The sequence below is a fragment of the Bradyrhizobium sp. LjRoot220 genome (genome assembly GCF_964252915.1).
GTDB lineage: Bacteria > Pseudomonadota > Alphaproteobacteria > Rhizobiales > Xanthobacteraceae > Bradyrhizobium.
Map to the genome: position 1 here is coordinate 168151 of NZ_CAXUPS020000004.1, position 225980 is coordinate 394130.

The 225980-nt window shown below is 62.9% G+C and carries 216 protein-coding genes, 4 tRNA genes and 2 pseudogenes (2 of these 222 only partly in view); 89 read left to right on the forward strand and 133 right to left on the reverse strand.

Translation table 11 applies throughout. From position 1 onward, the window contains the following. Together ACSQ84_RS19160 and ACSQ84_RS19165 are read left to right on the forward strand one after the other, a co-directional pair. Positions 1 to 261 carry the end of a hypothetical protein gene (locus tag ACSQ84_RS19160; RefSeq protein WP_436213277.1) on the forward strand. It extends 666 nt beyond the left edge of the window, so 261 of the gene's 927 nt are visible here — the last part of the coding sequence; its start codon lies beyond the left edge, outside the window; it ends in the stop codon at positions 259 to 261. Between the two features lie 2 nt (positions 262 to 263). Further along, positions 264 to 1058 carry a peptidoglycan-binding protein gene (locus ACSQ84_RS19165; RefSeq protein ID WP_436213278.1) on the forward strand — a complete coding sequence of 265 codons (795 nt, stop codon included), beginning with the start codon at positions 264 to 266 and terminating at the stop codon, positions 1056 to 1058. Between the two features lie 117 nt (positions 1059 to 1175). Here ACSQ84_RS19165 and ACSQ84_RS19170 read toward each other — a convergent pair whose 3' ends face one another. Both ACSQ84_RS19170 and ACSQ84_RS19175 read right to left on the reverse strand, forming a co-directional pair. Continuing rightward, positions 1176 to 2519 carry a S41 family peptidase gene (locus ACSQ84_RS19170; protein WP_436213279.1) on the reverse strand — a complete coding sequence of 448 codons (1344 nt, stop codon included), beginning with the start codon at positions 2517 to 2519 and terminating at the stop codon, positions 1176 to 1178. A gap of 940 nt (positions 2520 to 3459) precedes the next feature. Next, entirely contained in the window at positions 3460 to 4176 is a 717-nt protein-coding gene (locus ACSQ84_RS19175) for a hypothetical protein (protein ID WP_436213280.1), read from the reverse strand. A gap of 185 nt (positions 4177 to 4361) precedes the next feature. Here ACSQ84_RS19175 and ACSQ84_RS19180 point away from each other — a divergent pair, with 185 nt between their 5' ends. From ACSQ84_RS19180 to ACSQ84_RS19205, 6 genes are all read left to right on the forward strand, one after another. Next, positions 4362 to 7805, forward strand: a complete 3444-nt coding sequence (locus ACSQ84_RS19180) for an RHS repeat-associated core domain-containing protein (protein ID WP_436213281.1) — start codon at positions 4362 to 4364, stop codon at positions 7803 to 7805. A 329-nt stretch (positions 7806 to 8134) separates the two neighbouring features. Further along, positions 8135 to 8587 (forward strand): hypothetical protein, encoded by a 453-nt coding sequence (locus ACSQ84_RS19185; protein WP_436213282.1) that lies wholly within the window; start codon positions 8135 to 8137, stop codon positions 8585 to 8587. A gap of 147 nt (positions 8588 to 8734) precedes the next feature. Further along, entirely contained in the window at positions 8735 to 9484 is a 750-nt protein-coding gene (locus ACSQ84_RS19190) for a transposase (RefSeq protein ID WP_436213283.1), read from the forward strand. A gap of 286 nt (positions 9485 to 9770) precedes the next feature. Further along, positions 9771 to 10349 carry a hypothetical protein gene (locus ACSQ84_RS19195; RefSeq protein ID WP_436213284.1) on the forward strand — a complete coding sequence of 193 codons (579 nt, stop codon included), beginning with the start codon at positions 9771 to 9773 and terminating at the stop codon, positions 10347 to 10349. Between the two features lie 131 nt (positions 10350 to 10480). Continuing rightward, positions 10481 to 10927 (forward strand): transposase, encoded by a 447-nt coding sequence (locus tag ACSQ84_RS19200; RefSeq protein WP_436213285.1) that lies wholly within the window; start codon positions 10481 to 10483, stop codon positions 10925 to 10927. A 528-nt stretch (positions 10928 to 11455) separates the two neighbouring features. Further along, on the forward strand, positions 11456 to 11941 hold the full coding sequence (locus tag ACSQ84_RS19205) for a GNAT family N-acetyltransferase (RefSeq protein ID WP_436213286.1): 486 nt from the start codon (positions 11456 to 11458) through the stop codon (positions 11939 to 11941). A gap of 71 nt (positions 11942 to 12012) precedes the next feature. Here the strand turns inward: ACSQ84_RS19205 and ACSQ84_RS19210 are convergent, their stop codons facing one another. Continuing rightward, positions 12013 to 12312, reverse strand: coding sequence for a hypothetical protein (locus ACSQ84_RS19210; RefSeq protein ID WP_436213287.1), 300 nt, complete (start codon positions 12310 to 12312; stop codon positions 12013 to 12015). 165 nt (positions 12313 to 12477) lie between these two features. Between ACSQ84_RS19210 and ACSQ84_RS19215 the strand changes: the two genes are divergently transcribed. Beyond that, positions 12478 to 13104, forward strand: a complete 627-nt coding sequence (locus tag ACSQ84_RS19215) for an HAD family hydrolase (protein ID WP_436213288.1) — start codon at positions 12478 to 12480, stop codon at positions 13102 to 13104. Between the two features lie 122 nt (positions 13105 to 13226). On the opposite strand, the gene ACSQ84_RS19220 is transcribed toward ACSQ84_RS19215, so the two are convergent. Continuing rightward, positions 13227 to 13778 (reverse strand): hypothetical protein, encoded by a 552-nt coding sequence (locus ACSQ84_RS19220; protein ID WP_436213289.1) that lies wholly within the window; start codon positions 13776 to 13778, stop codon positions 13227 to 13229. A gap of 43 nt (positions 13779 to 13821) precedes the next feature. Next, positions 13822 to 15561 (reverse strand): YadA-like family protein, encoded by a 1740-nt coding sequence (locus ACSQ84_RS19225; RefSeq protein WP_436213290.1) that lies wholly within the window; start codon positions 15559 to 15561, stop codon positions 13822 to 13824. A gap of 328 nt (positions 15562 to 15889) precedes the next feature. Here ACSQ84_RS19225 and ACSQ84_RS19230 point away from each other — a divergent pair, with 328 nt between their 5' ends. From ACSQ84_RS19230 to ACSQ84_RS19245, 4 genes are all read left to right on the forward strand, one after another. Beyond that, positions 15890 to 17101: a molybdopterin molybdotransferase MoeA gene (locus tag ACSQ84_RS19230; RefSeq protein WP_436213291.1), complete on the forward strand. Its 1212-nt coding sequence runs from the start codon at positions 15890 to 15892 to the stop codon at positions 17099 to 17101. A gap of 240 nt (positions 17102 to 17341) precedes the next feature. Beyond that, positions 17342 to 18046, forward strand: coding sequence for a transcriptional repressor LexA (lexA, locus tag ACSQ84_RS19235; protein ID WP_436213292.1), 705 nt, complete (start codon positions 17342 to 17344; stop codon positions 18044 to 18046). Between the two features lie 318 nt (positions 18047 to 18364). Further along, a complete protein-coding gene (locus tag ACSQ84_RS19240; protein WP_436213650.1) occupies positions 18365 to 18604 on the forward strand; it encodes a hypothetical protein in 240 nt (79 codons plus the stop codon). Between the two features lie 137 nt (positions 18605 to 18741). Further along, positions 18742 to 19164 (forward strand): hypothetical protein, encoded by a 423-nt coding sequence (locus ACSQ84_RS19245; protein ID WP_436213293.1) that lies wholly within the window; start codon positions 18742 to 18744, stop codon positions 19162 to 19164. Between the two features lie 45 nt (positions 19165 to 19209). Here ACSQ84_RS19245 and ACSQ84_RS19250 read toward each other — a convergent pair whose 3' ends face one another. Both ACSQ84_RS19250 and ACSQ84_RS19255 read right to left on the reverse strand, forming a co-directional pair. Continuing rightward, a complete protein-coding gene (locus ACSQ84_RS19250) occupies positions 19210 to 21525 on the reverse strand; it encodes a ComEC/Rec2 family competence protein (protein WP_436213294.1) in 2316 nt (771 codons plus the stop codon). 290 nt (positions 21526 to 21815) lie between these two features. Then, positions 21816 to 22178 (reverse strand): SPW repeat protein, encoded by a 363-nt coding sequence (locus tag ACSQ84_RS19255; protein WP_436213651.1) that lies wholly within the window; start codon positions 22176 to 22178, stop codon positions 21816 to 21818. Positions 22179 to 22431: 253 nt separating this feature from the next. Here ACSQ84_RS19255 and ACSQ84_RS19260 point away from each other — a divergent pair, with 253 nt between their 5' ends. Next, on the forward strand, positions 22432 to 22614 hold the full coding sequence (locus ACSQ84_RS19260) for a hypothetical protein (protein WP_436213295.1): 183 nt from the start codon (positions 22432 to 22434) through the stop codon (positions 22612 to 22614). A gap of 113 nt (positions 22615 to 22727) precedes the next feature. Then, on the forward strand, positions 22728 to 24158 hold the full coding sequence (gene glnA, locus ACSQ84_RS19265; RefSeq protein ID WP_436213296.1) for a type I glutamate--ammonia ligase: 1431 nt from the start codon (positions 22728 to 22730) through the stop codon (positions 24156 to 24158). A gap of 17 nt (positions 24159 to 24175) precedes the next feature. Here glnA (ACSQ84_RS19265) and ACSQ84_RS19270 read toward each other — a convergent pair whose 3' ends face one another. Both ACSQ84_RS19270 and ACSQ84_RS19275 read right to left on the reverse strand, forming a co-directional pair. Further along, positions 24176 to 24568, reverse strand: a complete 393-nt coding sequence (locus ACSQ84_RS19270) for a YybH family protein (RefSeq protein WP_436213297.1) — start codon at positions 24566 to 24568, stop codon at positions 24176 to 24178. Positions 24569 to 24606: 38 nt separating this feature from the next. Further along, complete coding sequence (locus ACSQ84_RS19275) at positions 24607 to 26289, reverse strand: glutamine--tRNA ligase/YqeY domain fusion protein (protein WP_436213298.1); 1683 nt, start codon at positions 26287 to 26289, stop codon at positions 24607 to 24609. A gap of 165 nt (positions 26290 to 26454) precedes the next feature. Here ACSQ84_RS19275 and gltX point away from each other — a divergent pair, with 165 nt between their 5' ends. Together gltX and gltA are read left to right on the forward strand one after the other, a co-directional pair. Further along, complete coding sequence (gene gltX, locus ACSQ84_RS19280) at positions 26455 to 27879, forward strand: glutamate--tRNA ligase (protein ID WP_436213299.1); 1425 nt, start codon at positions 26455 to 26457, stop codon at positions 27877 to 27879. Positions 27880 to 28028: 149 nt separating this feature from the next. Next, complete coding sequence (gene gltA, locus ACSQ84_RS19285) at positions 28029 to 29333, forward strand: citrate synthase (protein ID WP_436213300.1); 1305 nt, start codon at positions 28029 to 28031, stop codon at positions 29331 to 29333. Positions 29334 to 29619: 286 nt separating this feature from the next. Here gltA and lpxB read toward each other — a convergent pair whose 3' ends face one another. The 3 genes from lpxB to lpxA are packed head-to-tail and all read right to left on the reverse strand — an operon-like array spanning position 29620 to position 32484. Beyond that, positions 29620 to 30807, reverse strand: coding sequence for a lipid-A-disaccharide synthase (gene lpxB, locus ACSQ84_RS19290; protein ID WP_436213301.1), 1188 nt, complete (start codon positions 30805 to 30807; stop codon positions 29620 to 29622). Next, the gene (locus ACSQ84_RS19295; protein WP_436213302.1) at positions 30804 to 31661 is read right to left on the reverse strand and encodes an LpxI family protein; all 858 of its coding nucleotides are present in this window, start codon (positions 31659 to 31661) and stop codon (positions 30804 to 30806) included. Before ACSQ84_RS19295 ends, lpxB begins: the two co-directional genes overlap by 4 nt. Positions 31662 to 31680: 19 nt before the next feature. After that, a complete protein-coding gene (gene lpxA / locus ACSQ84_RS19300) occupies positions 31681 to 32484 on the reverse strand; it encodes an acyl-ACP--UDP-N-acetylglucosamine O-acyltransferase (protein ID WP_436213303.1) in 804 nt (267 codons plus the stop codon). A 127-nt stretch (positions 32485 to 32611) separates the two neighbouring features. On the opposite strand from lpxA, the gene ACSQ84_RS19305 reads away from it, so the two are divergent. Then, positions 32612 to 32947, forward strand: a complete 336-nt coding sequence (locus ACSQ84_RS19305) for a KTSC domain-containing protein (protein ID WP_436213304.1) — start codon at positions 32612 to 32614, stop codon at positions 32945 to 32947. Positions 32948 to 33006: 59 nt separating this feature from the next. Here the strand turns inward: ACSQ84_RS19305 and ACSQ84_RS19310 are convergent, their stop codons facing one another. The 12 genes from ACSQ84_RS19310 to ACSQ84_RS19365 all read right to left on the reverse strand — a co-directional run bounded on the left by ACSQ84_RS19310 (position 33007) and on the right by ACSQ84_RS19365 (position 45793). After that, positions 33007 to 33711 carry an outer membrane protein gene (locus tag ACSQ84_RS19310; protein WP_436213305.1) on the reverse strand — a complete coding sequence of 235 codons (705 nt, stop codon included), beginning with the start codon at positions 33709 to 33711 and terminating at the stop codon, positions 33007 to 33009. 220 nt (positions 33712 to 33931) lie between these two features. Continuing rightward, positions 33932 to 34390 (reverse strand): 3-hydroxyacyl-ACP dehydratase FabZ, encoded by a 459-nt coding sequence (gene fabZ, locus ACSQ84_RS19315; RefSeq protein WP_436213306.1) that lies wholly within the window; start codon positions 34388 to 34390, stop codon positions 33932 to 33934. Continuing rightward, positions 34390 to 35454: a UDP-3-O-(3-hydroxymyristoyl)glucosamine N-acyltransferase gene (gene lpxD / locus ACSQ84_RS19320; RefSeq protein ID WP_436213307.1), complete on the reverse strand. Its 1065-nt coding sequence runs from the start codon at positions 35452 to 35454 to the stop codon at positions 34390 to 34392. The genes fabZ and lpxD overlap by 1 nt, the downstream gene beginning before the upstream one ends. 32 nt (positions 35455 to 35486) lie before the next feature. Next, a complete protein-coding gene (bamA, locus tag ACSQ84_RS19325) occupies positions 35487 to 38054 on the reverse strand; it encodes an outer membrane protein assembly factor BamA (protein ID WP_436213308.1) in 2568 nt (855 codons plus the stop codon). Positions 38055 to 38227: 173 nt separating this feature from the next. Then, entirely contained in the window at positions 38228 to 39379 is a 1152-nt protein-coding gene (rseP, locus tag ACSQ84_RS19330) for an RIP metalloprotease RseP (protein ID WP_436213309.1), read from the reverse strand. Positions 39380 to 39422: 43 nt separating this feature from the next. Continuing rightward, positions 39423 to 40646 carry a 1-deoxy-D-xylulose-5-phosphate reductoisomerase gene (gene dxr / locus ACSQ84_RS19335; protein WP_436213310.1) on the reverse strand — a complete coding sequence of 408 codons (1224 nt, stop codon included), beginning with the start codon at positions 40644 to 40646 and terminating at the stop codon, positions 39423 to 39425. 4 nt (positions 40647 to 40650) lie between these two features. After that, positions 40651 to 41499, reverse strand: a complete 849-nt coding sequence (locus tag ACSQ84_RS19340; RefSeq protein ID WP_436213311.1) for a phosphatidate cytidylyltransferase — start codon at positions 41497 to 41499, stop codon at positions 40651 to 40653. After that, positions 41496 to 42251: an isoprenyl transferase gene (locus ACSQ84_RS19345; protein WP_436213312.1), complete on the reverse strand. Its 756-nt coding sequence runs from the start codon at positions 42249 to 42251 to the stop codon at positions 41496 to 41498. The genes ACSQ84_RS19340 and ACSQ84_RS19345 overlap by 4 nt, the downstream gene beginning before the upstream one ends. A gap of 65 nt (positions 42252 to 42316) precedes the next feature. After that, a complete protein-coding gene (gene frr, locus ACSQ84_RS19350; protein ID WP_436213313.1) occupies positions 42317 to 42880 on the reverse strand; it encodes a ribosome recycling factor in 564 nt (187 codons plus the stop codon). Between the two features lie 71 nt (positions 42881 to 42951). Further along, entirely contained in the window at positions 42952 to 43668 is a 717-nt protein-coding gene (gene pyrH, locus ACSQ84_RS19355; RefSeq protein WP_436213314.1) for a UMP kinase, read from the reverse strand. Between the two features lie 70 nt (positions 43669 to 43738). Continuing rightward, a complete protein-coding gene (gene tsf / locus ACSQ84_RS19360) occupies positions 43739 to 44662 on the reverse strand; it encodes a translation elongation factor Ts (RefSeq protein ID WP_436213315.1) in 924 nt (307 codons plus the stop codon). Between the two features lie 132 nt (positions 44663 to 44794). Next, entirely contained in the window at positions 44795 to 45793 is a 999-nt protein-coding gene (locus ACSQ84_RS19365; RefSeq protein WP_436213316.1) for a 30S ribosomal protein S2, read from the reverse strand. Positions 45794 to 46179: 386 nt separating this feature from the next. Here ACSQ84_RS19365 and ACSQ84_RS19370 point away from each other — a divergent pair, with 386 nt between their 5' ends. Next, a complete protein-coding gene (locus ACSQ84_RS19370) occupies positions 46180 to 46647 on the forward strand; it encodes an aminoacyl-tRNA deacylase (protein WP_436213317.1) in 468 nt (155 codons plus the stop codon). A gap of 119 nt (positions 46648 to 46766) precedes the next feature. Here ACSQ84_RS19370 and ACSQ84_RS19375 read toward each other — a convergent pair whose 3' ends face one another. The 3 genes from ACSQ84_RS19375 to ACSQ84_RS19385 all read right to left on the reverse strand — a co-directional run bounded on the left by ACSQ84_RS19375 (position 46767) and on the right by ACSQ84_RS19385 (position 49625). After that, positions 46767 to 47186 (reverse strand): CBS domain-containing protein, encoded by a 420-nt coding sequence (locus tag ACSQ84_RS19375; RefSeq protein ID WP_436213318.1) that lies wholly within the window; start codon positions 47184 to 47186, stop codon positions 46767 to 46769. Between the two features lie 187 nt (positions 47187 to 47373). Continuing rightward, positions 47374 to 48930, reverse strand: coding sequence for an acyl-CoA synthetase (locus ACSQ84_RS19380; RefSeq protein WP_436213319.1), 1557 nt, complete (start codon positions 48928 to 48930; stop codon positions 47374 to 47376). Further along, positions 48927 to 49625 carry a TetR/AcrR family transcriptional regulator gene (locus ACSQ84_RS19385; protein ID WP_436213320.1) on the reverse strand — a complete coding sequence of 233 codons (699 nt, stop codon included), beginning with the start codon at positions 49623 to 49625 and terminating at the stop codon, positions 48927 to 48929. Before ACSQ84_RS19385 ends, ACSQ84_RS19380 begins: the two co-directional genes overlap by 4 nt. A gap of 98 nt (positions 49626 to 49723) precedes the next feature. Between ACSQ84_RS19385 and ACSQ84_RS19390 the strand changes: the two genes are divergently transcribed. From ACSQ84_RS19390 to ACSQ84_RS19400, 3 genes and pseudogenes are all read left to right on the forward strand, one after another. Further along, on the forward strand, positions 49724 to 50224 hold the full coding sequence (locus ACSQ84_RS19390; protein WP_436213321.1) for a hypothetical protein: 501 nt from the start codon (positions 49724 to 49726) through the stop codon (positions 50222 to 50224). Between the two features lie 13 nt (positions 50225 to 50237). Continuing rightward, positions 50238 to 51064, forward strand: a pseudogene (locus ACSQ84_RS19395) (SDR family NAD(P)-dependent oxidoreductase). Positions 51065 to 51076: 12 nt separating this feature from the next. Further along, positions 51077 to 52222, forward strand: a complete 1146-nt coding sequence (locus ACSQ84_RS19400; RefSeq protein WP_436213322.1) for an acyl-CoA dehydrogenase family protein — start codon at positions 51077 to 51079, stop codon at positions 52220 to 52222. 54 nt (positions 52223 to 52276) lie between these two features. Here the strand turns inward: ACSQ84_RS19400 and ACSQ84_RS19405 are convergent, their stop codons facing one another. From ACSQ84_RS19405 to ACSQ84_RS19420, 4 genes are all read right to left on the reverse strand, one after another. Further along, positions 52277 to 52804 carry a DUF2846 domain-containing protein gene (locus ACSQ84_RS19405; protein WP_436213323.1) on the reverse strand — a complete coding sequence of 176 codons (528 nt, stop codon included), beginning with the start codon at positions 52802 to 52804 and terminating at the stop codon, positions 52277 to 52279. Positions 52805 to 52907: 103 nt separating this feature from the next. Next, positions 52908 to 56414: a DNA polymerase III subunit alpha gene (gene dnaE / locus ACSQ84_RS19410; RefSeq protein ID WP_436213324.1), complete on the reverse strand. Its 3507-nt coding sequence runs from the start codon at positions 56412 to 56414 to the stop codon at positions 52908 to 52910. Positions 56415 to 57190: 776 nt separating this feature from the next. After that, positions 57191 to 57379, reverse strand: a complete 189-nt coding sequence (locus ACSQ84_RS19415; RefSeq protein ID WP_436213325.1) for a hypothetical protein — start codon at positions 57377 to 57379, stop codon at positions 57191 to 57193. 510 nt (positions 57380 to 57889) lie between these two features. Next, complete coding sequence (locus ACSQ84_RS19420) at positions 57890 to 58639, reverse strand: outer membrane protein (protein ID WP_436213326.1); 750 nt, start codon at positions 58637 to 58639, stop codon at positions 57890 to 57892. Positions 58640 to 59057: 418 nt separating this feature from the next. On the opposite strand from ACSQ84_RS19420, the gene ACSQ84_RS19425 reads away from it, so the two are divergent. Then, positions 59058 to 59324 carry a DUF3551 domain-containing protein gene (locus ACSQ84_RS19425; RefSeq protein WP_436213327.1) on the forward strand — a complete coding sequence of 89 codons (267 nt, stop codon included), beginning with the start codon at positions 59058 to 59060 and terminating at the stop codon, positions 59322 to 59324. Positions 59325 to 59327: 3 nt separating this feature from the next. Here the strand turns inward: ACSQ84_RS19425 and ACSQ84_RS19430 are convergent, their stop codons facing one another. The 9 genes from ACSQ84_RS19430 to ACSQ84_RS19470 form a co-directional block, all read right to left on the reverse strand. Then, positions 59328 to 60026, reverse strand: coding sequence for an ABC transporter ATP-binding protein (locus ACSQ84_RS19430; protein ID WP_436213652.1), 699 nt, complete (start codon positions 60024 to 60026; stop codon positions 59328 to 59330). 7 nt (positions 60027 to 60033) lie between these two features. Then, complete coding sequence (locus ACSQ84_RS19435) at positions 60034 to 61314, reverse strand: lipoprotein-releasing ABC transporter permease subunit (protein ID WP_436213328.1); 1281 nt, start codon at positions 61312 to 61314, stop codon at positions 60034 to 60036. Positions 61315 to 61318: 4 nt separating this feature from the next. Continuing rightward, on the reverse strand, positions 61319 to 62614 hold the full coding sequence (locus ACSQ84_RS19440; RefSeq protein WP_436213329.1) for a lipoprotein-releasing ABC transporter permease subunit: 1296 nt from the start codon (positions 62612 to 62614) through the stop codon (positions 61319 to 61321). Between the two features lie 90 nt (positions 62615 to 62704). Continuing rightward, the gene (gene proS / locus ACSQ84_RS19445) at positions 62705 to 64027 is read right to left on the reverse strand and encodes a proline--tRNA ligase (RefSeq protein WP_436213330.1); all 1323 of its coding nucleotides are present in this window, start codon (positions 64025 to 64027) and stop codon (positions 62705 to 62707) included. A gap of 887 nt (positions 64028 to 64914) precedes the next feature. Continuing rightward, positions 64915 to 65427 carry a copper chaperone PCu(A)C gene (locus tag ACSQ84_RS19450; protein ID WP_436213653.1) on the reverse strand — a complete coding sequence of 171 codons (513 nt, stop codon included), beginning with the start codon at positions 65425 to 65427 and terminating at the stop codon, positions 64915 to 64917. A 59-nt stretch (positions 65428 to 65486) separates the two neighbouring features. Then, on the reverse strand, positions 65487 to 65987 hold the full coding sequence (locus tag ACSQ84_RS19455; protein WP_436213331.1) for a TlpA family protein disulfide reductase: 501 nt from the start codon (positions 65985 to 65987) through the stop codon (positions 65487 to 65489). Then, entirely contained in the window at positions 65984 to 67207 is a 1224-nt protein-coding gene (locus ACSQ84_RS19460) for a sialidase family protein (RefSeq protein WP_436213332.1), read from the reverse strand. The genes ACSQ84_RS19455 and ACSQ84_RS19460 overlap by 4 nt, the downstream gene beginning before the upstream one ends. A 29-nt stretch (positions 67208 to 67236) precedes the next feature. Next, complete coding sequence (locus ACSQ84_RS19465; protein ID WP_436213333.1) at positions 67237 to 69639, reverse strand: TonB-dependent receptor family protein; 2403 nt, start codon at positions 69637 to 69639, stop codon at positions 67237 to 67239. Between the two features lie 94 nt (positions 69640 to 69733). Next, the gene (locus tag ACSQ84_RS19470) at positions 69734 to 70108 is read right to left on the reverse strand and encodes a DUF2946 domain-containing protein (protein WP_436213334.1); all 375 of its coding nucleotides are present in this window, start codon (positions 70106 to 70108) and stop codon (positions 69734 to 69736) included. 517 nt (positions 70109 to 70625) lie between these two features. Between ACSQ84_RS19470 and ACSQ84_RS19475 the strand changes: the two genes are divergently transcribed. The 4 genes from ACSQ84_RS19475 to ACSQ84_RS19490 all read left to right on the forward strand — a co-directional run bounded on the left by ACSQ84_RS19475 (position 70626) and on the right by ACSQ84_RS19490 (position 74765). Further along, the gene (locus tag ACSQ84_RS19475; protein WP_436213335.1) at positions 70626 to 71033 is read left to right on the forward strand and encodes a globin; all 408 of its coding nucleotides are present in this window, start codon (positions 70626 to 70628) and stop codon (positions 71031 to 71033) included. A 153-nt stretch (positions 71034 to 71186) separates the two neighbouring features. Then, entirely contained in the window at positions 71187 to 72209 is a 1023-nt protein-coding gene (locus tag ACSQ84_RS19480; protein ID WP_436213336.1) for a sugar ABC transporter substrate-binding protein, read from the forward strand. 6 nt (positions 72210 to 72215) lie between these two features. After that, the gene (locus tag ACSQ84_RS19485; RefSeq protein ID WP_436213337.1) at positions 72216 to 73718 is read left to right on the forward strand and encodes a sugar ABC transporter ATP-binding protein; all 1503 of its coding nucleotides are present in this window, start codon (positions 72216 to 72218) and stop codon (positions 73716 to 73718) included. A 12-nt stretch (positions 73719 to 73730) separates the two neighbouring features. Beyond that, positions 73731 to 74765: an ABC transporter permease gene (locus ACSQ84_RS19490; protein ID WP_436213338.1), complete on the forward strand. Its 1035-nt coding sequence runs from the start codon at positions 73731 to 73733 to the stop codon at positions 74763 to 74765. Positions 74766 to 74898: 133 nt separating this feature from the next. On the opposite strand, the gene ACSQ84_RS19495 is transcribed toward ACSQ84_RS19490, so the two are convergent. The 3 genes from ACSQ84_RS19495 to ACSQ84_RS19505 are packed head-to-tail and all read right to left on the reverse strand — an operon-like array spanning position 74899 to position 77896. Further along, positions 74899 to 76227, reverse strand: a complete 1329-nt coding sequence (locus ACSQ84_RS19495) for an ATP-binding protein (protein ID WP_436213339.1) — start codon at positions 76225 to 76227, stop codon at positions 74899 to 74901. Then, positions 76224 to 77159: a HAMP domain-containing protein gene (locus ACSQ84_RS19500; protein WP_436213340.1), complete on the reverse strand. Its 936-nt coding sequence runs from the start codon at positions 77157 to 77159 to the stop codon at positions 76224 to 76226. Before ACSQ84_RS19500 ends, ACSQ84_RS19495 begins: the two co-directional genes overlap by 4 nt. Further along, entirely contained in the window at positions 77156 to 77896 is a 741-nt protein-coding gene (locus tag ACSQ84_RS19505; RefSeq protein WP_436213654.1) for a response regulator, read from the reverse strand. Before ACSQ84_RS19505 ends, ACSQ84_RS19500 begins: the two co-directional genes overlap by 4 nt. A gap of 168 nt (positions 77897 to 78064) precedes the next feature. Here ACSQ84_RS19505 and ACSQ84_RS19510 point away from each other — a divergent pair, with 168 nt between their 5' ends. Next, entirely contained in the window at positions 78065 to 78334 is a 270-nt protein-coding gene (locus ACSQ84_RS19510; RefSeq protein ID WP_436213341.1) for a hypothetical protein, read from the forward strand. 491 nt (positions 78335 to 78825) lie between these two features. Here the strand turns inward: ACSQ84_RS19510 and mtnK are convergent, their stop codons facing one another. From mtnK to ACSQ84_RS19625, 23 genes are all read right to left on the reverse strand, one after another. After that, entirely contained in the window at positions 78826 to 80106 is a 1281-nt protein-coding gene (gene mtnK / locus ACSQ84_RS19515) for an S-methyl-5-thioribose kinase (protein WP_436213342.1), read from the reverse strand. Between the two features lie 38 nt (positions 80107 to 80144). Continuing rightward, positions 80145 to 80492 (reverse strand): hypothetical protein, encoded by a 348-nt coding sequence (locus ACSQ84_RS19520; protein WP_436213343.1) that lies wholly within the window; start codon positions 80490 to 80492, stop codon positions 80145 to 80147. Between the two features lie 63 nt (positions 80493 to 80555). Beyond that, the gene (locus ACSQ84_RS19525) at positions 80556 to 80831 is read right to left on the reverse strand and encodes a DUF1467 family protein (protein ID WP_436213344.1); all 276 of its coding nucleotides are present in this window, start codon (positions 80829 to 80831) and stop codon (positions 80556 to 80558) included. 6 nt (positions 80832 to 80837) lie between these two features. Then, positions 80838 to 81242 carry a methylmalonyl-CoA epimerase gene (gene mce / locus ACSQ84_RS19530; protein ID WP_436213345.1) on the reverse strand — a complete coding sequence of 135 codons (405 nt, stop codon included), beginning with the start codon at positions 81240 to 81242 and terminating at the stop codon, positions 80838 to 80840. 33 nt (positions 81243 to 81275) lie between these two features. Continuing rightward, complete coding sequence (locus ACSQ84_RS19535; RefSeq protein ID WP_436213346.1) at positions 81276 to 82946, reverse strand: ribonuclease J; 1671 nt, start codon at positions 82944 to 82946, stop codon at positions 81276 to 81278. Further along, positions 82946 to 83758: a biotin--[acetyl-CoA-carboxylase] ligase gene (locus ACSQ84_RS19540; RefSeq protein ID WP_436213347.1), complete on the reverse strand. Its 813-nt coding sequence runs from the start codon at positions 83756 to 83758 to the stop codon at positions 82946 to 82948. Before ACSQ84_RS19540 ends, ACSQ84_RS19535 begins: the two co-directional genes overlap by 1 nt. After that, the gene (gene nuoN / locus ACSQ84_RS19545; RefSeq protein ID WP_436213348.1) at positions 83759 to 85198 is read right to left on the reverse strand and encodes an NADH-quinone oxidoreductase subunit NuoN; all 1440 of its coding nucleotides are present in this window, start codon (positions 85196 to 85198) and stop codon (positions 83759 to 83761) included. Between the two features lie 66 nt (positions 85199 to 85264). Beyond that, positions 85265 to 86773: an NADH-quinone oxidoreductase subunit M gene (locus tag ACSQ84_RS19550; protein WP_436213349.1), complete on the reverse strand. Its 1509-nt coding sequence runs from the start codon at positions 86771 to 86773 to the stop codon at positions 85265 to 85267. Continuing rightward, positions 86773 to 88845, reverse strand: a complete 2073-nt coding sequence (gene nuoL / locus ACSQ84_RS19555) for an NADH-quinone oxidoreductase subunit L (RefSeq protein ID WP_436213350.1) — start codon at positions 88843 to 88845, stop codon at positions 86773 to 86775. Before nuoL ends, ACSQ84_RS19550 begins: the two co-directional genes overlap by 1 nt. An 8-nt stretch (positions 88846 to 88853) precedes the next feature. Then, complete coding sequence (gene nuoK / locus ACSQ84_RS19560) at positions 88854 to 89162, reverse strand: NADH-quinone oxidoreductase subunit NuoK (RefSeq protein ID WP_074276494.1); 309 nt, start codon at positions 89160 to 89162, stop codon at positions 88854 to 88856. Then, positions 89159 to 89794 (reverse strand): NADH-quinone oxidoreductase subunit J, encoded by a 636-nt coding sequence (locus ACSQ84_RS19565; RefSeq protein ID WP_436213351.1) that lies wholly within the window; start codon positions 89792 to 89794, stop codon positions 89159 to 89161. Before ACSQ84_RS19565 ends, nuoK begins: the two co-directional genes overlap by 4 nt. Positions 89795 to 89803: 9 nt before the next feature. After that, complete coding sequence (gene nuoI, locus ACSQ84_RS19570) at positions 89804 to 90292, reverse strand: NADH-quinone oxidoreductase subunit NuoI (protein WP_212263767.1); 489 nt, start codon at positions 90290 to 90292, stop codon at positions 89804 to 89806. 13 nt (positions 90293 to 90305) lie between these two features. Continuing rightward, positions 90306 to 91346: an NADH-quinone oxidoreductase subunit NuoH gene (gene nuoH / locus ACSQ84_RS19575; protein ID WP_436213352.1), complete on the reverse strand. Its 1041-nt coding sequence runs from the start codon at positions 91344 to 91346 to the stop codon at positions 90306 to 90308. Between the two features lie 10 nt (positions 91347 to 91356). Next, on the reverse strand, positions 91357 to 93432 hold the full coding sequence (nuoG, locus tag ACSQ84_RS19580; protein WP_436213353.1) for an NADH-quinone oxidoreductase subunit NuoG: 2076 nt from the start codon (positions 93430 to 93432) through the stop codon (positions 91357 to 91359). A gap of 4 nt (positions 93433 to 93436) precedes the next feature. Beyond that, positions 93437 to 93928, reverse strand: a complete 492-nt coding sequence (locus ACSQ84_RS19585; protein WP_436213354.1) for a hypothetical protein — start codon at positions 93926 to 93928, stop codon at positions 93437 to 93439. Positions 93929 to 93933: 5 nt separating this feature from the next. Next, positions 93934 to 95259, reverse strand: a complete 1326-nt coding sequence (gene nuoF, locus ACSQ84_RS19590) for an NADH-quinone oxidoreductase subunit NuoF (RefSeq protein ID WP_436213355.1) — start codon at positions 95257 to 95259, stop codon at positions 93934 to 93936. Positions 95260 to 95277: 18 nt separating this feature from the next. After that, positions 95278 to 95502 (reverse strand): hypothetical protein, encoded by a 225-nt coding sequence (locus ACSQ84_RS19595; RefSeq protein ID WP_436213668.1) that lies wholly within the window; start codon positions 95500 to 95502, stop codon positions 95278 to 95280. Beyond that, positions 95499 to 96110 (reverse strand): NADH-quinone oxidoreductase subunit NuoE, encoded by a 612-nt coding sequence (nuoE, locus tag ACSQ84_RS19600; RefSeq protein WP_436213356.1) that lies wholly within the window; start codon positions 96108 to 96110, stop codon positions 95499 to 95501. The genes ACSQ84_RS19595 and nuoE overlap by 4 nt, the downstream gene beginning before the upstream one ends. 3 nt (positions 96111 to 96113) lie before the next feature. Beyond that, positions 96114 to 97082 (reverse strand): FkbM family methyltransferase, encoded by a 969-nt coding sequence (locus tag ACSQ84_RS19605; protein WP_436213357.1) that lies wholly within the window; start codon positions 97080 to 97082, stop codon positions 96114 to 96116. Beyond that, positions 97082 to 98272 carry an NADH-quinone oxidoreductase subunit D gene (locus ACSQ84_RS19610; RefSeq protein WP_436213358.1) on the reverse strand — a complete coding sequence of 397 codons (1191 nt, stop codon included), beginning with the start codon at positions 98270 to 98272 and terminating at the stop codon, positions 97082 to 97084. Before ACSQ84_RS19610 ends, ACSQ84_RS19605 begins: the two co-directional genes overlap by 1 nt. Before the next feature lie 2 nt (positions 98273 to 98274). Beyond that, entirely contained in the window at positions 98275 to 98886 is a 612-nt protein-coding gene (locus ACSQ84_RS19615) for an NADH-quinone oxidoreductase subunit C (protein ID WP_436213359.1), read from the reverse strand. An 11-nt stretch (positions 98887 to 98897) separates the two neighbouring features. Next, positions 98898 to 99494: a NuoB/complex I 20 kDa subunit family protein gene (locus tag ACSQ84_RS19620; RefSeq protein WP_436213360.1), complete on the reverse strand. Its 597-nt coding sequence runs from the start codon at positions 99492 to 99494 to the stop codon at positions 98898 to 98900. Next, complete coding sequence (locus tag ACSQ84_RS19625) at positions 99485 to 99850, reverse strand: NADH-quinone oxidoreductase subunit A (protein WP_213250440.1); 366 nt, start codon at positions 99848 to 99850, stop codon at positions 99485 to 99487. The genes ACSQ84_RS19620 and ACSQ84_RS19625 overlap by 10 nt, the downstream gene beginning before the upstream one ends. A 641-nt stretch (positions 99851 to 100491) precedes the next feature. On the opposite strand from ACSQ84_RS19625, the gene ACSQ84_RS19630 reads away from it, so the two are divergent. After that, positions 100492 to 100692, forward strand: coding sequence for a hypothetical protein (locus tag ACSQ84_RS19630; protein WP_436213361.1), 201 nt, complete (start codon positions 100492 to 100494; stop codon positions 100690 to 100692). 131 nt (positions 100693 to 100823) lie between these two features. Here the strand turns inward: ACSQ84_RS19630 and ACSQ84_RS19635 are convergent. Continuing rightward, positions 100824 to 100900, reverse strand: a tRNA-Asp gene (locus tag ACSQ84_RS19635). A 227-nt stretch (positions 100901 to 101127) separates the two neighbouring features. Between ACSQ84_RS19635 and ACSQ84_RS19640 the strand changes: the two genes are divergently transcribed. The 3 genes from ACSQ84_RS19640 (at position 101128) to pepT (ending at position 103046) form a co-directional block, all read left to right on the forward strand. Beyond that, positions 101128 to 101427 carry an HU family DNA-binding protein gene (locus ACSQ84_RS19640; protein WP_436213362.1) on the forward strand — a complete coding sequence of 100 codons (300 nt, stop codon included), beginning with the start codon at positions 101128 to 101130 and terminating at the stop codon, positions 101425 to 101427. A gap of 105 nt (positions 101428 to 101532) precedes the next feature. Next, on the forward strand, positions 101533 to 101763 hold the full coding sequence (locus tag ACSQ84_RS19645) for a hypothetical protein (RefSeq protein WP_436213363.1): 231 nt from the start codon (positions 101533 to 101535) through the stop codon (positions 101761 to 101763). 32 nt (positions 101764 to 101795) lie between these two features. Further along, entirely contained in the window at positions 101796 to 103046 is a 1251-nt protein-coding gene (gene pepT, locus ACSQ84_RS19650) for a peptidase T (protein ID WP_436213364.1), read from the forward strand. 140 nt (positions 103047 to 103186) lie between these two features. Here pepT and ACSQ84_RS19655 read toward each other — a convergent pair whose 3' ends face one another. From ACSQ84_RS19655 to ACSQ84_RS19695, 9 genes are all read right to left on the reverse strand, one after another. Beyond that, entirely contained in the window at positions 103187 to 104047 is an 861-nt protein-coding gene (locus ACSQ84_RS19655; RefSeq protein ID WP_436213365.1) for a class I SAM-dependent methyltransferase, read from the reverse strand. A 55-nt stretch (positions 104048 to 104102) separates the two neighbouring features. Next, positions 104103 to 106202, reverse strand: a complete 2100-nt coding sequence (locus ACSQ84_RS19660; protein ID WP_436213366.1) for a tetratricopeptide repeat protein — start codon at positions 106200 to 106202, stop codon at positions 104103 to 104105. A gap of 102 nt (positions 106203 to 106304) precedes the next feature. Next, positions 106305 to 106381 (reverse strand) — tRNA-Val (locus ACSQ84_RS19665). Between the two features lie 66 nt (positions 106382 to 106447). Further along, positions 106448 to 106849, reverse strand: coding sequence for a GFA family protein (locus ACSQ84_RS19670; RefSeq protein WP_436213367.1), 402 nt, complete (start codon positions 106847 to 106849; stop codon positions 106448 to 106450). Between the two features lie 103 nt (positions 106850 to 106952). Continuing rightward, a complete protein-coding gene (gene lon / locus ACSQ84_RS19675) occupies positions 106953 to 109379 on the reverse strand; it encodes an endopeptidase La (protein WP_436213368.1) in 2427 nt (808 codons plus the stop codon). A gap of 312 nt (positions 109380 to 109691) precedes the next feature. Next, complete coding sequence (clpX, locus tag ACSQ84_RS19680) at positions 109692 to 110966, reverse strand: ATP-dependent Clp protease ATP-binding subunit ClpX (protein ID WP_027537232.1); 1275 nt, start codon at positions 110964 to 110966, stop codon at positions 109692 to 109694. A gap of 430 nt (positions 110967 to 111396) precedes the next feature. Next, positions 111397 to 112032 carry an ATP-dependent Clp protease proteolytic subunit gene (locus ACSQ84_RS19685; protein WP_436213369.1) on the reverse strand — a complete coding sequence of 212 codons (636 nt, stop codon included), beginning with the start codon at positions 112030 to 112032 and terminating at the stop codon, positions 111397 to 111399. A gap of 257 nt (positions 112033 to 112289) precedes the next feature. Beyond that, complete coding sequence (gene tig, locus ACSQ84_RS19690; RefSeq protein ID WP_436213370.1) at positions 112290 to 113651, reverse strand: trigger factor; 1362 nt, start codon at positions 113649 to 113651, stop codon at positions 112290 to 112292. Positions 113652 to 113814: 163 nt separating this feature from the next. Beyond that, positions 113815 to 113899, reverse strand: a tRNA-Leu gene (locus ACSQ84_RS19695). Positions 113900 to 114228: 329 nt separating this feature from the next. Here ACSQ84_RS19695 and ACSQ84_RS19700 point away from each other — a divergent pair. From ACSQ84_RS19700 to ACSQ84_RS19710, 3 genes and pseudogenes are all read left to right on the forward strand, one after another. Then, positions 114229 to 114414 (forward strand): annotated as a pseudogene (locus ACSQ84_RS19700) (multicopper oxidase domain-containing protein); the annotation flags it as partial. Between the two features lie 75 nt (positions 114415 to 114489). Beyond that, entirely contained in the window at positions 114490 to 115362 is an 873-nt protein-coding gene (locus ACSQ84_RS19705) for a multicopper oxidase domain-containing protein (protein WP_436213655.1), read from the forward strand. A gap of 10 nt (positions 115363 to 115372) precedes the next feature. Further along, positions 115373 to 116458, forward strand: a complete 1086-nt coding sequence (locus ACSQ84_RS19710) for an enolase C-terminal domain-like protein (protein WP_436213371.1) — start codon at positions 115373 to 115375, stop codon at positions 116456 to 116458. A 91-nt stretch (positions 116459 to 116549) separates the two neighbouring features. On the opposite strand, the gene ACSQ84_RS19715 is transcribed toward ACSQ84_RS19710, so the two are convergent. The 3 genes from ACSQ84_RS19715 to ACSQ84_RS19725 are packed head-to-tail and all read right to left on the reverse strand — an operon-like array spanning position 116550 to position 118695. Continuing rightward, positions 116550 to 116855 carry an addiction module antidote protein gene (locus ACSQ84_RS19715; protein WP_436213372.1) on the reverse strand — a complete coding sequence of 102 codons (306 nt, stop codon included), beginning with the start codon at positions 116853 to 116855 and terminating at the stop codon, positions 116550 to 116552. Between the two features lies 1 nt (position 116856). Beyond that, on the reverse strand, positions 116857 to 117153 hold the full coding sequence (locus tag ACSQ84_RS19720; RefSeq protein ID WP_436213373.1) for a type II toxin-antitoxin system RelE/ParE family toxin: 297 nt from the start codon (positions 117151 to 117153) through the stop codon (positions 116857 to 116859). Positions 117154 to 117195: 42 nt separating this feature from the next. After that, positions 117196 to 118695 carry an NAD(P)H-hydrate dehydratase gene (locus ACSQ84_RS19725; protein ID WP_436213374.1) on the reverse strand — a complete coding sequence of 500 codons (1500 nt, stop codon included), beginning with the start codon at positions 118693 to 118695 and terminating at the stop codon, positions 117196 to 117198. 368 nt (positions 118696 to 119063) lie between these two features. Between ACSQ84_RS19725 and ACSQ84_RS19730 the strand changes: the two genes are divergently transcribed. Both ACSQ84_RS19730 and glnA (ACSQ84_RS19735) read left to right on the forward strand, forming a co-directional pair. Continuing rightward, a complete protein-coding gene (locus ACSQ84_RS19730; protein WP_011441447.1) occupies positions 119064 to 119402 on the forward strand; it encodes a P-II family nitrogen regulator in 339 nt (112 codons plus the stop codon). A gap of 153 nt (positions 119403 to 119555) precedes the next feature. Then, positions 119556 to 120965, forward strand: coding sequence for a type I glutamate--ammonia ligase (glnA, locus tag ACSQ84_RS19735; protein WP_436213375.1), 1410 nt, complete (start codon positions 119556 to 119558; stop codon positions 120963 to 120965). A 116-nt stretch (positions 120966 to 121081) separates the two neighbouring features. Here the strand turns inward: glnA (ACSQ84_RS19735) and ACSQ84_RS19740 are convergent, their stop codons facing one another. From ACSQ84_RS19740 to ACSQ84_RS19750, 3 genes are all read right to left on the reverse strand, one after another. After that, entirely contained in the window at positions 121082 to 123457 is a 2376-nt protein-coding gene (locus ACSQ84_RS19740; RefSeq protein ID WP_436213376.1) for a PAS domain S-box protein, read from the reverse strand. 406 nt (positions 123458 to 123863) lie between these two features. Further along, complete coding sequence (locus ACSQ84_RS19745; RefSeq protein WP_436213377.1) at positions 123864 to 124634, reverse strand: gamma-glutamyl-gamma-aminobutyrate hydrolase family protein; 771 nt, start codon at positions 124632 to 124634, stop codon at positions 123864 to 123866. 223 nt (positions 124635 to 124857) lie between these two features. Further along, entirely contained in the window at positions 124858 to 125559 is a 702-nt protein-coding gene (locus ACSQ84_RS19750; RefSeq protein WP_436213378.1) for a hypothetical protein, read from the reverse strand. A 146-nt stretch (positions 125560 to 125705) separates the two neighbouring features. Between ACSQ84_RS19750 and ACSQ84_RS19755 the strand changes: the two genes are divergently transcribed. Beyond that, a complete protein-coding gene (locus ACSQ84_RS19755; RefSeq protein ID WP_436213379.1) occupies positions 125706 to 126812 on the forward strand; it encodes an AI-2E family transporter in 1107 nt (368 codons plus the stop codon). Positions 126813 to 126942: 130 nt separating this feature from the next. Here ACSQ84_RS19755 and ACSQ84_RS19760 read toward each other — a convergent pair whose 3' ends face one another. The 6 genes from ACSQ84_RS19760 to ACSQ84_RS19785 all read right to left on the reverse strand — a co-directional run bounded on the left by ACSQ84_RS19760 (position 126943) and on the right by ACSQ84_RS19785 (position 130746). Further along, positions 126943 to 127245: an antibiotic biosynthesis monooxygenase family protein gene (locus tag ACSQ84_RS19760; RefSeq protein WP_436213380.1), complete on the reverse strand. Its 303-nt coding sequence runs from the start codon at positions 127243 to 127245 to the stop codon at positions 126943 to 126945. A 102-nt stretch (positions 127246 to 127347) separates the two neighbouring features. Next, the gene (locus ACSQ84_RS19765) at positions 127348 to 127584 is read right to left on the reverse strand and encodes a hypothetical protein (RefSeq protein WP_436213381.1); all 237 of its coding nucleotides are present in this window, start codon (positions 127582 to 127584) and stop codon (positions 127348 to 127350) included. A 182-nt stretch (positions 127585 to 127766) separates the two neighbouring features. After that, complete coding sequence (locus tag ACSQ84_RS19770) at positions 127767 to 128984, reverse strand: diguanylate cyclase (RefSeq protein WP_436213382.1); 1218 nt, start codon at positions 128982 to 128984, stop codon at positions 127767 to 127769. 237 nt (positions 128985 to 129221) lie between these two features. Further along, on the reverse strand, positions 129222 to 129698 hold the full coding sequence (gene rpsI / locus ACSQ84_RS19775) for a 30S ribosomal protein S9 (RefSeq protein ID WP_436213383.1): 477 nt from the start codon (positions 129696 to 129698) through the stop codon (positions 129222 to 129224). Between the two features lies 1 nt (position 129699). Next, complete coding sequence (gene rplM, locus ACSQ84_RS19780) at positions 129700 to 130164, reverse strand: 50S ribosomal protein L13 (protein ID WP_212032288.1); 465 nt, start codon at positions 130162 to 130164, stop codon at positions 129700 to 129702. A gap of 153 nt (positions 130165 to 130317) precedes the next feature. Then, a complete protein-coding gene (locus tag ACSQ84_RS19785; RefSeq protein WP_436213384.1) occupies positions 130318 to 130746 on the reverse strand; it encodes a PaaI family thioesterase in 429 nt (142 codons plus the stop codon). An 81-nt stretch (positions 130747 to 130827) separates the two neighbouring features. On the opposite strand from ACSQ84_RS19785, the gene ACSQ84_RS19790 reads away from it, so the two are divergent. From ACSQ84_RS19790 to nadC, 8 genes are all read left to right on the forward strand, one after another. After that, the gene (locus tag ACSQ84_RS19790) at positions 130828 to 131652 is read left to right on the forward strand and encodes an enoyl-CoA hydratase (RefSeq protein WP_436213385.1); all 825 of its coding nucleotides are present in this window, start codon (positions 130828 to 130830) and stop codon (positions 131650 to 131652) included. A gap of 151 nt (positions 131653 to 131803) precedes the next feature. Continuing rightward, entirely contained in the window at positions 131804 to 132385 is a 582-nt protein-coding gene (locus tag ACSQ84_RS19795; RefSeq protein ID WP_436213386.1) for a CoA-binding protein, read from the forward strand. Positions 132386 to 132643: 258 nt separating this feature from the next. Next, positions 132644 to 133924: an O-acetylhomoserine aminocarboxypropyltransferase gene (locus ACSQ84_RS19800; RefSeq protein ID WP_436213387.1), complete on the forward strand. Its 1281-nt coding sequence runs from the start codon at positions 132644 to 132646 to the stop codon at positions 133922 to 133924. Between the two features lie 247 nt (positions 133925 to 134171). Next, positions 134172 to 134603, forward strand: coding sequence for a hypothetical protein (locus tag ACSQ84_RS19805; RefSeq protein ID WP_436213388.1), 432 nt, complete (start codon positions 134172 to 134174; stop codon positions 134601 to 134603). 68 nt (positions 134604 to 134671) lie between these two features. Then, positions 134672 to 135598 carry an NUDIX hydrolase gene (locus ACSQ84_RS19810; RefSeq protein ID WP_436213389.1) on the forward strand — a complete coding sequence of 309 codons (927 nt, stop codon included), beginning with the start codon at positions 134672 to 134674 and terminating at the stop codon, positions 135596 to 135598. A gap of 54 nt (positions 135599 to 135652) precedes the next feature. Then, positions 135653 to 136639, forward strand: coding sequence for a quinolinate synthase NadA (gene nadA / locus ACSQ84_RS19815; RefSeq protein ID WP_436213390.1), 987 nt, complete (start codon positions 135653 to 135655; stop codon positions 136637 to 136639). Beyond that, complete coding sequence (locus ACSQ84_RS19820; protein WP_436213391.1) at positions 136636 to 138189, forward strand: L-aspartate oxidase; 1554 nt, start codon at positions 136636 to 136638, stop codon at positions 138187 to 138189. Before nadA ends, ACSQ84_RS19820 begins: the two co-directional genes overlap by 4 nt. Then, the gene (gene nadC / locus ACSQ84_RS19825) at positions 138186 to 139055 is read left to right on the forward strand and encodes a carboxylating nicotinate-nucleotide diphosphorylase (protein ID WP_436213392.1); all 870 of its coding nucleotides are present in this window, start codon (positions 138186 to 138188) and stop codon (positions 139053 to 139055) included. The genes ACSQ84_RS19820 and nadC overlap by 4 nt, the downstream gene beginning before the upstream one ends. A gap of 103 nt (positions 139056 to 139158) precedes the next feature. Here nadC and ACSQ84_RS19830 read toward each other — a convergent pair whose 3' ends face one another. Both ACSQ84_RS19830 and ACSQ84_RS19835 read right to left on the reverse strand, forming a co-directional pair. Beyond that, entirely contained in the window at positions 139159 to 139968 is an 810-nt protein-coding gene (locus ACSQ84_RS19830) for an FTR1 family iron permease (RefSeq protein WP_436213393.1), read from the reverse strand. Positions 139969 to 140122: 154 nt separating this feature from the next. Next, positions 140123 to 141214: a COX15/CtaA family protein gene (locus ACSQ84_RS19835; RefSeq protein ID WP_436213394.1), complete on the reverse strand. Its 1092-nt coding sequence runs from the start codon at positions 141212 to 141214 to the stop codon at positions 140123 to 140125. 120 nt (positions 141215 to 141334) lie between these two features. Here ACSQ84_RS19835 and ACSQ84_RS19840 point away from each other — a divergent pair, with 120 nt between their 5' ends. Further along, positions 141335 to 141541: a DUF2842 domain-containing protein gene (locus tag ACSQ84_RS19840; RefSeq protein ID WP_436213395.1), complete on the forward strand. Its 207-nt coding sequence runs from the start codon at positions 141335 to 141337 to the stop codon at positions 141539 to 141541. 13 nt (positions 141542 to 141554) lie between these two features. Here the strand turns inward: ACSQ84_RS19840 and ACSQ84_RS19845 are convergent, their stop codons facing one another. After that, a complete protein-coding gene (locus ACSQ84_RS19845) occupies positions 141555 to 142571 on the reverse strand; it encodes a polysaccharide deacetylase family protein (RefSeq protein ID WP_436213396.1) in 1017 nt (338 codons plus the stop codon). A gap of 165 nt (positions 142572 to 142736) precedes the next feature. On the opposite strand from ACSQ84_RS19845, the gene ACSQ84_RS19850 reads away from it, so the two are divergent. Next, a complete protein-coding gene (locus tag ACSQ84_RS19850; protein WP_436213397.1) occupies positions 142737 to 143927 on the forward strand; it encodes a GNAT family N-acetyltransferase in 1191 nt (396 codons plus the stop codon). Positions 143928 to 145003: 1076 nt separating this feature from the next. On the opposite strand, the gene ACSQ84_RS19855 is transcribed toward ACSQ84_RS19850, so the two are convergent. Continuing rightward, positions 145004 to 147280, reverse strand: a complete 2277-nt coding sequence (locus ACSQ84_RS19855; RefSeq protein ID WP_436213398.1) for a GumC family protein — start codon at positions 147278 to 147280, stop codon at positions 145004 to 145006. A gap of 279 nt (positions 147281 to 147559) precedes the next feature. Between ACSQ84_RS19855 and ACSQ84_RS19860 the strand changes: the two genes are divergently transcribed. The 4 genes from ACSQ84_RS19860 to ACSQ84_RS19875 all read left to right on the forward strand — a co-directional run bounded on the left by ACSQ84_RS19860 (position 147560) and on the right by ACSQ84_RS19875 (position 152435). Further along, on the forward strand, positions 147560 to 148171 hold the full coding sequence (locus tag ACSQ84_RS19860; RefSeq protein WP_436213399.1) for a polysaccharide biosynthesis/export family protein: 612 nt from the start codon (positions 147560 to 147562) through the stop codon (positions 148169 to 148171). 2 nt (positions 148172 to 148173) lie between these two features. Beyond that, positions 148174 to 149307 (forward strand): glycosyltransferase family 4 protein, encoded by a 1134-nt coding sequence (locus ACSQ84_RS19865; RefSeq protein WP_436213400.1) that lies wholly within the window; start codon positions 148174 to 148176, stop codon positions 149305 to 149307. Positions 149308 to 149432: 125 nt separating this feature from the next. After that, positions 149433 to 150983, forward strand: a complete 1551-nt coding sequence (locus tag ACSQ84_RS19870) for an undecaprenyl-phosphate glucose phosphotransferase (RefSeq protein ID WP_436213401.1) — start codon at positions 149433 to 149435, stop codon at positions 150981 to 150983. Positions 150984 to 151166: 183 nt separating this feature from the next. After that, positions 151167 to 152435 carry an O-antigen ligase family protein gene (locus ACSQ84_RS19875; protein WP_436213402.1) on the forward strand — a complete coding sequence of 423 codons (1269 nt, stop codon included), beginning with the start codon at positions 151167 to 151169 and terminating at the stop codon, positions 152433 to 152435. A 133-nt stretch (positions 152436 to 152568) separates the two neighbouring features. Here ACSQ84_RS19875 and ACSQ84_RS19880 read toward each other — a convergent pair whose 3' ends face one another. The 3 genes from ACSQ84_RS19880 to ACSQ84_RS19890 form a co-directional block, all read right to left on the reverse strand. Further along, positions 152569 to 153747: a saccharopine dehydrogenase family protein gene (locus tag ACSQ84_RS19880; protein WP_436213403.1), complete on the reverse strand. Its 1179-nt coding sequence runs from the start codon at positions 153745 to 153747 to the stop codon at positions 152569 to 152571. A gap of 168 nt (positions 153748 to 153915) precedes the next feature. Further along, positions 153916 to 154701, reverse strand: a complete 786-nt coding sequence (locus ACSQ84_RS19885) for a DUF169 domain-containing protein (RefSeq protein ID WP_436213404.1) — start codon at positions 154699 to 154701, stop codon at positions 153916 to 153918. A gap of 116 nt (positions 154702 to 154817) precedes the next feature. After that, positions 154818 to 155624 (reverse strand): YdcF family protein, encoded by an 807-nt coding sequence (locus tag ACSQ84_RS19890; RefSeq protein WP_436213405.1) that lies wholly within the window; start codon positions 155622 to 155624, stop codon positions 154818 to 154820. Between the two features lie 202 nt (positions 155625 to 155826). Here ACSQ84_RS19890 and ACSQ84_RS19895 point away from each other — a divergent pair, with 202 nt between their 5' ends. Further along, positions 155827 to 156768 (forward strand): acetamidase/formamidase family protein, encoded by a 942-nt coding sequence (locus tag ACSQ84_RS19895; protein ID WP_436213406.1) that lies wholly within the window; start codon positions 155827 to 155829, stop codon positions 156766 to 156768. An 18-nt stretch (positions 156769 to 156786) separates the two neighbouring features. Here the strand turns inward: ACSQ84_RS19895 and ACSQ84_RS19900 are convergent, their stop codons facing one another. Next, the gene (locus ACSQ84_RS19900) at positions 156787 to 157134 is read right to left on the reverse strand and encodes a GrlR family regulatory protein (protein ID WP_436213407.1); all 348 of its coding nucleotides are present in this window, start codon (positions 157132 to 157134) and stop codon (positions 156787 to 156789) included. A 290-nt stretch (positions 157135 to 157424) separates the two neighbouring features. Between ACSQ84_RS19900 and ACSQ84_RS19905 the strand changes: the two genes are divergently transcribed. Then, positions 157425 to 157625, forward strand: a complete 201-nt coding sequence (locus tag ACSQ84_RS19905) for a hypothetical protein (RefSeq protein WP_436213408.1) — start codon at positions 157425 to 157427, stop codon at positions 157623 to 157625. A 78-nt stretch (positions 157626 to 157703) separates the two neighbouring features. Beyond that, complete coding sequence (locus ACSQ84_RS19910; RefSeq protein WP_436213409.1) at positions 157704 to 158174, forward strand: GcrA family cell cycle regulator; 471 nt, start codon at positions 157704 to 157706, stop codon at positions 158172 to 158174. Positions 158175 to 158306: 132 nt separating this feature from the next. Here the strand turns inward: ACSQ84_RS19910 and ACSQ84_RS19915 are convergent, their stop codons facing one another. Together ACSQ84_RS19915 and ACSQ84_RS19920 are read right to left on the reverse strand one after the other, a co-directional pair. After that, entirely contained in the window at positions 158307 to 159275 is a 969-nt protein-coding gene (locus ACSQ84_RS19915) for an SDR family oxidoreductase (RefSeq protein WP_436213410.1), read from the reverse strand. A gap of 149 nt (positions 159276 to 159424) precedes the next feature. Continuing rightward, positions 159425 to 160333, reverse strand: a complete 909-nt coding sequence (locus ACSQ84_RS19920; protein WP_436213411.1) for a dihydrodipicolinate synthase family protein — start codon at positions 160331 to 160333, stop codon at positions 159425 to 159427. Positions 160334 to 160695: 362 nt separating this feature from the next. Between ACSQ84_RS19920 and ACSQ84_RS19925 the strand changes: the two genes are divergently transcribed. Further along, positions 160696 to 160902, forward strand: coding sequence for a hypothetical protein (locus tag ACSQ84_RS19925; protein ID WP_436213412.1), 207 nt, complete (start codon positions 160696 to 160698; stop codon positions 160900 to 160902). Between the two features lie 72 nt (positions 160903 to 160974). Here ACSQ84_RS19925 and ACSQ84_RS19930 read toward each other — a convergent pair whose 3' ends face one another. After that, positions 160975 to 161565, reverse strand: coding sequence for a cysteine hydrolase family protein (locus ACSQ84_RS19930; RefSeq protein ID WP_436213413.1), 591 nt, complete (start codon positions 161563 to 161565; stop codon positions 160975 to 160977). A 318-nt stretch (positions 161566 to 161883) separates the two neighbouring features. Here ACSQ84_RS19930 and ACSQ84_RS19935 point away from each other — a divergent pair, with 318 nt between their 5' ends. From ACSQ84_RS19935 to ACSQ84_RS19945, 3 genes are all read left to right on the forward strand, one after another. Next, entirely contained in the window at positions 161884 to 162153 is a 270-nt protein-coding gene (locus ACSQ84_RS19935; protein WP_436213414.1) for a hypothetical protein, read from the forward strand. A gap of 161 nt (positions 162154 to 162314) precedes the next feature. Continuing rightward, entirely contained in the window at positions 162315 to 162470 is a 156-nt protein-coding gene (locus ACSQ84_RS19940; protein ID WP_436213415.1) for a hypothetical protein, read from the forward strand. Between the two features lie 181 nt (positions 162471 to 162651). After that, positions 162652 to 162804, forward strand: coding sequence for a hypothetical protein (locus ACSQ84_RS19945; protein WP_436213416.1), 153 nt, complete (start codon positions 162652 to 162654; stop codon positions 162802 to 162804). 274 nt (positions 162805 to 163078) lie between these two features. Here ACSQ84_RS19945 and ACSQ84_RS19950 read toward each other — a convergent pair whose 3' ends face one another. Beyond that, positions 163079 to 163462: a PRC-barrel domain-containing protein gene (locus tag ACSQ84_RS19950; RefSeq protein WP_436213417.1), complete on the reverse strand. Its 384-nt coding sequence runs from the start codon at positions 163460 to 163462 to the stop codon at positions 163079 to 163081. A gap of 715 nt (positions 163463 to 164177) precedes the next feature. Between ACSQ84_RS19950 and ACSQ84_RS19955 the strand changes: the two genes are divergently transcribed. Continuing rightward, positions 164178 to 164483 carry a nuclear transport factor 2 family protein gene (locus ACSQ84_RS19955; RefSeq protein ID WP_436213656.1) on the forward strand — a complete coding sequence of 102 codons (306 nt, stop codon included), beginning with the start codon at positions 164178 to 164180 and terminating at the stop codon, positions 164481 to 164483. Positions 164484 to 164608: 125 nt separating this feature from the next. Here the strand turns inward: ACSQ84_RS19955 and ACSQ84_RS19960 are convergent, their stop codons facing one another. Then, positions 164609 to 165145 carry a PRC-barrel domain-containing protein gene (locus ACSQ84_RS19960; protein WP_436213657.1) on the reverse strand — a complete coding sequence of 179 codons (537 nt, stop codon included), beginning with the start codon at positions 165143 to 165145 and terminating at the stop codon, positions 164609 to 164611. A 154-nt stretch (positions 165146 to 165299) separates the two neighbouring features. On the opposite strand from ACSQ84_RS19960, the gene ACSQ84_RS19965 reads away from it, so the two are divergent. Further along, the gene (locus ACSQ84_RS19965; protein ID WP_436213418.1) at positions 165300 to 165515 is read left to right on the forward strand and encodes a hypothetical protein; all 216 of its coding nucleotides are present in this window, start codon (positions 165300 to 165302) and stop codon (positions 165513 to 165515) included. Positions 165516 to 165905: 390 nt separating this feature from the next. Here the strand turns inward: ACSQ84_RS19965 and ACSQ84_RS19970 are convergent, their stop codons facing one another. The 8 genes from ACSQ84_RS19970 to ACSQ84_RS20005 all read right to left on the reverse strand — a co-directional run bounded on the left by ACSQ84_RS19970 (position 165906) and on the right by ACSQ84_RS20005 (position 171161). Then, on the reverse strand, positions 165906 to 166226 hold the full coding sequence (locus ACSQ84_RS19970; protein WP_436213419.1) for a hypothetical protein: 321 nt from the start codon (positions 166224 to 166226) through the stop codon (positions 165906 to 165908). A gap of 105 nt (positions 166227 to 166331) precedes the next feature. Continuing rightward, positions 166332 to 166409, reverse strand: a tRNA-Pro gene (locus ACSQ84_RS19975). Positions 166410 to 166523: 114 nt separating this feature from the next. After that, a complete protein-coding gene (locus ACSQ84_RS19980) occupies positions 166524 to 167087 on the reverse strand; it encodes a MerR family transcriptional regulator (RefSeq protein ID WP_436213420.1) in 564 nt (187 codons plus the stop codon). Positions 167088 to 167211: 124 nt separating this feature from the next. Next, entirely contained in the window at positions 167212 to 167541 is a 330-nt protein-coding gene (locus ACSQ84_RS19985; RefSeq protein ID WP_192734233.1) for an integration host factor subunit alpha, read from the reverse strand. A gap of 131 nt (positions 167542 to 167672) precedes the next feature. Then, positions 167673 to 168650: a beta-ketoacyl-ACP synthase III gene (locus ACSQ84_RS19990; protein WP_436213421.1), complete on the reverse strand. Its 978-nt coding sequence runs from the start codon at positions 168648 to 168650 to the stop codon at positions 167673 to 167675. Beyond that, positions 168647 to 169708: a phosphate acyltransferase PlsX gene (plsX, locus tag ACSQ84_RS19995; RefSeq protein ID WP_436213422.1), complete on the reverse strand. Its 1062-nt coding sequence runs from the start codon at positions 169706 to 169708 to the stop codon at positions 168647 to 168649. The genes ACSQ84_RS19990 and plsX overlap by 4 nt, the downstream gene beginning before the upstream one ends. Before the next feature lie 303 nt (positions 169709 to 170011). Further along, the gene (locus ACSQ84_RS20000) at positions 170012 to 170599 is read right to left on the reverse strand and encodes a YceD family protein (RefSeq protein ID WP_436213423.1); all 588 of its coding nucleotides are present in this window, start codon (positions 170597 to 170599) and stop codon (positions 170012 to 170014) included. A gap of 10 nt (positions 170600 to 170609) precedes the next feature. Continuing rightward, the gene (locus tag ACSQ84_RS20005) at positions 170610 to 171161 is read right to left on the reverse strand and encodes a ubiquinol-cytochrome C chaperone family protein (protein ID WP_436213424.1); all 552 of its coding nucleotides are present in this window, start codon (positions 171159 to 171161) and stop codon (positions 170610 to 170612) included. A gap of 152 nt (positions 171162 to 171313) precedes the next feature. Between ACSQ84_RS20005 and ACSQ84_RS20010 the strand changes: the two genes are divergently transcribed. Together ACSQ84_RS20010 and ACSQ84_RS20015 are read left to right on the forward strand one after the other, a co-directional pair. Further along, entirely contained in the window at positions 171314 to 171790 is a 477-nt protein-coding gene (locus ACSQ84_RS20010; RefSeq protein WP_436213425.1) for an outer membrane protein assembly factor BamE, read from the forward strand. A 246-nt stretch (positions 171791 to 172036) separates the two neighbouring features. Next, positions 172037 to 173041 (forward strand): Bug family tripartite tricarboxylate transporter substrate binding protein, encoded by a 1005-nt coding sequence (locus ACSQ84_RS20015; protein ID WP_436213426.1) that lies wholly within the window; start codon positions 172037 to 172039, stop codon positions 173039 to 173041. Positions 173042 to 173275: 234 nt separating this feature from the next. Here the strand turns inward: ACSQ84_RS20015 and ACSQ84_RS20020 are convergent, their stop codons facing one another. Then, positions 173276 to 173722 carry a cupin domain-containing protein gene (locus tag ACSQ84_RS20020; protein WP_436213427.1) on the reverse strand — a complete coding sequence of 149 codons (447 nt, stop codon included), beginning with the start codon at positions 173720 to 173722 and terminating at the stop codon, positions 173276 to 173278. Positions 173723 to 173844: 122 nt separating this feature from the next. On the opposite strand from ACSQ84_RS20020, the gene ACSQ84_RS20025 reads away from it, so the two are divergent. Further along, the gene (locus ACSQ84_RS20025; RefSeq protein WP_436213428.1) at positions 173845 to 175374 is read left to right on the forward strand and encodes a winged helix-turn-helix domain-containing tetratricopeptide repeat protein; all 1530 of its coding nucleotides are present in this window, start codon (positions 173845 to 173847) and stop codon (positions 175372 to 175374) included. Between the two features lie 66 nt (positions 175375 to 175440). Here ACSQ84_RS20025 and ACSQ84_RS20030 read toward each other — a convergent pair whose 3' ends face one another. The 10 genes from ACSQ84_RS20030 to ACSQ84_RS20075 form a co-directional block, all read right to left on the reverse strand. Next, positions 175441 to 177561: a sodium-translocating pyrophosphatase gene (locus tag ACSQ84_RS20030; protein WP_436213429.1), complete on the reverse strand. Its 2121-nt coding sequence runs from the start codon at positions 177559 to 177561 to the stop codon at positions 175441 to 175443. Positions 177562 to 177975: 414 nt separating this feature from the next. Continuing rightward, positions 177976 to 178185, reverse strand: coding sequence for a cold-shock protein (locus ACSQ84_RS20035; RefSeq protein WP_192733570.1), 210 nt, complete (start codon positions 178183 to 178185; stop codon positions 177976 to 177978). Between the two features lie 204 nt (positions 178186 to 178389). Beyond that, the gene (thiL, locus tag ACSQ84_RS20040) at positions 178390 to 179388 is read right to left on the reverse strand and encodes a thiamine-phosphate kinase (protein WP_436213430.1); all 999 of its coding nucleotides are present in this window, start codon (positions 179386 to 179388) and stop codon (positions 178390 to 178392) included. A gap of 171 nt (positions 179389 to 179559) precedes the next feature. Then, positions 179560 to 180057 (reverse strand): transcription antitermination factor NusB, encoded by a 498-nt coding sequence (gene nusB / locus ACSQ84_RS20045; protein WP_436213658.1) that lies wholly within the window; start codon positions 180055 to 180057, stop codon positions 179560 to 179562. A gap of 2 nt (positions 180058 to 180059) precedes the next feature. After that, positions 180060 to 180551 carry a 6,7-dimethyl-8-ribityllumazine synthase gene (ribH, locus tag ACSQ84_RS20050; RefSeq protein WP_436213431.1) on the reverse strand — a complete coding sequence of 164 codons (492 nt, stop codon included), beginning with the start codon at positions 180549 to 180551 and terminating at the stop codon, positions 180060 to 180062. A gap of 173 nt (positions 180552 to 180724) precedes the next feature. After that, a complete protein-coding gene (locus tag ACSQ84_RS20055) occupies positions 180725 to 181333 on the reverse strand; it encodes a riboflavin synthase (protein ID WP_436213432.1) in 609 nt (202 codons plus the stop codon). A 1-nt stretch (position 181334) separates the two neighbouring features. After that, on the reverse strand, positions 181335 to 182486 hold the full coding sequence (gene ribD, locus ACSQ84_RS20060) for a bifunctional diaminohydroxyphosphoribosylaminopyrimidine deaminase/5-amino-6-(5-phosphoribosylamino)uracil reductase RibD (RefSeq protein WP_436213433.1): 1152 nt from the start codon (positions 182484 to 182486) through the stop codon (positions 181335 to 181337). Further along, complete coding sequence (gene nrdR / locus ACSQ84_RS20065) at positions 182483 to 182965, reverse strand: transcriptional regulator NrdR (RefSeq protein ID WP_192733576.1); 483 nt, start codon at positions 182963 to 182965, stop codon at positions 182483 to 182485. The genes ribD and nrdR overlap by 4 nt, the downstream gene beginning before the upstream one ends. Positions 182966 to 182990: 25 nt before the next feature. Next, positions 182991 to 184307: a serine hydroxymethyltransferase gene (gene glyA / locus ACSQ84_RS20070; RefSeq protein WP_436213434.1), complete on the reverse strand. Its 1317-nt coding sequence runs from the start codon at positions 184305 to 184307 to the stop codon at positions 182991 to 182993. Between the two features lie 312 nt (positions 184308 to 184619). Further along, positions 184620 to 185246 (reverse strand): glutathione S-transferase family protein, encoded by a 627-nt coding sequence (locus tag ACSQ84_RS20075; RefSeq protein ID WP_436213435.1) that lies wholly within the window; start codon positions 185244 to 185246, stop codon positions 184620 to 184622. 958 nt (positions 185247 to 186204) lie between these two features. Between ACSQ84_RS20075 and ACSQ84_RS20080 the strand changes: the two genes are divergently transcribed. Together ACSQ84_RS20080 and ACSQ84_RS20085 are read left to right on the forward strand one after the other, a co-directional pair. Continuing rightward, positions 186205 to 186414, forward strand: a complete 210-nt coding sequence (locus ACSQ84_RS20080; RefSeq protein WP_436213436.1) for a hypothetical protein — start codon at positions 186205 to 186207, stop codon at positions 186412 to 186414. A gap of 131 nt (positions 186415 to 186545) precedes the next feature. Then, on the forward strand, positions 186546 to 187472 hold the full coding sequence (locus ACSQ84_RS20085; RefSeq protein ID WP_436213437.1) for a ketopantoate reductase family protein: 927 nt from the start codon (positions 186546 to 186548) through the stop codon (positions 187470 to 187472). A gap of 144 nt (positions 187473 to 187616) precedes the next feature. Here ACSQ84_RS20085 and ACSQ84_RS20090 read toward each other — a convergent pair whose 3' ends face one another. From ACSQ84_RS20090 to ACSQ84_RS20105, 4 genes are all read right to left on the reverse strand, one after another. Further along, positions 187617 to 187838, reverse strand: coding sequence for a hypothetical protein (locus ACSQ84_RS20090; protein WP_436213438.1), 222 nt, complete (start codon positions 187836 to 187838; stop codon positions 187617 to 187619). A gap of 17 nt (positions 187839 to 187855) precedes the next feature. After that, positions 187856 to 188083 (reverse strand): hypothetical protein, encoded by a 228-nt coding sequence (locus ACSQ84_RS20095; protein WP_436213439.1) that lies wholly within the window; start codon positions 188081 to 188083, stop codon positions 187856 to 187858. Positions 188084 to 188640: 557 nt separating this feature from the next. Next, positions 188641 to 189156 carry a transcriptional regulator LdtR gene (gene ldtR / locus ACSQ84_RS20100; protein WP_192733585.1) on the reverse strand — a complete coding sequence of 172 codons (516 nt, stop codon included), beginning with the start codon at positions 189154 to 189156 and terminating at the stop codon, positions 188641 to 188643. Positions 189157 to 189740: 584 nt separating this feature from the next. Continuing rightward, positions 189741 to 190223, reverse strand: a complete 483-nt coding sequence (locus tag ACSQ84_RS20105; RefSeq protein WP_192733586.1) for a DUF6163 family protein — start codon at positions 190221 to 190223, stop codon at positions 189741 to 189743. A 181-nt stretch (positions 190224 to 190404) separates the two neighbouring features. Between ACSQ84_RS20105 and hemB the strand changes: the two genes are divergently transcribed. Next, positions 190405 to 191466, forward strand: coding sequence for a porphobilinogen synthase (hemB, locus tag ACSQ84_RS20110; RefSeq protein ID WP_436213440.1), 1062 nt, complete (start codon positions 190405 to 190407; stop codon positions 191464 to 191466). Between the two features lie 6 nt (positions 191467 to 191472). Here the strand turns inward: hemB and ACSQ84_RS20115 are convergent, their stop codons facing one another. Then, entirely contained in the window at positions 191473 to 192096 is a 624-nt protein-coding gene (locus ACSQ84_RS20115; RefSeq protein ID WP_436213441.1) for a DUF6151 family protein, read from the reverse strand. Between the two features lie 208 nt (positions 192097 to 192304). Here ACSQ84_RS20115 and ACSQ84_RS20120 point away from each other — a divergent pair, with 208 nt between their 5' ends. The 3 genes from ACSQ84_RS20120 (at position 192305) to ACSQ84_RS20130 (ending at position 196521) form a co-directional block, all read left to right on the forward strand. Then, a complete protein-coding gene (locus ACSQ84_RS20120) occupies positions 192305 to 192853 on the forward strand; it encodes an RDD family protein (RefSeq protein ID WP_436213442.1) in 549 nt (182 codons plus the stop codon). 172 nt (positions 192854 to 193025) lie between these two features. Beyond that, positions 193026 to 193802, forward strand: coding sequence for an arginyltransferase (locus ACSQ84_RS20125; RefSeq protein ID WP_436213443.1), 777 nt, complete (start codon positions 193026 to 193028; stop codon positions 193800 to 193802). 187 nt (positions 193803 to 193989) lie between these two features. Next, positions 193990 to 196521 (forward strand): ATP-binding protein, encoded by a 2532-nt coding sequence (locus tag ACSQ84_RS20130; RefSeq protein ID WP_436213444.1) that lies wholly within the window; start codon positions 193990 to 193992, stop codon positions 196519 to 196521. A gap of 173 nt (positions 196522 to 196694) precedes the next feature. Here ACSQ84_RS20130 and ACSQ84_RS20135 read toward each other — a convergent pair whose 3' ends face one another. Beyond that, positions 196695 to 198095 carry an Nramp family divalent metal transporter gene (locus ACSQ84_RS20135; protein ID WP_436213445.1) on the reverse strand — a complete coding sequence of 467 codons (1401 nt, stop codon included), beginning with the start codon at positions 198093 to 198095 and terminating at the stop codon, positions 196695 to 196697. 368 nt (positions 198096 to 198463) lie between these two features. On the opposite strand from ACSQ84_RS20135, the gene ACSQ84_RS20140 reads away from it, so the two are divergent. From ACSQ84_RS20140 to ACSQ84_RS20155, 4 genes are all read left to right on the forward strand, one after another. Beyond that, positions 198464 to 199111 (forward strand): OB-fold-containig protein, encoded by a 648-nt coding sequence (locus tag ACSQ84_RS20140; RefSeq protein WP_436213446.1) that lies wholly within the window; start codon positions 198464 to 198466, stop codon positions 199109 to 199111. Positions 199112 to 199131: 20 nt separating this feature from the next. After that, positions 199132 to 200904: a flotillin family protein gene (locus tag ACSQ84_RS20145; RefSeq protein WP_436213447.1), complete on the forward strand. Its 1773-nt coding sequence runs from the start codon at positions 199132 to 199134 to the stop codon at positions 200902 to 200904. A 186-nt stretch (positions 200905 to 201090) separates the two neighbouring features. Then, the gene (locus ACSQ84_RS20150; RefSeq protein ID WP_436213448.1) at positions 201091 to 203154 is read left to right on the forward strand and encodes a peroxidase family protein; all 2064 of its coding nucleotides are present in this window, start codon (positions 201091 to 201093) and stop codon (positions 203152 to 203154) included. A gap of 329 nt (positions 203155 to 203483) precedes the next feature. Continuing rightward, positions 203484 to 204737, forward strand: coding sequence for an MFS transporter (locus tag ACSQ84_RS20155; RefSeq protein WP_436213449.1), 1254 nt, complete (start codon positions 203484 to 203486; stop codon positions 204735 to 204737). A gap of 87 nt (positions 204738 to 204824) precedes the next feature. On the opposite strand, the gene ACSQ84_RS20160 is transcribed toward ACSQ84_RS20155, so the two are convergent. After that, the gene (locus ACSQ84_RS20160) at positions 204825 to 206084 is read right to left on the reverse strand and encodes an adenylate/guanylate cyclase domain-containing protein (protein ID WP_436213450.1); all 1260 of its coding nucleotides are present in this window, start codon (positions 206082 to 206084) and stop codon (positions 204825 to 204827) included. Between the two features lie 64 nt (positions 206085 to 206148). After that, the gene (gene arsB / locus ACSQ84_RS20165; protein ID WP_436213451.1) at positions 206149 to 207207 is read right to left on the reverse strand and encodes an ACR3 family arsenite efflux transporter; all 1059 of its coding nucleotides are present in this window, start codon (positions 207205 to 207207) and stop codon (positions 206149 to 206151) included. Between the two features lie 245 nt (positions 207208 to 207452). Here arsB and ACSQ84_RS20170 point away from each other — a divergent pair, with 245 nt between their 5' ends. The 5 genes from ACSQ84_RS20170 to ACSQ84_RS20190 all read left to right on the forward strand — a co-directional run bounded on the left by ACSQ84_RS20170 (position 207453) and on the right by ACSQ84_RS20190 (position 212406). Beyond that, positions 207453 to 208325 carry a helix-turn-helix domain-containing protein gene (locus ACSQ84_RS20170; RefSeq protein WP_436213452.1) on the forward strand — a complete coding sequence of 291 codons (873 nt, stop codon included), beginning with the start codon at positions 207453 to 207455 and terminating at the stop codon, positions 208323 to 208325. 11 nt (positions 208326 to 208336) lie between these two features. Further along, a complete protein-coding gene (locus tag ACSQ84_RS20175) occupies positions 208337 to 209380 on the forward strand; it encodes an ArsJ-associated glyceraldehyde-3-phosphate dehydrogenase (RefSeq protein WP_436213453.1) in 1044 nt (347 codons plus the stop codon). A 4-nt stretch (positions 209381 to 209384) separates the two neighbouring features. Beyond that, positions 209385 to 210614 (forward strand): organoarsenical effux MFS transporter ArsJ, encoded by a 1230-nt coding sequence (gene arsJ, locus ACSQ84_RS20180; protein WP_436213454.1) that lies wholly within the window; start codon positions 209385 to 209387, stop codon positions 210612 to 210614. A gap of 211 nt (positions 210615 to 210825) precedes the next feature. Further along, on the forward strand, positions 210826 to 211149 hold the full coding sequence (locus ACSQ84_RS20185; RefSeq protein ID WP_436213455.1) for an ArsR/SmtB family transcription factor: 324 nt from the start codon (positions 210826 to 210828) through the stop codon (positions 211147 to 211149). A 30-nt stretch (positions 211150 to 211179) separates the two neighbouring features. Then, positions 211180 to 212406: an MFS transporter gene (locus tag ACSQ84_RS20190; RefSeq protein ID WP_436213456.1), complete on the forward strand. Its 1227-nt coding sequence runs from the start codon at positions 211180 to 211182 to the stop codon at positions 212404 to 212406. Between the two features lies 1 nt (position 212407). On the opposite strand, the gene ACSQ84_RS20195 is transcribed toward ACSQ84_RS20190, so the two are convergent. Continuing rightward, positions 212408 to 212608 carry a GDCCVxC domain-containing (seleno)protein gene (locus ACSQ84_RS20195; RefSeq protein WP_436213457.1) on the reverse strand — a complete coding sequence of 67 codons (201 nt, stop codon included), beginning with the start codon at positions 212606 to 212608 and terminating at the stop codon, positions 212408 to 212410. Between the two features lie 583 nt (positions 212609 to 213191). Between ACSQ84_RS20195 and ACSQ84_RS20200 the strand changes: the two genes are divergently transcribed. The 5 genes from ACSQ84_RS20200 to ACSQ84_RS20220 all read left to right on the forward strand — a co-directional run bounded on the left by ACSQ84_RS20200 (position 213192) and on the right by ACSQ84_RS20220 (position 217901). Then, entirely contained in the window at positions 213192 to 213509 is a 318-nt protein-coding gene (locus ACSQ84_RS20200) for an ArsR/SmtB family transcription factor (protein WP_436213458.1), read from the forward strand. A 49-nt stretch (positions 213510 to 213558) separates the two neighbouring features. Continuing rightward, complete coding sequence (locus tag ACSQ84_RS20205) at positions 213559 to 214923, forward strand: FAD-dependent oxidoreductase (RefSeq protein ID WP_436213459.1); 1365 nt, start codon at positions 213559 to 213561, stop codon at positions 214921 to 214923. 52 nt (positions 214924 to 214975) lie between these two features. Continuing rightward, positions 214976 to 216145: an MFS transporter gene (locus ACSQ84_RS20210; protein ID WP_436213659.1), complete on the forward strand. Its 1170-nt coding sequence runs from the start codon at positions 214976 to 214978 to the stop codon at positions 216143 to 216145. Between the two features lie 162 nt (positions 216146 to 216307). Beyond that, positions 216308 to 217474 carry an MFS transporter gene (locus ACSQ84_RS20215; protein WP_436213460.1) on the forward strand — a complete coding sequence of 389 codons (1167 nt, stop codon included), beginning with the start codon at positions 216308 to 216310 and terminating at the stop codon, positions 217472 to 217474. 10 nt (positions 217475 to 217484) lie between these two features. Continuing rightward, on the forward strand, positions 217485 to 217901 hold the full coding sequence (locus tag ACSQ84_RS20220) for a RidA family protein (protein ID WP_436213461.1): 417 nt from the start codon (positions 217485 to 217487) through the stop codon (positions 217899 to 217901). Between the two features lie 18 nt (positions 217902 to 217919). Here the strand turns inward: ACSQ84_RS20220 and ACSQ84_RS20225 are convergent, their stop codons facing one another. After that, positions 217920 to 218414: an N-acetyltransferase family protein gene (locus tag ACSQ84_RS20225; protein ID WP_436213462.1), complete on the reverse strand. Its 495-nt coding sequence runs from the start codon at positions 218412 to 218414 to the stop codon at positions 217920 to 217922. Positions 218415 to 218471: 57 nt separating this feature from the next. Further along, a complete protein-coding gene (locus ACSQ84_RS20230; RefSeq protein WP_436213463.1) occupies positions 218472 to 219392 on the reverse strand; it encodes a DMT family transporter in 921 nt (306 codons plus the stop codon). Between ACSQ84_RS20230 and ACSQ84_RS20235 the strand changes: the two genes are divergently transcribed. From ACSQ84_RS20235 to ACSQ84_RS20245, 3 genes are all read left to right on the forward strand, one after another. Continuing rightward, positions 219283 to 220275 carry a helix-turn-helix domain-containing protein gene (locus ACSQ84_RS20235; protein WP_436213464.1) on the forward strand — a complete coding sequence of 331 codons (993 nt, stop codon included), beginning with the start codon at positions 219283 to 219285 and terminating at the stop codon, positions 220273 to 220275. The two genes, ACSQ84_RS20230 and ACSQ84_RS20235, sit on opposite strands and share 110 nt — an antisense overlap. Positions 220276 to 220464: 189 nt before the next feature. Continuing rightward, positions 220465 to 221196 carry a sulfite exporter TauE/SafE family protein gene (locus ACSQ84_RS20240; protein WP_436213465.1) on the forward strand — a complete coding sequence of 244 codons (732 nt, stop codon included), beginning with the start codon at positions 220465 to 220467 and terminating at the stop codon, positions 221194 to 221196. Positions 221197 to 221281: 85 nt separating this feature from the next. Then, positions 221282 to 221746, forward strand: coding sequence for a GNAT family N-acetyltransferase (locus ACSQ84_RS20245; protein WP_436213466.1), 465 nt, complete (start codon positions 221282 to 221284; stop codon positions 221744 to 221746). Between the two features lie 22 nt (positions 221747 to 221768). Here ACSQ84_RS20245 and ACSQ84_RS20250 read toward each other — a convergent pair whose 3' ends face one another. Continuing rightward, positions 221769 to 222995: an MFS transporter gene (locus tag ACSQ84_RS20250; protein ID WP_436213467.1), complete on the reverse strand. Its 1227-nt coding sequence runs from the start codon at positions 222993 to 222995 to the stop codon at positions 221769 to 221771. Between the two features lie 242 nt (positions 222996 to 223237). Between ACSQ84_RS20250 and ACSQ84_RS20255 the strand changes: the two genes are divergently transcribed. Both ACSQ84_RS20255 and chrA read left to right on the forward strand, forming a co-directional pair. Next, positions 223238 to 224056, forward strand: a complete 819-nt coding sequence (locus tag ACSQ84_RS20255; RefSeq protein ID WP_436213468.1) for a chromate resistance protein ChrB domain-containing protein — start codon at positions 223238 to 223240, stop codon at positions 224054 to 224056. Beyond that, positions 224056 to 225459 carry a chromate efflux transporter gene (gene chrA, locus ACSQ84_RS20260; protein ID WP_436213469.1) on the forward strand — a complete coding sequence of 468 codons (1404 nt, stop codon included), beginning with the start codon at positions 224056 to 224058 and terminating at the stop codon, positions 225457 to 225459. Before ACSQ84_RS20255 ends, chrA begins: the two co-directional genes overlap by 1 nt. Before the next feature lie 78 nt (positions 225460 to 225537). On the opposite strand, the gene ACSQ84_RS20265 is transcribed toward chrA, so the two are convergent. Next, a protein-coding gene (locus tag ACSQ84_RS20265; protein WP_436213470.1) for a cation diffusion facilitator family transporter crosses the window boundary here: on the reverse strand, positions 225538 to 225980 show its final stretch. It continues 490 nt past the right edge of the window; 443 of the gene's 933 nt are visible here — the last part of the coding sequence; its start codon lies beyond the right edge, outside the window — the gene reads right to left on this strand; its stop codon occupies positions 225538 to 225540.

Here is a 225980-nt window from a genome sequence, read left to right on the forward strand (position 1 = left end):
GGCGCCGCGACGCAGAACCAGGGTACGACAGGTGCTGCAACGCAGACCCCGGGCGGTTCGGCAGCGCAGGGCCAGATGCAAAATCAGCCCGGCGTGGCAACCCAGAACCAGGCGAGCCCGACCACTAGCCGGACGACCGCGGCTAGCGGTATGACGCTGAGCCCGCAGCAGCAGACGACGATCCAGCGATCGGTGATCTCTGCGAGCAACGCCCGCGCGTCAACGTCAACAGCGTCAACTTCGCGATCAACACCGGCGTGATCGTGCCTTCGCACGTGCGTGCGGTGTCGATCTCGACCTTCCCGGCCCTGGTCGAGGTATTCCCGCAATACCGCGATTACGAGTTCTTCGTGGTCGAGGATGAAGTCGTGTTCCTGGATCGCGAACGCCGCGTCGTCGACGTGGTGCCGGCCGGACCGCGCGCGCGCTTTAGCGGCGGCGGCAGCAGCGGCGGAGGCGCCATGGCGCTCAACCTCAGCGAGACCGAGATCCGCGAGGTGCAGCGGGTGCTGATCGATCAGGGCTTGCTGACCGGTGAAGCGGATGGCGTGCTCGGTCCCCGGACCCGCGAGGCGCTGATCACGTTCCAGCGCCAGCAGGGCATCCAGGTCAGCGGCAGCATCGATACCCGCACCGTGAGCGCGCTGGGGCTGTCGAACCGGATTCAGTCCGGCCAGAACGTAACCGGTGGCCAGTCGACCACCGGTCAGTCGACCAGCACGCCATCGACCACGACGGGTCAGGGCCAGGCCGGAGCGCAGCAACCCGCGCAGGCCAACCCGCCCCAGGACCAGTCGGCGACCGGCGAGCAGCCGTCTGCACAGAACCAGCCGGCGCAGCAGAACACGACCGGACAGGCCGCGCCGCAAAATCAGCCGCAAAACCAGTCCACGGTCGGACAGAGCGGCAATCAGCCGCCGGCGAACCAGAACATGCAGCCCGGACAGACCACCGGTGCGGCGCCCTCAAGTTCGGGGCAAGCCAACCCGCCGGCGCAGAACCCTGATCAGAGTCCAAACGGCACGCAAAACCCTGATCAGAATCCGAACGGCAAATAACGAGGCTACAAATCTCGAGCCCCGTAATTTTCGAGCCCCGCTTTCGGCGGGGCTCTTTTTTTAATCGCTCGATCCGCGTTTAGTTTCTCGATCCGCGCCCGCTGCTGCAGAGGCTGGCTAGTTCGGCACCGGCCGCTTCGACGAGGCAGCCGTCGGCGCATTGGCGTTGACGGTCACGCCGCGCAGCAGATTGAAGGCGGCACCGAGCGCCTTGTCGTCCTTGACGTCGGGCGGCACGTAGGATTGCGAACCGGTCTGCTCGGCGCCGTCGGCCGCCAGGTGCCCGCGCATCGACGCTTCGCCCTTCAGTTCGGCACGGCTCTTCAACTCGTCCGGCACGTCCTGCAGCACCTCGATGTCGGGCGTGACGCCCTGGGCCTGGATCGATTTGCCGGACGGCGTGAAATAGCGCGCGGTCGTCAGGGCCAGCGCGCCGTTACCCTTGCCGAGCGGAATAATCGTCTGCACCGAACCCTTGCCGAACGAGCGCGTGCCGATGATGGTGGCGCGCTTGTGGTCGTGCAAGGCGCCGGCCACGATTTCCGAGGCCGATGCCGATCCGCCGTTGATCAGCACGACCAGCGGCTTGCCCTTGGTCAGATCGCCGCCGCGGGCGACGAAACGCTGGGTTTCCTCCGGGGTGCGGCCACGGGTCGAGACCACCTCGCCCCGCCCCATGAAAGCGCTGGTCACCGAGACCGCCTGATCGAGCAGTCCGCCCGGATTGTTGCGCAGGTCGATGACGAAGCCCGCGAGCTTGTCGGACGGGATCGCCTTTGAAATCTCCGCGATCGCCTTGCGCAGCCCGTCGGTGGTCTGCTCGTTGAAGCTGGAGATCCTGATATAGCCGATATCGCCGGCTTCGGTGCGGAACCGCACCGGCCGCACCCGGATGATTTCGCGCACGATCGCGACTTCGACCGGCGCATCCGCGCCCTTGCGCATGATCTTCAGGCGGATCTTGCTGTTGGCCGGCCCCTTCATCTTGCTGACGGCCTGATCGAGCGTCATGCCCTGAATGGAATCATCGTCGATCTGCGTGATCAAATCGCCCGACATGATGCCGGCCTTGGCGGCGGGCGTGTCGTCGATCGGCGCCACCACCTTGACGAGGCCGTCGTCCATCGTGACCTCGATGCCGAGGCCGCCGAATTCGCCATGCGTGGTCTCCTGCATGTCGCTCCAGCCCTTCGCGTTCATGTAGCGCGAATGCGGATCGAGCGAGGAGATCATGCCGTTGATGGCGCCCTCCATCAGCTTGGCATCGTCAGGCTTCTCGACGTAGCTGCCGCGAACGCGCTCGAACACGTCGCCGAACAGATTGAGCTGCGAAAAGGTGCTATCGCTGCGGGCCGCGGCCTTGGCCGCATCCACCAGATGCGCCCCCTGCGGCCCGGCGACCAGGACGGTCAAACAAATGCCGGTTACCGTGCCGAGGAGAAAGGTGAGATTCCTGCGCATTTGCGATCCTTATGGCTATCGACGTCCGAAATTCTTGTGAATCGGCGTGCCCGTGGCCCGGCGGCCAACCAACAACGGCTTTTTGGTCGGATCAAGGCGGTTTCGGCCCGCGCCATTACGGGTTTGTTAAGTATGCGGATCAGGGGGCCGAATTGGGCACTTTTTGCGGGCCGGCACGGTTCATGGCGCTGTTCCACATACAGGTTCGCGATCTCGCGGCACGACATGCCCGAGCTTTGCCAGATATTCCTTGCCCTCGATACAGAGGGCGCAGGGAATGCCGGATGCGCGCTGCACCCGCGGTCCCGTGTGCGGTTTGTAGATAGAAAGTTGCACACGAGCATACAGGGCAGCGGAGAACATCCGACATTCCCTGCGCAATGGCTTTACGGCTTATAACGAGCTCTCCCCGGAGAACGGCTCTTTTGCCTCCGTTGCGCCCTCGGAAGCTATTGCCTCCAGGTGCATTGACGCCAGCACCGCGGCGTCGGGACCACACGTCTTCGCCGTACGCCTTTGTCACGATCGTCCATCGCAACATCAGCGTCCACCGCAACCCGTCCAACGTCCGTGACGACGGCCGACGCCCTTCTGAGTAGGACGGGATGGCCAAACATGTACGCTTGATTTTGCTTCCGTAAAAGCGAAATATTTTTTATTTCGGGGCTTGACATGATTTACGTAAATCAGAAGTGATTTGCCCGTCGGGTTACTTTGTCGCAGCTAAGTTACGAGATTGCGCTTGCGTGCGAGGCGACGCAGTTGAGGTTTAGCGATTTCCGCATGATCGAATTGCGGTGACAACGAAGTGCGCTGTCATCGCAATTCTGCAATTCTTCACCGCAATTGGGTGCCCCAACCGCCTGTTCAGTTGTTCTTGCCGCGCGCGTCGATCCAGCCTTGCGTATTGATGTTCGCAGTCGCGCCATTCACGTCCCATCTAAACCCGCAGTTGAGCCGACGTATTGGTCCAGAACACCGCCGAGATTGGGATTTGCGTGCTAGAAGCTCCGATTCTCATTAATCCAATGTTGCTTCCTGGTGCGTAATCGACGGTATCGGGGGGCGACGATATTGCAAGATTGCTGTCCGAACCAGCCGGCTGAAACACGGAGATAATCGGCACGACCTTGACGCCGGTCGGAACAGTCAGGGTTTTGAGAGACGGAGCCGTCGAGGTTGTCGATGCGTAATCATTGACTGGCGTTCCCCAGAGAAATGTATCTCCGAGCTGGGAAAACGCTATCCACTGAAACGAGCCATTGGTTTTCATCGAACCGATACGGCGGAACTTCAAGTAGTTTGCCGGCAGCGTCGGCGTCGTAGCGGAGAGCGACGTCAAGACGTCGACAACACCGGTGTCTGTCCGCTTGATCAAGTGGACATGATACCAATTGGAGCTTGCGCTTGGTGCGGCTCCGGTACCATCGAATGAGCCGGTGGCAGTTCCCACCGCCCACGCGGCCGTGGATTTCGATAGCGACGCCGCTAGCTGCATTGACGTCGCAGCGTCATCCGATGTCGCTACACCGGCTGCAACTGAGAAGCCGCTAGATCCCCCCGCTGTCGAGAGGGTGAGCCCCGCAAGATAGCTTCGCGGCACACCAGCCGGCGGCTGGTTGTTCAAGCACGTCAGTATCGCGGCGAAATTTGCCATCACCTGGTCGGCATCGGCGTTGAAGCCATTGGTCAGGGTGCATCACGATCGGAACGCCTTCCGCCGGTCTGGCTTTCCAACGATCCTACACATCGAACAACCGGTATGCGAGCGGTCCACTCGGCCTGGGATGGACGCATGGCTATGCCGTTACCGCTACAAAGAACAGCGACGGGCTCAAGGGAATGGGCCAGGATTCACCGATCGACGGGGCAGCTGCCATCGTCGGGGCTTACGTGGCGCAGGACCTCTTGAGCGACCCAGCAAAGCCGCTTTCCAAGGTGATCATCACTAGCCTGACGCAACGCTGGTTCATGGACCAGCTCATCAATAATGCCGTCAACGTGACGATCGGCAGCCAATCCGAACAGTTCATGCTGCTGGCCGATGGCAGCTACAATCCGCGGCCCGGCTCTTCCAGTCGCCTCAGCCTGAATGGTGGCGCTTACACCATGCGCTACAAGGAAGGTGCCGCGCTCAACTTCAACAGCGCCGGCAATGCGTCGACATTGACGACGCCGGCCGGGGTTACCACGACCTTCAACTACAATGCGGCATCGCCGCCGTTGCTGACGTCGGTGACCAACAATTTCGGTCGCGCCTTGACGCTGAGTTACAATGGTTCGAATCAACTCATTGCGGCGAGCGACAATTCTTCGCCTGCTCGCAGCGTGAGCTACACCTATGATGCTTCGGGTGATCTGGTTTCTTCCACCGACCCCCTTGGCAAGGTGACGACCTTCTCCTATGCCCCTCCGGGCGGAACGCTAACCCCAGGTCTGCTGGCACAGGTGTTCACGCCATCGGGAACCGCGCTCGTCACCAACACCTATGACAGCCTCGGCCGGGTGATGACCCAGGCCAATGCGAACAATGCATCGAGCAATAACACCACCTGGAATTACTATTTTGCTGGATACCGCAGCGAGGAGAATGACCCCTACGGCACGCGGCATGTCCTTTACTACAATCCGCTTGGCAAGCCTCTGTTCGAGATACAGGATTTTGCCGGCCTTAACCGCCTGACGGCGAACGCCTATGATGGGCTCAATCGCCTGTCGTCGAGCACGACGCCGGAGGGCAGTAGTGTCGCTTACACATATGACAGCGTCCAAAATCCGTGGGCGAACAATGTGGCCTCGGTCACGCGTAATCCGAAGCCTGGCCCGCCGCTCGCTTCTCTGACAACGACTTACAGCTACGACCCGATCTACAACAAGCCGGCCAGCGTCACCGATCCACGCGGCCTCGTCAGCACGATGAGTTACGATGGCGCGACCGGAAACCTGACGACGTCGATTTCCGATGTCGGCGGCTCGCCGCATTTCAATGCGCGGACCAGTTTCACCTACAATGGCGTGGGTCAGGTCCTCACCGCAACCGATCCACTCGGTGCGGTGACGCGGTTCACCTACGATAATTCCGGCAACCAGACTTCGATTGTCCGCGATGCAGGCGCCGGCCACCTCAATCAGATCACCACGATCGGATATAGCGCCGTAGGCGATCCCATCTCCGTCACCGATCCCCGCGGAAACACCGCGACGAGCAGTTACGACGCCGCCCGCCGCCCGATCACGACCACCGCTCCGAATGACCTGGTCACGACCAACAGCTACGATGCGGAAGGGCGCGTCATCCAGGTGCAGGAGTCCACCAACGGTACCGTGCTTCGGACCACGAGCGCCACCTACACGCTGACCGGCAAGCCCGCAACCACGACCGATGCCAACAACAATACGGCGAGTTTTAGCTACGATCTTCTCGATCGCGTACTGAGCGTCAAGGACGCCATGGGCCGGACGACGGGATACGGCTATGACGCGTTGAGCCGGCAGGTCTCGATCTCGAACCCGGCCATTCAAGGCGCTCCGCTGCTGCAAAAGAACTACACGGCGAACGGGCTCCTGGCGAGCCTGACCGACGCCAACAATCGCAGCACGAGCCTTACCTATGATCGCTTCGACCGGCCAACGACCACCACCTACCCGCTCGGCAGCACGGAGACGCTGACTTACGACGCCGACAGCAACGTGACCTCGCGGACGACCCGCGCCGGCGCTGCCATCGCCTTCAGCTATGACACGCTGAACCGGCTCGCCACCAAGACGCCGCCTGCGCCTGCCACGGTGGTTAGCTATCGTTACGACCTTGCCGGCCGCCTCATCAGCGTCAGCGACAGCAGCGCCGCAATCGCCGCTGCCGTGCCGCCGTCCGTTGATTATGTAACCAACGCCGCTTACGACAAGCTCAACCGGCCGACCGGCCTCACCTGGAGTCCGGCCCCGCTCTCCGCAGCGCCGACGGCGAGCAGCGTCACGTTCGGCCACAGCTACAACAAGGCCAACCAGCGGGTCGGCCAAACCGTGACCGACAACGGTTGGTTCAACTATCCAGCCGCAACGCCCAGCACGGTGAGCTACAGCGCCGATGCGCTCAACCGATATACGGCCGTCGGCGCGGTGAGCCCCACCTACGATGGAAACAGCAACCTTACTTCCGACGGCACCTTCACCCTCGGCTACGACACCGAGAACCGGCTGATCTCGGCCAGCGGAGCCGGCAATACCGCAAGCTATACCTACGACGCGCAGGGCCGCCGCAAGACCAAGACCGTAAACGGCACCACGACCGTGTTCGTCACCGATGTCGCCAATCGCGAAGTGCTGGAATATGACGGCACCAGCGGCGCGGTTTTACGCTGGTATGCGTATGGGCTTGGGTCCAACGATGTGCTGAATCAGATGAACGTTGCCGCAGCCACGCGCGCGACATTCGTTCCGGACATATTGGGCTCGGTGATCGCGTCGGTCGATTCAAGCTCGGGGACGCTGAGCAAGATCGGCTACCAGCCCTATGGCAAGAGCGCGGGCGGCTCAGCGCCGTTCGGCTATACCGGCCAGCGTATCGATCCCGAGACCAGCGGGCTTTATTATTACCGCGCGCGGCATTATTCGCCAGCATGGGGACGGTTCTTGCAGGCGGATCCGATCGGAGCGCAAGGTGGCATTAATCTCTATGCCTACGTGCATAATGATCCGCTGAACCTTATCGATCCAAATGGCTTTGCTGCGGCAGGATTCTCAGCGGGATTCCAGCACAGCTTGTTCGGACCCGACGCCGTACCGCTTTCGTCCGCACTTCAAAATGGCAGTTTGGCGTTTAATGCAGGCGCCTTTGTTGGCATTCAGGCCGGTGCCTTTGTGGGAATGTTGCCATTCTTGGCGTCCGATGGTGCATTTAGGGTGGCGCCTGCCGCAGGGGGGGCATTTTCTCAAGCTGAGCGAGCGATAATAAGAGAAGGGCGATCGATCGTAACATCACCTCAAATGGCCGAACTCGCGGCGGCGCATAGTGCGGGTGAGTCGTTGACTGTGAGGATCGGTGGACGAATGATTCAATACGAGCCCAATCTCCCGGCATCAGGGATGACAATGTTTGGGGAAAATGGCTTCCTTATCGGCCGCCCAGCATTTGCGACAAACGCGGAACTCAATATGACGGTGCTTCACGAGTTGTACCGATTGAGGTTCAGTAACGCAGCAGCTGGGGTGTCGGGCCAACTCGCTGCCCAAGAAACCCAAGCGGCGGCAGCGTTTGCTGCGCGGGCTGCAGGAAGATTGCCATGAGAGAGCCAAACGTCACTTCAAAGTGGATCGCAGCAGGCATACTTCTGGCGACCGACCCGACCGCACTGGTCGCCTGTCCAGCTTGCGGCGAGGAAAACCTTGTCGTGGAAGACATCCCCATAGAAGGATCGAAAAAACTTGAACGGATCATGCGATGCCCGAAGTGTGGCTCACGGAACATCCTTCTTTTGAGTAAGACAGATTAGTGCCTGAGGATACCAGCCCGCGGGATGGCAGGAGCGCAGCCCGTCGCGTGAAGCGAACGGCCGGTGCAGCGACGTGATGGGTTTTGCAAGGGCACTCTATCGGCGACAACTGGAGAAGACACCATGCCATACGGTCCCGGTGATCTCACCATCTTCGATGATGCCATTAAGAGCATTCAGCGGAACCCGCTGATGTATGGAGGGGATACTCCCAGGGGAGCACGGCTCGCGGCGGGACTCGCTCGCGATCTAATCAACCACGGCGACGTTCCCGTCAGCATCGAGAACCTGAATGGCTGGTGGCTCATCACTTGTCAAAGAGACTGGCTTTTTGTTGATGGCAAATACAGGTCGGATTATTGGGATCACATGATCTCAATCCCCCATGTTGCTGTGAACTCCATCAGGACAGAAGTAATACTAGCAGCGCTGGCGAATGGGCTATTTACGATAGCTGAACAAAAACTTCAGTGGATCGGGAAGAAAGCTGAGATCCCGATCTCGTTAGACGGTCGCATAAACCAAATCCTCAATTCTCAATTTAATGGCCGTGTCGTCGGGTTCACTGCGGATTGAGCCCGCAAGGCAGACGAGCCTAGCGGTCCGCAAGCTTGGCGCAAGCGGCTCGGGCGGCTCCGCCGCCCGTCGGCCATGTCTTGATTACGTGATTACGGTGACAGTGCACTCAATTGACGCGTCGCCCTTTCGCAGCCATCATGCCGTATGGCCCGCCTCGCCCGTGTCGTCATCCCCGGTCATCCGCACCATGTCACGCAGCGCGGCAATGGCCGCGCGCGGACTTTCTTCGGCGACGGCGACTATGCGCTCTATCGGGACCTGCTCGCCGAAAATTGCAGCAATGCCGCCGTCGAGGTGTGGGCCTGGTGCCTGATGCCGAACCACGTGCACCTGATCCTGGTGCCGTCCGATCCCGACGGGCTGCGCCGCGCGCTGGCGCGTGTGCATCGAAGCTATGCCGGAATGATCCAGGCGCGGCGCAAGCGCAGCGGCCATTTCTGGCAGGGCCGGTTCGGCGCCGTCGCCATGGACGAGCCGCATCTCGCCACGGCGCTGCGCTACGTGTCGCTCAACCCGGTACGGGCACGGCTGGTGGAACGGGCGCAGGATTGGCGCTGGGCGAGCACGCGCGCGCATTTGCGCGGCACGGACGACGGCCTCACCGAGTTGAAGCCGATCGGCGAGCGCTTCCCCCGCTTCGCCGATCTGCTCGAAAGCGAACCGGAGGCAGACATGGTCGCGCGACTCCGCGCGGCGGAGAGCATCGGCCGGCCGCTCGGCGACGATCGCTTCCTCACCCGGATCGAACGATTGACCAAACGTTCCCTCAAGCCGGGCAAGCGTGGTCCGAAGCCGAGTCGGAAGACCGTTAACGGGCGCATTAAGTGCACTGTCACCGAAACTCGAAATTCGAGCACTGTCACCGAAATACCGAAATTCGGGCCACCTCGCTGATCGAGGACAGACGGCGATAGCTCACTTTCATTCGAGGGATCGGAAAATGCGGACCGGAAAGGGCCGAGCAACGTCAGATGGCGGGTTGCGGCGCGGTATGGATGGGCGCGACCGGACAACCCGGTTCCTGATGCGGAACCACGATCCAGATCAAGATGGGCGCTCGACAGCCGCCCCAGGAATTGCGGTAAATTGCTCAGCCCGTTGCTAGGCTGGACGCTTCGCGGCTGGGTGCCGCGATCCCAACGCCGCCGCTTGCTGTTCGGTGATCCGGAGCATATCACCAATGAATCGCTGTCTCGCTGCTTTCGCAATCGCCGCCAGCCAGTTCGCACCGGTTGCGCACGCCAACGATGCGCTGGAAGCCAAGTTGCGGGCCTACGTTCCGGTCGTCTCCCTCGCCAAAGTATGTGACCTCAGGATCAGTGACGCCACCTCGGGTGAGCACCGCGCCATGCTCCAGGCGGTGAAATCCGACCCGAAGGCCGACAAACTCGCCTACCGTCTCCATTACGAAACGCAGACGGCCTACATCAAGGCCCGCGACGGAGGTCAACGGGTCGCCTTCTGCAAGGACTTCATCGCAGCCAACAGCCAATACGCCAAGGCGCGCTTCACCGCCGTGGTCGAGGACCTCATGAGCGACGTCAGCACTAGTGTGCAGAAAGCGATTGCCCATAACGTCTGCGGTGCGCCCCCCGTCAAGCTATCCAAGGCCGACTGGAAACCGTACGCGCAAATCAAAAAGATGCTTCAGACCGAGCATAAGTCGGCCAAGGAAAACGCCGAGACCAACGGCTGGAACGTCACCGAGGAAACGACGGCGGTCACGGAACAGTTCTGCGCGGCGGTAAAAACCCAATGACAACGCCGACGCCAATCAGTGAGAGCTTGGGGCTGCCAGCACGGTCACCATTGCGACCACCTCGGGCTTTGCGCCGCCCCCTTCATGAAGCACCGGGACTTCTCTAACTGGAAAGCGCCCTCCGCCCAGTCATGACCGCCGCGCGTGAAGCATCGAACCCGCGCGCCATCCAGGCGCGGCGCAAGCGCAGCGGCCATTTCTGGCGGGGCCGGTTCGGCGCCGTCGCCATGGATGAGGCGCACTTCGGAGCGGCGCTACGCTACGTGTCGCTCAACCCGGTGCGGGCACGGCTGGTGGAGCGGGCGCAGGATTGGCGCGGGTCGAGCACGCGCGCGCATCTGCGCGGCAGGGACGACGGCATCACGGCGCTGACGCCGATCAGGGAGCGCTTCCCTCGCTTCGCCGATCTGCTCGAAAGCGAGCCGGAGGCGGACATGGTCGAGCGCCTTCGCGCGGCGGAGAGCGTCGGCCGGCCGCTCGGCGATGATCGCTTTCTCACCCGGATCGAACGATTGACCAAACGTTCTCTCAAACCGGGCAAACGTGGTCCGGAGCCGTCCAAGCCGGAAGACCGTTGACGTATTAAGTGCACTGTCGCCGATACCGCCCAGGCAATGACGATTGGTGTGCGTCGCGAATGGGAACTGAATCACCCCTGGTTCCCTCGCCGTCCCGTAGTACTACCGGCGCAAATCATCGAGATACCCCTGCGTCTCTGCGATCGGATTCAGAATCGATTCAAGAATTGGCGTCACAACGACCGCATGAAAACAATTCGCAGATTTCTCGCTGACGAGACCGGCGCAACCGCTATCAGCACGTCGCTGAAGTGACGCTGCCGCGGATCGCCTAATCCGTGATGTGGGTGAGCGGTTCCCTGTCGTTTTCAGGAAACCTTCGATAACTACCCGCCGAGGATGGCCCCTCATCCCAGGCGGATGACCACCTTCAGGCCGTCCTTCTCCGGAAGGGCGGCTTCTTTTTTGCGCTTGCGGGCCTGGCAACGCCGAGCTGCCTGCAAATCCAGGATTTCTCCGATACCGGCATTTCGCTACATTGGAGTCACTCGCTACGGGCGGCCATGCCCGAGTCGAATGGGGGCATAGATGAGCGATAGCGATGAAGTGCGGATCGAGGCGGCGCCAGCCGCGACCGACGAGGTGCGCCTGCTGGTCGGCGAACTCGAGGCCGTGCTCGCGGCGGAATACCCGCCGGAGCAGCGCCATGGATTTTCGATCGATGCGATCTTTCAACCGCACGTCCGGTTCTTCCTCGCCCGGCGGCAAGGGGCTGCGGTGGGCTGCGGCGGCGTCGCCCTGTTCCCTGACTACGCCGAAGTCAAACGGATGTTCGTGCGCGGCGGCGCGCGGGGCCAGGGCGTCGCCGACGCCATTCTCGCGCGGATCGAGGACGAGGTGCGCGGCGCCGGACTTTCCGTGCTGCGTCTGGAGACGGGAACGCGCCAGATCGCGGCGATGCGGCTCTACATACGCACGGGCTTCCGGGAGTGCCCGGCGTTCGGGGATTACGCGCTGAAGGCCCCGCAAGCGATCGCGGCGAGTGTGTTCTTCGAGAAGTGGGTTGGAGTGTAGGCAAGCCCTCATGCCGGCCACTTCCCCGCCTCGTTCAAGCCCGCTTTGCCGGCGGATCGCTTCCATTGACGTTATTTTGCGGTGGTCTCGGTCTTGACGTCTGTCTTCGCGGCCTTCGGCTTCGCCGGCGCCTTGGCCGCGGCTTTCGGGGCAGCGCTGTCGCTGCGCACGGTTCCCCAGGGATCCCCGCCCTTTTGTTCCGGAATATTGCCCAGCGACCTCTTGTAGGCCCGCTCGGCCTCCTTTTCCGCCGCGATATCCGATCGCGTCTTCTCCTTGTCCTCCTCCCCGTATTTTTGAATGGGTTGCTGTTGGGCCCACGCCGGCCCGGCCAGCAAGACCATCACAGCCACGATGCCGATCTTCTTCATGCCATCACTCCCCGGATCCTCGGCCAAAACGTTGAAGCAGGACTTAGCACAGCTCGCGGGGCGGCTTAAACGATGGATTTGCCTGCAAAGTGCCGGCGAAACATGCAACCCGGCTGGCCACGGCCGACCGTTGCTCAGGCCGGTCCAGTTTTGTAAACCTCTGGCATGAACTCCCCGCTCCTCCCCACCTCCGCCGACGCCCTGCTGTTCGATCTCGGCCGCGTCGTCCTCGATATCGACTTTGGCAAGGTGGTGGCCACCTGGGCCGGCCATGCCGGCTGCGAGCCCGCGCACCTCGTCGAGCGATTCTCGCCCAATGACGCCTGGCATCGTCACGAGCGGGGCGAGATCAGCGACGCCGAATTCTTCGCAGGGCTGCGAGACTCATTGGGTATCGGCATCTCGGACGCCCAGTTTCTCGAAGGCTGGAACGCGATCTTCGCCGGCGAAATGCCCGACATCGCCGCATCGCTGGCGCGCGCCGGACAACGCCTGCCGCTCTATGCCTTCTCCAACACCAATAACGCGCATGTCGTGCATTTCAGCCAGGCCTATGCCGGCGTGCTCGGGCATTTTCGCGAAGTCTTCCTGTCATCGACGATCGGGCTGCGAAAGCCGGATGCGGCGGCCTATGACCATGTCGTCAAGGCGATCGGCGTGCCCGCTTCGCGCATCGTGTTCTTCGACGATTCCGCCGCGAACATCGAAGGCGCGCGGGCGCGGGGCTTGACCGCGGTGCATGTGACAGCGCCGGATGACGTCGCAAAGACGCTTGCCGCGCTCGGGATTTAGCCAAGCTGCCTATGTTGTCCTGATCCCCGCGCAACTGACCGCCGAGACATAACAGAGCGTCGCGAACATCACCTTCATCGAGTTCTTCGTCGGGTAACGTTCTTGGTTGCTCGGGGGCCGGTCTATTTGGGCTGCTGGTGGTCAGCCGGCTTGTTGTCCGCCGGCGCGGGCTTGATGGCGGGCTGTTTCGCGGCTGTTGCAGCGGGCTGCTTTTGCGCAACGGGCGGTTCGGGCATCGGCGCGACGGGCCCGCTCTGCCCGATCGACACCGAGATGCCAAACAGCCGCCATTGCCCGTTCACTGGCGCGAACGACAGATCGAAATTGACCTGGCTCGGCACCGAAGGAAAGAAGCCGGCCATATGCAATAGCCCGTTGGCCTCGATCTGCGGCAGCAGATTGAGCTGCGGATCGATCACGGCGACGCCGGAGAGGTCGAGATTGTCGCCCCGCAGCTTGGCGAAGATTTCACCGAGCCGCGCTGCCGAGTTGGTTTGAAAGCCGGGCGCGCCGATGTCGCGCAGCACCGTGTAATTGCCGGTCTTGTTGGCCTGATCGAGCGCCAGCAGCGACGATCGAACGAGGATCAGCACGCCATTGCGATCGATCTGCGCGGGTTTCGGCGCTTGCGCATGACCGGCGGACACGCTCGCAGCCATGACGGCCGCAATCATCAGAACCCGCCAGCGAAATTGTTTTCCTCTCACCACCCTGTCGTCACCACGCGACCGTCAGTCCGGCGCGGCCGCCGACGCCGCCTTGCGCGAAGCCGGCGGCAACGCCGCCATTGAGGACCACATGGTCGCTGAGGCGCATTTGAGCTCCGAGGCTCATGGCATTCTGCCCGCGGAACGTGCCCCAGTTGGTTGAAATCGCGAATTTCTTGTCCGACGGCAGCGCGGAGCCGCCCATCGCGATCGCGACCGCGGTACCCTCGAAGGCCTGCCTCATCTGCGTCTGCAGGGTCGCGACGTCGCCCTGCAGGACCGCGACGTTGCCCTGCAAAGTTGCGACATTGTTCTGCAGGCCGGAAATATCCGGTGCGCTGTAGCTCGACACGGCAAGATGGCCGTTGGCGTCACTGGTGACGAACGAGATCGGGCCGGTTTGCGCCGCAAGGCTGGCCGCCGAGGTGATGCCGGACATCCGGTAGGTGTTCGAGGTGGTGCCGATCGAGACCTGGTTGGCGACGCTGGTGGATGCGCCGTTGCCGATCGCAGCCGAGTTGGCCGCGAGCGCCTGGCTGTTCGGACCGAGCGCCGTCGAATTCGTTCCCGTTGCGACCGCGCCGTCGCCGAACGCCGCGCCGCCGTTGGCAGCGGAGGCCAACGCGCCGACCGCGACCGAACCGGTCGCCACCGCGCCATTGCCGATCGCGATGGCGTTGGCGCCGGTGGCGGCAGCATTGTTGCCGACGGCGACCGCGCCAGTCGCGGTAGCCCGCGCACTGGCGCCGACCGCCGTGGCACCGGTGGCGCTGGCGAGGCTGGCCTGGCCGATCGCGGTGGTGGAGGCACCGGTAGCGTTGCTGCCTTGACCGAAGGCGCTCGCGGTCGTGCCATTGGCGATGCTGTCCTGGCCGGTCGCGGTCGCGCTGGCGCCGTTCGCCCGGCTGCTTCGGCCGGTCGCGGTCGCATTGTCGCCGTTGGCAAAAGCGCTCGCGCCCGTCGCGGTAGCGCCCGCGCCAATGGCCGAACTGAAGGCCCCGGTCGTGGTGGCGGAAGCGCCGGTCGCGGTGCTGGAGCCGCCGGCCGCGGTGGCGAAGTTGCCGCTCGCGGTGGCGCCCGCGCCCGTTGCCGTCGCAAAGTTACCGCCGGCGGTGCTGAACACGCCCGTCGCGGTGGCTTGTGCGCCGTTCGCCGTGCTGGCGTAGCCGGTCGCGGTCGCTTGAGCGCCGTTGGCGTGGCTGCTCACGCCCGTGGCGGAAGCCTGATCGCCGTTGGCAAAGCTGCCCGTGCCGGTCGCGGTCGCGCCGACGCCGGTCGCAACACTGCCCGAGCCGGTCGCGGTGGCCAGGGCGCCGTTGGCCTGACTGCCCACGCCGGTTGCCGTGGCTTGTGCGCCGTTCGCCTGGCTGTTGACCCCGGTTGCCGTCGCGAAGTCCCCAGTGGCAGTGCTTAGGGCGCCGGTCGCGGTCGCGCTGCCCCCGTTCGCGGTCGTGCCGTTCCCGTACGCTGTCGCGAAGACGCCGGTCGCGTTGGCGCCGGAGCCGATCGCCGTAGCGTTGCTGCCGCCCGGAACGACGGCCGTGCAGTCTCCCGCCAGCCCCGTCACGGTGGAGTAGCATTGCGCGAACGCCGGCGAGATGCCGAGCACGGTCATCATCCCGGCCACCGCCGCGAGGCTGCGCAAGGTGCCGCCGCACAGCATGCTGCTCGCCAGCAGGCTCGCCCGGCGGTCGGATGGAAGAAGCACACCGGCGTGCAGGGAGACCGAAACCGTTGCCGTCGCTATCATCGTCCGCCCCGCATTCGCGCGAAACCGGCTCAAGTAAGCCAGCCCGTGGCTGGCCAAAACCTTGGCGCCCACACCTCAACTGATGGAACCCTAACCGAATCGCAGATGCGAACAAATCGCTGGCGCGGTCCATGACGGTATCCGCCTGATGTCGTGAGCGATTACGGAGCGATGTTGCCGTTCAGCAACAAGATGGCGACGCGGCTCTCTCCACGCACGCGTTCAGCCCGCGCGTTTTGCCTCCGCCCCCGCTCTCCGTTATGAAAGCGCTCAACGATCGCCTCCCCAAGCCGAACTCAGATTGGATCGCGATCGAGGAGAAGTGCCCGTGGCCCTGATGCCGGTTGCCGATGCCCTCAGCGCGATCCTCGCAGGCGCAGATCCCCTGCCCGAAGAAATCGCCGCACTCGACACCGCCTGGCATCGCGTGCTGGCGCGCGACCTCGCCGCACGGCGCACGCAGCCGCCGCAGGCGATGTCGGCGATGGACGGCTATGCGGTGCGATCGGCTGACACCGCCGACCTCTCCGCGCGGCTGAAGGTGATCGGCGAGGTCGCGGCCGGCCGCCCGTTCGAGCGCAAGGTCGGCGCCGGCGAAGCGGTCCGGATTTTCACCGGCGGCGTGATCCCCGAGGGCGCCGACGCCGTCATCATCCAGGAAGACACGGCTGCCAGCGGCGACCACATCACCATCACGGAAATTGCAAAACCGGGACGGCATATCCGCGCCGCCGGCGCCGATTTCCGCGAAGGCGATGTGCTGCTCACCAAAGGAAGCCGCCTCACCGAACGCGATCTGTCACTCGCCGCCGGCATGAATTATCCGGAGCTCGCCGTGCACCGCCGCCCGAGGGTGGCGGTGCTGGCCACCGGCGACGAACTGGTGATGCCCGGTTCCGATCCCGGCCCCGGCCAGATCGTCTATTCCAACGGCTACGCGCTGCGCGCGCTGGCGCGGGCCGAGGGCGCCGAGACCATCGATTTCGGCATTGCCGCCGACACGATCGATGCGACCACCGACGGCATCCGCCGTGCCCGCGCATCGGGCGCCGACATCCTGATCACGATGGGCGGCGCCTCCGTCGGCGACCACGACCTCGTCAAGCGCTCGCTGGAGGCCGAGGGCGTCGCGATGGCGTTCTGGCGGATCGCGATGCGCCCGGGCAAGCCGATGATGCACGGACGGCTCGGCGCGATGCGGGTGATCGGCCTGCCCGGCAATCCGGTCTCGTCCTATGTCTGCGGCTTCCTGTTTCTGGTGCCACTGATTCGGGCGCTGTCGGGCCGAAATACCGTCCATCACGTCCGGGAGAGTGCGCTGCTCGGCCGCGATCTTCCCGCCAACGACCAGCGCGAAGACTATCTGCGCGCACGGCTCGAGCGGCGCCAGGATGGCGCGTTGATCGCGGTGCCGGTGAGCCACCAGGATTCCTCGCTGCTGGGAAATCTCGCTGCGGCACGGGCGCTTTTGATCCGTCCGCCGTTTGCGCCGGCGGTGCCGAAGGGGATGCCATGCGAGTTCCTGCGCTTGCCGGAATGATGCACCGCGCAACGGCGCCGTCTGGCGAAGTCGGCGCGCGTTCACCTGAAATTAAGTGGTTGCGGAACATGTATCGAACATATAGTGTCCGTTCATGATTTGTTTCGAGGACTAGTGTCTTTAATTGGGAGTTTTGGACTCCGAATTTAGGGACGCCTCTCGCGACTGAAGACCACGAAGTTGAAGACCACGAAGTTGAAGATCACGAATTACGACGCGCCAACCGGGGGATTGCTCGAGATGCTTACGCGCAAACAGTATGAACTTCTGCGTTTCATCAACGAACGGCTCAAGGAAGCCGGCGTGCCGCCCTCCTTCGACGAGATGAAGGATGCGCTCGACCTCAGGTCCAAGTCCGGCATCCACCGCCTGATCACCGCTCTGGAAGAGCGCGGCTTCATCCGCCGCCTGCCCAACCGCGCGCGCGCCATCGAAGTCATCAAGCTGCCCGAGCTTGCCGGCAGTAACGGCAACGGCCGCCGCGGCTTCACGCCCAGCGTCATCGAGGGCACGCTCGGCAAGGTTCGCGCCGCCAGCGCGCCCGCTGCCGATGATGGCGAGCGCCCGGTCGCCGTACCGGTGATGGGCCGGATCGCCGCCGGTACGCCGATCGAGGCGCTGCAGACCCGCAGCCACACCATCAGCGTACCACCTGACATGCTCGGCTCCGGCGAACATTACGCGCTCGAAGTACGCGGCGATTCCATGGTCGACGCCGGCATTCTCGACGGCGACATGGCGCTGATCCAGCGCAACGAAACCGCCGACACCGGCGATATCGTGGTGGCGCTGATCGACGAGGAGGAAGCAACCCTGAAACGCTTCCGCCGCCGCGGCGCCTCGATCGCGCTCGAGCCCGCCAACACCTCCTATGAAGTCCGCATCCTGCCGCCGAACCGGGTCCGGATTCAGGGCAAGCTGATCGGGCTGTACCGGAAGTACTGAGCGCGGCCCGCTTTCGCGGCCGTCAGTGGCGTCATTCCTCATCCCCAAGTCGTCATGCCCGGCCTTGAGCCGGGCATCAACGTCTTTGGTTCATCTCGAGGAAAGGCGTGGATGGCCGGCCATAGGCGAGCGGAAGCGACGCCGTCCTTCAGACGGCTATGCCCGGCCATGACGAAGGGGGTGCGGCGCGCAGGCGCTCGTCCCACAATTGCCCAGAACACGGCAAAAACTGGCGTGACGTTGGTTGGTATGACGCGTTTTCTTCAGCTTCGCTGGAAACGCCCTAGCCCCGGGGGGAAACGAGACGTGGTCAGCAACATGATCACCAAAATCACCTGGCAACGCGCGGGACTGGTGACCGAGCCGGGCCGCTACATGCTCCGGTTCGGCTGGCTGACGGTGACCGCCGACGACCTCGCAATCTGGCAGCAATATCCGGAGGCCGCCTTCACGCTGGTCGAATTGCCCGACATTGCCGACGACGGCCGGGAGCAATTCCATCTCGGCGCCTTCGAACTGCCGCTGCCGCCGACGGGCGAAGATTCGCAGCCGCCGTAGCGTGTTTGTGATCGGGCGCGCCGGCCTTCAATTGGCAAACGCGCAGAACAGGAATAGACTTTGGCCAAGTCCACTCTGATGGAGGCCAGCGCCTCGAGGGAGGCACGGGTCTCTATCTCTTACGAGGGAGCGATCCGATGTGTGACTATAGTCTGCACGCGATGGCAACGCGTCCTGCCGAGGTCGGCGAGACCCTGATATCGACCACGTTCCGCGGCACCTCGACCCGCGGCTTTGCCAGCGAGCGCGACCCCGCAGTCGCGGTCTGCATGCTGCCCGGGACCGAACTGGCCTTCGCGCAAGACGTCAAATACGACAACCGCTGGATCTGGACGCGGACGGTCGGTTTTCGCGTCGGCAAGTTCAACACCATCAATCCGCATATAAGGGAACGTCACCACGACGCGATCGAGTTTCCCGACGGCAGCCATGTGCTGGTGACACAGCTTTGCGAGGGTCAGCGCGTCACCGTGCTGCAATTGCCGGTGACGAATCCGGCGCCCGAGCGCACGACGACGCAGGCCGACGCAGCCCCGGTGGCCTGGCTTCCCACCGGCTGAACGCGGCGCCGGTTGCGACACGGCCGGCGCGCCAAGGAGCCAACACTACTCGTCCGCCTGCAGGTCGGCGTCCGACGGCGTGGCGTCGATGGCGCGTGGCCGCACGGGCCGCTCGCCCGTTGCGCGCGGCGCGAGGATAGTTGTCTCCGCCTCTCCCTCGCCCGCGATCGCCGGAGACCACGGACGGTCGACGCCTCTGGGCTTGACGGCATCGATGGTAAATCCACCGCCGTTTCGCCGCAGCGCCAGCGCGCCCAGCCGCCGCAGGCGCTCGGCATCGATCACCGCGGCCCCGCACGCCGTCGGCGCCGGCCTTGCGGTCACCAGCAGGCCTGCGCGTTCGCAATCGTCCGCCAGCGCCTCCGGCCGGAGCGCCAATGCGACGAACCCGCCGCCGGCCGCCTGCGCCACGCAGCCGCCCTCGTCGCATGAGACGCCCGCGGTGAGCGAGGCATCGGCAGGCTTTCGCGCGTCGGCATCCGCCGCCAGCCATTCCTTGACAAGGAAGCTATCCCTCGAAGCTCCCCTGGCTGCGCGCATCAGATGCAGTTTGCCGTCCTGGCCGCGGACACCGACATTGCGGCCGTCGGCCGAAATGAGGATATCCGGCTGCGGCACCCTCGCCGCCCATACCGCGGCAAACAACACCAGAGCCGCGCCAGCATAGCGCAGCGGCGTCCGCAACAACCCGAGCACGATGATCCCGACACTGGCCGCGATCAGCGGGCCGATGCCAAACGCCGGCACGCGGCCGACCGCGCCCGGCAAGGCGGCGACCCATTGCGTGACCACAATCATCCAGTCGATGCCGACGCCCATCGCCCACCAGCAGATGCCGTCGAAGCCGAACGGCATCAGGGCGAGCCCGAGCAGACCCGCCGGCATCACCAGCGCCGAGACCACCGGCATCGCCGCCAGATTGGCGAGCACGCCATAGGGCGTCACCCGGTGGAAATGAAACGCCGCGTAAGGCGTGGTGGCGAGGCCCGCCACCAATGAGGCCAGCAGCAGCATCGTGAGCTCGCGGCCGCCCCACAGCGCCACCTGCGCGGTCGCGGAATGATCCGGCTGCGCGAACAGGCGCGGCATGCCGAGCTGCACCAGCGCCACCAGCCCAAGCGTCGCCGCAAACGACATCTGGAAGCTCGGATGCACCAGGGCTTCCGGCGCCATGGTCAAGACAATGAGGGCGGCAACTGCCAGCGTTCGAAACGTGATGGCGCGGCGGTCGACCATCACGGCGATCAGCACCACAGCCGTCATGAAGAACGAACGCTGCGTCGCCACTTCAGCCCCCGACAGCAGCAGATAAAATGCCGACGCGGCGAGTGCCGCCACCGCCGCCCATTTCTTGATCGCAAAGCCAACCGTAAGCGTTGGGAACAGCGCCAGCAGCGCCCGCACCGCAAAGAACACGACGCCCGCGACCACAGCCATGTGGTAGCCGGAAATCGACAGCACATGGCCGAGGCCGGAGATGAACATCGCATCGTTGACGGGCTCGGAGATCGCGTCGCGCCGGCCGGTCAGCAGCGCGGTCGCAATCGCGCGCTTGTCGCCTTCCAGCGTGGTCCTGATCCGCGCATCGATCGCGTCCCGCATGCCCTGCATGACCGCCGAATAGCGCAGTTTCAGGCCGCCTCCATCCGGCGCCTGCGCGGTCTTGATCGCGCCCATCACGAAGCCGGAGGCGCCGATGCCGGAAAAGAACATGTCGCGGCCGAAATCGTAACTGCCCGGCCGCAACGGTGTTAGCGGCGGCAACAGCCGCGCTTTCAATTCGACAAAGCTGCCGACCGCGGGCGCGGTGCCCTTCTTGACCGACAGCCGCACGCGTTCAAGCTTGGTCGCGCCGCGCGCGCTCTCCATGGTCACGACGCGCAAGACAAAACGGTCGGTGCGCTCGCGGATGTCGCGGGTTTCGACAAAGCCGGTCAGCGAGACCGAGAACATCGGCCGCGCAAGCACGCCATGCGCGATCCGCGCGGTTTTCCAGGTCGCAATCGCAAAGCCGGCGGCGACGGCGGCGATCATCACGGCGACCGGAAACGCCTTGTGCCGCCGCAGCAAGAACGCCGCCGCGCACAGCGCGATGGCGGTGACGGCCGCGACCGCCAGCACGGGCTCATGATCGGCAGCAAAATAAAAGGCGATGCCGGTGCCGAACGCGACGGGCACCCAGGGCAGCAAACGCCCGGCCCCCGCCTCCGCGCGCGCCCATGCGCGCAAGGTCTCGATGAACGGCGGCAGGGCGCTGACGCTGATCGGCGCATAGCCGCCCGCCGGCGCCACCGCCTGGCGCGGCGGCCAGGTTCCGGCGTAGCCTCGTCTGCCGCCCGGCGTGCTGCCCTGCTCCGCCATCCCACGCCTTGGAGTATCCCTGTTTTCACAAAGCTACTGGAAGTGGCTATCCGCGGGATAGTGGAACAGATGCGGAATGCGGAGGAAAGAATGTCCGCCGTTGTCGGGCCGATTGAGCCGAAAATCTCAGAAGGTGCCGGCGTGATTGGGGATCAAACTGCCGTCGCGCCTCCGCTGCCACCTTGCACTGACGCGGGCCTTGTTGTCCAGATCATGCTCAAGTCAACGCCCGACGCTCCGACCGCTACCCGATAGTGGTCGGGCCGACGGGGCGACTAACTCCCTCGTCCTCAGCCGGCGCCGTGATGCCAGCGATCGTGCCACCAGGTGCTGAAATCACGATCCGTCATCAGCTCCCAGGCAGCAAACAGGATCACCAGTAGGCCCGACAACACGCTGTTCACCGTAGCTGCGCCCGGCTCGTAGCCGACCGTCCACGGTGCTACCACGAGCGCCAGACCCAGAAGCATCTCTCCCCATTCCTCCAGATAGGACGGAATGATGAAGGCCTCGACGGCAAACAGGATGACGCCCAACCCGAGCGCGATGGTTAGCCAGACGGCTACCCCGGACATACCCAGGGCAAACGGCGAAACGACCAGCCACGCGCCCACCACCAGGCTGGCAACGTCCTGCCAGTGTTGAATACGCATAATGCTCACCTCCCTCTCCCATGGATATGGTGGTGCGGCACTCAAAGCGTATCCGTCCAGCCTGCGTTGTGTTGCCGCTGCTATTGCCCCCGGAGCCACCATCCAATCCCGGCAGCCCACCGCCCGGAAAGCGCTCTTGCAAGTGCGCCGCAGCAGGATGCACACTGGGTGCGCTTGACCAGGTGTCAACGTCTACGGCTCTCAGTTCGACTGGAATTCACGGTTGCGCTCAGAACGAGAGGAGCATGACGCCATGCGAGAAATCGAAATCCGCGACTATGCGCGGCAGTTACTGGAAGCACATGGTGCCAAGGCCATTGCGGAAGCCGCCCAGAACGCCATCGAACTCGAGGCAAAAGGCGAGGTCGAACTGGCCAGAACCTGGCGGCATATCGAAGATGCGATGAAGATCATGCGCGGGCCCCACCAGAGCTGAGGCTACCGGCGCGGCAACGCAGAACGTGGGCCTGGACCGTCGCAAGCCGCTTCGCCGCGGCTGAACGGCAGCGCGATGTCCAAGATGCGGCTCTCCATAACAGGAGCGAAGCCATGTTTCCGAAGTGTGCGACAGCCGAAGATCTCGTGAAGGCGATCAAAGACGAGAAGGTGCAGATGATCGATCTGCGCTTCACCGACTTGCCTGGGGTGTGGCAGCATTTTTCCGTCCCGCCGGGTGCAGCGAGTATCGATGCTCTCAGCGAAGGCATTGGATTCGACGGTTCATCCATTCGCGGCTTCCAGGAGATCCAGGAAAGCGACATGCTGGTCGTGCCGGACCCGACTACGGCCTTCCTCGATCCGTATTCCCCTGCATCGACCCTGGTCCTGATCTGCAACATCCGGGACCCCGTGACCGGTCAATCCTATAGCCGCGACGCCCGCTACATCGCCCAGAAGGCCGAAACCAACCTGAAGGGCGGCGGCCTCGCCGATACGAGCTATTTCGGCCCTGAGGCGGAGTTCTTCGTGTTCGACGACGTGCGCTACGGACAGGGCATCAATTTCGCCTTCCACGAAATCGATTCCAGCGAAGGCAGCTGGAACACGGGCAAGGAGGAAACGCCAAATCTGGGCCACAAGCCGCGCCCCAAGGAGGGATATTTTCCCGTTCCCCCGACCGACAGCATGCAGGCTCTCCGCACCGAAATGGTGCTGACGATGGAACAGCTGGGCATCCGGATCGAAGCCCATCACCATGAAGTCGCGACCGGCGGCCAGAACGAAATCGACATGCGTTTCACCACCCTCACCCGCATGGCGGACAATCTGATGATGTACAAATACGTGGTGAAGAACACCGCCCGCGAGCACGGCATGACCGCAACGTTCATGCCGAAGCCGCTGTTCGAGGACAACGCCTCGGGGATGCACGTTCACCAGTCCCTGTGGAAGGGCGAGACCAATCTGTTCTACGAAAAGGGCGACTATGCCGAGTTGAGCCAGCTCGGCCGCTACTACATTGGCGGTCTGTTGACCCACGCCTGGGCGTTGTGCGGGCTTTGCGCTCCCACCACGAACTCCTATCGGCGCCTGGTGCCGGGCTACGAGGCTCCGATCAACCTGGTCTATTCCCAGCGCAACCGCTCAGCCTGTTGCAGGATTCCGATGTATTCGCCGAACCCGCGGGCAAAGCGCGTCGAGTTTCGCTCGCCGGATCCCTCCTGCAATCCCTATCTGGCCTTTGCCGCGATGCTGATGGCCGGTCTCGACGGCATCAACAACCGGATCGATCCGGGCAGCCCGATCGACAAGAACCTTTATGACCTGCCGCCCGCCGAGGCGAAGGACGTGAAGTCGACACCCGGATCGCTGGATCAGGCGCTTGACGCGCTCGAGCGCGATCACGCCTTCCTGCTCCGCGGCGACGTGTTCACCGGCGACGTGATCGAGACCTGGCTCGACTACAAGCGCAAGAAAGAGATCGATCCGATCCGGCTGCGCCCTCATCCATACGAGTTCCATTTGTATTACGACATCTAGCGATGGAGCGCCGCGGCCTACTGCGCGATCAGCGGCGTCTTCGACGACACATGATGGCTGACGATCTTCCAGTCGCCGTCTTCGCGCACGATCACCCAGGTGATCTTGACCGACAACTTCACGCCGCCTTCATCCGTGTCGAACGATGCGGTGCCCGCGACGTTGACCAGATCGGCGCCGGCGTGCTCGGCCACGACGTCGCTGAATTGAACTGATGATGTCCGCCACCGCGGCAATCCCCTGAAGTAAGCAGTGACGCCGTCCCGTCCGCGATAGAGCTTTGGGTTCGATCCGAAGAACAGCGCATGCCTCGAATAGAGCGACGCCAGCGCGTCGGCGTCCAGTCTGCTGAAAGCCGCGGCCCATTTGCCCATGATGCCGGATGCGATGTCGTCGGCCGCGCTGCCCATCGGTTAGTCCAATCGTCGTGAAAGCGGGCTCAGCCTTCTCAGCCCTTGGCGACTTCCTTGGCAAAGGTATCGCGCAGGCCGATGGTGCGGTTGAACACTGGTTTGTCCGGCGTCGAATCCTTGTCACGCACGAAATAGCCCTGGCGTTCGAACTGCATCACCTCGTTCGAATTGCTTTCGACGACGCTCACTTCGACGCGCGAGTCCGCGAGCACTTCCAGCGACTGTGGATTGATGTCGGCAGCGAAATTGCCGGCGTCGGGGCTCGGCCTGGCGAATAGCTGGTTGTAGACGCGGATTTCCGCGGGCCTCGACTGCGCCGCCGACAGCCAGTGCATGGTGGCCTTGACCTTGCGGCCATCAGGCGCGTTGCCGCCCTTGGTCGCGGGGTCGTAGGTGCAGCGCAGCTCGACCACCTCGCCGGCGTCGTTCTTGATGACGCCGGTGCACTTGATGAAATAAGCGTAGCGCAGTCGCACTTCATTGCCCGGCGACAGCCGGAAGAACTTCTTCGGCGGGTTCTCCATGAAATCGTCCTGCTCGATGTAGAGCTCGCGGCCGAACGCGATGCGGCGGGTGCCGGCGTCAGGATTGTCGGGATGGTTGACGGCCTCGAGCTCCTCGACCTGGCCTTCCGGATAATTCTCGATCACGACCTTGAGCGGCCGCAGCACCGCCATGCGGCGCTCGGCCGTCTTGTTGAGCAATTCGCGGATACAGAATTCCAGCATGCCGACGTCGACGACGCTGTTGGCTTTCGCCACACCGATGCGCTTGACGAATTCGCGCACCGCCGCCGGCGGCACGCCGCGCCGCTTCAGGCCGGCGATGGTCGGCATCCGCGGATCGTCCCAGCCGGCGACATGGCCGTCGCGCACCAGCTGCGTCAGCACCCGCTTCGACAGCAGCGTGTAGGTGATGTTGAGCCGGGCCATTTCATACTGCCGCGGCTTTGACGGCACCGGCAGTTTGTCGAGCAGCCATTCATAGAGCGGCCGGTGATCCTCGAATTCCAGCGTGCAGATCGAATGGGTGATGCCTTCGATGGCGTCCGACTGGCCGTGAGCATAGTCGTAGCTCGGATAGATCGACCATTTAGTGCCGGTGCGCGGATGCTCGGCATGCAGGATCCGATAGAGTACCGGATCGCGCAGATTGATGTTGCCGGAAGCCATGTCGATCTTGGCGCGGAGAACGCGCGTGCCGTTCGGGAATTCGCCGGCCTTCATGCGGCGAAACAGATCGAGGTTCTCGTCCACCGGGCGGTCGCGGAACGGGCTGTTCTTGCCGGGTTCCGTCAGCGTGCCGCGGCTGACGCGGATTTCCTCCTGCGACTGGTCGTCGACATAGGCGTGGCCGGCCTTGATCAGGCCTTCCGCCCACTCGTAGAGCCGCTCGAAATAGTCAGAGGCGTAATAGAGATCGGTTCCCCAGTCATAGCCGAGCCAGTGCACGTCGGCCTGGATGGAATCGATATATTCCTGCTCTTCTTTGGTCGGATTGGTGTCGTCGAAGCGCAGGTGGCATTTGCCGCCGAACTCCTGCGCGATGCCGAAATTAAGGGCAATCGACTTGGCATGGCCGATATGCAGATAGCCGTTCGGCTCCGGCGGAAAACGGGTCACGATCCGGCTGTGCTTGCCGGAGTCGAGGTCGGCCTGCACGATGTCGCGGATGAAATCGCGCCCTGCCTCTGCCGCTGCCGGTTCTGTGGTGGTCATCAATTGTTCCCGCTCTGATAAGCGGCCCTTCTGCCAAATTCGCCCCGGCCCGCCAAGCCTGCTGTGCCCGAAGCGTCACCCATGGCGGGACTTTGATGGCGAGACTTTAGTTATGCACACTCCTGCTATACACCACGGCCGTTCAAGCATAGGCCTGCCCCAATCATGACCGATTCCGTCGTCACCCGCTTTGCCCCCTCGCCGACCGGCTTCCTCCACATCGGGGGCGCCCGGACCGCGCTGTTCAATTGGCTCTACGCCAGGAAGCACGGCGGCAAGATGCTGCTGCGGATCGAGGACACCGACCGCGAGCGGTCGACCGAACCGGCCATTGCCGCGATCCTGGACGGCTTGAAATGGCTCGAACTCGATTGGGATGGCGAGGTCGTCTACCAGTTCACCCGCGCCGCCCGCCACCGCGAAGTCGCGGAATCCCTGCTCGCCAGCGGCCGGGCCTATCGCTGCTACGCGACGGCCGAGGAACTGACGGCGATGCGGGAGAAGGCGCGCGCCGAAGGCCGCACCCGCCTCTATGACGGCCTGTGGCGGGACCGTGACCCGTCGGAGGCCCTGGCCGGCATCAAGCCCACCATCCGCCTCAAGGCGCCCCAGATAGGCGAGACCGTGATCGAGGATCAGGTGCAGGGCCGCGTGGTCTGGCAGAACGAGAACCTCGACGATCTCGTGCTGCTGCGCGGCGACGGCAACCCGACCTATATGCTGGCCGTTGTGGTCGACGACCACGACATGGGCATCACCCATGTGATCCGCGGCGACGACCATCTGATCAACGCCGCGCGCCAGAAGCAGATCTACGACGCGCTGGAATGGGACATTCCGAACATGTCCCATATCCCGCTGATCCACGGGCCTGACGGCGCCAAGCTCTCGAAGCGCCACGGCGCTCTCGGGGTCGAGGCCTATCGCGCGATGGGCTATCTGCCGGAGGCGCTGCGCAACTATCTGGTGCGGCTCGGCTGGGGTCATGGCGACCAGGAGATCTTCTCGACGCAGGAGATGATCGACGCGTTCGATCTGCCCGCCATCGGGCGTTCGGCGGCGCGGTTCGATTTCGCCAAGCTCGAAAGCCTCAACGGCCACTACATCCGCCAGGCCGACGATCAAGCGCTCGTGACCATGTTCGAGCAGTTACTGGATCACATCCCCGACGGGGCTGAACTGAAAGCCAAGCTGAACGACACCACGCGGGCGCAATTGCTGCGGGCGATGCCGAGCCTGAAGGAGCGCGCCAAGACGCTGCTCGAACTGATCGCCGGCTCCTATTTCATCTTTGCCGACCGTCCGCTCGAGCTCGAGCCGAAAGCGGCGGCCATGCTGACGCCGGAAACCCGTGAACTGATCGGCAAGCTGCGAACAGCGCTGGAAGCCGTTACCGATTGGGGCTCGGAGACCACCGAGGCGGCCATGCGGAATTTCGCGGAACAGAATAACCTCAAGCTGGGCGCCGTCGCCCAGCCGCTGCGGGTGGCGCTGACCGGGCGGACGACCTCACCCGGAATCTTTGACGTCCTGGCGGTGCTGGGGCGGGACCAATGCTTGGCCCGGCTCGCCGATCAGGCTGCAGCCTAGCCCCTCCATCCGGCCATCTTGCAGTGCACAGGGCAATAAGCTACGCATTTTGAAGCCGCCTTCTAGACAATCCGGCCTGCCCTGTTATCTGCCAAAGAACGGCATCGGGTCAGCCCGGTTTTCGCAACGATTTCATCGGGGACTTCGCGATGGACGCAAAATCCAGCAACAAAACCGCAACGCTAACCGTAGGTAACAAGACCTACGACTTCCCGATCCTGAGCGGCACGGTGGGGCCCGATGTCATCGACATCGCCAAGCTCTACGGCCAAGCCGGGATGTTCACCTACGACCCCGGCTTCACCTCCACCGGCAGCTGCCAGTCCAAGATCACCTATATCGACGGCGACGCCGGCATCCTTGAATACCGCGGCTATCCGATCGAGCAGCTCGCCGAAAAGGGTGATTTCCTCGAGACCTGCTATCTCCTGCTGTACGGGGAACTTCCCACCAAGGCGCAGAAGGAAGATTTCGACCACCGCGTGATCCATCACACCATGGTTCACGAGCAGATGGCCCGCTTCTTCCAGGGTTTTCGCCGCGACGCCCATCCGATGGCGATCATGGTCGCCGCCGTCGGCGCGCTGGCCGCGTTCTATCACGACTCGACCGACATCAACGATCCGAAGCAGCGCATGATCGCCTCGATGCGCATGATCGCCAAGGTTCCGACGCTGGCCGCGATGGCCTTCAAATACACCGTCGGCCAGCCGTTCGTTTATCCGAAGAACTCGCTCACCTTTGCCGAGAACTTCCTCAACATGTGCTTTGCGGTGCCCTGCGAGGACTACAAGATCAACCCGGTGCTGGCTGACGCACTCGACAAGATCTTCATCCTGCACGCCGACCACGAGCAGAACGCCTCGACCTCGACGGTGCGTATCGCCGGCTCCTCCGGCGCCAATCCGTTCGCCTGTATCGCCGCCGGCATCGCCTGCCTGTGGGGACCGGCGCATGGCGGCGCCAACGAAGCCGCGCTGGCAATGCTGGCCGACATCGGCTCGGTCGACAAGATCCCCGAATTCATCGCCAAGGTGAAGGACAAGAACAGCGAAGTCCGCCTGATGGGCTTTGGCCACCGCGTCTACAAGAACTACGATCCGCGCGCCAAGATCATGCAGAAGATGTGTCACGCGGTGCTGGCCGAGACCGGCCACGGCGATGACCCGATGCTGAAGGTGGCGATGGAGCTGGAAAAGATCGCGCTCAGCGATCCCTACTTCATCGACCGCAAGCTCTACCCGAACGTCGACTTCTATTCGGGCATCACACTGAAGGCGATGGGCTTCCCGACCTCGATGTTCACCGTGCTGTTCGCGGTCGCCCGCACCGTCGGCTGGATCAGCCAGTGGAGCGAGATGATCGAGGACCCGCAGCAAAAGATCGGCCGTCCGCGCCAGCTCTACACCGGCGTCGCCCGCCGCGATTATGTCGACATGGGCAAGCGCAAGTAAGGGCGCCACGCATACGAGACCAGAGAAAGCCGGGTGCGGTCACAGCATCCGGCTTTTTCTTGTAGGGCTACTCCGACCCATCCACGTCATTGCGAGCGAAGCGAAGCAATCCATCGCGCCGCGCAAAGAAGGAATGGATTGCTTCCGCCTTCGCTCATGAGCTACGGCGGGCAAGCCGTCGCTCGCTCCCTTGCGCAAACGCTTCGCGTTTGTCCCAGGCAATGACGCCGGGAGTACGTTGCTCAGACGATGGGTTTCGCAGGAGGCTCTACCCATGCTACAGGCTCTACCGCCGCGCCTTCCGAATCGTCGCGAGCACGATATCGGCGGCGCGGGCGCTCGGCGGCGTGTTGCCGGTCGACATGATCCGGTCGATTTTCGCGAACGCCTCAAGCTGCTTCCGACGCAGCGGGGACTCGCCGAGTATCTCGCGCAGCGCCTGCGACAGCTTTTCCGGCGAGCAATCCTCCTGCAAGAATTCGGGAACGACATTTTCGCCGATCACGAGGTTGGCCAGGATCACCGAGTTCACCTTGATCGCCCGCCGCAATATCCAGGCTTCCATCGAACCGGTCCGGTACGCCGTCACCATCGGCACGCCGGCAAGCGCAAGCTCCAGCGTCACGGTGCCGGATTTCGCCAGCGCTGCATGTGCGATCCGGAACGCGGCCCGCTTCTCCTGCTCGCCGATCACCACGCGGGGCGCGACCTGCCACGTCTTCAACGCTTCCGCGACCGCCTCTTGCAGGTGCGGCATGGTCGGCAGGATCAGCTCGAACGCCACGCGCGCTTCATTGAGCCGTCCCAGCGCCTCGCCGAACACCGCCATGTGGTGGCGGATCTCGCTGCGACGGCTTCCCGGCAGCACCAGCAGCACCGGCGGCGGAGCGTCCCGCCGCTGCCGCTCCGAAAGGTCGGGCCGCAACGAGGCGAGCTGTTCGATGAGGGGATGGCCGACATAGCTGCAGGGCGGCCCGCGCAGCCGTTGATAGGCCTCCGGTTCGAACGGCAGCAGGGCCAGCACGTGATCGACGTAAGTCAGCATCGCGCGGGCACGGCCGGGCCGCCACGCCCAGACCGAGGGCGAGACATAGTCGACGATCGGAATCCCGGGATCGCTGGCGCGGACACGCTTCGCCACGCGGTGGGTGAAATCGGGGCTGTCGACGATGACGAGAATGTCGGGCGCAGCTTCGGTCACCGCGGCGGCGGTCTGCTTGATCAGCCGCAGGATCTTCGGCAACTGCCTGACGACGGCGGCAAGGCCGATGATCGAGAGCTCCTCGATCGGAAACCACGACGTCAGGCCTTCGCGCGCCATCGCGCGGCCGCCGACCCCTTCGAACCGCACCGCGTCACCAAGGCGCTGGCGCAACACTTTCATGAGATTGGCGCCGAGGCGATCGCCGGATTCCTCCGTCGCAATCAGGACGATCTTGCGCACCATCTCGGTGGTCGTACGCGGCGGCATCATGCCGGCAGCCCCCGGATGAAGAGGCCGGCCCGGTCGGCGGCCTCGATCATGGCTTGTGGGTCCGCGGCGATGGTGTGTCCGGCGATGATGGCGATGCCGGCAAGGCCCGCCCTGGCCGCGCCTTCGACGGTCGTGGCTCCCACCGTCGGCAGGTCGAAGCGCAAATCCTGGCTGGTCTTGGGCGCCTTGACCAGCACGCCGCGGCCTGTGCTGGCGCGGATGCGGCCCTCGCTGCGCAAGCGCGCCACGCGCGCCAGCAGCCCGTCGGTGCCTTCGATGTCTTCCACCGCCACCACGTGACCGTCGATCACCACGACGGCCTGGCCGATGTCGAACGGACTGAGCGCCCGCAACACTTGCCGCCCCTTTTCGATGTCGGCGGTGTCGGCCGGATCGGGCGTTGCGCGGCTAATGCATCCCTCGGGCATCAGGACGTCGGGCGCGACATCCCGGATACCGACCATCCGAAAGCCGTCCTGCTCGAGGATGCGGCCGATTCCCGACAGCAGATGGTCGTCGCCGCCGCGAAACGCCCGCCAGATGCGGCCGATGACGCGGACCGTCTCCCAGTCCAGCCTGATCTCCGACAATGCCGGGCGCATCAGCGTGCCGATGAAGATCAAATCGCGGCAGCCTTCGCTGCGAAACAGTTTTTTCGCCCGGCCGATCTGTCCGACTGAAATCCAGTGGTGGCGGAAGCGCTCGACCCGAACCGGATCGCAGGCGCCGCGCAGCGCAAACAGCACCGGCGCGATGCCGCGGGCGGCAAGCGAGTCCGCGACCGCGAATGGCATCGCGCCACCGCCCGCAATCACGCCGACCGGCGAAGTGATTTCCGAGGCCGCTGACATCATGGCTGCGGCGATCCCGTCATCAGGATTTGTGGGCGTCGTCGGCCGGCAGGCACAGCGCGCGGTGTTTTCCTGCACCGATGAAGGCGAGGATTTCCGCGATGGCCGGATCGTTTGCCGCCAGCGGTTGCACTTCGTTGAGCCGTTCGGCAAAGATCCCGGGGCCGAGAAACAGCTTTTGATAGAACGCGCGCACGGTGGTGAGCCGCTCCTTGGTGAATTTGCGCCGCTTCATGCCGATGATGTTGAGGCCTTCGAGGCTGGCATACTGGCCGTTGACGAGACCGAACGGAATGACGTCGCCGCGCACGCCGCAGACGCCGCCGACCATCACCTGCGGCCCGATCCGGGTGAACTGATGCACCGCCGAGAGCCCGCCGATGAAGACGAAATCGCCGATCTCGCAATGGCCGCCGAGCGTGGCTGACGTGGCGAAGATCACGTCATTGCCGACCTGGCAATCATGGCCGACATGGCTGCAGTTCATGAAGTAGCCGCGGTCGCCGACCCGCGTGACGCCGCCACCCGCCACCGTGCCGGCGTTCATGGTGACGGATTCGCGGATGGTGCAGCCGGCCCCGATCTCGAGCTTTGTCAGCTCGCCGCGGTAGCTCAGCGATTGCGGCGGGGTGCCGAGCGAGACGAACGGATAGATCGTGCAGCCGTCGCCGATCCGGGTTTGCGCCGTGATGTGAACATGGCCGATCAGCCTGCAATTGGCGCCGATCACGACGTGGCGGCCGATGATGCAGTAGGGGCCGATAAAGGTGCCCTCGCCGATCTCAGCGCCGTCTTCAATCCGCGCGGTGGGATCGATCGTACTCATCAGGACAGGTCCGGCATTCGTTCACAAGGCAAGCGGCTAAATCGTCGGGTTTTCCGGTGGTTAGCGCGACTTTGCCCGATCTGTCCAGTGACGTATGATCTCGGCATGTTTCAAGCCTTGTGACGCCATGATCCGAGCCGCCGCCGCGATTTTCATGCACCTGCTGGCCACGCCGGTGGTTTCCGAAACGATCGATGTCGCCGGCCGCGGCCGCGTCGATCTGAATGGTTTCGAGTGCCGCGACATCACCCGCAGCAGCATCGTGCAGCGTGTCTGCTACGACCATGCGCAGCGCCACCTGATCGCCGCGGTCAAGGGAGCCTACGAGCAGTACTGCGATCTGCCGGCCGAGACGTTCGACGCCTTGATGGTTGCGCCGTCGATGGGGCAGTTCTTCAACCGCAACGTCAGAGCTGGTCCCTATGATTGCGAGACCAAGCCGGTATCCCCGCCGGGCAACTGACCGTCGCATAAAAAAAGCCCCGGACCATGCCGGGGCTTTTTCAACGCGCAATATCGATGTCAGTAACGTGCCACGACCGGGCCGCCGCCAAAGCGATAGTTGATGCCGAATTTGGCGGTGTGAACGTCAGCACCGAAGCTAATTCCGCCCGGCACGAAAGCCGTCACGTAATTTTCGGTGGAATAGCTGGCGTACATATACTCAGCCTTGGCCGACCAGTTCGGCGTGAAGCCGTACTCGATGCCGCCACCGACGGTCCAGCCCGAGTGAAGGCGACTTTCCGAAAAAAGCGTGCCGACGGCCGTGGTGACGGACATGCGATTGTCGGCGAAAGCGTAACCTCCCTTGAGGTAGATCAGCGCAGCATCCGCAGCGAAGCCGACGCGGCCGGTTACACTTCCGAACGCCCTGATCCGGTCTTCAAACGTCACGCCCAGAATCGTCTCGCGATACTTGACATCCGACCAAGCGCCGTCGGCCTCGATACCGAACACGAACTGGCTGCCTGGCGCCTGCCAATTGTAGCCAATCGTGCCACCGCCGAATCCGCCCTTGATCTCGTTCGTGTTGCCCGTAAAGCCCGCAATGGTCACATTTTGCGTCCAGCCGTAGCCGCCCATCGCGCCGACGTAAAAGCCGGTCCAGTTATAGGCGGCCAGCACCGGCGCCTTCGCATACGGTACCGGCGCCGCGCGGGGCAAGTCCGCCGCCATCGCACCCGTCGTCGAAACAAACACCGCAACTGCGGCCAACTTCATTCTCATCTATGTCCCCATTCCCCAAAAAAACCGTCAGCCCTACTGACACGATTTTAGGTTGAGCACAACAGTTTGGGCACAGGATTTTCAGATTTTAGCCACAAACAAAAGTCGCTGTTTCGCGGGCGCGACACCACGCGCCGCGAATCCGTCAATCATCGAATGAGGGCAGATTTCGACCGCGACGGGCCCAAAGCGCGATGGTCGCGCCAGTTCCGAACCGTCATCAATCCGTCAGCATCGCGCCGACATCGGCCTCGGCGACCACGGCGCCATTGACCTTGGCGTCGCCGTGAAACCACCACATCGCCTTGCGGCGGCCGATTGAGCGCATGTGGTACTCGATGGTGTCACCGGGCATCACCGGTTTGCGGAATTTGCACTTGTCGATGGTCAGAAAATAAACCGCGCGCGGCTTCTCGGTGCCTTCGACCGACTTGATGCCGATCACGCCGGCGGTTTGCGCCATGGCCTCGATCATCATCACGCCGGGATAGACCGGCCGTTCCGGAAAATGCCCGAGAAACGGCAGCTCGTTGAAGGTCACGTTCTTGACGCCGATGCCCGAATAATCGGCCCGGATCTTGATCACCCGGTCGATCAGCAGCATCGGAAATCGATGCGGAAGCGTCTTGAGGATCTCGTTGATATCAACGAGTTCAAACCTGACCGCTGCCTCCTCCATCACTCCCGCCCTTCGCTCTTCGGAGCGGCGGTGCCCTGCACCAGTCGCTCCACTGCAAGAATTTCCCTAAACCACTGCTTGGTCGGCTTTGCAAAAAAACCGCCCCAGCGCCCGTTGGGCGGAATATCGTCCTTGACCCCGCTCATGGCGGTGACCTGGGCACCGTCGCCGATCTTGAGGTGGTTGTTGATGCCCACCTTGGCGCCCAGCGCGACATTGTCCCCGATCGTCAGGCTGCCGGCGAGCCCGATCTGGGCCGCCAGCAGGCAGTGCCGGCCGATGATCACATTGTGGCCGATCTGGACCTGATTGTCGATTTTGGTGCCCTCGCCGATCACGGTATCGCGCAGGCTGCCGCGATCGATGGTGGTATTGGCGCCGATCTCGACGTTGTTCTGGATCAGGACGCGGCCGGTCTGCGGCACCTTCAGATGACCCTCGGGACCGAAGAAAATGAAGCCGTAGCCGTCCTGGCCGATGCTGCAGCCGGGATGGATCAGCACATTGTTGCCGATCAGCGAGAACTGGATCGCGGTGCGCGTGCCGACATTGCAGTCCCGGCCGATCCGCACGTCGGCCCCGATCACGGCCCCGGCGCCGATCACCGTTCCAGCGCCGATCTCGACCCGGGGGCCGATCACCGCGAGCGGATCGACGATAACGCCGTCTTCCAGATGGGCCGACGGGTCGATGATGGCCGACGGGGCAATGCCGTCATTGTCGAACCAGGACTGCGGACGCAGCGCGTCTTCGTGCCAGGCGCGCGCGATCTGCACGAAGGCGTGGAACGGCTGCGCGGCCCGCAGCACCGCGACATGAGGCGGGACCTGCGCCTCGAAACGCGGGCTGACCAGGCAGGCACCGGCCTTGGTCACGGCGAGTTGGTCGGCGTATTTGAGGTTGTCGAAGAACGTCAAATGCATCGGGCCGGCCTCGTCGAGCGACGCGAGGCCCCGAATGGCGTGGCCGCCCCTGACGGGATCGACCAATACCGACTTTGTCAGCGCGGCAAGATCAGCCAGCGTCGACGAAGGTGGTTGTTTGAAGAACATCGGCTGCGCCATTCCACCCGTCGCAGTCCGGCCGGTTGCTGGATTTAGAACGTTGTACCGCCGCCGAACTTGAATTCCTGCACACGGTCATTCTTACCCTTGGTGATCGGGATCGCATAGTCGAAGCGCAGCGGACCGAATGGCGACGCCCAGATCAAGCCGACACCGACTGAGGTACGGACCACATTGCCTTCATCATACTGCAATCCGAGGCAGGTGCCCGGCGTGGTCGGATTTGTCGTGGGGCTCACGCAACCAGGAATGTTGACTTCACCCGTCTGCGCCCACGCGGTCGTGCCCCTGTAGTCGAACAGGCCGCCAGCGTCAGCATAGATCGAGCCCTTGAGTCCGACTTCCTTCGGCAGGAACCAGAACGGCATCTGCAATTCCGCCGAGGCGCCCCAGTATTTCGTGCCACCCAGCGCGTCACCCGTACCGTAGGGGTTGATGTCACGCGGTCCGATGCCATTCGGCGCAAATCCGCGCACCAGGTTCGGGCCCATCTGGAAGTGATCGAGCATACGCAGCTGGTTGTTGCCGACCTCGTTGAGCATGCCGCCCTGGAAGCGGAGCAGACCCACGATGTCGGCGACCAGCGGCGTGTAGTATTTCGCATCGATCGCAGACTTGATGTAGGAGACGTCGCCGCCGATGCCGGCGAAGTCCTGCTTCCAGTCGATCAGCAAGCCCGAGGTCGGATTCTTGTTGTTATCCAGCGTGTTGTAGTTCAGCGAATAGCCGACCGACGAGGTCAGGGTCTTGCCACTCTGCAGCTCCTTGCGGACCGGCAGCGAAGCTTCGCCGTCGCCGTAGCACCACAGACCGGCACCAGAGGTGTCGGTAGCGGTTTGACCACCTGCCGTTATGGAGCCCCCCGCGGGAGCGCCGACAATATTCGCAAAAGCCGGCGACGGGTTGAAAGCCAGCAACCCGTTGTTCGGATTGTTGTTACAGTTCGACAACGAGCTCGGCAGCGAGATTTCCTGCTGATAGATCGAATAGCGCAGCTGAAGCGCGAGATCTTCCCGCAGCGTGAAGCCGAGCCGCGGGCTGAAGCCGAGCGTCTTGGTTCCGTACGAGATGTAGCTGTTGGCCAGCTGCTCGCGCTGGAACAAATCGAGGCCGAGCGCGACGCGATAGTCGAGCAGATAGGGTTCGACGAACGACAGCGAGTAGCCGCGCGCGTACTGGCCATAGGTGACCGACGCCTTCGCGTACAGGCCGCGGCCGAGGAAGTTGCGTTCCGAAATACTGACTTCAGCGAGCGCGCCGTCGGTGGTCGAATAGCCGCCCGACACCGAGAAGTCGCCGGTCGATTTCTCTTCCAGATCAACGATCAGGATCACGCGGTCGCTGGACGACCCGGGCTCGGTGATGATCTTCACGGTCTTGAAGAAGTCGAGGTTCTTCAGCCGGCGCTCGGCGCGATCGACCAGCGCGCGATTGTAAGCGTCGCCTTCCGACAGGTCGAATTCGCGGCGGATCACGTAGTCGCGGGTCCTGGTGTTGCCGCGGACATTGATGCGCTCGATATAGGTTCGCGGACCTTCATCGACCGTGAACACGATCGACACGGTGTGCTGTTCGAAATTGCGATCGCCGCGCGGGCGCACGACGGCGAAGGCATAGCCGCGCCGCGAGGCTTCGATCTGCATTTCCTCGACGGACTTTTCGAGCGCCTCGGCGTTGTAGAGCGACCCGACGTTGACGCGCGAGAAGCTGCGCAACGCGTTCACATCGAGCGAACCGATGCTGGTCTGGAAGTCGACGGTGGCGACGCGGTATTGCTGCCCTTCCTCGATCTTGAAGGTCACCAGGAAGCCTTTGCGCTCCGGATCGTATTCGGACAGCGCGGCCACTACTTGCACGTCGGCAAAGCCGTTCTTGAGATAGAAACGACGGATCAGGTCACGGTCGGCCTCGACCCGGTCCGGATCGTAGACGTCGGCGCCGCCGAGGAAGCTCAAGAGGTTGGATTCGCGCGTCTTGATGACGTCCTTCAGCCGGTAGGACGAATAAAACTTGTTGCCGATGAATTCGATGTTCTTGACGCCGGTCTTGCCGCCCTCGCTGATGGTGAAGATCAGGTCGACGCGGTTGTTCGGCTGTTCGATGATTTCCGGGGTGACGCTCACGTCATAGCGGCCCGAGCGGCGATAGATCTCGGAAATACGCTGGGCGTCCGACTGAACCGCCGGGCGCGAGAAAGTGCCGCGCGGCTTCGACTGGATTTCGGCCGAGAGCTGCTCGTCCTTGACCTTCTTGTTGCCTTCGAAGGCAATGCGCCCGATGACCGGGTTTTCGACCACGACCACGATGATCCGGCCGCCGGCCTGATTGATCCGCACGTCCTGGAACAGGCCGGTTTCGATCAGCGCTTTCAGGCCGTCGTCGATTTGGGCCTGCCCGAGGCGGCCGCCGGGTCCCGGCTTGAAATAGGAGCGAATGGTCTCGATTTCGACCCGCCGATTCCCCTCCACGGCGATCGAAGCCACCGTCTGGGCAGCAGCAGGCGCAGAAACAAGCACCGCCCCCAACGCGGCAGCCACCGGCACGGCGAACATGATCGAGGCGGCCAATAGGCCCCCCCGCACTCGCATTCCAAACATCATGCGCAACGCGCCCTTGTCATTCCTATGCCGGCCCGTACCCCTACGAACCGGCAGATTCCCATTTTCTGCATGTCTTGTAGCCAATTTCCCCGGGGCGGCAAACGGAACATCGCCCAGCAATTCCATTTTCATTCCAAGACGTTGCCGATGGGCAACGCCACAAAAAAGCCTCGTCACGATGCCGCCAGATGCAGGATGTCGTTATAGGTCGCAAACACCATCAGCATCAGCACCAGACCGAGCCCGATTCGGAAACCCATCTCTTGGGCCCGGTTCGACAGCGGACGTCCCCGGACCGCCTCGACCGCATAGAACAGAAGGTGACCGCCATCGAGCAGCGGAACCGGAAACAGATTCAACAGGCCGATCGAGATCGACAGCACGGCGGCCAAATGCACCAGGGCGGTAAAGCCGATGGTGGCCACCTGCCCCGAAATCTGGGCAATCCGAATCGGGCCCCCGACCTGGTCGGCGGCTTCCCGGCCGGTGAAAACGCCGCCGATATAGGCCAGCGTACGGTCCACCACGAACCAGGTTTCCTTGACGCCGAGCCACATTGCGGTTGCCGGATCGACGCGTTCGGTCACGACATCGCCGGGCGAGGTCGCGCGGGTAATGCCCAAAACGCCGAGACGGTGGGCGTTGCCGAACGGATCCTTCACTTCGCGCTGTTCCGGCGTGCCCTTCAATTGCAGCGTGGAATCGCCGCGCTTGATGGTGAAGTTCAGTTGAACGCCGGCGTGGACGCCAACGACGCGCTGCATGTCGGAAAAACTGCCGATGGTCTTGCCATCGATCGCGGTGACGATGTCGCCGACCTGAAAGCCCGCCTTCGCAGCGGCGCTGTTGGCTTCGATCTTGTCGACACGCGCGGTCGTGCTCGGCTTGCCGAAGAAGGTGAACAGGCAGGTGAAGATCACGATCGCCAGGATGAAATTCGCGATCGGTCCGGCGGCAACGATCGCCGCCCGCGGACCGACTTTCTTGTGGTGGAAGCTGCCCGCCTGCTCTTCCGCGCTCATGCTGGCGAGCGCCTCGGTCGAGGGTGTCGAGGCTTCGCTGTCGTCGCCGAAGAACTTCACATAGCCGCCGAGCGGGATCGCCGAGATCTTCCAGCGGGTGCCGTGGCGATCGTTGAACCCGGCGAGTTCCGGCCCGAAGCCGAGCGAGAACGTCAACACCCGCACGCCGCACCAGCGGGCGACCAGGAAGTGGCCGAGCTCGTGGAAGAAAACAACGATGGTCAGGACGAACAGGAAGGGAATGATGTAACCGATGAGTCCATGACTCAACGTATTGAAACTATGTAGAAAAAACTCGGTCATTCGATTCCCCTCGACGCCAGCCTAAGGCTGCGCCCCCAACCCTCTAGGATGCCTTTAAGGCAATTTGAGGCAATAGGGAGGCAGCTTTATTTCTCGCATTATGGTCAACGGAAATCGCATCGTCCGCTGAGCCAAGAGGCGCCAGGTTCCCGGTCCGAACCCAGTCGTTCATGGTCGCTTCGACCAGCCGCGCGATCGCGCCGAATCTGATCTGGCCGGCGATGAAGGCCGCCACCGCCACCTCGTTGGCCGCGTTGAACACCGTGGTCAAACCGCCCCCGGCGCGCAGCGCGTCGTAGGCCAGCCGCAACCCCGGGAACCGTTCGAAATCCGGCGCCTCGAAGGTCAGCTGGCCGATTTTGGCCAAATCCAGCCGGGCCGAGGGGCCGACGATTCGATCGGGCCAGCCGAGGCAATGGGCGATCGGAATCCGCATATCCGGCGCGCCGAGCTGGGCAACCACCGAACGGTCGGAGAATTCGACCATGCCGTGGATGATCGACTGCGGGTGCACCAGCACGTCGATCTCGTCGGGGGTCAGCGCGAACAGATAGGACGCCTCGATCACCTCGAGCCCCTTGTTCATCATCGACGCCGAATCGATGGTGATTTTCTGGCCCATGCTCCAGTTCGGGTGCTTCAGCGCCTGTGCCAGCGTCGCCTGCTCGATATCGGTGCTGGCCCAGGTGCGGAACGGCCCGCCGGACGCCGTGATGATCACGCGCACCAGTTCGTCGCGGTTACCGGAGGAGAGCGCCTGAAACAGCGCGTTATGCTCGGAATCCGCAGGCAAAATGCATGCGCCGGCCTTGGCGGCGCGCTGCATGAAGAAGTCGCCGGCGCAGACCAGGCATTCCTTGTTGGCGAGCGCGACCGCCGCCCCGCGGTCGACCGCGGCGAGCGCAGGTTTCAAGCCGGCCGCACCGCTGACGGCGGCCATCACCCAGTCGGCCGGGCGCGCCGCCGCTTCGATGATCGCGCTTTCGCCGGCGCCGCATTCGGTCCGCGTGCCGGCCAGCGCTTCCTTCAATTCGCCGAGCTTGGTCGGATCGGCGACCGCCGCAAACCGCGCGTCGAATTCGCGTGCGAGCTTGGCGAGCCCCTCGACATTGCCATTGGCGGTCAGCGCCTCGACCTGGTAGCGGGCGCGGTCGCCGCGCAGCAAATCCATGGTGCTGTCACCGATCGAACCGGTGGCGCCCAGCACCGTGACGGTGCGCGCGGCAGATGCCGCGGCCTTGTTGTTACGCAATGGAACCGCGCTCATTTTTTCACCAAACCATAAGACCGCGGCCGACGCCATCGGCGCCGCCGCGCAGGAAACCAAAAAGCGCCGCCACGGCGACGGCTGCAACAAATCCATCCAGGCGATCCAGGAGCCCGCCATGCCCCGGAATGATCTGGCTGGAATCCTTTACGCCAAAGCGCCGCTTGACCGCGGATTCGAAGAGATCGCCAAGCTGAGAAACCACCGAAAGAACGCCTGATATCATCAACAGCGGCAGGGCTTTCCCGAGATCCAGCACGGCAAAAACGCCGGCCACGGCAAGGCTGGCGGCAAAACCGCCAATCGCGCCTGCCCAGGTCTTTTTCGGGCTGACCCGTGGCCAGAGTTTTGGCCCGCCGATGCCGCGGCCGGCGAAATAGCCGCCGCTATCGGTGACCCACACGATCAGCAGCACGAATATCAGCGCGACAAAACCCTTCGCGGAATCGAGGCGCAGCAGCACCGACGCGATCTCGGCCACCGCCGCATAGAGAAATCCCGCGGCGCTCCAGTTTCGCTGCGCCGGCGTGATCAAGGCGACCGCCACGAGGCCGATGCCGAGCACCACCAGCGCGGCATCGATCCGCCCGATGGCGAGACAAAGCCCGGCCACCGCGAGCGCGACAACGCCTGATACGACCACGCGTTTGTCAGCCGCGAGGCCCGCTACCATCAGCCATTCGACATAGAGGCCGATCGCCGCCAACGTCACCAGCGCGGCCCAAAGCCAGCCGCCGGCATAGGCGATGGCGACGGCGAGCGGTATCAGCACTGCGGCTGCAACGATGCGCGTCGAGAGATTGCGCGTCTCCCGCTCGGCAGCGGCCGCCGGCGCGGCCTTGTCCTCGGTCACGATCCGGTTTTCGCAGCCAGACCGCCGAAGCGGCGTTCCCGTCTGGCATATTCTGCGATCGCGCTTTCAAGCGCCGCCTTGTCGAAATCCGGCCAGTGGATCGGCACGAAGACGAGTTCGCTGTAAGCTGCCTGCCACATCAGGAAGTTCGACAACCGCTGCTCGCCGCTGGTGCGGATAATCAGGTCGGGATCGGGAATATCGGGCGCGTCGAGATACTGGCCGAGCGTCTCGGTGTCGATCGACGCGGGATCGCGCTTGCCTTCGGCCACTTCGCGCGCCAGCCGTTGCACCGCGTTGGCGATTTCCTGGCGCGATCCGTAGTTGAACGCGACGACGAGATTGAGCTTGGTGTTGGCGCGCGTCAGTTCTTCGGCCTCGTTCAGGAGCGCGCAGATGTCCGGCTCCAGTCCTTCACGCTCGCCGATCACGCGCACCCGCACCCCGTCGCGATGCAGCGTCGCCAGGTCGTTGCGGATGAAGCGGCGCAGCAATCCGAACAGGTCACCGATTTCGGTCGCCGGACGCGACCAGTTTTCGGAGCTGAACGAGAAGATCGTCAGATAGAGAATGCCGAGTTCATGGGCGGCCCGAACGACGCGGCGCAGCGCCTCGACGCCGCGGCGATGGCCTTCCGCGCGCGGCAATCCCCGCGCGGCCGCCCAGCGTCCGTTGCCGTCCATGATGATCGCCACGTGCAGCGGACCGGTTCGATCCGGTGCATCGGTTGCGGGGGCGGCGGCGTTCGGCATCTTTAAAATTCCAGCACCCAAAGTCTTGATCTGAAGTCCAAATCTCAGGTTTCGATCATAAGGCCTTAAACGGTAAGGATTTCCTTTTCCTTTGCCGCCAGCAATTGATCGATCTCGGAGATCATCGCGTCGGTCGCCTTTTGCACGTCATTGGCCAGGCGCTCCTGATCGTCCTCGGAGATTTCGTGGTTCTTCTCGAGCTTCTTGACCGTATCGAGCCCGTCGCGGCGGACGTGCCGCACCGCAACCTTGGCAGCTTCGGCGTATTTATGCGCGACTTTGACCAGTTCCTTGCGGCGTTCCTCGTTGAGTTCCGGAATCCGCAGGCGCAGCACCTGCCCTTCGGTCGCGGGCGAGAGGCCGAGGTTGGAATCGACGATCGCCTTCTCCACCGCCTTGACCATGGATTTGTCCCAAACCTGGACGGAAAGCAGCCGCGGCTCGGGCACGCTGACGGTCGCGAGCTGATTGAGCGGCATGTGGGAGCCGTAGGCCTCCACCTGCACCGGCTCCAGCATGGATGCGGCCGCGCGCCCGGTGCGCAAACCGCCCAGTTCGTGCTTGAGCGACTGGGTGGCGCCCTGCATGCGGCGCTTCAATTCGTTGATGTCAAAACCAGGTGTGGGCATAACGCTCTCCCGTCCTCAGAAAACCATCCGCCGGCATCATCGGGCCCGCGGTTCGATTTGGCGCCGGCTGGTCAGCCGGCGACAACCGTGCCGCGGCCGGTACCGCGCAGGATCGCGCCGATCGAACCCGGCTCGGCGATCGAGAACACGATGATAGGCAGCGACGTCTCGCGGGCAAGCGCGAATGCGGTCGCGTCCATCACCTTGTAGCCTCCTTCGATGGCCTGCGAATGCGTCAGGCGGTCGAAACGCTTGGCGGAAGGGTCTTTTTTGGGATCGGCACTGTAGACGCCGTCGACATTGGTTGCCTTCAGCACCGCCTGCGCGCCGATCTCGGCCGCCCGCAATACCGCGGTGGTGTCGGTGGTGAAAAACGGATTGCCGGTTCCGCCGCCGAGCAGAACGATACGCCCCTCGGCGAGATATTTGTGCGTCACGCTGCGGGTGAACAGCTCGGAAATCTCGGGCATCACGAACGCGGACAGGGTTCGCGCCGGCGTCCCCTTGCGTTCGATCGCCGCCTCGATTGCCAGGCAATTCATGATGGTGGCGAGCATGCCCATGGTGTCGCCGGTCGGGCGCGACACGCCGCGCGAGGAGACTTCGACGCCGCGAACGATGTTGCCGCCGCCGACCACCACCGCCACCTCGACCCCGAGCTGGCGCGCGGCGATCAAATCGTCGGCGATGCGGTCCACGGTAGGCTGGTTGATGCCGAAGGACTGGCTGCCGGCGAGATACTCGCCCGAGAGCTTGATCACCACGCGACGATAAACCGGCTCAGCCATAGCGAATCGCTTCCTTCATTCCGCGCAGGCATCTTCCGGCGCAATGGCGTCGGAAGATTGTTGGCCGCGGTTACTTCTTGCCGCTGGCCGCCGCGACTTCGGCCGCGAAATCGGATTCCTGCTTTTCGATTCCTTCGCCGAGCTGATATCGCACGAATCCGGCGATTTTCACCGGCGCTCCGACCTTGCCTTCGGCTTCCTTCACCGCCTGCGCGACCGACTTGCCGGTGTCATGGATGAACGCCTGCTCCAGCAGACATACTTCCTTGTAATAGGTCTTCAAGCCGGACTCGACGATCTTCTCGATCACGTTCTCCGGCTTGCCCTGCTGACGGTACTTGTCGGCCAGCACGTCCTTTTCCCGCTTCACGGTTTCGGGGTCGAGGCCGGACGGATCGAGCGCCTGCGGATTGGTCGCGGCGACGTGCATAGCGAGCTGGCGGCCGAGCGCTGCGAGTTCATCGGTCTTGCCGGTCGATTCGAGCGCCACCAGCACGCCCATCTTGCCGGCGTTGTCGATGACGGCGCCGTGGATGTAGCTCGACACCACGCCATTGGCGACCTCGATCAAGGCGGCGCGGCGCAGCGACATGTTTTCGCCGATGGTTGCGATCGCTTCCGAAATCGCGGTCTCGACGGTGGAATCGCCGACCTTTGCAGCCTTGATCGTCTCGACGTCGGCGCCGACGCGGAGCGCGACTTGCGCGACCATCTTGACCAGGCCCTGGAACTGCTCGTTGCGGGCAACGAAATCGGTCTCCGAATTGACTTCGACGACCACGCCCTTGCCGCCGGACGTCATCGCGCCGATCAGCCCTTCCGCGGCGACGCGGCCAGCCTTCTTCGCGGCCTTCGACAGGCCCTTCTTGCGCAGCCAATCCTGCGCTTCCTGCATATTGCCGGCGGTCTCGGTGAGCGCAGCCTTGCAGTCCATCATGCCTGCGCCGGTCGACTCGCGCAGTTCCTTGACCATCGCAGCAGAGATCGTTGCCATCGTTGAATGTCCTTCTTGCCTGTAAGGAGCGAGCGCGTCGCGTGTCTTGCGCCGTGCCGCCGTCAGCTACAGGGATTGCCGTATCGGGAAAATCGAACCGGTGGCCGGAAGGCCGGCCACGCGGCGTTGCAATTATTCCGCTTCCGCGGTCATCGCCTTGGCCTGGGCAACCCAGCCATCGGCGCGGCTCGGAAGTCCGACCTCTTCGCCAATCTTGTGCGCGGTGTCGTGGTCGAGTTCGGCAAGCTGCCAGTAGTGGAAGATACCGAGATCGTTGAACTTTTTCTCGATCGCACCCGACACGCCGGTGAGCTTCTTGAGGTTGTCGGCAGTGCCACGGGGGCCTGCCAGACCCTGGAAGCCGACGGGCTGTGCAGCAACCGGGATTTCCTCACGGACCGGCTGCGCGGAAGCGCCGATGTCGATGCCATGGTCACCCTGGGCGCGCGAGATGCCGTCGATGGCGGCGCGTGCGATCAGATCGCAATACAGCGAAATCGCGCGGCCGGCGTCGTCATTGCCCGGCACCACATAGGTGATGCCCTTGGGATCGGAATTGGTATCGACGATCGCGGCGACGGGAATGTTGAGCCGCTGCGCTTCTTGGATCGCGATGTCTTCCTTGTTGGTGTCGATCACGAAGATCATGTCGGGAAGACCACCCATGTCCTTGATGCCGCCGAGCGAACGGTCGAGCTTGTCGCGCTCGCGCTGCAGCGTCAGCCGCTCCTTCTTGGTGTAGGCGTTGGCATCGCCGGAATTGAGCACTTCATCGAGGTGGCGCAGACGCTTGATCGAACCGGAAATCGTCTTCCAGTTGGTCAGCGTGCCGCCGAGCCAGCGCGAATTGACGAAATACTGCGCCGAACGCTTGGCAGCTTCGGCAACGCCGTCCTGCGCCTGCCGCTTGGTGCCGACGAACAGGATACGGCCGCCCTTGGCGACGGTGTCGCTGACCGCCTTCAACGCGGTGTGCAGCAACGGCACGGTCTGCGCGAGGTCGATGATGTGGATGTTGTTGCGGGCACCGAAGATGAAATCCGCCATCTTGGGATTCCAGCGGTGCGATTGGTGGCCAAAGTGAACGCCAGCTTCAAGCAGCTGACGCATAGAAAAATCGGGTAGCGCCATGGTAATACTTCTCCGGTTGGTTCCTCCGGAAGCGTGTGAGCAGACGAGCCTTATGGCCCGGCTGCCACCGGACGGCCTTTGAGAGCCATGCTTCCGTGTGAGATGGCGCGGTATATAGCCGGATTCCAGCCAGAAGCAAGGAAATACGGCCGCTTTTCCGGTCAGCCGGGCCGTTCCGAACCTCAAAATGCGGGCTTTCGGCGCCCAAATCCCCCGAAAACCCCTCGGAGGCCGATCCCGGCCAGGAACGGTGGAGCAGCGATTCGCATTGTCGCGGGCCTCCGGCAGGCGTAACCTTCGATCAATTCGCAATCGCCCGGCATCGTGAGGCGACGACGCGAGTTCCTCCCGATGTCCGGATTGCCCCTGGCAATGGAGGAACCGCCATGACCGTCTCCCCAACCCTGCAGAAATACCTGGACCAGACCGTCACCTACGACCTGATCCCGCATTCCCCCACCATGTCGTCGTCGCGCACGGCCGAGGCTTGCCATGTCCCGGGCGACGCTCTGGCCAAAGCCGTCGTGCTTCGCCGTGACGACGGCTACATGATGGCGATCCTTCCGGCCTCCCGCCATCTCCATCTGTCGGCCCTGAAAACGCAGCTCGGCCACAAGGTCGATCTGGCGAGCGAAGAGGAGGTCGCGAAACTGTTTGGCGACTGCGAGCGTGGGGCGATACCGCCGGTTGGCGAGTGCTACGGGCTCGATGTCATCGTCGACGACAGCATCGACGCGCAGCGCGATATCTACATCGAGGCCGGCGACCACGCCACGCTCATCCGCCTGGACCGCGAACAGTTCGCCCGATTGAATGCAAAGGCCTGGCACGGCCACTTCACCACGCACGATTGAGGCCGCTCGATCCGACGGTCCGGCCGGCACGGTCGAGCGACATCAAGCAGGGCGTGTTCGCGGTTGAACAGCCGCAGTCAGTTGTTTCAAGGCGCCTCGATCGCAAGGCCCGCCGTGTTTCAGTGATGGGCTGAAACGCTCTTCACGCACCCGGCCAGCAAATCACCGGACGCAGAATGGCTGATGTCGCCCAGACTGATCATGCCGACCATCCGTCTGCTCTTGTTGATGACCGGCAGCCTGCGGACCTGCAGGGTCTCCATGTGATGCACCGCCTTGGCGAGGTCATCATCCTCCCGGCAGCAGTGGATGCCGTCGGTCATCACATCACGCGCCTTGGCGCGGCTGGCATCGAAACCGTTGCCAGCAAGCCCTTTGCAGACAATGTCGCGATCGGTCACCATCCCGACCAGCCGGTCGTCCTCGCCGATCGGAATGCAGCCGATATCATGCGCTCGCATCAGCTTTGCAATTTCGGTGACGGGCGTGTCGGGGCTGACCCAGTCGACACCCTTGTGCATCGCATCTTTGACTTTCATGGCGGATCTCCGTTGCTGCGATTTCAGGTGATGCAGAACAGTTCCCCCTTGGCCCGACTATACGACTGATCGGGCAGGACGGCATCAAAAAAGCAATTCCGCCATGCAGGGAAAGCCCTCGCCGGCGTCCATCAATCCAGGATGCCTCGCCATCGTCGGATGGCGGGCCGGCGCACAGGCGCTGGCTTCAGCTCACCATGCGCTGGCGGTCTTCCCAATACGGCTTGCGCAATTCGCGCTTCAGGATCTTGCCGGCGCCGGACAACGGCAGCGGGGTCTGTGTGACCTCGACACTGCGCGGGCATTTGTAACCCGCAATCAGCGTCTTGCAGAAATCCATCAACTCCTCGGACGTTGCCGTCGCGCCGGGCTTTGGAACGACAATGGCGTGAACCTGCTCACCCCAGCGCTCACTGGGTATACCGATCACGGCGCATTGCGCCACCGACGGATGCTGCGCCAGCGCGTTCTCGACCTCGGCCGAATAGACGTTCTCGCCGCCGGAGATGATCATGTCCTTGATGCGGTCGACCACATAAACAAAACCGTCCTCATCCATGTAGCCGCCGTCGCCGGTGTGCATCCAGCCGTCGATGACCGCCCTGGCGGTTTCCTCCGGCCGCTCCCAATAGCCCATCATCACATTGTCGCCGCGCACCGCGATCTCGCCGACGGTGCCTGATGGCACCACCTGGTCGTCGGCGTCCACGATCTTGATCTCGCAACCCAGCGTGGCGCGGCCGGCGCCGCGACGCCGCCCCTTGGCGCGGCCATCGCCGATATGCTCCCTCCAGTGCAGCAGCGTCGCGATCGGCGACAGCTCCGTCATTCCGTATGCTTGCGTGAACTGCACGTTGGGCAATGCCTTCATGGCGCGGCTGAGCACGGCATCGCTGATGACGGAAGCGCCATAGGCGATACCCGTCAGCGACGACAAGTCATACTCGCCGAGTTTCGGATGATCGACGAACATCTGGATCATGGTCGGCACCAGCAGCACGTCAGTGACACGATCGCGCTGTATCGCACCGGCGACGCCGTCGGGCGTGAAGCCCTGGATCACGACGTTGGAGCCGCCGCTCAGCAGCACGGAGTACATGGCCGCACCATTGGCAAGGTGGAACATCGGTGCGGCATGAAGGTAGACCGTGCTGCCTGGCCAGAGCCCTTCGCCGAGCGCATTCAAGGCGTTCATCATCAGATTGCCATGGCTGAGCATGACGCCCTTGGAACGGCCCGTGGTGCCGCCGGTATAGAAGATGCCGGCGAGATCGCCGCTCTCGCGCATGGCGTCCTGCATCGGCGCAGTGCGCGAGATCAACGCCTCATATCCCTCCATGCCGGCGGGCGCCTCGCCATCGTCCGCATAAATCAGCTTGAGGCCAGGGATCGCTCCCGCGAGCGTCGCGCCGACGGCGGCGAAGGCCTTGTCGACGAACAGGATGCCGGCGCGGCAGTCGCGCATCGCGTCCTCGTTCTCCAGCGGGCTCCAGCGAATGTTGAGCGGCACGATCACGGTGCCGGACCAGCCGGCCGCCAGATAGAGCTCGAGATAGCGGTCGGAATTGAGCGACAGGATCGCGACACGGTCGCCGGCTTGCGCGCCATGGGCGCGGATGCCGGCGGCAAGCCGCGCCACGCGGTCGCCGACCTCGCGCCAGCTTTTCTTCCGATCGCCACAGACGATGGCAAGGCCGTTTGGATTGATCTGCAGCGCGCGCCGCAGGCCGTGCGTGACATTCATCGTGATACTCCCCGTTTCCTGCGTTTCCTGACCGGCGGTTTGCCCGCCTTTTTCCGCGTCGATCTGACCGCGAGCCCGTCAGTGAGACGGATCGCGAATTCCTTTGCGATCGCCTCCGCTTCGAGCGCCCCGCCGGGCTGGTACCAGTGGCCGATCCAGTTCAGCGCGCCCGCAATTGCAAAGGCGGAAAGCTTGACGTCGCAAGGCCTGACCGATCCGTCCTCGATCCCCTGCCCGATATAGACGCGAAAAGCCTGGTCGATCTTCCTCTTGGCGAGGCGGACGATTTTGCGGTTGTGCTCGGTGAGGTCGCGGACGTCGAACCGCACCAGGCTCTTGCCGTAGTCGGTGGTCATCGTCTCGGCATAGCTGACGATCAGCTTGCGCAGCTTTTCCAGCCCGGTGCCGCCGATAGCGGCGATTTCATCGATGCTCTCGTCGACGCGCTCGGCGCCGATCGCCCAGCATTCGTACAGGATTTCGTCCTTGCCGCGGAAATAATTGTAGAGCGCAGGCTTGGTGATGTTCAGCCGCTCGGCCACGTCGTTGAGCGTGGTGCCGTGATAGCCTTGCTCGAGGAACAGCGCCACCGCGGTGCGCAGCACGGCCTCGCGCTTCTCGTCGCGGGCGCGACGCCGGCTTTCGAACGGCATCCAGGGCGACTGCCTGGTCGGGGAAGCGGCTGATCCGTCCATCTCTCGACTAATCCCGTCGCGGTTGACTCGGCGGCGAAGCCGTCCGTATATTACCCATGGGTAATAAGAAGTCCATCGGGTAATAAAGGGAGCGCACCATGACCTCCAACGTCTGTGTTGCCGGCGTCGGCATGATCCCGTTCGTCAAACCCGGCGCGAACGCGCCCTACCCGGTGATGGGCGCCGAGGCAACCAGGCTCGCGCTGGCGGACGCCGGCGTCGGCTACGACATGATCCAGCAGGCCTATGCCGGCTACGTCTACGGCGATTCAACCTGCGGGCAGCGCGCGCTCTACCAGGTCGGCATGACCGGCATCGATTTCGCCAAGGCCGCCGGATATCCTGACGTCTTTGCCCACGGCATGCTGGTCATGGGCTACCTCGGCCAGGCGCTGACCGATGCGGTCTCTCCTCCACAGCTGCGCGCGTTCTCGACGCGTTTTGTCGCGATCACGCAGCTCGGCGCACGCCTGACCTGCGAGGGACATGTTTCCGAATTCGTCGACCATGATGGCGAGCGATGCGCGAAGCTGGCGCTGACGACCAAGGACGAAAACGGCGATCTCAAACTATCCGGCGAAGCCGTCATCGCACTCTGATCAGGAAAATCATATGACAAAACTCAAGGGGAAAGTCGCGCTGATCACCGGATCGGGGCGCGGCATTGCCGTGCCATCGCGCTGAAACTTGCCAGCGAAGGCGCGAACGTGGTCGTGAACGACCTCGATGCGGCGCCGGGCGACGCCGTCGCCGCGGAAATCCGCAAGGGCGGCGGCGACGCTGTCGCGATCAACGGCAGCGTTTCCGAGTCGGGTTTCTCCGACCGCTTTGTCGGCGCGGCCATGGAAACCTTCGGCGGCCTCGATATCATCGTCAACAATGCCGGCTACACCTGGGACTCGACGATCCAGAAGATGACCGACGAGCAATTCCAGGCCATGCTCGACGTCCACCTCGTCGCGCCGTTCCGCCTGCTGCGCGCTGCCGCCGAGCCGATCCGGATCATGGCCAAGAATGAGGCCGAAGCCGGCCGCGAGGTATTCCGCAAGGTCGTCAACATCTCCTCGATTGCGGGGTTGTACGGCAATGCCGGACAAGCGAGTTATTCATCGGCCAAGGCGTCGCTGGTCGGGCTGACGCGCACGCTGTGCAAGGAATGGGGACGCTACAAGGTCAACGTCAATTGCGTGGCGTTCGGCCTGATCAAAACCCGCCTGACCCAGCCGATCGAAGCCCAGCAGAAAACGATCGATGTCGCCGGCCATGACATCAAAGTCGGGGTCCAGCCCCAGATGCTCGATGCCATGGCCAGAATGATTCCGCTCGGACGCGGCGGCACGCCGGAGGAGGCAGCCGATGCCGTCTATCTGTTCTGCAGCCCGGAATCGAACTACATCAGTGGGCAAGTCGTCGTCTGCGGTGGCGGCCTCATCATCTAACGCGGAGATCCCATGCAATATCGATCGTCCTGGATGACGGAGGAGCTGGACGCCTTTCGCGATCAATTCCGCAAATTCCTCGCCAAGGATCTGGCGCCGCACGCCGAGACCTGGCGCGATCAGAAGCTGGTCGATCGCTCGGCCTGGCGGGCGCTGGGCGAGATGGGCGCCCTGCTCCCGAGTGTCCCGGAAGCCTATGGTGGGCTGGGCGCCAGTTTCGCCTACGAGGCGGCGGTCATCGAGGATCTCGAGACGGTGGTGCCGGAAGTCACGACCGGCTTCTCGGTACATAGCGCCATCGTGGCGCACTACATCCTGAATTACGGGTCCGAGGAACAGAAGCGGCGCTGGTTGCCGAAAATGGCCAGCGGCGAGTTCGTCGGCGCCATCGCCATGACCGAACCCGGTACCGGCTCCGATTTGCAGGGCGTGCGGACGACAGCCAAAAAGCAGGGCAACAATTACGTCATCAACGGCCAGAAGACCTTCATTACGAACGGCCAGGCTGCCGACCTGATCATCGTGGTCGCGCGCACCGGCGAGCCCGGCGCCAAGGGTATCTCGTTGATCGTCCTGGAAACCGAAGGCAATGACGGTTTCCGCCGCGGCCGCAACCTCGACAAGATCGGCCTGCACGCATCCGACACGTCGGAATTGTTCTTCGACAATGCGGTGGCGCCGCCGGAAAACCTGCTCGGCAACGAGGAAGGCAATGGCTTCGTGCAGCTGATGCAGCAATTGCCGCAGGAGCGCCTTTCGCTTGCCGTCGGCGCCGTGGCGTCGATGGAGCGCGCGATCAAGCTGACCGCCGACTACACCAGGGAACGCAAGGCCTTCGGCAAGCCGATCCTTGAATTCCAGAACACCGCCTTCAAGCTGGCCGAGCGCAAGACCGAAGCCATGATTGCGCGCGTATTCGTCGACTGGTGTGTCGAACGCCTCGTCGCCGGCGAACTCGATACCGTGACCGCCTCCATGGCGAAGTGGTGGTGCTCGCAGAAGCAGGTCGAGACCGCGGATGAATGCCTGCAGCTGCACGGCGGCTACGGCTACATGGAGGAATATCCGATTTCGCGGATGTTCGTGGATGCGCGGATCCAGAAGATCTACGGCGGCACCAACGAGATCATGAAGCTGTTGATCGCGCGATCGCTGTAACAGCGCGCCAAAGATTCGCCGGCGATCGGCGGCGATTCCTTGAAGAGCTGAGGGCTAATCCGCCAATTGCAGGCCGGCGAGCGTCATTCTTGCTGCCGGCTCGTCCAACGGAATGAGGTCGGCCGGTCCCGTATTGTCGCTTCCCGCCGTTGCAACGGACGCAACCAGGGCACCCGCCAATCCCGCAACCATGGTCGTGCCGGTTACCGCGTCATGCCTCGCGCTCGACTTTACCAGAAAGAAATAGGTGCGGCCGGGCGCCGTGGTGAAATCGCGCCTGGACTCGCCGGGAAACATCACTTCAGTCGCGGTGAGCTGGTGTGGACCTGCCGGGAGGTCGGCATAGGCGTAGGTGCCCACTATCACCTTGCCCATCGGACTGCCGTCCAGTTTCACGTCGCAGGCGCAAAGGGACATGGACAGGCCGTCGCGCTTTTGCTGAAGCACCACCACCCGGGACTGCCCGGGTTTTGGCGCACCGACCTTTTGCGATATCGCCGCATAGTCTGTTCCGACTTTGGCGGTCATGCAGCCCGACAACAGCAACGCGCCCGACAGCAACACAATTCCACGCCCCAACATAACGCCCCTCAATACTTGCCCGGGAAAGGGCATAGCCGGGAACATCGTGAGGTTGCAATAGCTGTGCCGCGTTATCCGCGTGATCGGTTAACCGCTCGACGCCCTACAGCGTCTGGACATCCACAACGCCGGACACCGCCTTGATCGCGCCGGCGATCTGCGGCGAGACCTTGAAGCGGCCGGGGAGCTTCATCTCGACCTCGGTTTCGAGATCGAGCATGATCACCAGCGAAACGTCGCCATCGGCGCCGCCGACCGGCGTGGGCGGCGGTTTCACCGGCAGACCCTTTGGCGCGCCCGGCGCTGCCGGCTCCGGCATGTTGAGCCGGCGCGCGATCGAATCCAGCGGCTTGGTGTCGCGAACGAAAATGCGAAGACCCTTTTGAGTTTTGGCCGCCGCGTCGTCCAGTGGCTCGGCATGCAGCACCCTCGCCCGAACGTCCTCGCCCTGCAGCTCGGCGCCGAGTTGCAGTAACACGGCGGCCCCCGGCTCCAGCACGTCGCGATATTGCGCGAGGCCTTCGGAGAACAGCACCGCCTCGAAATGGCCGGTCGGATCGGATAGCCCCATGATACCCATCTTGTTGCCGGTCTTGGTTCGCCGCTCCATACGCGAGACCACGGTGGCCGCGACCTTGCCCGCCGTCGCGCCGGTTTTGACCGCGCGCGAGAATTCCGCCCAGGACTGCACCCGCAGCCGCTTCAGCACCATGGCATAGTCGTCGAGCGGATGGCCGGACAGGAAGAAGCCGATGGCGTCGTATTCGCGCCGCAGCCGCTCGGCCGGCAGCCACGGTTCGATCTGCGGCAGCATGATCGTCGGCGCGTCGGAGGCCCCGCCGAACATGTCGTTCTGCCCGAGCGTCGAGGCCTCGTGGCTGCGCTGACAGGCCGCCAGAATGGCTTCTGCGCCGCCGAACACCCGCGCCCGATTTGAATCGAGCGTGTCAAAGGCGCCGGCCGCAGCCAGGCTTTCGATGACGCGCTTGTTGATCGCGCGCGGATTGACCCGCGCGGCAAAGTCGGCCAGCGAGGTGAACAACCCCTTGCGCCGTTCCTCGACGATCAGTTCAACCGCCTGCGGACCGACGCCCTTCAGCGCGGCCAGCGCGTAGTAGATGGTGTTGTCGCCAACCTCGAAGGTCGCGCCCGAGCGGTTGATATTGGGCGCCTCGACCTTGATGCCGAGCCGCTGCGCCTCGGCGCGAAACTCCGACAGCTTGTCGGTGTTGTTGAGTTCGAGCGTCATCGACGCCGCGATAAACTCGACCGGATAATGCGCCTTCATGTAGGCGGTGTGATAGGACACCAGCGCATAGGCCGCGGCGTGGCTCTTGTTGAAGCCGTAGTCGGCGAACTTCGCCAGCAGTTCGAAGATCGTATCGGCCTGCCCCTTCGGCACGCCGTTCTTGACCGCGCCGGCCACGAAGATCGCGCGCTGCTTCTCCATCTCGGCGCGGATCTTCTTGCCCATCGCGCGGCGCAACAGGTCGGCGTCGCCGAGCGAATAGCCCGCCATCACCTGGGCGATCTGCATCACCTGTTCCTGGTAGATGATGACGCCGAAGGTCTCCTTCAGGATCGGCTCGAGGATCGGATGCAGATATTCCGGCTCCTCGTCGCCGTGCTTGCGCGCGCAATAGGTCGGAATGTTCGCCATCGGACCGGGACGATAGAGCGCCACCAGCGCGATGATGTCCTCGAAACGGTCGGGCCGCATGTCGACCAGCGCCCGCCGCATGCCCTGGCTTTCCACCTGGAACACGCCGACCACATCGCCCCTGGCCAGCATCTGGTAGCTCGGAGCGTCTTCGATCGGCAGCGTCGCCAGATCGATATGGATGTTGCGTTGCCTCAGCAGTTTGACCGCGACGTCGAGCACGGTCAGCGTCTTGAGGCCGAGGAAGTCGAACTTCACGAGACCCGCCGGCTCGACCCACTTCATGTTGAACTGGGTCACCGGCATGTCGGATTTGGGATCGCGGTAGAGCGGCACCAGTTCGCTCAACGGGCGATCACCGATGACGATGCCGGCGGCGTGCGTCGAGGCGTGCCGGGTCAGGCCTTCCAGGCGCTGCGCGATATCGAAGGCGCGCGCCACGACGGGATCCTCGTCGCGGAACGCCTGCAGCTTCGGCTCGCTCTCGATCGCCGCCGCCAACGTCACGGGCGCGGCGGGATTCTGCGGCACCAGCTTGGTCAGCTTGTCGACCTGCCCGTAGGGCATCTGCAGCACACGGCCGACGTCGCGCAGCACGCCCCTCGCCTGCAGGGTTCCGAAGGTAATGATCTGCGCCACCTGATCGCGGCCGTAGCGCTGCTGCACGTAGTCGATCACCTCGCCGCGGCGGTCCTGGCAGAAGTCGATGTCGAAGTCCGGCATCGAGACGCGCTCGGGATTGAGGAAGCGCTCGAACAGCAGGCCAAAGCGAATTGGATCGAGGTCGGTGATGGTCAGCGCGTAGGCGACCAGCGATCCGGCGCCCGAACCACGGCCCGGCCCGACCGGAATGTCGTGGGCCTTGGCCCATTTGATGAAGTCGGAAACGATGAGGAAGTAGCCCGCATAGTTCATGCGGTTGATGACATCGATCTCGAACGCCAGGCGCTTCTGATAAACCTCTTCCGTGGTGCCCTGCGACAAGCCGTGCACCGATAGGCGCCTGGCAAGCCCCTCCTCGGCCTGACGCTTCAGTTCCGCGGCCTCTTCACCTACCGCATCGGATCCCGATCCGGCGCCGACGGTAAAGCGCGGCAAAATCGGCTTGCGCGTCATCGGCCGGAACGAACAACGCTCGGCGATCTCGACGGTGGACGCCAGCGCTTCGGGAATGTCGGCGAACAGAACCGCCATTTCGGCGCGGGTCTTGAAGCGGTGATCGGGCGTCAGCTGTTCGCGGTCGGTCTCGGCGATCAGGCGGCCGCCGGCGATACACAACAGCGCGTCATGCGCTTCGTAATCGTCGGTGCTGGCGAAATAAGGCTCGTTGGTCGCAACCAGCGGCAGGCCCTTGGCATAGGCGAGATCGATCAGGCCCGATTCGACCCGGCGCTCCTTGTCGATGCCGTGGCGCTGCAATTCGACATAGAGGCGGTCGCCGAACAGGTGAGCCAGCCGGTCGCAGCGCGTCGCCGCCAGCGCCGAATGATCGCCATGCAGCGCCAGCGAGATCGGACCCTCCGGCCCGCCGGTCAGCGCGATCAGGTCCTCCGAATCCCCCTCGAGCCATTCCAGCTTGATATGCGGGGATTGATGAATCGGCGTCTCCTGGAACGCCCGCGAGTTCAGCCGCATCAGGCTGCGATAACCGCGCTCGCGCGCCGCCAGCAGCACGATTCGCGACGGCGCTGCGGCCAGCGCGTTGCGCGCGTTGGGATCCTGGTCGCCGAAATCAATCGCGAGTTCCAGGCCGACGATCGGCTGGATACCGTATCCCGCCATCTTGTCGGAGAATTCCAGCGCCCCGAACATGTTGTCGGTGTCGGTGAGCGCCAGCGCCGGCTGGCGGTCGGCCTTGGCGAGTTCGCCGAGCTTGGCGATCTTGATCGAACCCTTCAGCAGCGAATAGGCCGAATGAACGTGGAGATGAACGAATCCGGCGTTGGACATGTCGCGTTGAGGGCTCTTGCATCGTGGATGGGCGCGATCGTCGGGCCGTCAGGAGGCTTTCCCGTGCACCGACTCGCCACTGCAATGGTGATGCCTTGGCAGCGCCGAGTCCACGCGGAACGCTCGCCTTGCGACCGTCATCCGGCTTTTCCCCAGGGGGCATTGAAGCCGGCCCGTGAGGCCCGCGCCCGCGAGGGCCGATTCCCCGTCCCGGCTCATTTCAAAGCTGGGGAATGAGCTGCGCCCAGACCGCAATCATCCCGACAAACAGCGTAATCGAAGCCAAAGCCGCCGCTTCTTCCACAAACATCCTCAACATCGCTCGACTCCCCGATCTAAGAACATATGAGGAACATTGTTCCTTTTTTGTTCTAGGAGTCAAGCGTGGGTAGTGGCACAGTTTGCAGAATGCCGCCTGTGGTTAATTCGTGACCTGAACTCGCTCATCCCTGATCCGACTTGGCGAGCTGGTTGGGGCCTAGGGCGTTTCGGGCGGCGGCTTGTCATGCCCGCTATCTGTCTGTGGGCGTTCGATAAGCTCGTATGTGGGAATGTGCGTGCTGTCCAACCACGACTCCAGCGCAGCGCCGCAGACCGCGCAGATCGCGTCACCCGTATGCGGCACCAAGAATTTCTCTTCAGTGCGTCTGTACTCAGCGCCGCAATTGCATTGAACAATTGTCGACATCCCCGGAGTATGCGCCCGGAACCGCCGGTTTTCCAGTCCGGAAAGCTGCCACAATTAAATTGACTCACTGCCCAAGCGTGCCGAGCGGTTAGGCGTCGTTCGATGCCGTCGTCATTTTGACACCCTCCTTGATGCCCTGCTGACGCCCCTCCGCCATTCCTCGGGCAACCGCAAGTACAACGTGATCGCTCGTTGCTACGGGCTTGCCGTCAACATGCAGTGCGACGATTTCTCGTGCCCGCTTAATATCAGCCTCGGTCATCTGAAATGGCGTCATGCGCCCAGTATGCGATATTGACGATCAAGATTCCAGTCACAGAACCCTGCCCCAAATATGCCCTCGGGATCGCTGCACTTCCAGCCCGCGTGGCTATGCCGTCTTTCGACCAAAGACCGGCGACGTCCGCCTGATCGGTTTCCAGCCGAAGTAGTCATGGGCGCCGGACCAGGCGTGGACTTCGGTCTGGCAAACCGTGCATTCGAACTTACCCGAATGCTTGTGCTGATGCTGCTCCCTCGTCGCGGAGTAATCCATTCCGCAACCGGGGCAGGTAAATTCTTCTGATGTCCAGATGCTGCTTGCCATGGCGCAACTATGCGCCGGCGGCGAAGTGATTCAAGTCCGCAACTGCCCTGTAGTTAAGGACGCGATAAGCGGACTCGCGCTCTCGCGTTAACAAACACTTCCGTGATGTCTGACCATCACCGCCGGACCCAACAAAAAAGCCCCGGGCACTGCCCGGGGCTTCGATGGTCTCGCGGCTAAGTTGCGAGAACAAACCTTGAATCAGTACTTCGCGATCACCGGGCCGCCGAACTTGTAGTTCAGGCGAGCGGTCACGAGATCGACGTCCTGACTGATGCGATCGGTGCCGACGAAGACGCCGGCCGGGCTGGTGAAGGTGTAGGTCTTGTCCTGCATGAACAGGTGGTTGTATTCGACGCCAACCGACCAGTTCGGTGCGAAGCCGAATTCGATGCCGGCACCAACCGCGCCACCCCAACGGGTGTCGTCGCCGGTGGCCGCAAAGGGCACGCCAGCAGCGGTGTTGATGTAGTTGCGATTCGAGGTCACAGCAGCACCGCCCTTGACGTAGAGCAACACGTTGTTGACGGCATAGCCGACCTGACCGGTGAACAGACCGAACGCGTCGATCTTCGAGTGATTGACGAAGCCGGGGCCGAACAGCAGGCTGGCGTTCGAGCCATTGAAGTCAGCCCAGTTGCCCTGCGCTTCCAAGCCGAACACCCAAGGACCGGCCTGCCAGCGATAACCGATCTGACCACCGACCGTGCCGCCCGATGCGTCATGGGAACCTTCGGGGCCGACCAGTACGTTGGGGGCGACCGCGTCCCACTCATTGCGGCTCGAACCCCAACCACCGTTGATGCCGATGTAGAAACCACTCCAGTCATACACAGCAGCGATCATCGGCGGCGCCTTGGTGTAAGGACGCGCGGCAAGATCCGCAGCCACTGCCGGCGCAGCCGCGCCGAGCGCGATCAGACTGGCCGTTACAAGCAAAACCTTCTTCATCTTTTTAATTCCCGTTCCGGTTGGTACAGCCCCCAAGGCCGTCACAGCGTCATACCATTCTTCGTTCGAATTGCTGTAACCTCGCTGCAACAGCGGACACGAAACGACTTCCGTAAAAACGTAAGTTAATATTGTGTTACAGCCACTTTTCGAAACATTGTGCGCGCGCTCGCCGCAAAAAATTCACAATGGAACCGCGCAGCGGTATCAGCGTGTGAGATTGTGTCGAAGAGGTGGCGCGACGGTGCGGCTTGAGTTGTTCTGAGGTGTTCAATGAACCGTGATGGACCGACGAGCGCGCTCCGCCTCAATGAGATTCGAAACGCGTAGAGCGATTCCAGCCAGCGCGCGAACTTGCTCGACGCTGACGCAGGATTTGCAGACCAGTCGCGATCGCCAGTTCGAACAGGAAATTCCAATGCGCATTCTTGCTCTTGCCACACTCGTGATCGGCGCGATTTCGGCCGCCACGCCGGCGCAGGCCCAGACATACGGTGGTTCGAACTATCCGATCTGCCTGCATGTCTTCGGCCAGATCAGCTATTACGACTGCCGCTATACGTCGCTGGCCCAGTGCAATCAGTCGGCCTCGGGTCGGGCCGCGCAATGCGTGACCAATCCCTACGCGGCGACCGCTGCATTTGGCGATGCCCCGGCGCGTAAACGCGCGCGCCGCGCCTACTAGCTTCTATTCCAACTCGACGACCTGGCCGTCCACCAGCGACACCCGCCGATCCATCCGGCCGGCCAGCTCCATATTGTGGGTTGCGATCAGCATCGCGACCCGCGTCGCCTTCACGAGCTGCATCAGGGCGTTGAACACGTGATCGGCGGTGTGCGGATCGAGGTTGCCGGTCGGCTCGTCCGCCAGCAGCACCCGCGGCGCGTTGGCGACCGCGCGTGCGATCGCGACGCGCTGCTGCTCGCCGCCGGACAGTTCCGCCGGTCGATGGGTGATGCGCTCGCCAAGACCGAGATAGGCCAGGATCTCCGTTGCGCGCTTGATCGTCTCGTTGCGCTTGAGGCCGCGGATCATCTGCGGCAGCATGACGTTTTCGAGCGCGGTGAATTCCGGCAGCAGCCGGTGCTGCTGATAGACGAAGCCGATGTCGGTACGCCTGATGTGGGTGCGGTCGATGTCGGATAACTGCGAAGTCGGCGTGCCCGCGACATAGACCTCGCCATCGTCGGGGCTTTCGAGCAGACCGGCGATATGCAGCAGCGTCGATTTGCCGGAGCCCGACGGCGCCACCAGCGCCACCGACTGCCCGGCCCACAGCGCGAGCTTGGCGCCGTCGAGAATCGTCAACGTCGCCTCGCCTTGCGTGTACTGGCGTTTTATCTCGTGGAGATAGACCACCGGTACATCTTCAGCGCCCTCGGCCATTTTGCCCTCACTCATACCGGAGCGCGTCCACGGGATCGAGGCGCGCGGCGCGCCAGGACGGATAGAGCGTGGCCAGGAACGACAGCGTCAACGCCATGATCACGACAGCGGTGGTCTCGCCGAAATCGATCTCGGCCGGCAGCTTGGAGAGGAAGTAGAGCTCCGGCGAGAACAGCTCGGTATTGGTCATCCAGGACAGGAACTGCCGGATCGATTCGATGTTGAGACAAATCAGCATGCCGACGAAAAATCCGGTCAGCGTGCCGACCACGCCGATCGCCGCGCCAGTGATCAGGAATATCCGCATGATCGAGCCCTGCGAGGCGCCCATGGTGCGCAGGATCGCAATGTCCTGGCCCTTGTCCTTTACCAGCATGATCAGGCCGGAGACGATGTTCAGCGCCGCGACCAGCACGATCATGGTCAGGATCAGGAACATCACGTTGCGTTCGACCTGCAGCGCATTGAAGAAGGTCGAGTTGCGCTGCCGCCAGTCGACCAGGAACACCGGCCGCCCGGCCGCCTCCGTCACCAGCCTGCGGAAAGTGTCGATCTTGTCCGGATTGCTCGTGAACACCTCGATCGCGGTGACGTCGTCCTTGCGGTTGAAATAGGCCTGCGATTCCGGCAGCGGCATGAACACAAAACTCGAATCATATTCCGACATGCCGATCTCGAACACGGCGGCGATCTTGTAGGGCTTGATGCGCGGCGTGGTGCCCATCGGCGTCACGGCGCCCTTCGGCGCCACCAGCGTGATGCTGTCGCCGGCATGCAACGACAGCGTATCGGCGAGCCGACGTCCGATCGCGACGCCCTGCCCTTCGTCGAAGCCTTCGAGAGTGCCTTGCTTGATGTTCTTGGAGATCGAGGTGAGATTGTTGAGGTCGTTGGCGCGCATGCCGCGAACCAGCACGCCGGAGGCGTTGAACGCCGAGGATGCCAGGGCCTGCCCATCCACGACCGGTGCAGCCAGCCGGATACCCTGAACCTGGTTGATACGGTCGGCGACGTCCTTCCAGTCCGTCAGCGGCGATTCCAGCGGCTGAACCAAAAGATGCCCGTTGAGGCCGAGGATCTTGTCCAGCAGCTCCTTGCGGAAGCCGTTCATCACGGCCATCACGATGATCAGCGTCGCGACGCCGAGCATGATGCCGAGGAATGAAAAGCCGGCGATGACGGAAATGAAGCCTTCCTTCCGACGCGACCGCAAGTAACGCCCGGACAACAGCCATTCGAATTGCGAAAACGGCGGGGTTCGGACGGTCTCGTTCATGGCTTCGTTCATGATCTCACCCGTACCGCAGCACGTCGACGGGATCGAGGCGCGCGGCGCGCCAGGACGGATAGAGCGTCGCCAGGAACGACAGGGTCAACGCCATGACCACGACCGCGGAGGTCTCGCCGAAGGCGGCCTCGGCCGGAATCTTCGAGAGGTAATACAGCTTCTGCGGAAACAGGTCGGTGTTGGTCATCCACGACAGCAGCTGCTGGATCGATTCGATGTTCAGGCAGATCAGCATGCCGACGAAGAGACCCGTGAGCGTGCCGACGACGCCGATCGCGGCGCCCGTGATCAGGAATATCCGCATCACCGCGCCCTGCGAGGCACCCATGGTGCGCAGGATCGCAATGTCCTGGCCCTTGTCCTTCACCAGCATGATCAGGCCGGAGACGATGTTCAGAGCTGCGACCAGAACGATCATTGTGACAATCACGAACATCACGTTGCGCTGAACCTGGAGCGCGTTGAAGAAGGTCGAATTGCGCTGCCGCCAGTCGACCAGGAATACCGGCCTTGCCGCGGCCTCCATGACGCTCTTGCGGAACGTATCGATCAGCTCGGGGGCATTCGTGAATACCTCGATCGAGGACACGTCATCCTTGCGGTTGAAATAGGCCTGCGCTTCGGGCAGCGGCATCAACACGAGGCTTGCGTCATATTCGGACATGCCGATCTCGAATACGGCGGCGATCCTGTACGGCTTGATGCGCGGCGTGCTGCCCGTCGACGTCGACGCGCCTGGCGTCAGCGCGCCTTGGGACGAGATCAGGGTGATGCGGTCGCCGGCACGCAGCGACAATTGATCGGCGAGCCCGCTTCCGATCGCGACGCCCTGCCCCTCATCGAAGCCTTCGAGGGTGCCCTGTTTGATGTTCTTGGAGATCGAGGTGAGATTGTTCAGGTCGCCGGCCCGCATGCCGCGAATGAACACGCCGGCCGCCTTGGATGGCGAGGATCCCAGCCCCTGGCCGTCGACGACGGGCGCCGCCAGCCGGATCCCCTGAATCTGGCTGATCCGCTCGGCGACGTCCTTCCAGTCCGTCAGCGGCGATTCCAGCGGTTGGACCAATATATGGCCGTTCAGTCCCAGCATCTTGTCCAGCAATTCCTTGCGGAAGCCATTCATCACGGCCATCACGACGATCAGCGTGGCGACGCCGAGCATGATGCCTAGGAACGAAAAGCCGGCGATCACGGAAATGAAGCCTTCCTTGCGACGCGCCCGCAGGTAACGCCCGGACAACAGCCATTCGAACTGCGAAAACGGCGGGGTTCGGACTGTCTCGTTCACGGTCTCATCCATCTGTCGATAATCCCATGATTCGGGGCCGAATGTGGCCCGGAATGGCGAACATACCGCCCGCCGTGGAAAATCTTTCCCGCTATCTTCCGGTTATCGTCCAGATATCCTGGCGACCGCTTCCGCCGGGCTGAGATTCTCGCGCGAGCCGTCGCTGCGCCGCTTGATCTCGAGCTTGCCCTCGGCGAGGCCCTTGGGGCCGACCAGAATCTGCCAGGGAATGCCGATCAGGTCAGCGGCGGCGAATTTTGCCCCCGCACGTTGATCCGTGTCGTCATAGAGGACGTCGACGCCTTTGGCCTCGAGCTCGCGATAAAGCGCCTCGCAGGCGGCATCGGTATCGCTGGAGCCCTGCTTCAGGTTCAGGATCACGGCGGTGAATGGCGCCACCGCCTCGGGCCATTTGATGCCGGCATCGTCATGGCAGGCCTCGATGATGGCGCCGACCAGGCGCGACACGCCGACGCCGTAGGAGCCGCCATGGATCGGCACGTCGACGCCGTCGGCGCCCGCGACCGTCGCCTTCATGGCGTCGGAGTATTTGGTGCCGAAGTAGAAGATCTGGCCGACTTCGATGCCCCTGGTGTTCACCTTCTTCTCGGCGGGCACTTCGCGATCGAAGCGTGCAGCGTCATGTACGTCTTCGGTCGCGGCATAGACCGAAGTCCATTGCTTGATGATCGGCGTCAGATCGCCGTCATAATCGACGTCATCGCCCGGAATCGGCAGGTTGAGCACGTCGCTGTCGCAATAGACCCCAGACTCGCCGGTCTCGGCCAGCACGATGAACTCGTGACTGAGATCGCCGCCGATCGGGCCGGTCTCCGCGCGCATCGGGATCGCCTTCAAGCCCATCCGCGCAAAAGTGCGCAAATAGGCGACGAACATCCGGTTGTAGGAACGCCTGGCTGCGGCCTCGTCGATGTCGAATGTATAGGCGTCCTTCATCAGGAATTCGCGGCCGCGCATCACGCCGAAACGCGGACGCTGCTCGTCGCGGAACTTCCACTGGATGTGGTAGAGATTGAGCGGCAGGCTCCTGTAGGACTTGACGTAGGCGCGGAAGATCTCGGTGATCATTTCCTCGTTGGTCGGCCCGTACAGCAATTCGCGCTTGTGGCGGTCGCTGATGCGCAGCATTTCCGGACCATAGGCGTCGTAGCGGCCGCTCTCGCGCCAGAGATCGGCGAGTTGCAATGTCGGCATCAGCAGTTCGAGCGCCCCGGCCCGGTTCTGCTCCTCGCGGACGATCTGCTCGATCTTCTTCAGCACCCGGAAACCCAGCGGCAGCCAGGCGTAAATGCCGGCCGCCTCCTGCCGCATCATGCCGGCACGCAGCATCAGGCGGTGCGAGACGATCTCCGCCTCTTTCGGGTTCTCCTTCAGGATGGGCAGAAAAAACCGCGACAATCGCATGGGTCAACTCAGGGAATCAGTGGAACAAGGGGAAGAACTGCAGTGAAACCGGATCGGGTGCGAAAATACAAGGCCGGGAGCCTCAAAAGCCATAGGGAATGCGGATTTCCGGCCGTTTTGACCGTTCATCTTGCGCCCATAATTGCGGCGCGATCAGGTCGGGATGGTGTGACATCACATAATGCCGTCGTCACCCGCGAAAGCGGGCGATCCAGTACGCCGCGGCTTTTCGGTTCTATCATCAGCATCTCTGGAATAACGGGTCGCCCGGTCGGGCGATGACGGGTGGATGTACCTTCGCGTTCTCGCGGCGCGATGCGCCCGAGCTATGCCAGAAATTCCTTGCCCTCGAAAACAGAGGGCGCAGGGAAGACCGGGTGCGCGCTGCACCCGCGGTCCCGTGTGCGGTTGGTAGATAGAAAGCTGCACACGAGCATACAGGGCAGCGGGGAACACCCGGCCTTCCCTGCGCAATGGCTTTACGGCTTATAACGAGCTCTCCCCGGAGAACGGCTCTTTTGCCTCCGTAGCGCCCTGGAAGCTATTGCCTCCAGGTGCATTGACGCCAGCACCGCGACGTCAGGACCACACGTCTTTGCCGTACGCTCCAGCACCTTTCGTCAAGGGTACCTTCGCGTCCACCGCAACCCGTCCAACGTCCGTGACGACGGCCGACGCCCTTCTGAGTAGGACGGGATGGCCAAGGGTGTACTTCAATTTGCCATTCTGGAAAAGCGAAATATTTTTTATTTTGGGGCTTGACATGATTTCCATAAATCCGAAGTGATTTGCCCGTCGGGTTGTTTTGTCGCACTTGATCGCGATCGGCGACCCCACGTTGACCTCGTCTGGCCCGGCACGCCCCGGAGGTTAGCTATCACCCCCCCTCACATCTTCGAATGATCGTGCGCCTTGTGTCCTCCAGCGCCACCGGCGGGCGCCTGCGCGCCGACACCCTGCACGTCGAACGACAGAGTGACCTTGCCCGCCTTTTCGAATTCGAGCGTGAACGGCACCTTGTCGCCCTGCTTGAACGGACCCTTGAGGTCCATCAGCATCAAATGGTAACCGCCGGGCGCGAGCTTCACCACTTTGCCCGGCTCGATCGCCAGCCCCTTGTCGAGCGGCCGCATCGTCATCACGCCGTTGTTCATCGCCATCTCGTGGATCTCGACCTTGCCGGCGATTTCGCCGCTGCCGCCCAGCAGACGGTCCGCTGCGGCGCCCTTGTTCTCGATGGTGAGATAGCCACCGGCGATCTTGGCGCCCTTCGGTGTGGCGCGGCTCCAGGCCTGGGTGATGACGAGATCGCCGGCCTTGGCATCGCCAGCCTGCGCGGGAACGGCGAACACGCTTGCGATCAGAGCGGCAAGAGAGAGGATTTGCAGAACAGGCTTCATTTGCAGAACGGGCTTCATTTGATTATCTTTCAGGTTGTGGAGGCAGAATAATTTCGCTGTCATTTCGTCGCGGCGCGCTGCTGCGCTGACCATTTTTCGAGGTCCGGTATTTCGGCCGAGCCTTCGATCGTGGTGATGGTTCCGTCCCGCCCGATCAGCAGCGTGCGGGGGATATCGCCCTGCCATGCCGGGTCGATCTCGAACCGCAGGCGCTCGACAAAGCCATCGCTGAAGATCCAGTTCTCCGCAGGCCCGAGGCCAGACTTTTGCAACATCGCCCGGGTGGCGCCGGGCAAATCGGGAACGAGATCGGCGCTGATCGTCACCACGTCGATTTCGCCGTGGTGCTTCATGAATTGCCCAAGCAGCGGCAGCTCGACCTTGCAGGGGCCGCAGGTCACGCCCCAGAAATGCACCAGCGTCGGGCGACCGGCGTGCGCACGCAACACGTCCTGCCAGCTTCCGCGCACGAACGGCCTGAGCTGAGACGGTTTCTCAGCGCCCGGTGCGGGCGCGAGAAGGGCAGCGAAGAAAATCGCGGCCAGCACATAGCGTCTCATGACTCATCTCCAATCGGCAGCAAGCGATATCCGTCGGCCTTGGTCATCCAGGACAGATAGGTCTTTTGTCCGTCGCTCACCAGCAGCGGGTGATCGGACGTGTCCGATGTCGTGGCAACCGCTGACGGTTTCGACCAGCTTTTGCCGTCGTCACGGGAGACCATCGCGTTGACCGTGGTTCTTTCGCCATCGAATTCCTTCCAGACGATCGTCGCACCGCGTGGCCCCGCCAGCACGTATGGCCGGGTGGGATTGCGATCGGACCTGCCGATCGGGAGCGGATCGGAAAACGTCCGGCCCTCATCCTGCGAGCGAGCATAAAACAGGCCCTTGCGTGCCTTGCCGTTGGTGTACCAGGTCACGTGATAGGTCCCGGCGGTCGAAATCGACAGGCTTGGCCCATGGTGCGGACACGCGGCGATCTGCCAGTCGTCTTTGCTGACGCGGCGCACCTCGCCCGGCGTTGCCGGATCAGCAAAGGTCATGATGGCGTGATCGCGAACGCCTCCTTCGAAGATATTCCTGAAGACAACAACGGGACGGCCGGGACCGGCGAACGCCAGCCCGAGCCGGCAGCACTCGCAGGTATTGTCCGTCGCCAGCCGCGCTTCGGTATAGCTCGCTCCGGCATCTTTCGAGGACGCAAAGAACAGACCCGCGCCGTCGTATTTCTTGCCACTCTGCTTCGCCGGCACGCGGTTGCGCTTGTCGAGCCAGGCGGCAAACACCGAACCGTCAGCGTCAAGGCCCAGCGCTTCGAAGCGCTGGCTGTCGTTGTTCGAGGTGATCGGCCGCAAGGCGGCAAAGCTTCCGCCACCGTCGGTTGATCGCGTGTACAGCACCTGGCCGTTGAACGCCTTGTCCCGGAAGATCGAAAACGCCAGCACGATGCCGCCGTTCTTCTCGACGACAAACTTGGGCCGCGCGTCGGGCCCCCAATCGAGATTGAGTTTCTCCTTCGTCACCTGAACCGGCGTCGAAAAGCTGCGGCCGGCATCCTTTGAGCTTGCAACGGATATCTGGCCACCGGCCATCCAGACGAGCCACAGCGTTCCATCGGCGCCGAAGGCAGGCGTGACTTTCGAAGCGCACCGCAAGATGGTCTCGTTGCACGCCGCCTCCGAGGCGTGCTGGTGGCTCATCTGCGCGGTGGCGGGCATTTGCCATAGCGTGACGCCGAGCGCCAAGGCAATCGACCCGAGCAGGCTGTTTCGAACCATGGCGTTCATCCCTCCGCGAAATCGATCGGTCATCGGAACGCCACCTTCATGCCCGCCACAAACGCGCGCGGTGAACCGGCATAGATCGAACCTGTCGTGTTCGCCAGCACGCTCGCGGGATTTTGAACGCCGGCTGCCGCGACCGTGTTCCCGATGTTGTTGGCGGACGCCACATAGGTCCGGTCGAACACGTTGCGGACTTCGAGATACAAGCTCAATGCCTTGAAATACTCGGACGCCAGATCCGTCTTGTAGTGCACATTGAGATTGACCAGTTCGTAACCGGGCGCCTTCAACAGATTGGCGTTGTCCATGTAGAACGAGTCCTTCCATTGCACCTCTACGAACGCACCGAGGCCGGCCAGCCGTCCCGACATCTCATCATACCCAAGCCGGGCCGTGAGTTCGTTGGGCGAGATGCCGGGAATCTTGTTGCCGACACGGTTGAAACCAAACGTGTTGGCGCCGCTGATAATGTTCTCGGTGTATTCAGTGTAGATTTCGTCGAGATAGGTGTAGGCCGCCGTGAATCGCCAACCCGGATGGAATTTCCAGTCGGCCGCCAATTCGACGCCCCGATGTTCGGAGCGAGGCGCATTGAAGGTGTAGCTCGCATTCGGCGGGGCCACCCCGGCGGCCGTCGTTGACGTCGCCTGCGTCACCAGTTCATCCCTGAAGAACTCATAGAACCCGGTCGCGCTGAACTTCAGCGCATTGTTGGGCGTCCAGTCGAAACCGAGGTCATAGCCGAGGTTCCTCTGGGTCTTGAGCTGGGTGTTGTTGCCGTTCTGGCCGGTGGAGACCACGAAGAGGTTTCCGACCTGCGGCGTGCCATAGCCGGTCGCGACGCGGCCACGGAACAACCACTCGCTGTTCAATTTATAGAGCAGCGCGAACTCAGGCGCGGTGTTTTGGAACTGACGATCCGCGGTCGTCGGGCTGATCGTAGGGGCTGGAAACATCGACGTTCCATAGTTGTAAGCGGTATTGATCCCCCTCAAATGCGTCGTCTCCCATCCAATCCCGGCAATCGCCATGAGCTGCGGCGTCAGCTTCAGTTCTTCCCGCGCACGAACCCCATAGTTCGTCGTGTCGCTGAACGTATTGCTCTGGAGCAAGCCCAGCCGCGCATTGCCGCCCGGCATCACGTTCCGGGTGTCACTGGACGCGACGAGCGTGTTGTAGAAGCCACCGAAAAAGGTCGTGGAATCCATCCCGAGGATTTCGCCGCGCTTGGTGATGTCGCTCGTGTAGTTGTACGACGGAAAGTCGCCGATCGAACTGGTGGAGCCGGTCGGCTGGTTGATGTTGCGGTCGTCGAACACGAACTGGTTGCGCCAGGTCGTCGTGTTGTCGAAGTCGTGCTCCCAGCGGCCGCCGACGATCGTCCGGCGATCGTTGCGCCCGAGCCCGGCCTGCACCGCGGTGACGGAACTCCTCGGCCCATTGAAGCCGTTGTTGAAGAGCGGTACCGATCCGCAGCCCGCGACGCCCGCCGCCTCGCACCCTGCCTGGAACGGATTTTGATAGTACTGGTTGAGCGACAACCGGATCGGCAGCCGCGTGCTCAACTCGTTATTGATGAATTTGACGGTGAAGCGGTCGTCAGGGGTGGCCTGCAAGGTGCCGAGGAAGTTCACGGTCTGGGTATTGAACCAGCTGTTTTGAATGTAGCCGTCGCCGCGCGCGTCGCTGGCAAACAGTGAGCCTTCGAATTTGCCGACCTTCTTGCCGGCCGCCAGATAATTGTTGAGATAGCCGAAACTACCGCCATCGACGCCGTATTCGACGCCGTCGATGGTCCCGCCCGGGCGGGTGCGGAAATTGAGCGCGCCGCCGGTCGCGTAATTGCCATACAGCGCCGATGACGGCCCGCGGATGACATCGATCGCGGCATAGGCTCGCGGATCGATCAGATCGCTGCGGGAAAGTCCGTCCGGCTGCGTGACCGGGAACCCGTCGTCGAAGATCACGAGATTTCGGATGCCAAAGCCGTTACGGGCGTTGGAGCCACGGATCGATATGCCGAAGTCGCGCGGCCCGTTGCCCTGCTTCACCGAGATGCCGGGGCTGTCGCGCAAGACGTCGCCGACCGAAAATGACGGCCGGTTGTCGAACTGGCTGCGATCGATCGTGGTCTCGGTCTGGCCGTTTGGTGCCTGGTAAAGGTTCGCGCGCGCTTCACCCGGCGTCGTGCGCGCGGCCGGCGGCACGGCAGGCGTGGCGATGATGACGCTGGGCCTGGCCCGCGCCGCCCTCGCCGACGAGCGAACGCCCGGCCGCCGCGCCACGGGTTTTGTGGCCGCTGCACGCGGCGCATCCACCGTTACCGGCGGCAATGCGGTTTGGGCGCTTGTGCTCGAAGGCGCGGCGCTAAGCGCGCAGCATAGCACCAGCAGGCTCGCGCTACCGCGAGCACGATGAACGATCATCGAATATTCCTGACACCGGCTCTAAAGGCCGGCTTATTGAACGGCACCGATCAGCGCAGCCAAGGCCGCACCGATCGTTCGAATGTTCGGTTGGTCAGGAAATGGACGGAGGGGCGCGCGCTTGCGCGTGAGAGCCGGCCCAAGAGCCGAATCGGTCTGTTGTGAATTCGACCCAGACCACATCCGCGTGCCGGCGTTCGAATACGATGGCGTCGGCGGTTTGCGGCACATCGACCGACGCCCCGGTCTGGAGCACGCTGCAGACCGAACAGCAGCCATCGTGGGCGCGATGCCCGGTCTGGTCGCTCTGTCCGGTGGCGGCGTTTGCATTGCCATGACAGATAACGGCAGCAGCGATCGGGTCGGAGGCAGCCAGGCTGGCCGCCCAGCACGCGCCGATGGGTGCAAAAATCTGCACCACCAGGGCGATCAGGACGATCGGTAGGAAATTTTTCAGCCGCCTGCGCATCGCAAATCCATCCGCGGCGAACCTAATCACCCCCGGGGTCCGAAGTCGAGATCACGTTCCCGGTTTATTCGCGCCAGTTGCGGAAATAATCGGCCATTCAGGTTGCGCCCCAGCCCCTTGAAACCGGATTACCCGACCAGCCCGACAATATTAAGCGACGGGTATTGCCGCCAAAACACAAGGAATAGTGGTGAAATCCCAATCATTTCGCAGACTGCTGGAATTTTGAACAATCGTTGCTGAAAATGGTGACAAGACGAAAAAGATGGTCTACACGTGCTGGCTCAGGCTGGCCGAAAGGTTGAAGTCTGGTGGTCCAAGTCTCGGGAGGAGCCCTGACGCGCACAAGCAGCGTCGCCTCGTCAATCAAGATCAAACCCAATTTTTTCGAGGTAAAAGGGTCGACACAATTTTCGAGCAGGGCTCCGTGCCCTGCTCTTTTTTTTCGATGATCAGTTTTTTCGACGATCACATCTTCTAAAGTCGTTCGAAGATTTTCCGAACCGCGTACATCGCCATGATCGCGTCTTCCAATCCGATCGAACGAAGCTTTGAGATTGCCGGCGAACGCTGCGCGGACCTGACGCCGCTGGTCTATGATCGCCTGTACCGCGAACACCCCGAAACACAGGCAATGTTCCGGACCGAGGGCAGCGAACTCGTCAAGGGCTCGATGCTGGCGCTGACGATCGAGGCCATCCTGGATTTCGCAGGCCCGCGCACCGGTCATTTTCGCATGATCGAGTGCGAAATTTCCTCGCACGACGCCTACGGCACGCCGCGCGACCTGTTCATCGCATTCTTTGGCATGATCGCCGGGACGCTGCGCGAGATTTTGGGCGCTGAGTGGACGCCGGAGATCGATGCTGCGTGGCAAAAATTGCTGGATGAGATTGAGCAGCTGGTCTTGCAACGCACAAGCTAGAACAAATCCCGATCGTGCCGCTTGACCGGATCGCTATCGCCACTCCCGGCCCGGATGGGTGGCGCGGGCGCGATGAGTGTGAGACACTGATCGCATCCGCGGTGCGTGCAATCGACGCCGACGGTCATAAAAATGAAAACGAGGGAGCAAGCAATGTCAGGGACGGACAAATTCTCTACGACCAGACGTGATCTTCTTCAGTCGGCGGCGCTCGCCGGCGCAGCGACCACCCTGTTCGGCGGTTTGGGCGTGAGCCCGGCACTGGCGGCCGGAGTTGGACGTTCCGAGAAACCGCTGAAGGCGGCGTTCTCCAACGCCGGCCTGCAGGCCACTTGGTGCGCACAGGGCAAGCAGGCCGCGGAATGGTGGGGCAAGCTGTTCAACGTCGAAGTCACCTGGTTCGACGGCCAGCTCGACGCGGTCAAGCAGCGCGCCGCGATCGACAACATGGCCTCGCAGAAATGGGATTTCGTCGCCATCCAGGCGTTCGGTATCGGCACCCTGACCCAGCCGGTGCAGAAGATGATCGCCGCCGGCACCCCCGTCATCGACATGGACACGCTGATCGCGCCGCTCGACCAGATCAACGTCCACTCCTTCCTCGCCCCCGACAATGAGTTCATGGGCGCCTCGGTGACCCAGGCGCTGTGCAACGCCATCGGCGGCAAGGGCAAGATCATCATGACGCAAGGCGCCCTCGGCCACACCGGCGCGCAAGGCCGTGCCAAGGGTTTTGAGTCCGTGGTGAAGCAGTTCCCGAACATCGAGGTGCTCGACACCCAGCCGGCGGATTGGGACGTCTCGAAGGCGGCGCGGCTGTGGGAGACCTATTTGACAAAATACCCGCAGATCGACGCCGCCTTCTTCCACAATGACGACATGGCGCTCGCCGCCGCCAACATCATGAAGGCGCGCAACCGCACCAACATCCTGATCGGCGGGGTCGACGCCATGCCGCCGGCGATCCAGGCGGTGAGCGAAGGCCGGATGTTCGCCACCGTCCGCAATCCCTCGTGCCGCATCCATGGCGGCGCCATCATTGCGGGCGTCGCCGCGGTGACCGCGGGCGAAAAGAGCGGTCAGGGCATTCCCAAGCACGTGATTACGGACGGCCCGGTCGTGACCAAGGCCAATGCGGCGGGCATGCAGTGGATGGAGAATCATTTCCTGATCTGAAGCCTGATGCAGTCGGAACGCTCACCCATCCTCGAATTGCGGGGGATCACCAAGGCCTTCGGCGGCGTCGAGGCGCTACGGGGGGTCGACTTTGCGCTGTTCGCCGGCGAGATCCATGGTCTCGTCGGCGAAAACGGCGCCGGAAAAAGCACGCTGATGAAGATCATCGCCGGCGTGCATCCGGAATTCTCGGGCCGGTTTACACTGGACGGAAAGGACACCCGCTTCCGGTCGACCCGCGACGCGCATGCGGCCGGCATTGCCATGGTGCATCAGGAGCTGAGTGTCGCCCCTGACCTGTCGGTGGCCGAAAATGTCTTTCTCGGCACCCAGCCGACCAACCGCTTCGGCCTCGTGCAGTGGCGGCGCATGGCGCGCGAGGCCGGCGAGCAGCTCGCCAAATTCGGCATCGACGTCGATCCGATGTCGCGGCTCGGCGATCTGCCGATCGGCCTGCAGCAACTGATCGAGATCGCCCGCGTGCTGTTCTCGGGCGCCCGCATCATCATCCTCGACGAGCCGACCTCCGCCCTCTCGCCGCCCGAGGTCGAGCGCCTGTTTACGACGCTGCGGCGGCTGCGCGACGAAGGCGCCAGCATCGTCTTCATCTCGCATTTCATCGAAGACATCCTGCGCGTCTCCGACACCGTCACCGTGTTCCGCAACGGCCGGAAGGTGGCCGAGACCGAAGCTGCCGCGACCAGCAAGGCCGCCTTGATCGAAGCCATGATCGGCAAGGGCAGCGAGGCGCTGGGCGAGACCTATACCGACGACATCATGCTGCCGCCGCCCACCAGCCGTCCGGCTGTGCTCAAGGCAAATGAACTCAGTTTGGCCCGAAGCCTGCAGGACGTCTCGTTCGAGGCCCGTGGCGGCGAAGTGCTGGGTATCTATGGTTTTATGGGATGCGGCCAGCTCGAGCTGGCGCGAATTCTGTTCGGCAAGATCAAGCCCGATAGCGGCACGCTCATTGTGGGTGGCGAGCGCAAGAGCTTCGCCAGCACCGCGGCGGCGCGGCGCGCCGGTGTGGCCTTCGTTCCCGAAAGCCGCCGCGCCATGCTGTTCCACCAGGAGCCGGTCTACAAGAACATCTCGATCAGCGTGCTGGGCCGGATTTCCGCCCTGCTCCTCAAGCCGGCGCGCGAGCGGTCCATCGCCACGCGCCAGGTCGAGCAATTGCAGATCCGGCCCGCGGCGGTCGAACTCGAACTCGGCATGCTGTCCGGCGGCAACCAGCAGAAGGTGGCGCTGGCGAAATGGCTGAGCTATCCGCCGCGCCTGCTGGTGCTGTGCGAGCCGACGCGCGGCATGGATGTGGGCGCCAAGAACGACGTCATCAACATCGTCAGGGACCTGCGCGCCAAGGGATTGGCGGTGATCGTGCTGTCGACCGAACCGGAGACGGTTCTGTCGCTGGCCGACCGCATCATCGTCTTGAAGCGCGGCGCGGTGGTGCGGGAATTTACGCATGAGATGGTCAGCAAGGACCGCCTGCTGGAAGCGGCTTGAGGAGAGATTCGTATGGCGAGCAGTGAAAGCGCGACAGTCCCGGCGGATCGCAAGCGGCCGCGCAACATCGGCAGGTTCCTGCGTTCGCAGATGCGCAACATCGCGCCGTTCCTGACCTTGATCTGCCTCACCGCCTTCTTTGCCGCCGCCAGTCCTTCATTTGCGACGCTCGACAATCTCGGCAACATCCTGACCCAGGTGTCGGTGACCGGCATCATCGCCGTCGGCCTCACCTTCGTGATCCTGTGCGCCGAGATCGACCTGTCGATCGCGAGCATCGCCAACGTCACCGGCATTGCCGTCGCCTATTTCACCCTGCAGGAATCCTACGTGAACATCGCCAACGTCCCGATGCCCGGCTGGGCCGCGGTCATGCTGGCGCTGGCGCTCTGCGCCCTGCTCGGTGTCGTCAACGCGCTCGGGCTCACGGTGATCGGCATTCCCTCCTTCATCATGACGCTGGCGATGATGCAGATCGCGGCCGGCATTTCCGCGCTGCTGGTGCGCGGCCAGATCGCCTACAAGGTGCCCGACGTGATCACGACGCTCGGATCGGGATCGATCGGTGGCATCCCATGGATCGTGATCGTGGCCGCGCTGATGCTGCTCGGCGGCCATCTGGTGCTGACGTATACCCGCTTCGGCCGCTACGTTTACATGGTCGGCGGCAATCGCGAGGCCGCGGAATATTCCGGCCTCAACGTCAAGCTGATCCTTGGCAGCGTGATGGTGATCTCGGCGGTTTGTTCAGGCATCGGCGGCATGCTCGGCGTCGCCCATTTCGGCAGCGCGCAGCAGAACGAGTTCGATACCTATCTGCTCGACTCGATCGCCGCCGTCGTGGTCGGCGGCACCAGCCTGTTCGGCGGCCGCGGCGGCATCGGCAATACCATTGTCGGCCTGTTCGTGCTCGGCGTCCTCAACAACGGCCTCGACCACGTCAATATCGACAGTTTTTTGAAGATTTTGATCCGCGGCCTCATTCTGCTGGCGGCGCTGGTGATCAATGTTTATGCGCAGCAGTTGCGGGAACGAGCTGTCGAATGACGCCGGCGTTTTAGGCCGTGAAGCCATAAATCTGCCGAGGGCAGACATTTTGCCAGAGTCCGCATTGCGTCCCGTGGACGCGACGGGTCTGTCATCTCGCCACGAAATCATCCGCGTCAGAGTCATCGTATTGTCAGCGCAAAAATTCGAGGCGCGCTTCCAATCCGCCGCCATCACGATTGGCGAGCGTGAGCGTCCCGCGAAGCGCGCTGGCAAGTTGCTGGGCGATGGCAAGGCCAAGCCCGGTGCCGCCGGTTTCGCGATTGCGCGAAGCCTCGACCCGATAAAACGGCAAGAATACCGACTTCAGATGCTCGTCGGGAATACCGGGCCCGCGGTCCGATACGGTGATCGTGATGCCGTTCGACCGCTGCGCATCGATGGCGACTTCGACATCCTCGCCGAATTTCAGGCCGTTATCGATCAAGTTGATCATGATGCGGCGCAAGGCCTGCGGGTGTGTGAGAATCGTCACCCCGCGTTCTCCGGAAAAGCGAAGAGATTTTCCGGCGTCGGAATAGTCGCAGACGAGGCTGTCGATAAGGGCATGCAGGTCGGTCTGACACCGCTGCTTGCTGAGCTCGTCGCGTCCGTGGGCCAAGGCAAGACCCTGCTTGACGAGCGTCTGCATTTCCTGCAGGTCGCCCTGCAGCCTTTCCTTGGCGTCGCTGTCACCCAGGAAATCAGCGCGCAGCCGCATGCGCGTGATCGGAGTCTGAAGACGGCGCGCTATCCCCGCCAGAATCTGGATCCGCTCCACAGCCTGCCCGGCAATGCGTCGCTGCATGGCGTTGAATGCGGTAGCGGCGCGCGCCACTTCCTTCGGACCATCCTCCGGGAGCAACTCGCCGCGCAGATCCGAACCCAGGCTGTTGGCCGCGCGCTCGAGGCGCACCAGCGGTTGTGTCGCGAGCTTCACGGCAATCCAGGTGAGGAATGCGAGAGCAAAGAGTTGAACGGCGAACGCCGTCGGCAACCAGGGCGAAATCACCGTCCTCCGTGCGACGAATTCGACCATCAACGGGCTGCCGTCCTTCAGGTGAACGAGCCAGCCCAGCCGCCGTCGATTCAGTGGATCGAGGTAGAAGATAGATTTCGCGTCGTGGCCGGCCCCCAGCATGGCCCTCAAACGCGCCAGGCTCTCTTGTCGTCGTTTGGGTGGCGCCGCTTCTATCTCTCCCCCATCTCCGAGAACGTACCGATATGTAGGTCGACTGAGGCGTTCGAGCCAGGCGGACCGTTCTTCGGGCTTGACCCGGTCGAGGATAGCGACCGCGGTCGCGATGTACCTGATGAAATAGTCATCCCCTATCTCGCGGCTGAGGCCGAAGACATTAAAGGCAACCAGACCAAAGGACAGCACATGTGCAGCCAGGAGACCGCCGAACAGGATGATCGCCAGCCGGCGGAACAGTGAGTCCGGCCAAAGACGCACCGCCGTACGCCGAAAACGGGCGCTCATGACGGCTCCCGCAATGCTTCGACGGCGACATGCGCGGTGGCCCCGGGGCCAATGTCGTCGTACTCCCGCGCCAGGGCAAGACCCTGTTTGACGAGCGTCTGCATTTCCTGCAGGTCGCCCTGCAGCTTTTCCTTGGCGTCGCTGTCACCCAGGAAATCAGCGCGCAGCCGCATGCGCGTGATCGGAGTCTGAAGATCGTGCGAGATCGCCGCCAGAATCTGGATCCGTTCCGCGACCTGCTCGGCAATGCGTCGCTGCATGGCGTTGAACGCGGTAGCGGCGCGCGCCACTTCCTTCGGACCATCCTCCGGGAGCGGCTCACCGCGCAAATCCGAACCCAGGCTGTTGGCCGCGTGCTCCAGGCGCGCCAGCGGTTGCGTCGCGAGCTTTACGGCAAGCCAGACGAAGAATGCGATAATACAGAGTTGAACGGCGAGCGCCGCCGGCAACCATGGCGAAATGGTTGCCCGCTGCCAGAAGATCTCGAGCGTCAGCGGGCTACCGTCCTTCAGATGCATGAGTATGCCCCGTCGCGATCGCGTCGGTGGATCGAAGTAGACAAAATTCGCCTCGTAGGCGGGCCCCAGCAGGGCCCGCAAACGCGCGATGTTCGCTTGCCGTCGTTTGGGTGGCTCCGCTTCCAGCTCTCCCCCATCTCTGAGAACGTATCGATAGTGCAGTCGAGAGAGGCGGTCGAGCCAAGCGGGTCTTTCTTCAGGCTTGACGTAGTCCAGGATAGCGACCGAGTCCGCGATGTCCACGGCAGCAAATTTATTCCCCAGTTCGTCTTCGATAGCCATGTGGTCGAGGACAATCAAAACGAAGGCCAGCACATGTGCAGCTACAAGGCCGGAAAACAGGATCATCGCCAGCCGGCCGAACAGGGAGCCCGGCCAAAGACGCGCCGCCATACGCCGAAAACGGGCGCTCATGACGGCTCCGGCAATGCCTCGACGGAGACTGCAAAGACGTAGCCTTCGCTGCGCACCGTCTTGATGTAGGACGGCTCCCGGGCGTCGTCGCGCAATCGCTGGCGAAGGCGGCTGACAAGAAGGTCGATTGACCGATCGTAGACTTCGGTCTCACGGCCTTGCGTCAGGTCGAGCAGCTGATCGCGATTGAGGACATGTTGAGGGTGATCGAGAAACACGCGCAACAATCGGTATTCGGCGCCACTCAACGAGACCACGGTTTCGTTGGAGTCGACCAGGAAACGCCCGGTCGTATCGAGCTTCCATTCGCCGAAGCGAAAGCGGCGGGCTTTTTCCGATGCCGCAAGGTTGCGGGGCAGCATCTCGGCCCTGCGCAAAACCGAGCGGATTCGTGCGAGCAGCTCGCGCGGGGCAAACGGCTTCGTGAGATAGTCGTCCGCCCCCATCTCAAGGCCGACGATACGGTCTGCTTCATCGCCGCGCGCCGTCAGCATCAGGATCGGAATGTCATAGGGTTGATTTGCGCGCAAGTTGCGACAGAGCGTGAGGCCGTCGTCCCCGGGCAGCATTAGGTCAAGCACGATCAGATCGACCCGGTGGTTTGCGAGAACCTCGCGCATCTGCCGGCCGTTGGCCACCGTAGTGACCCGATAGCCGTTGCCGACAAAATATCGGTCCAGCAGTTCGCGCAAGCCCAGGTCGTCGTCGACGACGAGAATGTGGTCCGAATTGCCCATACACGCCAGAGTACCCAACCGGCGAGGATAGCGACATCCTATTTTGTAACGTAATGTATCGAACCGCCGGCCCGACATGGAAAATTTCAAAACGGGCACAAGCGGAAATTCGCGGGATACATCGGACACTTCCAGTGGTGCTTCTCGTCTTTTTTGGAGGCGATATCGATGAACCTGGACAAGGACATGCTCGCCTTGCCCGCCGAGGCCAAATTGAGCGCGCCCGCGCCGTCTTGGGACGGCATTAATGTCCGATTTGGGAGAACGTCTCATGGGAATGTCGTCAAGCCTTTTTGCACCCTCAGCTATTGCTATCCTGTCAACTGCATTGTTGTGCGGCCCGAGCGGTACGGCCATGTCGCAAACCGCAACAGGCTCCGCCACCGCGCTTCCTACCATCACGGTCGTAGCGCCGAAGCCGGTGGCAAGGCCGCATAGGCCGAGGCAGGTGGCAAACCGTGTTGCATCGCGCCGGATATCGCCAACCGCTCAAACGCCGCCAAGCGTTCGAACGCCATCGGCTGCGCCGGGTCCCGTAATGGCGAAGCTTGCCGCACTTGAGAAGACCTCCAGCAATTACGCCGATGGTCCGCCGACAAGTTTCAAGTACGGCAACCAACCCTGGAATGGATGCTCCGGGTCGGCGGGTGAGTTTATTTATTCGCCAACGTGCAGAAACGTACGCAATTTCAAAACCTATTCTGATTGCAGGGAGACCGGACTGTTTTTGGGTTGGAACGACCGTGCAGTCATGTGGTATTGCAGCAGCTTGCACGCCGGGGGAAAGTTGGCCGGGGAGAAGCATCAGGTCGCCGAACTCAATCGATCAGGACGTCGCTAGTCCATACCGCCCGCTGGCTTCGCAAGTCCGGCCAAGTCCGCAATCCGCCGAAAGGGGAAGTAGATCTCGCCTGCCTAGCCGCTAGCCTTTACGCACCGAAATCCGGATCCCAATCGCGCACTTCCCGTGCCGCGTTGGTCACGGCACCGATCGAAGCAAACGACGCCGCATCCACCAGCATCGCGCGCGCCAGCCTTAGGCTACGCGCCTCGCAGATGGCGCGCCGCTTCGGATCATCGATCAGTTCGAAATCGATATTGTGCGCGAGACCGAGGATGCGGCGGATGATCTTCGCCGCGGCAAACCCGACGGTGTCGCAAAACAGCTGCGCCATATAGGCCTGCCGTTCCGCATCGAGGCGCGCCGCACCGTTAGCGCCGGCAAACAGCGTGGGCGGATAGCCGTCGCCCTTTGCTTCCGTACGCCACAACTCGACGAACTTGCGCGCGAATTCCGTCCAGACGCTTTCGACCGTCTCCAGCAGCCATGCCTCGAAGGTTCGCCTGTCACCAGGCGACGTTTCGTGGCCGCTGGAGGCCAGATAGCCCATGAGGAGGTTGCCGATCACGGCGCCGATATCGAACCCCATCGGCCCATAGAACGCGAATTCGGGATCGATCACCTGCGTCTCGCGCTCCGTCACCATGATCGAGCCGGTATGGAGGTCGCCGTGAATCAGCGCTTCCGGCGCGGCCATGAACTTCAGCTTGAGCCTGGAGACCGCGACATGCAGGTCGAGGTCTCCGCGAAAGCGCGCCGCGGTTGTGTCCAGCCACGGCGAGGTCCAGCGGTTCTGTTCGACGATACGATAGGGATCGGTGAAGATCAGGTCCTCGGTGATCTTGCACAGCGCATGATTGCCGGCAAAGGCGGCGATGCCCTGCTTCTTTTCCGCGGCGGGGACCGCAAGATCGGAGCTGAGGAACAGCGTTCGCGCCAGAAAGGTCGTGATGTCGTCGACGAAGCGCGGATAAGTGGTCCCGCCGACCAGTCCCTTGCGCATGATGATATGCGGCTCGAGAAATTCCATCGCGATCAGGGCCAGCGCCTCGTCGTGGTGGAGAACCGCCGGCACCAGCCCGGGCGCCAGCCGGGCCTGATGGGTGAGCGCCAGATGTTCATAGTGCGAGCGCGACAGCGGCAGCGGCCAGCTCTCGCCAACCAGACGCACATAGGGCAGCGCCTGCTTGACGGCAATGCTGCCAGCCCCGCCGCGCACAATGAATACGAGGTTGAGATTGCCGTCGCCAACCTCGCTGATCGACCAGCTTGCCGGCGCTCCGCCAAGTTGGCACGCGATCGCGGGAAGCTGCGCGAGATAGTCGCGCAAATCCGTCTCGCGCAGAATTCGATATTCGTCCGAGGTCATCCGCAGTCGCCTCCGGCGCCGAAAAACTGAGTTAGGCCCTACTCCCGCTCGAGGAAGTTGGACCCGATATTGGCCTTCTTCTTGATCGGATCGTAGTCGCAATAGACGCTGTCGGCGACCAGCGTGTAACCCGCGATGATGGTATCCTTGTTGAGCTTGACAGAGTTCAGGCCGATTGCGGCGGTTTGTTTGCCGCCGATCCATTTGAACGGCGTCGTGCTCTGCGCATTCTCGCAGGCGGCAACCGCGTCGGGGAAGACCGCCTGCTCGACGAAGGCTTTCACCGTGCGAAGCTGGTTCAGCGTCTTCCAGTTCATGTAGAACGACCCGCCAAGGCCGGCGGCGAGCAGGATCACCAGTGCGATCATGATGCGTTGAAAAGTCATTTCTGGTCTCCCGGCAAGCCAGCGCCTGCCGCGCTGCAAATGTGTAATGTCGTGCCGCTGGCCCTAAAACGGCATCCCCATCAGCTTGGCCAGCCGCTCGATATTCAGAAAACCCTGATGATAGGCCCACATCGCGATGGCGAAAATGACCGCCGAGATGATCGTGGTCCAGATCAGCTTGCGGCCCATCAGCGCCATGACCGGCGCACCGGGATCGGTGCCGGGCGCGCCCTCGCCGTCCTCATGCTGACTGCGGACGCCGAACGGCAGCGTCACGAACAGCACGACCCACCACAGGACGAAGTAGATCGCGAACATCGTTGAGATGTTGTAGGCCATGAGGGTTCAGGCCTGTTCGATTTCGACGAGTGCGCCGGAAAAATCCTTCGGATGAAAAAACAGCACCGGTTTGCCGTGGGCGCCGATCTTCGGCACGCCGTCGCCGAGCACCCGCGCGCCCTCGCTGATCAGCTTGTCGCGCGCCGCGATGATGTCGGGCACGTCGTAGCAGATGTGATGGATGCCGCCGTCGGCATTACGCTCGACGAATTTGGCGATCGGCGAGCCCTCGCCGAGCGGCTGGATGAATTCGATCTTGGTGTTGGGCAGCGTGACGAACACGGTGATGACGCCGTGCTCCGGCAGCGGCACCGCGCCGGAGATTTCCGCGCCGAACGCGCCGCCATAGATTTTTGCTGCTTTCTCGGCGTCCTTGACCGCGATCGCGACATGATTGAGCCGGCCCAGCATCGTTACTCCCTCCCGTACTTTCTTGCGCGTGTTCTAGATCGTCAGCACATGGACGAGGCAAATCGGCTTCTTGCCCCAGTTCTCGTTGATGACCGCCCTGACCGCACGGCGCACCGATTCCGCTGTCGCATCGGCGTCGCGCCGCCGCGCCCGCGGCAGGTTTTCGAACGTCGATACCACCACATCGAACACGATGTCGTCGAGGGGCTCGCCGGCCGTATTCTTCTCGGGGATGCCGACCAGATCAACCTCGGGATCGTCGGCCAGCTCGCCCTTGTCGGTCATGGCGATGGCGACAAAGGCACAGCCGGCAAATCCCATCCGCCGGCGCTCGACCACGGCACGCGACTTGGAATCCTCCAGGATGTTGCCGTCCTTGTAAATCCGGCCTGACGGCAATTCGTCGATGATGCCGGGGTCGCCGGGGCCGAGTTTGACCAGATCGCCGTTGCGGCAAATCAGGACTTTTGGGACGCCGGCGGTGCGCGCCAGCTTGGCATGCTCCGACAAATGCAGGGCTTCGCCATGCACCGGGATCAGCAGCTGCGGACGCACCCAGGAGATCATGTCGCGCAATTCGTCGCGGCGCGGATGGCCGGAGACATGGACGAGGTCAGTGCGGTCGGTGATGACCTCGATGCCTTGCGTGACCAGGCCGTTGATGATGCCGCCAACCGCCTTCTCGTTGCCGGGAATGGTGCGCGAGGAAAAGATCACGCAGTCGCCCTTGTTCAGCGTCACCTGCGGATGGTCGTCATTGGCGATCCGCGCCAGCGCCGCGCGTGGCTCGCCCTGGCTGCCTGTGCACAGCGCCAGCACCTTGTCGGGCGGGAAATGGCCGTAAAGATCAGCGCCGCGGAAATTCTGCACGCCTTCGAGATAGCCGGTTTCGCGGGCAACCTGCACCACGCGTTCCATGGCGCGGCCGACCACGACCACTTCACGGTCGGCGGCCCTGGCGGCGTCCGCGACCGCTTTCAGGCGCGCGACGTTGGAGGCGAAGGTGGTGACGGCGACCCGGCCCTTGGCGGCCTTTACCAGTTTCGTAATGGTGGCGGCGACCTCGGTCTCCGAGGGCGAGCGCCCGTCCCGCACCGCGTTGGTGGAATCGCCGATCAGCGCCAGCACGCCGGCGTCGCCAAGCTCGCGCAGGCGCCGCTCGTCGGTCGGCAAGCCGATAATGGGCGTCGGATCGATCTTCCAGTCGCCGGTGTGCAGCACGGTGCCAACTGAGGTGTGGATCGCCAGCGCGTGCGATTCCGGAATCGAATGCGCGACCGGGATGAATTCGACGTTGAACGGGCCGAGATGGATCCGGCCGCCTGACGGCACCACCGTGACCGGAATCTTGGGCGGATTGCGCTCGGCCGCCAGTTTGGCCTCGAACAGCGCGGCGCTGAACCTGGTCGCGTAGATCTTGCACTGCAGCTTCGGCCAGAGGTCGATGATCGCACCGAAATGGTCCTCATGGGCGTGCGTCAGCACCAGCCCCATCAGGTTGTTGCGCTCCTTCTCCAGGAAGCGGATGTCAGGCATGATCAGGTCGATGCCCGGCAGATGCTCCTCATCGCCAAAGGAGACGCCGAGATCGACCGCGAGCCAGGACCGCTGGTGGCGGTTGCCCAGCCCGTAGATCGACAGGTTCATGCCGATTTCGCCGACGCCACCGAGCGGCGCAAAGGTCAGTTCATCTGGTCTAGCCATCAGGCAGCTCCCACGGAGGCCGCCGAGCCAAAATAAACCTCGCCCGCGGCGATCGGGAGGTGTTTGCCTTCTGCGGTCCGCACAATCAGGCAGCCGGTTTCATCTATCGTGTCGAAGGTGCCCGCGATAGTCGTAGCTCCGGTCTGGATTGCGACCGGCTCACCGAGGCCGGCGGCGCGCGCCAGCCACAGCCGGCGGATTTCGGCAAAGCCGCGGCCGTTGTCCCAGATGCCGCGGAATTCAACCCAGGCGTCCGACAAGGCCGTGAACAGCTCCTCGGCGCCGACATGGACGCCGAGCGCGGCGAGCGAGGTCGCCGGCGTCGGCGTGCCCTCGGGTGCTGCGACCACGTTGGTTCCGATCCCGACCACGACGGCCAGGCGGTTGTCGGCCACGACTTCGGCCTCGAGCAGGATGCCGGCGAGCTTCTGTCGGCCGGCCAGCACGTCGTTCGGCCATTTCAGCAGGAATTTCAACGGGTCAGAACTAGCCCTTCGCATATTGGCTTCAAGGCTGAGCTTCTGCAGCGCGCTTTCGAGCGCGAGGCCGGCGGCAAAGCCCAGCGTCGCCGCGGTCGCGGGCGGCACGTCCATGACTTCCAGGATGCTGCTGGCGAGATTGCCGCGCGGCGCGATCCAGGCGCGCTGGCGGCGTCCCTTTCCTGCCGTCTGCTCTGAGGTAACGAACCACATCGAGCCGCGCTCACCCTCGCGGGCGCGCGCCATGGCCTCGGTATTGGTCGAACCGACCTGATCGAAGGCGGCGAGACGATAGCCCGCCGCTATGGCCCGGGAACCGAGCGCGAATGCCATTTAAAAAAGCGACTTCGCCGCGGCCGCGGCCACGCTGACCAACAGCCCCGGATAGACGAAGAAGAAGATCGTGAAGATGCCCGTGACCGCCAGTACCGCGCGCAATTCGGTGCGCATCGGGTCGAGTTCGCCGGCCGGTTCGTCGAAATACATCACCTTGATGATGGTGAGATAGTAGAACGCGCCGACGACGCTGGCGATCACGCCGACCACGGCCAGCGTGAACAGGCCCGACTTGATCGCGGCGACGAACACGTACCATTTGGCGAAGAAGCCCGCGAGCGGCGGAATGCCGGCCAGCGAGAACAGCAGCATCGCAAAGAAGAAAGCGAGCAGCGGATTGGTGCGCGAAAGCCCTGCAAAGTCGCTGATCTGTTCCATCGGCTGGCCGTTGCGCTTCATGGTCAGGATGACCGAGAAGGTGCCGAGCGTCATCGCGACGTAGATCGCGATATAGACCAGCACGCCCTGCGCACCCTCGACGGTGCCGGACGCCAGCCCGACCAGCGCAAAACCCATGTGGCCGATCGAAGAATAGGCCATCAGGCGCTTGATGTTCTTCTGGCCGATGGCGGCGAACGAGCCCAGCACCATCGAGGCGATCGCGACGAAGACGATGATCTGCTGCCATTGCGAAACGATGCCCGGGAATGCCGTCAGCGCCACGCGCGTAAACACCGCTAACGCCGCGACCTTGGGCGCGGAGGCAAAGAACGCAGTCACCGGCGTCGGCGCGCCCTCGTAAACATCGGGTGTCCACATGTGGAACGGCACCGCGGAGACCTTGAAACAGAGGCCGGCGAGCAGGAACACGAGGCCGAACACGATACCGACGTCGCTGGTCTTCGCAGCCGCCGCGATGCCGGCGAAGCTGACGGTGCCGGTAAAGCCGTAGATCAGCGAGGCGCCGTACAGCAGCATGCCCGAGGACAGCGCGCCGAGCACAAAATACTTCAGGCCGGCTTCGGTGGACTTGGCGTTGTCGCGGTTGCTGGCGGCGACGACGTAGAGCGCGAGGCTCATCAGCTCGAGCCCGAGGTAGAGCATGATCAGATCGCCGGCCGAGATCAGCACCATCATGCCGAGGGTGGAGAGCAACACCAGGATCGAATATTCAAAAATCCGCCGCGACGGATCGGACAGGAATTCCGCCGACAGGATCAGCGTGACGCCCGAGCCGATCAGCGCCAGGATCTTCAGAAAGCGCGCGAAATCGTCGACGATGAAGCTGCCACCGAAGGTCGTGAGCTTGCCGGCCGGCAGCATCAGCTCCAGCGCGCCGGTCACGATCAGCAGGCACACCGCGAGGGTGGTGACAAGCTTCGTCGTGCCCTCGCCGCCACGATAGGCGCCGAGCATCAGCAGCGCCATGGCACCCGCGGCCAGCACCAGCTCCGGCAACACCGGCAGCAACTGATAACCTGCACTTTGGAAGCTCATGGCTCTCTTATCCTTGACGCGTTTTCTTCATGCGAACCGGATCCCACTTCGCTTGAAAACGCTATGTTACTGCAGCAGCGCGGCTGCCTTCACGGCAGTCACGGCGGTGTTGTAATTGTTGACGAGTTGCTGAACCGAGGCCGCCGACATGTCGAGCACCGGCTTCGGGTAGACGCCGAACAGAATGGTGAGGAACACCAGCGGGAACAGCATCAGGCCTTCGCGGAAGGTCAGGTCCTTGATGCTGGCAAGCGACGGCTTGGTCAGCGGGCCGAACACCACCTTGCGGTAGAGCCAGAGCGCGTAGCCCGCCGACAGGATCACGCCGAACGTGGCGAAGATCGCGGTCGGGATCGAGACCTTGAAGGTGCCGACCAGCGTCATGAATTCGCCGACGAAGCCGCTGGTGCCGGGCAGCCCGACATTGGCCATGGTGAACACCATGAACACCAGCGCATAGAGCGGCATCCGGTTTACGAGGCCGCCGTAAGCGGCGATCTCGCGGGTGTGCATGCGGTCGTAGACGATGCCGACGCACAGGAACAGCGCGCCCGAAACGATGCCGTGCGAGACCATCTGGAACACGCCGCCGGCGACGCCCTGCGTGGTGCCGGCGAAGATGCCCATGGTGACGAAGCCCATATGCGCCACCGACGAATAGGCGATCAGCTTCTTGATGTCTTCCTGCATCAAGGCCACCAGCGAGGTGTAGATGATCGCGATCGCCGACAGCGAGAAGATGATCCAGGCGAAATCATGCGACGCCAGCGGGAACATCGGCAGCGAGAAGCGCAGGAAGCCGTAGCCGCCCATCTTCAGCAGGATCGCAGCCAGGATCACCGAGCCGGCGGTCGGCGCCTCGACGTGCGCGTCCGGCAACCAGGTGTGCACCGGCCACATCGGCATCTTGACGGCAAAGGACGCAAAGAACGCCAGCCACGCCCAGGTCTGCAAGCTCCGCGGCACGGCGGTCTGCATCAGCGTCGGAATGTCGGTCGTGCCGGCGTTCCAGTACAGCGCCATGATCGCGAGCAGCATCAGGACCGAGCCAAGCAGCGTATAGAGGAAGAACTTGAAGGACGCGTAGACCCGGCGCGGGCCGCCCCAGACGCCGATGATCAGGAACATCGGGATCAGGCCGCCCTCGAAGAACAAATAGAACAGCACGAGGTCGAGCGCCGAAAACGTGCCGATCATCAGCGTTTCCAGGAGCAGGAACGCCATCATGTATTCGCGCACCCGCATCGTGATCGATTTCCAGCTCGCGATGATGCAGAACGGCATCAGGGCGGTGGTCAGGATCACGAATGGCAGCGAAATGCCGTCGACACCCATGTGGTAGGTGATGCCGCTCGCCAGCCACGACGCCTTTTCGACGAACTGGAAATCCGGGTTCGCCGCATCGAAGCGCCAGACCAGAATCAGCGAGACCGCAAAGGTAACGAGCGTGGTCCACAGCGCGATCCAGCGCGAGTTGCGCTGGGCGGCTTCGTCGTCGCCGCGGCTGACATAAATCACCAGCGCGCCGAACAGCGGCAGGAAGGTGATGACCGAGAGAATGGGCCAGGTTGTCATCACTGGCCTCCCAAGCCGAACATGAACCAGGTGATTAGTCCGGCAACCCCGATCAGCATCGCGAAGGCGTAGTGATAGAGATAGCCGGTCTGGATCTTCACGACGTTGCGGGTGATATCGAGCACCCGCGCGGAAACGCCGTCGGGGCCGAAGCCGTCGATGACGTAGCCATCGCCCTTTTTCCAAAGGGTGTATCCGATCCACTTGGCGGGACGAACGAAGATCAGGTCATACAGCTCGTCGAAGTACCATTTGTTGAGCAGGAAGTGGTAGAGCCCCGGGTGCTGGTTGGCGAGCTCGACCGGCAGATAGGGCCGGCTGACGTAGAAGACGTAGGAGACATAGGCCCCCACCGCCATCATGACGGTCGGCAGATAGGCGATCATCGCCGGGACATGGTGCATCTCGTCGATGATGCCTGGATGCATCTTGAGGGAGTCGCGGAAGAACTCGGCCACGCCGTGCCCGGCGAACAGTTCCTTGAACGGGAAGCCGGCCAGGATCGAGCCGGCGGCGAGGACGCCGATCGGCACCAGCATCCACAGCGGCGCCTCATGGGCGGCTTCATAATGCGCCTGATCGTGCGGCTCGCCATGGAAGGTCTTGAAGATCAGCCGCCACGAATAGAACGCGGTCAGACCGGCTGCGATCACCGTCAAGAGGAAACCGTACATCGCGAACGGGTTGTGCGAGACATAGGCGGATTCGATGATCGCGTCCTTGGAGAAATAACCGGCGGTGAGCGGGAAGCCGGTCAATGCCAGCGTGCCGATCACCATCACGATATAGGTGAAGGGAATCTTGTCCTTCAGCCCGCCCATGTTGCGGATGTCCTGCTCGTGATGCATCGCGTAGATCACCGAGCCGGAGCCCAAAAACAGCAGCGCCTTGAAGAAGGCATGCGTGAACAGATGGAAGATGCCGACCGAATAGGCCCCTGCCCCCATCGCCACGAACATGTAGCCGAGCTGTGAACAGGTCGAATAGGCGACGATGCGCTTGATGTCGTTCTGCACGAGGCCGATGGTCGCCGCAAAGAACGCGGTGGTGGCGCCGAAGAACATCACGACGGCCTGGGCGTTCGGTGCCAGCTCGAACAGCGGCGACAGCCGTGCCACCATGAACACGCCGGCGGTGACCATGGTCGCGGCATGGATCAATGCCGAGACCGGCGTCGGGCCTTCCATCGCATCCGGCAGCCAGGTGTGCAGCAGGAACTGGGCGGACTTGCCCATCGCGCCCATGAACAGCAGCAAACAGGTCAGCGTCAGCGCGTCGGCATGCCAACCGAACACGTCGATGGTCTTGCCTGCCAGCCCCGGCGCGCCGGCGAAGATGGTTTCGAAATCGGTCGACTTGAGCAGCATGAAGATGGCGAAGATGCCGAGCGCGAAGCCGAAATCACCGACGCGGTTGACCACGAAGGCCTTGATTGCCGCCGCGTTCGCCGACGGCTTCTGGTACCAGAAGCCGATCAGGAGATAGCTGGCGAGACCGACGCCTTCCCAGCCGAAGAACATCTGGACCAGATTGTCTGAAGTCACCAGCATCAGCATCGCGAAGGTGAACAGCGACAAATAAGCAAAGAAGCGCGGCCGGTGCGGATCCTCGTCCATGTAGCCGATGGAATAAAGATGCACGAGCGCCGAGACGGTGTTGACCACGACCAGCATGACCGCGGTCAGGGTGTCGACGCGCAGCGACCACGCCACCTGCAGATCGCCTGAATTGATCCAGGGAAACAGCGCGATCCGCGCGTCATGGTGCATGAAGCCGACGTCGACCAGCGTGACCCAGGACAGGGCGGCCGAAACCATCAGCAGACCGGTCGTGATCAGTTCGGCCGCGCGCGAGCCGGCGGCCGGCGGCTCGGACGCGCGATGATCGTCGTGGCCGTGGTCGTCGTGACCAGGGTCGTCATGGGCCGCGGCCGCATGGGCGTCGTGCCCGTGACCATGATCGTGGTGCTCGACCTCATCCCCGCTCGGGTTGCGCGCATGCGCGCCGAAGATGGCGATCAGGCCGGCCAGAATGGCGCCCAGCAGCGGCAGAAAGACGATTGCCTGAACCATAGCTGCGCCTAGCCCTTCATCAAATTAACGTCTTCAACCGCGATCGAACCGCGGTTGCGGTAATACACCACCAGCACGGCCAGGCCGATCGCCGCTTCCGCAGCCGCCACCGTCAACACCAGCAGCGCAAACACCTGGCCGACGATGTCGCCGAGGAAGGTCGAGAACGCCACCAGGTTGATGTTGACCGCGAGCAGGATCAGCTCGATCGACATCAGGATGACGATGATGTTCTTGCGGTTGAGGAAGATGCCGAGGATCCCGAGCGTGAACAGGATCGCGCCGACCGAGAGGTAATGTCCGAGCCCGATCGTCATTTCACCCACTCCGCCGCGTCCGCGTCCTGCAGGCCCTGGCCCGAGGCCACCTTGCGCACGCTCATCGCAAGCTCCGGCGTCCGCGCATTCTGCACATTGATGTCCTGCCGCTTGACCATCACCTTGTGGCGCAGCGTCAGCACGATGGCACCGATCATCGCGACCAAGAGCACCATGCCGGCGAGCTGGAAGTAGTGGATGTACTTCGTATACAGCACGAGCCCGAGCGCTTCGGTGTTGCTGATATTGTTCGGGATCGCCGCCGTGATGTTCTTGGTCACGGACGGATTGATCGCCCAGCCGCCGACCACCAGCAGAAGCTCGAACACGAAGATGCCGCCGATCACGAGCCCGATCGGCAAATACTGCATGAAGCCCTCGCGCAGCTCGACGAAGTCGACATCGAGCATCATGATCACGAACAGGAACAGCACCGCGACCGCGCCGACATAGACCACGATCAGCATCATCCCGAGGAATTCGGCGCCCATCAGGATGAACAGGCCCGAGGCGTTGACGAAGGCCAGGATCAGATACAGCACGGAGTGCACGGGATTGCGCGAGACAATCACCATCACCGCCGACGCCACGCAGACGCCGGCAAACAGATAAAAGAACAGCGCGGCGATCATGCCCTCACCTCACCGGTACGGCGCGTCGAGTTCGATCGATTTCGCAATCTCACGCTCCCAACGGTCGCCATTGGCGAGCAATTTCGCCTTGTCATAATAGAGTTCCTCGCGGGTCTCGGTCGCGAATTCGAAATTCGGTCCCTCGACGATGGCATCGACCGGGCAGGCTTCCTGGCACAGGCCGCAGTAGATGCATTTCACCATGTCGATGTCGTAACGCACGGTACGGCGGGTGCCGTCGTTGCGGCGCGGGCCGGCCTCGATCGTGATCGCTTGCGCCGGGCATATCGCCTCGCACAGCTTGCAGGCGATGCAGCGCTCTTCGCCGTTCGGATAGCGGCGCAGCGCATGTTCGCCGCGGAAGCGCGGTGAGATCGGGCCTTTTTCGAACGGATAGTTCAGCGTCGGCTTCGGCTTGAAGAAATAGCGCATGGCGAGGAAGAACGCCGATACGAACTCGGTCAGGAGAAGCGAGCGGGCGGTTGCGTTGATATTGATACTCATAGCGACCTCATTTCGGCGCGAGCCCCGCGAATTGGAGGACCCCGGCGACGATCACCACCATCGCCAGCGACAGCGGCAGGAACACCTTCCAGCCAAGCCGCATCAGTTGATCGTAGCGGTAGCGCGGCACGATCGCCTTCGCCATCGCGAACATGAAGAACATGAAGAACACTTTCAGCGCGAACCAGATGATCCCGGGCACCCAGGTGAACGGTGCATAGGGAACCGGCGGCAGCCAGCCGCCCAGGAACATGATCGTCGCCAGCGCACACATCGTGGTGATCGCGACATATTCGCCGAGCATGAACAGCAGATACGGCGTCGAGCCGTATTCGGTCATGAAGCCGGCGACCAGTTCGGATTCCGCTTCCACCAGGTCGAACGGCGGGCGGTTGGTCTCGGCCAGCGCCGAAACGTAGAAGATGATGAACATCGGAAACAGCGGCAGCCAGTACCAGCCGAGCAGTCCGAATCTGGTGTTTTGCGCCTGCACTACGTCGGTCAGGTTCAGCGAGCCGACGCACAGCAGCACCGTGATGATCACGAACCCGATCGAGACTTCGTAGGACACCATCTGCGCCGCGGAACGAAGCGCGGCGAGGAACGGATATTTCGAGTTCGACGACCAGCCGGCCATGATGATGCCGTAGATCGACAGCGACGAGATCGCGAAGATGTAGAGCACGCCGACATTGATGTTGGAGATCACCCAGCCGAAATCCATCGGGATCACGGCCCAGGCGGCCAGCGCGAGCACGCAACTGACCAGCGGCGCGAGCAGGAACACGCCCTTGTTGGAGCCGGAGGGAATCACCGGCTCCTTCAGCACGAACTTCAAAAGGTCGGCGAAGGATTGCAGCAGGCCGAACGGGCCGACGACGTTGGGACCCCTGCGGATCTGCACCGCCGCCCAGATCTTGCGGTCGGCGAGCAGGATGTAAGCGATCGCGATCAGCAGCACGACCAGCAGCAGCAGGCTCTGCGCGACCATGATGATCAGCGGCCAGAGGAAACCGGTCCAGAACGCGCTTGCGAAGAATTCAGCCATCAGGTCACGCTCACTCCGCTGCCGTCAGCATTTGCCCGGACGCCAGGCGGGAACATTCCGCCATCACCGCCGACGCGCGCGCGATCGGGTTGGTCAGGTAGAAATCCTCGACCGAAGTCTTGAACGGCGTCTTGTCGACGCTGCCGCCCTTGCCAGCCAGCACCTTGACGTCATCGGCCTTGCCGGGCTCGATCTGGTCGATGCGCATCAGATGCGGCACGGCCTTGAAGAGCGCCTGGCGCAGCGCCTGCAAGGAGTCATACGGCAGCTTCTTGCCCAGCACATCCGACAGCGCGCGGATGATCGCCCAGTCCTCGCGCGCTTCACCCGGCGGGAACGCGGCGCGATTGGCCATCTGCGCCCTGCCCTCGGTGTTGACGTAGATGCCGGATTTTTCGGTATAGGCCGCGCCCGGCAAAATGACGTCGGCGCGATGCGCGCCGCGATCGCCATGGGTGCCGATATAGACCACGAAGGTCCCGTCCGGCACCTTGACGTCATCGGCCCCGAGCAGGAACAGCACATCGAGCGTGCCGAAGGTCGTCATCTGCGCCAGGTTCAAGCTATCTGTGCCGGCCGCAAAGCCGATGTCGAACGCGCCCACGCGCGAAGCCGTGTCGTGCAACACGCCAAAGCCGTTCCAGCCGTCCTTCAGCGCGCCGCAATTCACCGCAAGCTTGGCCGCGAGCGCCAGCACGGCCGCGCCGTCGTGGCGCGCCAGCGCACCGGCGCCGACCAGCACGATCGGGTTCTTGGCACCCTTGAGCACCTCGGCGAACGAATGCTTGCCCGAGGCGACATCGCTCAGCGACTCCGTGCCGGCACCGAGATAGTCGTATTCATAGGTGAGGTCGGCCTTGGCGCCGATCACGCCGACCTTGAGCTTGCCCGTGCGCCAGCGCTTGCGGATGCGCGCGTTGAGGACGGCGGCTTCCTTGCGCGGGTTCGAGCCCACGATCAGCAGCGCGTCGGCCTGCTCGATTCCGGCAATGGTCGGATTGAAGATGTAGGACGCGCGGCCAATCCTGGGATCGAAGGCGCCGCCGCCCTGCACCGCAAGGTTGGCCGAGCCGCACTTCGAAAGCAGCTCCTTCAGCGCGAACATCTCTTCGACCGCGGCAAGATCGCCCGCGATCGCCCCGATCCGTTTGCCGTCGATGCGGCCGGCCTTGGCAGCAATCGCCGCAAACGCCTCAGCCCATGACGCGGCGCGGAGCTGGCCATTCTGGCGAATATAGGGCCGGTCGAGCCGCTGCGTGCGCAGGCCGTCGACGACGTGACGGGTCTTGTCGGAAATCCATTCCTCGTTCACGGCCTCGTTGATGCGCGGCAGAATCCGCATCACCTCGCGGCCGCGGGTATCGACCCGGATCGCCGAGCCGACGCCGTCCATCACGTCGACTGACTGGGTCTTGCCGAGCTCCCAGGGCCGCGCCGCAAAGGCATACGGCTTCGAGGTCAGCGCGCCGACCGGGCAGATGTCGACGAGATTGCCCTGCAGTTCGGAGGTCAGCGCCGATTCGAGATAGGTCGTGATCTCCATGTCCTCGCCGCGGCCGGTCGCGCCCATTTCCGGCGCGCCGCAGACTTCGGCGGAGAAGCGCACGCAACGCGTGCACTGGATGCAGCGGTTCATCGAGGTCTTGACCAGCGCGCCCAGATATTTGTCTTCGACCGCCCGTTTGTTCTCGGCAAAGCGCGAGGTGTCGACGCCGTAGCCCATCGCCTGGTCCTGCAGGTCGCACTCGCCGCCCTGGTCGCAGATCGGGCAATCCAAGGGATGGTTGATCAGCAGGAATTCCATCACGCCTTCGCGCGCCTTCTTCACCATCGGCGAACGCGTCGAGATTTCCGGCGGCTCGCCCTTGGGACCCGGACGGCAATCGCGCACGCCCCAGGCGCAGCTGGCCACCGGCTTGGGGCCACCCTTCACCTCGACGAGGCACATCCGGCAATTGCCCGCGATCGACAGCCGCTCGTGGTAGCAGAAGCGCGGAATTTCGGCGCCCGCGGCCTCGCACGCCTGCAGCAGCGTGTATTCCGCAGGGACATCGATCTCTTTGCCATCGACGATGAGTTTGGTCATAGGCTCAAGTCTTCCTCAACTTGCAGTCCGGAGCGGTGACGCCCGCCTTCTGGAGTTCTGTAGCGATCCACCGCTGCGTTACGCCGCTGTAGGTCGTCAGATACACCGGCTCGGTCGCCATCTTTTCGCACAGAAACGGCAGATGCCCCTTCAGGTCGTAATCGCAGGTCGCCTGCCATTCGCGCTTGTGCTCGAACGATCCGACCGTCTCCTCGCAGGCGTACAGGAAATAGGAAACGAAGGTCTCGTACTGGACCAGGTCGGTGGCCGGTCCCGCCTTGAGGCGATCGAGATCGGGTTTGGCGTATTGCGGATTCCTGAATTCGAGATCGTTATACGCCTGATAAGTCTGCCGCGCGCCCGCTTCGTGGGCGTTCTTGCCGATCACGTTGATCTGAATCAGAATCGCAACAAAGCCGAGCAATGCCACGACCGCCTGCGCGATCTGGCCTGCCGATCCGTATTTCTGCCACCAGAAAACGCTGGCTTGCGACATCGACATCACTCCGCCGCGACCATGTGCGCGGGATCGAGAATGCCGGCGTCATCAACATCAGCTTTGTGCGAATACTGGTCGATGCGTTCCTCGATCTCATGACGGAAATGCGCGATCAGGCCCTGGATCGGCCACGCCGCGGCATCGCCCAGCGCGCAGATGGTGTGGCCTTCTACCTGTTTTGTCACCTCGAGCAGCATGTCGATTTCGCGCTTGTGGGCGCGGCCGTCGGCCATGCGCGTCAACACCCGCCACATCCAGCCCGTGCCTTCGCGGCACGGCGTGCACTGGCCGCAGCTCTCGTGCTTATAGAAATAGGAGATGCGCGCGATCGCCCGGATCAAATCGGTCGATTTGTCCATCACGATCACCGCGGCGGTGCCGAGGCCGGAGCGCAGCTTGCCGAGGCTGTCGAAATCCATCGGCGTATCGATGATCTGTTCGGCCGGCACCATGCGCACCGACGAGCCGCCGGGGATCACCGCCTTGAGATTGTCCCAGCCGCCGCGAATGCCGCCGCAATGGCGATCGATCAGTTCGCGGAACGGAATCCCCATCGCCTCTTCGACGTTGCAGGGCCGCTCGACATGGCCGGAAATACAAAACAGTTTGGTGCCGACATTATTGGGCCGGCCGATCGCGGCGAACCAGGCCGCGCCGCGGCGCAGGATATCGGGCGCCACCGCGATCGACTCGACGTTGTTGACGGTGGTCGGGCAGCCGTAGAGGCCGACATTGGCCGGGAATGGCGGCTTCAGCCGGGGCTGGCCCTTCTTGCCTTCGAGGCTTTCCAGCAGCGCGGTCTCTTCGCCGCAGATATAGGCGCCGGCGCCGTGCGCGACATAGATGTCGAACGGCCAGCCATTGAGATTGTTCTTGCCGACCAGCTTGGCGTCATAGGCCTGATCGATCGCGGCCTGCAGATGCTCGCGCTCCCGGATGAACTCGCCGCGCACATAGATGTAGCAGGCATGCGCGTTCATCGCGAAGCTCGCGAGCAAACAGCCTTCGACCAACAGATGCGGATCGTGCCGCATGATCTCGCGGTCCTTGCAGGTGCCGGGCTCGGACTCGTCGGCATTGACGACGAGATAGCTCGGCCGCCCGTCGGTGGATTCCTTGGGCATGAACGACCATTTCAGCCCGGTCGGAAAACCCGCCCCGCCGCGCCCGCGCAGGCCGGAGGCTTTCATCTCGTTGATGATCCAGTCGCGGCCCTTGTCGATGATCGATTTGGTGCCGTCCCAGGCGCCGCGGCGGCGTGCACCCTCAAGGCCCCAATCGTGCAGGCCGTAAAGATTCTTGAAGATGCGATCCTTGTCGTCGAGCATGATCAAAACTTCCCGGAATCAACGTTTGGACTGGGAGTAAGCGAGCCCCGCGGCGCACCCGCCGAAGGTCAGCGCCCACAACAAGGCGGATTCAAGCGAAGCGTTCAGCCCGTAGCGCTGCAGCAGAAAAATGAACGTGGCCGCGGCCACGGCATGAAGGGCCATCAACTGCCAAGTCTTCAAACCCTTCATCGCAGCGGCCCTCCCCGGCCCGCGCGCCCGCAAGGTGCGATCGTGCGTCATGTGGTTTCCTTCAGCGTCGTCGGGCCGCCCACCGGCGCCGAGAACTGGCGGTCGATCTGCGGGCCCGGCTTCGGCGGGTTGCCGGAGGCAAAGCCGTCCAGCACCTTGCCGAAGCTTTCCTTGTTCAGGTCCTCGTAGGTATCCTTCCAGATCAGCACCATAGGCGCGTTCACGCAGGCGCCGAGGCACTCGACCTCTTCCCAGCTAAAATTGCCGTCCTTGGACAGATGGAAGGGATCGTGATGGATGCGGCTCTGGCACACCTTGATGATGTCTTCCGCGCCGCGCAGGCGGCACGGCGTAGTGCCGCAGACCTGGACATGGGCTTTCTTGCCGACCGGCTGCAGCTGGAACATGGTGTAGAAGGTCGCCACCTCCAGCACGCGGATGTAGGGCATATCCAGGAGATCGGCGACGGCGCGGATCGCGGCTTCCGAAACCCAGCCCTCATGCTGCTCCTGCACGCGCCACAAGATCGCGATCACCGCCGATGCCTGGCGTCCGGGCGGATATTTCTCGATCTGCTTTTTCGCCCAAACGAGATTCTCGTCGGAGAACGTAAAGCTGGCGGGCTGCAGTTCCTTTGGTGCGAGGCGGCGGACGGACATCGTTCAGTCTCTCATTGCGCGCGGGGCTGCGGCTTTCGCATTGAGCGCGTTGATCCGGTCGAGCCAGAATGCGCTTGCGGTGCCGAACACGTTGTAGCCGACGTGGGTTGAAACCTTGATGCGATCGAGAATGGAAAGGTCGGTCACGGTTTCAAGGCGATTGCTGCGCGGATCGAACACGATCAGCTTCAGCGGAGTCTGGTCGAGGATATAGCGCGACACGGTATGCTGGGGATCGTTGCCGTGCTCCTCGCACAGGATCACACTGTCGCCCCGCAGCAGCCGCTCGCCGCCTTTCATGGCTTCGATCTCGACGCCTTCGACGTCGAGCTTGATCAGAAATTTTCCGCCGATCGCGATCTTGCCGTCATCGATCAGATTGTCGAGCGCGATGACCGGCACTTCCTCGCCGCCGGTCTGGTCGCCGGCGATGCTGAACGCTTCATGCTTGGTGCCGGACAGCCGCGCGGTGCCGCGCGCCGCGCCGATCGCGCATTTCATCGCTTCAAAGCGGTTGCCGTTGAGTCTCGCGTTGTTGGCAAGCTTCGGGAAATTCTGGCCCGACGGCTCGATCGCGATCGCCTTGTGCGCGCCGAACGGCTTGCTCGACACCAGCACCGACCAGTAGCCGTAATTGGCGCCGCAATCGAGCAGCGTGTAGTCGACGTCGATGGATTCCCGGAACAGCAGTTCGAGTTCGTCTTCATAGGCGAACGAGCGGTTGAGCAGCTTGCTCCAGTAGCCGTCGCCATAGGGAAACGCGAAGGTCGCGTCCGAATTGAGCCTGATGTCGATGTCGCGCTCGGGCAGCGTCCGGCGCAACAGATTGGCGCACATGTTGTACCCGCGGTGCGAAAAGTTCGACGATATTTTCGACCCCAAGGTCAGCGCAACCGCAGCCAGCCGCTCCCACGGGTTCGCGCCTTCAAGCGCACCCGAAGCCCGGTCAAACTGGATTGGCGGCTGCGCCATCACCGATCGACCTCTCCGAACACGATGTCGAGCGAGCCGAGGATGGCGGAGACGTCGGCGAGCAGATGGCCGCGGCAGATGAAGTCCATCGCCTGCAGATGGGCAAAGCCCGGCGCGCGGATCTTGCACTTGTAGGGCTTGTTCGTGCCGTCGGCGACCAGATAGACGCCGAACTCGCCCTTCGGCGCCTCGACCGCGGCATAGACTTCGCCCGCCGGCACGCGGACGCCTTCGGTGTAGAGCTTGAAGTGATGGATCAGCGCTTCCATCGAACGCTTCATCTCGCTGCGGCGCGGCGGCGCGATCTTGTTGTCCTCGACGACGACCGGCCCCTGCCCATCCGGCGCCCGCAGCTTGGCGATGCACTGCTTCATGATTCGCACCGACTGGCGCATCTCTTCCATGCGGATGCAGTAGCGGTCGTAGCAGTCGCCGTTCTTGCCGATCGGAATGTCGAAATCCATTTCGGCATAACATTCGTAAGGCTGCGACTTGCGCAAATCCCAGGCCGCTCCGGAGCCGCGCACCATCACGCCGGAAAAACCCCACTCCCAGGCCTGCTTCAGGCTGACCACGCCGATATCGACGTTGCGCTGCTTGAAGATGCGGTTGCCCGTAAGCAGCGTTTCGAGGTCGGCGACGACCTGCAGGAACGGATCGCACCAGGCGTCGATATCGTCGATCAGTTTCGGCGGCAAATCCTGATGCACACCGCCGAGGCGGAAATAGGCGGCATGCATGCGCGAGCCCGAAGCGCGCTCGTAGAACACCATCAGCTTCTCGCGCTCTTCAAAACCCCACAGCGGCGGGGTCAGCGCGCCGACGTCCATCGCCTGCGTGGTGACGTTGAGCAGATGCGACAGGATGCGGCCGATCTCGCAATAGAGCACGCGGATCAACTGGCCGCGGCGCGGCACCGTGATGCCGAGCAGCTTTTCCGCCGCCAGACAAAACGCATGCTCCTGGTTCATCGGCGCGACATAATCGAGCCGGTCGAAATACGGGATCGCCTGCAGATAGGTCTTCTGCTCGATCAGCTTTTCGGTGCCGCGATGAAGCAAGCCGATGTGCGGATCGACGCGCGCGACGACTTCGCCGTCGAGCTCGAGCACAAGGCGAAGCACGCCATGGGCTGCGGGGTGTTGCGGTCCAAAGTTGATCGTAAAATTGCGAAGATTTTGCTCGTTCATGGTCAGGCCTTCGGCTCCGCCTTCTCGTCGCCGGGCAGCGGATAGTCAGCGCCTTCCCATGGCGAGAGGAAATCGAACTTGCGGAATTCCTGGTTGAGACGGACGGGCTCGTACAGCACCCGCTTCTCCTGGTCGTCGTAGCGCACCTCGACGAAGCCGGTGAGCGGGAAATCCTTGCGCAGGGGATGGCCGTCGAAGCCGTAATCAGTCAACAGGCGCCGCATGTCCGGATGACCGGTGAAAATTACGCCATAGAGGTCGTAACACTCGCGCTCGAACCAGTCGGCACCGGGAAACTCCTCGATGATCGAAGGCACTTGCGTGGCCTCGTCAGCCTCGGCGCGCACGCGGATGCGCTCGTTCAGCGTCGGGGACAGGAAGTGATAGATCACGTCGAAGCGCTTTTCGCGGCCGGGATAATCCACCGCCGTAACATCGATGATGCTGACGAAACGGCACGAGGGATCGTCGCGCAGGAATTTGACGACCTCGACGATCTTTTCGGCCTTCACCGCGACCGTGAGCTGATTGAACGCGACCGCATGTTCAAGCGCCGCACCGAGAAGCGCGCTAACAATCGTCTGCCCCAAGGCGTCGAGCTTGCCGTCGTCCATGACCTGAAACCTTAGCGTTCGATGGTGCCGATGCGCCGGATCTTCTTCTGCAGCAGCAATATGCCGTAGAGCAGCGCTTCCGCCGTCGGCGGGCAGCCGGGCACGTAGATGTCGATCGGCACGATCCGGTCGCAACCGCGCACGACCGAGTAGGAATAGTGATAGTAGCCGCCGCCATTGGCGCACGAGCCCATCGAGATCACGTAGCGCGGCTCCGGCATCTGGTCGTAGACCTTGCGCAGCGCCGGCGCCATCTTGTTGGTCAGCGTGCCCGCCACGATCATGACGTCGGACTGCCGGGGCGAAGCGCGCGGTGCAAAGCCGAAGCGCTCGACGTCGTAGCGCGGCATCGAGACCTGCATCATCTCGACCGCGCAGCAGGCGAGACCGAACGTCATCCACATCAACGAACCGGTGCGCGCCCAGGTGATCAGATCGTCGGTTGCCGCGACGAAGAAGCCCTTGTCCGAAAGCTCGTGGTTGACCTCGAGGAAGTACGGGTCATTGGCGCCGACCGGTCTGCCGGTGGAGGGATCGATAATGCCGGTCGCGGCCGGTGCGATCACCGGCGAAGACCCGTGCGATACGGCGGTGGGGCTCAATCCCATTCGAGCGCGCCTTTCTTCCATTCGTAAGCAAAACCAACCGTGAGGACCGCGAGGAACACCATCATCGACCAAAAGCCGGTGGCGCCGAGTTTGCCGAACGCCACCGCCCACGGGAACAGGAACGCCACCTCGAGATCGAAGATGATGAAGAGGATCGCCACCAGATAGAAGCGGACGTCGAACTTCATGCGGGCGTCGTCGAAAGCGTTGAATCCGCATTCATAGGCGGAGAGTTTTTCCGGATCCGGCTGCTGGAACGCGACGAGGAACGGGGCGATCAGGAGCGCCAGACCGATCAGGCTTGCCACCCCGATAAACACCACAAGTGGAAGGTAATTCTGCAGGATGCCGTTCATCGGCCGGACCTTTTCCTGCGGTTTCGGACTGCCGCAGATTCGCTGATTGGAATTATTCTTGTGGCTTAGCGCAGCGCAACAGAGGGCGCAAGACAAGCTATTTTTACGGTCTGACCGGCACTATCGCGCCGGGGACAACTAAGGAAAGCAACGCATTCCGACCGCCACCCAACCTGCGTTTGGCCCGCGTTTCGCGGCCGTCCCTCGCGCAATCCGCCCGCTCGAATCCCCGCCCGTTCGCCGCGCATTTGGGCGGCGCCAATCACCAGGAGAAGGTACAGCGTCGCAGGTCTGGCTTCCGCGACTTGCATGCTGAGGCCAGATTCAGAACCACGATCGGTGCTGGCGTGACGGCATCCTGGTCGGCCGGCGCCTCGGGCCGTCTCTGCGATGGCGCAGACCGTCGCCACGAGTGGACGCCGGGCCTCTGCGATCATCCTGTGACCGGGACCAGCTCCGGCGCCGGCGGTGTCGGCACGGCCGTTCCGGCCTGTGTGCCCTACATCACAGAAAACCCGGCGAAAACGGTCCAAAAACCGCCCGAACGAAACCATTTCCCGGAATCGACGAAACCATCCCGAAACAGACCGGGCGTACACCTCTCTCCATCAGATGGCGCATAGACGCCTCGGAGGCATCACATGAACCACTCAATTCACTCAGCGGACCGCAGCACCCACCTGAAGATCGTGGTCGTCGCACTCGTGGCTGGTATCGCGGTGGCTGCTTTCGGTATCTCGGCACGCACCAACTCGGAATTCACCCAGACAGCCCAGACCCAGGTCATGAAGGCCGGCAAGCCGGTGGTCATCACCAGCTCGCAGAGCTCGACGGTCCGCTAAGGGGTTTTGTTCTCAGCACCGGCAAGACGGCCGCCTTCGGGCGGCTTTTTTGTTGCCGGCACGGCAAAGCGCGATCGGGTTCCGGTCGTCTGACGATAGAGAAATGGAAACTGCGCTATGCCATCAAGAAATGGCGCGAGAGACGGGACTCGAACCCGCGGCCTCCGCCGTGACAGGGCGGCGCTCTAACCAACTGAGCTACTCCCGCGGATGCGTAATCACGTCTTGATCCGCGCAGAAGCGAGGACTTAAAGGCCCTCCCGGTTTTAGTCAAGGACGTTGCGAATCTCCCCGTCAAATGGGCGTTTTTGCGATGCCGATGCAAATAACGGCCTATTTGCAGGCAAAACAGCGTAGGCACCCATCGCCCGAATCGTTTAAGGCCTGATACGTCTAGGTTTCCGTAAAGCCATTCACCACCGAGGAGGGCCGAATATGGCGAAGAAAGCAGCGACTCCAGCCACGATCACGCTGAAGCACCTGGCGGCGGCGATCGCCGAGGACCAGGAATTGTCCAAGAAGCAGGCTGAGTCGATTCTGAGCGACATGGTCGCCATGATCACCAAGCACCTCAAGAAGGGCGAGCGCATCCGCATCGTCGGTCTCGGCATCCTGCAGGTCCGCAAGCGCGCCGCCCGCATGGGCCGCAACCCCGCCACCGGCGAAGCGATCCAGATCAAGGCCAGCAAGAAGGTTGCCTTCCGCGCCGCCAAGGAACTCAAGGAAGCCGTCTAAGCAACGCGCCATCCAAACCGAATTCAAGCGCCGTTCCGGGGCCCGGAATGGCGCTTTTGTTTTGGCATCGCCTTCGCCGCGAATTCTGCCGCTTGAGGACGTTCGATGATCCGCTCGGTTGCAGGTTGGTTGTGTGCCGGGCTCGGCTGCCTGTTCGGGCTCGCATTTTATGAGCGCTACTGGCGCTGGCGGGATTGCTTCAACGAGCTTGGCCGCTGCTATGATCCGACATCGCAGCAAGTATTGCTCGAACAAGCCGGCATCGCCTGGGGCAGCCTCACCGTTATTTGTTTCGCCGTTGCGGTGGTCTTGCTGGTGCGGACACGCCGACGCTAGATCGAGATGAATTCGAGCGCTACGATGCAGCCATGACAACAATCCGATTCAGCCACACCGTCACCGAACGCTTCCTGCGCTATGTCGTGATCGACACCCAGTCCGATCCGGCCTCACCAACCTGCCCGTCCACCGAAAAGCAGAAAGACCTCGGCCGCGTGCTCGCCGCCGAACTGAAGGCGATGGGGCTCTCAGACGCCCATCTCGACGAACACGGCTATGTCTACGCCACCATCCCGGCCAACACCGACAAGAAGGTGCCGGTGATCTGCTTCTGCTCGCACATGGACACCTCGCCGGATTGCTCCGGCAAGGACGTCAAGCCGCAGATCGTGCGCCATTACCGCGGCGGCGACATCGTGCTGCCGGCAGATCCAATGCAGGTGATTCGGCCCGCCGATCATCCCGCGCTGGTCGACCAGATCGGCAACGATATCATCACGTCAGACGGCACCACGTTATTGGGCGCCGACAACAAGGCCGGTCTCGCCGAGATCATGGATGCGGCGCAGTTCCTGATCGACAATCCGCAAATCAAGCACGGCGCCATCAAGATCCTGTTCACGCCGGACGAAGAGATCGGCCGCGGCGTCGACAAGGTGGACTTGAAAAAGCTCGGCGCCGACTTCGCCTACACGATGGACGGCGAGACCGCGGGCAATATCGAGGACGAGACGTTCTCCGCCGATGGCGCCACCATCACCATCGAGGGCGTCAGCACCCATCCCGGCTTTGCCAAGGGCAAGATGGAGCACGCGATCAAGATCGCGGCCGCCATCGTCGACCGCCTGCCGAAAGAAACCTGCTCGCCGGAAACCACCGAAGGCAAGCAAGGCTTTTTGCATCCGATCGGGATTTCCGGCGCACTGGAGAAAGCCACCATCGGCTTCATCGTGCGCGATTTCACCGACGACGGCCTGAAAGAAAAGGAAGCGCTGCTGGAGGGCATCGTCAGGGACGTGATGAAGGACTATCCGCGCTCGACCTGGCGGATGGAGGTCAAGCCTCAGTACCGCAACATGAAGCAGGTGATCGACCGCCACCCCGAGATCGTCGACTACGCGATCGAGGCGATCCGCCGCGCCGGCTTGACGCCGGTGCGCTCATCGATCCGCGGCGGCACCGACGGCTCGCGGCTGTCGTTCATGGGGCTGCCCTGCCCCAACATCTTTGCCGGCGAGCACGCATTCCACTCGCGGCTGGAATGGGTCAGCGTTCAGGACATGGAGAAGGCCGTGCAGACCATCGTCCATCTGGCGATGATTTGGGAAGAGAAGGCGTAGGCCCCGCGGGGGGCCGGACACAAAACCGCGAAAACAACCCCATGCAAAGAAAGGAACCTATTGATTCCACTTGCCTTTTTTGACGCCCGAATCGGTATCCCCCGAGCCTAGTGCAAGGGTAGGCTTCGCCGGAAAACGCCCTATCCGGCCTTCGCAGTCACGATCCAGACTGAGCCCGGGAGCAGCACTGAATCACCTTTGGCGAACGGCGTCAGCGCTTCGCGGATCGACTTGGCCGCGGCAACGCGAAGCTCCTCCGGCTGGCCATCCAGCGCGCGGCTCACCGGGCCGATTTCGAAAGCGCCCTGCACCGCGGCATCAACTCCGCGACCCATCGCAGCGTCCAGCAACAGCGGACAGGCTTCCATTTCAATCCCGGTGAAGCCGGCTTCGCCCAGGATGTGCCGCACGCGCGCCTGCGAGGCGAACGCAAACGGGCCAGGATCCTCCGGCCCCTGCTGCGGCAGTTTTGGCACGTGCTTGTAGGCGGCCTGCAGCGGCGCCATGAAGAACGGATTTTCGCGCGGCTCGCGCCAGCAGGCGAACGCCAGCCGGCCGGTGGGCCGCAGCGCTTTGCGCATATTGGCAAACGACGCCACCGGATCGGCAAAGAACATCACGCCGAACCGCGAGGCCAGCAGGTCAAAACTGGCGGGCTCGAACGGATAGACGGTGGCATCCGCCAGCGCGAACTCGATCAGCAAATCCTTTGGCGCAGTGGCCCGCGCCCGCGCCAGCATCGGGCCTGATATGTCGATGCCGAGCACATGGCCGGTCGGCATAACCCGTTGCGCAAACGCGATCGACGTGACGCCGCTGCCGCAGCCGACATCGATGACCCGCTCGCCCGGCTGCGGGCTCGCGCGATCGATCAGAAGATCGGCGACCGGCCCGAGCACCACATCCTGCTCCGCCTGCCGCGCCGCCCAGCGTTCTCCGGCGGGGCCGTTCCAATAGGCGATCTGGTCGGCGTTTTGTTCGTGGCCGGTGGGGATGTTCATGGGGAACACTTTCTTTGTTCGTTGCCTATTGCCGACTATGATCCGGAGAACTTCATCAATTTGCCTTCACTAAAAACACTTCGCCTAACAACGACGAGTTGGACCACGGCACTTGCTTGCTCTTGGTTGCTGCAACCACGTCTGAACGCACTCGCGTGAGCATCTGCTGAACTTCGAGACCCGGCGTTGAAATGTGGCGACCCAAGGCGGTGGAAAATGGACTATTTGTGCCCTCCCCGTCTGACGCGACCTGACCCGGGGCCGTAGCGAAAGCGAGTAAGGTTCCCGCGCCTAATGCAGCGCCAGCACCCAATCCTGACGGGGCCGCCAGACCAGAAACCCGCGAAAACCCACGACCGCCGGCCCCTTTTTGCTCGGAGAGCATGGGATTATTTCTACACGCGTCCAATATGATAATGTTGGTCCGTATCTGATCGTCCAACCCGGAAAGAATAAAATCAACATCGACCATCGACGTTGAAGCATCTTTGTCGTTGTTGATTTCAAAATCGATAGGCACCAAATAGTTCTTTCCGTTCACTTGCATACCATGGCCCGCATAAAACACGACCGCCACATTTGCCGACGGGGCGTCGGCAAGAAACTCGCCGAATATCTTCCTCATCGTTGACTGATCTAGATTGACTCCGTCAGTCACCTCGAAACCGATATCACGCAAGGCTTGTGAAATCTTCGTCGCGTCGTTGGACGGATTCGCTAGGTGGCCCGCGTGTTTATATGCACTATTGCCGATGACCAGTGCGATTCTGCGATTGCGCTTCTGAGGGTCGGCTAACTCGGTTCGCCCGGACGAAGCATCAATAACGTCTAAACGGGCTTGGGCCATTCGCTGATAGCGCTTCAAAAACACGCCGCCTTGCTTTTGGGACAAAGCGGATCGATAGGCTTCAGCGGCCTTGGCTGCATTGCCCTGCGCTTCTAGGACAAGGCCGCGATTAGCAAAGGCATCTATATAGGTTGGATTCAGTCGGATCGCTTCGTCGAAATCTTTCGAGGCACTATCCATATCGCCCTTCACTCTCCAAGCGACACCCCTATTAAGGTAAGCGTTAGGAGCGTTGGGACTTTCAAAAACCACCGAACTTAGAAGAGCGATTGCTTCGTCAATACGGCCCATCTCGCGCAGAATGCTGCTTTTGTTTACCTGATACATGCCGTTCTTCGGATCGAGCGACAGTGCCGCTTCTAAGTCAACGATGGCATGATCGAATTGCTTCATTCCAATATAAGCCAAGGCCCGAGTATTAAGAGCCTTCGCATCTTTCGGATCCTTCTCTAAGAGTAGCTTCGTGCCTTGAACCACCACGTCGTACTCTTCCAAAACGTTGAAAGCACTGAGACGTTCGTAAACCGGCGCAGTATTTTTGGGATCGAGCTTTATGGCCGATCCGTAATCATCAATGGCTTTCCGATACTCGTGCATCGCAAAGTAAGAGCCCGCACGCTGGTAGTATAAATCAGAAACCTGATCGCTATACTTTATTGCGGTAGAAAATTCCTCAATGGCGCGCTGATACTCGGCCTGCTCTTTCCAAATGTAACCTCTGTAGTGGTAGGGAGTGTAACTCTTTGGCATCAATCTTATTGCTGTGCTCGTGTCGGCTAGAGCTCGATCGTACTGTTTGAGACCTTTTAGGCTGTCCGCCCTATTCAAATGATACGGGCCGTTATTCGGCTCTAACCTGATGGCTTCATCCAAGTCGGCTAAGGCGCGCTCATACTCGCGCAAGATCAGCAACTGAGCGGCCCGCTTGTCGTAGAGTTCCGCTTTGGGTGCGATCTTTATCGCCGCAGAATAATCTTCAACGGCTTTCTTTGGGTCTCCCTTCCGCGCCCATACAGACCCGCGCCAGTCGTACGATTGGAACCAGGACTGGCCCGCCGCGATAGCTCGATCAAAATCCTTCAATGCGGCGTCAAGATCACCCTTCCTAGTTAAATGAAGCCCTCGCCAATGATATATATTTCTCGTGTTGATTTTATCGGTCGCGAGCTTGGTAATCCTGTTGCATGCAGCCAGCGCAACATCCACGTCAATATTCGCATTGGAGCAGGTTCGGGCGTCGTTCGCGAATGCTGGGGTGAAGGTGAGGGTCGCGATTCCAATCAAAAAAGCGGCTAGCAGCGCCTTCATTTGTAATCCCTGAACCGAAAATGGAACCAACGAGAACAGACTGACAAATGACCGCCGTCGTTCCGCTGGCGTAATGGCTTGAACGCAAAGTAATGCTTTTATTGGTAGGCGGCGACGGATTCGAACCGCCGACCCTCTCGGTGTAAACGAGATGCTCTAACCAGCTGAGCTAGCCGCCCTTATGCGGCCTGTTTAGCCCTCCGCCCCCCTTCGGTGCAAGGGTCGGGTATCCCCGCACGGAAACCCTAGTCGCCCGGCCGTCCGGGCAATCCCTCCAGGTCGTGGATCCAGGGCGCCGCCGACCGGCACCAGATCTGCCGCGCCGGCTTCAGCTGATCCCGCTGGCGGATGCTGCCCCAGCGGATGCCCCAATCGTCCGGGCCACCGTCGCCGCTGGTGAACAGCTGGGAACCGCATTCCGGACAGAAGTGCTGAAACCGGGTTTGGCCATTGTCGCCGGTCTTGGCGTAGATTTTCGCTGGTTCGCCCGTCACCCGGACATCCTCCGCGGCGCAGATAACGGTGACCCGATATGGTGAGCCGGTCAGGGTCTGGCAGTCGGTGCAGTGACAAACCGACACGTCAGCAGGATCGATCTCGGCCTGATACCTGACCCGCCCGCAATGGCATTGCCCGTCGATTTTCATCGGCGTTCAACGCCGCCCGCCGGGCCGGGTTCACGACGAGTTGCAACGCGCCCACAAAAAACGGCGCCCGAAGGCGCCGTTCTATCATTTCAGGGACGGACAATCAGTGGGCCGTCAGGCCGCCAGCCGCTTCATCCGATGCGTCCGGCTTAACGGCCACCTTGGTGTCCTCTTCCCAGACGATCGGCACCGGCGCGCGCACCAGCGCCCTGGAGACGACGTCGTCGAGCCGGGCGACCGGAATGATGTCCATACCGCCCTTGATCGCATCGGAAATCTCCGTGAGATCCTTGGCGTTGTCCTCGGGGATCAGCACCGTCTTGATGCCGCCGCGGGCCGCGGCCAGCAGCTTCTCCTTCAGGCCGCCGATCGGCAGCACCCTGCCGCGCAGCGTGATCTCGCCGGTCATGGCGACATCGTGCCGGACCGGAATGCCGGTCATGACCGAGATGATGGCGGTCGCCATCGCGACACCCGCCGACGGTCCGTCCTTCGGGGTTGCTCCCTCGGGAACGTGGACGTGGATGTCACGCCGGTCGAACAGCGGCGGCTCGATGCCGTAGACGATCGCCCGCGAGCGGACATAGGACGCCGCAGCCGAGATCGACTCCTTCATGACGTCACGCAGATTGCCCGTCACCGTCATCTTGCCCTTGCCGGGCATCATGACGCCTTCGATGGTGAGCAGTTCGCCGCCGACATCGGTCCAGGCCAGGCCCGTCACGATGCCGACCTGAGGCTCGCTCTCGATCTCGCCGTAGCGGTACTTCGGCACACCCAGGAATTCCTCGAGGGACTTCTCGGTGACCTTGACCGACTTCTTCTTGGACATCATCAGCTCCTTCACCGCCTTGCGGGCGAGTGTGGAGAGCTCACGCTCCAGATTACGTACGCCCGCTTCGCGGGTGTAGCGGCGGATCATCAGGAGCAGCGCATCGTCTTCGATCGACCATTCCTTGGAATCGAGGCCATGCTTGGCGATGGCGTTCGGGATCAGGTGCTTGCGCGCGATCTCGACCTTCTCGTTCTCGGTGTAGCCGGCGATCCGGATGATCTCCATGCGGTCCATCAGCGGGCCCGGAATATTGAGCGTATTCGCGGTCGTGATGAACATCACGTTCGACAGATCGTAGTCGACCTCCAGATAGTGGTCGGCGAAGGTGCCGTTCTGCTCGGGGTCCAGCACCTCGAGCAGCGCCGACGACGGATCGCCGCGGAAATCGGCGCCCATCTTGTCGATCTCGTCCAGCAGGAACAGCGGGTTCGATGTCTTCGCCTTGCGCATCGACTGGATGATCTTGCCGGGCATCGAGCCGATATAGGTGCGGCGGTGACCGCGGATCTCGGCCTCGTCGCGCACGCCGCCGAGCGACACGCGCACGAACTCGCGGCCCGTCGCCCTCGCGATCGACTTGCCGAGCGAGGTCTTGCCGACGCCGGGAGGTCCGACCAGGCACAGGATCGGTCCGGTCAGCTTGTTGGCGCGCGACTGCACGGCGAGATACTCGACGATGCGGTCCTTGACCTTCTCAAGCCCGTAATGGTCGCTGTCCAGCACTTCCTGCGCGGCCACGAGGTCCTTCTTAACCTTGGACTTCTTGTTCCACGGGATCGACAGCAGCCAGTCGAGATAGTTGCGCACGACGGTCGCTTCCGCGGACATCGGCGACATCTGGCGCAGCTTCTTCAATTCGTGCTGCGCCTTCTCGCGCGCTTCCTTGGAAAGCTTGGTCTTGGCAATCTTCTCTTCCAGATCGGCCAGCTCGTCGCGACCTTCGTCGTCGCCGAGCTCCTTCTGGATCGCCTTCATCTGCTCGTTGAGGTAATACTCGCGCTGGGTCTTCTCCATCTGGCGCTTGACGCGCGAGCGGATGCGCTTCTCGACCTGCAGCACCGAGATCTCGCTCTCCATCAGGCCCAGCACCTTCTCCAGGCGCTGCGTGACGGACAACGTCTCCAGGATGCCCTGGCGATCGGCGATCTTGACGGCGAGATGCTGGGCGACCTGATCGCTCAGCTTGGCAAAATCAGTGATCGCCTGGACCACGCCGACGACTTCGGCGGAGATCTTCTTGTTCAGCTTCACATAGCTTTCGAAGTCGGACACCACCGAACGCGCCAGGGCTTCGGCCTCGACGGAGGTCGCATCGGTGTCGGCGAGCGCAACCGCGCTTGCTTCATAATATTCGCTGCGGTCGGAATATTTCTCGACGCGTGCGCGCTCCAAGCCTTCGACCAGCACCTTCACGGTACCGTCGGGCAATTTGAGCAGCTGCAGGACGCTGGCGAGGGTGCCGACTTCGTAGATCGAGTCCGGGCTCGGATCATCGTCGGACGCGTTCTTCTGCGTCGCGAGCAGGATCAGTGCGTCGTTCTTCATGACCTCTTCGAGCGCGCGGATCGATTTCTCGCGGCCGACGAACAGAGGCACGATCATGTGCGGGAATACGACGATGTCGCGGAGCGGCAGCACCGGATAAGAGTGGCTTTCGCCGTGGACGATGGATGGCCGGGGTTTGGCTGACGTCATGGCCTAATTCCTTTTGTTGTGCCCCCTTGCACGCAGTCCGCCTGTTGTGCGCAACCGCCACAAGGTGCCGGGAGGTTCCGGGGCTGCAAGCCACCTGCGCAGCCCGCTCGTCCGGATCGTTTGGCGACGAATCTCAAATGCGATCATCGCCACCGAGAGCATTAGGTGGCTATCGGGTATGGGGGTGTCAAGTCACGAAAAATGCCCGCTAAATCGGGCTAAACGCGAAAGATGAATACGCCGCCACGGCCGCCGGAGTGTCCCGGCAGCCGTCTTGTTCGGGACAGAAATGCATCCCGACCAGAGCCTCGATCAGGCGCTGGCGCTGCTCTCGACGGCGCGGTCGGAACGGTCCGCGTAGATGTAGAGCGGACGGGCGGTTCCTTCGACCACTTCGCGCGAGATCACGACCTCTTCGACACCTTCCAGACCCGGAAGATCGAACATGGTCTCGAGCAGGATGCTTTCGAGGATCGAACGCAGTCCGCGCGCGCCGGTCTTGCGCTCGATCGCCTTGCGGGCGACCGCGCCAAGCGCCTCGTCGGCGAAGGTGAGTTCGATATTCTCCATCTCGAACAGCCGCTGGTACTGCTTGACCAGCGCGTTCTTCGGATCGGTCAGGATCTTCTTCAGCGAAGCTTCGTCGAGATCTTCCAGGGTCGCGACCACAGGCAAGCGGCCGACGAACTCCGGGATCAGGCCGTACTTCAACAGATCTTCCGGCTCGACGTGGCGGAAGATCTCGCCGGTGCGGCGGTCTTCCGGCGCCAGCACCTGCGCTGCGAAACCGATCGAGGTCGAACGGCCGCGCGCGGAGATGATCTTCTCCAGCCCCGAGAAGGCGCCGCCGCAGATGAACAGGATGTTGGTGGTGTCGACCTGCAGGAACTCCTGCTGCGGATGCTTGCGGCCGCCCTGCGGAGGCACGGAGGCAACGGTGCCTTCCATGATCTTCAGCAACGCCTGCTGCACGCCCTCGCCCGACACGTCGCGGGTGATCGACGGGTTGTCGGACTTGCGGCTGATCTTGTCGATTTCGTCGATATAGACGATGCCACGCTGCGCGCGCTCGACGTTGTAGTCGGCCGACTGCAGCAGCTTCAGGATGATGTTCTCGACGTCCTCACCGACATAACCGGCTTCGGTCAGCGTGGTCGCATCCGCCATCGTGAACGGCACGTCGAGAATCCGCGCCAGCGTCTGCGCCAGCAGCGTCTTGCCCGAACCGGTCGGACCGATCAGCAGGATGTTCGACTTCGCAAGCTCGACGTCGTTGTGCTTGGTCTGGTGATTAAGCCGCTTGTAGTGATTGTGGACGGCGACCGAGAGCACCTTCTTGGCGTGGCTCTGGCCGATCACGTAGTCGTCCAGCACCTTGCAGATTTCCTTCGGCGTCGGAATGCCGTCGCGCGACTTCACCAGCGAGGACTTGTTCTCCTCACGGATGATGTCCATGCACAGTTCAACGCATTCGTCGCAGATGAATACGGTGGGTCCCGCGATCAGTTTGCGGACCTCATGCTGGCTCTTGCCACAGAACGAGCAATACAGCGTGTTCTTGGAGTCGCTCGTGCCGACCTTACTCATTCTTCTCTCCGTCCGCCGTTCGATCCAGTCACTCGATCGACCCATTCCGGTACCAAGCCGGACCTGAAAGTAGATAGAGCAAATTCCGTACCAAAAAAGACCTTAACTCAAATACGCGCCATGCGAATCACGGTTTACTCGAATCCCCGCGATCCTGCCCGATCTCTTACAGCCAACCATGCTGACACCCGACTATCAAGAATTCGCTAACCGGGCGCGGAGCGGACACCGTGACAATACCGTGATTTTCGGCTTTCGCACGGGGAGAAGTTGCCGAAATCACCCAAGCGTTGCGCGATTACCACGCCGCCAAACCAGCACGAAAGCGGAACTTTCTGCCTATGCGCGGGCATAGGTAGCCACTTGGGGCCGAATTTGCCGATTGAGCCCGCCTGTCAAGGTCAACGCGTGGGTACCTCCACCCGTTACCTTACGGGATCTTGGTGATCGACGGTTCTTCCGGACGCTTGTCCATCACCTTGTCGACAATACCGAAGTCCCTGGCCATGTCGGCGGTCAGGAACTTGTCGCGCTCCAGCGCTTCCTCGATCGCCTTGTAGGTCTGGCCGGTGTGCTTCACATAGATCTCGTTGAGCCGCTTCTTGAGATTCAGGATCTCCTGCGCGTGCAGCATGATGTCGGTGGCCTGGCCCTGGAAGCCGCCGGAGGGTTGATGCACCATGATGCGCGAATTCGGCAGCGAGAAGCGCATGTCCTTGTGGCCGGCCGCCAGCAAGAGCGATCCCATCGATGCCGCCTGCCCGGTGCACAGCGTCGTCACCGGCGGGCGGATGAACTGCATGGTGTCGTAGATCGCCAGTCCCGATGTCACCACGCCGCCGGGCGAGTTGATGTACATCGAGATTTCCTTTTTCGGATTCTCGGCTTCCAGGAACAGCAGCTGAGCGACGACCAGCGTCGACATACCGTCTTCGACCGGACCGGTCAGGAAGATGATGCGTTCCTTCAGAAGCCGCGAGAAAATGTCGTAGGCGCGTTCACCGCGGTTGGTCTGTTCGACCACCATCGGAACAAGGTTCATGTAGGTTTCAACGGGATCGCGCATTAGTCACCCAAAGGTTAGCGGGGAACATCCATCGGCAACAGGCTGATTTGCCAGGGTGGACGAACGTCCCGTGATGCAGGATTTCAAAGACAACTCACAAAAGACATCTCACAGATATGAGCCAATTTCCCGGCCACAAGGCCCGGCGACTGCGAGCGGCGTTAGACAAGTTCAAACTGATTCGCAGGTGAACTCATAGCGACGGATACCGTCGCCATGTCGCTTTCGCCGTTCATCATTAATGTCAGGTGCCGGGATTAAGCGGCAGTTTTCTCAGCGTCCTCGTCCTTGAACAGCTCCTCGCGCGAAACCTTCTTTTCGGTCACGTTGGCGAGTTCGAGAATGAAATCGACCACCTTGTCTTCATAAATCGGCGCACGAAGCTGGGCCAGCGCATTGGCATTGTTGCGATAGTAGTCCCAGACTTCCTTCTCGCGGCCCGGCATCGAACGCGCCCGCTCGATCACGGCGCGGCTGACCTCGTCGTCGGTGACGCTGATCTTGTTCTTCTCGCCGATCTCCGACAACACGAGGCCGAGCCGGACCCTTCGGTCGGCGATCTTCTGGTACTCTTCCTTGGCGGCGTCCTCGGTGGTGTTCTCGTCGGCAAAGGTCTTGCCGCTCGATTCCATCTCGGCCTTGATCGAGTTCCACATCAGGTTGAACTCTTCCGCGATCAGCGACGGCGGTGCCTCGAATTTGTGGGTCTCGTCGAGACGATCGAGCAGCGCGCGCTTGACGCGCTGGCGCGTCGCACCGGCAAATTCAGTGACCAGCCGTTCGCGCGCGGCTTCCTTCAGCTTGTCGAGCGATTCGAGGCCGAGCGTCTTGGCGAACTCGTCATCAATGGTCGTCTCGCCGGGCGCTTCGACCGCGGTTGCGGTGGTTTCGAACTCGGCCGGCTGGCCGGCGAGCTTTTCGCTGGCGTAGTTCTTCGGGAAGGCGACCTTCAGGTTACGGGTTTCGCCCACGCCGATACCGATCAGCTGCTCTTCGAAGCCCGGAATGAACTGGCCGGTGCCGATCACGACCTGGATGCCCTCGCCGGTGCCGCCCTCGAACGGCACACCGTCGATGCGGCCGGTGAAGTTGATGGTGACGCGATCGCCGTTCTCGGCCTTGGCGCCTTCGCTCTTGGCGTTATAGGGGCGGCTCTGGTCGGCGATGCGCTTGATGGCGTCGTCGACATCGCTGTCGGACACGTCGACGACCGGCTTCTCGACGGTAAAGCTCTTGAAGTCGGCGAGCTGGATCGTCGGCACCACCTCGATCGCTACCGTGTAGGTGAGATCGGTCTTCCCCGCGAGAAGTTCCTCGACCTCTTTTTCCTCGGTCGGCATCGTGATCTTCGGCTCGGTCGCGAGGCGGAAGCCGCGATCGGTGAATATCTGCGTGTTGGTGTCGCGGATGGTCTGGTCGATGGTCTCGGCCATAACCGAACGGCCATAGACCTTCTTCAGATGGCTGACCGGCACCTTGCCGGGACGGAAGCCGTTGAGCTTAACCTTGTCCTTGAGGTCGACCAGCTTGGCGTCCGCCTTGGCATCGAGATCCGATGCGGGAACGCTGATCTTGAACTCGTGCTTCAATCCCTCGACGAGGGTTTCGGTGACCTGCATGGCGTCAATCTTCTTCCGTTTCGTCGGGCCTGATGGCCCTGACATTGTCCATTGGGTCGACGCGCGGCAAGCAAGCCTGCGCCGGTGGTTCGGCTGACCCAACTCCCCAACCGGGGAAACGAGCCCTCCCGTATTCGTCATGCAAACGCTTGAATAGAGCGCTTGGTGCGGGCGGAGGGACTCGAACCCCCACAACTTTCGTCACTGGAACCTAAATCCAGCGCGTCTACCAGTTCCGCCACGCCCGCGTAAAAAGCATCCAGTCCGGCCGCGATGCCGCGAGCGGCGGGCTTATAACATGCGCCCACCGGTCCGCAGCAAAAAAATGGCTGTTTTGAGCCGTCACCCGAGGCAAGGCGTCACAGCTGGACAGGGCGCTCGGAAAATGGTCCGGATCGGTCGCATGGCAAGCCCCAAATCGCCCTTGGACAGACGCACATTGATCGCTGGATTGGGCGCCACGGCCCTCACCACCGGTCTGCCCACAATATCTGTAGGCCAGGGGCCTCCGCCGGCGGTGGTGGCCGTGCCTGACGGCCTCGAACTGCGTCCGGGAAGGCCGAACACCCCAATCTGGATGCTCCAATCACCCCTGCTTCGATTCAAGCGCGGCGATTCAGTAACAATCGCCATTGCCAATGAATTGCCGGTTTCGGCCGTGCTGAATTGGCACGGGATCGACGGTGTCTCATCCATCGAACCTCTAACGGCTCAAGCTCCCTTGCCGGCCGAAGCCAAGGATACGCTACAAATTCCTCTGCGGCATGCTGGTACGTCTCTCGTCGACATCAGGTTGCTTGGCGACGGCCAGGCACGCCCGTCGCGGGCACGAGCCCTCGTGGTTCAGGAAAGAGAGGTCATCCCGGTCGATCGCGACGAGGTGTTTCTGATCGAGGACTGGCGGCTGCGCCCGGATGGAACCGCTATTGCGCCGGGTACCGATCCCAAGGATACATCGCTGGTGTTGACGGCCAACGGCCGGCTTTCGCTCGATATTACAGCGCGACTCAATGAACGGATCAGGATTCGGTTCATCAATGGCTGCCAGCGGTCTGTTATTGCGATCAAAATCGAGAATTTCGACGTCCGCGTGATGGCTATCGATGGCCAGCCCGCGGAGCCCTTCCTGGCGCGCAATGGCGCACTGGTGCTGGCTCCCGGCGGCCGCGTCGACGCCTTCATCGACGTGACGGCGCTGGCGGGGGCTTCGTCATCGATTCTCGTTCACGACGGCAAGGAGGCCCGCCCGGTCGGCAGGCTCACCGTGTCGAGCGAACCGCCGGTCCGCGCCGCGCCGTTAGCGCCGGCGCCGCCGCTACCTTCCAATGGTCTGCCCACGCGGCTCGACCTCAAGGGCGCAACCCGGGCCGAATTGCCCCTTGGTGGACCGCAAGGCGACTGGGTGCAGCCGGCGAACTTCGCCGCGACCGCCGCGCCCGCATTCCGCACCAAAGCAGGACGTACCGTGGTGCTGGCCCTCACCAATCGCGCCGCGATCGCCACCGTGTTCCATTTGCACGGCCATCATTTCCGGCTGCTGGACCGGCTCGATGACGGCTGGAAGCCGTTCTGGCTTGATACGCTCGCGATCGAGCCCGGCCAAACGCAACGCATCGCCTTTGCCGCCGAATATGCCGGACGCTGGCTGATCGAATCCGTCGCCACTGATTGGGCCGCACCCCGGCTGGTGCGATGGTACAGTGTGGATTGAGGAGATCAGCATGAGCGCATCCGTTCCCGCCATCCGCAGCGTCACCGCCCGCGGCCTCGTGGTGCCGGTCGCGCGGCCGGTGAAGAACGCGTTCGGGGTGATCGACGCCGCGCCGATGGTGGTGATCGATGTCGCGACCGATCAAGGCGTTACCGGACGCGCTTACATCTTTGCCTACGCCAAACTGACGCTGAAGCCGCTGGTGCATCTGATCGAGGAGATCGGGCGCGACCTGACCGGCAAGCCGGTTGCGCCGTACGACCTGATGAAGGCGATGGACGCAAAGTTCCGCCTGCTCGGCTGGCAAGGCCTGGTCGGCATGGCGGTGTCCGGCCTCGACATGGCCTATTGGGACGCGCTCGGTCAGATTGCGGGTCGGCCACTGGCCGAGTTGCTCGGCGGCGCGCCGCGGCCGATCAAGGCCTATGACAGCTACGGCGTGGTCGATCCCATCGCGGATGAGAACGCGCTGCGCCGTTCGCTCGACCAGGGATTTCGCGGCATCAAGATCAAGGGCGGCGACGGCGATGCCGCCAACGACGAGCGCGTGGTCAGGGGCGTGCGCGCCCTGCTCGGCCCGGATGTCGCCCTGATGATCGACTTCAACCAGTCGCTCGATCCCGCCGAAGCGACGCGCCGCATCGCCCGCCTTGCGCCCTATGATCTGCACTGGATCGAAGAGCCGGTGCCGCAGGAAAATCTGTTGGGCCACGCCAAGGTGCGCGAGACCTCGCCGACGCCGATTCAGGCCGGCGAGAACTGGTGGTTCCCGCGCGGCTTTGCCGAGGCGATCGCGGCCGGCGCCAGCGACTTCATCATGCCCGATTTGATGAAATGCGGCGGCGTCACCGGCTGGCTGCAAGTCGCGGCCCAGGCGGAAGCGGCCAACATTCCAATGTCGAGCCATCTGTTTGCCGAAGCCAGCGCCCACATGCTGGCGGTGACGCCAACCGCGCACTGGCTGGAATTCCTCGATTTTGCGCGCGTCATCCTCGCGCGTCCCGCCGAGATCATCGATGGCACGCTTACCGCGCGAGGTCCCGGTCTTGGATTGGAATGGAACGAGGCGGCGGTGGCGAAGTATTTAATCGCGTAGAATAGCTGGAGCGCTTGCTGGCCACAGCTCAAAGAGCGAATGCGCAACTCGCCGCGTCGAGACTGATGGATTGTGCCTAAGCTCGTCCATCTTACGCCGCGGAGTCTTCTTTGACGTGTGGCTTTGCAGTGAGTTCAATGCCCAGCGCCTTCATCACGGCGATCGTCGTCTTCAAGGTCGGGTTTCCGTCGGCGCTGAACGAGCGATAGAGCTGTTCGCGTGAGAGTCCGGTTTCGCTGGCAATTTGTGTCATGCCTTTTGCCCGGGCAACAACGCCAAGGGCGTGCGCAATATAGCGTGCATCCTCCGTCTTGAAGGCTTCCTCCATGAACACCGCAATCGCCTCGTCAGACAGCAGATCCTCAGCCGGATCATAAGCCGTTAGCTTCTCGCCCATCTCATTCACTCCATGCCCTGGCAAGATGCTTCGCCGTATTGATGTCTTTCGCCTGGGTACTCTTGTCGCCGCCGCAAAGCAGAACGATGATCGCGCTTCCGCGCTTCTGAAAATAGACTCGGTAGCCGGGGCCATAGTGGATACGCAGCTCGCTGATGCCCTCGCCTACCGGTGCAGCGTCGCCAGCGTGTCCTTGAGCCAGGCGATCCAGTCGCGAAGCGATCATCGCACGGGCGCGGTGATCCTTGAGCCGCTGGCGCCACTTCCGAAACGTCTCTGTTTGCTTCAGCTCAAGCACATGTAGTTTATAAACTACGGAGCGTGGCTAATCAAGCAGCCTTCAATACTCAATCCCGAACTCATCATAGAGCCGCCGGAACACCGCGGGCAGCACTTCCGTCAGATCCTCCGCGATCAGCCCCGGCCCCGCCTCACGCGCCCCCTCGCCGTGCATCCAGACGCCGATGCTGGCGGCTTCGAAGGCCGGCGCGCCCTGCGCCAATAACCCTGCGATGATTCCGGACAGCACATCGCCGGCGCCGGCGGTCGCAAGCCAGGGCGGCGCGTTGGCAGCGATGCTGGCGCGTCCGTCGGGTGAGGCGACCACCGTGTCCGGCCCTTTCAGCAGCACCACCGCGCCGCAGCGCTCGGCGGCGGCGCGCACCCGTTCGAGCTTGGAGCGGCCAGGATTCTTGTTGCTGATGTCGCTGAACAGCCGCGGAAACTCGCCCTCATGCGGGGTTAGAACCACCTGCGGGTCGCTGGACAGCTTGATCGCTTCGAACAGCCGCTCCGGCTCCTGCGCAAAACTCGTCAGCGCGTCGGCGTCGAGCACGAGGTGACGTTTCGCTGACAAAGCGGTGTGGACGAGGTCGCGCGTGCGCGCGCTGATTCCAGCACCCGGTCCGATCACGCAGGCATTGAGCCGCTTGTCGTTCAGCATGTCGGCGAATTCGACCGCGCTATCGACCGCGCGGATCATCACGGCGGTGAGCGCCGCAGCATTGACCGCCAGCGCCTCGCGCGGCGAGGCCAGCGTGACCAATCCGGCGCCGGCCCGCAACGCGGCGCGCGCCGCCAGCCGCGCCGCGCCCGTTGCCGCCATGTCGCCGGAGACGACGACGGCGTGACCGCGCGCATATTTGTGGCCATCGATGCGCGGCACCGGGAAGGATTTCTGCCAGGCCTTCGGATCGTTCTCCGATGTCTGCGGCTGGATTTCGCCCAGCACCTGCGCGTCGATGCCGATATCGGCGACGCGGACGCGGCCGCAATGCATCCGTCCCGGCAGCAACAGATGCGCCGGCTTCTTGCGGAAGAAAGTGACGGTCTCGGCAGCATTGATCGCAACACCCATGATGGCGCCGGTGCTGCCGTTGATTCCGCTCGGCAGATCCACGGCGAGGACCGGCGCGCCGTTGGCGTTGATGGCCTCGATCATGTCAAGCGGATCGCCCTTTACGGGACGATTGAGACCGGCGCCGAACAGCGCATCGATGATCAGCGCGGGCTTGCCGATCGCCTGGGGATTGAACGGCAGCACCGGATATTTCCACCCCTTCGCCGCGAGGGCCGCGTCGCCGGTCAGGCTGTCCCGCTCGCACAACAGGATCACCGAAACCTCGCGGCCGCGCGCGGCAAGTTCGGCCGCCGCGACAAACCCGTCGCCGCCATTGTTGCCACGGCCGGCAACCACCAGGATCGCGCCCTCCTCGAGCAGTTCCATCGCGGCTTCGGCGACGGCCTGGCCCGCGCTCATCATCAGCGCGAAGCCGGGCGTGCCGGCCGCGATGGTCAGCTCGTCGGCGCGCTCCATCTCAGGGGTGGTCAGAACTTCCATGCCGAATCCTCGATCCAACCGCCTTTTCCAGAGGCATTTCCGGTCTCGCGCACAGCCTGTTTTTCCACTGGCTGCATACCAATTGACCGGTTTGCCTATTTGGTAGGCTTGGGTATCATGCACCGTCCGGTTCGACCTCTGCCGATTGCATGTTAAAAGTCTGATAACATTCCGAAATCAGGCGCATTAACAACTTGGCATAGACCCTGCTTTTGGGGAAGCCGGTAAGGAAGCCGGCTCAGGATCGTCGTCATGTTACGGCAATCATGGGCGTTTCGGCTCCTGACTGAAGGATCGACCAGACGGCGCCACGCGCGACATCGAAACTATCTGCACTCTGCAATTTTGAAATGCCCGGGAGGCGCTCAGTGAAAAAAATCGAAGCCATCATCAAGCCGTTCAAGCTCGACGAGGTGAAAGAGGCGCTTCAGGAGGTCGGACTGCAGGGCATCACCGTGACCGAGGCCAAGGGTTTCGGCCGGCAAAAGGGTCACGCCGAACTGTATCGCGGTGCGGAATACATCGTGGACTTCCTGCCCAAGGTCAAAATCGAAATCGTGATCGGGGATGACCTGGTCGAGAAAGCCATCGACGCGATCCGCCGCGCCGCCCAGACCGGCCGCATCGGCGACGGCAAAATCTTCGTCTCCAACATCGAAGAAGCGATCCGGATCAGAACCGGAGAATCCGGGCTGGACGCTATCTGAGCCGGGTGCTATCCCGCATTTTGCGACTGAAAAACAAGAAAAGGGCTGCTTCGGCGGCCTGATTTCGTTTGCGATATCTCACCACCCTCTGTGTGTGCGTGTTGTTTGCGGAATGTCGTTGTCGCAGAGTCCTGGAAACCAAAAGGGGTATTCATGAAGACCGCCAAAGACGTCCTGAAATCGATCAAGGACAACGACGTAAAATACGTCGACCTGCGCTTCACCGACCCGCGCGGCAAGTGGCAGCACGTGACTTTCGACATCGGCATGATCGACGAGGAAATCTTTGCCGAAGGCACTATGTTCGACGGCTCGTCGATCGCCGGCTGGAAGGCGATCAACGAATCCGACATGTGCCTGATGCCTGATCCGGTCACCGCGACGATCGATCCGTTCTTCGCCGAAACCACCATGGTCATCACCTGCGACGTGCTCGAGCCGACCACCGGCGAGCCCTACAACCGCGACCCGCGCGGCATGGCCAAGAAGGCCGAGGCGATGGTCAAGTCGATGGGCGTCGGCGACACCGTGTTCGTCGGACCGGAAGCCGAGTTCTTCGTATTCGACGACGTGCGCTTTTCGTCCATGCCCTACAACACCGGCTTCAAGCTCGACTCCTCGGAATTTCCGACCAATTCGGACACCGAATACGAAGGCGGCAATCTCGGTCACCGCATCCGCACCAAGGGCGGCTACTTCCCGGTGCCGCCGCAGGACTCGGTGCAGGACATGCGCTCGGAAATGCTCGGCGCGATGGCCAAGATGGGCGTCAAGGTCGAAAAGCATCACCATGAAGTCGCTTCCGCCCAGCACGAGCTCGGCATGAAGTTCGACACGCTGACGCTGATGGCCGACCACATGCAGATCTACAAATACTGCATCCATCAGGTCGCGCACATCTACGGCAAGACCGCCACCTTCATGCCGAAGCCGATCTATGGCGACAACGGCTCGGGCATGCATGTCCACCAGTCGATCTGGAAGGACGGCAAGCCGGTGTTCGCCGGCAACAAATACGCCGACCTGTCGGAGACCTGTCTCCACTACATCGGCGGCATCATCAAGCATGCCAAGGCGATCAACGCCTTCACCAACCCGTCGACCAACTCCTACAAGCGTCTGGTCCCGGGCTATGAAGCGCCGGTGCTGCTGGCCTATTCCGCGCGCAATCGTTCGGCCTCCTGCCGTATCCCCTACACCGCCAATCCGAAGGCCAAGCGCGTCGAGGTTCGTTTCCCCGACCCGATGGCCAACCCGTATCTCGGCTTCGCCGCGATGCTGATGGCCGGCCTCGACGGCATCAAGAACAAGCTCGATCCGGGTCCGGCGATGGACAAGGACCTCTACGATTTGCCCAAGGAAGAGCTGAAGCAGATCCCGACGGTGTGCGGCAGCTTGCGCGAGGCGCTGGAAAACCTCGACAAGGACCGCGCGTTCCTCAAGAACGGAGGCGTGTTCGACGACGACTTCATCGACAGCTACATCGAGCTGAAGATGACCGAAGTCGAACGTTTCGAGATGACCCCGCATCCGGTCGAATTCGACATGTACTATTCGCTGTGATTTTTTGCGGCCTCCGCGCCGCTGATATCAGGGTTCACAAATGCGAAAGGCGCTCCCAACGGAGCGCCTTTTGTTTTGCTGGCATCGGCACGTGATGGGGCAAGGCGAACGAGAAATCATGCTTCCTTCGGCGGATACTTGCGCAGGAAACGCTCGAGTTCCGGCTGCACGGAATAAGGCGTCGGTATCGGATCGCCGGCCGGATCGACCGCAATATCAAGACAGCGGCGCAACGTCCGCGCCAGCTCTGCGCGGCGGTATGGCTTGGTCAGCAGCGGAATCCCCTGACCCGCGCGGTTTTTCTGCGGCAGCGCCCCGTCGCTGTATCCGGAAGTGAAGAGCACCCGAAGCGCCGGCCGCCCGTCCATCAGCGTTTCGGCCAGTTGCCTGCCGTTCATGGTTCCGGGCATCACGATATCGGTGAACAGGAGATCGAACGCTGCGCCCTGGCGGACGATCGCGAGGGCCTCGTCGGCGTTGCCGGCCACGATCACCTTGTAACCGAGGTTCTCGAGCTGCAGCGATACGTAGTCGCGGATCTTGCGGTCGTCCTCGACGCACAGGATGGTTTCGTTGCCGCCCTGCGGCGGCGGATCGTCCTGCGCCGGCGGCTGCAGCGCGCTGATGTCGGCTCTGGGCAGATAGATCCGGAACGTGGTGCCGCTTCCCTCATCGCTGCGCACGTCGACGCTGCCGTGCGATTGCTTGGCGAAACCAAACACCATGCTGAGCCCGAGGCCCGTTCCCCGGCCAACCTCCTTGGTGGAGAAGAACGGATCAAATATCCGGTCGAGATCGGCCTGCGGAATGCCGGTGCCGGTATCGCCGACCTCGATGGCTACGTAGTCGCCGGCGCGTTCGACGCCCCGCGCCAGCGCCTCGGGAACGCCGAGTGTGAAATTGCGGGTTCTGATGGTCAGTTTCCCAGCGTTGGACATGGCGTCGCGGGCATTGATCGCAAGGTTGACCAGCGCAGCCGAAAGCTGGCTCCTGTCGACCAACGCCGGCCATGCATCCCCGCTCAGGTCCGTCTCGACTTCGATGTGCCTGCCGAGAACGGGTGACAGCAATCGGACGGCTTCGCCGATGAGTTCGTTGACGTCGGTTTCGGCCGGCTGCAACGGCTGCTTGCGCGCGAATGCCAGCAGGCTTGCGGTGAGACTTGCGCCGCGGTCCGCCGCATCGCCGATCAGCTTCGTGATCGTTGCCAGATGCGGAATATCCTTGACGCCCTCGGCCAGGATCTCGATCGTGCCTGTTATCACAGTGAGCATGTTGTTGAAGTCATGGGCAATGCCGCCGGTCAACTGCCCGAGCGATTCCATCTTTTGCGCCTGGATCAATTGCTCCTCGGCGACGCGCCTCTGGGTGACGTCCCTGACAAAGGCGTTGATGACGTAACCGTCACCGCGACGTAGTGCCGTGAGCGACACTTCGACAAATAATTCGTGACCGTCCCGGTGCAGGGCCGCAGACTCATAGCGCATGCCCATGGCACCGCCGGCGGTCTCCCGCAGGAACTGGGCGATCCGCTGCCGGTGCGCCGCACGAAGCGGTTCCGGAAACACCAGCTCCACCAGCTTGACGCCGACGGCCTCCGCCCGCGTCCACCCGGTCAAGACTTCGGCCTGTGGGCTCCAGTCGAGAACAAAGCCGTTCTCGTCGGTCTGGACGAAGGCGTCGAGGGCCGTGTTGACGATGGCCTGCGCCATCTGTTCGCTGTCGACCAGAGCCTGGAGGGCCCGCTTTTGTTCGGTGACGTCGCGCAGCACGGTGACCGCCCCGCGAAGCCGGCCGCGCTCGTCGCGCAATGGCCGGGCGTTGGCGACGATGCTGGCTCTTGATTCTTGTTTTGACGCGTTTTCTTGACGCGAACCGGACTCCACTTCGCTGGAAAACGCTCTGCCGCCGGATTGTCCGGACTGCACCACGAGTTCGAAATCATCGACGTTTTCGCCGCGCAGCGCCCGCGCCAGCGGCGAATCCGCAATCGGCAGCGGCGTGGTACCGTCGGAAAGGAAGCAGGTGAATTTCCTCGGCCCCGTCATGCTGTCGAAGCCGCGGTCCAAACCGAGCAACCGCCGGGCCGCGGCGTTGGCAACGACGACCACCGCCTTTTCGTCCGCCACGACAACGCAGTCGCGGATGCTTTCGACGGTGTTCTCCAGCAGGTTTTGTTTGGTGCCGAGCTGGCTCGACAATTCGGCGAATGCCGCCGTCAGCGCGGCCATCTCCCGGCCACCCTCGGAAGAGATCGCCACCTGCTCGCCGCGCGACAGGCCTTCGACCGCCCGGGTCATTTGGGTCAGCATCCCGGACAGCGACCTCGCGGTGGTGGCCGCGAGCACGAGCGCCACCAAAATCGCGATCACCGCGACGACAAGTGTCGCCCGGCCAAAGCCTGCAAAGCCATTACCGAACAAGGCAAGCGCGCAAATGGTCCCCACAACCAGGAACACCATCGCCAATGCAAGGCGGCGCCATAAAGTCATAACGACCAACTGCCCAAGAAAATCACCTGGAAAACCACTAAGAAAAAACGGCAGGAAATGCTTCGACAATAAATGCGAGTATCGATGCGCGGCCGGCGTTTAACCGGTGTCGTCCTGGCAGACGTTGTTCGGCGCCCTCAGCTACCCCAATACTTAGCCGAGTTATGTGCCGCGATCCCGATTTTTCGGCCCCGTAGAATTACGGGCAGCATCCCGGAAAAACGGAAAAACGAATCGTTCGAATCAATTATACCCCGAATATTCTGGTGTACCGCGCGTCAGCACGAAGGTCGCGGTTGATGGCGCCGCTGTAACCTGGACAGCCTAGAGCATCGGCGGTCCGGCATCGCGCCCTGCCTATTTGCCACGACCGCTGTTCGGCCGCCTGTTGCTCGAAAACGCTTTGCTAGCTCGCCCGCAGATGCGCCTTGAGCGCTTCGCCGAACGCCTCGAACAGCGCACGGTTGATCGGATTGCGCTGCGGGTCGTACTCCGCATGCCACTGCACGCCGAGCGCAAAGCTCGGTGCATCGGCGATCCGGATCGCTTCGATGGTGCCGTCTTCCGCCACCCCCTCGATGACGACGCGTTCGCCGGGATCAAGGATGCCCTGCCCGTGCAGGGAATTCACCCGAATGGTTTCGCAGCCGAGCAGCCTGGCAAAGGCGCCGTCGGGCGTCAGATGGACGTCATGCCGGTCGGCAAAGATCACCAGGGGATCCGGATGGATTTCGCCGTTCTCCAGCCGCGGCATGCGGTGATTGATGCGGCCGGGGATTTCGCGGATTTCCGGATGCAGCGAGCCGCCAAAGGCGACGTTCATCTCCTGCAAGCCGCGGCAGATGCCGAAGATCGGCACGCCGCGGGCGACGCAGGCTTCCGCCAGCGCAAGGGCGACGTCGTCGCGGTGAATATCGTAGGGCTCGTGCCGCTCATGCGGTTCGGTCTTGAACCGGGTCGGATGAACATTGGCCCGGGCGCCCGTCAGCACCACCCCATCGACGGCGTCGAGCAAGGCGCCGATGTCGGTAATCTCGGGCGATCCAGCAAACATCAGCGGCAGCGCGCCCGAGACGTCGGCGACCGCGCGAAGGTTGCGCTCTCCGACCATCTGGGTATTGAAACGATTCTCGACGCGATGGGCGTTTCCGATCACCCCGACCACAGGCCGTTTCATCGCCAAAATTCTGCTTTCATCGTCCCGCGCAAGGATATTCCAGGTTGAGCCGTGATTTTGGCCGATCATGCCTGCGAGATCGTGCCGGATCAACATGATATGCTGCCCACTTCCGCTTTGCAGTTCCGCGGGAATCCAAGGCCGTGGCGGCAAACCTGGCGTCGATAGCGGCGCAAAGCGCGGGTTTTGCCCCATGGAGCGGCCTGCCCCGCGCCAAAGGCAGCTACTTCCGCGTAAAGGCTTCCCTGGCGTCAACAGCCTCGACACCGGGCAGAGCGGCCGCCCGAAGCGCCGTTGCCGCGGCATTGTCGGCGCCGTTCAGCCACGGCAGTTTCGCCTGAATTCCGCGGGTCACCGGCTCCCCCAGAGTGCCGCCGAAATCGAGCGGCCAGAATCCGTTCGGCACCGCCTCGGCAGATATCCCGTGAAGGCGATATCCCTTCCCCAGCGTCGCAGCCGCGTCGTCAGGCGGCACGTTGCGCGCGGTCGCTGGATTGGCCGGGTCGGCAAACGTCACGAGCACCGGGATTTGCGCGCCCGTTACCGGCACCACGCCGGTCTGACGGTTCATTTCGTTGAACGACACGCGCTTGCCGCCGCCAGCGGCGGCGATATAGGCGCGCAACGCCACGTAACTCATGCCATCGAGTTCAAGATTCTTGTCGGTATGCGCCAGCAGCGCGACGAGGTTCTTGCCGCCACCGAGTTCGACATAAACGGCATCGCCCGCGGTCTTTGTATGTCCGCCGCGGCTGTAACTGCGGTCGGGATGAACCGCCACGACGCCGGAGGCCGATTTGCGTCCATCGGGGGTCTCCACTTCAACGGTCAAGCGATATTTGTGGCCGGGCCGGTTGATCCTGATCTGATCGCCGATATAAATCGCTGCCAACAGCGCAACCGGCCCCAACCATTTGAAATTCATCTCATCCTCGCCGACGCACCGTGTCACATGGCATGCACCGCTTGGCACACACGACGCGCCAGCGTCAAACCGGCGCGTTGCCGCTTGATCCCGGACGAATTTTCGCGAAAGACTGCCGCAGGAATATTCTGCAGGAAGGAATCAACGTGACAGGTCCGGCTGACGATCGTCTTTTGGCCCGCAACGATCTGGCGTGGGCGATATCGGTCGGCGGTATCGGCGTCGTGCTGTTCGCCGCGCTGTTGCTGTTCACCTGGTATTTCGCCGCGACCCTGTTCCTGATCTTCGCCGGCGTGCTGCTCGGCGTCGCGCTGACCGCGATGGCCGATATGCTCGGCCGGGTCGTCAAACTTCCACATTCGCTGCGGCTCACCGTCGTCTGCCTGGTGCTGGCCGGCGTGCTGGCGGGCATTCTTTTCCTCGGCGGCGCCACCATCGCGCAGCAGACCAAAGTGTTGAGCGAGACGATCAAGTCGCAGTTGGTCGACCTCAAAGCCTTCCTGGACAGGAATGGGGTCGATACCAGCTTTTTCGACTTCGGTACCCTCAATGCGGCTCCGGACGCGTCTGCGCCGGCAGCGCCAACAACGCCGCATAGCCTGCCCAGCGCCAGCACCATCGCTTCGAGCGGTGGCGCCATCTTCAGTCAGAGCCTGAAGCTGATTCTGGGCACGGTGAGCGCGGTCGGAAACTTCTTTATCGTGCTGTTTCTGGGCCTCGCCTTTGCCGTGCAGCCGAGCATTTACCGGAACGGGCTGCTGTTCATGGCGCCGGCCAAGCACCGCGCCCGCGCCACCGTCATTATCGACCGCATCGGCTGGACACTGGAGCGCTGGCTGATCGCACAGATCATCACCATGGCCGCGGTATTCTTCGTCACCTGGATAGGACTTGCGATCATCGGCATCCCCAGTTCGTTCATTCTGGGCATCCAGGCCGGGCTGCTCGCCTTCATTCCGACCGTGGGAGCGATCCTTGGCGGCCTGATCGTGGTATTGGCGAGCCTCGCGACCGGATGGGTCGCAGCGTTGAGCGCGTTCATCCTTTTCCTCGGCGTACACGCGCTGGAAAGCTACGTGCTGACGCCGATCATCCAGCGTCAGGCGCTGGATATTCCGCCCGCCACGCTGTTCGCGTTCCAGATCCTGCTCGGCGTCGTGTTCGGCATCTGGGGCCTGGCGCTGGCGCTGCCCCTGATGGCGATCGCCAAGGTCATGATCGACCATTTCAAGGCCGAAACGAAGTTGGCGTAAACCCTGGAGCGTTTTCCAGCGAAGCATGCCCTCGGACTTGATCCGTGGGTGGACACCGCTTCGCGTCAGGAAAACGCGTCAAATCAAGAATCTGGAGCCCCGTTCCGATTCCATCGGAACCGAGAAGGTTCTAGCCCGCCGACGTCAACACCGTCTCGGTGTGCTCGACCTCGGGGGGCGCTGCAAAGTACTGCCCGACCAGGCCGCGCCAGGCCGTGAAATCTTCCGAACCGCGGAAATCGACGGTGTGATTTTCCAGCGTTTCCCATTGCGCCATCAGGCGATAGCGCTGCGGCTTCTCGATCGACTTGTGCAGCTCAAATCCCTTGCCGCCCCTGGCGCGCAGGAACAGCGGACGCGCCTTGGCCACGGCGGCTTCAAAATCCTTTTCGGTGCCGGGCTTGACGTCGATTTGTGCGATTTCGGTGATCATGGCGGTTACGGCCCTCTGCTGGGAATAACCGTGTCTAGCTGAAGGCGCCAAAAAGAAAAAGGCGCCTCGCGGCGCCCCCACATCAGCATCTCCAAGCTCGGCTCAATTGAACAGCAGCACCGTACCCACGACCATCATCGCGCAGCCGATGAACAGGATGGCAGGCCAGCGCGTTCTGCGCCGATCGTAACGTCCCTGCGCACGGCGCTCGCTGATGAGCGCCGTCTCGAATTCTTCCGAGCTTGAGAACATGCAGGCGAAACCACCGCGGGCGGAGACTGCGGCCGCTTCGAGCGACATCAGAGCAGCCTGGGGGTTTCGCGTGCGGATCGAATCCATAAGCAAACAATATGGACGGAATGGTAAACGCGGAGTTACCGCCGCGTTTTCCTGCAAAGCGTTTTCGAGCGAAGCATGCCCTCGGACTTGATCCGTGGGTGGATACCGGTTCGCGTCAAGAAAACGCGTCAAACAAGAGTCTAGAGTTGATCGGTTCTGATTAAATCAGAACCGATCAACTCTCATGTCGCAACCGGCACTGGACGCGCGGCAGCCGGAAGGCCTGCGGTCTTGCGCCGCCAATGTTCCAGCGACAACGGAAGCTCTTCGGCGGCCTCGACCCGGTTGCGGCCGGTGCGCTTGGCTTGATACAGCGCGGTGTCCGCCGCCGCCAGCAGCACCTCGAGTTCGGTGCCGGCCGGCCCGCCGGCGACGCCGATGCTGACGGTGGTATCGACAGGGCCCTCCTCGCAGACGATTCCGGACGCCTCGAACGCCTCACGCACGCGCTCAGCGACCAAAACGCCCTCTTCCAGCGCGCACGGCAACAGCGCGGCGAACTCCTCGCCGCCAATGCGGCCCGAGAGATCGCTGATGCGAAGGTTGTTGACGACGACGGTCGAGAACAGTTTGAGGATTTCATCGCCCGCCGGGTGGCCGAAACGGTCGTTGATGCCCTTGAAATGGTCGATGTCGAAGATCATCACCGTTACCGGCCGGCCGGCCTTGGCCTCGCGCTCGATCACCCGTGAACAGGCTTCGGCGAAGCCGCGGCGGTTGAACATGCCGCTCAGCGGATCGATCGATGCCGCCGTCTTGTGCACGGTCACCGCGCGGTCCGACACCAGCATGAAGATGACGAACACGGTGCCGATCGCATAGAGCACGAGTTCGATCGAAAACGCCGTCACCCAGACGCTGCTGTAGAAGGTTTCATCATGCGGTCGCAGCAGATCGCCGAGCAGGATCGGCAGCATCAGCACGCAACCATGCATTACAGGCACCGCAATGGTCGGCCACCGCTTCTGCATGCTGCGCCGCCGCTCGCTCCACAACTCCGAAGCGGTCAGCGCCGCGTAGATCGCAACGATCGCCGCACCAACGGTCAGGCGCATCGCAGGATCCAGCCACGGCAGCGCCACCGATACGCCGACCCAGGCGATCGCGCCGAACACCAGCCCCGGTAGATTGGGCTTGCGGCCGAGGAAGACGCGCGCGGCATTCCAGACCATGCCGCAGGCGATGAAGCCGACCGCGTTCAGCGCCAGCGTCAGCGGCTCGCCAAACCTGGCGCCGCCGACGGTCCAGATCGCGACAGAGGCCGCACCCAGCAGATAGGCGGTGCCCCACCATTTCAACGCCGGGACATTCTCCTGCCTGCCGAAGAAGATCAGCATGGCCCCGAGCATGCCCGCGACCATGGTGGCAAATAGATAAAGTGTGGACGTATCGAACGACATGAGCCCCACCGTGAAAGTGTGATGCAATGCTGAGGGGCACATAAGGAAATGTGATGCTGCGCCCCCGCAGTCTCGCAAGCTAAAACTCGCGGGTTCCAATTTCGTTTGCACGCATACGCAAGTTTTCGTGAAAATCTGCGTTAATTCATCTCTAAACTGAAAACAAAAAAGGGCGCCTTTCGGCGCCCTCTTCGTTTTCGTCGATGCAGCAAATCGCTGCAAATTCTAGCGGAGCAATTAGCGCTTCGAGAACTGGAACGACTTGCGCGCCTTGGCGCGACCGTACTTCTTGCGCTCCACGGTGCGGGAGTCGCGAGTCAGGAAGCCGCCCTTCTTCAATACGCCGCGCAGATCGGGCTCGAAGCAGGTCAGCGCCTTGGAGATGCCGTGACGCACGGCACCCGCCTGGCCCGACAGACCGCCGCCGGCAACCGTGCAGATGACGTCGTACTGGCCGGCACGGGCCGCTGCGACCAGCGGCTGCTGGATCAGCATCCGCAGCACCGGGCGGGCGAAATAGACTTCGACATCGCGGGTATTGACCACGATCTTGCCGGCGCCGGGTTTGATCCAGACGCGGGCAACCGCGTCCTTGCGCTTGCCGGTGGCGTAAGCACGGTTGAACTTGTCGACCTTCTTGACGTATTTCGGCGCGTCCGGCGTTGCCGGCTTCAGCTGCGACAACTGGTCGAGCGACTGCATGGTGTCGGACATCTTATGCGGCCCTCATGTTCTTGCGGTTCATCGAAGCGATATCAACCGTCTCGGGCTGCTGGGCTTCATGCGGATGTTCGGCACCGGGGTAAACGCGCAGATTGCCCATCTGGACGCGGCCGAGCGGACCACGGGGGATCATGCGCTCGATGGCCTTCTCGACCACGCGCTCGGGGAAGCGACCCTCGAGGATCGATTTCGCGGTGCGTTCCTTGATGCCGCCGATGAAGCCGGTGTGCTTGTAATAGACCTTCTGGTCGCGCTTGCGACCGGTCAGCACGACGTGCGCCGCGTTGATGATGACGACGTGATCGCCGCAATCGACGTGGGGCGTATAGGTAGGAAGATGTTTGCCGCGCAGGCGCATGGCGACCAGGGTAGCGAGCCGTCCGACCACCAGACCTTTGGCGTCGATCAGCACCCACTTCTTCGTCACCTCGGCGGGCTTTGCCGAAAAGGTTTTCATGTGAGAAATCCGTAAAAGGGGACAGCGGCGCAGGCTGCGCCGAACTGCGCGGTTTCTAGAGAACCGCCCGCAGCGCGTCAATGCCAAACTACCATAATTACATAAGTGAAAACAATGACTTATAAATATGGTGTTATAGTACCGTGGAAAACGCTATTTGTTTGGAATGGAATAGGTCGATGTCACGTGCGCGATCGGATCGGGCGATGAGCCCGACAGCAGGTTGACCTCCCCCACCGCAAGCCGCCTGCCGAGCTTCAACAGCCGCGCGGCGGCCAGCACGTCCTGGCCGGGCTGGCCCTTGCGCAGGAAATTGATGTTGAGATTGGTGGTCACCGCCAGCCCGACCGGGCCGATCGCCGACAGCAGCACCACATACATCGCGAAATCGGCCATCGCCATCAGCGTCGGACCGGACACCGTGCCGCCCGGGCGCAGCATGTTCTCGTTGAAGCGCTGGCGCAGCAGGCAGGTCTCGCCATCGGCGCTTTCGATGGTGATATCGCCACCTCTGAACGCCTGCGGGAATTCATCGTGGAGGAACTTCTCCAGTTCAGCCACGCTCATTTTCGCTGCCGCCATGCCGTACCCTGCCCTCGCTTCAGACCGCCTGTTACATTAAGTTGTCTTCGAAGCCCAAAGAAAACCTTCGAGTGGAAATTTATGTCCGCCCAGACCGCCCGCGCGCCCGCGCCTCAATCGCCGATCCTGCTGCGCGAAAATGTCGGCAGCATCGCCGTGCTCACTTTGAACCGGCCGGCGGCGCGCAACAGTCTATCTGAAGGCCTGATCGCCGAACTGCATGCGGCGCTGACGGCCATTCACGACGACAAAAATGTACGCGCGCTCGTGATCGCCGCCAACGGGCCTGCCTTTTCGGCCGGACACGACATGAAGGAACTGACCGCGCGCCGCAGCGATGCCGACCGCGGCCGTGCCTATTTCGCGCAGATCATGAACGCCTGCAGCGCAATGATGCAGGCGATCGTGCAGCTGCCGAAGCCGGTGGTCGCCGCGGTTCAGGGCGTCGCCACCGCCGCCGGCTGCCAGCTGGTCGCGAGTTGCGATCTGGCGGTCGCTTCCGAGGCCGCGAGCTTCGCCACGCCCGGCGTCGATATCGGGCTGTTCTGTTCGACGCCGATGGTGGCGCTGTCACGCAACGTGCCGCGCAAGCAGGCGATGGAAATGCTGCTCACCGGCGAGCCGGTGGATGCCACGACGGCGCAAAGCCTCGGCCTCGTCAACCGCGTGGTCCCGCCCGGCACCGAACGCGATGCGGCAATTGCGCTGGCGCAGAAGGTCGCGCTGAAATCCGCCTACACCATCAAGCTTGGCAAGCAAGCCTTCTATCGCCAGGCCGAAATGAACCTTGCCGACGCCTACCGCTACGCGGCAGAGGTGATGACGGAAAACATGATGGCGCGCGACGCCGAGGAAGGCATCGGCGCCTTCATCGAGAAGCGCGAGCCGAAATGGCAGGATAAATAGTGTTTCCGTCGTTGCGAGCGCAGCGAAGCAATCCATCGATTCCAAGCAAAGAAAGTATGGATTGCTTCGTCGCGGAGTTTATCATCGGGCCGGCCGAAGGCCGGACCCGTTGGCTCCTCGCAATGACGACTGAAATGATCGGTCGCTCAAAATGAACCACGACGCCTATGACGACAACTACATCCGCGGAATCCTCAACAGCGTGAAATCGATCGCGATGGTCGGCGCCTCGCCGGTCAACGTGCGGCCGAGCTACTTTGCGTTCAAATATCTGGCGCAGCGCGGCTACGACATGATTCCGGTCAATCCGGGCCATGTCGGCAAGAGCCTGCTCGGCAAGCCCTTTGTCGCCTCTCTGGCGGATATCGACCGCCCGATCGACATGATCGACATCTTCCGCAATTCCAGCCACATCATGCCGGTGGTCGATGAAGCCCTGAATTTGTCGCCGCAGCCGAAAGTGATCTGGATGCAGCTCGGCGCCCGCAACGATGCCGCGGCCGAAAAAGCCGAGGCCGCCGGCATCAAGGTCGTGATGAACCGCTGTCCGAAGATCGAATATGGCCGGCTGTCGTCGGAGATTTCCTGGATGGGCGTCAATTCACGGACCCTGAGTTCGAAACGCGCGCCAATCCCGACGCAAGGCATGCGGCTGTCGCTGAACCGGATGAGCGTCGGCGGCGGCGAAACCGCGGCATCCGATCGCGCCGCGAAAAACAAGAGCGAGCCATAGCGTTTTCAAGCGAAGCATGCCCTCGGACTTGATCCGTGGGTGGATACCGGTTCGCGCCAGGAAAACGCGTCAAACAAAAAAGCAGAGCCTGCGAGGCTCTGCCGTACCGCAATTGCGAAACGATTGTTTCGAAAACGCTGTATCGCAAAGCACGTCGTTCTCTAACCCTCGAGATGTGAACCGGTCGCCTTGACGGCGGGCGCGGCTTGCGATCAGCATGCCGCGCAATTTTCGACGAACCAAAGCAGGACGCACAGAATGACCGATCGCCTTCCGGGATTTTCGACCCTCGCCGTGCATGCGGGCGCGCAGCCTGATCCGACCACCGGCGCGCGGGCGACGCCGATCTATCAAACCACGTCCTTCGTTTTCAACGACGCCGATCACGCCGCTTCGCTGTTCGGCCTGCAGGCCTTCGGCAACATCTATACCCGCATCGGCAATCCGACCAACGCGGTGCTGGAAGAACGCATCGCCGCACTCGAAGGCGGCACCGCCGCGCTTGCGGTCGCCTCCGGACACGCCGCCCAGGTGGTGGTGTTCCAGCAATTGCTGATGCCCGGCGACGAAATCATCGCCGCGCGAAAACTCTATGGCGGGTCGATCAACCAGTTCACCCACGCGTTCAAGAGCTTTGGCTGGAACGTCGCATGGGCCGATCCCGATGATGTCGAAAGTTTCGAGCGCGCGGTAACGCCGCACACCAAGGCGATCTTCATCGAGTCGATCGCCAATCCCTCCGGCAGCATCACCGATATCGAGGCGATCGCCGCCGTCGCCCGCAAGGCCGGCGTGCCCCTGATCGTCGACAACACGCTGGCGACCCCCTATCTGATCCGCCCGATCGATCACGGCGCCGACATCGTCGTGCATTCGCTGACGAAATTCCTGGGCGGTCACGGCAATTCGCTCGGTGGCATCATCGTCGATGCCGGCACCTTCGACTGGTCGAAGGACAACAAATACCCGATGCTGAGCGAACCGCGTCCCGAATATCACGGCATCAGGCTGCAGGAGACTTTTGGCAATTTCGCCTTCGCGATCGCCTGCCGCGTGCTCGGCCTGCGCGACCTCGGCCCGGCGCTGTCGCCGTTCAACGCCTTCATGATCCTCACCGGCATCGAGACGCTGCCGCTGCGGATGCAGAAGCATTGCGAGAACGCCAAGGCGGTCGCCGAATTCCTCTCCGGCCATCCCAAGGTGGCCGCGGTGAACTATGCGGGTCTCGGCAGCGACAAGTACAACAACCTCGCGCGCAAATACGCACCCAAAGGTGCCGGCGCGGTGTTCACCTTCAGCCTGAAGGATGGTTATGACGCCGGCGTCAACCTGGTGTCGAACCTGAAACTGTTCTCGCATCTGGCCAATGTCGGCGACACCCGTTCGCTGGTGATCCACCCGGCCTCGACCACCCACAGCCAGCTCGACGACGCCGCCAAGGTAAAGTCGGGCGCCGCCCCCGACGTGGTCCGGCTGTCGATCGGCATCGAGGACAAGGAAGATTTGATCGCGGATCTGGAGCAGGCCCTGACGGCCTGAGGACCATAGCACGTCGCATCACCAAAACTGGTCATACCCCGCGAATGCGGGGTATCCAGTACGCTACGGCCTATCGATTCATCAGTGCTGTTTCTGGAATACTGGGTCACCCGCCTTCGCGGGTGACGACAGCTGGTGACCGCCGCGTCAGAGGCCGCCATCCGGCCTGAAATCACAAGCCTCTCGTTAACGGTCATTCCGGCATAAAGTGGCCTTCGGTTGCCCATTGATGATTCGGAGCAAAATGATGTTGCGCTGGATAATGCCAGGTCTCATTGCGGCGTTCGCGATTGGAACCGCTGCCGATGCCGCCGATGGCCCCAAAGCCGGCAAAAGCGCCGCGGTTCGCGCCACCAAGAAATTGCCGCCGGGCCTGCCCCGCGCGCACTACAATTACCGCACCACGGTCGCCCCCGCTGCGGCGCCGCTTTACGCGCGGCGCGGCCGACAATTGGTGGTCGTCGAGGAAGAAGATCCCGACGTGCTGTTCACGCCGGTCGGCGTCGTCCCCTATGCTCCGCGTGTGTACGGCGTGCCCTTGCTGCCGGGCTCCTCGACCCTGCCGGGCTATTATGGGACCAGCCATTCCTACAGCTACGACGGTCCCTATTACGGGGGTCCCTACACGCCCTACTGGAGCCGCCTGCCTTATGCCGGCGGCGTCTACGGCTATCGCTAGCCGGCAACAGAAACGGACTTTCCGACGTGGCAGGGCCACCGCGAAAAACCAGGACACCCAGCGAGCCATTGGATTCCGCGCGCGCAATCACCGCCGACCTGGTCGCCGTGCTGGTCGCCGTGACCGACGGCGAGCCCAAGATCATGACGATCGCCAATGCAAGCGCGCTGCCGAGCGGCCCGTTCGAGTTCAAGCACCGTTCGCTGCAATCGGGCTTGCGGGCGTGGGTCGAAGAACAAACCGGCCATCCGCTGGGCTATGTCGAGCAGTTGTACACTTTCGCCGATCGCGGACGGACCGGCGAATTGCAATCGCCGCATAGTGTCTCGATCAGCTATTTGGGATTGACTCGCGAGGACCAGGTTGGCGAAGGAGCGGAAGCGCATTGGTCCGGCTGGTACGAATATTTCCCGTGGGAGGATCACCGCTCCGGACCACCCCCTCTGCTGGCGAAACTGCTGGCGCCGCGATTGCGCGCATGGGCGAAATCCGCGCCCTCGGCGGCGTTGCAGCGAGAGCGCTGGCAGCGCGTCGCGATCACGTTCGGTTTTGAAGATCGCGAGTGGAATGAGGAATTGATCCTGCAACGCTACGAGTTGCTGTTTGAGGCCGCGTTGATCCCGGAGGCGGTTCGTGAAAGCGGCAACGCAGCCCCTGTCTTGCCCGGCCGGCCGATGACGGCCGATCATCGCCGCATTCTCGCAACCGGAATCGCGAGGCTGCGGGCCAAGATCAAATACCGCCCCGTCGTATTCGAACTGATGCCGGCCGAATTCACCCTGCTGCAACTGCAACGCAGCGTTGAAGCGCTTGCAGGCCGGCTGCTCCACAAACAGAACTTCCGCCGCCTGATGGAACAGCAGCAACTCGTTGAGGAAACGGGCGCAATCGCCGCCGACACCGTCGGCCGCCCGGCCAAACTATTCCGATTCCGCCACGCCGTTCTGGCCGAACGGGCCATCGCCGGAACCAAGCTGCCGCTTTCGCGCACTTGACATAGGTTATGCTCAGGATAAGTATAAGCCATGATATGCTCATGGAGAGTATAAATGGCCAGCTTCGATTCTGACGCCCTCGCCCGCGTTTCACCGCTCTATGACAGGGTGAAACGCGTCATCCCACCGCCCGAATGGGCAACTTTCGCGGACGATGTCGATGCTATCCTCGACCTCAAGCGCCAGCGCAACGCGGTTATCCTGGCGCACAACTACCAGACGCCGGAGATCTTCCACGGCGTCGCCGACATCGTCGGCGACAGCCTGCTCCTGGCGCGCGAAGCCACCAAGGTCGACGCCGATATCATCGTGCTGGCCGGCGTGCACTTCATGGCCGAGACGGCCAAGCTGCTCAATCCGGAAAAGACCGTGCTGATCCCTGACCTCAGGGCCGGCTGTTCGCTGGCGGACTCCATCACCGCCGACGACGTGCGGCTGATGCGCCAGCGCTATCCCGGTGCGCCTGTCGTCGCCTATGTCAACACGTCGACCGCGGTGAAGGCGGAATCCGATGTCTGCTGCACCTCGGGCAACGCGCTCAAGGTCGTGGAGTCGCTTGGCGCTGAGCGCGTCATTATGTTGCCGGACGAATATCTGGCGCAGAACATCGCCAAGCAAACCGACGTGAAGATCATCGCGTGGAAGGGGCACTGCGAGGTGCATGAGCTCTTTACGCCCGATGACATCAGGCAGATCCGCGACAACCATCCCGGCGTGACCGTACTCGCGCATCCGGAGTGCCCGCCCGAGGTGGTGGCGGAGGCGGATTTCTCCGGCTCTACCGCAGCGATGTCCGGCTATGTCGAGAAGCAACGCCCGCCCCGCGTCGTGCTGTTGACCGAATGCTCGATGAGCGACAACGTCGCGGTGTTGCATCCCGATGTCGAGTTCATCCGGCCCTGCAATCTGTGCCCGCACATGAAGCGGATTACGCTGAAAAACATCCGCCATGCGCTGGAGACCAATCAGCACGAGGTAACGATCGATCCCGCGATCGCCGCATCCGCGCGGCGCGCCGTCGAGCGGATGCTGGCGCTATGAGCACGGACGTTTCAGCGCTGGCCAACCATCCCGTGATCATCGGCGGCGGCGCCGCCGGATTGATGACGGCGCTGCAACTGGCGCCGGAGCCGGTGCTGGTGGTGTCGAAGGCCCCGTTGGGGGCGGAAGCCTCCAGCCTGTGGGCGCAAGGCGGCCTCGCGGCCGCGATGGGCGCGGACGACGATCCTGCGCTGCATCTCGCTGACACCATAGCGGCCGGCGCCGGCCTTTGCGACGACACCACCGCACGCCGGATCGTCCACGCCGCACCGGCGGCGGTCGAGCATCTGGCGCAGCTCGGCGTCGCCTTCGACCGGCGGCCGGATGGACGCTGGCGGCTCGGCCTCGAAGCCGCCCACAGCCGCAACCGGATCGTTCATGCCACCGGCGACGGCACCGGCCGCGAGATCATGCGGGCGCTGATCGCGGCGGTGCGCCGATGCCCCTCGGTGACGCTGCTGGAGGGGGTCGAGGCACGCCGGCTGATCGTCGAGGACAACGCGGTCGAGGGCGTGCTCGCCGTCAACGCGCACGGCCCGCTGCTGATTAACACCGGCCGCGTCGTCATCGCAACCGGCGGCATCGGCGGGCTGTTTCTCGACAGCACCAATCCGTCCGGCTGCTTCGGCCAGGGCCTGGCGCTGGCGGCGCGCGCGGGCGCGACGCTTTCGGATCTCGAGTTCGTCCAGTTTCATCCGACCGCGTTCGATGGACCGTCGCGACCGATGCCGCTGCTCACCGAGGCTATCAGAGGCGACGGCGCAACCCTGATCGACGAGACCGGCGAGCGCTTCATGGCGAATGAGCCCGGCGCCGAGCTCGCAGCCCGCGACATCGTCGCCCGGGCGGTCTGGCGCCGCCGCGCCGAGGGTCATCGGGTATTCCTCGATGCACGGACGCATCCGGGCAAGGATTTTGCCCAGCGTTATCCCGTCATCTCCGCGTTCTGCAAAATGGCCGGGATCGATCCCGCGACCGATCCGATTCCGGTGCGGCCGGCGGTGCACTACCACATGGGCGGCATTGCCGTTGATCTCGAAGGCCGCAGCACGGTTGGCGGCCTCTGGGCCTGCGGCGAAGTCGCCCGCACCGGCCTGCACGGCGCCAATCGCCTCGCCAGTAATTCGCTGATGGAAGCCATCGTGTGCGCAGAGTGGGTTGCGGGGAGCGTCAGCAGAGCGGGCCGCGGGTCGTTGAAGGCGCGGACAACCGCAACACCGCTGCCTGCGTCCGATCCCTCGATCATACGGCCGATGATGTCGCACGGCCTCGGCGTGCTCCGCGACCGCAACGCGATAGGACGGCTGGTCCGCAGCCTGTTGCCGATCGCGACCAGAGATGGCGCGGCCTCCGATCCGGCGCTGGTCGGACTGATGATCGCTGTTGCCGCCCATCGGCGCGAGGAGAGCCGCGGCGGGCACTTTCGCACCGATTATCCCGACACGCTGCCGTCGGCGACGCCGTCAATGATCTCGCATTCCGAGGCGCTGGAAGCCGCCCGCGAGATCATGGAATCCGAAGCCTTGTCCATTGGGAGTGCCCGATCATGACGCTCAATCCCCTGCTGCCCATCATGTACGAGCCGATCGTGCGAACCGCCCTGCTCGAGGACCTCGGCCGCGCCGGCGATATCACGGCGGATGCGATCGTTGCCGCCGACCAGCGGGCCTCGCTGGTGCTGCGCGCGCGGCAGCCCGGCGTCGTGGCCGGACTGGACATCGCGCGCTGCGCCTTTCAGTTCGTGTCGCCAGCGATCACGCTCCGGGCGGAACGGCCCGACGGCAGCGTCGTCGCGCCGGGTGAGGTGATCGCGACCATCGAGGGACCCGCGCGCGGCCTGTTGACCGGTGAGCGGACGGCATTGAATTTTCTGTGTCACCTCAGCGGCGTTGCGACAGCGACCGCCTCGCTGGTATCGGCTGCGCAGGGCACCAGGGCGCAGATCGTTTGCACGCGCAAGACGACGCCGGGGCTGCGGGCGCTGGAAAAATACGCGGTGCGCGCCGGCGGCGGCCGCAATCATCGGTTCGGCCTCGACGACGCGATCCTGATCAAGGACAACCATATCGCGCTGGCCGGCGATGTCAGCACCGCGATCGCGCGCGCCAAGGCGCATGCCGGGCACCTCGTCAAGATCGAGGTCGAGGTCGACACGCTGGCGCAGCTCGAACAGGTGCTGGCGCTCGGTGTCGATGCGGTGCTGCTCGATAACATGACGGTCGAGGAATTGAAGCAGGCCGTGGCCATGACCGCGGGCCGAGCCATCACCGAGGCGTCCGGCCGCATCACCGCCGCCACCGCGAAGGCGATCGCGGCGACCGGCGTCGATTTGATTTCAGCCGGCTGGATTACCCACAGTTCCGCCGCACTCGATATCGGACTCGACTATCTCGATCTCAAGCGGCAGGCCGCTTGAGCCTTTTTGTTTTGACGCGTTTTCTACCGCAGATAAGTCTACGCAATCGGCGCAAGCTTGATTGCTATGCGAACCGGCGGCCACTTCGCTCGAAAACGCTACGTTATTCCGCCGCGCGCATCGCCTTGTCTTTGCGCGTCAGGCGGCTGTTGCGCTGAAACACCGAATAGGTCGCGAGCGCGAACAGAATGACCAGCAGCTGGATCGACAGCGCTTCCATGCTCGGATTGAGCCCGATCGCGGTGAGGAACGCGCTGCCCTTGACCTCGGTGACCGTGATGATCGCCTGCTCCTGGAATTCCTGCACGGCTTCACCGATGAACTTGATCGCCATCACGAACAGGAAGGCGGAGGTGATGACGAACAGCGGCCGCAATGGAATCTTCTGTGCCACCAGATTGATGAAATAGAACAGCACCGCAAGGCCAACGGTCGCGACCGCGAGCCCGCCGAACAAGCCCGCGCTCCAGCCGCCTTCGGTGCTCGCCAGCGCATTGATGAACAGCACGGTTTCCGCGCCCTCGCGGAACACGGCGAGGAAGGCGAGCGCGCCGACCGCCCACACCGTGTCCTGCGCCAGCGCGCTGTCGGCCTTGTGCGCCAGATAATCCTGCCAGCCGCGCGGGTCCTGCTTCACCATCAGCCAGCCGCTGACATAGAGCATCAGGGCGGCGGCGAGGAGGATGATGACGCCTTCGAGGACGTCGCTGTGGTCGCCGGAATTGAACACCGCGAACGCCCAGGCCGCGATGAAGCTGGCGCCGACCGCCACCAGCGCGCCGCCGTACAGCGCGCCGACACGGTGCGCAGAGCCGACTTTTCTCAGATAACCCGCCAGCGCCGCGATCACCAGGATGGCTTCAAGCCCCTCGCGGAGCAGGATGATGGCGGCCTGGATGAATGCTGAGGACATAACGAACCCTTTTATTTTCGGCTCGTTTTATCGCCCGGAATTTTCAAGTAAAGCGGCCCCGCCCGACACGGACACGCTGGCCTGGTCATCCCACTGCGAAAGCCCTGCAAACCGGGCGCTTCCCGCAACGACGACACATTAGAATAGTTCAATTTCAACCGGCTTGCCCCACCGGTTGAACCAATCTCTCCGGGCCCGGCTCGGCGCGCCGCGCGACCAGACGTTCGGTTTGGAGGACCGCGAGCGTCAGGACCACGATCGCCATGGCCTGATGGGCCAAAGCCAGATCGATCGGCACCTGATGCAGCAGCGTGAGGATGCCAAGGATCGCCTGCACGGCGATCGCGGCCACCAGCCACCAGGCGCCGCGGACCACAGCCGTCCCAGCGCGCGAGGCGACCGCGTCGAAGGCGTGCAGCACCGCCAGCGCCAGCAGCGCATAGGCGGTCATGCGATGCTCGAACTGCACGGTAAGCGTATTGTCGAACAGATTGCGCCACCATGGATCTTCGAAGAACAGCCGCGCCGCGGATGGAATGAAGGCGCCGTCGATCTGCGGCCAGGTGTTGTACACCCTGCCCGCGCGCAGGCCCGCGACCAGCGCGCCGAAATAAAGCTGCACGAAGGTCAGCGCCAGCATCGCCACGCCTGACATCTTCAGCCTTGAGGACGCGGCGGCTTGCGGCCGGTCCGCCAGCCGCAGCAGCGTCCAGACGATCGCCGCATAAATCACCAGCGCCAGTATCAGATGCGCCGCCAGCCGATATTGCGAGACCTCAACCCGCTGCGTCAGACCCGAAGCCACCATCCACCAGCCGACCGCACCCTGCAACGCGCCGAGGCCGAAGATCAGCCACAACCGCCGCTTCAGCTCGGTGCCGAGCATGCCGCGCCAGAGGAAGAACAGGAACGGCAGCAGGTAGACCGCGCCGATCACGCGGCCGAGCAGCCGGTGGCTCCATTCCCACCAGAAGATGGTCTTGAACTCGGCCAGACTCATGCCGGCGTTGAGCTCGCGGTATTGCGGAATGGTCTTGTAGCCCTCGAACGCCTGCGCCCATTGCGCATCCGTCAGCGGCGGCAACGTGCCGGTGACGGGCTTCCACTCGACGATCGACAATCCGGATTCGGTGAGCCGCGTGGCGCCGCCGACCAGCACCATGATCGCGATCAGGGCGGCGACCACCAACAGCCACCATTTGACGGCGCGGTTTGGCGGCCCCTCGGTGGCAGAAATACTGGTCATTGAACCCTTTTGATGCCCATGCTTGATTGAATTACCGTGCCCCTTATAGTCCGCCCCTTCCCGCGCGCAACTGGTCCCAAGGCTCTCTAAAAGGCTCCGTAAAGGCTTCACATATCCACCATGACAATCCGTACCCGCAAATTCGTCGGAACCATCTTTTTGCTGGTCCTTGTCGTGGTCTGGTCGCTGCTCGGCATGACCATCGCGCAGACACCGTGGCTGGCCAATTCGGGGCTGCTGCAATCGATCTTCTATGTCGTGGCCGGCCTCGGATGGGTGTTGCCGGCGATGCCGATCATCAGCTGGATGTCGCGGCCCGACGTTTAATCTTAATCTGATCTCATTTCCAATTGGTCCTTGGCGGCCGAACTGACGCAAAAAATACTCCCGAAAGCATCACGCGCATCATACGCAACGAGCGCTGCCGCCCGTCCCAGGCGACGCGCGGCAGCTCGTGCAGATTGGTGTATCCCTTCGCTTCGACGACAGCTGGCAGCGCGGTTGCGGCACTGGCGAGGCCGATCTCCCGCGCCATCGCCACATGCAGCCGGCGAAAGGCGTCGCGATCGCCGAACGGATAGGCGAAATGTCTGACCGCGCGCTGGAAGGCCGCCTCCGCCACCGCCTTGCCCATCGCCATCTCGCGCTGGGCATCGGCGTCTTTCAGGTTCGACAGAACCGGATAATTCACCGTGGCGCTGCCGATCGTCACCTTCGGGTCGGCGGCGAGCCTTGTCAGATCGTCCCAGTTCATCGACGCGCCGCGCGACAGGCCCGCTAGGTCGACCGAATAGCGCCTGCAGAGATCGTTGATGGCGAATGAAAGATCCGGCGGCGACAGCGCCCGCATCCAGCTCGCGAGAAATTCGTAAGCCTGATATTTTTCCGTCGTGCTTCGGGTCGCAAAATGCCGTTCCCTGCGGTCGATCACCAGGCTGATGCGGTTTTCGCGCGCGACCAAGTCCTCCAGCGCCAGCCACCATGCTTCGCCAAGCCCGTCCGGAAACGCGGTCGGAAGATAGACGGTGAAGGGAACGCCGTGCCGGGACAATACCGGATAGGCGGAGGTCATCACGTCCTTGTAGCCGCCGTCGAAGGTCAGCGCGACAAACCGGTTGGCCGTCGGCAACATCACCGCGCGCCGGCATACCTCGTCCATCGAGACGATGTCATATTTCCAGCGCTTCAGGGCCCGGATCATCCGGTCGAGGAATTGCGGCGTGATCTCGCTGGATTTGAGCGGTTGGAACCGCCTGACCTGCGGCGCCCGCACGCGTTCAAACCGCAGCACGACGCCGGCGCCGCCGCTTCGGCGCTGCTTCAGCCGCGCATAGCCGCTGAAATAAGCGAGCTCCATTTGGGCCCGCTTCAAAAACCCGACGTCCTGACCCAACGTCCCGCCCCCAAATACGGCCGCGCGGTGCCCCGCCGCGACCGTATTGTCATTACTCTTTGTTGACATTTCCCTGCGAAGGTCGGCCAAAGCCGAAAATTGTAAACAATTTCCTACACAGGTTTTGCGATGACCATGGCTGCCGCGATTGAAAACGGAACGGCGGATACGAAATCGTGGTCGAAACCGGACCGCGTCGCCAGCATCGATGTCATCAGCGATCTGGCCGGCGCCGAGTCGGTCTGGCGCGCCATGGAAACTGCTCAGCAGTTCTGCACGCCGTTTCAGCGTTTCGACTTCGTCAGCGCCTGGCAGCGCAACGTCGGCGCGCGCGATGGTCTCAGCCCCTTCATCGTGATCGCGTACGATGCGGAACGCCGGCCGCTGCTGCTGCTGCCGCTCGCGGTGAGGCACGTCTACGGCGCACGTTGCGCCAGCTTCATGGGCGGCAAGCATTCGACCTTCAACATGGCATTGTGGGACAGGGATTTTGCCGCGACTGCGACGCAAGCCGATCTCGCAGGCCTGATCGCGGCGATATCGCAACGCGCCGAGGCCGACGTGCTCGCGCTGCATCAACAGCCCCTGCGCTGGCGCGACCTGCAAAACCCCCTCGCCATGCTGCCACATCAACGCTCGGCCAACGACTGCCCGGTCCTGAAGATGGAGCCCGGTGCAGCGCCCACGGCGCTGGTCAGCAAATCGTTCCGGCAGCGCCTCAAGGGCAAGGAGCGCAAATTGCTGGCCCTGCCCGGCTATCGCTATTACGTCGCCACGTCGGATGCCGACGTCACGCGGCTGCTCGACTGGTTCTTCCGCATCAAGCCGCAGCGGATGGCCGAACAAAAACTGCCTGACGTATTCGCCGAGCCCGGCATCGAGGATTTCATCCGCGGCGCCTGCGCAGCACCGGTGGCCGGCGGCAACCGTGTCATCGACATCCACGCGCTCGAATGCGATGAGGAAGTGATCGCGATCTACACCGGCGTCGCCGACGGCCATCGTTTCTCGATGATGTTCAACACCTACACGATGTCGGCCAATTCGAAATACAGCCCCGGCCTGATCCTGATGCGCAACATCATCGATCACTACGCCGCACAGGATTATCGCGCGCTCGATCTCGGCATCGGGTCGGACGATTACAAGCGGATGTTCTGCAAGGACGACGAGCCGATCTTCGACAGTTTTACGGCGCTGAGCCAGCGCGGCAAACTCGCCGCCGGCCTCATGTCGGGCTTGAACCGCACCAAGCGCATGGTGAAGCATAATCCGGCGCTGCTGGAGATGGCGCAAAAGCTGCGCAACGCGTTTAGCTGAGGGTGGGAACGACGGCGCCTCCCTTTGTCGTCCCTGCGAACGCAGGGACCCATAACCCCGGTCATCTGTTGTTGAAAGAAGCTATCGACCATCGTGCTCAATAACTTCCGCCGCGGCGTATGGGTCCCTGCGTTCGCAGGGACGACGTGAGGCGAATTGCGGCTTCATGTCTAGGAAGCCGTGGGGATGTGAGTTCGCGATCTCGCGGCGCATCGCACCCGAGCTTTGCCAGATGGTATTTCCCCACCCAACGCTGTCATCCCGCGCAGGCGGGGATCCAGTACGCCGCGGCTTCTCGGTTCAATCATTGGCGTCTCTGGAATACTGGATCGTCCGCCCCCCGTGCGCAATTGCGCACTCGGGCGGACGATGACAGGGGAATGTGTTTGCATTCTCGCGACGCATTGCGCCCGAGTCTTGCTGGAAACTTCCCGCCCTCTCATAAGAGGGCGCAGGGAAGACCGGGTGCGCGCTGCACCCGCGGTCTCGTGTGCGATTGTGCAAAACAAAAATGCACACGAGCATACAGGGCAGCGGTGAACACCCGGCCTTCCCTGCGCAATGGCTTTACGGCTTATAACGAGCTCTCCCCGGAGAACGGCTCTTTTGCCTCCATTGCGCCCTGGAAGCAGTTGCCTCCAGGTGCATTGACGCCAGCACCGCGGCGTCAGGACCACACGTCTTCGCCGTACGCCTCTGCCGCGACCGTCCATCGCAACATCAGCGTCCACCGCAACCCGTCCAACGTCCGTGACGACGGCCGACGCCCTTCTGAGTAGGACGGGATGGCCGATATATGCCCTGATTTACCATTCTGTAAAAGCGAAATATTTTTGCTTCTTGGGCTTGACATGATTTCTCATAATCCGAAGTGATTTGCCCGTCGGGTTGATTTGTCGCACGCGGCTCGCGAGATTTCGCTTGCGCGCGACCCGACGCAGCGCGCATTCGGATGGGTAGGGCGCAGTTCTCTCCCCGTCATTGCGAGCGAAGCGAAGCAATCCATCGAGCGCCAAAGAAAGTATGGATTGCTTCGTCGCAAGTGCTCCTCGCAATGACGAGAGTGTGTCGTGCCTTTACGCCGCCACGACGCGCGGGCTGCGCTCGGCCGGATCCGACGGCTGGCACGGCTTGCGCAGCATCGTGACGTCGGCGAAACCGACGGCGCGGAGCTGGTCGCACATGATGCTGCGGGCGTCCGAATCCATCGCGGCGTCGGGAACCACGACCGCGCGGGCATGCGCGGTCAGGAGTTCGGCCGGCAGGTCGGAGGCCGCGCCGGCATCGAGCAACACGTGGTCGTAGACCCGCAGCAGCGCGTCGATCGCGAGCGTCAGCCGCGGCGATTGCAGTTGGAAGCGATCAAAACCCGGACGACCGGCGCTGACGAGGTGGACGCGGGACAGCCGGTCCCTGGTGATGATCTGCGCAAAGGTCGCCTCGCCCTGCATCAATTCGGCGAGGCCGGGGACCGTCGGATCGACCGACACCGCCATCATCGTCGGCGAGGATGCGGTCAGATCGACCACCACGATTTTTGCTTGCCTCGCCATCAGACGCGCCAGCGTCAAAGCGGTCAGCGTGATGCCCTCGCTTGATGCCGTGCCGAGAACGGTCACCTTGCGCGCAGCACCGCCGGCCTGGGCCAGCCGGTCGGCCAGTTGCTCGATTTCATCGATTCCTGCCGCGAGATCGGCGCGGGATTCGCTGATGGCAGGCTTGATACCTTCAGGCTTGGTGTTTTCAGACCTGAGCTCTTCATGAGGCTCGAAATAGGGCGCGGTCGGAGGCGCGGAGACGCGAACCGGCTCTGCGGCTGAAGAAGCGATCGCTGACGTCACGGCGACGGCCATGCGCGGCGCGGTCATGCGCAGCAGCTCGCCAGTCGCGATCGCGCCTGAGGTCAACAACAGCGTCGCCAGCGTCGCGATCAGCACGATCGGGAGCTTCTTCGGATAGGCCGGCGTGTTGGAAACGGTGGCGCGCGAGATGATGCGGCCGTCGGCCGGCGCGGCGTCGATGTTTTCGCGGGCAGCGGCTTCGCGGTATTTCGCCAGGTAGGATTCCAGCAGATCGCGCTGCGCCTTGGCTTCGCGCTCCAGTGCGCGCAGTTGCACGTCATGGCCGTTGGTCGCGGACGCCTGCTTCTTCGACTGCTCAAGTTCATTCCTGAGGCTGTCGACCCGCCCGCCAGCGCCGCGCGCGTCATTCTCCAGCGAGCGCGAGATCTTGCCTGCCTCCTCGCGCAACTGGCGACCGAGATCGGCGAGCTGGGCCTTCAATTCCTTGATACGGGGATGGCCGTCGAGCAGGGTCGACGATTGCTCGGCGAGCTGTGCGCGCAGCGTCACCTGCTGTTCGGACAGCCGGCGGATCAATTCGGAATTAAGCACTTCGGAAGCCTCGATCGGCTTGCCGGTCTGGAGCATTTCCTTGATCATCCGCGCCTTGGTCTCGGCATCCGATTTGAGCGCGCGCGCATTGTTGAGTTGGGTGTTGATCTCGCCCATCTGCTGGTTGGACAGCGAGGTGTTGTTGGTGCCGATGAACAGGCTCGACTTGGAGCGGAAGTCTTCCACGCGCGATTCAGCTTCTGCGACCTTCTTGCGCAGATTCTCGATCTCGACCGACAACCAGCCGCTGGCGGATTTCGCCTGGTCCTGGCGCGCGCCCTGCTGCAGGGCCAGATATCCATCGGCGATCGAGTTGGTGACGCGCGCGGCCAGTTCAGGATCGCGCGACTGGAATTCGATGACAATGACGCGCGATTTATCCACCGCGTAGGCGGTGAAACGCTCGAAATAGGCGTCCAGCACGCGCTCCTCCGGCGTCAGCGACAGCGGATCGCGTCCGATTCCGAACAGCGCCAGCAACGACTTCAGCGGCGAAAAGCCCTGCAGCACCGGATCGAATTCCGGGCGCTCGGCCAATTTGTTCTTCTTGATGATTTCGCGCGCCAGATCGCGCGACAGCAGCAGCTGCACCTGGCTGGTCACCGCCTCGGCGTCGACCGTATTGCGCTCGTCATTGCGCTCGCCAGTCGGCCGCAGGAATACGTTCTCGCGGCCATCGACCAGGATGCGCGCTTCGGATTTATATCGTGGAGTGATCATGTTGACGGCGGCGAGCGACAGCACCAGCGCCAGCACCGTCGGGACGATGATCCAGGTGCGCTTGCGCATCAGGGCATGGCCGAGCGCTTGCAGATCCAGATCGCCGGTTTCGGGCGGTGCGACCGGCTTCGACACGGCGGGCGTTGCGACGACAGGCTTTACGACGGCCGGCGCTGGCTTTGGAAGCGCCCGCTTTACCACGGCCTTGTCCTTGCCCGTACGCCAAAACGCAAAACGCATCACACTCTCCCGCGGACGCCACTCAAAGTCGTGACGCGTTTTCTACGCAGAAGTTTGCGCAACCTGCGCAAGCCTGCCTGCTATGCGAACCGGTAGCCGCTTCGCTCGAAAACGCCCTGACTCTACCTCAGCCGCGCCGATTACACTCCATTAAGGTTGCCGCTGGGTTAATCCGCACGATTTGCGGGCTGCAATGCCCCCGCCCCGCAGGCCCGTGGTCATGTTTTGTTAACCATGAAAGCCGCTTAATCGGGCGGATAGCTTTTCAGGATTCTCCCCATGCGAGGCGCGCTCGCCCCGATCCCATGTCTGGTTGCTGCGCTGGCGCTCGCTGGCTGCATGGGCCGGACCGCGCCGGTTGCCGTGGCGCCCTATGCGGGCCCTGCGCCGACGGCGGTCGCCTATGCCGAGCCGGCGCCGGTGCGCTACGACGCCGCCTACCACCTGGATGCCGGCGACAGGCTGCGCGTCGTGGTCTATGGCCAGGAAGGCCTCACCAATACCTATGCCATCGATGCCGGCGGCTCGATCACCATGCCGCTGATCGGCGCGGTTCCGGCACGCGGCCGAACACCTGCGGGGCTGGCAGCCGAGATCGGTGCCCGGCTGCGCCGCGGCTTCATCCGCGATCCCTCGGTCGCCGTCGAGATCGAAGCCTATCGGCCGTTCTTCATCCTCGGCGAAGTGGCGGCGCCCGGCCAATATCCCTATGTGCCCAACATGACCGTCGAGAGTGCGGTCGCCATTGCCGGCGGGTTCTCGCCGCGCGCTCTGCGCGACCGGGTGACGGTCACGCACACCGACGCATCGGGAACGGCGCGCTACGTGGTCCCCCCCGGCACTTCCATCAGCCCGGGCGATACGGTGCTCGTCGGCGAACGCTGGTTCTGAACATGCCTGTCGTCGACGCTCAGCCCCTTCGTATCCTGCACGCGACGCGCGCGCCGGTGGGCGGCATTTTTCGTCATATCCTGGATCTCGCCAACGGCCAGGCCGACCGCGGCCATCATGTCGGCATCATCGCCGACAGCCTCACCGGCGGCGAGCGCGCCGAGAAGGCCCTGGCGGAAATCGCGCCCCGCCTCAAGCTCGGCGTTCACCGCGTTGCCATTCATCGCGAGCCGCGGCCCAACGACGCCCTGGCATGGGTGCGGTTCCTGCGCCTGGCCCGGAACCTGAAACCGGACGTGCTGCACGGCCACGGCGCCAAGGCCGGTGTCTTCATTCGCTCCAGGATCGCCGCCAGGGAAACCATCCGGGTCTATACGCCGCACGGCGGTTCGCTGCATTACCCGCTGTCGACGCTCAAGGGCAACCTCTATGCCCGCCTCGAGCGCGCGCTGATGGACTCGACGGATCTGTTCCTGTTCGAAAGCGCGTTTGCGCGCGACACCTATCAGCGCACCATCGGCACGCCGAAGGGACTGGTACGCTGCGTGTTCAACGGCGTCACCGCCAATGAATTCGATCCGGTCGTCAAGGCCGAGGACGCCACCGACGTGCTCTATGTCGGCGAGTTCCGGCACATCAAGGGCGCCGACCTCCTGATCGACGCGGTGGCACGGCTGCGCGCCGACGGCCGGCCGGTGACGCTGACGCTGGCCGGCGACGGCGAGGAAAGCGCGACCTTGAAGGCGCAGGTGCAGCGGCTCGGCCTCGGCGAGGCCATCCGCTTCATCGGCCATGTCAAGGCGCGCTACGGCTTCTCCAAGGGCTCGCTGCTGGTGGTTCCTTCTCGCGGCGATTCGATGCCCTACGTCGTGATCGAGGCCGCGGCCGCGGGAATTCCGATGGTGGCCGCCAATGTCGGCGGCATCCCGGAGATTTTCGGCTCCCACACCGACGCGTTGTTCGCCCCCAACCTCGCCGCCGCCATGGCGGACGCGATCGAGATCGCGCTGGAGAATCCGGCGGCGACGCAGGAACGGGCAAAATCCATGCGCGAGCGCATCTTCCTGCATTTCTCGCAAAAGGCGATGGTCGAGGGCGTATTGACCGGCTACCGCGACGCGTTTGCCAATCGTTAACCGTTCTTTACCAACGTAACTGTTTCTTCCGATTTCTCCTTTAAGCCGGATGACGGGGAATTCCGCATCGGCAGGCGCATTCCTATGTGCCGCTTAAGAACGGATTTGAGATCGGACTTGGACACGTGGAACCGATTAACGCTCGCTCGTTGTTAGATGCCGCGGCGACGGCCGCGATGACCGCCACCGCCGACCGCCCGCCGATCGAACGGCGCCGCCGGCTGACGCCGGCAGCCCTTGCGGTCACCAACCAGAAAGTCAGCCGCGCCTATTCGCCGATCGTGATTGCGGGTGCGGTCCGCCTTGTCGATTTCGCCGTGCTCAGCCTGATCGGCATTGCGCTCTATTTCGCCTATGTCGTGCGCCTCAAGGGATTCCATTGGGAATATATCGCGGCGATCTTCGGCATGACGGCGACCGCCGTGATCTGCTTTCAGGCCGCCGACATCTACCAAGTCCAGGCATTCCGCGGCCAGATCCGGCAGATGACCCGGATGATCTCGTCCTGGGCCTTCGTGTTCCTGCTGTTCATCGGCGCCTCCTTTGTCGTCAAGCTCGGCAGCGAGATCTCGCGGATCTGGCTGTCATCGTTCTTCGTCGTCGGCCTTGCAGCCCTGATCATCGAACGCGCGCTACTGCGCGCGCTGGTGCGCAGCTGGGCGCGACATGGCCGGCTCGACCGCCGCACCATTGTGGTCGGCTCGGACCAGAATGGCGAGCAGCTGATCGAAGCGCTCAAGACCCAGCACGATTCGGATATTGACGTGCTCGGCGTGTTCGACGACCGCAACGACAGCCGCGCGCTGGAGACCTGCGCCGGCAGCCCGAAGCTCGGCAAGGTCGACGACATCGTCGAATTCGCCCGCCGCACCCGCGTCGATCTCGTGCTGTTCGCGCTGCCGATCTCGGCCGAGACGCGGATCCTCGAAATGCTGAAGAAGCTATGGGTGCTTCCGGTCGACATCCGCCTGTCGGCCCACACCAACAAGCTGCGCTTCCGTCCCCGCTCCTATTCCTATCTCGGCGAGGTGCCGACGCTCGACGTGTTCGAGGCGCCGATCACCGACTGGGACCTGGTGATGAAGTGGCTGTTCGACCACATCGTCGGCTTCGTGATCCTGCTGCTGGCGCTGCCGGTGATGGGCCTCGTCGCGCTCGCCATCAAGCTGGACAGCCCCGGGCCGGTGATCTTCCGCCAGAAGCGGTTCGGCTTCAACAACGAGCGCATCGACGTCTTCAAGTTCCGCTCGATGTACCATCATCTTGCCGATCCCACCGCCTCCAAGGTCGTGACCAAGAACGACAGCCGCGTCACCCGCGTCGGGCGCTTCATCCGCAAGACCAGCCTCGACGAACTGCCGCAGCTGTTCAACGTCGTATTCAAGAGCAACCTGTCGCTGGTCGGCCCTCGCCCGCACGCGGTGCAGGGCAAATTGCAGAGCCGGCTGTTCGACGAGGCCGTCGACGGCTATTTCGCGCGTCACCGCGTCAAGCCCGGGATCACCGGCTGGGCCCAGATCAACGGCTGGCGCGGCGAGGTCGACACCGACGAGAAGATCCAGAAGCGTGTCGAGTTCGATCTCTATTACATCGAGAACTGGTCGGTGCTGTTCGACCTGTTCATCCTGCTGCGGACGCCGCTCGCGCTGATGACAAAGAACGAGAACGCGTATTGAGTTTTGAGGACTATCCGCCGTCATTGCGAGCGCAGCGAAGCAATCCATAGCGCGGCATTGCGGATGGATGGATTGCTTCGTCGCTTCGCTCCCTTGCGCAAACGCTTCGCGTTTGTCGCAGGCAATGACGGAAGTAACAGTTGTTGCGTATTGTAGTGTTCTAGTGTGTTGCGTGAGTATCGAATGGCGTATGCGGCGACAGCCGAGGGGTATCTTGCATCGACGACGGCCGCGCCGGGCGTGCTCGCGGTGCAGCGCGCGATGGTCTGGCTGGTCGGTGCGTCCGGGGCCATCGTGTTCATCGAGCCCAGCCCCTATGAGATCGCAACGCTGCTCGCTTCGCTGATCTTCTTCGCCACCGGCGCCTTGCGGATGCGGCTGGTGTTCATCCCGCTGCTGCTGGCCCTGTTCCTGGTCAATACCGGCTACACCATCAGCGCCATTGCCGTGATCGACCGGCCCGGTGTCGGCAACTGGATCGCGACCTCCTGGTACATGGCGGTTACCGTGATGCTGTTCGCGATGGTGGCGGCCGAAGATACCGCTGCAAGGCTCGACATGCTCCGGCGCGGCCTCGTTGCCGGCGCGGTCATCGCGGCGAGCCTGGGCATCGCCGGCTATTTCAACCTCGTCCCGGGCGGACGCGATCTGCTGACGCTGTACGATCGCGCGCGCGGCACCTTCAAGGATCCGAACGTGCTCGGTGCGTTCCTGATCCTGCCGGCGCTGTTCGCCCTGCAAAGCGTGGTTACGGACAAACTCGCCAAATCGCTGCGCAACACCGTCGCCTTCGGCATCATATCGCTGGCGATCCTGCTGGCGTTTTCCCGCGCGGCCTGGGGCGGGCTGATGCTGTGCTCGATGTTCATGCTGACGCTGATGGTGCTGACCAGCCGCTCGCAGGCGCAACGTTCGCGCATCATCCTGATTGCGCTTGTCGCTGTGATCCTCGCGGCGGCGCTGGTGGCGGTGCTGCTGTCATTCGACTCGATCGCGCAGATGTTCAAGCAGCGCGCCAGTCTGGATCAAAGCTACGACTCCGGCCGCTTCGGCCGGTTCGGGCGCTATATCCTCGGCGCCAACATGGCGCTCGATCTGCCGCTCGGAATAGGTCCGCTGCAATTCACCCGCTATTTTCCCGAGGACACCCACAATTCCTACCTGAACGCGTTCATGTCCGGCGGCTGGCTGTCCGGCGTCTGCTATCCGGCGCTGGTGTTCATCACGGCGCTGAACGGATTCCGCTACATCTTCGTCCGCGCACCCTGGCAGCGCGCCTATCTCGCCATCTTCGCCGCCTATCTCGGCACCGTCGGCGAGAGTTTCATCATCGACTCCGACCATTGGCGGCACTTCTGGATGATGCTGGGGCTGATGTGGGGCATGTTCGTCGCCGCCGAGCACTACAAGGCCCGCGCCGGTCAGGCGTTCAGCGCCGCGCCCGCTTCCTAGGCGCCTTCTGGCAAGCCTAGTTCTCCACGCCAAACGTCAGTCCGTGGGCAAAGGCGCATAGCGCCGTGCCCACCATCACTAGCTCGCTCTGAAGGGTGGGCACGCTGCGCTTTGCCCACCCTACGATCCGAAGCTACTTCTCCACGCGAAACGACAATCCGGCATGATCCTCAAGCCGCTTGATCAGCTTGTGACCCATCGCCGCCCCAGGCGTCCAGATGCCGGCGGGCACATCCGGCCTGTCGCGCAACAGGCAGATCGCGCATTCGGCGATCATCTTGGACGTCGAGCCGTAGCCGGGATCGCGGTCGCCCTTGACGACGGCGCGGGCCCGCTTGCCGTCGGGCGCAATCGCCATGAACAACAAATCATAGCTGCCGTTCTCGCGCTCCTCCTTCGAGGGACCCTCGCCCGGCTTCGGCACATCGGTGCCGGAGAGCTTGTTGTTGGCCGCCATCACCTTCTTCGCCATCGCCTCGCCCTGCTCACCCGGACCCGTCACGACCATCTCGTCGTAGACGAAATCACGGCCGTAAGGAAAACCCAGCAGCATGTTCGAGCGATGAACGTTGCGCGTGTTGATGTTCGCCATCACAAACGGCGCTGTCCACGCGTTGAGGTCTTCATCGAAGACCGGCCTGTTGCCCGGCGGCTGCTTCGGTCCGTCGAAACCCGGGGTCAGCACGAAGGGATCGCGCAGCATGCTGACAAGGCTCAAATCCTTCATAGTCGCCTCGATGATCGCCCGCATGCTCGCAGCCGTACCGCCGGACACCGTACCCGTCATCTCGCGCACGCGACCCTTGACCCGCGCGGCCGGCGCCCCAAAGGTCTTCCTTGCTTCCTCCTGGGCACAGAAAACACCGAGCTCGAACGGAAGCGAGTCATAGCCGCAGGAGAACACGATCCGCGCGCCGCTTTTCCTGGCCTCCGCCTCATGTTGTTCGATCTTCTGCCGCATCCAGATCGGCTCGCCGCAGAGATCGAAATAATCGACGCCGGCGGCCACGCAGGCGGACAGCAACTCGTTGCCGTAGAGCAAATACGGACCAACCGTTGATATCACGGATTTCGTCTGCGCCACCATCGCCTGCAAGGACGCGGGATCGCCGGCATCGGCCACGATCAGCGGCGTATCCGACGGCGCACCGATCGCGTCGCGGACTGACGCGAGCTTGTCCTTGCTGCGCCCGGCTATCGCCCATTTCAGGCTGCTGTCGCCCTTGTAGTGCGCGGCGAGATATTCGGCGACGAGCTGGCCGGTGAAGCCGGTGGCGCCGTAAACAACGATGTCGAATTTCGACGATGACATGTTTTTAGTTCCTTGAAGTGACTGCCGGTTCTTCTGTCATTGCGAGCGAAGCGAAGCAATCCATGTCGCCGCGAAAAAGGATGGATTGCTTCGCCGCGGAGTTTATCATCGGGCGCGCATTCGCGCGACCCGTTGGCTCCTCGCAATGACGGTCTATTCCGTTTGGGCCTATTTCTTGGCGTAGGAAACGCCCATGCCGGCGCGGACGTCGGCTTGAATGCCATAGGGCGCGATCGGATAGCGCAGGCCGTTTTTCGCCAGCTGCTTCATGCCGACAATGGCCTTGGCCAGATGCGCGGGCTGCAGCGCCATCAGCATTTCCTCGTCGGGCACGCCGCCGTAGCGGCGTTCCGCAAAACACGGCAGCGAGAGCGAGGGCTCACCAGTCTTGAGCGCCCGCCCCCAGGAATCCGCGCATGCGGTCTCGCCGACCACGCCCCATTCGAACTTCTTGTAGCCGGTATATTGCAGCCCGTTGATCAGGATGATCATCTGGCCGGGCGTCGCATAGACCAGGCAAATATCCGGCGGATTGAGCCGTCCGCTGGTGAGCGGGCTCACCGCCATCGCCTGGTACTGGCCGTACGGCACGACATCGAGCGCTTCCTGGCGCTTGCGCGCGTCCTCTTCGGTGCCATGCCAGACGCCGACATAGTTTTTCCCCTCGAGAAATTTGTCGTCTTTTGGCGCGAGGCCGATCACGGCGCGGCATTGCGCGCCGACGAGATCCTCGCCGGTGATGCCGACGGTCCACCCCAGGCGCGAAGCCATGCTGACGATCTGGTCGGTGGTATGCACCGCACTGGGGCGCCGGATTTTCGGGATCGCCGCCATCTCCTCGACGGTGGCGAACATCTTGATGCCGATCACGGTGGTCCGCAGCCGCAACAGGCTGATCAGATCGGCAGCCATGCCGTTCAAATCGAACGCTTCCGGCGGCGTTTGCTGTTGCATGGCGTGAACTCCCAATTCGCTGGTGCGCCCCTTGGCGTCACCCCCGGTGCGCCTGTTGGCGTCACCTTGTGGCTGCTGGCCTCAATTCTAGCCCGGCAGGCCGCGTGTTGCGACCTCTACTTCGGCACCGGTCCCGGCAGCAAATCGTCGATCCTGCCGGTGGCCCGGTACGCCACCAGGCCCAGCCATTCGCGCGCCGCGGTTTCGGTTCGCCCCAATCCGTCCAGGATGGCGTTGGAGAACGTCATGAGGTCGCCGCGGCCGCCGACCCGCCAATCGACCGGATAGGCCTCGACCGCAAAGCCGGCCTTGCGGAACAGGCCGACCGACCGCGGCATGTGAAAGGCCGAGGTCACCAGCAACCAGCGCTCGCCGTCCTTCGGCGCCACCAGTGCTTTCGAAAATTGGGCGTTCTCCACCGTGTTGCGCGACGCCCGTTCCATGATCAAACGCGATTTGGCGATGCCAAGGCTTTCAAAAACGGCGCCGGCAAAATCGGCTTCCCGCGCGTCGTTCGAAATCAGGTTGGCGCTGCCGCCGGTGAACAGAATGCGTGCATTCGGATAGCGATGCGCCAGCGCCGCCGCCGCGATGATGCGGTCGGGTGCGCTGCGCACCACCGGCGTGCCATGTGCGGCTGACAGATCGGCCTCGATCGATGCGCCGAGCACGACGATGCCGTCCGGCGGCGGACCTGCTCCGGCCTCCCATCGCGGAAAGCGCTGCTCGAGCGGATAGAGCATCAGGTTTCCGAGCGGCGACAATCCGCAGATCACCAGCAGCAGCACCGACGCCATCACGAGCTTGCGCCCGAGCGATGCGAAGCGCGTCACCAGCAGGATGGCGCCAACGAAGCCGACGCCGATCAGCAGGTTCGTCGGCATCAGCATGTAGCCGAGCGTTTTGGAGAGGACGAAGAACAAAGGGTGACTACCTTACAGACCGGCGTTTGTGCCAACAGTCTCATACGCGGGCTTGACCCGCGTCCATCTACCTTCACAAAATGGATTACTCGAGAATGATGGATTGCCGGGAGCGCAGACAAGTTTACGTAGTCTGCGCAAGCAGACTACTACGCCCGGCAATGACAGCAAAATCAAAAGGCAAACTTCAAGAAAGCCCGTCATGACCCACCATCATCTGCATTCCAGCCCGAAAACCTGCCACTGGGGCTTTTTCGAAGCGAAACTGCCGCCGGTCATGACCATCGTCAGCGGCGATGAAGTCACGGTCGATACCATCTCTGGCGGCCCCGATGTGGTGCCGGACCGCAGCCAATTCCACGTGCCGCCCGAACTTGCCGAGGTTCACGCCCAGAACGAGCGGATGGTACCGGGCCATATCCTGACCGGCCCGATCGCGGTTGAAGGCGCCGTGCCGGGCGACGTGCTCGAGGTCGATATACTCGACGTCCAGCTCCGGCAGGACTGGGGCTACAATCTGATCAAGCCGCTGTCCGGCACCCTGCCCGACGATTTTCCGCAGGCGCGCCTGCTCAACATTCCGCTCGACCGCGAGCAGATGGTGGGCCGGATGCCGTGGGGGCTCGACCTGCCGCTAAAACCGTTCTTCGGCGTGATGGGCGTGGCGCCGCCGCCGGCGTGGGGCCGCATCACCTCGCTGATCCCGCGCGCCATGGGCGGCAACCTCGACAACAAGGAGCTCGGGGCCGGCGCCAAACTCTATCTGCCGGTGTTCGTGCCGGGCGCGCTGTTTTCCTGCGGCGACGGCCATGGCGTGCAGGGCGACGGCGAAGTCTGCGTCACCGCGATCGAGACCGCGCTGCAGGGCCGCTTCCGGCTGACGCTGCGCAAGGATCTGCGGCTGGACTATCCGCGCGCGGAGACGCCGGAGCATTACATGACGATGGCGATGGACCCCGACCTCGACCAATGCGTGGTGCGCGCGCTGCGCGACATGATCGTGCTGCTCGGCGAGAAGCGCAGTCTGTCGCGCGAGGACGCCTACACGCTGTGCAGCCTGGCCGCCGATCTGCGGGTGACGCAAACGGTCAACGGCTCCAAGGGCATTCACTGCATGATCGCAAAGAGCGTCGTGCACGGCTGATCTCAGCGCGCTGCGCCGTCACAGCGGCGAAAGCAGTTCCAGTCTGGAATGAATCCTGACGCTGGTCTTGCCAACCAGCGCTGCTCCCTGCACGTCAGCGCTATCGGCGGTAAAGGTGCCGCTGAAGCCAGTGGTGACCTCGCGCCCGCCAAACAGCGGCAGCACGCCAGCCGATTTGGTGTGCTGCCTGGTGGTCAGTTCGCCGCGCCATTTGCCGCGATCGGCGGTGTAGGAGCCCGTGTAGTAAAAATGCGAGTCGCCGCCGGCGATCCTGCCATCCAGCAGCACGATGACGCCACTGGCGTGGCCATGCCCGCCGTCGATCATTTCGGTCACGATCGAGTAGAGACCGTTGGTCATCGTCATCGCGCGTCGCCCTTTGCCGGACCAGCATCGTCCGTGCAAACACCCGGACGCAATCGGGAAATGGGCTGACAACTGGGATCGTTTCGCCGCGGCGGCGATGGCAAGACCCGCCCCTATCCCGTGGTCGCGCTGCGCCATTCAACCGCAAGCCTGAACAGCAACACCGATTTTTCGACGCGTTTACAGAGAGATAAGCCGCGACCTCCGAACCATTTGACTTATCCCCATGAAACTTAATAGAGTCTAAATAGATACTTTTCAGTACAGTGATTAGAAGTTAGCGTTCTTGCATGGCTACAGAAAAAGCCGAAACCGACCGCATTCCCGTTACGTTGGCGCTCTCGACCATCAGCTATCTCGAAAAACTGGTGAGACAGGGCACCCACGGCACTAGCGTTCCCGGCGTTGCGAAGACCCTGATCGAGGAAGGCATCCGGCTCGCCATCAAGGACGGGCTGCTGTCGATCCGTGACAATGGCAGGCCCTCTTGAGCAGAGGATTTGCCTGACGGGAAGACGCGTCGACGGGAAGCGGGAGCGTGGCGTTTCCCAAGAATTGGAACCGCAAGCATGTTCGCGAACATCCCCACCTGGACCACCGAGCGCGTCGAACTCCTCAAGCAACATTTCGAAGCCGGCCTCTCCTGCCGTGACATCGCCGCCCATATCGGCGTCAGCCGCAACGCCGTGATCGGCAAACTGACACGTCTCGGCTTGACCCGCGGCCCGGCCAATATCGAACAGCGTTTGCAAGCGGCCACGAAGGAACGCGGCCCGAAATCCGTTCCGCGCGCCCAATACCGGATGCTGCAAGTGGTCTACGCCAACGGGCAACCGGCTCCCGACGCGCCGATTGCCAGCGAGCATCCCTGCTCGCTGCTCGAACTCAGCCAGGAGCACTGCCGCTGGCCGATCAGCACGCCCGGCGCGGAAGACTTCTGCTTTTGCGGCAACACCCCGCTCAAGGGTTTACCCTATTGCGCCGGCCACACCCGCCTCGCCTACAAGCCCGGCTCGCGGCAGCGCGTGGCGCGGGCGTGATGTGTTTGAGGCGTTTAGACTGTTTCCCTTTTTGTCATGGCCGGGCTTGTCCCGGCCATCCACGTCTTGCTTGCTGTCACAGACTAAAAAAACGTGGATGCCCGGCACAAGGCCGGGCATGACGAGTCAGATTTAGCCGAGCTTCCAGCCGACCTCGTCCCGATAGCTCTCGAAGAACTCGGGCGTGTAGGCCTCTTCCGGCGTCTTGCGCACGCGCGCGTCGAGCTTGTGGGCGTCGTCGCCGACCAGAATGCGCCAGCGATCGGCCTTGACGCCGTCGAGGATGATTTTCGCGGCAGCGGCCGCCGTGGTCGGCGCCTCGTCGCGGAACGAGCGCGCGCGGTCGAGTGCGAGCTTCTGGATGTCCTCGTCTGACATCGCTGTGGTGTCGGTACCCATGCCTTTCAGCCGCGCGCGGGTCACGCCGATCTCGACGTCGCTCAGGCGTTCGGTCTCGCTGCCGCTCTGGATCTTGCGCGAGTTCGACACGATCGAGGTACCGATATGGCCGGGCATCACCACCGAACATTTGATGTGCGGCGCGTTGAGCTTGAGGTCGGTCATCAGCGCCTCGGAAAATCCCTTCACCGCGAACTTAGCGGCGGCGTAGGCGGTGTGCGACACGCCGGGGCCGACCGATGCCCAGAACCCGTTGACGCTCGACGTGTTGATGATATGGCCCTCGTCGGCCTTCATCAGCAGTGGGAGGAAGGTGCGGACGCCGAGATAGACGCCGCCCCAGCAGATGTTGAAGGTACGCTCCCACTGCTCGCGCGTGTTGGTGAACAGGCTGCCGCCGCCGCCGATGCCGGCATTGTTGAACAGCAGATGGATCTTGTCGGTCGCCTGTTGCTCGATCAGTTCGTCACGAAAGCGCTTGAGCTGATCCTCGATCGCGACGTCGGCGATGTGCGTGGTGATGCGCAGGCCCTGCGGCAGCCCCCCGGCTTCGCACAGCTGCCCGGTCTCGGCCATCGCTTGGGCGGAGATGTCGCACATCGCGACATTGCAGCCCTCGGCAACGAGCTGGCGCGCCAGTTCGCGGCCCATGCCCGTACCGCCCCCGGTGATGACGGCGAATTTTCCGGCGAAGTCCTTCATGAGACCGTTCCTCTGTTATTTTTTTCTTGGCCTTCACGAGCGACGCACGGGGGCCCTTGGCGAAGTGTAGCAGTTACACTTCGCGGGTAAAGCTTGGCTGGATCGCGTGACAACGCGATGTTCGCGGCGCGGAAAAACCGCGGGGCGATCTACTCCGCCGCCTCGACGCGCCGGCCGGACGATGCGCCGAGCCCATCCAGCGCCTGCTTGATCGCAGCCTGCTGCGCAGGCGACGCTTCCGGCATCGGCGCGCGCGAGAAGGTTTTCGGCAAGCCCTGCAGCGACTGCGCGTAACGCGTGCAAGCCGGCAGATTGTCGGACACCACAGCGTTCCACAACGTCAGCAATTTCTTGTGCAAGTCGAGCGCGCGGACGTGATCGCCGGCCTTGACCGCATCCCAGAGTTCGACCGAGGAATGCGGCGCCGCGGAAAGGATCGCGGCGATCGAGCCATACGCGCCGAGCGCGTAGGACGGATACATCAGCGCGTCGACCGCGCTGTAGATCAACTTGTCCGGCGCCATCATCATGAGATCGGCGAACAGCTTCAGATCGCCGGCGCTCTGCTTGACGCCGACCACCAGCGGCACTTCGTTCATGATCCGCGTCAGCAGCGCCGGCGAGAGGTACGACCACGGCACCACATTGTAGATGATGATAGGCATGCCGGTCTCGTCGGCCATGCGGCGGAAGTGATCGACCATCGCCTGGTCGTCCGGCTTGAACAGATAATGCACCGGCGTCACCTGCAAGGCGGCGACATCCATGTCGCGCACCAGTTTGCCGCGCCGGATTGCGTCCCTCGTCGAGTCGACGATGATGCCGGCGATCACAGGCGCGCGGCCCCCAGCGGCTTCCACCGTTGCCGCCACCAGGTCGCGATACTCTTCATGATCGAGCGTGTGCCCCTCACCGGTCGAGCCGCCCGCCGCCATGCCGTGGCTGCCGGCGCCGATCAGCCAGTCGACTTGCGGGGCAACCTGCTTGAAATCAATCTCGCCGTCTTTGCGGAACGGCGTTGTCATCGGCGGTATCACACCGGTCGGGCGGATTTTCATGTTCGACCCCTTGCGTTTCCGTTTCCCAATCCGACTCCGCTCTTTGGCGGTCTATCGATCGGCGGGTGAAGCCTAACCGCTGCTGTTGAGGCAATCCAGTTCCGCCATTCGAGCGCGCGAAAAGCTTGCACGAAGCGTCCAAATTTCGCGCGAGTCCGGTTGGAACTTTCGCAACTGCCGAGCGTCGTATCTCCGCTTCCGGTCCCAGCCCCCCAGGCCCACCGGAAGAAAACCTCCCACAAGGTTGGCGGTCCCAGCGCACCTATCCCGCGCTGGGGCCGTTTGCCGGCCTGCGGTGAATCCCTGCACAGGAACCCGAGCCGAGGCGCGACATTATCGTTAGCTTCGTGAAGGAGGCTTCGATGGGACAAGCAATCTACGAAATCGTCGGCACGGCCGGCGAATGGCGGGTACAGCATGACGGAGAGGCCAAGAACGTCTACGAAACCAAGGAATCGGCTTTTGAGGCCGCGGTAGCCGCGGCGTCGCTTGCACTTCGGCAGGGTCATGAGGTCCGTGTGTCGGCTCCCGGCGCCGAAAGTGCGACCGGCGCGGCAAACCCAAGCTAGCTCCTGGCGCCGCAAGTAACATCGCCACGGTCGAGCTTTAGCGCGTCCGGATACGGTCAAGCGCAACGTCCGCTAGCGAGCGCTCCAAACGGCCGCAAGCTCGTTCGAATTAATGAGTTCGATCTGCTCCTGCATGCGCGTGCGGTACATCGTCATCAGCGCCTCGTGGCCGGTGTCCGAGGAGCTGCAGAGCGCATCTTCGACAAGCACGACCCGAAAGCCGCGGTCGACCGCAGCGAGCACCGTGGAAAGAACGCAGATGTCGGTCTCGGCCCCGGTCACGATCAGGCATCGCACGCCTTTATCCGTCAGGAGTGCGTCCAGCTCCGACAAGTAGAACGCCGAATAGGCCGGCTTGTCGACGACGTGCGCCGGCGGCACGAAGCGCGCGAGCTCAGGGACGAGTTCGAGCTGATCAGACTGCAGGTGCTCGCGGGTCGCGGCCTTCCAGCGTTGAAAGTATCGTTGCCATTGTCCAGGACGTTGATCCCAGCTTTGCGGCGTGATGAAGCGGGTGAAAATCGTGCGCTCGTCGTATCGCGCCGCGATCTCGGTCACGACCGGCAACACCCGCTCCATCCATGGCGTTTCCCAGACGCCGCCCTTGCTGAAAATGCGCTGCATGTCGACGCAAAGATGGACCGCGTCTTTCAACGGGATCATCGCGAAAACAACCTCCTCGTCTTGCACGGGGCGGCAACCGAAGCCTTGTTGAAAGGTTCCAGCGGGGCGCGTCTCTGCCTGGCACCGTTCGGCGTCGGCTGCTCGGCCTCTCTGTGATGACAATCACAGTTTCGAACACCGGACAATCCCGGGACGCGACCAACTGCGCCATCGAAATTTCATGCATCGGCCGGGAACCATCGGCGACGCCGCGAATTATGAGCTGCGTATTGGGATGCACACAATTTCCTTGCGGCCTCAGCAAGCCTCCCTGAGAGCGCTGGGGCCGTTTTTCTGTGACCGAGGAGCTCGCCGACAATGGATGGTGCCGAAGTTCCAGTGAGTTTTGACGCTCCTGCCGCCGTCCGCAAATGGCCCTCGCTCCGCAACGCCCGCCGCACCGACAGCACCGGCCCCTATCTGGTGATCGAGGGCACACTCGATGAGTGCATCAGGGAATTCATGGCCAAGCCTGCATCGACCCGCCACCTGTACGAGATTGTGACAGCGCCGCAGCCGCCATTGATCACCGAGCTGCTGTCTGCCGAGCATGTCGCCGAGCTGGCGCGGCTGCGCGAGTTTCTGTAGCGGCCCGATCCGGACCGCAAGCAGAGTTCCTTAACCGTCTCCCCGCTATGTTTGGCGCAATCGCGGGTAGCCCTGAGGGCGTGCTTCGCGAGACGTAAATGCGTAGGGAAACCCACCGCCTCAACCCGGTGGGTTTTTCCGTGGGAAGGGCCACGTCGCCAATGTCATTATCATCCGCCAAAAATTATGCGCTGCGCGCCGAACGATGTCAGGACGCCAAGGAAGCCACCGAGCTGCTGGCGAAGGCGATCCTGGAATTGGCGGCATCGATCGAAGCCACCGACGCCAAGGTCAAGAAGATGAACAAGTCGGGCTGAGGTTCGACCTCCTGACCTCGGCCGAGGGCTGCCAAATCGGCACGGGATCGGCTCATATCGCCAATCCGAGCCGCATTCGCAGACGCGCCCGGGTTCGCGGAAGTTCCCCGTTAGCCTTAAGATCACATCATCGACCAAGCCGAACGGCCCCGGTGCTAAATGATTTCTTAAGGAGGGGATCATGATCAACGGACGCAAAAATGCAGTCATCGGACTGACCGCGATCTTCACTTTCGCGCTGGTCGAACTCGCCGCCGTCGTCGCAACGGTCGCCCTGGTGCTTCAGTTCGCCTTCGACGTGGACCTGCCGATTTTCGCTTCCCGCCAGGAGTGAGGCGAAACATCTGCCCCGGTCTGAGCGGCCCGACGGCGAGAGAGGATTTGAACCCCGCCCCCTAGTCTCCAGACGCGGGCCGGATGGCGTTCCTCCGCCGCGGCAACGATATGCAGGCCGACGCAGTTCAAGCAGCGCGGGGCCTGGCAAAGCGCGTAAAGTGCTTAGAAGCAAACGCAATTGCCCCTCAGCAGACATCCACTTGGAAAAAAGGCCCGCAGTGTTTGAGCACTGCGGGCCTTTCGATGGGCTGGCTGGTTTTCAGATGCGCTGCCTAGCGCATTTGGCCACGTTGCGACTCCCAGTACGTCGGTGTCCCGTAGTACTGGTGGGTGCGCGTTTCCCAGTCTCGATCCTGCCATGAGTCATCGCTGAACTGGGGCGCGTCCCTCAGCTGTTGCTCGGTGATGTTTGTTCGGAAACCACCCAGCGACGTATCATATGTCAGAGCGCCCCAAGGTATCGGATAATGGCTGTGGCCTAACCCGACAAAACCGCCAAAGCTCATGACCGCATAGGCCACGCGACCCGATACCTTGTCGATAATGAGGTGATCGATTTCACCGATGTTCTTTCCGCCCGCGCCATAAACCTCGGTTCCTTGGATGTCTTCGCTAGAGATGCATTGATGATCCGGATGGGCTGTTGCACGTGCCATGGCTTCCTCCTTCGCTAGTGAGTTTGTCGTCGTAACTCGGCCGCTACGGTCTCGTTCCTAGGATCGGCCGAGAATATTTCGCGGCAAGACACGGCCCGAGAGGCGGGCCGTGTGTTCCTGTCCATCGATGACCTCTGCGCTGTTTGTTCGATACCAGGCATAAAACCTAAAGACCTTTGCATGGAATAGCGCGGCCTTGAATTTACCGTCGTCCAGACGGCCAATCCCACGGGCTGGAGATGGACGGTTGAAATGCCAGGGCGGAAGCCAAAGAGCGGCGCTGTGGATGATCGTTCGGGTAATGCCAAGCGCGCCATCGATGCTGCGCTGAGGGTCCAGCCCGTGAATCCTGCGAACGATGATTCCGAGCTCCGCTGACAGCGAACATCAGGAACAAGTGGCAATCACCGACGTTGAGGGCCGTGTCTGTTATAGACGCACGGACACGAACAACTTAAGCGGCCTCAGTGCACGTCCCTAGGCGCTGGGGCCGTTCTTTGGGCGATCGAGAAGCTTGAGGACGACCGGGACAAAGGCCGTACATTGAGGCGCCTCAGTAGCGCGGGACGGCGGCCGTATTTCTACGGAGCGATTCCCTTCAACTGTTCAAGCTGTATTCATCAGGTACGGCCTATCAGGGCGCCTGGGGCGGCAGGCTGTTTATAACGGACCTATTTTGCCGCTGCGCCCCGAGGATTTTGATCCGCTGGCCATTGTGGTCGACTGGCTCGATGCGTGTCGATCAGGCGACATCAACGCTTTGCTCGATCTATACGACGAGCAAGCGGTCCTTGAATGCACTTGCGAAGGCGCGAGCCTAACTGGTCGAGATTCTCTGTCCTCCTACTGGGCCGGGAAACGTAGAGACCAACCCGCAGACGCCTTCACCCTCGATGATATGACGGTCACAGAAGATGGCGTCTGGGTCGATTATCGTAACGACAGGGGCAACCCGGTTCGGGCGCACTTTCGGTTTAGCTCGTCAGGCAAAATAAAAAGTACCAGCTGCAAGCCCCTCTGATCGGCAGCATTTGGATGGCTCGGCCCGTTCCGCCACAAATTTCGACGCCTGCATCTAGCCCCCGAAATTAGGGTGCGCCCTCTCAAAAAAGGACGGGGCCCCGGACGAGGCTCCGCCTTTCGATTCTAGTTGTAATCCGAATATTTGAACTGCGGCATAGCCTTGAGCTGGTCCTTGGTACCGCTCATCACCGCGTGATCGGGTACCCAATCATTGGCATCCGCCGTGCGTGCCGGGCTCGTCGAGGTCGCCGTGCCCGCCGGGGCTGTTGCCGCGCCGGTAGTGCTATCGCGAGTCGTGGCCGGAGCGGTTGAGCTGGTCCGGACGGGCTCTTCGACGAATTTCAACTTGTCCATCGAAACGGCTATGTCGTGCTCGCCCATTCCGAGGAAGCCGCCGACGCCGATAACTACGGCGCTGACCTTGCCGTTCTTGTCCAGGATGATCTCGTTGACATCACCCAGCTTCTCATTTGCTTCATTGTAGACGTCGAGACCCATGAGCTTCGACGCACGCCAATTTCCCTTGAGCATCATCTTAGCGTCGGAAGCCGCCGGACCAGCGGTCGCGGCCGGGCGATCAGCTGGCTGGGCAGTCTGGGCATTGGCCGGAGCGCTTATTACAGCAACGCTCAAGAGAGCGGCAGTGAGGAGAGTCTTCATTGTATCCTCCAGGCTTGAAACGGTTTCTGAAGAACAGAACAGAAGATCAAACGTTCCCTGTGGCTCGCCAGAACTCTGCGCTGCTATTTTGATTTCCGCTTCTGCCCCAGACATTTTTGCGTCGCGAAATATCCTAGCGACAGCCTAAGCTCTATTGTTGTCAGGCGCGGTCGCCGCATTCACCATTTCCTCGGCGCATGCTCAAACCACCGAATACTATGTGGTAAGGGACACGACGACGAAGAAGTGTACCATCGTTGACAAGAAGCCAACGACCACAACCATCACAGTGGTTGACAACGGTACGTTCAAGACCAGGACAGAAGCCGAGACCGGTATGAAAACCATGAAGGTCTGTACCGAGAACTAGTCATCGATCAGCATCGCGCAGACCCTCGACGGGTCACCAAGCCCCCCTCTTGCCGCCCGTCGACTTCTCTGCGTGACCCTGCCGAGCACCCTCGGCAGGGTTTTTCATTGGGCGCCGTTTTTCATTGGGCGCCTTGGATTGCATAGCCGCGCCGGCAACGTCAGTTAGTCAGGCAAGTCTCGCGTAATGCGGAACGTTTGATAAGGGCACAACGGCCCGTCTCGGCGTCAGCTACTATTTTCTTCGTGTAGTGCAATAGCGGATGGCCTTTAGCCATTTCCGGTGATGCCTGCGCCGATTGCTAAATCCAGTCCGCCGCCGTGGCGTGCTGGCGGCGAACGTGATCAAAATTGGAGGGCTACCGCAACCAGGCCGCAAACTGAGGCGGCCTCACCTCTGTCGCAACGTCACGCCCAGTACAGGGTCAGAGCAATCCACCCTAAGCAGGCGGTCGCGAACGATGAAAAAAATCGCGTTGTTGTCCAGATATTCCAGGCGAGATAGCGCCACCCAATCACAGGCACCGGGATTAGCGGAGTCGGCCCCGAGCCCAAGCGGCTTGGCCAGGTTCATTCCCCAATTGAACAGCATGAACCTGCCAACGATCCAGGCCAGAACGCGAGCGGCTAACGAAAACGCGACGATGTTCGACCTGGAGACCATTTCGAACTGAAAGCTGTCAGAGACGGGCAGGAATTCAAATCGGGCCATCGGTGATGCAAGAACGGCCCGGAACCAAAACTGTAAACCGCCTGTAACGAGCGATTGCTTGTGAACCGCGCCAGTTAAAACGACTTTGAAATTGTTGAATAAAAATGGTCGGAGCGAGAGGATTTGAACCTCCGACCCCTAGTCTCCCAGACTAGTGCGCTAACCGGGCTGCGCCACGCTCCGATGCCGTTCCATTAGCTGCGATCAGGGCCCGGCGCAAGCCGCGCGATCCGATCCGCAAACGAGGCGGAATCGGCCCCGAAACCACCCACCTCGCGCCGGTTCCGGTCCTTGCCCTCAGCCGTCCTTCAGCGCGGTATCCAGCAATTGCCGGCAGGCCACCAGGTCCTGCAGCACGCGTTCGAGGCGTTCGCGGTCGGGCCCGCCGATCGGGCCGGCGGCCGCCTTGCCCTTGCCAAAGGGGGCGATAATTCCGTCCTCGTCGGTATCGACGAAGCGGTAGTCGATTTCCGTGGCTTCGCCCTCGTAATCGTCGTCATCGGATCCGGCGATCGCGCCGGCGCCCTCGTCCGGCTCCTGCAGGCTGAGCCCAATCGCCTCCTCGACCGCGCCAAACGAGACGGCGGAGTTCTGGTCGCTCAGACCCTGCACCGATTTGATGCCGTGTTCTTTCAGGATCCGCTGCACGCCACGGATGGTGTAGCCCTCGCCGTACAGCAGGCGGCGGATTCCCTTGAGCAGATCGACGTCGTCGGGGCGGTAGTACCGCCGCCCGCCGCTTCGCTTCATCGGCTTGATCTGGGTGAATCGCGTTTCCCAGAATCGAAGCACGTGCTGGGGAATATCGAGATCGTCCGCGACCTCGCTGATGGTACGGAACGCATCCGGCGCCTTGTCCAAACGCTCGCTCCTCTCAGCTCAAGAGAATGAAGAGAAACTCTAAACGCTCAACCTGACGATCTTGACGCATCTTGTTGACGCGAACCGGTATTCACTTCGACCGCAAACGCTCTAATCGTCCGCTCTAATCGTCCTTGGCATCACCGTTCGTCACCGCGTGACCATTGATGCGCTGCTTCAGGATGGCCGACGGCTTGAACACCATCACGCGTCGCGGAGAGATCGGCACCTCGGTGCCGGTCTTTGGGTTACGTCCGATCCGTTGACCCTTCTTGCGCACCATGAACGAGCCGAACGAGGACAGCTTCACCGTCTCGCCCTTTTCAAGACAATCGGTGATCTCTTTCAAAACGAGTTCGACAAACGCAGACGACTCCGTTCGCGACAAGCCCACCTTCTGGTAGACCGCCTCGCACAAATCGACACGTGTGACTGTTTTCCCGGTCCCTGTCATCGCCTGCCCCGCACTCTCGGCGAACAATTTATTCTCTGAAATTATGAGGTTAGCACGCAATGGTCAACAGCGACCATCATGCAGACGCATGGAAACAACGCGACAAATGTGTCGGGTATTTTACTTAAGGCTCACCAGCGCAGCAGCGCGGAACCCCAGGTGAAGCCGCCACCCATCGCTTCCAGCAGCACCAGATCGCCCTTCTTCACGCGTCCGTCCTTGACGGCGACGTTGAGGGCCAGCGGGATCGACGCCGCCGAGGTGTTGCCATGCAGATCGACGGTCAGCACCACCTTCTGCGGCGCAATATGCAGCTTGTGTGCTGAGGCATCGATGATTCGCTTGTTGGCCTGATGCGGGACGAACCAGTCGATGTCCTCGGCGGTCGCGCCGGTGGCGTTGAAGGCATCGACGATCACGTCGGTGATCATGCCGACCGCGTGCTTGAAGACTTCGCGGCCCTCCATCCGGAGCTGGCCGACGGTCTGGGTCGAGGACGGACCGCCGTCGACAAAGAGCTTTGCCTTGTGGCGGCCGTCGGAACGCAGATGCGTCGTCAGGATGCCGCGGTCGGTCGGCTTGCCCGGCTGGTCCTGGGCCTCCAGCACGACGGCGCCGGCGCCATCGCCGAACAGCACGCAGGTGCCGCGGTCGGTCCAGTCGAGAATGCGCGAGAACGTCTCCGCACCGATCACCAGCGCCCGCTTGTGCGAACCGGAGCGCAGGAAATTGTCGGCGGTCGCCAGCGCAAAGACGAAGCCGGAGCACACCGCCTGCAGATCGAAGGCGACGCCATGGTTGATGCCCAGCGCGTGCTGGACCGCAACCGCCGTCGCCGGGAAGGTGTTGTCCGGCGTCGAGGTCGCCAACACGATCAGATCGATCTGCTGCGCGTCGATGCCGGCGTGGTCGAGGGCGGCACGCGCCGCATTGATCGCCAGATGCGAGGTGAATTCGCCGTCTGCGGCGATGTGGCGCTGCCGGATGCCGGTGCGCTGCACGATCCACTCGTCCGAGGTGTCGATACGATCGGCCAGTTCAGCATTGGTCAAAACCTTCTGCGGCAGATAGGCGCCGCAGCCAAGCACGACCGAACGTTTCGCAGTCACGAGACAGCCTCCTGCGCGGTCTGCGCTTGAGCCAGCGCACTGCCGTCGCGATTAAGCATCTGATTGATCTTGGTGAGGAGATCGCAGCGGACCATCTCATAGCCAACATCGACCGCGTAAGCAAAGCCTTCGGCGTTGGTTCCGCCATGGCTTTTGACCACGACGCCCTTGAGGCCGAGCAGCACGCCGCCGTTGGATTTGTTGGGGTCCAGCTTGTGCCGCAGGGCCGTGAAGGCGTTGCGGGCGAATAAATAGCCGATCCGGGATCGCCAGCTCGACGCCATGGCGCTGCGCAGGAACTCCGACATCTGGCGCGCGGTTCCCTCGGCGGCCTTCAGCGCGATGTTGCCGGAAAAGCCTTCGGTCACGATCACGTCGGCAGCGCCCTTGCCGATTCCGTCACCCTCGACGAAGCCGATATAGTCGAGCTCCGGCAGGTTCATCGCGCGCAGCTGTTCGGAGGCCGCGCGAATCTCCTCGCCGCCCTTCACTTCCTCGGTCCCGATATTGAGCAGGCCGACGGTCGGACGCGGCTTGCCGAACAGCACGCTCGCCATCGCGCCGCCCATCACCGCCAGCGCCACCAGATGATGATGGTCGCCGCCAATGCTGGCGCCGAGGTCGAGCACCACCGAATCGCCGCGCATGGTCGGCCAAACGCCGGCAATGGCGGGCCGGTCGATCCCCGGCATGGTGTGCAGATGAAAGCGGGCCATCGCCATCAGCGCGCCGGTATTGCCGGCGGACACCGCGACGTCGGCCTTGCCCTCCTTGACGGCGTCGATCGCAAACCACATCGACGACTTCTTGCGGCCGCGGCGCAGGGCCTGGCTCGGCTTGTCGTGCATGTTGACGGTGACGTCGGTATGGACCACGCGCGAGGCCTTCTTCATGGCCGGGTGCTTGGCGAGCTGGGCGTCAATCAGCGCGCTGTCGCCGTACAGCAGAAACTCGATGTCGGGATGCCGGGCCAATGCGCTTGCAGCGCCGGGAATGACGACCGATGCGCCGACATCGCCACCCATGGCGTCAAGCGCGATTCGAACCTTTTGAGGCATGAACGTCCCGGAAACCTGATCTCTTGCAGCCCTGTTAGAGCCCGGCCGCGCGCTGGAAGCATCCGCCGATGGCGGTGCTCGGCGGAGCGCATCGCTTATCGCCCCCGCCGGGCCGCGACAATAGCGTGTCCCCGTTCTGACACAACCTCTTGACCACGCACTTTGCGGGAATGAGCCCCGCGCCGCCCAGCATCCAAAATATACCACAATATTAGTAAAATCAATATCTTATGCAAGACTCCTGGTGAAGAATCGCTGCCGCATCAGGTGAAATCCTGCTTCACCGGGCACTTTAACTGCCGCTTACTTGCCTTTGGGCTTCTTGGCGCCCGCCTTTTTCGGCGTGACCTTCAGGGCCTTGAGCGCCGCAAACGGATGATCCTCGGGATCAGGTGCTTCGACCAACGGTTCAAAAACCGCGTCCGGCTTGCGCGGATAAGGATTGACGCCGAGATACAGCGCGTCGGTCGCCAGCCTGCCGAGATCGATGATGCCGTTTTCGATCGGCTCCGGCGGATCGGGCGTGTCCTCGTCGGTTTCCTCAGCCTCGTCGACCAGCGCGGCCATCTCGGGAATCTGGTCCGGCGGCGCGAAGATCAGATCGATCGCCTCGTCGATGTCGCTCTCCATCGGATCCAACGTCACCACGCAGGTCTGTCCGATCCGGGCCCGCACATGGCCCGCGACATGAAAGCGGCCGCCCCGCATCGGCATCACATCGAGCGATGCCCGCACCGACAGAACCTCGCGCAGGCCCCCGACGTCGGCCACCGCATCGCGCGTGGCCTGATCGGCCTCGAGGTCGCGATGCAGGCCGGTGTCGGGGATTTTCTCCACCGCAACAGGGACGCGCCACGGGTCCGGCTTCTCGAACATGCCACTCTTGGTCATCGCCGCTTGCTCACGCTTGTGCGCCGGCTTGCTCTGGCGCGGGAAACTTGAACGTACCACCAACCAGCGCCGCCTCGTCCTGCCGGTCGAGCGCCGCCATCGCCGCCTCGGCATAGGCTGCGAGCTGGCGCGCCTTTTCGATGTTCTCGCCGTTGAGGACGTTCTTGCACAGCGCCTGCGCCAGGGCCTCGCGGCCCTCGGTCAGCGCCAGATCGTAGGCCGTGGTGCGGCCATAGAAGGCCTCGCCGAAGGCTTGCATTTTTTTGGGCACTTTGAGGTCGCTGACGCCCAATTCGCGCAGATTGTGATCCATATCGTTGCAAAAATGGTCGAACAGCGCCTGCGACAGGCCCTGCCCCGCCGCGATCGATTTCAGCCGCCGCAAGACCATCCACAAATGCATCAGAAGCAGGTCAAAACGGCCGTTAACCGTATCCGGGACCCCCAAGTCCCGATAAAACAACGGTTCTCGCGCCTGCGTCACGATCATGCCATAGATGGCTTCAATGGTGCCGCGCGGGGCGGAGCGGGGTTTCCTGAAGTGATTGAACGGCCAAAGCATTGTGGGTTCCGCATGCGAGCCCCAAAGGTTTCCGCCATGAAGGTTTCGGCCTTCAGGGCTTCAGCTTTGGGCGCCCGCGCATGTTGCAATCCTGCGTGCTGCCCGGTACGTCAACGCCTCGCGCGATGCAAGGGGACGGGATCGATTCCGGAATGACCGAGACGGGCCACTCAAGCTCATGCGCGCCCTCGCCGCGCCGCCTGACGGCGCGCTGGCGCGGTTTTGCGGCCGCGGCCCTGCTCTGTGCCGTTCTCGGCGGCTGTACCGGCGAGCAGTTCCAGAAGGGCTATATCCTGCCGCCCGGGGCGCTCGAACAGATCCCGATCGGCGCCAGCCAGGACCAGGTGCTGATCGTGATGGGCACGCCCTCCACCGTCGCGACCCTGAACGGCGAGGTGTTCTACTACATTTCGCAGCGCTCCGAGCGCAAGGTCGCCTTCATGAACCAGCAGGTCGTCGACCAGCGGGTGATCGCGATCTATTTCGACAGGAATCGCCAGGTGCAGCGGCTCGCCAATTACGGGCTGCAGGACGGCAAGATCTTCGACTTCATCAGCCGCACCACGCCGACATCGGGCCAGGAGCTCAGCTACCTGACGCCGCTGTTCAAGCTGCTCAGCTTTAACTGAGGCCTCCGCTCCGGTGTCCCGGACGCGGTGCAGCACCCTCGTGCTGCTCCGCAGAGCCGGGACCTATACGGTGGGTGCTTGGACCCCGGATCAGCAGCGCACCACGCCACAAGGGTGGCGCGCTGCGCAGCATCCGGGGAACGATATCGACATCTCCTTCGCCTGCGCCAAGTCGCCCGCTTGCCCTCCAAGCCCGCGCTGCCTACGGTCGGCTGCAAAACAAACAGCCCCGCAGGGAGTGACCTAGTGACCAGCCGACTTTTTTCCCGCCGCCATATTCTGACCGGAGCCGCCGCGCTCTCCACCGCGGCCATTCTGCCGCGCTCCAGCTTGGGCGCCGACTGGCGGCCCAGCGAAACCGTCCGCCTGATCGTGCCGGCCGCGCCCGGAGGCACCACGGACGTGATGGGACGGCTGCTGGCGGCCCATTTGCAGAAGGCCTGGGGCCAGAACGCGGTGGTGGAGAACCGCTCCGGCGGCGGCGGCACCATCGGCACCGCCGAAGTCGTGCGGCAGAAGGGCGACGGGCACACCATCCTGGTCGGCAATCCCGGCCCCAACGCCATCGCCTACAGCATCTTCCGCAACATGACCTACAAGGCCGACCAGTTGCAGCCGGTCTCCAACCTGATCCGGATTCCCAACATCATCTCGGCGCACCCCTCGGTGCCGATCAAGTCGATCGGCGACCTGATTGCCTACATCAAGGCCAATCCGGACAAGCTGACCTATGGCTCGTCCGGTATCGGGCAGAGTCCTCACCTCACCGGCGCCTGGTTCCTGCAATTGACGAAGTTGAAAATGGTGCATGTGCCGTTCCGCGGCGCCGGGCCGGCGCTGCAGGCGGCGCTCGCCGGCGACATCCAGGTGTTGTTCGACAATCTCTATCCGACGCTGCCGCAGGTGCAGGATGGCAAGCTCAACGCGCTGGCGGTGACCACCACCGAGCGCAGCGCGCTGGCGCCCAATATTCCGACCATGCGCGAGAGCGCACCGGAGCTGGCCAAGTTCGACGTTTCGTCGTGGTTCGGCATTTTCCTGCCGAAGGCCGCGCCCGCCCCCGTCCTCGATGCCCTCAACCGGGAGATCAAGGTGTTCGTGGAGCGCGAGGACATCAAGGAAAACATGGCCAAGATCGGCGCGCGCACCGATTACGGCACACCGCAGCAGTTTTCCGAGTTCATCCAGGCGGAGACGGACAAGTTCGGCGCCATCATCAAGCAGGAAGGCCTGCAGATGGACGCGGGCTGATTTTGTGTCCCGGACGCAGTGCAGCGCTCTTCGCGCTGCTTCGCAGAGCCGGGGCCCAAGCGCACAGCGATAGACCCGGATCAGCAGCGCACTACGCCACAAGGTGGCGCACTGCGCAGCATCAAGGGAACGCAGGTTGATTGATCGCAGAAAAAGGAAAACCCCGCGGCTCGCACCGCGGGGCTTACTTTTCCATCAAGCTTTCGCCGCTCAGTGCGCCAAAATCACAGCGGCTTACGGCACGTGTGCGTCCATCTCCGGCCGAAGCACCACACTCTCCTGCGCTGTCGCCTCATTGCGCGCTCCCATGAAGATCGACGGTATAGCGCCGCGATTAACCGCAACGTGCAGGACGCCCGCCGGAATGTAGATGTAATCGCCGGGGTGCACCGTTTCGCAGTGCTGGAGCTGATCGCCGGTCCACAACTCCAGCTCGTCCCCGCTCATCATGTAAAGCGCAGTCTCGTGATGCTCGTGGACATGGGCCTTGGTGCGCCGGCCGGCCGGCAACGTAATGATGCCGAGCCAGATCGCCTTCGAGCCGACAGTCTCTGCGCTGATCCCCGGCTGATAGTCGGAACCCTGCTCGGCGCGGTAGCCAGCACTTGCCGTCACGACGGTCCCCTTGCCGCCATTGCATGATTCCACTGCATGCCGTTCCCGTGTGATCACGCTGCTCATTTGCTGTCTCCGTGGTTCGTTTGGTTTCACTCGACACACGTATGATTGCTTTCCAGACGCCCGAAGTCTCAAAGGCGGTCCGAAAAGTTCCAAATTCTTCCAAAGCCCGTTAAGCTTTCAGCATGCCCCACGTCACGTTTGGCCCGTTCACGCTCGAAATAGATCGCGGAATGCTCTTGCGAGACGGCCAGCCCGTTGCAGTCGGCCAAAAAGGCCTCCTGCTGCTGCAGATATTCCTGCAATCGCCCGGCAAAATTCTGAGCAAGGCGAGCCTGATGGACGCTGCCTGGCCTGGCGTCGCGGTGGAGGAAAGCAATCTGTCGGTTCAAATCGCGGCGCTGCGCAAGCTGCTCGGTACTGCGCACGACGGCTCTGGATGGATTACGACCGTTCCGCGAGTCGGCTACCGGTTTGCCGGACCGCTCGCTCCTCGGGCGCAGCCCGCTGGGCCGGAGCGCGCCGAAGTCAATGCGAAGTCGCGCCCCTCTATCGCGGTTCTGCCTTTTGGCATCATTGGTCAAGCCGGCAAGGAGTATCTTGCCGATGGGCTCACCGAAGATATCATCACGGCGCTGTCGCGGTTTCGCTGGTTTCGGGTGACTGGTCGCAGTTCTGCCTTTACGTTCAAGGGCAAACAGATGGATGCGATGCAGGCTGCTGAGGAGCTTGGCGCGCGTTACCTGCTGCAGGGAAGCATCCGCCAGTCCGCGCTTCGGCTGCGCATTTCGGCGCAATTCATTGACGTGAGCGACGGCAGCAATCTCTGGGCAGAGCGCTACGATCTTGAGATGGCGGATGTCTTTGCGATCCAGGACGAGATCGCCGAGCGGGTCGCCGGTGCCATCGAGCCCGAGCTTCTGAAAACCCAATCCCATCATGCGATCATGCGGCATACCGGCAACATGACCGCCTGGGATCTGGTGCGTCAGGGAATGTGGCATTTCCACAAAGTCACCCGCGAAGGCCACATGGCGGCGCGGACGTTGTTTCGCCGCGCATGCGCGATCGACCCGGACCTGCCGGAATCACACATTTGGCTTGGGCGCGTCAGCGCGGGCATAGTCGCTTATGGCTGGAGCGATGCGCCCACCGCGGACAGCAAGGAAGCCGTAGATGCCGCGGCGCATGCGATCACCCTCGATCCGAGAGACCCCTACGCACACTATGCCTTCGCCATCGCGAACGCATACAGCAGCGCACCGCTCGTCGCTATATCGGCAGCTGAGAAAACGATCGCATTGAGCTCAAGCTTCGCACTGGGGCAATTGGTTCTCGGCCTGGCCCGTCTGTTCGCCGGCCTGTCACGAGAGGCAATCGATCCCTTCGAACATGGCTTGGCATTAAATCCAAATGATCCGCAGAATCTCGTTTGGTACAATCTGCTCGCCTATGCCCAGCTTCTCGCCGGAGACGCCGAGCGCGCCCTTGCAGCCGCCAACACGGCGCTCGCCATCCGCCCGACATTCCGTCCGACATTGGAAACGCTTGCATGCTGTCATGTCGCCCTCGGCCAGTTCACCGATGCAGCCCGCTGCGCAAGCCGCATGAACGAAGTTGCAGGGCCCGAGAGTCATTTCCTCGCGCCGCTAAAGCAGTTGCATCCGGAATGGGGCGGACGGATATCGCAGATGCTCGATCGGGCTCGCACATGAAAAACCCCGCGGCTCGCACCGCGGGGTTTTTGTTTTGATCAGGCCTTATTGCAGACTTCTCGTTGCTTAGTGCGCCAGGATCGCCAGCAGCAACAGCGCCACGATGTTGGTGATCTTGATCATCGGGTTGACGGCGGGACCCGCCGTATCCTTGTAGGGATCGCCGACGGTGTCGCCGGTCACCGCCGCCTTGTGCGCGTCGGAGCCCTTGCCGCCGTAATGGCCGTCCTCGATGTACTTCTTGGCGTTGTCCCAGGCGCCGCCGCCCGAGGTCATCGAAATCGCGACGAACAGACCGGTCACGATCACGCCGAGCAGCATGGCGCCGACGGCGGAGAACGCCGCCGACTTGCCGGCCGCACCGCCGCCCGCGATGGTGAAGATCACGAAGTAGACGAAGATCGGCGACAGCACCGGCAGCAGCGACGGAATGATCATTTCCTTGATCGCCGCCTTGGTCAATAGGTCGACCGCGCGGCCGTAGTCCGGCTTGTCGGTGCCCTGCATGATACCAGGCTTTTCGCGGAACTGACGCCGCACTTCCTCGACGATCGCGCTGGCCGCACGGCCCACGGCCGTCATGCCCATCGCGCCGAACAGATACGGCAGCAGGCCGCCGAACAGCAGGCCGACCACGACGTAGGGGTTGTTGAGCGAGAAGTCGGGCAGCACGCCCTGGAAGTACGGATACTTCGCGGCGTTGGCGATGAAGAACTTGAGGTCTTCATTGTAGGCCGCGAACAGCACCAGGGCGCCGAGACCGGCCGAGCCGATCGCGTAGCCCTTGGTGACCGCCTTGGTGGTGTTGCCGACCGCGTCGAGCGCGTCGGTCGACTTGCGCACTTCCTTCGGCAGACCCGCCATTTCAGCAATGCCGCCGGCGTTGTCGGTGACCGGACCGAAGGCGTCGAGCGCCACGATCATGCCGGCCAGCGCAAGCATCGTGGCGGTTGCAATCGCAATGCCGAACAGACCGGCAAGGCTGTAGGTGACGAGAATGCCGGCGATGATCACCAGCGCCGGACCGGCGGTGGATTCCATCGAGATCGCGAGGCCCTGGATCACGTTGGTGCCGTGACCGGTGACCGATGACGAGGCGATCGACTTGACCGGGCGATAATCCGTGCCGGTGTAGTATTCCGTGATCACGATGATCAGCCCGGTCACGACCAGACCGACGACGCCGCATTGGAACAGCGCCATGCCGGTATATTTCACGCCCGCCAGCGGACCGAAACCGATCAGCCAGTAGATGACGCCGGCAACACCAACGAGCGAGAGGACGCCGGTTGCGATCAGGCCCTTGTAGAGCGCACCCATGATCGACTGGCTGGCGCCGAGCTTGACGAAGAAGGTGCCGATGATCGAAGTGATGATGCAGACGCCGCCAATGGCGAGCGGCAGCGTCATCATGTTCACCAGCAGCGGCGAGGTCGCAAAGAAGATCGCGGCCAGCACCATGGTCGCGACGGCGGTCACCGCATAGGTCTCGAACAGGTCGGCGGCCATGCCGGCGCAGTCACCGACGTTGTCGCCGACGTTGTCGGCGATGGTGGCGGGGTTGCGCGGATCATCCTCGGGAATGCCGGCTTCAACCTTGCCGACGAGATCGCCGCCGACATCCGCACCCTTGGTGAAGATGCCGCCGCCGAGACGGGCGAAGATCGAGATCAGCGAAGCGCCGAACCCGAGCGCCACCAGCGCGTCGATCACGACGCGGTCGTTGGCCTTCAGGCCCAGCATCTGGGTCAGATAGGCGAAGTAGATGGTGACGCCGAGCAGCGCCAGACCGGCCACCAGCATGCCGGTGATCGCGCCGGCCTTGAAGGCGAGTTCAAGTCCGCCGGCCAGTGAGGTGGTCGCCGCCTGCGCGGTGCGCACGTTGGCGCGGACCGAGACGTTCATGCCAATGAAGCCGGCGGCGCCCGACAGCACGGCGCCGATCAGGAAGCCGATCCCGACCTTCATGCCGAGGAACCAGACCAGCAGCGCGAAGATCACGACACCGACCATGCCGATCGTCATGTACTGGCGCTTCAAATAGGCCTGCGCGCCCTCGGCCACCGCGGCTGCGATCTCCTGCATGCGCGGATTGCCGGCGTCCGCCTTCATCACGGAAGCCGTCGCCCAGATAGCGTAAACAATCGAAAGCGCTCCGCAGAGCACAATCACCCATAATGCTGTCATTGAATTTGCCTCAGACCTTGATTTTCCCCCGCCCCACCGCGGGCGCGGCAGGCGCATAAAATGGAGGCCTTATCCCTGCCCAAAAGGGTGGCCTCAAATCGCCGGGACCTTGCCAAAATCGTTTCCCCGGCGCAACGCCGCGGAGGGCAGAAAACGTCAATTCCTGAAAGGAATCCCCGGAAACGACGGCTGGCGCCGAGACTTGGCGGGCGGCTGGACCGCCCTGCGGAAAATCCGAGGCCTGTCAGACGCCCGCGGCGCGGACCTTCGAATCGTCGGCCGGCAGCGATCCTGTGGTGCAGCGGCCCAAAAATATTAGCGCCCAAAAATACATGGGCCCGCCCAATCCCCGAAGGGGTCGAGCGGGCCCGCGATCCATTTCAGTACATCCGTGAAACGACCGTTTCGAAGCCTTTAGGCCAGCGAGAGATTCTCTGCGCTTACCTTGCCCCGCATCTTGTCGGTCTTGAGTTCGAACTCGACCTTCTGGCCTTCAGCCAGACCGGTCAGACCGGCGCGCTCAACGGCGCTGATGTGAACGAACACATCCTTGCTGCCGTCGGTCGGCTGAATGAATCCAAAACCCTTTTGACCGTTGAACCACTTCACTGTTCCCGTAGCCATTTTCTATTCTCCAAAGCACGTAGGCTCTCATTCCGCACGGCGATCGCACGGATTCAACCCAATCTCGTCGATGTCTCTGGAAGATGCCCTAACAGGCGCGTTCAAAAAGGCACGGCGGAATTCGAGTGGCGCGACAACTATAGATTTCCCGGAGAAATTGCAATGGCCGGTTGCAAATAAAGGCCGCAGAGGTTGCTGCATCGCTCAAAAATGGCTGTAAGAGCGCCGTTTCAGCACGATTTCGCCGCCCTGCTCATTCAGGAACTTCGGCGCAGCACTTCCCGCGAAGATTGTTCCGATGGAACTTGTCGCTACGCCGGCACGCTGCGCAGCTTGCACGAACGCATCGACGCGATCTTCTGCGACCGTGCACAGGATCTCGTAATCGTCGCCACCGGCAATCAATGTTTCGATTCCAACAATGCCACGCGACACCAGATCGCGCGCTGCATCCGACAGCGGAACCTTCTCCAGATCGATCACGGCGGAAACACCGGACGCGCCGCAGAGCTTGGTGAGGTCGCCGGCGAGCCCATCGGACACATCCATTGCCGCGCTGGCGTGGGCGCGAACGATCGCCGCAAGCGCCACCCGCGGCTGCGGTACGCGATAACGCCCGATCAGCAGATCGCGCGCGCTGCCATTGCTTAGCGCGGCATGGACCTTCCCGCCGCCAAGCACGGCAAGCCCGAGCGCGGCGTCGCCGATCGTGCCCGTCACCAGGACGCGGTCGCCGGGTTTGGCGCCGCTGCGATGAACCATCTTGCCTGGTGGCACGCGTCCGAACGCCGTGACCGAAATCATCAGCGGACCTGGTGTCGACACCGTATCGCCGCCGAGCAGCGGACAGCCGTAATGCCTGGCGTCCTCGCCGACCGCGGTCGCGAACGGCGTGAGCCAGCCGTCGTCGGCGCTGCGCAGCGCCAGCGTCAGCACAAAACCGGCCGGCACCGCGCCCTTGGCTGCGAGATCGCTGAGATTCACCCGCAATGCCTTTCGCGCAACCGTGTCGGGCGGGTCGTCGGCCAGGAAATGCACGCCTTCGACGATGGCGTCCGTCGTCACCACGATGTCGTCGCCATCAGGTTTTAGAGCCGCCGCGTCGTCATCGAGATTGAAGGCGCCCGGGTCGGTCGCGATCGGCCGGAAATAGCGCGCGATGAGGGAGTCTTCCCCGGATTGATTGCTTTGGCGATCTACCACGAGGCGTCATCCCCACAGCTGTCATCGCCCGGCATAGCCGTTCGAAGAACGGCGTCGCTTGCGCTCGCCTGTGCCGGGCGATCCAGTATTCCGTGGCGATCGTGATCAAGCATGAATGTCCCGGCGTACTGGATCACCCGCCTTCGCGGGTGATGACAGCGGAGGCCGTGCCTACCCACGCGTGAACTCGTCGGCGCGGAACTGGCGCGCGATCTGGTCGAGCACCGCGTTCACCATGCCGGTCTCGTCCTTTTCGACGAAGGCGTGCGCGACGTCGACATATTCGGACACGACGACGCGGCCGGGCACGTCCTTGCGATGCTCGAGCTCATAGGACCCTGCCCGCAGCACCGCGCGCAAAATCGCGTCGATCCGCTTCAGCGGCCAGCCCTTCGACAGCGCATCGTCGATCAAGGGATCGAGCTTGGCCTGATCCCGCACCACGCCCGAGACGACGTCGCGGAAGAACGCGGCCTCGGCCGGCAGGTATTTATCGCCCTCGACCTCGCCTCCGAGCCAGTGGCTCTCGAACTCCGCAAAGATGTCATTGATCCCGGCGCCGCCGATGTCCATCTGGTACAGCGCCTGCACCGCGGCCAGCCGCGCCGCACCGCGCCGGTTGGCCTTCTTGTCCGGACTTTTGGGAGCAGGATTCTTGCTGTCTGCCATCATCAGACCTTTGCCAGCCGGCGTTTGATCCGCAGCATCGCCAATGCCGCACGTGCGGCGTCGCCGCCCTTGTTGAGTTCGCTGGCGCGCGCCCTCGCCCAGGCCTGCGCCTCGGTATTGACCGTAATGATGCCGTTGCCGAGCGGGAACTTTCTCGCCACCGCAAGGTCCATCAGCGCGCGCGAGGATTCCATCGAGACGATTTCGAAGTGGATGGTGTCGCCCCGCACCACGCAGCCGAGCGCAATCGCAGCGTCATAGGGTTTTCCGCTTTTCTCGGCCGCATCGATCGCGATCGCAATCGCGGCCGGGATTTCCAGCGCGCCGGGTACGGTGATGACATCGTGCGTCACGCCGGCAGCCTTGAGTTCAGTCACCGCGCCTTCCAGCAGCGCATCCTGGATATCGTCGTAGAAGCGTGCCTCGACGATCAGGGCGCGCGCGCCGCCGATGTCGGTCTGGTCTTTCAGCGGTGCGCGCCGCGCGTCTGCCATTACATCTCTTCCGTCTTGATCGGTGCCCTCATCCTGAGGAGCGGCCGCTTGGCCGCGTCTCGAAGGGCCGGGATATTTCGGGCCTGATGGCTCGAGACGGCGCAAGCGCCTCCTCACCATGAGGGTTTGGCTGGCGTTTTAGGCGCAGCGGCGGCCAAAGCCAAGCTACGCCGTCACTTCATTTCCGACAGCCGCGCCGCATAGCGGGCCATCAGATCGACCTCGATATTGACCTCGCTGCCCGCGTTCCAGCTGCTGAGCGTCGTGACGCTGAGCGTATGGGGGATGATCAGCACCGAAAATACGACGTCTTCGACCGTATTTACGGTCAGCGACACGCCATCCAGCGTGATCGAGCCCTTGACGGCGATGAAGCGCGCAAGTTCCCGCGTAGTGCGCAGTTCGAACCTGATCATATCGGGCAGATCGTCGCGCTTGACGATGGTGGCGATGCCGTCGGCATGGCCGGCCACGATGTGGCCGCCAAGTTCGTCTCCGATCTTCAGCGCACGCTCGAGATTGAGTTTTGTGCCTTTGCCCCAGTGCTTAGCTGTGGTCATGCCGAGCGTCTCGGCTGCGGCGTCGACGTCAAACCAGGTCTTGCCGCCCTCGACGCCGGAGGCGACCACGGTGAGGCAGACGCCGTTGCAAGCGATCGAGGCGCCATCGGCGATGGTTGAGCGATCATATCGGCAGGCAATGCGCAAGCGATGCAACTGCCCCTGCGCCGTCGGCGTCAGGCTGGCGATCTCGCCGATGTCGGTGACTATCCCGGTGAACATTTTAGGCGCGCTCGTAAATGGTGAGGGTGTCCTTGCCGAGGCTTTCGCTAGCACGGACCTTTAGCGCGGGCGACCCGGTGAGAGCCGACAGCGGCAATGCGTCCAGCGCGGGAACACCGTCGGCGCCGACCGTATCAGGCCCGCGCAGCAGCCAGACTTCGTCGACCAGCCCCGCCGATACAAAGGAGGCCGCGACGCGGGCGCCACCCTCGACCATGAGGCGCGAAATGCCCTTGTCGGACAGCGCGTGCAGCACCGCCGGCAAATCCAGCCCCGGCGGCGCGCTGGTGGCGGCGACGCGGATTACCTGCGCACCGGCAGCGCCGAGCTTCATGGCAGCCGGCGCCTCGGCAAAGTCCGATGTCATCACCCACAGCGGCGTCTCGCGCGCGGAATGCACCAGGCGGCTGGTGCCCGGGATCCGCAAGGCGCGGTCCAGCACCACCCGCACCGGCGACTGCGCCTCCATCCCCGGCAGACGGCATGTCAGTTCCGGATCGTCGGCGAGCACGGTGCCGATCCCGACCAGGATGGCGTCGCACTGCGCGCGCAGCAGATGCACGCGTGTCCTTGCGGCCTCTCCGGTGATGGCGACCGGTTTGTGGCCGGCGGCGCCGATCTTGTCATCGGCGGAGACCGCGAGTTTCAGGATCAGATGCGGGCGCTTGTCGCGGATGCGGCGGAAATGCCCGGCATGGTCATACGCGGCTTCCGCGGCATTGAGACCGACGTCCACCACGATCCCGGCGGCGCGCAGTTTGGCATGGCCCTGCCCCGCCACTTCCGGATTGGGATCCTCGATCGCCGACACCACGCGGGCAATGCCCGATGCGATGACGGCGTCCACACAAGGCGGCGATTTGCCGACATGCGAGCACGGCTCCAGCGTCACGTAGAGCGTGGCACCACGCGCCGCTTCGCCGGCGCGCTTGAGCGCATCCGGCTCGGCATGCGGCCGGCCGCCCGGCTGGGTCCAGCCGCGGCCGACAATGACACCGTCCTTGACGATGACGGCGCCGACGGCCGGGTTCGGCCAGGTGCGCCCCTGCCCGCGCCGGCCGAGCGCCAGCGCGAGCTGCATGAAGCGCGCGTCAGCCGCCTTGGCCTCCCTGGATTTCTGCGCGTACTGGTCTTCCAGAATGCGGAAGATCATTTGCGTAACGCGGTGACCCGTGCGTCTTCCTCGCCGGACAGCTCGCCGAGCACGGCTTCAAAGTCCTTGGCCTCGCGAAAATTGCGATAGACCGAGGCGAAACGCACATAGGCGACGTCGTCGAGCTGGCGCAGATGCTCCATCACGATCTCGCCGATCGCCTCCGAGGAAACCTCCGCCTCGCCGCCGCTTTCCAGCTCGCGCACGATCGCGGAAACCATCTTCTCGACGCGCTCTGGATCGACCGGGCGCTTGCGCAAGGAGATCTGCAGCGAGCGCACCAGCTTGTCGCGGTCGAACGGCACGCGGCGGCCGTTGCGCTTGATCACGGTGAGTTCGCGCAGCTGCACCCGCTCAAAAGTGGTGAAGCGGAAATTGCAGGCGATGCACACGCGGCGCCGCCGGATCACGGCGGAGTCCTCGGTGGGGCGCGAATCCTTCACCTGCGTATCGAGACTGTTGCAGCTGGGGCAGCGCATCCCAAAAATTCCTTACTGGTGACCCTTACTGATAGATCGGGAAGCGGTCGGTGAGTGCCTTGACGCGTTCCTTGATCGCGGCTTCGACCAGCGGCGCCTTGCCGTCGGGCGATTGCGCCAGCGCGTTGAGCACTTCGGCAATCATGCCGGCGACCTGCTGGAATTCGGCAACGCCGAAACCGCGCGTGGTCGCCGCCGGCGTCCCGAGACGAAGGCCGGAGGTGACGAACGGCGTCTCGGGATCGAACGGAATGCCGTTCTTGTTGCAGGTGATCGCGGCGCGAACCAGCGCCTTCTCCGAGACGTTGCCCTTCAGGCCCTTGGGCCTGAGATCGACCAGCATCAGATGGTTGTCGGTACCGCCGGAGACGATGTCGAGGCCCTGCGCGCGCAGCGCTTCCGCCAGTGCCTTGGCGTTCTCGACCACGTTCTTCGCGTAGATCTTGAAGTCCGGACGCAGCGCCTCGGAAAAGGCCACCGCCTTGGCGGCGATGATGTGCATCAGGGGGCCGCCCTGCAGGCCCGGGAAGATCGCCGAGTTGAATTTCTTGGTCAGCGTCTCGTCGTTCCACAGCATCAAGCCGCCGCGCGGGCCGCGCAGCGATTTGTGCGTGGTGGTGGTGGTGATGTGGGCGTGCGGCACCGGCGAGGCATGGACGCCACCGGCGACGAGGCCGGCGAAATGCGCCATATCCACCAGCAGGTAGGCCCCGACGCTGTCGGCAATCTCGCGAAACCGCTTGAAGTCCCAGGCGCGCGAATAGGCCGAGCCGCCGGCGATGATCAGCTTCGGCTTCACTTCCTCGGCGCGGCGCGCGACATCGTCCATATCGATGATCTGGTCGTCGCGGCGCACGGTGTAGTGCTGCGCCTTGAACCATTTGCCGGACATGTTGACGGGCGCGCCGTGGGTAAGGTGGCCGCCGGCGGCGAGATCGAGGCCCATGAAGGTATCGCCGGGCTGCAGCAGCGCCAGGAACGCCGCCTGGTTCATCTGGCTGCCGGAGTTCGGCTGCACGTTGGCAAACTGCGCGCCGAACAGTTTCTTGGCGCGCTCGATCGCCAGCGTCTCGGCGACATCGACCCATTCGCAACCGCCATAGTAGCGCGCGCCCGGATACCCTTCGGCGTATTTGTTGGTCATCACCGAGCCCTGCGCTTCCAGCACGGCGCGGCTGACGATGTTTTCCGAGGCGATCAGCTCGACCTCGTGGCGCTGCCGGCCGAGTTCGCCCTTGATGGCGGCGGCGATTTCCGGATCGGCCTCGGCGAGGGTTGCCGTGAAGAACGAGTCGGGCGCGGAAGCGGTCTTGGTGCTGGAGGTCTTTGAGCTGGAGGTCATGGGTAGGAATATCTCCACCGCCGCAAGCCCTTAGGGGCAAAACGGTCGGATACGTGTGGCGGTCGAAAGAAGCGTCTGCGAGATACCACATCGGCCCGGGCCGGCCAAGCACTTGCGGTATCCATCTGATAATTATGCAAGATATGGTGGGGATGACGGGGATTCCAGTCCGGGGCAAATACCCCGCCGTCGCCCCGGCCTTGAGCCGGGGCCCATACGCCGCGGCGGCAGTGATAAAAAGAAGGTCTCGGACGCCTTGCCTTTATCGATGGGCCGCGGCGTATGGGTTCCGGCGTTCGCCGGAACGACGGTCTACTTCGCAAACCGGTACGCCCCGCCCTTCTCGACCGAACGCTGGAACGCCGGCCGCGCATGCATCCGCGTCAGCCACGCCGCGAGGTTCGGATATGGCGCGAGCTTGTCGAACACCTTTGCCATCTCGCCGACAAAGCTCATCTGGATGTCGGCACCCGACAGCGACGGGCCGACGAAGAAGTCGCGATCCTTCAGCGCGCGGTCGACATAGCCGAGATGATTGGCCAGCTCGCTGTCGATGCGCGGATGCAGCGGCGCGCCCGCTTCCTTCAGCCGGCTGACATAGAGGTTGAGCATCAGCGGCAACATCGCCGAGCCTTCCGAATAATGCAGCCATTCGTTGTAGGCTTCGTATTCCGCGCTGCCGGGCGCCGGCATCATCGCGCCTTTGCCGTATTTGCGGATGATGTAATCGACGATTGCGCCGGACTCCGCGATCGTGATGTCGCCATCGGTGATGACGGGCGACTTGCCGAGCGGATGGATCGCCGCGAGTTCCGGCGGCGCCAGCCGCGTCGCGGCATCGCGCTGATAGCGCTTCATCTCATAGGGCGTGCCCAGCTCCTCCAGCAGCCACAGGATCCGCTGCGAGCGGGAATCGTTGAGATGATGAAGCGTGAGCATGGGAGCGTCCTCGGGGGTTTGTTCAGAGAGGCACGTTAGCATCGTCATTGCGAGGAGCGAAGCGACGAAGCAATCCATGCATCCGTTATGCTGCGAGATGGATTGCTTCGCTTCGCTCGCAATGACGGGGCTGGCACCGAACATGAATTCACGATCTCGCGGCGCTGATCGCCCGAGCTTTGCTGGAAATCTTCGCCCTCGAAAACAGAGGGCGCAGGGAAGACCGGGTGCGCGCTGCACCCGCGGTCCCGTGTGCGGTTGGTAGATAGAAAGCTGCACACGAGCATACAGGGCAGCGGTGAACACCCGGCCTTCCCTGCGCAATGGCTTTACGGCTTATAACGAGCTCTCCCCGGAGAACGGCTCTTTTGCCTCCGTAGCGCCCTGGAAGCTATTGCCTCCAGGTGCATTGACGCCAGCACCGCGACGTCAGGACCACACGTCTTCGCCGTACGCTTCGGCGCCTTTGGTCAAGGGCACCGTCACGTCCACCGCAACCCCGTCCAACGTCCGTGACCACGGCCGACGCCCTTCTGAGTAGGACGGGATGGCGAACATGTACCCCTGATTTGGCTTCTGTAAAAGCGAAATATTTTTTATTTCGGGACTTGACACGATTTCCGCAAAGCCGAAGTGATTTGCCCGTCGGGCTATTTTGTCGCAGTTCCCTCCGTCATTCCCGATGCGCAATTGCGCATCTGAGGGCTCGCGAAGCGAGAGTCCGGAATCCATCGTACGACAGCGCATGCGGCATGATGGATTCCGGGCTCGCGCTGCGCGCGCCCTCAGATGCGCAATTGCGCATCGGGGAATGACGGAGGAGATACGCCGGCGCAATCGGCGCGCCATGCCCCCTCGACGCGACACGTGATCGCGGTCACTGAGCCTGCGCCTCGCCGCAACTACGCTGCATCACGTTTGGCATCTTCGAGCCAATCGCAAACAGTGGAGAACAGCTATGAGCGAACGCAAACCTGCGCAGCAAATCAATGGCGAGTTGTCACTCGATCAACTCGATGCAGCCGCAGGCGGCCTCACGGTCGGCCCGATCACCTATGAAGACGGCATTCTCGCGATCGGCATCAAAGGCGTCATCGGCATTTTCGTCGGCGCGGGCTGCATTGGCGGCTGGGTTGGCGGAACCGGGATCGCTTACTGCCCGGGCTGAGCAATCGCCGAATGCCAGGGAAGATCCGGATTCGTTGAGTCCGGTTCTTCCGGTCGCAGGCGTTGCCGAAAGTTTTATCCTCGCTCACCGTCCGCCTGCGGTGCTAGGCTTTCCGCCGCGAGGAGAGAACGATGCGTATTGCAATTGTCGGCGCCGGCGGCGTCGGAGCGGGTTATGGGGCGGCGCTGGCGAGGGCCGGCGCGGATGTCACGTTTATCGCGCGCGGCGCGCATCTGGCGGCCATGCAGCGTGACGGATTGAAGGTGCAAAGCCCGCGCGGCGATATCCATCTGGTGCCGACACAGGCGACCGATAATCCCGCCGGGATCGGCAAGGTCGATTTCGTGCTGTTCTGCGTCAAACTGTGGGACGTCGAAAGCGCGGGGCTCAGCATCAAGCCGCTGATCGGCCCCGACACGGCCGTCATCCCGCTGCAGAACGGCGTCGACGCCGCCGAGCGGCTGATTCCGATCCTGGGCGAAAACGCCGTGATGGGCGGCGTCGCGCAGATCAGCGCGAAAATCATCGAGCCGGGCGTGATCGAGCAGGTCGGCAGCTTCATGCGCATCGTGTTCGGCGAACTCGACGGGCGAAGCAGCCCGCGCGGCGAAGCATTTCTCGCGCTGTGCCTGAAGGCCGGCTTCGAAGCCAAGCTGAGCGATCAGATCCTCACCGAACTCTGGATGAAGTTCATCCTGCTCGCCGCCAACGCCAGCGCGGTGGCGCTGGCGCGCCAGCCGATCGGCGTGTTGCGCGACGATCCTGATATTCGCGCCGTGCTGATGTCGGCCTACCGCGAGGTGATGGATGTCGGCCGCGCCCGCGGCGTCGCGCTGCCGGACAACGCGGTCGAGACGATATCCGGATATTCCGACAACCTGCCCGCGCACCAAAAGCCGTCGATGGCGCTCGACCTCGAGCGCGGCAACCGGCTCGAGCTGCCCTGGCTCGGCGGCAAGGTCGTCGAGCTCGGCAAAAAGCTCGGCGTGCCGACGCCGACGCACAGCCTGATGTACGCGATGCTGAAGCCTTACATCATGGGGAAGCCGGAAGGCTGAGGCGCGAGACAACGCGTAGCCCGCATGAGCGAAGCGATATGCGGGAGCCAACAAAAACCCGGATGTGGCGGAGCCTGTCATCGGGCGCGCATTCGCCCGACCCGTTGGCTCATCCGGGCTACGTCTGAGGCAGCCCCCTCGCCGCTACATCCCCGTATAGCCCGCCTTTACCGGATCGGTGGAGCCGTCGAGCTGGCGCAGATAGGTCAGGCCGCACACGGTCAGGCGGTGAGTGTCCCTTTCGCCGGCCTCGAACAGCGTCTTCACATAGTCGGTCACCTTCTCGCGTGCTTCATCATTCGCGGCGGCGCTGCGGTTCACCAGCAGGTCGTAGGTGTGCATGATGCGATCGATGGCGGCTTCCATGAAGTTCTCCGGTGGGGTCAGGCGATGTAGGTTTCGGCTTCGAATTTGGCGATCGCCTTGTTGGCGAGGCGGATCTTGTTGAACTCGCCGCGCTGAAACATCTGCACGATGATGTCGAGCAGCCGCTCGTCGGTGGCGAAAGTATCGGGAAGCGCGCCGGTCCTGCGGAGATAGTTCGACGCAATGGCGTAGGCCTCGCCGACCACTTCGGCATTCATCACCCGCAATCCGCGCTCGACGAGCATGTTCTTCGGTCTCCGTGTCAGGCCCGATAATGCGCAAGCCCGGCAGAAGTTCCATCTCCGGAAACCGGCTTTTGCTGGGGCCAGCATCAATGCCTGCGCGGCCTTAGAATTCAGACGTAGCTTGTTATTTTGATGCGCTTTGTTCGGTGAATCTGTGTCCGCCATCGCGCGAAGGCGCTATCGTACCGTCCATTGCATCATTTGAATTATAACATGGGGGAAGCCGGACGGATCGTCTGACGCCCGCACTGTGCGCCGATCGTTCCAGGGCATCATGGTTCGAGACGCGCGAAGACGCGCCCCTCTCCATGAGGAGTTGGCACTGCTGTCGCCCTCGTCCCCGGATGAGCGCCATGCGCTCACCGAGGGAGCATCGCAAAAGCGATGCGCCTCGAAGGATGAAGCCACCGGACTGACTGCCCCAAAAAGCAAAACGCACCGGACCCGGTAACCCGGAGCCGATGCGTCTTGGGCAGGGCTTACTGCCTTGCCAGTTCATGATCCGCTGTTGGCTGCCGGTCTTTTGAGTGGCCGGCTTGGCCGCGGATGCGAAATTCTCAGAGCCGATACAGGATCTGGTCGGTCCAGAACCGCTCGAGCCGGTGCAACGACTTGTTCAGCGTCGCGAACTCCTCGTTCGAAATGCCGCCGACCTGTTCCACGGTCTTGACGTGCTTCTGATAGAGCGCGTCGACGATCTTGCGGATCTCCTGGCCCTGCGAGGTCAAACGGATGCGGACCGAGCGGCGATCGACGCGCGAACGCTGATGATCGAGGAAGCCGAGTTCGACCAGCTTCTTCAGATTGTAGGAGACGTTGGAGCCGAGGTAGTAGCCGCGCGTGCGCAGTTCGCCTGCGGTCAACTCCTTGTCGCCGATGTTGTAGAGCAGCAAGGCCTGCACCGAATTGATATCGGCGCGGCCGCGGCGATCGAATTCGTCCTTGATCACATCAAGCAGCCGGCGATGCAGCCGCTCCACCAAAGTCAATGCTTCAAGATAGAGCGGCTGCACCGGAGCTTGACCGGCAGAGCGTTCAGCGGTTTCCACCGCCGTTGCAACGGCTTTCATCATGACATTCCCCTGTTGTCGTTTTTATCGACTTATTTCGACGAAACTTTTGTCCCGCCTGATAGGTTCAACTTAAGGGGGCCGTTTGAAGATCCGCTTAAATAAGACAATAAAGAGATCATGAATTTAAGACAGTGAATCACGGATTAAGCCCATGGATAAAGGGCTTTTCGCAAGGTTTCATTGACGGTGGCAGCCCCCCGTTCACGCTTCGTCTGGCGCAGGTGTCGCATTCCAAAACAGGTTCGTGTGAATTCGAAACGCCTCGGTAAGGGGTGTGAGGGAACCCTTTACGGTGACTGAAAAGTTACCGGCAAAATAAGTGAAAATTGTACGGAACGGCGTCGGGGAGTTTGCACGCGGCGCGCCTGTGCGGTTAACAGTGCGGGCTTCATCCTTCGAGACGCGCGCAAGAGCGCTCCTCCAGCGATGAGCTTGAGCTCACGCGGGGATGAGGTCAAGCAGCGCAGGATGCAATCTAAGACCCTCATGGTGAGGAGCACGGCAACGCCGTGCGTCTCCGGACGATGCTGCATCGCCGGGCGAACCATGCGGCCATTGTTTACGCAAGCCGACGTACAGCTCTGCTATGGCGGCCGTTCGCGCGCGGCCATCCAGGCCAGCGCCAGATAAGCCGCCAGCATCACGGCCTCGACGCCGACCACCGTCAGGCTGCCGCCGTAGATTCCGGGAAACATCAGCTCGATGACCGCCATCGACACCACGGTGGTGAGCCACACCACCGCGCCCCAGGGCGTCGCGAGCCAGAGACCGACCGCCGCGACGAGTTCGATCACGGCGAAATAGATCGTCGCGGTCTGCCAGGCCATCGACTGGTTTTCGAACGCCTCTTCCTCGCCGCCGATAAAACCGGTCACCTGTGCCCAATGGTAAAGGCCCTTGGCGATCGAGATCACCGCCATGATGCGCAGGAACAAGACCAGCCGCCGGGTCCACGCGTTATCGTCCGGCTCGATCCGCTCGGACGAGATCGCCGCCACCGACATCGCATTGTCTCGGGCATTGTCCCTGTTATCCCGCGACGGGTCGCGCGCGGAGGTGTCAGACATGAGAATCGGTGCTCACAGGCGAAAACGGGTCCTTATCGGCGGAGTCTTGGCCCGCCGGGCCGGCAAAATCAATTGCCTGGTAGAAATCAAGCCGCTCGGTGACGCGGCCGCTCGGGAATGCTAGAATTAGACCAGATCCAAATCAGGCCAAATCAGCCTTCCGCTGCGGGAGTACCATCAGATGGCGATCAAATTCGGGCGTCCGATCGAAATGCGCGACGCGCCGCGCCACCCGAGCGCCCTCACCTCGGCCCCGCTCGATCTGGCGATCCGCCCCCGGCGCAACCGCAAGGCCGAATGGGCGCGGCGGATGGTGCGGGAAAACGTGCTGACGACAGACGATCTGATCTGGCCGCTGTTCGTGGTCGGCGGCCACAATACGCGCACCGCCGTCGCCTCGATGCCCGGCATCGACCGCATCACGGTCGACCAGGCGGTCCGCGATGCCGAGCGCGCGGCCAAGCTCAGCATCCCCTGCATCGCGCTGTTCCCCTATACCGATCCGTCGCTGCGCGACGAACAGGGTTCCGAGGCGCTGAACCCGGACAACCTCGTCTGCCAAGCGGTGCGCGCGATCAAGAAGGAATTCCCTGATCTCGGCGTGCTCTGCGACGTCGCGCTCGATCCCTTCACCAGCCACGGCCATGACGGGTTGATCGACAACGGCAAAATCCTCAACGACGAAACGGTGGCGGTGCTGGTGCGGCAGGCGCTGGTGCAGGCCGAAGCCGGCTGCGATGTGATCGCGCCCTCGGACATGATGGACGGCCGCGTCGGCGCGATCCGCGAGGCGCTGGACGATTCAGGTTTTGTCGACGTGCAAATTATGTCGTACGCGGCGAAATACGCCTCCGCCTTCTACGGCCCGTTCCGCGACGCCATCGGTTCGGCGAAGACCCTGACCGGCGACAAGCGCACCTATCAGATGGACAGCGCCAATTCCGACGAAGCGCTGCGCGAGGTCGAACTCGACATCGCCGAGGGCGCCGACATGGTGATGGTGAAACCCGGCATGCCCTATCTCGACATCGTGCGGCGGGTAAAGGACACCTTTGCGATGCCGACCTTCGTGTACCAGGTGTCGGGCGAGTATGCGATGATCGCGGCCGCCGCCGGCCATGGCTGGATCGACGGCGAACGCGCCATGATGGAAAGCCTGCTCGCCTTCAAGCGCGCCGGCGCCGACGGCATCCTGACGTACTTTGCACCGAAGGCGGCGGAGAAGATCAGGGCGGAGAGCTGATCGGCGTTACACCTGGGGATGCGGCCCGCCATGCTGGCGGAGCGCCTCCCGCCGCGCAGGCGACAGCACGCTCACCGGATAGACCGGCTCGCGCGCCTTCGGCTTGAAGAAGGGATGCGGCCAGGTCCGGCCTCGCAGGCGCCAGCCAAGTACCTTGGCGATCGCCCGCAGCAATAGCGGCAGGTTCAATCCTGTGGAGCCCGCCGGCGGCTCGCCAATGGCATATTTTCCCATGATCGCGCCCACCGGCGCGCCGAACAGCTGATCCGCGCGCTGCGTGCCTGTGTCGAATGCCTGCGCGACAATTCCAACGAACGGAATCGCCGGCCCCATCGTGTTGCCGACGGGTGTGTTGCAACACGTTGTGTGCCACCGGTACAAACCCTTTGGGGTGAGCCGCAGGCCTGCGATGCGACCCTGCCCTTTTGCAAAGCTCAATGATGCGGGAGCGACCTGCACGATATCGGAGCCGCCGTGAGCATCGAGCAGGTCAGCACGACCGAGTTGATGCGCAAATGCCTGGCAGTCATCACAATAGCAAACAATGCGATTTACCGTCTGGCGCGAGGCGTCGGTGACCACCCCGACCACCTCTCCGCACCGGCACCGCAACTCAGCCTGTATCCCCATCGATCCCTCCGCAACGCTGCGACGAACTGTAAGCGGCGATCAGCGATCTCTGCAGTCCATCCCAACTCACCTATCGCTTGGCAAGGCCCCGGCCCCCGAATCGCCTGAATATTGCCGTTCCGTAACCGCCGCAGGGCTTGCGCGCGCGGGCGCGGTTCCCATGTTTCGACTGAATGTGCTGCAATATGCACGGTCTGGAGGACTGATCATGTCGCATAGCGATTCCGGTAACACCGGCAGCAATTGGCGCAACGAGGGTGGCATGCAGCCGCATGCGTTCGACCCCGATTTGCAGCCGGAACTGTTTCGCGGCCTGCTGACGCGGCGGGTTTTCGCGTTCCTGATCGACCTCGTCGTGCTGTCGGTCCCGGTGATCCTCGGTTACCTCTTCATCGCGGTGTTCGGGCTGATCACGCTTGGGCTCGGCTGGGCGCTGTTCTGGCTGGCGTGGCCGGCCTCGGTCGTCTGGGCCATCGTCTATTATGGCTCCTCCATCGGCGGGCCGCATTCGGCGACCGTGGGCATGCGCGTAATGGATCTGGAACTGCGCACCTGGTACGGCGCGCCGGGTTATTTCGTGCTCGGCGCCACCCATGCCGTGCTGTTCTGGGTATCGATCTCGTTCCTGACGCCGCTGGTGCTGCTGGTCGGCTTATTCAACGGCCGCCGACGGCTGCTGCATGACATCATCCTGGGAACCGTCGTCATCAACAGCTCGGTTCGCACACAGGTTGTACCTCCGGTGCGCGCTTACTGACGGGATGTCACACGCCAAAGCGATTGACCGTCAGCCTCCGCGGCGCGATGCTGGATGCCGTCCGGCCTTGATTTGGATCAGGGCCGGGCGCTCCGGTATCCAATTGTTCACCGGAAAGAACTATCGTTCGAGTTTCACTATCGTTCGAGTTTCGGAGGCCTGACGACCCGACGTGACCCAGCATTCGCGTGATACTCCGCAGTTTTACCTGACGGCGCCCTCGCCCTGCCCCTATCTGCCGGGCCGGCACGAGCGCAAGGTTTTCACGCACCTGGTCGGCGACAAGGCCGGCGACCTCAACGACCTCCTGACCCATGGCGGCTTCCGCCGCAGCCAGTCGATCGCCTACCGGCCGGCCTGCGACCAGTGCCGCGCCTGCGTGTCGGTCCGCGTCATCGCCAACGAGTTCCGCCCCTCGCGCAACTTCCGCAAAATTCTGGCGCGCAATGCCGACATCATTGGCGAGCAGCGCAGCGCGGTGCCGACCTCGGAGCAATATTCGGTGTTCCGCGCCTATCTCGACCGGCGCCACCGCCATGGCGGCATGGCCGACATGACCGTGCTCGACTACGCCATGATGGTGGAAGACAGCCATGTCGAAACCCGCATCATCGAATACCGCAAGCGCAGCGTCGATTCCGGCATCACCGGCCGCGGCGATGAGCTGATCGCGGTCGCCCTGACCGACGTGCTCAGCGATGGGCTGTCGATGGTCTACTCGTTCTTCGAACCGTCGGAGGAGAGCCGCTCGCTCGGCACCTTCATGATCCTCGACCACATCACGCGCGCGAGAAGGCTCGGGCTGCCTTACGTCTATCTCGGCTACTGGATCGAAGGCTCCAAGAAGATGGACTACAAGGGCCGCTTCCTGCCGCAGCAGCGGCTGGCGCCTTCCGGCTGGCTGCGCATCGACGCGTCAGGCGAAGTGCCGTCCGAGCCGCAGGATTAGAGCTTCTGATTGTAGTCCGGATGCAGCGCAGCGAAATCCGCCGCGCGATCCACTGAGCAGCCTCATATCCGAGCGAACCCCCTATCGCGCCGAATCGCTGTAGCGTGCGATACGCTGCTCGTTGCCGTCGAGCCCGCAATGGGCATTCGCGGCGTTCACCTGCGCAACGCTGGAGCCACTAGCCCACATGGACGAGCCGGCCCCTTCCGCCGCCACGATGCCTCCACAGGCATCGTACGACTGGCTACAGCGCCGGATCGTCATCGCAGCGGTCGCGTTCGCTCTGGCCCTTCTCGTCGTGCAGGCGTTTCAGGCCTGGCATGGCTATCGCACGGTCCGTAGCGAAGCGGAACGACGGGTGAGCAACCTGGTCTACCTTCTGAGCGCCCACATGCAGGAGGCGGCGGCAACCCTTGATGCCTCGCTGGCGCAGCTCGCAGCCGCCAGCGCGCGACTGGGCGGCCCGTCCGGCAACGCAGGCGACTGGAACGCCGTCCTGACGGGCGCGATCGCCGGCCTGCCAAATACCGGATCGCTCACCGTCACCGACGGCGAAGGCGTCATCCGGCACTCGACAGTCACGAATCTTTTGGGCCAGTCGCGGCGGGACCTCTATCTGTTCCAGACGCTCCGCCAACAAACGAATACCGGGATGGTGGCGGACCGGCCGTTCAAGAGCCTCGTGACCGGCGAAATGCTGATTCCGCTCGGGCGACGGCTTGAAGGCCATGGCGGCACGTTTCAAGGCGTCGCGGTGGCCACCTGGCGCCTGCCCCAACTGCGGGCGTTCTATCATTCGATCGATGTCGGTCCCGGCGGGCTGATCCGCATCCTGCATCCCGACGGGCAGGTTCTGTTCCGTGAGCCGTCGTCGAAGGACCCGATCGGCGAACCGGCCCTGCAGGACCCCGTCTACCTGGCTCACCGGGCGGGAAAGGCCGAAGCCCTGCTGGACGAGGAGTCCGGCCCCGATGGACGTCCCCTCATTACTGCCTTCCGCACGCTGCCATCGCCCGGAATCCTGCTTGCGGTTTCGTTCGATCGCAGGGCGGCGTTCGCGGAGTGGCGCAACAACCTCGCCATCGACGGCGCGCTGCTGGCTGCGGAATTACTGGTTCTCGCGATCGCGACCATGACCATCCTGCAGCTGTTGCGGGCACGCCACGCCGCGACATTGCGCCTCGCAAGCCGGGAGCGACAGCTGCTGCTGGCCCAGTCGATCGCCAACATGGGAGCCGTCACCTTCGACGTCGCGACCAAAACGGCGCGGCCGTCGCCGCAGATCGCGACCATTTTCGGCTGGCCGCAAGCGGTCGAGGAAATTCCGCTCCAGGAATTCCTTGCCGCCGTGCCCGAAGCGGATCGCCAGCCACTCGAACAGGCGATCGAGCGCTGTGCCGCGAACAATGGACCGTACGCCCAGGAATTTCGTATCACGCGTCCGGATGGCGGCACGCGCGTCATCTGGTCCGAGGGATTCAGGGACGATGGCGGATCGACCGCCACGGCCGGCGTCGTCGCCATTTGCCAGGATGTGACCGATCGCCGGATGGCGGAACGCCAACTGGCGCAGTCCCAGAAGATGGAAGGCGTCGGCCAATTGACCGGCGGCGTCGCCCACGACTTCAACAACCTCCTGACCGTCATTATCGGCAATCTGGACATGCTGGCCGAATGGCCCGGCGCGGACGCACGTGCCCGCGAGACCGCCGACATCGCGCTGCGGGCGGCCGATCGCGGCGCCGGCCTGGTGCGCAGCCTGCTGGCCTTCTCGCGAAAACAACCGCTGCAGCCACGCGTGGTCAATCTGAACGAGATCGTGCTGGAGACCGATCATCTGCTGCGGCGCACGCTTGGCGAACAGGTGGAACTGGAAACCAGCCCGGAACGACAGATCTGGCTGACCATGGTCGATCCAGCGCAACTGCAGGCCGCCTTGATCAATTTGGCGGTGAACGCGCGCGACGCCATGGGGCAAGGCGGCAAGTTGACGATCGAGACCGGCAACGTCGTGCTGGATGAGGACTACGCGCTGCAGAATGCGGACGCCAGGCCCGGCCCCTATGTCCTGCTGGCCGTCAGCGATACCGGCTCCGGCATTCCTGCCGCCATACTGGACCGCGTGTTCGAGCCGTTTTTCACGACCAAGGAAACCGGCAAAGGAACCGGCCTTGGCCTCAGCATGGTCTACGGCTTCATCAAGCAATCCAATGGTCACATCAAGATCTACAGCGAAGTCGGGCATGGCACGACAGTGAAGCTCTATCTGCCGCGAAGCGAGGCCTCGGCCGTTGTGGAAGCTCCTGCCACGGCGCTGGCGCTGGACTCGCCCGGCAACGAGACCGTGCTTGTCGTCGAAGACGACGCGATGGTGCGCGATTTTGTCGTGCAGCAGTTGCGGCAGCTTGGTTACCGGACGCTAGTGGCCGAGAACGGCAAGGAAGCCCTGGCGGCGCTGTTCGGTGACGCCGAGATCGAGCTGTTGCTGACCGACGTGATCCTTTCAGGAACGCTGACGGGCAAGCAGGTCGCCGACGCAGCCGCGCAGCGGCGACCCGGCCTCAAGGTGCTGTTCATGTCCGGCTATACCGAAAATGCGATCGTGCATCACGGCAGGCTCGATCCCGGCGTCATGCTGCTATCGAAACCGTTCCGCGCCACCGAACTCGCGCGGATGGTTCGCAGGGCGATCGCCGGCAACCATGCCAAGGATGCGTGATACGGCGGCGATAGCGCTCGTTGTCGTCACCCGGCTTGACCGGGTGACCCAGTACGCCGCGGCCTCTCGATTGATAACTAACGCCTCTGGAATACTGGGTCGCCCGGTCACAGGCGAGCGGAAGCGACGCCGTTCTTCGAACAGCTATGCCGGGCGATGACAGCTGTGCTGAATTACCCGCCGAACAGCGTGTCGTAGAGCAGCTTCACGTTCAGCGTCACGATGATGCCGGCAACGATCCACGCCAGCGTGGCGACCGAACGGGAAATCGCAAAATCGCCCATCTTGCGCCGGTCGGAAACGAACCGCACCAGCGGGATCACCGCGAACGGCAATTGCATCGACAGGATGACCTGGCTGAACACCAGCAGTTGTGACGTCCCGCGCTCGCCGTAGAGCGCGGTGACGATCACGACGGGGACGATGGCGACGCCGCGGGTGACCAAGCGCCGCGCCCAGTTCGGCAGGCGCAGGTGCAAAAAGCCTTCCATCACGATCTGGCCGGCCAGCGTCGCCGTTACCGTCGAGTTGAGGCCGGAGGCCAGCAGCGCCACGGCAAACAGTGTCGAGGCGATCCCGAGGCCCAACAGCGGCGACAACAGTTCGTACGCCTGCCCGATCTCGGCCACATCGGTACGGCCGCTGGAATGAAAGGTCGAGGCGGCGACGATCAGGATCGCGGCGTTGATGAACAGCGCCAGCATCAGCGCGATGGTGGAATCCGTCGTCGCCCATTTGATCGCGTCGCGGCGGCCTTCGTCGGTGCGCGGATAGGCGCGGGTCTGCACGATCGAGGAGTGCAGATAGAGGTTATGCGGCATCACGGTGGCGCCGATGATGCCGATCGCGATGTAGAGCATTTCCGGATTGGTGAAGATTTCGGTCGACGGCATGAAGCCGCGCAGCATCGCGGCAACCGGCGGCGCGGCGGCGAAGATCTGGATCGCAAAGCAGACCGCGATGACGATCAAGAGCGAGATGACAAAGGCTTCGAGGAAGCGAAAACCCTTGTTCATCAAAAGCAGCAGCAGGAAGGCGTCGAGCGCGGTGATCAGCGCGCCGCCGATCAGGGGGATGCCGAACAGAAGTTTCAGCGCAATCGCGGTGCCGATCACTTCCGCCAGGTCGCAGGCGATGATCGCAGCTTCGCAGGCGATCCACAGCAGGAAATTGACGGGGCGCGAAAAGCTGGCGCGACAGGCCTGCGCGAGATCGCGGTCGGTGACGATGCCGAGCCGTGCGGCGAGCGCCTGCAGCAGGATCGCCATCAGGTTCGACAGCAGGATTACCGACAGCAGCGTGTAGCCGAACTTCGAACCACCCGCGAGGTCGGTCGCCCAGTTGCCGGGGTCCATATAGCCGACCGAGACGAGATAACCGGGCCCGAGAAACGCCAGCAGCCGGCGCGCCCAATGGCCGCCGAAGGGGACGGAGATGGTGGCGTTGACCTCGGGCAAACTGCGCTGCCTGCCCGCGGCGGCGTCGGCACGCCAGCCGGCAGCAGTGTCTTGCAAGGCCACAGTTCGTATCTCCGAATTAGCTTTCCGGCCCAATTCGGGCGTTCGCGCATCCATCTCAACAGATTGGTCGATATTCGCCCTTATTGCAACTCATTTGCAACTGCATCTAGTGAACCAATAAAATAATACCGGTATTCGTATCAGGCCGAACCTGCCCTGCCCTGCTATGCGGCCGGGACGGTGAACCGCCGTATTCCCCTCGACGACAAATTGTGTGCGATCGAGGGGCCGACAACCCCAGGCATCAGCACCGTCGGAGGGCGTGTCTTGGTTTCATTCGAAGTCCCGGGCTATCTTGCCGGTTGGGAGGGTCCCTTCCCGGCTCATCGGATCCCCATCGCCGTCCAATCCCAACCGGAGCACGAGGCCATAATCCACGAAAAGGCGATCGCCGAACGTCCCGCGCGGATCAAGTCCTCGCCATGAGTGCCGTGCTCGATCTCCTGCTGGCGGCGGACGTCCGGCCCTTCACGATCGCCGCGGCGATCGTGGTCGTGCTGGCCATCATCGAACTGCTGTCGACCATGGTCGGGTTTTCGCTCAGCCACATCGTTGGCAAGGACATCGAAATCGAGGCCGATGGCCACAGCGCCATCTCCGGCCTGTTCCTCTGGATCAATGCGGGGCGCGTCCCGCTTCTGATCCTCTTGCTGCTGACGCTTGGTCTCTTTTCGATCGCGGGATTTTCCATCCAGGCCATCGCGCACAGTGTCGGAATTTCCATCCCGGCCTCGATCGCCGCCGTCGCCGCCATCTTCGGCACCATCCCGGCCGTCAGAGTCACCAGCCGCGCCATCGCACGCCTCATCCCGCGCGACGAGACCTATGCGGTTGACGATGCCGACTTCGTCGGCCGGATCGCCGAGGTTTCGGTCGGTCCGCTCGATCAGGGATTGCCCGGCCGCGTCCGTCTCAAGGATGTCTTCGGCAACTGGCACTCTGTACCGGCGCGCGCCGGCCCCGATTCCAAGGCGCTCGCGGTTGGCAGCAGCGTGTTGCTGGTCGACCGCGACGCCAGGAGCTTTATCGCCATTGCCACCGCACCAACCGACCTCATTGCACAACGTTAGTCATCAGACAGGGCATCAACATGTGGGAACTTGCAGTACCGATTGCTATCGGCGTCCTTCTTTTTGTCATTATCGGCTTCATGTTCGCGACGCTGTATCGGCGTTCGACCCGCGATGAGGCCTATGTCCGGACCGGCCTCGGCGGGCAGAAAGTCGTGCTCGACGGCGGCTCGGTGGTGCTTCCGGTTTTCCATTCCACGGCAGCCGTCAATCTGAAGACGTTGCGGCTGGAAGTCGCCCGCGGCGGTCCGGACTCGCTGATCACCAAGGACCGCATGCGCGTCGACATCGGCGCCGAATTCTATGTCCGCGTCAAACCCGACATGTCGTCGATCGCACTGGCCGCGCAGACGCTCGGCAACCGCACCAACGACGCCGCTGAACTGCGCGAACTGATCGAGGCGAAATTCGTCGACGGCCTGCGTTCGGTCGCCGCCACCATGCATCTCGAGGAATTGCAGGAACAGCGCGCCACCTTCGTCAAATCGGTGCAGGACGCGGTTGGCGCCGACATCCAGAACAACGGCCTCGAGCTTGAATCGGTCTCGCTGACCCGGCTCGACCAGAGCGACATCAAGCATTTCAACCCGAGCAATTTCTTCGACGCGCACGGCCTCACCACGCTGACCAAGATCACCAAGGAGCGCGAGCAGGAGCGCAACCAGATCGTCCGCACCACCGAGGTCAACATCGCGCAACAGGATCTGGTCGCTCGCCAGACCACGCTGACGATCGAAAGCACCAAGCGCGAGGCGGAACTGGCGCAGCAGCGCGACATCGCCAACAAGACCGCCGCGATGCGCGCGCAGACCGCGCAGGTCGAGCAGACGGCGTTGCAGAACGAGGCCGAATACCGCATCCAGCAGGAACTGGCCGTCGCCAACGTCCAGACCGAGGCCAACCAGGCCCGCGACACCAAGAAGATCGAGGCCGATCTGGCGGTAAAGCGCCGTACCACCGAAATGGAGCGTGATCTCCAGATCGTGGCGCAGGAAGCAGCGATCGTCGTCGCCACCAAGAACAAGGAACAATCCGAAGCGCAGACCATCGCCGAGACGGCGCGCGCGCTGGCGATCGCGGCCGAGGAAAAGGTCACGACGGCGCGGGCCACGGAAATCGCCGAGCGCGACAAGATCATCAACGTGATCGCGGCGCGCAAGGTGGCGGAAACCGAGGCGATGCCGATCACCGTGATGGCGGAAGCCGAACGCCAGGCCGCCGCGGCCAAGGCGGAAGCGATCAACGTGCTGGCCCAGGCGGACGCTGCCGCCGCAACCACGCGCGCGACCGGCGTCAAGGCGCTCGGCGAGGCCGAGGCCGAGGTGGCGGCGCTGAAAGCCGAGGCCCGCAACAAGCTCGGCGGCGAGATGATCGAGTACGACCTCAACCTCGCCCGCATCAACATCATCCCGAGCGCGCTGGCCGAAGCCGTCAAGCCGATCGAGAAGATTTCCGACATCCGGATCTTCGACACCGGAAGCCTGATGGGCCGCGGCAGCAATGGCATGAACGGCAACGGCATGAACGGCGGTGGCGGCGGCAATCTCGGTCTTGGCGACGGGCTTGCCAGCCAGTTGCTGTCGGTCTCGGCGTTCAAGCCGATCATCGACCAGATCCTCACCGAGGCCGGCTTCGCCACCGGACCGGACGCAATCACCAGCCTGACCAATGCGCTGGCCGCCAAACAACCAGACCATCCGGTCCATCCGCATGCGTCAGCCGTTGTCCCCGTAGATGCCGCACCCGGCACCATCTCGGGCACGGGGAAGGCAACGCTCGGACCGAAATCGTAATCGTCATGGCGGTCTGATCCGCCGTTTGATCTCAAATTGAGAAAGCCCGCCGCAGTCCATGCGGCGGGCTTTCTTGCGGAACCGAGACATGACGGTTTCGTCGCCTCGCCACGCTCCTATTGCAAATGCCTCTCATTAGTGGCAGTAGTTGCGAATAATTCTCAATTGCAAGTTGGGAGGATCGGAATGCGTCAGTTCAATCGGACTTGGGGAAACAAGGACGCAGACCAGGACGATTTCCAGTTCGACAATTTCTCCCAGCATTTTTTCTTGCCGCCCCAGCCCCACGGCTCACATGGCTCGCACAATTCCCACAACCCGCACGGCTCCCATCACTCGCACGGTGGCCATCACGGCCCGCATGGCGGCCCGTCGTGCCCGCCGGGTCCGCAGCCAGTAAAAATCGAGTACCGCAGCTTCGACGGCTCGCAGAACAACCCTTCCGATTCCACCCTCAACGCCGCCGGCACCGAGTTCTCGCGCATCGGCACGGCGCATTTCGCCGACGGCATTTCGGTCCCGCTCGGCGGCAACAATCCGCGCACCATCAGCAATCTCGTGGTCGGCGCCGGCGATCCTGACGTGGCGAACCCGGAAGGTGTTTCCGCTTTCATGTACGCCTGGGGCCAATTCATCGATCACGACCTGACGCTGACCCGTACCGACGGCGTCAACGACATCAGCGTCGTGGTTCCCGCGGGCGATCCGGTATTCCCTGCCGGCACCATCATCCCGATCACCCGCGCCGTGATCGATCCCGCGACCGGCGCGGGCACATCCAATCCGGCGATGGCGGTCAATTCCAATAGCGCCTGGCTCGACGGCTCGGTGGTCTATGGCTCGAACGCGGCAATCGCCGCCAGCCTGCGCACCGCCGACGGCCACATGAAGACATCAGCGGATGACAACCTGCCGATCATCAACGGCATGGTCGTGGCCGGCGACGTCCGCGCCGGGGAAAATCCGGCGCTGACCGCGCTGCAGACGCTGTTCGTGCGCGAGCATAATTATCAGGTCGACAGGTTGCACGACGAACATCCGAACTGGAGCGGCGACCAGCTTTACAATTACGCCCGCGCCATCGTGTCGGCCGAAATCGCCAACATCACCTATTCGGAGTTCCTGTCGAACCTCGTCGGCAAGGACGCGCTTACGCCCTATGACGGCTACGATCCCAATGTCGATCCGCATTTGTCGCTGGAGTTCGTCGCGGCGGCGTTCCGCTTCGGGCATTCGATCGTGTCCGGCGAAACCGAAGGCCTGGCCGAGAACGGCGAAGTCATCGCCGGTTCCGAGGAGGACCTCAAGGACGTGTTCTTCCAGCCGGCGGCAAACTTCATCGACAATGGCGGCGCCGACGGACAATTGCGCCATCTGGCCGCCGATCCGTCGCAGGCGCTCGATGCGCGCATCGTCGACGATCTGCGTAATTTTCTGGTCGACCCGCCGGTGTCGCTGGATCTCGCCGCGATCAATATCCAGCGCGCGCGTGACCTTGGCCTCGGCACGCTCAACCAGACCCGAGAAGCCCTCGGCCTCGACCCCTACACGGATTTCAGCCAGATCACGAGCGACCCGGAAACGCTGGCCGGACTGCAGGCGGCCTACGGCAACGTAAACAATGTCGGGCTGTGGACCGGCGGCCTGTCCGAAAACCACGTCGCCGGCGCGCTGGTCGGCGAGACCTTCCAGGCCATCCTGACGATGCAGTTCGAGGCGCTGCGCGATGGTGACCGGCTCTGGTTCGAGAATCAGGGCTTTGACGCCAGGACGCTGTCCGAAATCAAAGGCACCACGCTGGCCGACATCATCCTGCGCAATACCGACACCCAGCACATCCAGGACGACGTCTTCGTCACCTATGTGCGCCACACCGGCCTTGCCGGCGGCGTGGAATCCGAAGATCCGCAAGCCCGCCAGATCGTCATCGGCTCCGATGGCACCGACACCTTGATCGGCGGTCCGCAGGGCGATTATCTGTTCGCCGGAACCGGCAAGCAGACGATGACGGGCGATGCCGGCGCGGATCGTTTCGTCTTCGACTTCGGCGCCACCAAGGCCAAAATCACCGACTTCGATCCCGGCGTCGACATGCTGGTGTTCGAACATGCCGGCCGCCTGGACTTTCGCGACCTGAAAATCTGGGGCGACCATGGCAACACGATCGTGCAGGCCGGCGACGACTGGATCGAACTGACCGGCGTGCGGCCGTACGAACTCACCAGGCACGATTTTCTGTTCGACGTTTGATGTGAGTTAGTCGTTCCCCTCGTCGTCATGCCCGGCCATAGCGGTCTGCCTTGCGCAGACCGCGTAAACTTGTCTGCGCTGCCGGGCATCCACGTCTTCGCCTCAGCTAGGAAAGAAAGACGTGGATGGCCGGGGATAGGCGAGCGGAAGCGACGCCGTCCTTCAGACGGCTGTGCCCGGCCATGACGGAAGTGAAAATGCCTCCACACGTTCCCGCGTGTGGGGGCTTTTTCTTTGCCGCACGCCTTGTCGGGAAACGGGTGGGTTCAGCCGTTTAGTAGCCCGACAATGAGAGCCGTCGAATGGGAACCATGCCGAGGAATCACGCCATGTCCGCCGCCGAGACGTCGCATCTGCCGCCGACCTTCAACCGCCTCGCCTGGTCCAACCTTGCCGCACAATCGGCCGAGCAGATCGCCTTGGCCGCCGCTCCCATCGTCGCGGTGCTGCTGCTCGGCGTCGGCGAAGGCCAGACCGGCCTGTTGCAGACCGCATTGACGCTGCCCTTCATCCTGTTTGCGATACCGGCCGGCCTGCTCGCCGACCGCATCTCGCGGCGCCGGCTGATGGCGGGCGCCGAAGCGTTGCGCGCGGCGGCGCTTGGCGCAATCCTGCTGCTGATCTGGCTCGGCTGGATGACCCTGCCCCTGCTGGCTCTGCTCGGCTTCATCGCGGTGTGCGGCACGGTCGCCTATAGCGTCGCGGCGCCCGCACTGGTGCCGTCGCTGGTGGACCCGCAGCAACTGCCCGCGGCCAACGCGCGCATTGAGCTGGCGCGCACCGTCGCCTTCGCCAGCGGCCCCGCGCTTGGCGGCGTGCTGGTCGGATGGGTCGGCGCGGCGCCCGCCTTCGGCTTTGCCGCGGCGCTGTCGGTCATCGCGGTGGTGCTGCTGTCCGGCATCTATGAGCCCGCCCGCGCGCCCGCGCCGCGCCGCCATCCGATGCAGGATATCAGGGAAGGCGCGGCCTTCGTGCTGCATCACCCGTTGCTGCGACCGGTGTTCATCACCCAGTTCATCTTCAACACGGCGTCGTTCCTGCTGCTCGCGGTGTTCGTGCCCTATGCGGTGCGACGCCTCGGCCTCTCCGCCACCGGCGTCGGGACTACGCTGGCGATGTACGGCGTCGGCATGGTGGTCGGCGCGCTGCTGGCGACGCGGGTGATGAAGCGCCTCGCCTTCGGCACCGTGATCGGGCTCGGACCCGTGACCGGTTTTGTTGCCGCCGCCGTGATGGCGCTCACCACGATCGTTCCAACGCCCTTGCTGGCCGCCTTAAGCTTCTTCCTGCTCGGCGTCGGTCCGATCCTGTGGGTGATCTCGACAACCACCTTGCGCCAATCAGTGACGCCGCCCGCGCTGCTCGGACGCGTCTCCGCCATCAACATCATGAGCTATGGCGCGCGCCCGCTCGGCTCGGCGCTCGGCGCGGTCGTCGGCGGGCTCTACAGCGCCGAAGCCTGCCTCTATCTGGCGGCCGCGATCTTCGCCGCGCAGGCGATGGTGATCCTGCTGTCGCCGGCGGTCTCGCTGACGCGGCAGCCCGACATGGTGGGCGACGGACCTGTGCTGCGGGCGTGCTGAGCGATCGCCCTTTCGTCATTGCCTGCGACAAACGCAAAGCGTTTGCGCAAGGGAGCGAAGCGCCAAGTGTATGGATTGGGACGCGCCTCAGCTCGCCAGATAGCGCTCGTACTTTCCGGCCACCACTTCATCCGACGCAATATCGGGATCGAGCGTATAGAGATCCTGCGCACGGCCGATGCCACGCAATGCATAGCGGCCGGTGGAAACAAGGTAGTTCCGCCCCGCCGCGTCGAGCCCGGTGCGGAATGCCTCCGACGTCAGCAACTCGCGGTCGACCGAACGGCACATCGAGGCGATGCGGCTGACTTCGTTGACCGCGGGCCCTACCACGGTGAAGTCAAGCCGGTCCTCGCTGCCGATATTGCCGTAGAAGACTTCGCCGACATGCAGACCGACATGCGCCGTCGTTACCGCAACCCCGTCCGCGGTGCGGCGGGCGTTGACATCAGCCATGTTGCGCCGGAAACGGTGCTCGGCGCGCAGTGCGGCGCGTTTTGCAACGGCCATGTTGTCGTGGGTAAACATACCAAGCACGCCGTCTCCGATCAGTTTCAGCACCTCGCCGCCGGCGTCGTGGATGGCATCGATCGAAGCCTGCGCATAATCGTTCAGGAACGGGATGATCTGGCCGGGCTCGATGCTCTCGCTGATCGCGGTCGAGCCGCGCAAATCCGAAAACCACAGCACCGCGTTGATGCGTTCGGTGACGCCGCGCGCGATGCGCCCGCGCAGCACCTGCTCGGAGGCGTCGCGGCCGAGATAAACCCGCCCCAGCGTCCGCGCGACTTCAGCCTGCGCGGCGGATTTGACCGCAAGGCCGAGCACCGGCACCAGCTCGCGCAAGGCGGCGAGCCCCTGCTCGCCAAAACCTTCGTCGCGCCGCGTCACCCATGTCGAGTAGAAGCAATCCATCTGGCCCATGGTGCCGGCCTCGCCAAAGCGGTGCACGAAGCTGAGGAAATGCTTGTGACCCTTGGCGGTCAGGTCCTCGATCATGGTAAAATCCATCCCGGCGGAATTGGACAGATCGATCAGCAATTCGTCACCGCCGGTTTGAAGCAAATGGTAGAATGTCGAGCGCCGCCAGTTTTCCGCGACGGCGCCCTCGCTGCTCGAACCATATTCAAACCTGTCGCTCTCGTTGGTCTGGGAATCGCTCCAGCGAAATCCGCGGCCCTCGAACACCGGGTGCAGCGTATCGATGATGACCATCGCGCGCGACAGCTCCAGGCCATGCGCGCGGCAGTGCTCGCAAAAACCACGCAGCAGATCGTTTTCGGGCAGGCCTGTCAGGCTCTGGTGGGCGATCCAGTTCATCAGGCGCAGGCGGGGCGTCAGTTCCATGCCGCCATTATGCCGCGCAATCGTGACGGACGAAAGCCTGCCGCCGCGACCTACGATTTTGCGCTCACGAACGAGTTTCGTTCTCGACCACCGCCGTGACGCCGGCGTCCGCCTCGTACCAGCCGCGCGAAATCTTCACCAGATGGACCACCGAGAGCATCACGGGCACCTCGACCAGCACGCCGACCACGGTGGCCAAAGCCGCGCCCGAGTTGAGGCCGAACAGGCTGATGGCGGCGGCGACGGCGAGTTCGAAAAAGTTGCTGGCGCCAATCAATGCCGCCGGCCCGGCGACGCACCAGGCCACGCCAAGGCGCCGGCTCAGCCAATAGGCTAGTCCGGCGTTGAAATAGACCTGGATCAGTATCGGCACGGCCAGCAGTACAATGACCAGCGGCTGCGCGATGATCTGTTCGCCCTGAAAGCCGAACAGCATGACCAGCGTCGTCAGCAGTGCGACCAGCGATACTGGCTGCAGGACATGCAGGGTTCGCTGCAACGCCGCGGCTCCTGTGCTCAACAGCCAGCGGCGCCACAGCTGCGCGACGATCACCGGCACCACGATATAGAGCACCACCGAAATCAGCAGGGTTGCCCAGGGCACCGCGATCGAAGCAACGCCGAGCAGCAAGCCGACCAGCGGCGCGAACGCAAACACCATGATGACGTCGTTAAGCGCGACCTGACTGAGCGTATAGTGAGGCTCGCCCTCGCACAGGTTGGACCACACGAACACCATGGCGGTGCAAGGCGCCGCGGCCAGCAGAATGAGTCCCGCGATATAGGACGGGATCTGTTCGGGCGGCAGCCACGGCGCGAACAAATGTCCGATAAACAGCGAGCCCAGCAGCGCCATCGAGAACGGCTTGACCGCCCAGTTGATGAACAGCGTGACGCCGACGCCGCGCCAGTGCTCGCGCACCTGGCCAAGCGCACCGAAATCGATTTTCAGCAGCATCGGGATGATCATCAGCCAGACCAGCCCGGCCACCGGCAGGTTGACCCGGGCGATCTCGGCGCTGGCGATGGTTGCGAACAACCCGGGAAGCAGATGACCGAGCGCGACACCCGCGACGATGCACAGCGCGACCCACAGCGAGAGATAACGTTCGAACAGGCTCATGGTGGATTCATCCTGGCACGCATGGGCGACACTCTCGTTACGTCGGATTGTTTATCGGCCGGCCGCCACTCGATTTGAAGCCATAGGCAATACATATGTCTTGATTTCTCGACTTATAGAACTAATAATTGGCCGAATATCGATCAGAATTGATCGATTCTAGTGAAAATGTCATCTTTGCGTCGCACATTATGTCGATACTTGCGGACATATTAGTGGCGACCCGGACTCTTTGAAAGTCAAAAATGAACGAAAGCAGCCGGGAATCGAGTGCCATTGAGGGGTTTGGATCGCTTGCGCAGCCGACCCGCCTCGCCGCGGTCCGTCACCTGCTCGCCGTCCATCCGCAAAGCCTGCCCGCCGGCGAGATCGCCCGGCTTTGCGAGGTGCCGCACAATACGATGTCGACGCATCTCGGCATCTTGAGCCGGGCTGGCTTGATCTCCGCAGAAAGGGACGGCCGCGCGATGAACTATCGGGCTGATGTGACAGGCTTTCGAAGCTTGCTCGATTTTCTTTCTCGGGACTGCTGCAACGGCCGCCCCGAACTCTGCGGAACCGCTTTCGATCTGCCATTCGAAGCCATCGCAATCGAACCAACGGAGAAGTTCATGACGCCGGCGTTCAATGTGCTTTTCTTGTGCACCCAAAACTCCGCCCGCTCGATCATCGCCGAAGCCTTGCTCGAGAAGATCGGCCGCGGCCGCTTCCGGGCCTATTCCGCCGGGGCTGAGCCGGCCCGCGAACCGGTTCCGGAAGTCATCGAACGACTGCAAGCCCTCGGACACGATGTATCGCGTTTGCGTTCCAAGTCGTGGGACGAGTTCAAAGGGCCGGACGCGCCGCGGATGGATTTCATCATCGCGCTGTGCGACGCCCCCAATGGTCAATTTTGTCCGGATCTCGGCGGCCAATTCGTCACCGGCGCATGGCCTCTGCCCGACCCCATGCAATTCACGGGGTCGGCGGCCGAGCGGACCACACTCCTGAATGAACTTTACGCGATGATCCGGCGGCGCATCGAGATCTTCACCAGCCTGCCGTTCGATTCCCTCGACCGCATGGCGGTCAAGGCTCGCCTCGACGAGATCGGCGACACCACGCGCGTATCACCTTAAGAGGAATTTCCATGAAGGTTGGCATCAATGGCATGGGTCGCATCGGCAGGCTCGCGCTACGTTCGGCACTCGGCGGCACACGGCGCCCCGAGAGCGATCCCCGCGCCGGCAACCGGCTGGAGGTCGTACATGTCAACGAGCTGAAAGGCGGCATTGCGGCCACAGCGCATCTCATCGAGTTCGACAGCATCCACGGACGCTGGCACGAATCCATCGGCGTCGAGGCCGATAAATTGATTGCAATCGGAAAAAGCCGGATCGGTTTTACCGAGCACGCATCGCCCGCTGACATTGCCTGGGGCGATCTCGGTTGCGATGTCGTGTTGGAGTGCACGGGGAAATTCCTCAAGCCGGATCAGCTTCAGGCTTATTTCGACCGCGGCGTCAAACGGGTGATCGTTGCTGCGCCGGTCAAGGACGAGGCGGCACTCAACATCGTGGTCGGCGTCAATGACCACCTCTACGACCCGGCCAGCCACCGGCTGCTGACGGCGGCTTCGTGCACGACGAACTGCCTCGCGCCCGTCGTCAAGGTCATCCACGAATCCATCGGCATACGGCATGGGCAGATCACCACCATCCACGATCCGACCAACACCAACGTCGTGGTCGACGCGCCCCACAAGGATCTGCGCCGCGCACGATCGGCCATGCTGTCGATGCAGCCGACGACCACCGGCAGCGCAACCGCAATCTCGCTGATCTATCCGGAACTCAAGGGCAAGCTGAACGGCCACGCCGTACGCGTCCCTGTTCTGAACGCCAGCCTGACCGATTGCGTATTCGAGCTGCAGCGCCCGACCACCGCGCAGGAGGTCAACGAACTCTTCAAATCCGCATCGGAAACCGTGTTGGCCGGTATCCTCGGCTTTGAGACCCGGCCGCTGGTCTCGGCCGACTATAACAACGATCCGCGCAGTTCGATCGTGGATGCCTTGAGCACGATGGTCACCGACGGAACGCTGCTGAAGGTCTATGCCTGGTACGACAATGAGGTAGGCTACGCTTGCCGGATGGTCGACCTCGCCAACATTGTTCAACGCGCAGGCGTCTAGCGCCATGGTTCGAAACTACCTCATCGTGACAGCATCGTACTGGGGCTTCACCCTGGTCGATGGCGCGCTGCGGATGCTGGTGCTGTTTCATTTTTTCCGGCTGGGATACACGCCCTTCGCGTTGGCATTCCTGTTCCTGCTGTATGAAGCCGCCGGAATTGCCGCCAACCTGGCGGGTGGATATTTCGTGTCGCGCTTCGGCATCCCCAGGATGCTCGCGATCGGACAAGCGTTTCAGATCGCCGGCTTGCTGATGTTGTCGGCGCTTGATCCGGGATGGGGAGCGGCCGTTTCGGTCGCCTGGGTGGTCATCGCGCAAGGCATCGCTGGCGTAGCCAAGGACCTGACGAAGACGGCCTCAAAGTCGGCGATCAAGGCGACCTCGGCGGAGGGCAGCGGTCAACTGTTCCGCTGGGTCGCCTGGTTCACGGGTTCGAAGAACGCCATGAAGGGCATCGGTTTCTTCCTGGGTGGCCTGTTGCTGGACCTCGTCGGCTTCACGCATTCCCTTTGGCTGATGGCCGCACTGCTCGGCGTGATTTTTGTCGCAGGACTGCTTCTGCTGCCACGCCAGTTGGGCAAGGCGAAATCCTCGAAGACGATCCGCGAACTGTTCGGCAAGTCGCGCGGCGTGAATCTGCTTGCCGCCGCCCGTATCTTCATGTTTGGCGCACGCGATGTCTGGTTCGTCGTCGGTCTACCCGTCTTTCTGTACGCTTATGGATGGAAATTCCTGCAGGTAGGTGCCTTTCTGGCGGCCTGGACGATCGCGTATGGCGCGATACAGGCCATTGCGCCGGCGCTGGTGACGCGCAGCGAGGACGGCCTGAGCCGCGAAGTCCCGTCTGCCAGATTTTGGGCTGCGATCCTCGCGGCGGTGCCGATTGCGCTCGCGTTCCTGATGTATTCAACCGATGTCGCGCGCCCGGATATCATTCTGGTCGCCGGCTTGGCCCTTTTCGGCCTGCCCTTCGCCATCAATTCCTCGCTGCATTCATATCTCATTCTGGCCTACGCCGGCTCCGAGAAAGCCGCTGAGGACGTCGGCTTCTATTATGCAGCCAATGCGGCGGGCCGTTTGCTCGGCATTGCGCTTTCAGGCCTGCTCTATCAGGTCGGCGGCATTACAGGCTGCCTGGTCGGCTCGGCCGTCATGCTGTTGCTCTGTTGCCTCATTACGCTTTTGCTTCCCCATGACGCCGTCGCCTCGAGAGCCGAACAAGCGCCGGTTTGAAGACAGCGTGACGTCTAGATCAGCGGACCGCTGGTCACCGGCCGCAAGCCCTTCCGGTTCCTCACCAACAAATCCAAACACATCGAGCCGGGTCGGCTGGGTCAATGCCGCGAGCGCGAGTTGTTAATCGGCCAAGCGCGGCGCTTGCCCGCTGCCGATAAAGAAACTATAAAACTAGTATTATAGTTTCTTCATCGGGCTATTGATGACTATGAACCGCAAACTCGCCGCACGATGCTTGGCTGAACTGGGCAACCTCACACGCCTCGACATTTACCGACTGCTCGTCCGTGCCGGACCAAGCGGCCTGAATGTCGGCGACATTCAAACGCGTCTTGGTGTGCCGGCTTCAACACTGGCCTTTCATCTACGGGGGCTCATCAACGTCGGCCTGCTATCGCAGGAGAAAATCGGCCGCGAAGTAATTTGCCGCGTGAAACACCGTCAACTCACGACCGTGATCGAATTTCTGCTCGAGGAATGTTGCAAGGGGTTTGACGAGGAGCCCGTCTCGCTGACGCGCCGGGCCGGCTAGCGTCGTAAAGGCTGTTGAGGCCGAGATGCCATGAACAAGAGCGGACAGTCGCTGGGTTGGATCGTACTCGCCGCCGGCGCGATCGGCGTCTTCATGACCACACCCGGACAGACCGTCGGCGTTTCCGCTTTCGTCGACCACATTGCGGTCGATCTCGGTATTCCCCGCGAACAGGTGGTGATGCTCTACAGCGCAGGCACCCTGCTCGGCATTCTCCCCGCTCCGCTGATCGGACGACTGGTGGATCGCTATGGTCCACGGCGCGCCATTGCATTCATCGCGCCGGCATTGGGCTTCGCCTGCGCGGCGGTAGCCTGGGCGCACGGTCCCTGGAGCCTCGCGTTCGGATTCACGCTGCTGCGCGGCAGTGCCATCGGCGGGCTTTATCTGGTGAGCCTGAATCTCGTGAATCTCTGGTTCGACCGGCTGCGCGGTCGGGCAACGGCGATTGCCATGTTAGGGCTGGCCCTCGGAGGCCTCGTGATTCCCGGCACCGCCGAACAGGTCACCGCCGCATATGGCTGGCGGGTCGCCTATCTGATGCTCGGCGTGACGGTGGTCGCAATCATGCTGCCGGTCGGCCTGCTGTGTTTCCGCAACCGGCCGCAGACCTACGGCCTGACGCCCGACTTCGGCAAGGCACTCCCCGCCAGCGCGACACACAATCGCGAAGACCTGACGCTTGGTGAGGCAGCTCGCACGCAGATGTTCTGGTACCTGCTTTCAATCTCCGTTCTGGCCAATGCGATAGGGACAGCGCTTCTGCTCGATCACGTCCGGGCGCTGCAATCGGCTGGTCTGGGGCGCGCTGCGGCGATCGGGCTTCTTGGCGTCGTAACGGTGACACAGGCTGTCTGCGTCCTGGGCGGGGGCGTACTGGTCGACAAATACGGCACCCGCCGCGTTGGCGTGTTTGGCTTGATGCTGTTGGCACTGGCGGTGGCCAGCGTGATGGCCGCGCCCGCATTCATTGCAGGTTCGATCTACGCCGCTGCACTTGGTGCCGGCCTTGGCATCTTGCACGTCGTACAGGGCGCCGGATTAGCGGAGCATTTCGGCACGCGGCACTTGGGCGCTCTACGCGGCACGACTTCGGTGTTCGGAATCAGCGGCGCGGCGGCCGGCCCATTATTGTTCGCATTGTGGTCTCCCGAAACCGGTTACATGGTCTTTCTGGCTTACACCGCAATTGCTCTGGCGCTTGGTAGCGCGGCCACGCCTCGCCTACTAATTCGCTCGGAGGCAGTGAAGCCGTGAGCTAGCAGCATTGCCTGTTCTCTTGTACCGGCGGACAAGGAACCGAACCATAGGAGCAAAACACGCAACAGTCGCCCGGGAGAGGTTTAAGGCGGTCGGCGCACCCCTTGCAGTCGTAAAAGAACTGACAGGCGTTGGTGGGCATGGCCTCGACGGATTGATGGCTGCATTTCGGGCAAGTAAGCGTTGATTCCAACTGCATCAGAGATTTGCTCCCACCAACTACCGCCGCACGGTCTCGACGTGGCTGCAAGGATAGCTTATCGCCCGGTCATGGCCAAATCACGTTGATTTGGGACTTCCGAATATCTAACCGGATAAAGCGGTGCAGACCTTACCGGCGACAATCCGCGAATTGATGCCCGACGGGTAAATCAGTTCTGGTTCTCGGAAATCGTGTCAAGCCCTGAAATAAAATATTTCGCTTTTACAGAAATAAAAAACAGTTTATATCTTCGCCCATCCCGTCCCGCCAGAGGGGCGTATCATGATCGTCACGATCGTTGGGACGGGTCGCGGTGGACGCTAGTAGGGCCGATAACGAGCGGCACGAGAGCGTACGGCAAAGGCGTGTGGTCCCGACGTCGCGGTGCTGGCGCTTGCGGCGCGATGGATTGCTTCGCTGCGCTCGCAATGACGGGGGGTGGGCCGCGGCGTACTGGATCCCCCGCGTTCGCGGGGGGACGACGGCGTCGTGCGGAGCGGCTCTATACAGAACTCGCATCTATTTCCATGATTCTAGAAATACAGTTGACGACGATCGATTCCGCTGTCATGATATCATCATGAAACTCGACGACGCCGCCGCACATTTGGAAGCACTGGGCAATCCGACCCGGCTCAAGATCTATCGCGCGCTGGTTCGGGCCGGCGACGCCGGAATGGCGGTCGGCCGGCTGCAGGACAAACTGAAGATCGCGCCGTCCACCCTCTCCCATCATATCAAGACGCTGATGGTGGTCGGCCTGATCAATCAGGTGCGCGACGCCACCACGCTGGTGTGCCATGCCAATTACGACGTGATGCGCGGACTGGTGGAGTTTCTGGTGGCGGAATGCTGCAGCGGAAACGCCGACGACAAGGATACGAAGTCAGCGGCGTGACAATGCGCCGATCTTAATTTCGATAGTTCTAGTACAATCGGAGAATAGCATGAACGAGACAAAATCGGTTGCGATCATCGGCGCCGGCCCGGTCGGGCTTGCTGCCGCCGCCCATGTGCTGGAGCGCGGTCTCCGGCCGATTGTATTGGAAGCGGGCGACGGTATCGCGCATTCCGTGCGCCAATGGGGCCATGTCCAGCTGTTCTCGCCCTGGGAATACAACATCGACCGCGCGGCGGAGCGCCTGTTGGCCGAAACGGGATGGAATTCGCCGGAGCCGCAGCAATATCCGACCGGCGCCGAACTGATCGAGCGCTACCTTGAACCGCTCGCGACCAAAACCACCCTCGCCGACCATATCCAGACGTCCAGCAGGGTTACCGACATCAGCCGCGCTGGCTTCGACAAGCTCAAGACCAAAGGACGCGAGTCCGCGCCGTTCGAGATCAGGTATCAGAACGGCCAGGGTCCGAAGGTCGTGAAGGCTGACACCGTGATCGACACGTCGGGCACCTGGCATTCGCCCAATCCGGCGGGCGCCAACGGCCTGCCCGCCATCGGCGAGACGCAGGCGGCCGAAAAAATTGCGCACGGCATGCCCGATATGTTGGGAAAGGATCGCGCGCGCTACGCCGGCAAGACGGTCGCCGTGCTGGGCGCCGGTCATTCGGCAATCGGCACACTGACCGATCTCGCGCGGCTCGCCGCCGAGGTGCCGGAAACGCGTCCGGTCTGGCTGTTGCGGGGCAATGATCCCGCCAGGGCCTTTGGCGGCGGCGCGAACGACAAGCTGGCCGCACGCGGCGAGCTTGGCGCCGCCTTTGCCGCGCTGGTCGCGGCAGGCCGCATCAAGGTCGAGAGCCAATTTCGTGTTTCGCATCTCAGCCGTGACGGCTCCCGCCTCGTCGTTGCGACCGGCGCGGGCAGTTGCTGCCGTCAGATCGTTGTCGATGAACTGATTGTTGCCACCGGCTTCCGGCCGGATCTGAATTTCGTGCGCGAGCTTCGCATCCAGCTGGATCCGGCGATCGAATGCCCGGTGGCGCTGGCGCCGCTGATCGATCCGAACGAGCATAGCTGCGGCACCGTGCGGCCGCACGGCGCGCGCGAGCTGGCGCAGGCCGAGCCCGGCTTCTATTTCGCCGGCATGAAGTCCTACGGCCGTGCGCCGACTTTCCTGATGCTGACGGGTTACGAACAGGTCCGCTCGATTGCCGCCGAGATCGCCGGCGATCACGACGCCGCACGGCGTGTCGAACTGGTGCTGCCCGAAACCGGCGTTTGCAGCCGCTCGGACGCGCCCGGCGCAAGCCAGTGCTGCGGCGGACCGGCACCATCGGATGTTGACGCCTGCTGCGTGGCGGATGCAAATGCCAAGCAACAAGGCAAAACCGGATGCGGCTGCGCGTCCTGAACCAACCGGGGTGAAACGCATTTCCCTAAGTGGCCGATCCGTCATCGTCGCGATGTGCGTGGGGCAGCTCGGCAGCCTGCTCCCCCATGTCGTGGTGCCTTCCATTCTGGCGGCGTTCCTGATTCCGGAATGGCAGCTGAGCGGCGCACAAGCCGGACTGCTCGCAAGCTCGGGCGCCGCCGGCTACATGCTGACCGTGCCGCTGCTGGCGACGCTGACCGACCGGATCGACGCGCGCAAGATTCTGATCGCGGGCTCGGCGGTCAGTGCAATCGGTACAGTGCTGTTTGGTCTGTTTGCCACCGGTCTCTGGTCCGGGGCGTTGTTCAACGCCATCGCGGGCATCGGTTTTGCCGGCGCCTATATGCCGGGACTGAAGGCGCTGACCGACCGGCTCGCGCCCGGCGATTCATCGCGCGCGGTCACGCTGTACACCTCGAGCTTTTCGTTCGGCGTCGGGCTGTCGTTTCTGGTCTCGCAACTCGTCGCGGAAGCCTGTGGCTGGCGCGCCGGCTTCCTGGTGACGGCGCTGGGCCCACTGATCATGCTTTCGGTGTGCTTCCTGCTGCGGCCGGTGACGCCAAAACCAGCGCAGGGCCGCCTGCTGGATTTCGCGCCGGTGTTTCGCAACACCAACGCCATGGGGTTCGTGCTCGGCTACGGCGCGCACTGCTTTGAGCTTTACGGCATCCGAACCTGGCTGGTCGCGTTCTGGACCTTCGTGACCCTGAAAAATTCAGACGGCTCGATCCTGACGCCCGTCGTCGTCAGCGTGCTGTTCTCCGTGCTGGCAATGCCCGCCAGCATCCTCGGCAATGAATGCGCGATCCGGTTCGGCCGCCATCGCGCCATCACCGCAGTGATGCTGAGTTCGGCTTTCGTGGCGCTGCTGATCGGTGCGTTCGCCGACAAATCGCCGTGGCTGTTGTTGCCGCTGGTCCTGGCTTACGCGATCACCGTCCCCGCCGATTCCGGCGCGCTGACCTCGGGGATGACGATGGCGGCGGACCCAAAATTCCGCGGGGCGACGATGGCCGTGCATTCGACCGTCGGCTTCAGCCTCTCGGCCTTGGGTGCCTGGGCGCTCGGCGTCGCGCTGGATGCGGCCGGCGGACCCACGAGCGCCTCGGCGTGGACGGCGGCGTTTGCCGTGCTGGCGGCCGGTATTCTGCTCGGCCCCGTGGCGCTCTATTGGTCGCGACGGACGACGGTGCAGGCGTGAGCGCTGTTGCCACCAACTCCATGGCGCTTTAGAGTTGTCTATTATCATAGACAACTTGATTCCGACAAGGCCGCTATGACGGCAACGAGAACGACAAGCAAGCGCAATGAAAAAGATTCGAGAACGGATGACACCGGCACGAAATCAAATGGCAGATAGGCCATGAGCGCGCGCACGCTTCCCATCATCATTGCGCTCGGCACCACACAGACGCTGGCCTGGGCCTCGAGCTACTACCTGCCGGCGATCCTGGCCGATCCGATCGCGCGCGATCTCGGCGTGTCCCCGAACTGGATCTTTGCCGCCTTCTCCGCCGCGCTGGTGCTCTCAGCCTTGCTCGGTCCGCGCATCGGCCGGCAGATCGATCTGGTCGGCGGCCGGCCCGTGCTGTCGATGTCGAATGTGGTATTCGCGGCGGGACTGACGCTGCTGGGGTTCAGCTATTCCATTCCAGTGATGGTTCTCGCCTGGCTGCTGCTTGGCATCGGCATGACCGGCGGACTGTACGATGCGGCATTCGCGGCCCTCGGGCGCATCTACGGCACCGAGGCGCGGCGCTCGATCACCGGCATCACCCTGCTGGCGGGGTTTGCATCGACGGTCGGATGGCCGCTTTCGGCTCTCGGGCTGGAGACCATTGGCTGGCGCAACACCTGCTTTGCCTGGGCGGCCGCGCATATCCTGATCGGCCTGCCGATCAATCTGCTGATGCTGCCGGCGGTCAAGGGCGCGAAGGCGGCGGTGGCGAACGCCGTCAAACCGCACATCCCGCTCGACCGCACCATGCTCCTGCTGGCCTTCGTGTTCGCCGCCGCCTGGACCGTCACCGGTGCGATGGCCGCGCACCTGCCGCGCATCATGGAGGCCGCGGGGGCGACCACTGCGCAGGCCGTGTTCGCCGGCGCCCTGCTCGGCCCGGCGCAGGTGGCGGCGCGTGTTTTCGAGGCCGGATTCCTCAGCCGCTTTCATCCGTTGGTCTCGACCAAGCTCGCATGTGTCACGAATCCGATTGGCGCGGCGATCCTCGGCCTGGCCGGCGGCGGCGCGGCCGGTGTGTTCGCGATCTTCTACGGCGCCGGCAACGGCATCCTCACCATCGCGCGCGGCACGCTGCCGCTGGCGATCTTCGGCCCCCAGAATTACGGCTATCGCCTCGGCATCATCGGCGCGCCGGCGCGGATGGCACAGGCCGCCGCGCCATTGCTGTTCAGCCTCTTGATCGACATCATGGGCAGCCGCGTTCTCATCGTCTCCTCCGCGCTCAGCCTCTCGGCGCTGCTGGCGCTGTTCCTGGTGCGCGGCCATCCCGCCACGACGACGCCAACGTGAGGACTCCCCAATGGCCGATGACTCAACACCATCGATCCGCCGCATCAATCCGCCCGAACTCGGTACCCCGCCCGGCTATTCGCAGATCGTCGAGATCAGCCCCGGCCGCGTCATCTTCATTGCCGGCCAGACCGCGCTCGACCGCGACGGCAACGTAGTCGGCAAGAACGATTTCATGACGCAAGCGGATCAGGTATTTGCGAATCTCACCATCGCGCTGCGGGCGGCCGGATGCACCGCCGCCAACCTGATCAAGCTCACCGTGTTCCTCACCGACATGGACAATCTCGGCCGCTACCGCGAGGCACGGAACCGTTTCTTTGCGTCCGTCACCCCGCCGGCCGCGCCCGCGGTGACGCTGGTCGAGGTTTCGAAACTGTATGGGCCGGATTTCCTGATCGAGATCGAGGCGATCGCCGCGGCGTGAGCGTTATGCCGGGGCGGCTCAATCCCTGAGCCGCGCCATGATGACCTCGTCGTGAAAGACGCCGTCGATCAGGATCGCGCGACGCTTGACGCCCTCTTCGATAAAGCCCGCCTTGCGGTACAGCGCTGCGGCGCGCGTGTTGCCCGCGAACACGCCGAGCTCGATGCGCAGATATCCAAACGCATCAGCTGCCGCGAGGGATTCCCGCAGCAGGCGCTCACCCAGCCCCTGTCCGCGCCACTGCGGCAGCAGTCCCATAAAGAGATCGCCGACATGCGCCATCACCTCGCGTGAAGCCGGCGGGATATTGCACCAGCCGACAACCTCCCGATCGGCGATGGCGACGAACTGTGGGTATCCCTTCTCGATGTTGCGCAGGACGAAGCTCCGCGCGCGTTCGATCGGCGGCGCCTCGAGAAGCGCAAGATACGTGCGTTCGCGAGCCACCACGCCGACGGCGGCGTGAAAGCTCTCAATATCCTCCTCGCGAATTGGACGGACCTCGATCGTCATAACGCGGCTCCCAACCAGCTCCAGCCAGCGACACCGGACGATACACGGCCGAGCAAATCAGGGTAACCCCTTCGCCGCCGACGTCGCGATCCAGATCCCGGCGAACACCGCGACCAGCCCGAGCACGAGATTGGCCGTGATCGGCTCGCCCACCAACTGAGTGGCCAGCAGGCCTGCCGCCAGCGGATTGACGGTCATGGTGTTGGCCACGCGGGTCGGCGACGCCCGCTCCAGCGCCAGCACCCACAGGATGAACGCGAGCGCGCCGCCGGCGATGCCGAGATAGAGGCCCGCGATCCATTGCGACATGCCGAAATGGCTCAAGACGGCAATGCTTCCAGTCAGCGAACCAACGAGGATCAGCGCCGCCGCACCCGTGCCCATGCCGACGGTGAGGAAGCCGAGCGCGCTCGATCGCTGGATGAACGGACGGGACCACACGTTGTAGAACGCCATGCAGAGGACGGCCGCCGTCATGATCAGCTCGCCACGCCACGCACCCGGCGGTGCGCTCGAAAGTCCCGATGCCAGGGCGGCAAAGACGCCGAGCACGGCCACGCCGACGCCGATCGACTTTCGTTTCGTCAACGGCTCGATGCCGAGCAAGGCGCCGACCACCATGGTGTGCAGCGGCAGCGTTGCCAGCGCGAGGCTGGCGCGCGCCGCTGTCGTATAGGACATTGCGATGTTGTAGAGCACAAAGAACACGCCGAAGAAGCAGAAGCCCAATGCGGCGACGGCAGGCCAGTCCCGGCGCTGCGGCCAGCGTGCCTTCAGCAACAGCGCGACCGGCAACACGCAACAAAAGCCGATCCCCCAGCGCAGGATCGCCATCGTGACCGGATCGGTATTCCCGGCGAGATAGCGCGTGATCGCCGCCGCGGTCCCCCCGAGGCAACTCGATACCAATGCGATCGCGACCCCAACCCATTCGCCGCCCAATGCCGTCTCCCATGTCTTGTTAACATGTCCTGTCAAGCTTGCTTGTGGCATGTTGCCGGTCGGCAGGCTTTCGGCAACTACCTGGCAGGTACTCATGGCGCTTCAACACGATTTCGCAGCAAGCCTCCGCTGGTGGCGGGGAAAGCGCGGCTTGTCACAACTCGAACTCGCCGGACGGACCAACATCTCGCAACGACATTTGAGTTTCCTGGAACTCGGCCGCGCATCGCCAAGCCGGGACATGGTGATACGGCTTGCCATCGCCCTCGACGTTCCGCTGCGCCAGCACAATTCACTGCTGATCGCGGCCGGCTTCGCACCGGTGTGGCGGCAGACCAACCTCGCCGCGCCCGAGCTCGGCCAAATCCGCACCGCGCTCGATTTCATGCTGGCCCAGCAGGAGCCGTTTCCGGCCGTGGCGGTGGATCGGCACTGGAATCTGCTGCAGAGCAATTCCGGCGCTGTGCGTCTGGTCGAATTCCTGGTCGGGCCATTGGCGCCGGACACCCCGATCAATCTGGCCGATGCACTGGTTGCCCCGGACGTGCTGCGGCCGCACCTTGTCAACTGGGTCGAGGTGATCGGCTATTTCATCCGGAGCGTGGAAGCGGATGCTGCCGCTGACGGATCAACGGAGACCGCCACCCTTCTGAAACGATTGCTCGCCTATGAAGGCGTGCAGGCTGCGCTCAACGCGCCGCCGGCCGAACTCGCGACCATGCCGGTACTACCCATGCATTTTCGCAAAGGCGCGATTGATCTGCGCCTGTTCACGACCATCGCGACGCTGGGAATCCCCCAGGACATCACGTTGCAGGAACTTCGAATCGAAAGCTTCTTCCCCATGGACGACACGACGGCCCGCGTGCTGCGCGGGTGGACCGAAAATACGGCCAGCGCGCGATCCGTCGTGGGATAACGCCGCCATCCGCGAGGCCTTCTACCTGATGGCGGCATGCATCAGCAGCGGAAATCAATGCGAACGGCATGGTCTTACTGCTTGCGTCCGCAGCCCTGACGGGCATAGCCTGCGCGCGGGGACGTCGCAGCCTCCCCATGAAATGGCGATCCCATTCAAGCGCTGCTCGCTTTTGATTGGAGCGAGCACATGGACGGACTCAGCCTCGAACTTTCGCTGTTTCTACTCGCGACCTTTGCCGGCGCGCTGGTCGCAGGCCTCTCCGGTTTTGCGTTTGGGTTGGTCGTTTCCTCGATCTGGCTCTACATCCTGACTCCGCTGCAAACGGCTTCGCTCATCATCGCATTCGGGCTGATCGTGCAGGGCTATTCGGTCTGGAAGCTGCGACGTGCGCTGGACTGGCGCAAGCTCGCGCCGTTCGTGCTGGGCGCAGCGTTCGGCGTGCCCGTCGGCGTCAGCATCCTGACCTGGGCCAACCCCTCCCATGTGCGCATCGGCATCGGCGCCTTCCTCGTGCTCTACAGCCTCTATGCGTGGTTCCGTCCCGCCATCGCCCCCGTGAAATCGGCCGGTACTGCGGCCGATGCAGGCGTCGGATTCCTCAACGGCGTGCTCGGCGGCATCACCGGGCTTGCCGGAATCCTGGTCACGATCTGGTGCGGGCTGCGCGGCTGGCCCAAGGATGTGCAACGCACGGTGTTTCAGCCGGTGGCGGTTGCGAGCTTCCTGATGAGCGCGCTGTGGATCGGCGCCAAGGGTGCGGTTACACCGGACACGATCAAGCTGTTCCTGATCGGATTGCCCGCTTTGCTCGCCGGCACCTGGCTCGGCCTAAGACTGTTCGGACGGATCGACGAGGCGACGTTCCGCAAGATCGTGCTGGCACTGCTGCTGATCTCCGGGCTTGTCTTGATGATCTAGCGGCGCAGCGACCGCAGCGCGGGTTGTTTCACTTCGCACCAGCGTATAAAGCCTTGCAATTATCAGACTCTCGCGAGGGTGAACCATGTCCGGCGATCTGCTCATTCGTGCCGTCGAGCAAGCCGACCTTCCGCCGCTGCTGGAATTGTATCGCGATTTGAACCCGTCCGATCCGCCTCTCGCGCTGGCGGATGCGACATCCATCTGGCGGCAGCTCTCAGGCTACGCGGGAAGTGCCGTTTTCGTCGGGGTCCGGCAGGACATGCTCGTGGCTTCCTGCACGCTAGTCATCGTGCCGAACCTGACGCGGGGCGGCCTGCCTTATGCGCTGATCGAGAACGTGGTCACCGGCGCAAACCATCGAAAACAAGGATATGGCGGCGCCGTTCTCAAACACGCGATCGCCGCGGCCTGGAAACACAACTGTTACAAAGTCATGCTGTTGACGGGATCGAAAAGCCCGGCGACGCTGAAATTCTATTCTGGCCTCGGCTTTGAACAGAACAAGACCGGATTCCAGATTCGGCAATTGCCGGTGCGTGAGGACTGATACGTGCGCCTCTCCGGCCGCGTCAGGACGATTCCTCAGGCGGCTTGATGTGGCGAAATGAAAACAGCAGCGCGATATCGTAGCCGATCTTCAACGCGCCGCAGACGACCAGCGGCAGGCCGGAAAATGCCGTCATCAGCAGCGCGCCTGAGATCGCCGGGCTGATGGCGGATGCGAGGCTGCGCGGCACCGCGGTGACGCTGGCGGCGGCGGGCCGCTCCGCCGGCGTCACCACCGCCATGACGTACGATGTGCGGGTCGGCACATCCATTTGCGACAGCGCCGAACGCAGCAACAACAATCCCAGGGCCAGATAAAGATTCGGCGAGAACGCGGCCAGGATGAGGAACACGCTGGAGGGAATGTGCGTGAATACCATGGTGTTGACGAGGCCGATGCGCCTCGCGAGCCAGGCGGCGACGGGATAGGAGAAGGCGCTCAGCGTGCTCGACCAGAAGAAGAACAATCCCGCCGCAGAGAGCGAAAGATCGAAGCGCTCGAACAGCCAGAGCACCAGCAGCGATTGGGCGACGAAGCCGCCGGCGAAAGCATCGATGCTGAACAGCGCGGCGAGCTTGTAGACCGTGCCGCGCGAGGGCCCGAGCGGCGTCTGCGGCGCCCGCTCCTCGCCGCGGGTATGCGGAACACGGCGATAAAGTGCTGCGCACAAGATGCCGAGCGCGGCGTAGGCATAGAACATCAGGCGGAACGCGCCGAGCTGGGTGCTGCCGCCGGCGGCGAGAAAATCAGGCAACGACGCCGCCAGCGATCCCGCCGCGGTGGCGAGCGCGCCAATCAGGCTGTAGCGGGCAAATATCTGCGTGCGGCGTTCGTCGCTCGAGCTGTGCGCCAGCACGGCGTGCTCGAGCGGCACCAGCACGCCGAGATCGCCGCCGGAGGGATTGATGGTGCCGATAAAGGCGACCAGCACGATCAGGAAGAAGTGCTCGACGCCTGGGAATGCGACGCCTGTTGCCGCCATCAGGCCGGCACCGAACATCAGTAGCGGACGCAAATCATGGCGGGGAGCGATCCAGCCGACGATCAAGGTCAGCAGCGCGGTTCCCAATAGCGAGGCCGTAGCGACGATGCCGACCGCTATAGCGTCGTAACCCAGCAGCGTCATGTAGGCCGGCAGGATAATGATCGCAAAGCCGTCGCCGAACCCGCGCAGGCCGCGCGCGACATAGAGCAGCCGGATCAACGAGGTGGCGGCTAGAGCTTGCGATTCCGTGGGGATGTTGGCCATCGATCCATGCTTTCATGCGCAACTCGACACGTCGAGCGGTGCGCAGAGCTTGGACGGCGGACCGTCTGACGGGGAGCCTGCATTGTCCCCGATGCGAAGCAGGCTAGGTCGGAATTCGCGCGGGAGCAAGGTTGACAGCCGGACCGGCAAGCGGTTAATTCGCCCCATGGGGACTTTGCGATCTCCCCACGAGGCGACATGCCCAAGTATCGCGCCCGTTTTCTCTTAACGAGGGCGCAACCATGTCATCCTACACCACGATATCTCCTGATAAACTTGCACGCTTGATCGGCACGGCGAACATGCCTGTCCTGATCGACGTCCGTACCGACGAGGATTTCGCCGCCGACCCGCGGCTGATTCCCGGCGCCATCAGGCGCCGCCATGAGGACGCCGCCAGCTGGGGCGAGGAGTTCTCCGGCCGTCCGGCCATCGTGGCCTGCCTGCGCGGTCAAAAACTGGCGCAAGGCACCGCCGCCTGGCTGCGGCATCTCGACGTGTCAGCCGAAACACTCGAAGGCGGCTTTGAAGCCTGGAAGGCCGCCAAGCTGCCGCTGGTGCCGGCCGAAAAGCTGCCCGCGCGCGATGCGCAGGGCCGCACTGTCTGGGTCACCCGGGCGCGGCCGAAGATCGACCGTATCGCCTGCCCCTGGCTGATCCGCAGGTTTGTCGATCCGAACGCGGTGTTCCTGTTCGTGCCGCCGCCGGAGGTGACCGCAGTCGGTGAACGCTTCAACGCTGCGCCCTTCGACATCGAGAACGTATTCTGGAGTCACCGCGGGGAACTCTGTACTTTCGATGTGATGATCGAGGAGTTTGGTCTGGCGACGCCAGCCTTGCTGCGGCTGGCGACGATGGTGCGCGCCGCCGATACCGGACGGCTGGATCTGTCGCCGGAAGCGCCCGGACTGCTGGCGGCCTCGCTCGGCCTGTCGCGGATGTTCGACGACGATCTCGAACAATTGGAGGCCGGCATATTGCTGTATGACGCCTTCTATCGCTGGTGCCGCGATGCGACCGGCGAAACCCACAACTGGCCGACCAACAAGGCCAAACCGTAATGGAAGCCACGGTCGACAAATCAGCCGAAGCCGGCGCCAGCAGCGAATACGCTCACGGCATCAGCTTCGGCGAGGCATTCCGGGTCTGGCTGCGGGTGGCGCTTTTGAGTTTCGGCGGCCCCGCAGGCCAGATCGCGGTGATGCATCGCATCCTGGTCGAGGAGAAGAACTGGATCTCCGAGAGCCGGTTTCTGCATGCGCTGAACTACTGCATGCTGCTGCCGGGACCGGAGGCGCAACAACTCGCCACCTATATCGGCTGGCTGCTGCACCGGACCGCCGGCGGCATCATGGCCGGCGGGCTGTTCATCCTGCCCGGCATCGTCGCCATCATGGGGCTGAGCTACATCTACGCCGCCTACGGCAATGTCGGCGTCGTCGAGGCGCTGTTCTTCGGGCTAAAATGCGCGGTGCTCGCCATCGTCGTGCAGGCCGTGGTGCGCGTCGGCAAGCGCGCGTTGCGCAACCGGATCATGATCGCGCTGGCCGGCATCGCCTTTGTCGCGATCTTCTTTTTCAACGTCCCCTTCCCGATCATCATCATCGCCGCCGGGGTGATCGGCTATCTCGGCGCCCGCAGCGGACGGCCAGAATTCGCGGCGGTCGAACATGGCGGCGGCGGCAAGAAGACAGCCATTGTCGACAGCCTGCTCGGTGAGGAATTGCCCGAGCATGTCCGTCCGAGTATCGGCAAGGCGCTGAAAGTCAGTTCGATCTGGCTGCTGCTGTGGCTGGTGCCGGTGGCCGCGCTGTTGATCGGGCTGGGACCGGAAAACGTGTTCAGCCAGATTGCGCTGTTCTTCTCGAAGATGGCGATGGTGACGTTCGGCGGCGCCTATGCCGTACTGGCCTATGTCGCGCAGCAGGCAGTCGAGCATTATCACTGGCTGCAACCGCGCGAGATGCTCGACGGTCTCGGCATGGCCGAGACCACGCCAGGCCCGCTGATCATGGTGCTGCAGTTCGTCGGCTTCATGGCCGCCTTTCGCGATCCCGGCACGCTGTCGCCGATGATGGCGGCGACGCTCGGCGGACTCTTGGCGACCTGGGTTACCTTCATGCCCTGCTTTCTCTGGATTTTTCTGGGCGCGCCGTTCGTCGAGACCCTGCGCGGCAACAAGGGACTTGCGGGGGCGCTGACCGCGATCACCGCCGCGGTGGTCGGCGTGATCCTCAATCTGTCGATCTGGTTCGCGCTGCACACGCTGTTCCGGCAGACCGATCCGGTTCGATCGTTCGGGCTGTCATTCGACATGCCCGTGCTGTCGAGCATCGATATCGCCGCGTTCGTACTGGCGGCGGCCGCCGCCACCGCGATCTTCCGGCTCAACGTCGGCATGCTATGGGTGCTGGCGGGATCCTGCGTGGCGGGCGTGGCGTTGCGGCTGGCGGGATTGATTTGATCGATCGTAGGGTGGGTTAGCGGAGCGTGACCCGCCGAGCCGCACGACGAGACGGTGGGTTACTGCTCCTAACCCACCCTACACTTTCTCCGCCGGCGCCAGCTTGCACACCTCGCCGCTGGACTCGATCTGCAGCGTCGCGTGGTGAATGTTGAAACGGTGCGAAAGCTCCGCGCTGACCCGATGCAGGAATGCGTCGTCGCTGCCGTCACGCCGCACCAGATGTGCGGTCAGTGCGGTCTCGTTGGTGCTCATGGCCCAGACGTGGAGGTCATGCACCTCGGAGACGCCATCAAGCGTACCGAGATAGTCCCTGACATCAGACAAATCGATGCCGCGCGGCACGCCGTCGAGCGCGAGATTGACGCTGTCGCGCGCCAGGCCCCACCCGCTCACCAGCACCACGGAGGCGATGGCGAGGCTGATCGCGGGGTCGACCCACAGCCATCCCGTGAGCATGATCACCAGGGCCGCGACCACCACGCCGAACGACACGCCGGCATCGGCGACCATGTGCAGAT

Excerpts from the sequence above, each read along its gene's own strand:
- ACSQ84_RS19170 (WP_436213279.1), bottom strand. The coding sequence starts at position 2,519 with ATGCGCAGGAATCTCACCTTTCTCCTCGGCACGGTAACCGGCATTTGT.
- ACSQ84_RS19175 (WP_436213280.1), bottom strand. The coding sequence starts at position 4,176 with ATGGCAAATTTCGCCGCGATACTGACGTGCTTGAACAACCAGCCGCCG.
- ACSQ84_RS19180 (WP_436213281.1), top strand. The coding sequence starts at position 4,362 with ATGGGCCAGGATTCACCGATCGACGGGGCAGCTGCCATCGTCGGGGCT.
- ACSQ84_RS19185 (WP_436213282.1), top strand. The coding sequence starts at position 8,135 with ATGCCATACGGTCCCGGTGATCTCACCATCTTCGATGATGCCATTAAG.
- ACSQ84_RS19190 (WP_436213283.1), top strand. The coding sequence starts at position 8,735 with ATGGCCCGCCTCGCCCGTGTCGTCATCCCCGGTCATCCGCACCATGTC.
- ACSQ84_RS19195 (WP_436213284.1), top strand. The coding sequence starts at position 9,771 with ATGAATCGCTGTCTCGCTGCTTTCGCAATCGCCGCCAGCCAGTTCGCA.
- ACSQ84_RS19200 (WP_436213285.1), top strand. The coding sequence starts at position 10,481 with ATGACCGCCGCGCGTGAAGCATCGAACCCGCGCGCCATCCAGGCGCGG.
- ACSQ84_RS19205 (WP_436213286.1), top strand. The coding sequence starts at position 11,456 with ATGAGCGATAGCGATGAAGTGCGGATCGAGGCGGCGCCAGCCGCGACC.
- ACSQ84_RS19210 (WP_436213287.1), bottom strand. The coding sequence starts at position 12,312 with ATGAAGAAGATCGGCATCGTGGCTGTGATGGTCTTGCTGGCCGGGCCG.
- ACSQ84_RS19215 (WP_436213288.1), top strand. The coding sequence starts at position 12,478 with ATGAACTCCCCGCTCCTCCCCACCTCCGCCGACGCCCTGCTGTTCGAT.
- ACSQ84_RS19220 (WP_436213289.1), bottom strand. The coding sequence starts at position 13,778 with ATGATTGCGGCCGTCATGGCTGCGAGCGTGTCCGCCGGTCATGCGCAA.
- ACSQ84_RS19225 (WP_436213290.1), bottom strand. The coding sequence starts at position 15,561 with ATGATAGCGACGGCAACGGTTTCGGTCTCCCTGCACGCCGGTGTGCTT.
- lexA (WP_436213292.1), top strand. The coding sequence starts at position 17,342 with ATGCTTACGCGCAAACAGTATGAACTTCTGCGTTTCATCAACGAACGG.
- ACSQ84_RS19240 (WP_436213650.1), top strand. The coding sequence starts at position 18,365 with ATGATCACCAAAATCACCTGGCAACGCGCGGGACTGGTGACCGAGCCG.
- ACSQ84_RS19245 (WP_436213293.1), top strand. The coding sequence starts at position 18,742 with ATGTGTGACTATAGTCTGCACGCGATGGCAACGCGTCCTGCCGAGGTC.
- ACSQ84_RS19250 (WP_436213294.1), bottom strand. The coding sequence starts at position 21,525 with ATGGCGGAGCAGGGCAGCACGCCGGGCGGCAGACGAGGCTACGCCGGA.
- ACSQ84_RS19255 (WP_436213651.1), bottom strand. The coding sequence starts at position 22,178 with ATGCGTATTCAACACTGGCAGGACGTTGCCAGCCTGGTGGTGGGCGCG.
- ACSQ84_RS19260 (WP_436213295.1), top strand. The coding sequence starts at position 22,432 with ATGCGAGAAATCGAAATCCGCGACTATGCGCGGCAGTTACTGGAAGCA.
- glnA (WP_436213296.1), top strand. The coding sequence starts at position 22,728 with ATGTTTCCGAAGTGTGCGACAGCCGAAGATCTCGTGAAGGCGATCAAA.
- ACSQ84_RS19270 (WP_436213297.1), bottom strand. The coding sequence starts at position 24,568 with ATGGGCAGCGCGGCCGACGACATCGCATCCGGCATCATGGGCAAATGG.
- ACSQ84_RS19275 (WP_436213298.1), bottom strand. The coding sequence starts at position 26,289 with ATGACCACCACAGAACCGGCAGCGGCAGAGGCAGGGCGCGATTTCATC.
- gltX (WP_436213299.1), top strand. The coding sequence starts at position 26,455 with ATGACCGATTCCGTCGTCACCCGCTTTGCCCCCTCGCCGACCGGCTTC.
- gltA (WP_436213300.1), top strand. The coding sequence starts at position 28,029 with ATGGACGCAAAATCCAGCAACAAAACCGCAACGCTAACCGTAGGTAAC.
- lpxB (WP_436213301.1), bottom strand. The coding sequence starts at position 30,807 with ATGATGCCGCCGCGTACGACCACCGAGATGGTGCGCAAGATCGTCCTG.
- ACSQ84_RS19295 (WP_436213302.1), bottom strand. The coding sequence starts at position 31,661 with ATGATGTCAGCGGCCTCGGAAATCACTTCGCCGGTCGGCGTGATTGCG.
- lpxA (WP_436213303.1), bottom strand. The coding sequence starts at position 32,484 with ATGAGTACGATCGATCCCACCGCGCGGATTGAAGACGGCGCTGAGATC.
- ACSQ84_RS19305 (WP_436213304.1), top strand. The coding sequence starts at position 32,612 with ATGATCCGAGCCGCCGCCGCGATTTTCATGCACCTGCTGGCCACGCCG.
- ACSQ84_RS19310 (WP_436213305.1), bottom strand. The coding sequence starts at position 33,711 with ATGAGAATGAAGTTGGCCGCAGTTGCGGTGTTTGTTTCGACGACGGGT.
- fabZ (WP_436213306.1), bottom strand. The coding sequence starts at position 34,390 with ATGGAGGAGGCAGCGGTCAGGTTTGAACTCGTTGATATCAACGAGATC.
- lpxD (WP_436213307.1), bottom strand. The coding sequence starts at position 35,454 with ATGGCGCAGCCGATGTTCTTCAAACAACCACCTTCGTCGACGCTGGCT.
- bamA (WP_436213308.1), bottom strand. The coding sequence starts at position 38,054 with ATGATGTTTGGAATGCGAGTGCGGGGGGGCCTATTGGCCGCCTCGATC.
- rseP (WP_436213309.1), bottom strand. The coding sequence starts at position 39,379 with ATGACCGAGTTTTTTCTACATAGTTTCAATACGTTGAGTCATGGACTC.
- dxr (WP_436213310.1), bottom strand. The coding sequence starts at position 40,646 with ATGAGCGCGGTTCCATTGCGTAACAACAAGGCCGCGGCATCTGCCGCG.
- ACSQ84_RS19345 (WP_436213312.1), bottom strand. The coding sequence starts at position 42,251 with ATGCCGAACGCCGCCGCCCCCGCAACCGATGCACCGGATCGAACCGGT.
- frr (WP_436213313.1), bottom strand. The coding sequence starts at position 42,880 with ATGCCCACACCTGGTTTTGACATCAACGAATTGAAGCGCCGCATGCAG.
- pyrH (WP_436213314.1), bottom strand. The coding sequence starts at position 43,668 with ATGGCTGAGCCGGTTTATCGTCGCGTGGTGATCAAGCTCTCGGGCGAG.
- tsf (WP_436213315.1), bottom strand. The coding sequence starts at position 44,662 with ATGGCAACGATCTCTGCTGCGATGGTCAAGGAACTGCGCGAGTCGACC.
- ACSQ84_RS19365 (WP_436213316.1), bottom strand. The coding sequence starts at position 45,793 with ATGGCGCTACCCGATTTTTCTATGCGTCAGCTGCTTGAAGCTGGCGTT.
- ACSQ84_RS19370 (WP_436213317.1), top strand. The coding sequence starts at position 46,180 with ATGACCGTCTCCCCAACCCTGCAGAAATACCTGGACCAGACCGTCACC.
- ACSQ84_RS19375 (WP_436213318.1), bottom strand. The coding sequence starts at position 47,186 with ATGAAAGTCAAAGATGCGATGCACAAGGGTGTCGACTGGGTCAGCCCC.
- ACSQ84_RS19380 (WP_436213319.1), bottom strand. The coding sequence starts at position 48,930 with ATGAATGTCACGCACGGCCTGCGGCGCGCGCTGCAGATCAATCCAAAC.
- ACSQ84_RS19385 (WP_436213320.1), bottom strand. The coding sequence starts at position 49,625 with ATGGACGGATCAGCCGCTTCCCCGACCAGGCAGTCGCCCTGGATGCCG.
- ACSQ84_RS19390 (WP_436213321.1), top strand. The coding sequence starts at position 49,724 with ATGACCTCCAACGTCTGTGTTGCCGGCGTCGGCATGATCCCGTTCGTC.
- ACSQ84_RS19400 (WP_436213322.1), top strand. The coding sequence starts at position 51,077 with ATGCAATATCGATCGTCCTGGATGACGGAGGAGCTGGACGCCTTTCGC.
- ACSQ84_RS19405 (WP_436213323.1), bottom strand. The coding sequence starts at position 52,804 with ATGTTGGGGCGTGGAATTGTGTTGCTGTCGGGCGCGTTGCTGTTGTCG.
- dnaE (WP_436213324.1), bottom strand. The coding sequence starts at position 56,414 with ATGTCCAACGCCGGATTCGTTCATCTCCACGTTCATTCGGCCTATTCG.
- ACSQ84_RS19415 (WP_436213325.1), bottom strand. The coding sequence starts at position 57,379 with ATGACGCCATTTCAGATGACCGAGGCTGATATTAAGCGGGCACGAGAA.
- ACSQ84_RS19420 (WP_436213326.1), bottom strand. The coding sequence starts at position 58,639 with ATGAAGAAGGTTTTGCTTGTAACGGCCAGTCTGATCGCGCTCGGCGCG.
- ACSQ84_RS19425 (WP_436213327.1), top strand. The coding sequence starts at position 59,058 with ATGCGCATTCTTGCTCTTGCCACACTCGTGATCGGCGCGATTTCGGCC.
- ACSQ84_RS19430 (WP_436213652.1), bottom strand. The coding sequence starts at position 60,026 with ATGGCCGAGGGCGCTGAAGATGTACCGGTGGTCTATCTCCACGAGATA.
- ACSQ84_RS19435 (WP_436213328.1), bottom strand. The coding sequence starts at position 61,314 with ATGAACGAAGCCATGAACGAGACCGTCCGAACCCCGCCGTTTTCGCAA.
- ACSQ84_RS19440 (WP_436213329.1), bottom strand. The coding sequence starts at position 62,614 with ATGGATGAGACCGTGAACGAGACAGTCCGAACCCCGCCGTTTTCGCAG.
- proS (WP_436213330.1), bottom strand. The coding sequence starts at position 64,027 with ATGCGATTGTCGCGGTTTTTTCTGCCCATCCTGAAGGAGAACCCGAAA.
- ACSQ84_RS19450 (WP_436213653.1), bottom strand. The coding sequence starts at position 65,427 with ATGAAGCCTGTTCTGCAAATCCTCTCTCTTGCCGCTCTGATCGCAAGC.
- ACSQ84_RS19455 (WP_436213331.1), bottom strand. The coding sequence starts at position 65,987 with ATGAGACGCTATGTGCTGGCCGCGATTTTCTTCGCTGCCCTTCTCGCG.
- ACSQ84_RS19460 (WP_436213332.1), bottom strand. The coding sequence starts at position 67,207 with ATGGTTCGAAACAGCCTGCTCGGGTCGATTGCCTTGGCGCTCGGCGTC.
- ACSQ84_RS19465 (WP_436213333.1), bottom strand. The coding sequence starts at position 69,639 with ATGATCGTTCATCGTGCTCGCGGTAGCGCGAGCCTGCTGGTGCTATGC.
- ACSQ84_RS19470 (WP_436213334.1), bottom strand. The coding sequence starts at position 70,108 with ATGCGCAGGCGGCTGAAAAATTTCCTACCGATCGTCCTGATCGCCCTG.
- ACSQ84_RS19475 (WP_436213335.1), top strand. The coding sequence starts at position 70,626 with ATGATCGCGTCTTCCAATCCGATCGAACGAAGCTTTGAGATTGCCGGC.
- ACSQ84_RS19480 (WP_436213336.1), top strand. The coding sequence starts at position 71,187 with ATGTCAGGGACGGACAAATTCTCTACGACCAGACGTGATCTTCTTCAG.
- ACSQ84_RS19485 (WP_436213337.1), top strand. The coding sequence starts at position 72,216 with ATGCAGTCGGAACGCTCACCCATCCTCGAATTGCGGGGGATCACCAAG.
- ACSQ84_RS19490 (WP_436213338.1), top strand. The coding sequence starts at position 73,731 with ATGGCGAGCAGTGAAAGCGCGACAGTCCCGGCGGATCGCAAGCGGCCG.
- ACSQ84_RS19495 (WP_436213339.1), bottom strand. The coding sequence starts at position 76,227 with ATGAGCGCCCGTTTTCGGCGTACGGCGGTGCGTCTTTGGCCGGACTCA.
- ACSQ84_RS19500 (WP_436213340.1), bottom strand. The coding sequence starts at position 77,159 with ATGAGCGCCCGTTTTCGGCGTATGGCGGCGCGTCTTTGGCCGGGCTCC.
- ACSQ84_RS19505 (WP_436213654.1), bottom strand. The coding sequence starts at position 77,896 with ATGGGCAATTCGGACCACATTCTCGTCGTCGACGACGACCTGGGCTTG.
- ACSQ84_RS19510 (WP_436213341.1), top strand. The coding sequence starts at position 78,065 with ATGAACCTGGACAAGGACATGCTCGCCTTGCCCGCCGAGGCCAAATTG.
- mtnK (WP_436213342.1), bottom strand. The coding sequence starts at position 80,106 with ATGACCTCGGACGAATATCGAATTCTGCGCGAGACGGATTTGCGCGAC.
- ACSQ84_RS19520 (WP_436213343.1), bottom strand. The coding sequence starts at position 80,492 with ATGACTTTTCAACGCATCATGATCGCACTGGTGATCCTGCTCGCCGCC.
- ACSQ84_RS19525 (WP_436213344.1), bottom strand. The coding sequence starts at position 80,831 with ATGGCCTACAACATCTCAACGATGTTCGCGATCTACTTCGTCCTGTGG.
- mce (WP_436213345.1), bottom strand. The coding sequence starts at position 81,242 with ATGCTGGGCCGGCTCAATCATGTCGCGATCGCGGTCAAGGACGCCGAG.
- ACSQ84_RS19535 (WP_436213346.1), bottom strand. The coding sequence starts at position 82,946 with ATGGCTAGACCAGATGAACTGACCTTTGCGCCGCTCGGTGGCGTCGGC.
- ACSQ84_RS19540 (WP_436213347.1), bottom strand. The coding sequence starts at position 83,758 with ATGGCATTCGCGCTCGGTTCCCGGGCCATAGCGGCGGGCTATCGTCTC.
- nuoN (WP_436213348.1), bottom strand. The coding sequence starts at position 85,198 with ATGAGCTTCCAAAGTGCAGGTTATCAGTTGCTGCCGGTGTTGCCGGAG.
- ACSQ84_RS19550 (WP_436213349.1), bottom strand. The coding sequence starts at position 86,773 with ATGACAACCTGGCCCATTCTCTCGGTCATCACCTTCCTGCCGCTGTTC.
- nuoL (WP_436213350.1), bottom strand. The coding sequence starts at position 88,845 with ATGGTTCAGGCAATCGTCTTTCTGCCGCTGCTGGGCGCCATTCTGGCC.
- nuoK (WP_074276494.1), bottom strand. The coding sequence starts at position 89,162 with ATGACGATCGGGCTCGGACATTACCTCTCGGTCGGCGCGATCCTGTTC.
- ACSQ84_RS19565 (WP_436213351.1), bottom strand. The coding sequence starts at position 89,794 with ATGATCGCCGCGCTGTTCTTTTATCTGTTTGCCGGCGTCTGCGTGGCG.
- nuoH (WP_436213352.1), bottom strand. The coding sequence starts at position 91,346 with ATGGCTGAATTCTTCGCAAGCGCGTTCTGGACCGGTTTCCTCTGGCCG.
- nuoG (WP_436213353.1), bottom strand. The coding sequence starts at position 93,432 with ATGACCAAACTCATCGTCGATGGCAAAGAGATCGATGTCCCTGCGGAA.
- ACSQ84_RS19585 (WP_436213354.1), bottom strand. The coding sequence starts at position 93,928 with ATGTCGCAAGCCAGCGTTTTCTGGTGGCAGAAATACGGATCGGCAGGC.
- nuoF (WP_436213355.1), bottom strand. The coding sequence starts at position 95,259 with ATGCTCGACGACAAGGATCGCATCTTCAAGAATCTTTACGGCCTGCAC.
- ACSQ84_RS19595 (WP_436213668.1), bottom strand. The coding sequence starts at position 95,502 with ATGACGCACGATCGCACCTTGCGGGCGCGCGGGCCGGGGAGGGCCGCT.
- nuoE (WP_436213356.1), bottom strand. The coding sequence starts at position 96,110 with ATGTCCGTCCGCCGCCTCGCACCAAAGGAACTGCAGCCCGCCAGCTTT.
- ACSQ84_RS19605 (WP_436213357.1), bottom strand. The coding sequence starts at position 97,082 with ATGGCGCAGCCGCCAATCCAGTTTGACCGGGCTTCGGGTGCGCTTGAA.
- ACSQ84_RS19610 (WP_436213358.1), bottom strand. The coding sequence starts at position 98,272 with ATGAACGAGCAAAATCTTCGCAATTTTACGATCAACTTTGGACCGCAA.
- ACSQ84_RS19615 (WP_436213359.1), bottom strand. The coding sequence starts at position 98,886 with ATGGACGACGGCAAGCTCGACGCCTTGGGGCAGACGATTGTTAGCGCG.
- ACSQ84_RS19620 (WP_436213360.1), bottom strand. The coding sequence starts at position 99,494 with ATGGGATTGAGCCCCACCGCCGTATCGCACGGGTCTTCGCCGGTGATC.
- ACSQ84_RS19625 (WP_213250440.1), bottom strand. The coding sequence starts at position 99,850 with ATGAACGGCATCCTGCAGAATTACCTTCCACTTGTGGTGTTTATCGGG.
- ACSQ84_RS19630 (WP_436213361.1), top strand. The coding sequence starts at position 100,492 with ATGAACCACTCAATTCACTCAGCGGACCGCAGCACCCACCTGAAGATC.
- ACSQ84_RS19640 (WP_436213362.1), top strand. The coding sequence starts at position 101,128 with ATGGCGAAGAAAGCAGCGACTCCAGCCACGATCACGCTGAAGCACCTG.
- ACSQ84_RS19645 (WP_436213363.1), top strand. The coding sequence starts at position 101,533 with ATGATCCGCTCGGTTGCAGGTTGGTTGTGTGCCGGGCTCGGCTGCCTG.
- pepT (WP_436213364.1), top strand. The coding sequence starts at position 101,796 with ATGACAACAATCCGATTCAGCCACACCGTCACCGAACGCTTCCTGCGC.
- ACSQ84_RS19655 (WP_436213365.1), bottom strand. The coding sequence starts at position 104,047 with ATGAACATCCCCACCGGCCACGAACAAAACGCCGACCAGATCGCCTAT.
- ACSQ84_RS19660 (WP_436213366.1), bottom strand. The coding sequence starts at position 106,202 with ATGAAGGCGCTGCTAGCCGCTTTTTTGATTGGAATCGCGACCCTCACC.
- ACSQ84_RS19670 (WP_436213367.1), bottom strand. The coding sequence starts at position 106,849 with ATGAAAATCGACGGGCAATGCCATTGCGGGCGGGTCAGGTATCAGGCC.
- lon (WP_436213368.1), bottom strand. The coding sequence starts at position 109,379 with ATGACGTCAGCCAAACCCCGGCCATCCATCGTCCACGGCGAAAGCCAC.
- clpX (WP_027537232.1), bottom strand. The coding sequence starts at position 110,966 with ATGAGTAAGGTCGGCACGAGCGACTCCAAGAACACGCTGTATTGCTCG.
- ACSQ84_RS19685 (WP_436213369.1), bottom strand. The coding sequence starts at position 112,032 with ATGCGCGATCCCGTTGAAACCTACATGAACCTTGTTCCGATGGTGGTC.
- tig (WP_436213370.1), bottom strand. The coding sequence starts at position 113,651 with ATGCAGGTCACCGAAACCCTCGTCGAGGGATTGAAGCACGAGTTCAAG.
- ACSQ84_RS19710 (WP_436213371.1), top strand. The coding sequence starts at position 115,373 with ATGAGCGCATCCGTTCCCGCCATCCGCAGCGTCACCGCCCGCGGCCTC.
- ACSQ84_RS19715 (WP_436213372.1), bottom strand. The coding sequence starts at position 116,855 with ATGGGCGAGAAGCTAACGGCTTATGATCCGGCTGAGGATCTGCTGTCT.
- ACSQ84_RS19725 (WP_436213374.1), bottom strand. The coding sequence starts at position 118,695 with ATGGAAGTTCTGACCACCCCTGAGATGGAGCGCGCCGACGAGCTGACC.
- glnA (WP_436213375.1), top strand. The coding sequence starts at position 119,556 with ATGAAGACCGCCAAAGACGTCCTGAAATCGATCAAGGACAACGACGTA.
- ACSQ84_RS19740 (WP_436213376.1), bottom strand. The coding sequence starts at position 123,457 with ATGACTTTATGGCGCCGCCTTGCATTGGCGATGGTGTTCCTGGTTGTG.
- ACSQ84_RS19745 (WP_436213377.1), bottom strand. The coding sequence starts at position 124,634 with ATGAAACGGCCTGTGGTCGGGGTGATCGGAAACGCCCATCGCGTCGAG.
- ACSQ84_RS19750 (WP_436213378.1), bottom strand. The coding sequence starts at position 125,559 with ATGAATTTCAAATGGTTGGGGCCGGTTGCGCTGTTGGCAGCGATTTAT.
- ACSQ84_RS19760 (WP_436213380.1), bottom strand. The coding sequence starts at position 127,245 with ATGATCACCGAAATCGCACAAATCGACGTCAAGCCCGGCACCGAAAAG.
- ACSQ84_RS19765 (WP_436213381.1), bottom strand. The coding sequence starts at position 127,584 with ATGGATTCGATCCGCACGCGAAACCCCCAGGCTGCTCTGATGTCGCTC.
- ACSQ84_RS19770 (WP_436213382.1), bottom strand. The coding sequence starts at position 128,984 with ATGTCGTTCGATACGTCCACACTTTATCTATTTGCCACCATGGTCGCG.
- rpsI (WP_436213383.1), bottom strand. The coding sequence starts at position 129,698 with ATGTCCGACACCATGCAGTCGCTCGACCAGTTGTCGCAGCTGAAGCCG.
- rplM (WP_212032288.1), bottom strand. The coding sequence starts at position 130,164 with ATGAAAACCTTTTCGGCAAAGCCCGCCGAGGTGACGAAGAAGTGGGTG.
- ACSQ84_RS19785 (WP_436213384.1), bottom strand. The coding sequence starts at position 130,746 with ATGGCGGCAGCGAAAATGAGCGTGGCTGAACTGGAGAAGTTCCTCCAC.
- ACSQ84_RS19790 (WP_436213385.1), top strand. The coding sequence starts at position 130,828 with ATGTCCGCCCAGACCGCCCGCGCGCCCGCGCCTCAATCGCCGATCCTG.
- ACSQ84_RS19795 (WP_436213386.1), top strand. The coding sequence starts at position 131,804 with ATGAACCACGACGCCTATGACGACAACTACATCCGCGGAATCCTCAAC.
- ACSQ84_RS19800 (WP_436213387.1), top strand. The coding sequence starts at position 132,644 with ATGACCGATCGCCTTCCGGGATTTTCGACCCTCGCCGTGCATGCGGGC.
- ACSQ84_RS19805 (WP_436213388.1), top strand. The coding sequence starts at position 134,172 with ATGTTGCGCTGGATAATGCCAGGTCTCATTGCGGCGTTCGCGATTGGA.
- nadA (WP_436213390.1), top strand. The coding sequence starts at position 135,653 with ATGGCCAGCTTCGATTCTGACGCCCTCGCCCGCGTTTCACCGCTCTAT.
- ACSQ84_RS19820 (WP_436213391.1), top strand. The coding sequence starts at position 136,636 with ATGAGCACGGACGTTTCAGCGCTGGCCAACCATCCCGTGATCATCGGC.
- nadC (WP_436213392.1), top strand. The coding sequence starts at position 138,186 with ATGACGCTCAATCCCCTGCTGCCCATCATGTACGAGCCGATCGTGCGA.
- ACSQ84_RS19830 (WP_436213393.1), bottom strand. The coding sequence starts at position 139,968 with ATGTCCTCAGCATTCATCCAGGCCGCCATCATCCTGCTCCGCGAGGGG.
- ACSQ84_RS19835 (WP_436213394.1), bottom strand. The coding sequence starts at position 141,214 with ATGACCAGTATTTCTGCCACCGAGGGGCCGCCAAACCGCGCCGTCAAA.
- ACSQ84_RS19840 (WP_436213395.1), top strand. The coding sequence starts at position 141,335 with ATGACAATCCGTACCCGCAAATTCGTCGGAACCATCTTTTTGCTGGTC.
- ACSQ84_RS19845 (WP_436213396.1), bottom strand. The coding sequence starts at position 142,571 with ATGGAGCTCGCTTATTTCAGCGGCTATGCGCGGCTGAAGCAGCGCCGA.
- ACSQ84_RS19850 (WP_436213397.1), top strand. The coding sequence starts at position 142,737 with ATGACCATGGCTGCCGCGATTGAAAACGGAACGGCGGATACGAAATCG.
- ACSQ84_RS19855 (WP_436213398.1), bottom strand. The coding sequence starts at position 147,280 with ATGCGTTTTGCGTTTTGGCGTACGGGCAAGGACAAGGCCGTGGTAAAG.
- ACSQ84_RS19860 (WP_436213399.1), top strand. The coding sequence starts at position 147,560 with ATGCGAGGCGCGCTCGCCCCGATCCCATGTCTGGTTGCTGCGCTGGCG.
- ACSQ84_RS19865 (WP_436213400.1), top strand. The coding sequence starts at position 148,174 with ATGCCTGTCGTCGACGCTCAGCCCCTTCGTATCCTGCACGCGACGCGC.
- ACSQ84_RS19875 (WP_436213402.1), top strand. The coding sequence starts at position 151,167 with ATGGCGTATGCGGCGACAGCCGAGGGGTATCTTGCATCGACGACGGCC.
- ACSQ84_RS19880 (WP_436213403.1), bottom strand. The coding sequence starts at position 153,747 with ATGTCATCGTCGAAATTCGACATCGTTGTTTACGGCGCCACCGGCTTC.
- ACSQ84_RS19885 (WP_436213404.1), bottom strand. The coding sequence starts at position 154,701 with ATGCAACAGCAAACGCCGCCGGAAGCGTTCGATTTGAACGGCATGGCT.
- ACSQ84_RS19895 (WP_436213406.1), top strand. The coding sequence starts at position 155,827 with ATGACCCACCATCATCTGCATTCCAGCCCGAAAACCTGCCACTGGGGC.
- ACSQ84_RS19900 (WP_436213407.1), bottom strand. The coding sequence starts at position 157,134 with ATGACGATGACCAACGGTCTCTACTCGATCGTGACCGAAATGATCGAC.
- ACSQ84_RS19905 (WP_436213408.1), top strand. The coding sequence starts at position 157,425 with ATGGCTACAGAAAAAGCCGAAACCGACCGCATTCCCGTTACGTTGGCG.
- ACSQ84_RS19910 (WP_436213409.1), top strand. The coding sequence starts at position 157,704 with ATGTTCGCGAACATCCCCACCTGGACCACCGAGCGCGTCGAACTCCTC.
- ACSQ84_RS19915 (WP_436213410.1), bottom strand. The coding sequence starts at position 159,275 with ATGAAGGACTTCGCCGGAAAATTCGCCGTCATCACCGGGGGCGGTACG.
- ACSQ84_RS19920 (WP_436213411.1), bottom strand. The coding sequence starts at position 160,333 with ATGAAAATCCGCCCGACCGGTGTGATACCGCCGATGACAACGCCGTTC.
- ACSQ84_RS19925 (WP_436213412.1), top strand. The coding sequence starts at position 160,696 with ATGGGACAAGCAATCTACGAAATCGTCGGCACGGCCGGCGAATGGCGG.
- ACSQ84_RS19930 (WP_436213413.1), bottom strand. The coding sequence starts at position 161,565 with ATGATCCCGTTGAAAGACGCGGTCCATCTTTGCGTCGACATGCAGCGC.
- ACSQ84_RS19935 (WP_436213414.1), top strand. The coding sequence starts at position 161,884 with ATGGATGGTGCCGAAGTTCCAGTGAGTTTTGACGCTCCTGCCGCCGTC.
- ACSQ84_RS19940 (WP_436213415.1), top strand. The coding sequence starts at position 162,315 with ATGTCATTATCATCCGCCAAAAATTATGCGCTGCGCGCCGAACGATGT.
- ACSQ84_RS19945 (WP_436213416.1), top strand. The coding sequence starts at position 162,652 with ATGATCAACGGACGCAAAAATGCAGTCATCGGACTGACCGCGATCTTC.
- ACSQ84_RS19950 (WP_436213417.1), bottom strand. The coding sequence starts at position 163,462 with ATGGCACGTGCAACAGCCCATCCGGATCATCAATGCATCTCTAGCGAA.
- ACSQ84_RS19960 (WP_436213657.1), bottom strand. The coding sequence starts at position 165,145 with ATGAAGACTCTCCTCACTGCCGCTCTCTTGAGCGTTGCTGTAATAAGC.
- ACSQ84_RS19970 (WP_436213419.1), bottom strand. The coding sequence starts at position 166,226 with ATGGCCCGATTTGAATTCCTGCCCGTCTCTGACAGCTTTCAGTTCGAA.
- ACSQ84_RS19985 (WP_192734233.1), bottom strand. The coding sequence starts at position 167,541 with ATGACAGGGACCGGGAAAACAGTCACACGTGTCGATTTGTGCGAGGCG.
- plsX (WP_436213422.1), bottom strand. The coding sequence starts at position 169,708 with ATGCCTCAAAAGGTTCGAATCGCGCTTGACGCCATGGGTGGCGATGTC.
- ACSQ84_RS20000 (WP_436213423.1), bottom strand. The coding sequence starts at position 170,599 with ATGACCAAGAGTGGCATGTTCGAGAAGCCGGACCCGTGGCGCGTCCCT.
- ACSQ84_RS20005 (WP_436213424.1), bottom strand. The coding sequence starts at position 171,161 with ATGCTTTGGCCGTTCAATCACTTCAGGAAACCCCGCTCCGCCCCGCGC.
- ACSQ84_RS20010 (WP_436213425.1), top strand. The coding sequence starts at position 171,314 with ATGACCGAGACGGGCCACTCAAGCTCATGCGCGCCCTCGCCGCGCCGC.
- ACSQ84_RS20020 (WP_436213427.1), bottom strand. The coding sequence starts at position 173,722 with ATGAGCAGCGTGATCACACGGGAACGGCATGCAGTGGAATCATGCAAT.
- ACSQ84_RS20025 (WP_436213428.1), top strand. The coding sequence starts at position 173,845 with ATGCCCCACGTCACGTTTGGCCCGTTCACGCTCGAAATAGATCGCGGA.
- ACSQ84_RS20030 (WP_436213429.1), bottom strand. The coding sequence starts at position 177,561 with ATGACAGCATTATGGGTGATTGTGCTCTGCGGAGCGCTTTCGATTGTT.
- ACSQ84_RS20035 (WP_192733570.1), bottom strand. The coding sequence starts at position 178,185 with ATGGCTACGGGAACAGTGAAGTGGTTCAACGGTCAAAAGGGTTTTGGA.
- nusB (WP_436213658.1), bottom strand. The coding sequence starts at position 180,057 with ATGGCAGACAGCAAGAATCCTGCTCCCAAAAGTCCGGACAAGAAGGCC.
- ribH (WP_436213431.1), bottom strand. The coding sequence starts at position 180,551 with ATGGCAGACGCGCGGCGCGCACCGCTGAAAGACCAGACCGACATCGGC.
- ACSQ84_RS20055 (WP_436213432.1), bottom strand. The coding sequence starts at position 181,333 with ATGTTCACCGGGATAGTCACCGACATCGGCGAGATCGCCAGCCTGACG.
- ribD (WP_436213433.1), bottom strand. The coding sequence starts at position 182,486 with ATGATCTTCCGCATTCTGGAAGACCAGTACGCGCAGAAATCCAGGGAG.
- nrdR (WP_192733576.1), bottom strand. The coding sequence starts at position 182,965 with ATGCGCTGCCCCAGCTGCAACAGTCTCGATACGCAGGTGAAGGATTCG.
- glyA (WP_436213434.1), bottom strand. The coding sequence starts at position 184,307 with ATGACCTCCAGCTCAAAGACCTCCAGCACCAAGACCGCTTCCGCGCCC.
- ACSQ84_RS20075 (WP_436213435.1), bottom strand. The coding sequence starts at position 185,246 with ATGCTCACGCTTCATCATCTCAACGATTCCCGCTCGCAGCGGATCCTG.
- ACSQ84_RS20080 (WP_436213436.1), top strand. The coding sequence starts at position 186,205 with ATGAGCGAACGCAAACCTGCGCAGCAAATCAATGGCGAGTTGTCACTC.
- ACSQ84_RS20085 (WP_436213437.1), top strand. The coding sequence starts at position 186,546 with ATGCGTATTGCAATTGTCGGCGCCGGCGGCGTCGGAGCGGGTTATGGG.
- ACSQ84_RS20090 (WP_436213438.1), bottom strand. The coding sequence starts at position 187,838 with ATGGAAGCCGCCATCGATCGCATCATGCACACCTACGACCTGCTGGTG.
- ACSQ84_RS20095 (WP_436213439.1), bottom strand. The coding sequence starts at position 188,083 with ATGCTCGTCGAGCGCGGATTGCGGGTGATGAATGCCGAAGTGGTCGGC.
- ldtR (WP_192733585.1), bottom strand. The coding sequence starts at position 189,156 with ATGATGAAAGCCGTTGCAACGGCGGTGGAAACCGCTGAACGCTCTGCC.
- ACSQ84_RS20105 (WP_192733586.1), bottom strand. The coding sequence starts at position 190,223 with ATGTCTGACACCTCCGCGCGCGACCCGTCGCGGGATAACAGGGACAAT.
- hemB (WP_436213440.1), top strand. The coding sequence starts at position 190,405 with ATGGCGATCAAATTCGGGCGTCCGATCGAAATGCGCGACGCGCCGCGC.
- ACSQ84_RS20115 (WP_436213441.1), bottom strand. The coding sequence starts at position 192,096 with ATGGGGATACAGGCTGAGTTGCGGTGCCGGTGCGGAGAGGTGGTCGGG.
- ACSQ84_RS20120 (WP_436213442.1), top strand. The coding sequence starts at position 192,305 with ATGTCGCATAGCGATTCCGGTAACACCGGCAGCAATTGGCGCAACGAG.
- ACSQ84_RS20130 (WP_436213444.1), top strand. The coding sequence starts at position 193,990 with ATGGACGAGCCGGCCCCTTCCGCCGCCACGATGCCTCCACAGGCATCG.
- ACSQ84_RS20135 (WP_436213445.1), bottom strand. The coding sequence starts at position 198,095 with ATGGATGCGCGAACGCCCGAATTGGGCCGGAAAGCTAATTCGGAGATA.
- ACSQ84_RS20140 (WP_436213446.1), top strand. The coding sequence starts at position 198,464 with ATGAGTGCCGTGCTCGATCTCCTGCTGGCGGCGGACGTCCGGCCCTTC.
- ACSQ84_RS20145 (WP_436213447.1), top strand. The coding sequence starts at position 199,132 with ATGTGGGAACTTGCAGTACCGATTGCTATCGGCGTCCTTCTTTTTGTC.
- ACSQ84_RS20150 (WP_436213448.1), top strand. The coding sequence starts at position 201,091 with ATGCGTCAGTTCAATCGGACTTGGGGAAACAAGGACGCAGACCAGGAC.
- ACSQ84_RS20155 (WP_436213449.1), top strand. The coding sequence starts at position 203,484 with ATGTCCGCCGCCGAGACGTCGCATCTGCCGCCGACCTTCAACCGCCTC.
- ACSQ84_RS20160 (WP_436213450.1), bottom strand. The coding sequence starts at position 206,084 with ATGGAACTGACGCCCCGCCTGCGCCTGATGAACTGGATCGCCCACCAG.
- arsB (WP_436213451.1), bottom strand. The coding sequence starts at position 207,207 with ATGAGCCTGTTCGAACGTTATCTCTCGCTGTGGGTCGCGCTGTGCATC.
- ACSQ84_RS20170 (WP_436213452.1), top strand. The coding sequence starts at position 207,453 with ATGAACGAAAGCAGCCGGGAATCGAGTGCCATTGAGGGGTTTGGATCG.
- ACSQ84_RS20175 (WP_436213453.1), top strand. The coding sequence starts at position 208,337 with ATGAAGGTTGGCATCAATGGCATGGGTCGCATCGGCAGGCTCGCGCTA.
- arsJ (WP_436213454.1), top strand. The coding sequence starts at position 209,385 with ATGGTTCGAAACTACCTCATCGTGACAGCATCGTACTGGGGCTTCACC.
- ACSQ84_RS20185 (WP_436213455.1), top strand. The coding sequence starts at position 210,826 with ATGAACCGCAAACTCGCCGCACGATGCTTGGCTGAACTGGGCAACCTC.
- ACSQ84_RS20190 (WP_436213456.1), top strand. The coding sequence starts at position 211,180 with ATGAACAAGAGCGGACAGTCGCTGGGTTGGATCGTACTCGCCGCCGGC.
- ACSQ84_RS20195 (WP_436213457.1), bottom strand. The coding sequence starts at position 212,608 with ATGCAGTTGGAATCAACGCTTACTTGCCCGAAATGCAGCCATCAATCC.
- ACSQ84_RS20200 (WP_436213458.1), top strand. The coding sequence starts at position 213,192 with ATGAAACTCGACGACGCCGCCGCACATTTGGAAGCACTGGGCAATCCG.
- ACSQ84_RS20205 (WP_436213459.1), top strand. The coding sequence starts at position 213,559 with ATGAACGAGACAAAATCGGTTGCGATCATCGGCGCCGGCCCGGTCGGG.
- ACSQ84_RS20210 (WP_436213659.1), top strand. The coding sequence starts at position 214,976 with ATGTGCGTGGGGCAGCTCGGCAGCCTGCTCCCCCATGTCGTGGTGCCT.
- ACSQ84_RS20215 (WP_436213460.1), top strand. The coding sequence starts at position 216,308 with ATGAGCGCGCGCACGCTTCCCATCATCATTGCGCTCGGCACCACACAG.
- ACSQ84_RS20220 (WP_436213461.1), top strand. The coding sequence starts at position 217,485 with ATGGCCGATGACTCAACACCATCGATCCGCCGCATCAATCCGCCCGAA.
- ACSQ84_RS20225 (WP_436213462.1), bottom strand. The coding sequence starts at position 218,414 with ATGACGATCGAGGTCCGTCCAATTCGCGAGGAGGATATTGAGAGCTTT.
- ACSQ84_RS20240 (WP_436213465.1), top strand. The coding sequence starts at position 220,465 with ATGGACGGACTCAGCCTCGAACTTTCGCTGTTTCTACTCGCGACCTTT.
- ACSQ84_RS20245 (WP_436213466.1), top strand. The coding sequence starts at position 221,282 with ATGTCCGGCGATCTGCTCATTCGTGCCGTCGAGCAAGCCGACCTTCCG.
- ACSQ84_RS20250 (WP_436213467.1), bottom strand. The coding sequence starts at position 222,995 with ATGGCCAACATCCCCACGGAATCGCAAGCTCTAGCCGCCACCTCGTTG.
- ACSQ84_RS20255 (WP_436213468.1), top strand. The coding sequence starts at position 223,238 with ATGTCATCCTACACCACGATATCTCCTGATAAACTTGCACGCTTGATC.
- chrA (WP_436213469.1), top strand. The coding sequence starts at position 224,056 with ATGGAAGCCACGGTCGACAAATCAGCCGAAGCCGGCGCCAGCAGCGAA.